The organism is Sphingopyxis sp. 22461 (assembly GCF_052044915.1).
GTDB lineage: Bacteria > Pseudomonadota > Alphaproteobacteria > Sphingomonadales > Sphingomonadaceae > Sphingopyxis.
This window is the reverse complement of the sequence record NZ_JBQENY010000003.1, coordinates 1-229,993: the sequence shown is the minus strand read 5'-3', so window position 1 is coordinate 229,993 and position 229,993 is coordinate 1. Positions and strand designations below refer to the sequence as shown.

At 65.6% G+C, this 229,993-nt stretch carries 196 protein-coding genes, 3 tRNA genes, 2 pseudogenes and 1 riboswitch (1 of these 202 cut by a window edge); of the genes and pseudogenes, 82 read left to right on the top strand and 119 right to left on the bottom strand.

The window, feature by feature from the left end; genetic code table 11:
• Positions 1-465, top strand: partial view of a superoxide dismutase family protein gene (locus ACTJI5_RS06000; RefSeq protein WP_440859693.1) — the 3' portion only. It extends 108 nt beyond the left edge of the window; 465 of the gene's 573 nt are visible here — the last part of the coding sequence; its start codon lies off the left edge, out of view; its stop codon occupies positions 463-465.
• Between the two features lie 84 nt (positions 466-549).
• On the opposite strand, the gene ACTJI5_RS05995 is transcribed toward ACTJI5_RS06000, so the two are convergent.
• Positions 550-2,148: a spinster family MFS transporter gene (locus ACTJI5_RS05995; RefSeq protein WP_440859692.1), complete on the bottom strand. Its 1,599-nt coding sequence runs from the start codon at positions 2,146-2,148 to the stop codon at positions 550-552.
• Positions 2,149-2,255: 107 nt separating this feature from the next.
• On the opposite strand from ACTJI5_RS05995, the gene ACTJI5_RS05990 reads away from it, so the two are divergent.
• Positions 2,256-2,747: a low molecular weight protein-tyrosine-phosphatase gene (locus tag ACTJI5_RS05990; protein ID WP_440859691.1), complete on the top strand. Its 492-nt coding sequence runs from the start codon at positions 2,256-2,258 to the stop codon at positions 2,745-2,747.
• Here the strand turns inward: ACTJI5_RS05990 and thpR are convergent.
• Positions 2,654-3,271, bottom strand: a complete 618-nt coding sequence (gene thpR / locus ACTJI5_RS05985; protein WP_440859690.1) for an RNA 2',3'-cyclic phosphodiesterase — start codon at positions 3,269-3,271, stop codon at positions 2,654-2,656. The genes ACTJI5_RS05990 and thpR overlap by 94 nt on opposite strands.
• 158 nt (positions 3,272-3,429) lie before the next feature.
• On the opposite strand from thpR, the gene ACTJI5_RS05980 reads away from it, so the two are divergent.
• The gene (locus tag ACTJI5_RS05980; RefSeq protein WP_440859689.1) at positions 3,430-4,158 is read left to right on the top strand and encodes a Bax inhibitor-1/YccA family protein; all 729 of its coding nucleotides are present in this window, start codon (positions 3,430-3,432) and stop codon (positions 4,156-4,158) included.
• A 57-nt stretch (positions 4,159-4,215) separates the two neighbouring features.
• Here ACTJI5_RS05980 and ACTJI5_RS05975 read toward each other — a convergent pair whose 3' ends face one another.
• Together ACTJI5_RS05975 and ACTJI5_RS05970 are read right to left on the bottom strand one after the other, a co-directional pair.
• Positions 4,216-4,782 (bottom strand): GNAT family N-acetyltransferase, encoded by a 567-nt coding sequence (locus ACTJI5_RS05975; protein ID WP_440859688.1) that lies wholly within the window; start codon positions 4,780-4,782, stop codon positions 4,216-4,218.
• Positions 4,779-5,408 (bottom strand): glutathione S-transferase family protein, encoded by a 630-nt coding sequence (locus tag ACTJI5_RS05970; RefSeq protein ID WP_440859687.1) that lies wholly within the window; start codon positions 5,406-5,408, stop codon positions 4,779-4,781. The genes ACTJI5_RS05975 and ACTJI5_RS05970 overlap by 4 nt, the downstream gene beginning before the upstream one ends.
• Before the next feature lie 102 nt (positions 5,409-5,510).
• Here ACTJI5_RS05970 and ACTJI5_RS05965 point away from each other — a divergent pair, with 102 nt between their 5' ends.
• Positions 5,511-6,272, top strand: coding sequence for a competence/damage-inducible protein A (locus ACTJI5_RS05965; RefSeq protein WP_440859686.1), 762 nt, complete (start codon positions 5,511-5,513; stop codon positions 6,270-6,272).
• On the opposite strand, the gene ACTJI5_RS05960 is transcribed toward ACTJI5_RS05965, so the two are convergent.
• Positions 6,245-7,483, bottom strand: coding sequence for an MFS transporter (locus ACTJI5_RS05960; protein ID WP_440859685.1), 1,239 nt, complete (start codon positions 7,481-7,483; stop codon positions 6,245-6,247). The genes ACTJI5_RS05965 and ACTJI5_RS05960 overlap by 28 nt on opposite strands.
• A gap of 60 nt (positions 7,484-7,543) precedes the next feature.
• Between ACTJI5_RS05960 and ACTJI5_RS05955 the strand changes: the two genes are divergently transcribed.
• Positions 7,544-8,326, top strand: a complete 783-nt coding sequence (locus ACTJI5_RS05955) for a transglutaminase-like domain-containing protein (protein ID WP_058539203.1) — start codon at positions 7,544-7,546, stop codon at positions 8,324-8,326.
• 101 nt (positions 8,327-8,427) lie between these two features.
• Here the strand turns inward: ACTJI5_RS05955 and ACTJI5_RS05950 are convergent.
• A tRNA-Gly gene (locus tag ACTJI5_RS05950) sits at positions 8,428-8,501 on the bottom strand.
• 73 nt (positions 8,502-8,574) lie between these two features.
• Positions 8,575-9,045 (bottom strand): Lrp/AsnC family transcriptional regulator, encoded by a 471-nt coding sequence (locus ACTJI5_RS05945; protein WP_310250449.1) that lies wholly within the window; start codon positions 9,043-9,045, stop codon positions 8,575-8,577.
• 97 nt (positions 9,046-9,142) lie between these two features.
• Between ACTJI5_RS05945 and putA the strand changes: the two genes are divergently transcribed.
• Entirely contained in the window at positions 9,143-12,238 is a 3,096-nt protein-coding gene (gene putA, locus ACTJI5_RS05940; RefSeq protein WP_440859684.1) for a bifunctional proline dehydrogenase/L-glutamate gamma-semialdehyde dehydrogenase PutA, read from the top strand.
• Between the two features lie 477 nt (positions 12,239-12,715).
• Here the strand turns inward: putA and ACTJI5_RS05935 are convergent, their stop codons facing one another.
• Positions 12,716-13,624, bottom strand: a complete 909-nt coding sequence (locus ACTJI5_RS05935; RefSeq protein ID WP_440859683.1) for a tetratricopeptide repeat protein — start codon at positions 13,622-13,624, stop codon at positions 12,716-12,718.
• Between the two features lie 212 nt (positions 13,625-13,836).
• On the opposite strand from ACTJI5_RS05935, the gene gdhA reads away from it, so the two are divergent.
• Genes gdhA through ACTJI5_RS05910 form a run of 5 tightly spaced genes read left to right on the top strand, consistent with a single transcriptional unit; the run spans position 13,837 to position 24,871 of the window.
• Positions 13,837-15,192, top strand: coding sequence for an NADP-specific glutamate dehydrogenase (gdhA, locus tag ACTJI5_RS05930; protein ID WP_439512278.1), 1,356 nt, complete (start codon positions 13,837-13,839; stop codon positions 15,190-15,192).
• Between the two features lie 49 nt (positions 15,193-15,241).
• Positions 15,242-16,669 carry a multiheme c-type cytochrome gene (locus ACTJI5_RS05925; RefSeq protein WP_440859682.1) on the top strand — a complete coding sequence of 476 codons (1,428 nt, stop codon included), beginning with the start codon at positions 15,242-15,244 and terminating at the stop codon, positions 16,667-16,669.
• 4 nt (positions 16,670-16,673) lie between these two features.
• A complete protein-coding gene (locus ACTJI5_RS05920) occupies positions 16,674-18,644 on the top strand; it encodes a heme-binding protein (RefSeq protein WP_440859681.1) in 1,971 nt (656 codons plus the stop codon).
• A gap of 3 nt (positions 18,645-18,647) precedes the next feature.
• Positions 18,648-20,579, top strand: a complete 1,932-nt coding sequence (locus tag ACTJI5_RS05915; protein WP_440859680.1) for a hypothetical protein — start codon at positions 18,648-18,650, stop codon at positions 20,577-20,579.
• Between the two features lie 41 nt (positions 20,580-20,620).
• The gene (locus tag ACTJI5_RS05910; RefSeq protein WP_440859834.1) at positions 20,621-24,871 is read left to right on the top strand and encodes a hypothetical protein; all 4,251 of its coding nucleotides are present in this window, start codon (positions 20,621-20,623) and stop codon (positions 24,869-24,871) included.
• Between the two features lie 82 nt (positions 24,872-24,953).
• Here the strand turns inward: ACTJI5_RS05910 and ACTJI5_RS05905 are convergent, their stop codons facing one another.
• Both ACTJI5_RS05905 and ACTJI5_RS05900 read right to left on the bottom strand, forming a co-directional pair.
• Entirely contained in the window at positions 24,954-27,047 is a 2,094-nt protein-coding gene (locus ACTJI5_RS05905; protein WP_058539257.1) for a RelA/SpoT family protein, read from the bottom strand.
• Between the two features lie 192 nt (positions 27,048-27,239).
• Positions 27,240-27,572, bottom strand: a complete 333-nt coding sequence (locus tag ACTJI5_RS05900) for a CC_3452 family protein (protein WP_440859679.1) — start codon at positions 27,570-27,572, stop codon at positions 27,240-27,242.
• A gap of 125 nt (positions 27,573-27,697) precedes the next feature.
• Between ACTJI5_RS05900 and ACTJI5_RS05895 the strand changes: the two genes are divergently transcribed.
• The 3 genes from ACTJI5_RS05895 (at position 27,698) to ACTJI5_RS05885 (ending at position 30,211) form a co-directional block, all read left to right on the top strand.
• Entirely contained in the window at positions 27,698-28,219 is a 522-nt protein-coding gene (locus ACTJI5_RS05895) for a winged helix-turn-helix transcriptional regulator (RefSeq protein WP_037517228.1), read from the top strand.
• 64 nt (positions 28,220-28,283) lie between these two features.
• Entirely contained in the window at positions 28,284-29,408 is a 1,125-nt protein-coding gene (locus tag ACTJI5_RS05890) for a sensor histidine kinase (protein WP_058539236.1), read from the top strand.
• A complete protein-coding gene (locus ACTJI5_RS05885; protein ID WP_037517222.1) occupies positions 29,405-30,211 on the top strand; it encodes a LytR/AlgR family response regulator transcription factor in 807 nt (268 codons plus the stop codon). The genes ACTJI5_RS05890 and ACTJI5_RS05885 overlap by 4 nt, the downstream gene beginning before the upstream one ends.
• A gap of 93 nt (positions 30,212-30,304) precedes the next feature.
• On the opposite strand, the gene ribA is transcribed toward ACTJI5_RS05885, so the two are convergent.
• The 4 genes from ribA to ACTJI5_RS05865 form a co-directional block, all read right to left on the bottom strand.
• The gene (ribA, locus tag ACTJI5_RS05880) at positions 30,305-31,351 is read right to left on the bottom strand and encodes a GTP cyclohydrolase II (RefSeq protein ID WP_440859833.1); all 1,047 of its coding nucleotides are present in this window, start codon (positions 31,349-31,351) and stop codon (positions 30,305-30,307) included.
• Positions 31,352-31,356: 5 nt separating this feature from the next.
• Positions 31,357-32,151: an exodeoxyribonuclease III gene (locus tag ACTJI5_RS05875; RefSeq protein WP_058539237.1), complete on the bottom strand. Its 795-nt coding sequence runs from the start codon at positions 32,149-32,151 to the stop codon at positions 31,357-31,359.
• Between the two features lie 389 nt (positions 32,152-32,540).
• Entirely contained in the window at positions 32,541-33,173 is a 633-nt protein-coding gene (locus tag ACTJI5_RS05870; protein WP_440859832.1) for a LolA family protein, read from the bottom strand.
• 125 nt (positions 33,174-33,298) lie between these two features.
• Positions 33,299-35,617 carry a DNA translocase FtsK 4TM domain-containing protein gene (locus ACTJI5_RS05865; protein ID WP_440859678.1) on the bottom strand — a complete coding sequence of 773 codons (2,319 nt, stop codon included), beginning with the start codon at positions 35,615-35,617 and terminating at the stop codon, positions 33,299-33,301.
• 124 nt (positions 35,618-35,741) lie between these two features.
• Between ACTJI5_RS05865 and ACTJI5_RS05860 the strand changes: the two genes are divergently transcribed.
• Both ACTJI5_RS05860 and ACTJI5_RS05855 read left to right on the top strand, forming a co-directional pair.
• Positions 35,742-36,983: an FAD-dependent monooxygenase gene (locus ACTJI5_RS05860; RefSeq protein ID WP_440859677.1), complete on the top strand. Its 1,242-nt coding sequence runs from the start codon at positions 35,742-35,744 to the stop codon at positions 36,981-36,983.
• Positions 36,984-37,080: 97 nt separating this feature from the next.
• On the top strand, positions 37,081-37,779 hold the full coding sequence (locus ACTJI5_RS05855; RefSeq protein ID WP_440859676.1) for a sigma factor: 699 nt from the start codon (positions 37,081-37,083) through the stop codon (positions 37,777-37,779).
• Positions 37,780-37,783: 4 nt separating this feature from the next.
• On the opposite strand, the gene ACTJI5_RS05850 is transcribed toward ACTJI5_RS05855, so the two are convergent.
• Positions 37,784-38,434: an LON peptidase substrate-binding domain-containing protein gene (locus ACTJI5_RS05850; protein WP_310250493.1), complete on the bottom strand. Its 651-nt coding sequence runs from the start codon at positions 38,432-38,434 to the stop codon at positions 37,784-37,786.
• Positions 38,434-39,345: a tetratricopeptide repeat protein gene (locus tag ACTJI5_RS05845; protein WP_440859675.1), complete on the bottom strand. Its 912-nt coding sequence runs from the start codon at positions 39,343-39,345 to the stop codon at positions 38,434-38,436. The genes ACTJI5_RS05850 and ACTJI5_RS05845 overlap by 1 nt, the downstream gene beginning before the upstream one ends.
• A gap of 191 nt (positions 39,346-39,536) precedes the next feature.
• On the opposite strand from ACTJI5_RS05845, the gene ACTJI5_RS05840 reads away from it, so the two are divergent.
• The 3 genes from ACTJI5_RS05840 to ACTJI5_RS05830 all read left to right on the top strand — a co-directional run bounded on the left by ACTJI5_RS05840 (position 39,537) and on the right by ACTJI5_RS05830 (position 41,371).
• A tRNA-Gly gene (locus tag ACTJI5_RS05840) sits at positions 39,537-39,611 on the top strand.
• 393 nt (positions 39,612-40,004) lie between these two features.
• On the top strand, positions 40,005-40,664 hold the full coding sequence (locus tag ACTJI5_RS05835) for a helix-turn-helix domain-containing protein (protein ID WP_440859674.1): 660 nt from the start codon (positions 40,005-40,007) through the stop codon (positions 40,662-40,664).
• 71 nt (positions 40,665-40,735) lie between these two features.
• Positions 40,736-41,371: a class I SAM-dependent methyltransferase gene (locus tag ACTJI5_RS05830; protein WP_440859673.1), complete on the top strand. Its 636-nt coding sequence runs from the start codon at positions 40,736-40,738 to the stop codon at positions 41,369-41,371.
• Between the two features lie 12 nt (positions 41,372-41,383).
• Here the strand turns inward: ACTJI5_RS05830 and ACTJI5_RS05825 are convergent, their stop codons facing one another.
• From ACTJI5_RS05825 to ACTJI5_RS05790, 8 genes are all read right to left on the bottom strand, one after another.
• Positions 41,384-42,304, bottom strand: a complete 921-nt coding sequence (locus tag ACTJI5_RS05825) for a cation diffusion facilitator family transporter (protein WP_440859672.1) — start codon at positions 42,302-42,304, stop codon at positions 41,384-41,386.
• On the bottom strand, positions 42,288-45,497 hold the full coding sequence (locus tag ACTJI5_RS05820) for an efflux RND transporter permease subunit (protein ID WP_440859671.1): 3,210 nt from the start codon (positions 45,495-45,497) through the stop codon (positions 42,288-42,290). Before ACTJI5_RS05820 ends, ACTJI5_RS05825 begins: the two co-directional genes overlap by 17 nt.
• Before the next feature lie 3 nt (positions 45,498-45,500).
• A complete protein-coding gene (locus ACTJI5_RS05815) occupies positions 45,501-46,649 on the bottom strand; it encodes an efflux RND transporter periplasmic adaptor subunit (RefSeq protein ID WP_440859670.1) in 1,149 nt (382 codons plus the stop codon).
• 4 nt (positions 46,650-46,653) lie between these two features.
• Positions 46,654-47,925 (bottom strand): TolC family protein, encoded by a 1,272-nt coding sequence (locus ACTJI5_RS05810; RefSeq protein WP_058538635.1) that lies wholly within the window; start codon positions 47,923-47,925, stop codon positions 46,654-46,656.
• 57 nt (positions 47,926-47,982) lie between these two features.
• On the bottom strand, positions 47,983-48,309 hold the full coding sequence (locus tag ACTJI5_RS05805) for a hypothetical protein (RefSeq protein ID WP_310250522.1): 327 nt from the start codon (positions 48,307-48,309) through the stop codon (positions 47,983-47,985).
• A 13-nt stretch (positions 48,310-48,322) separates the two neighbouring features.
• Entirely contained in the window at positions 48,323-48,697 is a 375-nt protein-coding gene (locus ACTJI5_RS05800) for a DUF3703 domain-containing protein (protein WP_440859669.1), read from the bottom strand.
• 157 nt (positions 48,698-48,854) lie between these two features.
• Positions 48,855-49,793 carry a copper homeostasis membrane protein CopD gene (copD, locus tag ACTJI5_RS05795; protein WP_440859668.1) on the bottom strand — a complete coding sequence of 313 codons (939 nt, stop codon included), beginning with the start codon at positions 49,791-49,793 and terminating at the stop codon, positions 48,855-48,857.
• A gap of 4 nt (positions 49,794-49,797) precedes the next feature.
• Positions 49,798-50,178, bottom strand: a complete 381-nt coding sequence (locus tag ACTJI5_RS05790; protein WP_058538638.1) for a copper resistance protein CopC — start codon at positions 50,176-50,178, stop codon at positions 49,798-49,800.
• 150 nt (positions 50,179-50,328) lie between these two features.
• Here ACTJI5_RS05790 and ACTJI5_RS05785 point away from each other — a divergent pair, with 150 nt between their 5' ends.
• The 8 genes from ACTJI5_RS05785 (at position 50,329) to ACTJI5_RS05750 (ending at position 59,338) form a co-directional block, all read left to right on the top strand.
• A complete protein-coding gene (locus ACTJI5_RS05785) occupies positions 50,329-50,592 on the top strand; it encodes a hypothetical protein (protein ID WP_058538639.1) in 264 nt (87 codons plus the stop codon).
• Entirely contained in the window at positions 50,592-51,032 is a 441-nt protein-coding gene (locus ACTJI5_RS05780) for a periplasmic heavy metal sensor (protein WP_439513649.1), read from the top strand. Before ACTJI5_RS05785 ends, ACTJI5_RS05780 begins: the two co-directional genes overlap by 1 nt.
• Entirely contained in the window at positions 51,029-51,613 is a 585-nt protein-coding gene (locus ACTJI5_RS05775; RefSeq protein WP_440859667.1) for an RNA polymerase sigma factor, read from the top strand. Before ACTJI5_RS05780 ends, ACTJI5_RS05775 begins: the two co-directional genes overlap by 4 nt.
• A gap of 101 nt (positions 51,614-51,714) precedes the next feature.
• Positions 51,715-53,511 carry a copper resistance system multicopper oxidase gene (locus ACTJI5_RS05770; RefSeq protein ID WP_440859666.1) on the top strand — a complete coding sequence of 599 codons (1,797 nt, stop codon included), beginning with the start codon at positions 51,715-51,717 and terminating at the stop codon, positions 53,509-53,511.
• The gene (locus tag ACTJI5_RS05765) at positions 53,508-54,671 is read left to right on the top strand and encodes a copper resistance protein B (RefSeq protein ID WP_440859665.1); all 1,164 of its coding nucleotides are present in this window, start codon (positions 53,508-53,510) and stop codon (positions 54,669-54,671) included. Before ACTJI5_RS05770 ends, ACTJI5_RS05765 begins: the two co-directional genes overlap by 4 nt.
• A gap of 518 nt (positions 54,672-55,189) precedes the next feature.
• Positions 55,190-57,892: a TonB-dependent receptor domain-containing protein gene (locus ACTJI5_RS05760; protein WP_440859664.1), complete on the top strand. Its 2,703-nt coding sequence runs from the start codon at positions 55,190-55,192 to the stop codon at positions 57,890-57,892.
• Between the two features lie 10 nt (positions 57,893-57,902).
• Positions 57,903-58,607: a PepSY domain-containing protein gene (locus ACTJI5_RS05755; RefSeq protein WP_440859663.1), complete on the top strand. Its 705-nt coding sequence runs from the start codon at positions 57,903-57,905 to the stop codon at positions 58,605-58,607.
• Entirely contained in the window at positions 58,604-59,338 is a 735-nt protein-coding gene (locus ACTJI5_RS05750; RefSeq protein ID WP_310250548.1) for a PepSY domain-containing protein, read from the top strand. Before ACTJI5_RS05755 ends, ACTJI5_RS05750 begins: the two co-directional genes overlap by 4 nt.
• Positions 59,339-59,349: 11 nt before the next feature.
• On the opposite strand, the gene hutC is transcribed toward ACTJI5_RS05750, so the two are convergent.
• Positions 59,350-60,150, bottom strand: coding sequence for a histidine utilization repressor (gene hutC, locus ACTJI5_RS05745; RefSeq protein WP_058538647.1), 801 nt, complete (start codon positions 60,148-60,150; stop codon positions 59,350-59,352).
• Positions 60,151-60,360: 210 nt separating this feature from the next.
• Positions 60,361-61,257, bottom strand: coding sequence for a LysR family transcriptional regulator (locus tag ACTJI5_RS05740; protein ID WP_440859662.1), 897 nt, complete (start codon positions 61,255-61,257; stop codon positions 60,361-60,363).
• A gap of 134 nt (positions 61,258-61,391) precedes the next feature.
• Between ACTJI5_RS05740 and ACTJI5_RS05735 the strand changes: the two genes are divergently transcribed.
• From ACTJI5_RS05735 to ACTJI5_RS05725, 3 genes are all read left to right on the top strand, one after another.
• Positions 61,392-62,447, top strand: a complete 1,056-nt coding sequence (locus tag ACTJI5_RS05735; RefSeq protein WP_440859661.1) for an alpha/beta hydrolase — start codon at positions 61,392-61,394, stop codon at positions 62,445-62,447.
• Positions 62,448-62,559: 112 nt separating this feature from the next.
• Positions 62,560-63,567: an alpha/beta hydrolase gene (locus tag ACTJI5_RS05730; RefSeq protein ID WP_440859660.1), complete on the top strand. Its 1,008-nt coding sequence runs from the start codon at positions 62,560-62,562 to the stop codon at positions 63,565-63,567.
• Between the two features lie 48 nt (positions 63,568-63,615).
• A complete protein-coding gene (locus ACTJI5_RS05725) occupies positions 63,616-64,470 on the top strand; it encodes a (R)-mandelonitrile lyase (protein ID WP_440859659.1) in 855 nt (284 codons plus the stop codon).
• Positions 64,471-64,516: 46 nt separating this feature from the next.
• Here ACTJI5_RS05725 and ACTJI5_RS05720 read toward each other — a convergent pair whose 3' ends face one another.
• Positions 64,517-65,011: a PilZ domain-containing protein gene (locus ACTJI5_RS05720; RefSeq protein ID WP_171013627.1), complete on the bottom strand. Its 495-nt coding sequence runs from the start codon at positions 65,009-65,011 to the stop codon at positions 64,517-64,519.
• Between the two features lie 492 nt (positions 65,012-65,503).
• Here ACTJI5_RS05720 and ACTJI5_RS05715 point away from each other — a divergent pair, with 492 nt between their 5' ends.
• The 6 genes from ACTJI5_RS05715 to ACTJI5_RS05690 are packed head-to-tail and all read left to right on the top strand — an operon-like array spanning position 65,504 to position 86,284.
• Positions 65,504-79,585, top strand: coding sequence for a VCBS domain-containing protein (locus ACTJI5_RS05715; RefSeq protein WP_440859658.1), 14,082 nt, complete (start codon positions 65,504-65,506; stop codon positions 79,583-79,585).
• A gap of 52 nt (positions 79,586-79,637) precedes the next feature.
• The gene (locus ACTJI5_RS05710; protein WP_440859657.1) at positions 79,638-80,360 is read left to right on the top strand and encodes an OmpA family protein; all 723 of its coding nucleotides are present in this window, start codon (positions 79,638-79,640) and stop codon (positions 80,358-80,360) included.
• Positions 80,360-81,754 carry a TolC family protein gene (locus ACTJI5_RS05705; protein WP_440859656.1) on the top strand — a complete coding sequence of 465 codons (1,395 nt, stop codon included), beginning with the start codon at positions 80,360-80,362 and terminating at the stop codon, positions 81,752-81,754. The genes ACTJI5_RS05710 and ACTJI5_RS05705 overlap by 1 nt, the downstream gene beginning before the upstream one ends.
• A gap of 35 nt (positions 81,755-81,789) precedes the next feature.
• A complete protein-coding gene (locus ACTJI5_RS05700) occupies positions 81,790-83,937 on the top strand; it encodes a type I secretion system permease/ATPase (protein WP_440859655.1) in 2,148 nt (715 codons plus the stop codon).
• Positions 83,934-85,025: a cell wall hydrolase gene (locus tag ACTJI5_RS05695; RefSeq protein ID WP_440859654.1), complete on the top strand. Its 1,092-nt coding sequence runs from the start codon at positions 83,934-83,936 to the stop codon at positions 85,023-85,025. The genes ACTJI5_RS05700 and ACTJI5_RS05695 overlap by 4 nt, the downstream gene beginning before the upstream one ends.
• Positions 85,026-85,027: 2 nt before the next feature.
• A complete protein-coding gene (locus tag ACTJI5_RS05690; RefSeq protein ID WP_440859653.1) occupies positions 85,028-86,284 on the top strand; it encodes an HlyD family type I secretion periplasmic adaptor subunit in 1,257 nt (418 codons plus the stop codon).
• On the opposite strand, the gene ACTJI5_RS05685 is transcribed toward ACTJI5_RS05690, so the two are convergent.
• The 15 genes and pseudogenes from ACTJI5_RS05685 to ACTJI5_RS05615 all read right to left on the bottom strand — a co-directional run bounded on the left by ACTJI5_RS05685 (position 86,230) and on the right by ACTJI5_RS05615 (position 100,706).
• The gene (locus tag ACTJI5_RS05685; RefSeq protein ID WP_440859652.1) at positions 86,230-87,303 is read right to left on the bottom strand and encodes a transglutaminase-like cysteine peptidase; all 1,074 of its coding nucleotides are present in this window, start codon (positions 87,301-87,303) and stop codon (positions 86,230-86,232) included. The two genes, ACTJI5_RS05690 and ACTJI5_RS05685, sit on opposite strands and share 55 nt — an antisense overlap.
• Before the next feature lie 84 nt (positions 87,304-87,387).
• Positions 87,388-87,912: a bifunctional adenosylcobinamide kinase/adenosylcobinamide-phosphate guanylyltransferase gene (gene cobU / locus ACTJI5_RS05680; protein ID WP_310250589.1), complete on the bottom strand. Its 525-nt coding sequence runs from the start codon at positions 87,910-87,912 to the stop codon at positions 87,388-87,390.
• Positions 87,909-89,366, bottom strand: coding sequence for a cobyric acid synthase (locus tag ACTJI5_RS05675; protein WP_440859651.1), 1,458 nt, complete (start codon positions 89,364-89,366; stop codon positions 87,909-87,911). Before ACTJI5_RS05675 ends, cobU begins: the two co-directional genes overlap by 4 nt.
• Complete coding sequence (cbiB, locus tag ACTJI5_RS05670; protein WP_440859650.1) at positions 89,354-90,292, bottom strand: adenosylcobinamide-phosphate synthase CbiB; 939 nt, start codon at positions 90,290-90,292, stop codon at positions 89,354-89,356. The genes ACTJI5_RS05675 and cbiB overlap by 13 nt, the downstream gene beginning before the upstream one ends.
• The gene (locus ACTJI5_RS05665; RefSeq protein WP_440859649.1) at positions 90,285-91,259 is read right to left on the bottom strand and encodes an aminotransferase class I/II-fold pyridoxal phosphate-dependent enzyme; all 975 of its coding nucleotides are present in this window, start codon (positions 91,257-91,259) and stop codon (positions 90,285-90,287) included. Before ACTJI5_RS05665 ends, cbiB begins: the two co-directional genes overlap by 8 nt.
• A complete protein-coding gene (locus ACTJI5_RS05660; protein WP_440859648.1) occupies positions 91,256-91,975 on the bottom strand; it encodes an adenosylcobinamide-GDP ribazoletransferase in 720 nt (239 codons plus the stop codon). Before ACTJI5_RS05660 ends, ACTJI5_RS05665 begins: the two co-directional genes overlap by 4 nt.
• The gene (locus ACTJI5_RS05655) at positions 91,972-92,541 is read right to left on the bottom strand and encodes a histidine phosphatase family protein (protein ID WP_440859647.1); all 570 of its coding nucleotides are present in this window, start codon (positions 92,539-92,541) and stop codon (positions 91,972-91,974) included. Before ACTJI5_RS05655 ends, ACTJI5_RS05660 begins: the two co-directional genes overlap by 4 nt.
• Positions 92,538-93,540 (bottom strand): annotated as a pseudogene (gene cobT, locus ACTJI5_RS05650) (nicotinate-nucleotide--dimethylbenzimidazole phosphoribosyltransferase). Before cobT ends, ACTJI5_RS05655 begins: the two are co-directional and overlap by 4 nt.
• A complete protein-coding gene (locus tag ACTJI5_RS05645) occupies positions 93,537-93,944 on the bottom strand; it encodes a DUF1636 domain-containing protein (RefSeq protein ID WP_310250611.1) in 408 nt (135 codons plus the stop codon). The pseudogene cobT and the gene ACTJI5_RS05645 overlap by 4 nt, the downstream one beginning before the upstream one ends.
• Positions 93,944-94,489, bottom strand: a complete 546-nt coding sequence (locus tag ACTJI5_RS05640) for a hypothetical protein (RefSeq protein ID WP_440859646.1) — start codon at positions 94,487-94,489, stop codon at positions 93,944-93,946. The genes ACTJI5_RS05645 and ACTJI5_RS05640 overlap by 1 nt, the downstream gene beginning before the upstream one ends.
• Complete coding sequence (locus ACTJI5_RS05635; protein WP_440859645.1) at positions 94,489-96,453, bottom strand: TonB-dependent receptor plug domain-containing protein; 1,965 nt, start codon at positions 96,451-96,453, stop codon at positions 94,489-94,491. The genes ACTJI5_RS05640 and ACTJI5_RS05635 overlap by 1 nt, the downstream gene beginning before the upstream one ends.
• A 142-nt stretch (positions 96,454-96,595) precedes the next feature.
• Positions 96,596-96,779, bottom strand: a riboswitch (cobalamin riboswitch).
• 51 nt (positions 96,780-96,830) lie between these two features.
• Positions 96,831-98,288 (bottom strand): S41 family peptidase, encoded by a 1,458-nt coding sequence (locus ACTJI5_RS05630; protein WP_440859644.1) that lies wholly within the window; start codon positions 98,286-98,288, stop codon positions 96,831-96,833.
• A 34-nt stretch (positions 98,289-98,322) separates the two neighbouring features.
• Positions 98,323-99,021, bottom strand: coding sequence for an RlmE family RNA methyltransferase (locus ACTJI5_RS05625; RefSeq protein ID WP_440859643.1), 699 nt, complete (start codon positions 99,019-99,021; stop codon positions 98,323-98,325).
• On the bottom strand, positions 99,018-100,109 hold the full coding sequence (locus tag ACTJI5_RS05620; protein ID WP_058538667.1) for a Ppx/GppA phosphatase family protein: 1,092 nt from the start codon (positions 100,107-100,109) through the stop codon (positions 99,018-99,020). The genes ACTJI5_RS05625 and ACTJI5_RS05620 overlap by 4 nt, the downstream gene beginning before the upstream one ends.
• 189 nt (positions 100,110-100,298) lie before the next feature.
• Positions 100,299-100,706, bottom strand: coding sequence for a glycine zipper 2TM domain-containing protein (locus ACTJI5_RS05615; protein WP_058538668.1), 408 nt, complete (start codon positions 100,704-100,706; stop codon positions 100,299-100,301).
• Positions 100,707-100,867: 161 nt separating this feature from the next.
• Between ACTJI5_RS05615 and ACTJI5_RS05610 the strand changes: the two genes are divergently transcribed.
• The gene (locus tag ACTJI5_RS05610; protein ID WP_440859642.1) at positions 100,868-101,869 is read left to right on the top strand and encodes an esterase-like activity of phytase family protein; all 1,002 of its coding nucleotides are present in this window, start codon (positions 100,868-100,870) and stop codon (positions 101,867-101,869) included.
• Between the two features lie 37 nt (positions 101,870-101,906).
• Here ACTJI5_RS05610 and rpmB read toward each other — a convergent pair whose 3' ends face one another.
• On the bottom strand, positions 101,907-102,200 hold the full coding sequence (rpmB, locus tag ACTJI5_RS05605) for a 50S ribosomal protein L28 (RefSeq protein WP_440859641.1): 294 nt from the start codon (positions 102,198-102,200) through the stop codon (positions 101,907-101,909).
• Positions 102,201-102,340: 140 nt separating this feature from the next.
• Here rpmB and tadA point away from each other — a divergent pair, with 140 nt between their 5' ends.
• Entirely contained in the window at positions 102,341-102,796 is a 456-nt protein-coding gene (gene tadA, locus ACTJI5_RS05600; RefSeq protein WP_440859640.1) for a tRNA adenosine(34) deaminase TadA, read from the top strand.
• An 86-nt stretch (positions 102,797-102,882) separates the two neighbouring features.
• Here tadA and ACTJI5_RS05595 read toward each other — a convergent pair whose 3' ends face one another.
• On the bottom strand, positions 102,883-103,587 hold the full coding sequence (locus ACTJI5_RS05595) for an NAD-dependent deacylase (RefSeq protein ID WP_058538671.1): 705 nt from the start codon (positions 103,585-103,587) through the stop codon (positions 102,883-102,885).
• A 126-nt stretch (positions 103,588-103,713) separates the two neighbouring features.
• Between ACTJI5_RS05595 and dapB the strand changes: the two genes are divergently transcribed.
• From dapB to ACTJI5_RS05580, 3 genes are all read left to right on the top strand, one after another.
• Entirely contained in the window at positions 103,714-104,442 is a 729-nt protein-coding gene (gene dapB / locus ACTJI5_RS05590; RefSeq protein ID WP_058538672.1) for a 4-hydroxy-tetrahydrodipicolinate reductase, read from the top strand.
• 4 nt (positions 104,443-104,446) lie between these two features.
• A complete protein-coding gene (nth, locus tag ACTJI5_RS05585; protein ID WP_439513619.1) occupies positions 104,447-105,103 on the top strand; it encodes an endonuclease III in 657 nt (218 codons plus the stop codon).
• Between the two features lie 99 nt (positions 105,104-105,202).
• The gene (locus tag ACTJI5_RS05580; RefSeq protein ID WP_310250642.1) at positions 105,203-106,576 is read left to right on the top strand and encodes a M20/M25/M40 family metallo-hydrolase; all 1,374 of its coding nucleotides are present in this window, start codon (positions 105,203-105,205) and stop codon (positions 106,574-106,576) included.
• A 3-nt stretch (positions 106,577-106,579) separates the two neighbouring features.
• Here ACTJI5_RS05580 and ACTJI5_RS05575 read toward each other — a convergent pair whose 3' ends face one another.
• Positions 106,580-107,170 (bottom strand): TetR/AcrR family transcriptional regulator, encoded by a 591-nt coding sequence (locus ACTJI5_RS05575; RefSeq protein ID WP_310250645.1) that lies wholly within the window; start codon positions 107,168-107,170, stop codon positions 106,580-106,582.
• 33 nt (positions 107,171-107,203) lie between these two features.
• Between ACTJI5_RS05575 and ACTJI5_RS05570 the strand changes: the two genes are divergently transcribed.
• From ACTJI5_RS05570 to ACTJI5_RS05560, 3 genes are all read left to right on the top strand, one after another.
• Positions 107,204-108,370 carry an aromatic ring-hydroxylating oxygenase subunit alpha gene (locus ACTJI5_RS05570; protein WP_440859639.1) on the top strand — a complete coding sequence of 389 codons (1,167 nt, stop codon included), beginning with the start codon at positions 107,204-107,206 and terminating at the stop codon, positions 108,368-108,370.
• A gap of 99 nt (positions 108,371-108,469) precedes the next feature.
• Positions 108,470-109,690 (top strand): FAD-dependent oxidoreductase, encoded by a 1,221-nt coding sequence (locus ACTJI5_RS05565; RefSeq protein WP_440859638.1) that lies wholly within the window; start codon positions 108,470-108,472, stop codon positions 109,688-109,690.
• Positions 109,687-111,291, top strand: coding sequence for a phytoene desaturase family protein (locus ACTJI5_RS05560; protein ID WP_440859637.1), 1,605 nt, complete (start codon positions 109,687-109,689; stop codon positions 111,289-111,291). The genes ACTJI5_RS05565 and ACTJI5_RS05560 overlap by 4 nt, the downstream gene beginning before the upstream one ends.
• On the opposite strand, the gene ACTJI5_RS05555 is transcribed toward ACTJI5_RS05560, so the two are convergent.
• The 7 genes from ACTJI5_RS05555 to ACTJI5_RS05525 form a co-directional block, all read right to left on the bottom strand.
• Positions 111,253-112,575 (bottom strand): amino acid permease, encoded by a 1,323-nt coding sequence (locus ACTJI5_RS05555; protein ID WP_440859636.1) that lies wholly within the window; start codon positions 112,573-112,575, stop codon positions 111,253-111,255. The two genes, ACTJI5_RS05560 and ACTJI5_RS05555, sit on opposite strands and share 39 nt — an antisense overlap.
• A 156-nt stretch (positions 112,576-112,731) precedes the next feature.
• A complete protein-coding gene (locus tag ACTJI5_RS05550; protein ID WP_440859635.1) occupies positions 112,732-115,164 on the bottom strand; it encodes a TonB-dependent receptor in 2,433 nt (810 codons plus the stop codon).
• A 140-nt stretch (positions 115,165-115,304) separates the two neighbouring features.
• A complete protein-coding gene (locus tag ACTJI5_RS05545; RefSeq protein WP_440859634.1) occupies positions 115,305-117,122 on the bottom strand; it encodes a sulfotransferase in 1,818 nt (605 codons plus the stop codon).
• Positions 117,119-117,274, bottom strand: coding sequence for a hypothetical protein (locus ACTJI5_RS05540; RefSeq protein ID WP_156419744.1), 156 nt, complete (start codon positions 117,272-117,274; stop codon positions 117,119-117,121). Before ACTJI5_RS05540 ends, ACTJI5_RS05545 begins: the two co-directional genes overlap by 4 nt.
• Positions 117,275-117,291: 17 nt before the next feature.
• On the bottom strand, positions 117,292-118,893 hold the full coding sequence (locus ACTJI5_RS05535) for a DsbA family protein (RefSeq protein WP_440859633.1): 1,602 nt from the start codon (positions 118,891-118,893) through the stop codon (positions 117,292-117,294).
• Between the two features lie 56 nt (positions 118,894-118,949).
• A complete protein-coding gene (locus tag ACTJI5_RS05530; protein ID WP_440859632.1) occupies positions 118,950-120,353 on the bottom strand; it encodes a M48 family metalloprotease in 1,404 nt (467 codons plus the stop codon).
• Positions 120,354-120,610: 257 nt separating this feature from the next.
• Entirely contained in the window at positions 120,611-123,319 is a 2,709-nt protein-coding gene (locus tag ACTJI5_RS05525) for an Rne/Rng family ribonuclease (protein ID WP_440859631.1), read from the bottom strand.
• A gap of 645 nt (positions 123,320-123,964) precedes the next feature.
• On the opposite strand from ACTJI5_RS05525, the gene ACTJI5_RS05520 reads away from it, so the two are divergent.
• The 7 genes from ACTJI5_RS05520 to ACTJI5_RS05490 all read left to right on the top strand — a co-directional run bounded on the left by ACTJI5_RS05520 (position 123,965) and on the right by ACTJI5_RS05490 (position 132,683).
• Entirely contained in the window at positions 123,965-124,909 is a 945-nt protein-coding gene (locus ACTJI5_RS05520) for an N-acetylmuramoyl-L-alanine amidase family protein (RefSeq protein WP_440859630.1), read from the top strand.
• 252 nt (positions 124,910-125,161) lie between these two features.
• On the top strand, positions 125,162-126,415 hold the full coding sequence (locus ACTJI5_RS05515; protein WP_440859629.1) for a D-arabinono-1,4-lactone oxidase: 1,254 nt from the start codon (positions 125,162-125,164) through the stop codon (positions 126,413-126,415).
• Positions 126,412-127,557, top strand: coding sequence for a DSD1 family PLP-dependent enzyme (locus ACTJI5_RS05510; protein WP_440859628.1), 1,146 nt, complete (start codon positions 126,412-126,414; stop codon positions 127,555-127,557). Before ACTJI5_RS05515 ends, ACTJI5_RS05510 begins: the two co-directional genes overlap by 4 nt.
• Complete coding sequence (locus tag ACTJI5_RS05505; RefSeq protein WP_440859627.1) at positions 127,554-128,177, top strand: TetR/AcrR family transcriptional regulator; 624 nt, start codon at positions 127,554-127,556, stop codon at positions 128,175-128,177. Before ACTJI5_RS05510 ends, ACTJI5_RS05505 begins: the two co-directional genes overlap by 4 nt.
• 62 nt (positions 128,178-128,239) lie before the next feature.
• Positions 128,240-130,759, top strand: coding sequence for a penicillin-binding protein 1A (locus tag ACTJI5_RS05500; RefSeq protein ID WP_440859626.1), 2,520 nt, complete (start codon positions 128,240-128,242; stop codon positions 130,757-130,759).
• A 71-nt stretch (positions 130,760-130,830) separates the two neighbouring features.
• The gene (gene prfB, locus ACTJI5_RS05495; RefSeq protein ID WP_037514181.1) at positions 130,831-131,958 is read left to right on the top strand and encodes a peptide chain release factor 2; all 1,128 of its coding nucleotides are present in this window, start codon (positions 130,831-130,833) and stop codon (positions 131,956-131,958) included.
• Positions 131,958-132,683, top strand: coding sequence for a class I SAM-dependent methyltransferase (locus ACTJI5_RS05490; protein ID WP_310250689.1), 726 nt, complete (start codon positions 131,958-131,960; stop codon positions 132,681-132,683). The genes prfB and ACTJI5_RS05490 overlap by 1 nt, the downstream gene beginning before the upstream one ends.
• A 147-nt stretch (positions 132,684-132,830) precedes the next feature.
• Here ACTJI5_RS05490 and ACTJI5_RS05485 read toward each other — a convergent pair whose 3' ends face one another.
• From ACTJI5_RS05485 to ACTJI5_RS05450, 8 genes are all read right to left on the bottom strand, one after another.
• A complete protein-coding gene (locus ACTJI5_RS05485) occupies positions 132,831-133,205 on the bottom strand; it encodes a DsrE family protein (RefSeq protein ID WP_058538688.1) in 375 nt (124 codons plus the stop codon).
• Positions 133,184-133,933, bottom strand: coding sequence for a HesA/MoeB/ThiF family protein (locus ACTJI5_RS05480; protein WP_440859625.1), 750 nt, complete (start codon positions 133,931-133,933; stop codon positions 133,184-133,186). Before ACTJI5_RS05480 ends, ACTJI5_RS05485 begins: the two co-directional genes overlap by 22 nt.
• 1 nt (position 133,934) lies before the next feature.
• Positions 133,935-134,483, bottom strand: a complete 549-nt coding sequence (gene dut, locus ACTJI5_RS05475) for a dUTP diphosphatase (RefSeq protein WP_440859624.1) — start codon at positions 134,481-134,483, stop codon at positions 133,935-133,937.
• Positions 134,446-135,813, bottom strand: a complete 1,368-nt coding sequence (locus tag ACTJI5_RS05470; RefSeq protein WP_440859623.1) for a bifunctional phosphopantothenoylcysteine decarboxylase/phosphopantothenate synthase — start codon at positions 135,811-135,813, stop codon at positions 134,446-134,448. Before ACTJI5_RS05470 ends, dut begins: the two co-directional genes overlap by 38 nt.
• 109 nt (positions 135,814-135,922) lie before the next feature.
• Positions 135,923-137,026: a hypothetical protein gene (locus ACTJI5_RS05465; protein ID WP_440859622.1), complete on the bottom strand. Its 1,104-nt coding sequence runs from the start codon at positions 137,024-137,026 to the stop codon at positions 135,923-135,925.
• Positions 137,023-138,147: a glycosyltransferase gene (locus tag ACTJI5_RS05460; RefSeq protein ID WP_440859621.1), complete on the bottom strand. Its 1,125-nt coding sequence runs from the start codon at positions 138,145-138,147 to the stop codon at positions 137,023-137,025. The genes ACTJI5_RS05465 and ACTJI5_RS05460 overlap by 4 nt, the downstream gene beginning before the upstream one ends.
• Positions 138,148-138,256: 109 nt before the next feature.
• Positions 138,257-139,801, bottom strand: coding sequence for a 2-polyprenylphenol 6-hydroxylase (gene ubiB / locus ACTJI5_RS05455; protein WP_440859620.1), 1,545 nt, complete (start codon positions 139,799-139,801; stop codon positions 138,257-138,259).
• Positions 139,798-140,535: a class I SAM-dependent methyltransferase gene (locus ACTJI5_RS05450; protein WP_058538694.1), complete on the bottom strand. Its 738-nt coding sequence runs from the start codon at positions 140,533-140,535 to the stop codon at positions 139,798-139,800. The genes ubiB and ACTJI5_RS05450 overlap by 4 nt, the downstream gene beginning before the upstream one ends.
• 93 nt (positions 140,536-140,628) lie before the next feature.
• Between ACTJI5_RS05450 and mutM the strand changes: the two genes are divergently transcribed.
• The 3 genes from mutM (at position 140,629) to dnaA (ending at position 143,756) form a co-directional block, all read left to right on the top strand.
• Positions 140,629-141,438, top strand: coding sequence for a bifunctional DNA-formamidopyrimidine glycosylase/DNA-(apurinic or apyrimidinic site) lyase (mutM, locus tag ACTJI5_RS05445; RefSeq protein WP_440859831.1), 810 nt, complete (start codon positions 140,629-140,631; stop codon positions 141,436-141,438).
• Positions 141,439-141,625: 187 nt separating this feature from the next.
• A complete protein-coding gene (gene rpsT / locus ACTJI5_RS05440; RefSeq protein ID WP_037514171.1) occupies positions 141,626-141,889 on the top strand; it encodes a 30S ribosomal protein S20 in 264 nt (87 codons plus the stop codon).
• 502 nt (positions 141,890-142,391) lie between these two features.
• Positions 142,392-143,756: a chromosomal replication initiator protein DnaA gene (gene dnaA, locus ACTJI5_RS05435; protein WP_440859619.1), complete on the top strand. Its 1,365-nt coding sequence runs from the start codon at positions 142,392-142,394 to the stop codon at positions 143,754-143,756.
• A gap of 302 nt (positions 143,757-144,058) precedes the next feature.
• Here dnaA and ACTJI5_RS05430 read toward each other — a convergent pair whose 3' ends face one another.
• The 4 genes from ACTJI5_RS05430 to secB form a co-directional block, all read right to left on the bottom strand.
• A complete protein-coding gene (locus ACTJI5_RS05430; protein ID WP_058538696.1) occupies positions 144,059-144,760 on the bottom strand; it encodes a DUF4136 domain-containing protein in 702 nt (233 codons plus the stop codon).
• Positions 144,761-144,930: 170 nt separating this feature from the next.
• Positions 144,931-145,929 carry a tryptophan--tRNA ligase gene (gene trpS / locus ACTJI5_RS05425; protein ID WP_058538697.1) on the bottom strand — a complete coding sequence of 333 codons (999 nt, stop codon included), beginning with the start codon at positions 145,927-145,929 and terminating at the stop codon, positions 144,931-144,933.
• 3 nt (positions 145,930-145,932) lie between these two features.
• A complete protein-coding gene (gene murJ, locus ACTJI5_RS05420; RefSeq protein WP_440859618.1) occupies positions 145,933-147,525 on the bottom strand; it encodes a murein biosynthesis integral membrane protein MurJ in 1,593 nt (530 codons plus the stop codon).
• Between the two features lie 24 nt (positions 147,526-147,549).
• Entirely contained in the window at positions 147,550-148,068 is a 519-nt protein-coding gene (gene secB / locus ACTJI5_RS05415; protein WP_058538698.1) for a protein-export chaperone SecB, read from the bottom strand.
• Positions 148,069-148,319: 251 nt separating this feature from the next.
• Between secB and ACTJI5_RS05410 the strand changes: the two genes are divergently transcribed.
• From ACTJI5_RS05410 to ACTJI5_RS05400, 3 genes are read left to right on the top strand one after another with little or no spacing between them, the layout of a single operon-like run.
• Positions 148,320-148,982 (top strand): Tim44/TimA family putative adaptor protein, encoded by a 663-nt coding sequence (locus tag ACTJI5_RS05410; protein WP_137893901.1) that lies wholly within the window; start codon positions 148,320-148,322, stop codon positions 148,980-148,982.
• Between the two features lie 4 nt (positions 148,983-148,986).
• Positions 148,987-150,312, top strand: coding sequence for an MltA domain-containing protein (locus ACTJI5_RS05405; protein WP_440859617.1), 1,326 nt, complete (start codon positions 148,987-148,989; stop codon positions 150,310-150,312).
• Position 150,313: 1 nt separating this feature from the next.
• Positions 150,314-150,889, top strand: a complete 576-nt coding sequence (locus ACTJI5_RS05400; RefSeq protein ID WP_440859616.1) for a Smr/MutS family protein — start codon at positions 150,314-150,316, stop codon at positions 150,887-150,889.
• Here the strand turns inward: ACTJI5_RS05400 and dapE are convergent.
• Entirely contained in the window at positions 150,886-152,019 is a 1,134-nt protein-coding gene (gene dapE, locus ACTJI5_RS05395; RefSeq protein WP_440859615.1) for a succinyl-diaminopimelate desuccinylase, read from the bottom strand. The genes ACTJI5_RS05400 and dapE overlap by 4 nt on opposite strands.
• Before the next feature lie 96 nt (positions 152,020-152,115).
• Here dapE and ACTJI5_RS05390 point away from each other — a divergent pair, with 96 nt between their 5' ends.
• Positions 152,116-152,583: a cupin domain-containing protein gene (locus ACTJI5_RS05390; RefSeq protein ID WP_137893895.1), complete on the top strand. Its 468-nt coding sequence runs from the start codon at positions 152,116-152,118 to the stop codon at positions 152,581-152,583.
• Here the strand turns inward: ACTJI5_RS05390 and ACTJI5_RS05385 are convergent.
• From ACTJI5_RS05385 to ACTJI5_RS05260, 26 genes are all read right to left on the bottom strand, one after another.
• Positions 152,580-153,227, bottom strand: a complete 648-nt coding sequence (locus ACTJI5_RS05385) for a hypothetical protein (protein WP_440859614.1) — start codon at positions 153,225-153,227, stop codon at positions 152,580-152,582. The genes ACTJI5_RS05390 and ACTJI5_RS05385 overlap by 4 nt on opposite strands.
• A 68-nt stretch (positions 153,228-153,295) precedes the next feature.
• A complete protein-coding gene (locus ACTJI5_RS05380; RefSeq protein ID WP_058538704.1) occupies positions 153,296-153,967 on the bottom strand; it encodes a glutathione S-transferase family protein in 672 nt (223 codons plus the stop codon).
• A 181-nt stretch (positions 153,968-154,148) separates the two neighbouring features.
• A complete protein-coding gene (gene yihA, locus ACTJI5_RS05375) occupies positions 154,149-154,811 on the bottom strand; it encodes a ribosome biogenesis GTP-binding protein YihA/YsxC (protein ID WP_137893891.1) in 663 nt (220 codons plus the stop codon).
• Positions 154,808-156,553 (bottom strand): membrane protein insertase YidC, encoded by a 1,746-nt coding sequence (yidC, locus tag ACTJI5_RS05370; RefSeq protein WP_440859613.1) that lies wholly within the window; start codon positions 156,551-156,553, stop codon positions 154,808-154,810. The genes yihA and yidC overlap by 4 nt, the downstream gene beginning before the upstream one ends.
• Before the next feature lie 43 nt (positions 156,554-156,596).
• Positions 156,597-156,809, bottom strand: coding sequence for a membrane protein insertion efficiency factor YidD (gene yidD / locus ACTJI5_RS05365; RefSeq protein ID WP_440859612.1), 213 nt, complete (start codon positions 156,807-156,809; stop codon positions 156,597-156,599).
• 151 nt (positions 156,810-156,960) lie between these two features.
• The gene (gene rnpA / locus ACTJI5_RS05360; protein ID WP_440859611.1) at positions 156,961-157,308 is read right to left on the bottom strand and encodes a ribonuclease P protein component; all 348 of its coding nucleotides are present in this window, start codon (positions 157,306-157,308) and stop codon (positions 156,961-156,963) included.
• A 29-nt stretch (positions 157,309-157,337) separates the two neighbouring features.
• Positions 157,338-157,472, bottom strand: coding sequence for a 50S ribosomal protein L34 (gene rpmH / locus ACTJI5_RS05355; RefSeq protein WP_039570342.1), 135 nt, complete (start codon positions 157,470-157,472; stop codon positions 157,338-157,340).
• Between the two features lie 101 nt (positions 157,473-157,573).
• Positions 157,574-157,909: a PGPGW domain-containing protein gene (locus ACTJI5_RS05350; protein ID WP_058538709.1), complete on the bottom strand. Its 336-nt coding sequence runs from the start codon at positions 157,907-157,909 to the stop codon at positions 157,574-157,576.
• 63 nt (positions 157,910-157,972) lie between these two features.
• Positions 157,973-158,770, bottom strand: coding sequence for an alpha/beta hydrolase (locus ACTJI5_RS05345; RefSeq protein ID WP_440859610.1), 798 nt, complete (start codon positions 158,768-158,770; stop codon positions 157,973-157,975).
• A gap of 84 nt (positions 158,771-158,854) precedes the next feature.
• Positions 158,855-159,244 (bottom strand): VOC family protein, encoded by a 390-nt coding sequence (locus ACTJI5_RS05340; RefSeq protein WP_440859609.1) that lies wholly within the window; start codon positions 159,242-159,244, stop codon positions 158,855-158,857.
• A 6-nt stretch (positions 159,245-159,250) separates the two neighbouring features.
• Complete coding sequence (locus tag ACTJI5_RS05335; protein WP_058538712.1) at positions 159,251-159,904, bottom strand: glutathione S-transferase family protein; 654 nt, start codon at positions 159,902-159,904, stop codon at positions 159,251-159,253.
• Positions 159,904-160,356: a hypothetical protein gene (locus tag ACTJI5_RS05330; RefSeq protein WP_310250746.1), complete on the bottom strand. Its 453-nt coding sequence runs from the start codon at positions 160,354-160,356 to the stop codon at positions 159,904-159,906. Before ACTJI5_RS05330 ends, ACTJI5_RS05335 begins: the two co-directional genes overlap by 1 nt.
• On the bottom strand, positions 160,343-160,855 hold the full coding sequence (locus tag ACTJI5_RS05325; RefSeq protein ID WP_058538714.1) for a VOC family protein: 513 nt from the start codon (positions 160,853-160,855) through the stop codon (positions 160,343-160,345). Before ACTJI5_RS05325 ends, ACTJI5_RS05330 begins: the two co-directional genes overlap by 14 nt.
• Before the next feature lie 2 nt (positions 160,856-160,857).
• Positions 160,858-161,268: a VOC family protein gene (locus tag ACTJI5_RS05320; RefSeq protein ID WP_037517040.1), complete on the bottom strand. Its 411-nt coding sequence runs from the start codon at positions 161,266-161,268 to the stop codon at positions 160,858-160,860.
• A gap of 16 nt (positions 161,269-161,284) precedes the next feature.
• A complete protein-coding gene (locus ACTJI5_RS05315; RefSeq protein WP_440859608.1) occupies positions 161,285-162,073 on the bottom strand; it encodes a VOC family protein in 789 nt (262 codons plus the stop codon).
• A gap of 24 nt (positions 162,074-162,097) precedes the next feature.
• Positions 162,098-162,814, bottom strand: coding sequence for a DUF899 family protein (locus tag ACTJI5_RS05310; RefSeq protein WP_440859607.1), 717 nt, complete (start codon positions 162,812-162,814; stop codon positions 162,098-162,100).
• Positions 162,815-162,837: 23 nt separating this feature from the next.
• Complete coding sequence (locus ACTJI5_RS05305; RefSeq protein WP_440859606.1) at positions 162,838-163,137, bottom strand: DUF6958 family protein; 300 nt, start codon at positions 163,135-163,137, stop codon at positions 162,838-162,840.
• The gene (locus ACTJI5_RS05300) at positions 163,134-163,685 is read right to left on the bottom strand and encodes a GFA family protein (protein ID WP_440859605.1); all 552 of its coding nucleotides are present in this window, start codon (positions 163,683-163,685) and stop codon (positions 163,134-163,136) included. The genes ACTJI5_RS05305 and ACTJI5_RS05300 overlap by 4 nt, the downstream gene beginning before the upstream one ends.
• Positions 163,682-164,320 (bottom strand): glutathione S-transferase family protein, encoded by a 639-nt coding sequence (locus tag ACTJI5_RS05295; RefSeq protein WP_440859604.1) that lies wholly within the window; start codon positions 164,318-164,320, stop codon positions 163,682-163,684. The genes ACTJI5_RS05300 and ACTJI5_RS05295 overlap by 4 nt, the downstream gene beginning before the upstream one ends.
• Positions 164,321-164,483: 163 nt before the next feature.
• Positions 164,484-165,209 (bottom strand): DUF1428 domain-containing protein, encoded by a 726-nt coding sequence (locus ACTJI5_RS05290; protein WP_440859603.1) that lies wholly within the window; start codon positions 165,207-165,209, stop codon positions 164,484-164,486.
• A 33-nt stretch (positions 165,210-165,242) separates the two neighbouring features.
• Positions 165,243-165,917 (bottom strand): glutathione S-transferase family protein, encoded by a 675-nt coding sequence (locus ACTJI5_RS05285; protein WP_058538720.1) that lies wholly within the window; start codon positions 165,915-165,917, stop codon positions 165,243-165,245.
• Between the two features lie 33 nt (positions 165,918-165,950).
• The gene (locus ACTJI5_RS05280) at positions 165,951-166,910 is read right to left on the bottom strand and encodes an alpha/beta fold hydrolase (protein ID WP_440859602.1); all 960 of its coding nucleotides are present in this window, start codon (positions 166,908-166,910) and stop codon (positions 165,951-165,953) included.
• Positions 166,911-166,941: 31 nt separating this feature from the next.
• Positions 166,942-167,160 (bottom strand): DUF4287 domain-containing protein, encoded by a 219-nt coding sequence (locus ACTJI5_RS05275; RefSeq protein ID WP_440859601.1) that lies wholly within the window; start codon positions 167,158-167,160, stop codon positions 166,942-166,944.
• Positions 167,157-167,573 carry a DoxX family protein gene (locus tag ACTJI5_RS05270; protein ID WP_310250773.1) on the bottom strand — a complete coding sequence of 139 codons (417 nt, stop codon included), beginning with the start codon at positions 167,571-167,573 and terminating at the stop codon, positions 167,157-167,159. Before ACTJI5_RS05270 ends, ACTJI5_RS05275 begins: the two co-directional genes overlap by 4 nt.
• Positions 167,574-167,600: 27 nt before the next feature.
• Positions 167,601-168,035: a VOC family protein gene (locus ACTJI5_RS05265; RefSeq protein WP_440859600.1), complete on the bottom strand. Its 435-nt coding sequence runs from the start codon at positions 168,033-168,035 to the stop codon at positions 167,601-167,603.
• A 72-nt stretch (positions 168,036-168,107) separates the two neighbouring features.
• On the bottom strand, positions 168,108-168,797 hold the full coding sequence (locus ACTJI5_RS05260; protein ID WP_440859599.1) for a TetR/AcrR family transcriptional regulator: 690 nt from the start codon (positions 168,795-168,797) through the stop codon (positions 168,108-168,110).
• A 162-nt stretch (positions 168,798-168,959) separates the two neighbouring features.
• Between ACTJI5_RS05260 and ACTJI5_RS05255 the strand changes: the two genes are divergently transcribed.
• From ACTJI5_RS05255 to ACTJI5_RS05245, 3 genes are all read left to right on the top strand, one after another.
• Positions 168,960-170,468: a YifB family Mg chelatase-like AAA ATPase gene (locus ACTJI5_RS05255; protein ID WP_440859598.1), complete on the top strand. Its 1,509-nt coding sequence runs from the start codon at positions 168,960-168,962 to the stop codon at positions 170,466-170,468.
• Entirely contained in the window at positions 170,468-170,761 is a 294-nt protein-coding gene (locus ACTJI5_RS05250; protein WP_058538726.1) for a DUF1905 domain-containing protein, read from the top strand. The genes ACTJI5_RS05255 and ACTJI5_RS05250 overlap by 1 nt, the downstream gene beginning before the upstream one ends.
• 62 nt (positions 170,762-170,823) lie before the next feature.
• Positions 170,824-172,581: a diguanylate cyclase domain-containing protein gene (locus ACTJI5_RS05245; RefSeq protein ID WP_440859597.1), complete on the top strand. Its 1,758-nt coding sequence runs from the start codon at positions 170,824-170,826 to the stop codon at positions 172,579-172,581.
• 33 nt (positions 172,582-172,614) lie between these two features.
• Here ACTJI5_RS05245 and ACTJI5_RS05240 read toward each other — a convergent pair whose 3' ends face one another.
• Both ACTJI5_RS05240 and ACTJI5_RS05235 read right to left on the bottom strand, forming a co-directional pair.
• Positions 172,615-173,067, bottom strand: a complete 453-nt coding sequence (locus ACTJI5_RS05240) for a bactofilin family protein (protein WP_440859596.1) — start codon at positions 173,065-173,067, stop codon at positions 172,615-172,617.
• Positions 172,997-174,208 (bottom strand): M23 family metallopeptidase, encoded by a 1,212-nt coding sequence (locus ACTJI5_RS05235; protein WP_310250786.1) that lies wholly within the window; start codon positions 174,206-174,208, stop codon positions 172,997-172,999. The genes ACTJI5_RS05240 and ACTJI5_RS05235 overlap by 71 nt, the downstream gene beginning before the upstream one ends.
• Before the next feature lie 231 nt (positions 174,209-174,439).
• Here ACTJI5_RS05235 and ACTJI5_RS05230 point away from each other — a divergent pair, with 231 nt between their 5' ends.
• Entirely contained in the window at positions 174,440-175,846 is a 1,407-nt protein-coding gene (locus ACTJI5_RS05230; RefSeq protein ID WP_440859595.1) for a methyltransferase family protein, read from the top strand.
• A 12-nt stretch (positions 175,847-175,858) separates the two neighbouring features.
• Here the strand turns inward: ACTJI5_RS05230 and ACTJI5_RS05225 are convergent, their stop codons facing one another.
• The 5 genes from ACTJI5_RS05225 to ACTJI5_RS05205 all read right to left on the bottom strand — a co-directional run bounded on the left by ACTJI5_RS05225 (position 175,859) and on the right by ACTJI5_RS05205 (position 183,154).
• Positions 175,859-176,161: a hypothetical protein gene (locus tag ACTJI5_RS05225; RefSeq protein WP_440859594.1), complete on the bottom strand. Its 303-nt coding sequence runs from the start codon at positions 176,159-176,161 to the stop codon at positions 175,859-175,861.
• Between the two features lie 109 nt (positions 176,162-176,270).
• Complete coding sequence (locus ACTJI5_RS05220; protein WP_440859593.1) at positions 176,271-178,532, bottom strand: TonB-dependent receptor; 2,262 nt, start codon at positions 178,530-178,532, stop codon at positions 176,271-176,273.
• A gap of 318 nt (positions 178,533-178,850) precedes the next feature.
• Positions 178,851-180,224 carry a glutamate--cysteine ligase gene (locus tag ACTJI5_RS05215; protein ID WP_440859592.1) on the bottom strand — a complete coding sequence of 458 codons (1,374 nt, stop codon included), beginning with the start codon at positions 180,222-180,224 and terminating at the stop codon, positions 178,851-178,853.
• 107 nt (positions 180,225-180,331) lie between these two features.
• The gene (locus ACTJI5_RS05210) at positions 180,332-182,242 is read right to left on the bottom strand and encodes a proprotein convertase P-domain-containing protein (protein WP_440859591.1); all 1,911 of its coding nucleotides are present in this window, start codon (positions 182,240-182,242) and stop codon (positions 180,332-180,334) included.
• A gap of 162 nt (positions 182,243-182,404) precedes the next feature.
• Positions 182,405-183,154 carry a 16S rRNA (uracil(1498)-N(3))-methyltransferase gene (locus tag ACTJI5_RS05205; RefSeq protein ID WP_440859590.1) on the bottom strand — a complete coding sequence of 250 codons (750 nt, stop codon included), beginning with the start codon at positions 183,152-183,154 and terminating at the stop codon, positions 182,405-182,407.
• 204 nt (positions 183,155-183,358) lie between these two features.
• Between ACTJI5_RS05205 and ACTJI5_RS05200 the strand changes: the two genes are divergently transcribed.
• The 4 genes from ACTJI5_RS05200 to ubiA all read left to right on the top strand — a co-directional run bounded on the left by ACTJI5_RS05200 (position 183,359) and on the right by ubiA (position 187,232).
• Positions 183,359-185,005 (top strand): TadE/TadG family type IV pilus assembly protein, encoded by a 1,647-nt coding sequence (locus ACTJI5_RS05200; protein WP_439513573.1) that lies wholly within the window; start codon positions 183,359-183,361, stop codon positions 185,003-185,005.
• A complete protein-coding gene (locus ACTJI5_RS05195) occupies positions 185,002-185,598 on the top strand; it encodes a TadE/TadG family type IV pilus assembly protein (RefSeq protein ID WP_439513572.1) in 597 nt (198 codons plus the stop codon). Before ACTJI5_RS05200 ends, ACTJI5_RS05195 begins: the two co-directional genes overlap by 4 nt.
• A complete protein-coding gene (locus ACTJI5_RS05190; RefSeq protein WP_440859589.1) occupies positions 185,598-186,257 on the top strand; it encodes a TadE/TadG family type IV pilus assembly protein in 660 nt (219 codons plus the stop codon). The genes ACTJI5_RS05195 and ACTJI5_RS05190 overlap by 1 nt, the downstream gene beginning before the upstream one ends.
• A gap of 66 nt (positions 186,258-186,323) precedes the next feature.
• Positions 186,324-187,232, top strand: coding sequence for a 4-hydroxybenzoate octaprenyltransferase (gene ubiA / locus ACTJI5_RS05185; protein WP_440859588.1), 909 nt, complete (start codon positions 186,324-186,326; stop codon positions 187,230-187,232).
• On the opposite strand, the gene smc is transcribed toward ubiA, so the two are convergent.
• From smc to ACTJI5_RS05165, 4 genes are all read right to left on the bottom strand, one after another.
• A complete protein-coding gene (smc, locus tag ACTJI5_RS05180; protein ID WP_440859587.1) occupies positions 187,233-190,676 on the bottom strand; it encodes a chromosome segregation protein SMC in 3,444 nt (1,147 codons plus the stop codon).
• A 259-nt stretch (positions 190,677-190,935) separates the two neighbouring features.
• The gene (locus ACTJI5_RS05175; protein ID WP_310250818.1) at positions 190,936-191,676 is read right to left on the bottom strand and encodes a DsbA family protein; all 741 of its coding nucleotides are present in this window, start codon (positions 191,674-191,676) and stop codon (positions 190,936-190,938) included.
• 37 nt (positions 191,677-191,713) lie between these two features.
• Positions 191,714-192,430, bottom strand: coding sequence for a thioredoxin domain-containing protein (locus ACTJI5_RS05170; RefSeq protein ID WP_440859586.1), 717 nt, complete (start codon positions 192,428-192,430; stop codon positions 191,714-191,716).
• A gap of 11 nt (positions 192,431-192,441) precedes the next feature.
• Positions 192,442-193,014, bottom strand: coding sequence for a DUF721 domain-containing protein (locus tag ACTJI5_RS05165; RefSeq protein ID WP_440859585.1), 573 nt, complete (start codon positions 193,012-193,014; stop codon positions 192,442-192,444).
• Positions 193,015-193,061: 47 nt separating this feature from the next.
• Between ACTJI5_RS05165 and ACTJI5_RS05160 the strand changes: the two genes are divergently transcribed.
• From ACTJI5_RS05160 to nudC, 3 genes are read left to right on the top strand one after another with little or no spacing between them, the layout of a single operon-like run.
• Positions 193,062-194,093: an A/G-specific adenine glycosylase gene (locus ACTJI5_RS05160; protein ID WP_440859584.1), complete on the top strand. Its 1,032-nt coding sequence runs from the start codon at positions 193,062-193,064 to the stop codon at positions 194,091-194,093.
• The gene (locus ACTJI5_RS05155; protein ID WP_440859583.1) at positions 194,090-195,376 is read left to right on the top strand and encodes a serine hydrolase domain-containing protein; all 1,287 of its coding nucleotides are present in this window, start codon (positions 194,090-194,092) and stop codon (positions 195,374-195,376) included. The genes ACTJI5_RS05160 and ACTJI5_RS05155 overlap by 4 nt, the downstream gene beginning before the upstream one ends.
• Positions 195,376-196,245 (top strand): NAD(+) diphosphatase, encoded by an 870-nt coding sequence (gene nudC, locus ACTJI5_RS05150; protein ID WP_440859582.1) that lies wholly within the window; start codon positions 195,376-195,378, stop codon positions 196,243-196,245. Before ACTJI5_RS05155 ends, nudC begins: the two co-directional genes overlap by 1 nt.
• A 143-nt stretch (positions 196,246-196,388) precedes the next feature.
• Here the strand turns inward: nudC and ACTJI5_RS05145 are convergent, their stop codons facing one another.
• The 3 genes from ACTJI5_RS05145 to ACTJI5_RS05135 form a co-directional block, all read right to left on the bottom strand.
• Entirely contained in the window at positions 196,389-196,781 is a 393-nt protein-coding gene (locus ACTJI5_RS05145) for a DUF2497 domain-containing protein (protein WP_439513564.1), read from the bottom strand.
• Between the two features lie 104 nt (positions 196,782-196,885).
• A complete protein-coding gene (locus ACTJI5_RS05140; RefSeq protein ID WP_058538745.1) occupies positions 196,886-198,379 on the bottom strand; it encodes a TolC family outer membrane protein in 1,494 nt (497 codons plus the stop codon).
• Positions 198,380-198,415: 36 nt separating this feature from the next.
• Complete coding sequence (locus ACTJI5_RS05135) at positions 198,416-199,078, bottom strand: protein-L-isoaspartate O-methyltransferase family protein (RefSeq protein ID WP_439513562.1); 663 nt, start codon at positions 199,076-199,078, stop codon at positions 198,416-198,418.
• Positions 199,079-199,345: 267 nt separating this feature from the next.
• Here ACTJI5_RS05135 and ACTJI5_RS05130 point away from each other — a divergent pair.
• The 5 genes from ACTJI5_RS05130 to ACTJI5_RS05110 all read left to right on the top strand — a co-directional run bounded on the left by ACTJI5_RS05130 (position 199,346) and on the right by ACTJI5_RS05110 (position 205,302).
• A tRNA-Cys gene (locus ACTJI5_RS05130) sits at positions 199,346-199,419 on the top strand.
• Between the two features lie 164 nt (positions 199,420-199,583).
• A complete protein-coding gene (locus tag ACTJI5_RS05125) occupies positions 199,584-200,900 on the top strand; it encodes a tyrosine-type recombinase/integrase (protein ID WP_440859581.1) in 1,317 nt (438 codons plus the stop codon).
• Between the two features lie 969 nt (positions 200,901-201,869).
• Positions 201,870-202,043 (top strand): helix-turn-helix domain-containing protein, encoded by a 174-nt coding sequence (locus ACTJI5_RS05120; protein WP_440859580.1) that lies wholly within the window; start codon positions 201,870-201,872, stop codon positions 202,041-202,043.
• A gap of 490 nt (positions 202,044-202,533) precedes the next feature.
• Positions 202,534-204,309 carry a ParB/RepB/Spo0J family partition protein gene (locus tag ACTJI5_RS05115; RefSeq protein WP_440859579.1) on the top strand — a complete coding sequence of 592 codons (1,776 nt, stop codon included), beginning with the start codon at positions 202,534-202,536 and terminating at the stop codon, positions 204,307-204,309.
• 669 nt (positions 204,310-204,978) lie between these two features.
• Positions 204,979-205,302, top strand: coding sequence for a DUF736 domain-containing protein (locus ACTJI5_RS05110; protein WP_440859578.1), 324 nt, complete (start codon positions 204,979-204,981; stop codon positions 205,300-205,302).
• A 55-nt stretch (positions 205,303-205,357) separates the two neighbouring features.
• Here the strand turns inward: ACTJI5_RS05110 and ACTJI5_RS05105 are convergent, their stop codons facing one another.
• A complete protein-coding gene (locus ACTJI5_RS05105) occupies positions 205,358-205,591 on the bottom strand; it encodes a helix-turn-helix transcriptional regulator (RefSeq protein ID WP_440859577.1) in 234 nt (77 codons plus the stop codon).
• Positions 205,592-206,147: 556 nt separating this feature from the next.
• Here ACTJI5_RS05105 and ACTJI5_RS05100 point away from each other — a divergent pair.
• The 5 genes from ACTJI5_RS05100 to ACTJI5_RS05080 all read left to right on the top strand — a co-directional run bounded on the left by ACTJI5_RS05100 (position 206,148) and on the right by ACTJI5_RS05080 (position 209,445).
• Positions 206,148-207,041: an ArdC family protein gene (locus ACTJI5_RS05100; RefSeq protein ID WP_440859576.1), complete on the top strand. Its 894-nt coding sequence runs from the start codon at positions 206,148-206,150 to the stop codon at positions 207,039-207,041.
• Positions 207,038-207,286 (top strand): sigma factor-like helix-turn-helix DNA-binding protein, encoded by a 249-nt coding sequence (locus ACTJI5_RS05095; RefSeq protein WP_440859575.1) that lies wholly within the window; start codon positions 207,038-207,040, stop codon positions 207,284-207,286. The genes ACTJI5_RS05100 and ACTJI5_RS05095 overlap by 4 nt, the downstream gene beginning before the upstream one ends.
• Positions 207,287-207,347: 61 nt before the next feature.
• Positions 207,348-208,283: a HEPN domain-containing protein gene (locus tag ACTJI5_RS05090; RefSeq protein ID WP_440859830.1), complete on the top strand. Its 936-nt coding sequence runs from the start codon at positions 207,348-207,350 to the stop codon at positions 208,281-208,283.
• A gap of 79 nt (positions 208,284-208,362) precedes the next feature.
• Positions 208,363-208,803 (top strand): MucR family transcriptional regulator, encoded by a 441-nt coding sequence (locus ACTJI5_RS05085; protein ID WP_440859574.1) that lies wholly within the window; start codon positions 208,363-208,365, stop codon positions 208,801-208,803.
• A gap of 84 nt (positions 208,804-208,887) precedes the next feature.
• Entirely contained in the window at positions 208,888-209,445 is a 558-nt protein-coding gene (locus tag ACTJI5_RS05080; RefSeq protein ID WP_440859573.1) for a lipocalin family protein, read from the top strand.
• Here ACTJI5_RS05080 and ACTJI5_RS05075 read toward each other — a convergent pair.
• Positions 209,432-209,647 carry a conjugal transfer protein TraD gene (locus ACTJI5_RS05075; RefSeq protein ID WP_440859572.1) on the bottom strand — a complete coding sequence of 72 codons (216 nt, stop codon included), beginning with the start codon at positions 209,645-209,647 and terminating at the stop codon, positions 209,432-209,434. The two genes, ACTJI5_RS05080 and ACTJI5_RS05075, sit on opposite strands and share 14 nt — an antisense overlap.
• A gap of 16 nt (positions 209,648-209,663) precedes the next feature.
• Positions 209,664-209,987, bottom strand: a complete 324-nt coding sequence (locus ACTJI5_RS05070) for a conjugal transfer protein TraD (RefSeq protein WP_440859571.1) — start codon at positions 209,985-209,987, stop codon at positions 209,664-209,666.
• Positions 209,988-210,159: 172 nt separating this feature from the next.
• Here ACTJI5_RS05070 and traA point away from each other — a divergent pair, with 172 nt between their 5' ends.
• Together traA and ACTJI5_RS05060 are read left to right on the top strand one after the other, a co-directional pair.
• The gene (gene traA / locus ACTJI5_RS05065; protein WP_440859570.1) at positions 210,160-213,069 is read left to right on the top strand and encodes a Ti-type conjugative transfer relaxase TraA; all 2,910 of its coding nucleotides are present in this window, start codon (positions 210,160-210,162) and stop codon (positions 213,067-213,069) included.
• A 7-nt stretch (positions 213,070-213,076) separates the two neighbouring features.
• Complete coding sequence (locus tag ACTJI5_RS05060) at positions 213,077-213,823, top strand: DUF6118 family protein (protein WP_440859569.1); 747 nt, start codon at positions 213,077-213,079, stop codon at positions 213,821-213,823.
• A 273-nt stretch (positions 213,824-214,096) separates the two neighbouring features.
• On the opposite strand, the gene ACTJI5_RS05055 is transcribed toward ACTJI5_RS05060, so the two are convergent.
• The 5 genes from ACTJI5_RS05055 to ACTJI5_RS05035 form a co-directional block, all read right to left on the bottom strand.
• The gene (locus ACTJI5_RS05055) at positions 214,097-215,626 is read right to left on the bottom strand and encodes a hypothetical protein (RefSeq protein WP_440859568.1); all 1,530 of its coding nucleotides are present in this window, start codon (positions 215,624-215,626) and stop codon (positions 214,097-214,099) included.
• The gene (locus tag ACTJI5_RS05050) at positions 215,581-217,950 is read right to left on the bottom strand and encodes a hypothetical protein (protein ID WP_440859567.1); all 2,370 of its coding nucleotides are present in this window, start codon (positions 217,948-217,950) and stop codon (positions 215,581-215,583) included. Before ACTJI5_RS05050 ends, ACTJI5_RS05055 begins: the two co-directional genes overlap by 46 nt.
• 228 nt (positions 217,951-218,178) lie before the next feature.
• Complete coding sequence (locus ACTJI5_RS05045) at positions 218,179-218,778, bottom strand: hypothetical protein (RefSeq protein ID WP_440859566.1); 600 nt, start codon at positions 218,776-218,778, stop codon at positions 218,179-218,181.
• Positions 218,779-219,019: 241 nt separating this feature from the next.
• Entirely contained in the window at positions 219,020-221,449 is a 2,430-nt protein-coding gene (locus ACTJI5_RS05040) for an NACHT domain-containing protein (protein WP_440859565.1), read from the bottom strand.
• A gap of 147 nt (positions 221,450-221,596) precedes the next feature.
• The gene (locus ACTJI5_RS05035; protein WP_440859564.1) at positions 221,597-222,142 is read right to left on the bottom strand and encodes a hypothetical protein; all 546 of its coding nucleotides are present in this window, start codon (positions 222,140-222,142) and stop codon (positions 221,597-221,599) included.
• Between the two features lie 137 nt (positions 222,143-222,279).
• Between ACTJI5_RS05035 and ACTJI5_RS05030 the strand changes: the two genes are divergently transcribed.
• Positions 222,280-223,215, top strand: a complete 936-nt coding sequence (locus tag ACTJI5_RS05030; protein ID WP_440859563.1) for a hypothetical protein — start codon at positions 222,280-222,282, stop codon at positions 223,213-223,215.
• Between the two features lie 39 nt (positions 223,216-223,254).
• Here the strand turns inward: ACTJI5_RS05030 and ACTJI5_RS05025 are convergent, their stop codons facing one another.
• The 6 genes and pseudogenes from ACTJI5_RS05025 to ACTJI5_RS05000 form a co-directional block, all read right to left on the bottom strand.
• The gene (locus tag ACTJI5_RS05025; protein ID WP_440859562.1) at positions 223,255-224,067 is read right to left on the bottom strand and encodes a hypothetical protein; all 813 of its coding nucleotides are present in this window, start codon (positions 224,065-224,067) and stop codon (positions 223,255-223,257) included.
• Positions 224,068-224,133: 66 nt separating this feature from the next.
• Positions 224,134-226,368 (bottom strand): YecA family protein, encoded by a 2,235-nt coding sequence (locus ACTJI5_RS05020; protein WP_440859561.1) that lies wholly within the window; start codon positions 226,366-226,368, stop codon positions 224,134-224,136.
• A 42-nt stretch (positions 226,369-226,410) separates the two neighbouring features.
• Positions 226,411-227,079 (bottom strand): thermonuclease family protein, encoded by a 669-nt coding sequence (locus tag ACTJI5_RS05015; protein WP_440859560.1) that lies wholly within the window; start codon positions 227,077-227,079, stop codon positions 226,411-226,413.
• Positions 227,080-227,193: 114 nt separating this feature from the next.
• Positions 227,194-227,484: pseudogene (locus tag ACTJI5_RS05010) on the bottom strand (OB-fold nucleic acid binding domain-containing protein); the annotation flags it as partial.
• Between the two features lie 557 nt (positions 227,485-228,041).
• The gene (groL, locus tag ACTJI5_RS05005) at positions 228,042-229,661 is read right to left on the bottom strand and encodes a chaperonin GroEL (protein WP_440859559.1); all 1,620 of its coding nucleotides are present in this window, start codon (positions 229,659-229,661) and stop codon (positions 228,042-228,044) included.
• A gap of 46 nt (positions 229,662-229,707) precedes the next feature.
• On the bottom strand, positions 229,708-229,993 hold a 286-nt coding region (locus tag ACTJI5_RS05000), incomplete at its 5' end, for a co-chaperone GroES (RefSeq protein ID WP_440859558.1).

The following is a 229,993-nucleotide window of genomic DNA, read 5'->3' as shown; positions in this document are numbered from 1 at the left end:
CTGCCCCCGGCCGATGCCTATGCCCAGCTCTATGACAATAAGGGCGCCGACCGCGGCCGCGCCGACATCTACCGCGACACGACGGGTCTCCGCATCGAACTCGTCGCGCGCGGCTTTGCGCCGGGCACCTACGGGATGCACGTCCATGCCGTCGGCCAGTGCAATGCGCCCGATTTCGCGAGCGCCGGCCCGCACTGGAACCCGACCGGCGCCCAGCACGGCCGCGACAATCCGATGGGCGCGCACCATGGCGACCTGCCCAACCTCGTCATCGAGCCCGACCAGATCGGCCGCGCGACCTTGCGCCTCGTCGGCTCGCGTTTCGAGGGCGATGGCGCGCTGCTCGACGCCGACGGTGCCGCGTTCGTGATCCACGCCGGGCCCGACGATTACAAGACCGATCCCAGCGGCAACAGCGGCGGGCGCGTCGCGTGCGGCGTGATCGTCAAAGAGGGCGCGAAGTAAGCCTCGCTTCCGCTCCGTCGCCCCATTGGGGGCTGACGGAGGCGGATTTCAGACCAAGTTTGTGCGGGTGCCTCGATCGAAAGGTCAGGCGCCCGCCGCGCGTTCGGCGATCGTCGCTTCGGCCTCTGGCACCGCGCGATACGCATAGAGCAGCAGGCCGAGCGCGATCGGCGCGACGCCGATCAGCGACAGGATGCCCGTGCGCAGGTCGCCGACCGGCTTGCCGTCGACGATCGTCCCCGCCAGATCCGAAATCTGCCCGACCATATAGGGTCCGAATGACAGGCCGACCAAAGTGGTGCCGAGGAAGAAGGCCGCGGTCGCCGTCCCGCGCATCCGCGGCAGCACCAGATCCTGCGTCGTGGCGGCAGCGGCGCCGAGCGCGGCGGCGCCAAGCATGCCGGCGAGGAAGTTCATGACATAGAAGAGCGTCGAATTCTCGGTCGTGTAGCCGATCCAGATCGGAATGATCGGTGCGACGACGCCGAAGATGATCATCAGGATGCGGCCCGCCGGATTCTTCGCCCGCAGATGATCGGCGAGGCGGCCGCCGATGATGACGCCGACGAAACCGGCGACGGCACCGTTCGCGCCGAGGATGAAAGCCAGCTCCTGCTTAGGGAGGCCCAGCACGATTTCGGCATAGGGCGCCGACCAGAAAGCGAGCGCATAGGCGGCGAGGCTGACGAGACCATAACCGAGCGTGGTGCAGATGAACGCCGGAGTGCCCCAGATGAGCCGGAAGGTCGCCGGATCGTGCGCGCGCAGCGCGCTCGCCCAGGAAAAGACCGCATAATAGCCAAGCGCGACCGCCGACCATTGCGGGAAATTGCCCGTCAGGCGGATCATCCACCAGGCGAAGGCGGCGATCGCAGCGGCAAAGCCGACGTTGATCGCCAGCGCCGCGGGGCCGCGCTTTGCGGCGCCCCACAGGGTCAGCGGCGGCACGATCATCGACAGATCCTTGCCGAACTCGCGTAACGGGTCCGGGCAGCCCGGGCTCGCGACGCCGTCCATCGCGCCGCGGACCGGCTCGCGCAAGCTGGCGACCCAGAGCGCAAGGAGCAGCCCGGGGATGCCGACCGCGAGGAAGGCCGCTTGCCAGCCGACCAGCCCCATCGGCCCGCCTGCAGGGAAATTCCTGTTCCATGCCTCGACGATCAGCGCGCCGATGAACAGCGACACGCCGCCGCCGAGGTAGAGTCCCGACGAATAGATCGCGAGCGCGGTCGCTTTTTGCCGCTTGGGGAAATAGTCCGAGATCAGCGAATAGGCGGTCGGGCTCGCGGTCGCCTCGCCGACGCCGACGCCCATGCGCGCGAAGGTCAGGGTCAGCTGGTTATAGGCGAAGCCCGATGCGGCCGTCATCGCCGACCACAGGGTCAGGCCGATCGACAGCAATCTCACCCGGCTCCAATTATCGGCGAGGCGGCCGAGCGGGATGCCGAACAGCGCATAGAAGACCGCGAAAGCGGCTCCGCCGAGGAAGCCCATATCGCCATCGGTCAGGCCAAGGTCGGCCTTGATGTCGACCGCGAGGATGCTGATGATCTGCCGGTCGATGAAATTGAGGATATAGACGACGACGAGCACCGACAGGACGTACCAGCTATATCCGGTGGCCTTCGGTTCGGCCGAAACCGGCGCACCCGACGTGACATTCTCGCTGGCGGTCTCGGCCATCTGGCAACCCTCTCCCTGACCCATTATCTGTTGTGGATCATGGCTAGCAGAGCCGGACGAAGGCGCAAGTTGAAAGTCGGTTCAACTTTATGGAGAACATCGTCGATATGCGCAACGATAGAGCAATTGCCAAACCCGCGATCCTCTTCCTCTGCCTCGGCAACATCTGCCGCTCGCCGCTTGCCGAGGGCGCCGCGCGCGCCGCCTTTGCCCGCGCCGGCATCGACGCCACGCTCGATTCGGCGGGAACCGGCGACTGGCACATCGGCCATGCCCCCGATGCCCGCGCGCAGGCCGAAGCGCGCCGCCGCGGCGTCGACATTTCGGCGCTGCGCGGCCGCCAGCTCCGCCGCGCCGACTTCTACGATTTCGACCTGATCCTCGCCGCCGACGCGAGCAATTTGCGCGACGCCCGCGCGATCCGGCCGCCCGACGCGACCGCCGAGCTCCGGCTGATGCTCGACCTTCTACCTGGTCGCGGCGGCGAAGGCGTCACCGATCCTTATTATGGCGAAGACGACGGCTTTGCCGCGACGTGGGACGATGTCGATGCGGTCGCGGCGGCGCTCGTTGCCGAATTTTCGCCTTCCAGCGGATAACGCGCCACGGGGTGATAGCGCGAGCCGCCATGGCCGAGTTCGCTTTCATACAGCGTGACATGGCCGAATTCGAACGCCGGGCTCGCAAGGTCGCCGCTCAGCGCAAGGAAGGGCGCGACCGGTCCTGAGTTGCGGTTCAGGCGCGCGAGCGTGACATGCGGAACAAAGGCGCGCGTCTCGGGCGCGATGCCGACGCGCGCGAGGCGCTGGTCGACCTTGCGGTGCAGCGCCGCGAGCGGATCGTGCGGCTCGACCCCGGCCCAGATCATGTTCGGCCGCCCTTGCCGCTCGAACAGGCCGACACCAGCAATCCGCGCCGCAACGGGCGGCGCATGGAGCGCGCCGAGCGCCGCCGCGATGTCCTCTGCCATATGGCGGTCGACCTCGCCGATGAACCGCAGCGTCAAATGGAGCTGCTCGTCATTTTGCCAGCGCGCGCCCGCGATGCCGTGCATCGCCGCGAGCAATATGTCGCGGACCGGACGCGGCGGGCGCAGCGCGACGAACAGGCGGTGCGTGGACATGGCGGGCAACATAATGGGCGGGGTTTCGGATCGCGACCCCCTAACCGCCGGGCAGGCAATAATATTGCTCTTGTCCGGTTTCGCTTGAAACAGGAGGGGAAACGCCCGATATTGCTGTCTACGGCCGGTATGGGCTGGCCGATGATGGAGTAATGACAATGGCGAATTGGAACGACCCCAATATGGCGGCTTCCGGTTTTGGTGCCGGCGCGAACGCAATGGACCAGGCCGTCGATGCCGGCCTGCGGTCGTACATGCTGTCGGTTTACAATTATATGGGCTCGGGCGTGCTGCTGACCGGCATCGTCGCGATGCTGGCGTTCAATAGCGGCTTTACCCAGTCGCTGATCGGCAGCCCGCTGATGTGGGTGGTGATGCTCGCGCCGCTGGCCTTCGTGCTGGTGCTGAGCTTCGGGATCAACAAGCTGTCGACGACGGCGGCGCAGACTTTGTTCTGGGTCTATGCCGCGGTGATGGGCCTGTCGATGTCGACGATCTTCCTGGCGTTTACCGCGTCGTCGATCGCGACCACTTTCTTCGCGACCGCGGCGGCTTTCCTTGGTCTTAGCCTCTATGGCTATACGACCAAGAAGGATCTGTCGGGTTTCGGCACCTTCCTGATCATGGGCGTCGTCGGCATCCTCGTCGCGATGCTGATCAACATGTTCGTGCAGTCGACCGCGCTCGGCCTCGCGATCAGCGTGATCGGCGTGCTGCTGTTCGCGGGCCTCACCGCCTATGACACGCAGAAGATCAAGAGCATGTATTTCTATGTCCGCGGGACCGACTTTGTCGGCAAGTCGGTGATTATGGGCGCGCTGACGCTCTACCTCGACTTCGTCAACATGTTCACCTTCCTGCTCAACCTCTTGGGCAACCGCGAATAAGCGGGACGGACGAAGGCCGAAACAAGCGAGCCCGGCGGAGCGATTCGCCGGGCTCTTTTATTGGTCAGGGCGGAGGATGCGCCTCGCCCGCCATTCATCGGCGGTGATTTCCCACAATTCGGAGGGCAAGGCGCCTTCGACATATTGTTTTTCGCCGCGCCAGACCACGCGCATGCCGCTGCCGGTCGAGATGGCACGCGATGCGCGATTGTCGATCGCCTTGGGCACGCGCAGGATCGGTTGGTCCAGCACGTCGAACCAATAATCGGTCACGGCATCGCTCGCTTCGCGCATCAAGCCTTTGCCCCAGTGGACGGGATCGGGCCAGAAACCCCGGTTGTCGTCGGGATTGAGCATCAGGCTGATGACGCCGATCAGGGTGCCGGGCTCCTGCCGCGTTCGGATCGACCAGTGCCAGGCCTTGCCTTCGCGCATCGCCGGAAGCGCGACGTCGCGGACAAAGGTCAGCGCGCCGTCGTCGGGATAGGGCCATGGAACGAACGGATTCAAATGGCGCACGATCTGCCATTGCGGGAAAATGGCCTGAATGGCCGAATGATCTTCCAGCACCAGCGGCCGCAGCAGGAGTGTTTCGGTTGTGAGGTCCGGAAATGGTGACGTCATTGCGCCCCCTGTATCTCGGCGATCAGCGCATTGTCGATTTCCTTCGCGCGCTTGTACGCGGCGCGTGTCCGCAAGGGCGCGACATAGGCTTCGAACGCCGGGCGCGACGCGATCGTGCCGAACTGGAGGCCCCAGTCGATCTGGCTGCCGACATAGACATCGGCGGCGCTAAAGCGATCGCCCGCGACGAACGCCTTGTCCGCGACCGCGCTTTCGAGCGCGTCGAGCGCGGCGGGAAGCGAGCCGAAGCCCGCCATGCGCTGCTGGTCGGCATCGGGTTCGAGCCCGAACTGCTTGGCGGTGATCGCCTGCTCGACGGGCCCCGCGGCAAAGAACAGCCAGCGATAATAATCGGCGCGGTCGGCCACATCGGGCGCGAGGCCCGCTTCGGGGAAAGCGTCCGCCAGATAGGCGCAGATCGCGGCGCATTCGGTGACGACCTTGCCCTTGTGAACGACTGCCGGAACCTTGCCCATCGGGTTGATCGCGAGGTAATCGGCCCCCTTCATCGTCGTGGCATAATCGAGGATACGCGCCTCATAGGGGGCGCCGACCTCTTCGAGCATCCAGCGGACGATCTGCCCGTGCGACATCGGATTGGTATAGAAAATCAGGTCTTCGGTCATCGCGCTTCTCCCATGCGGTTCGATTTGAGTGTGAACATATCAAGAACATGATCCGACCGCCAGCGGGCTTGTTTTGTCACCATAGGCGGCTAAGGCAAAGGCATGAGCGAAGAACGCATCTGGACCGCCGCCGTGCTGGTCATCGGCGACGAGATTCTCTCGGGCCGCACGCAGGACAAGAATGTGTCGCAGATCGCGACCTGGCTCGACGTGCAGGGGATACGCCTGCGCGAAGTGCGCATCGTTCCCGATGTCGAAGATGAAATCATCGATGCGCTGAACGCGATCCGCGTGCGCTATGATTATGTGTTCACCACCGGCGGCATCGGCCCGACGCACGACGACATCACCGTCGATGCGGTGGCGAAGGCGCTCGGCGTAGGCGTCATCATCCACCCGGCGGCGCGCGCAATCCTCGAAAATTACTATACCGCGCGCGGCAGCGAGCTGACCGAGGCGCGGCTGCGGATGGCGCGCGTGCCCGACGGCGCCGACCTGATCCCCAACCGCATGTCGGGCGCACCCGGGATCCGCATCGGCAATCTGTTCGTGATGGCGGGGGTGCCGCATATCACCGCGGGCATGCTCGATGCGCTCACCGGCGAGCTCGAAGGCGGCGCGCCGCTCGTCGCGCACACGATCGGCGCGTGGGCACCCGAAAGCGAGATCGCCGATCTGCTGCGGCAGGGCGAGAAGGATTATTCGGGCGTTGCGATCGGCAGCTATCCCTTTTTTCGCGACGGCAAGATCGGCGCTAATTTCGTCATCCGCTCGACCGACGGCGAACAGGTCGCGGCGTGCGTCGGGGCGCTCACCGCGGGTTTCGAAGCGCTCGGCTATGCGGTGACCGACGGCGGCATCTGATCGACCGTCTGCGTTGCGCGCGGCAGGCGGCGGAGCATCAGGATCGCGAGCAGGCCAAAGATCGCCGCGACGACAAAGGCGGCGCCCGGGAAATGGACGGGCGCGGCGTCGGCGGTGAAATAGGCCATCGTTCCGGTGAGGAGCAGCGGCGCAAAGAGCTGCCCAAGCCCCATCGCCATCGCCGAAATCCCCTGCACCTCGCCCTGCGTTTCGGCGGTCGCGCGGCGCGACATCATCGCCATCAGCGACGGCTGCACCGGCGCCTGCAACGCGACGGGGATCAGCAGCAGGAACGCGCCGATCGTCGAGGTGGTGAAGGCATAACCAACATAGACCAGGGTCGCGACGAGGATGCCGAGCGTCGCCGCGTCGCGCTCGCCGAAGCGCGCGACCGCGGGGCCGACGACGAAAACCTGCCCGAGCGCGATCATCACCCCGACCGCGGCGAGGCTCGCGCCGATCATCCCCGGCGTCCAGCCGAGTTGCGCGATGCAATAGAAGCTCCACGTCATCGGATAGACGAGGCTGGCGATCTGCCACAGCACGAGCACCCCGGCGACGCCGTCCATGCCGGGCAGCCTGCGCATCGTCTTCCACGCGCCGAGTGGATTGGCGCGGCGCCAGTCGAACGCGCGGCGGCGTTCGGGTGGCAGCGTTTCGGGAAAGATGAAGTAGCCGTAGAGCATGTTCGCCGCGGCAAGGATCGCCGCCGCCACGAACGGCGCGCGCGGGCTGATCTCGCCGAGGAAACCGCCGAGCGCGGGTCCCGCGACGAAGCCAATGCCGAACGCCGCGCCGACGAAGCCGAAGTTCCGCGCGCGCTCCTCGGGCTGGGTGATATCGGCGATCGCCGCCTGCGCCGCGGCATAGCTGCCGCCGAAAATGCCCGACAGCGCGCGCGCGACGAACAGCCAGGGCAAAGTCTCGACAATCGTCAGCAGCGCATAATCAACCGCAAGCCCGCCGAGCGCGAGCAGCAGCACGCGCCGCCGCCCGAAATGGTCCGAGAGATTGCCGAGCACCGGCGAGGCGAGGAAGGTCGCGACCGCCATAACGAGGCCGATCCACGCGCCGACCTCGATCGCTTCGGCCAAGTCGATTTCGCCGACCTCCATCACGAGTTGCGGCAGCACCGGCATGATGATGCCGAAACCGACCGCATCCATGAAGATCGTCGCGACGATGAACGGGATGGTCCGCGCCGGCGTCACTTGCTCTTTCTTTCTGCTGTCCCTAGCGCCACCGAACCCTCCTTCATGCGTTGCCGATAGATGAAACTCGAAATTTCCGCCTCCCTAAATTATCGTCTGTCCGAGCCGGTCGACCTGATGCTGCAGATCGAGGCCGCGAACGGGCACGGCCAGCGCGTCCTTGACGCGTCGCTCGACGTCGGCGCCCCCGAATTTGTCGCGCGCGTCCCGGCGGCCGACGGCATCTGCGAGCCGATCTGGCTGCGCGCCGAGGGGAGCCTGCGCGCCGAATATCGCGCGCGGGTCGAGATCGACCGGCCCGACACCGACTTCCGCTCGCTCGCCGCGGTGCCGCTCCACCGGCTCCCGGCCGAAGCGATCCCCTACCTCAACGAATCGCGCTATTGCCCATCGAACAAGTTCCACGCCTTCGTCGAGCGCCGCTTCGGTGATCATGAGGGCGGGGCGAAGATCGGCCGCATGCGCGACTGGATCGAAAGCCGCTTCACCTATGTCTCGGGGTCGAGCGATGCCGAGACCGGCGCGCTCGACAGCTTCGTCGAACGCCGCGGCGTGTGCCGCGACTATGCGCATGTGATGATCGCGCTCGCGCGCGCCGCGCATATTCCGGCGCGGATGGCGAGCGCCTATGCGCTCCGCGTTTCGCCGCAAGATTTCCACGCCGTCGCCGAGGTCTTTCTCGATGGCGACTGGCACCTCGTCGATGCGACGGGCATGGCGCGCGCCTCGGAAATGGCGCGTATTTGCGTCGGGCGCGACGCCGCCGATATTTCCTTCCTGACGGCGTATCGCGATATCGCGTTCGTCAGCCAGTCGGTGAAGGTGAAGCGCGTAGAGGGCTGAAGAGGCCGTCGTGGCAAAGCCACGCCGTCGATCCTCGCTGCGCGAGGTCGGCCGGACTTTCGCTTGTCGCGATTTAGCGGGGCTAAATCGCTGCGAAAGTCTGGAGCGGGTGAAGGGAATCGAACCCTCGTCACTTGCTTGGGAAGCAAAAGCTCTACCATTGAGCTACACCCGCACTCGGCAACGACCGATAGGCGGCCTTTGCCGTCATCCGCGGCGCGGGTCAATCCTTTGCTGGCGGCGCGGTGTCAGCGCGCCGATTCGCAGATCGTCTCCATCGCGACAAAGGTCGATGTGCTCGCGACATGCGGCAGGCTCGAAATCTTCTCGCCGAGCACGATCCGGTAGCGGCGAATGTCGGGCGTGCGGACCTTGAGCAGATAATCGAAGCTGCTCGCGATCATGTGGCATTCCTCGACCTCAGGAATCTGCCGCACCGCCATGTTGAACTGTTTGAGCGCATCCTCGCGCGTGTCCGACAACTTCACTTCGGTGAAGGCGACATGGTCGAGGCCGACCTTGGCGGGATCGACGATCGCGCGAAAGCCGACGATCAGCCCGCTGTCGACGAGGCGTTTCACGCGCTGCTGGCACGGCGTTTTCGAGAGACCCACCTGCAGCGCGAGTTCGGTAAAGGTGATCCGCCCGTCGCGGCCCAGAATCGCGAGGATCTTGCGGTCGAACTCGTCCATTTCGACTGTCGAAGAGGTGTTTTTCATACGTATCGACTAGGATTCATCGGAAACTTGGTCAATTCATATATAGGATAGGAAAAAACAAGTCGGATCGCCTGAGGGCAATATGGTATCAGGCGGCATGACCCAAAGCCCCGATCGCGCGCCCATTCGCGCCCTCGCCCGCCGCAGCGAATCCGACATCGTCGCCGAGCTGCGTAGCGCCCTTGCCACCTCTTCGGCCAGCGTCGAAGCCGTGACACGGCGCGGGCTTGAACTGATCCGCAAGGCGAAGGCCGAGGGGGAACGCGAGACGCTCGTCGCACAGTTGATGAACCGCTATCGCCTGTCGACCGAGGAAGGCGTCGTGCTGATGTGCCTCGCCGAAGCGCTGCTGCGCGTCCCCGACAATGCCACCGCCAATGCGCTGATCCGCGACAAGATCGCCGGGCGCCACTGGAAGGACGGCGAGGATGAGGACAGCCCGTTGATCGTTGCGCTGTCGTCGCGCGGGCTTTCGCTCGGATCGGCGACGCTGATGCTCGATGCGATGGGCAGCCGCGCAAACCCGCTGACGCTCTTGAAATCGATGGTTCGCCGCTCGGGCGAGCCGGTGATTCGGCAAGCGGCGCTCGCCGCGATGAAGATGCTGGGCCAGCAGTTCGTCATGGGCGAGACGATCGACGCCGCGGTCAAGCGCGCCGACAAGGAAAAGTCCGAACTCGCCAGCTTCGATATGCTCGGCGAAGCCGCGCGCACCGCCGAGGATGCGGCGCGCTATTACGAAAGCTATGCCAATGCCATCGCGCGCATCGGCAAGGCCGCGAAGCCCGGCGACCCGCACGCCAATCACGGCATTTCGATCAAGCTGTCGGCGCTCCACCCGCGCTACGAATATCTCCAGCACGCGCGCGTCATCGGCGAGCTGGTGCCGAAGGTGATCGAACTCGCCAAGGCGGCGCGCGCGGTGAACATCCCGCTGATGATCGACGCCGAGGAAACCGACCGCCTCGAACCGCATATGGACGTGTTCGCGGCGCTGATCGACGCCGGGATCGCCGATAACTGGACCGGGCTAGGCATCGTGATCCAGGCGTATCAAAAGCGCGCGCCGGCGGTGATCGACTGGCTTGCGAACCGCGCGCGGACGCGCGGGGTCAAGCTGTCGATGCGCCTCGTCAAGGGCGCCTATTGGGATACCGAGATCAAACGCGCGCAGACGCTGGGGCTCGGCGATTTCCCGGTCTTCACCGCGAAGCTGCACACCGATCTCAACTATATGCGCTGCGCCCAGCTGCTGAGCGACTGCCAGGATTGCATCTATCCGGCGTTCGCGAGCCACAATGCGATGACGCTCGCCTTCGTCTCCGAACTGTTCGCGGGCGCCGATTACGAACTGCAGCGGCTGCACGGCATGGGCGAAGGTGCGCATGACGCGCTCGTCGCGCTGTTCCCGCCGCCGCGCCCGGTGCGCGTCTATGCGCCGGTGGGCACGCACCGCGACCTGCTCGCCTATCTCGTCCGCCGCCTGCTCGAAAATGGCGCGAACTCCAGCTTCGTCCATCAATTTTCCGACCCCGGTGTCACTGCCGAACAACTCGCGGTCGACCCGCGCAGCGTTGCGAGCGCGGCGTCGTCGAATATCGCGACCGGGCTTGGGCTCTTCGATCCGGTGCGCCGCAATTCGCGCGGTTACGACCTTGGCGATCCGGGTGTGCCCGAGGCGCTGGTTTCGGCGATCGGTGCGGCGCGGCGCAGCGATCTGGTCGCGGCGCCCATCGTCGGCGGCGTGGCGCGCAAGGGCAAGGCCGAGGCGGTGCGCAATCCCGCGACGGGCGCCGTCGTCGGCCAGGTGATCGAGGCCGATGCCGCGACGGTCGCCGATGCCGTCGCCGCAGCGCGCAAGGCGCACGGCGACTGGAGCCTCGCGGGCGGTGCCTTCCGCGCCGAACGGCTCGAACGCGCCGCTGATTTGCTCGAGGAGCATGACGCGCTCTTCCTCGGCCTCGCGATCGACGAGGCGGGCAAGACGCTCGTCGATGCGATCGCCGAAGTGCGCGAGGCGGTCGATTTCCTGCGCTATTACGCCGCGCAGGCGCGCGCCGACTTCACCTACCCCGTCGCGCTGCCCGGCCCGACGGGCGAGCGCAACGAGCTGATGCTCGAAGGCAAGGGCGTGTTCGTGTGCATCAGCCCGTGGAATTTCCCGCTCGCCATCTTCCTGGGGCAAGTGTCGGCGGCGCTCGCGGCGGGCAACAGCGTGCTCGCGAAACCCGCCGAGCAGACCCCGCTGATCGCGCATGCCGCGGTCGAACTGTTGCTCGAGGCCGGCATCCCCGGCGACGTGCTCCATTACCTCCCCGGTCGCGGCGAAACCGTCGGCGCGGCGCTGACGAGCAACAACGAGATCATCGGCGTGGCCTTCACCGGCTCGACCGAGGTCGCGCGGATGATCAACCGCAGCCTCGCCGGACGCGACGGCCCGATCGCGACGTTGATCGCCGAAACCGGCGGCGCCAACGCGATGATCGTCGATTCGACCGCGCTCCCCGAACAGGTCGCGCGCGACGCCGTCGCTTCGGCCTTCCAGTCGGCGGGGCAGCGCTGCTCGGCGCTGCGCCTGCTCTGCGTGCAGGAAGATGTCGCCGATACGATGGTCGAGATGGTCGCCGGCGCGATGGCCGAGCTCAACGTCGGCGATCCGTCGATCCTCGCAACCGACGTGGGTCCGATCATCGACGACGAGGCGCAGGCGAACATCGCCGCTTATGTCGCCGAAGCGCGCGCCGCGGGCCGCGTGATCGCCGAAGCCGGGCGGACGAATCTGCCCGCCGATGGCCATTTCGTGCCGCCGGTGGCGATCCGGCTCGACCATGTCACCGACCTCAAGCGTGAGATTTTCGGGCCTGTGCTGCATGTTGCGACGTGGAAGGGTGGCGAACTCGACGCGCTCATCGATGCAATCAACGCCTCGGGCTATGGCCTTACGCTTGGTGTCCACACGCGCATCGATGGCGTCGCGGCGCACATCGCGGCGCGTGCGCAGGTCGGCAACGTCTACGTCAACCGCAATCAGATCGGCGCGATCGTCGGGTCGCAGCCGTTCGGCGGGCGTGGGCTTTCGGGCACCGGCCCGAAAGCGGGTGGCCCGCACTATCTGCACCGCTTCGCCGAGGAAAAGTCGATCTCGACCGACATCACCGCGGCGGGCGGCAATGCGGCGTTGATGGCGGGTTAGGGTCCGTACTCCATTACGGCGCTGTCGAGGTTTGAAGCAAAATGGCTCAGTGCGAGGAGAGAAGGCGCAGGAATATGTCGATATTTCAAGACTTCTCGACGAAGCAATGGGCCATTTTGATCAAATCCCTTCGGGACGTCCAAATGGCTTCCATCTCGACCCGAAAGCCGCTTGCAAGGGCAACCAGCCCTCGCGGCGCGTCTTTCGGCCCGATCTGTTCGCCATTTGGGCGCCTCGACGGCGCCGTAATGGAGTACGGACCCTGATCCTGCGCTGGCTGATGGGCGGCGGCTTCGGCAAGCTGCGCATCAGCCGGTCAGCTGTGACCACGAGGCCCGATACAGAGTGGACAACTGTCCCGGGCAAATACGTCCGAAATCGTCTCGCGGCAAAAATGCCGCGGCGACCCTATGTTATGGTTGCCCCCCGCAGCGATGACGGCGTACCGCGTTCCGGGCGGCGCGCCAACGGGGATTTTTACGCACCCGGCACGCCGAGCAACTGCGCCTGCGCCTTCAATCGTCCCGCCGCCGCCGGGTTCGCCGCAATCCCGTCCTTCAGCGCCTGCGCGGCCTTTGCCGTCTCACCCAGCGTCATCCGGCTGCGCATCAGCATGATCCAGCGGTCGACGTCGGCCGGATTGGCCTTCAGCTTCGCCTCGAGCCCGCTCACCATGCCCTCGATCATCTGATCCTGCTGGCCCTTGGGGAGCTGCGACGCCGCTTCCATGTCGGCGCGGCTCGGCCCCGGGATCGCGCGCGCGGCAACCGGCATCTCGTTGGCGGTCAGCGGGCGCGCCGCTGTGCTCGCGAGCCGCGCCGCGACGTCGATCTTGTGGATCTGCCCGACCTGCTCGATCGTGCGGCGGAGGTCCGCCTCCCACGGCGCGCCCTGCGGCGTGTCGGCGAGCAGCGCGAACCAGTCTTCGATCGCGCCCTTGTGGTCGCCGCCAATATCCTTTTTCACCGCGAGGAAATAGCGCGCGCGCGGATCCTTGGCGTCGAGCGCGATCGCCCGGTTGAACGCTTCGAGTCCGGCGGCGGGCATCGGGTCGCTGTCGCTTCCCATCACTCGCGCCTCGCCCAGCGCCGACCAAAGACCTGCCGAATCGGGTGAAAGCGCGACCGCTTTCTCATACGCCCCGGCCGCACCCACGAAATCGCTCAGGTCGAATCGCGCCGCGCCGAGTGCGGTCCACGCTTCGGCACTGTTCGGCTCGCGTTTCGTGCGCGCTTCCAGCTCGGCGAGTTGATCGGACGGTGCGCCCGTGCCCTGCGCCGCTGGATCGGGTGTCGAGGGGCCGGAATCGCGCCAGATCGCATAGCCGATCGCGGCCGCCAGCAACAGGAAGGCGGCGATCAATATCGCCCGGTTGGTGCCCGTCATGCCCCCCCTCGTGACCCCCGTCCCGTCTGGCGCCATCTTGTTGCTCTCGCTCATTTTTGCCCCTCTTGTGCGCTGCATGAAAAAATACGGCCTGTGCGCGCTGTCATATTGCCTTTGCTTGGCGATGGTGTAGCCTTTGGCACACAAGGTCGGTCAACGATAAAATCGTCAGGGGTCGCACCGGCTTTCCCAGTCATACAGGGGAGGGGTGCATGGCAGTTTCGGATCACGTCGACTTTTCGACGTTCATGGAAGGCGTGAAAAAGCGCAACCCGGGTCAGCCCGAGTTCGTCCAGGCGGTGCAGGAGGTGTCGGAGGACATCTTCGATTTCATCGCCGACAAGGAAGAATATCACGCGCAGCAGATATTGCGGCGCATCGCCGAACCCGACCGCGTCGTGTCTTTCCGCGTCTGCTGGGAGGACGACAACGGCAATATCCGCGTCCAGCGCGGCTGGCGCGTCCAGAACAACAATGCCATCGGCCCGTACAAAGGCGGTATCCGCTTTCATCCGAGCGTCACCGAAAGCGTTCTCAAGTTTCTGGCGTTCGAACAGACGTTCAAAAATGCGCTCACCGGGCTGCCGATGGGCGGCGGCAAGGGCGGCTCGAACTTCAATCCCAAGGGCAAGAGCGTGCGCGAGATCATGCGCTTTTGCCAGAGCTTCATGACCGAACTTTATCGCCACATCGGCGCCGACATCGACGTGCCCGCAGGCGACATCGGCGTCGGCGGGCGCGAAATCGGCTTCATGTTCGGCCAGTATAAGCGGATCACCAACGAATTTACCGGCGTGCTCACCGGCAAGGGCCTCGAATGGGGCGGCTCGCTGATCCGCACCGAGGCGACGGGCTATGGCGCGGTTTACTTCCTCGCCAACATGCTCGCGGCGAAGGGGCAGGATCTCGTCGGCAAGACGGCGGTGATTTCGGGATCGGGCAATGTCGCGACGCATGCCGCCGAAAAGATCGTCCAGCTCGGTGGCAAGGTACTGACGCTCTCCGATTCGGGCGGCTTCATCCACGATCCCGACGGCATCACGCAGGAAAAGATCGACTGGGTGAAGGCGCACAAGACGCATCGCCGCGGCCGGATCGAAGAATATTGCGACGAGTATAAATCGGCGAGCTTCACTGCGGGCAAGACGCCGTGGGGCGTGAAGTGCGACGTTGCGCTGCCGTGCGCGACGCAGAACGAATTGCTCGGCGACGATGCCAAGGCGCTGGTCGCAAACGGATGCATCGCGGTCAGCGAGGGCGCGAACATGCCGACGAACCTCGAAGGCGTGCATGTCTTCAAGGACGCGAAGATCATGTTCGCACCCGGCAAGGCGGCGAATGCCGGCGGCGTTGCTGTGTCGGGGCTCGAAATGAGCCAGAACAGCGGGCGCCGCGCCTGGAGCGAAGGCGAGTTGCAGCAGATGCTGAAGGACATCATGGACGGCATCCACAAGAGCTGCATTACTTATGGCGATCAGGGCGACGGCTATATCGATTATGTAAAGGGCGCCAATATCGCGGGATTCAAGAAGGTTGCCGACGCGATGCTGGCTTTCGGGGTGGTGTAATTCGGCTCAAGGCGTAAAAGCGCCGGGTTGGGGAAAAGGGGTTCTGCGGATGACGACGCACGCTGGAAAGGAGCGCGCCGATCGGCCTTGGGCGGTATTTGCCGCCCTGACGCTGCTCGCGCTTGCCATTGCGGCGTTCGTCTTCGCAGCCCCCGCCCGGTCGCAGGGCGAAAGCGGCGCGCGCTATACCGGCGTCGCCTCGTGCGCGGGGTCGACCTGCCACGGCCGGATGGAGGGTGACGGCACCGTCGTCCGCCAGGACGAGCTGATGAAATGGCAGGAACCGTCAACCCCCGGCGGCGCGCATAGCCGCGCGTGGGCGGTGCTCAGCAATAACCGCAGCCAGTTCATCGCGCGCAATCTCGGCATCGGTGACCCATCCAAGGCGCAGATGTGCCTCGGCTGCCACAGCACCGCGGGCACCGCGCGCGCGGTTCCCGCCGAAGATGGCGTCGGCTGCGAATCGTGCCATGGTCCGGCGGGCGGCTGGCTCGCAAGCCACTATGCCGGGGTCGGGACGAACGCCGATCCCGACCGCGAAATGCGCCAGAAACATCTCGCGAACCTGTCGGCGGGGCTCAAGAAGCTCGAAGATCCGGTCGTGCGCGCGGGCGTGTGCGTCGACTGCCACTTTGGCTCGGCCGCCGACGGTCAGTTCGTCACCCACCGCATCATGGCCGCCGGCCACCCGCGCATCGCCTTCGAACTCGACCTCTTCTCTTCGCTCCAGGCGCACCATCAGGAAGACGCCGACTATGGCTGGCGCAAGTTCGGTGCCGCGAACCGGCGCACCGATCATGTCCAGATGTGGGCGGTAGGGCAGGCGACCGCGATCGAGCGCAGCCTCGCGCTGTTTCAGACGCGGCGCGGGGCCGAGGGCATGTTCCCCGAATTTTACTTCCTCGATTGCCACAGCTGTCACCGCCGCATCTTCGACCAGGCGAAGCCGGTGCGCACGGGGCTCGACAATCCCGGCCGCTCGATCCCCGAAGGCATGCCGCCCTATAATGACGAGAATCTGATCATGCTGGCGGCGGCGGCACGTATGGCGTCGCCTTCGCTCGCCGACCAGCTCGCGGTACGCACCGCGGCGTTCCACAAGGCGATGGCGACCGACCGGCCGAGTGCGGTCGCCGCCGCGGCGCAGCTGGCGCAGACGGTCGCGGCGCTCAAAAGTGCATTCGCGTCGCGCAATTTTTCGGGCGCCGATGCCTTTGCGATGGTCGATGCGATTTCGGCGAAGGCGATCGGCGATCGCTACACCGACTATTCGGGGTCGCAGCAGGCGGTGATGGGGGTCGACACCTTGCTCAATGCGATGGTGTCGTCGGGCCGCGTCACCGTCGGCGCGGCGGCGGGCATCCGGGGCGACATCGACCGTGCTTACGCCGCGGTGAAGGACCCTAACGCGTACAAACCCTCCGAATTCCAGGCTTCGTTCGGCAGCGCTGTGCGCGCGATCGGAGCGCTGCGGTAAGATCATGCGAAGCAAGACCCATCTTTTCCGTTCGGCCGCCTTCGCTGCGATGGGCGCGTTGCTGCTCACCTCGTGCGGCGGTGGTGGAGGCGGTGGCAGTACGCCGACCCCGACACCCACGCCGACCCCCGCTCCAACGCCGACTACGGTGTATACGCCGCCCGCCGCCGAGGCGCTGACCACGGCGGACGTCGAGCGCGTGCTCGCGCAGGCCATATCGGAAGCGCAGGCGCGCAGCCTGCCGTCGGTGATCGCGGTGACCGATCGCGTCGGCAATGTGCTCGGCGTCTTCCGGATGACCGGCGCACGCGCGACCGCAACGACCGCGTCCGCACCCAATGGCGTGAATATCGACGCGCAGAACGTCACTTTCCCGGCCGAGGGCGGCGCGATCGCCAAGGCGGTCACCGGCGCGTACCTCTCGAGCGGCGGCAACGCTTTCTCGACGCGCACCGCGAGCCAGATCGTGCAGCAACATTTCCCGCCTGCGCCCACCACCGTGGGCCTCGAAAGCGGACCGCTCTTCGGTGTGCAGTTCAGCCAGCTTCCGTGCAGCGACCTGTCGGCGCGTTTCGGTGCCGCAGGTAACGCCGCCCTGATCGGACCCAAACGCTCGCCGCTGGGCCTCGCCGCCGACCCCGGCGGACTGCCGCTCTACAAGAATGGCGTGCTCGTCGGCGGCATCGGGGTGATGGGCGATGGCGTCTACGGCAGCGATGCCAACATCCTCGACATCGACAATGACCCCGAGGAGTTCATCGCGCTCGCCGGTACACGCGGTTTCGAGGCGCCTTCGACGATCACCGCCGACAAGATCACCGTCGACGGGACGAGCCTGCGTTTCTCCGACGCGACCTTCGCCGGAGTGATGTCGAGCGGCGGCGCTAGCTTCGCCAGTCTCAACGGCACCGCGGGCAATCTTGTCGCGGTGATCGGCTATGCCAACGCCGCGGTGACCGCCGGGGTGGCCTATGGCAGCGAAGCGTCGGGCGTCCGCGCCTCGACGCCGGCCGAATTCTCGAATCGCGATGCCTTCGTGCTCACCGACGGCAGCGGCATCAACCGCTATCCGCTCCGCGCCGGCACCGATGGCGCGAGCAACAGCGCGCCGCTGACGCAGGCCGAGGCGCGCGCGGTACTCGAGGAAGCCTTTACGGTGATGAGCCGTGCGCGCGCGCAAATCCGCCGCCCGCTCGACAGCCGGGCGCAGGTGACGATCAGCATCGTCGACACGCACGGGTCGGTGCTCGGTATCGTACGTTCGCCCGATGCCCCGATCTTCGGCACCGACGTGTCCTTGCAGAAAGCGCGGACCGCCGCCTTCTTCTCGGGCGCGCAGGCGGGAGCCGAACTTGGCGCCAATGCCAGCGCCGACGTGCGCCAGTTCGTCACCGCGACACGCACCTTTCTGAACAATCCGGCCGCGCTCACCGGCACGATCGCCTTTTCCGACCGTGCGGGTGGCAATCTGTCGCGGCCCTATTTCCCCGATGGCGAGGTCGGCCGGCCGCAAGGGCCGCTGTCGCGCCCGATCGCACAGTTCAACCCCTTCTCGACCGGGCTGCAATCGGCGCTGATCATCGGCAATCTCGGCGCACATCTCGGCTTCGTTTCGGGCGCCAGTCCGACCGATACTCCGCAGCGCTGCACGACCTTGCCCGACGTTGCCGCGGGGCAGAACCGGCTGCAGAACGGCATTCAGATCTTCCCCGGATCGGTCCCCATCTATCGCGGCAACCAACTGGTCGGGGCGATCGGTGTGTCGGGCGACGGCATCGATCAAGACGACATGATCAGCTTCCTCGGTGCGCATAATGGCGGCGCGCGCGTCGGCGGCATCGGCAATGCGCCGGCCGCGATCCGTGCGGACACCGTCGTCGTAAATGTCGGCGCCGGGGTTCGCCTGCGTTACATCAGCTGCCCGTTCGCCCCTTTCCTTGATACGGCGAACCAGAATGTCTGCAACGGGCTATAGGCGATGATGACGGGGGGCAGCCTTTGGCCGATCATCGCGACACTCGCGGCGCAGGGCGCGCCGGGGGCCGATGTCACGCCGCCGCCGCCCGCGCCCGAAGGTCCGCCGGTCGCGGGTGACGCGACGCCCGCAGAGCAGCCCGCCGAAGAGCTGATTCCGCCGCCGCCGCCCGTCGACTGGCAGGAGGTGATCAAGGACGACCCGGTGACGCAGATCATCGAGGGCCGCCGCCGCCCCGGCTATCGCCCCGACCTTCCCGACGCCCTGAGCCAGGACAATGTCGGCGCGCTGCGCCCGCCGCCGCCGCAAGCCTTTCCGGGGATGGAGGACCAGCTGCCCGTTCCGGACCGCTGGCGCCTCATCGAAACGCTTGGCGTGGTCAAGGAACGCTGGTTCGACCCCTATAACCAGAACACCTATAAGGGTGACCGCGCGATCAATCCCGACAAGGTCAAATGGCTGCCGATCAAGGGCGACGACTGGTTCTTTGTCGCCAATGCGGTGTCCGACACGGTGTTCGAACCGCGCACCTTCCCCATACCCGTCGGCGTCCAGACGACCGAGCGGCCGGGCAGCCTCGACGTGTTCGGCAAGGACCGTAGCTTCGTCTTCGCGCAGACCTTCATCGCCGGCGCCGCGCTGATCAAGGGCTCGACTGCGTTCAAGCCGCCCGACATCGAATATCGCGTCACCCTCGCCTATCAGGCCAATTATGTCGACGTGCCCGAACGGCGCGTGCTCGACGTGCGCCCGTCGAAGGCGAGCCATCGCTACGACAGCTTCCTCGGCGTGCAGGAGCTGTTCGTCGACAAGCATCTCGGCAACACGTCCGACCGCTATGATTTCTACTCGATCCGGCTTGGCATCCAGCCGTTCCAGAGCGATTTTCGCGGCTTCCTGTTCAACGACAGCCAGCTCGGCATCCGCCTGTTCGGCAATCGCGACAACAACCGTTTCCAATATAATCTCGCGGCCTTCTGGCGGCTCGAAAAGGACACGAACAGCGGCCTCAACGACATCACCCAGACCCCGCGCAGCGATTTCATCTTCACGGGCAATCTCTATCGCCAGGATTTCCCTTTCGTCGGGCTGACCAGCCAGGCCAGCGTGACGTACAATATGAACCGCGAAAAGAATGACGTGCAGATCGACCATAATGGCTTCCCGGTGCGGCCGGCGCTGCTCGGCGATTTGCGTGGCCGCGAATATGACGTCGTTTATCTGGGCTACAGCGCCGACGGCCGCGTCGGCCGTATCAACGTCACCGCGAGCTTCTACGCCGCGCTGGGCGAGGACCGGAACAGTTTCTTCACGAGCAAGCCCGCCGAGATCCGCGCGGGCTTCGGCGCGGTCGAACTCAGCTACGATCACGACTGGATGCGCTTCCGCCTCTCGGGGCTCTATGCGACCGGTGACGGCGATCCGTATAACAAGACCGAGGGCGGGTTCGACGCGATCTTCGAGAATCCGATCTTCGGCGGCGCCGACACCAGCTACTGGATTCGTCAGACGATCCCCTTCGCGGGCGGCGGGCGCGTCATCGCGATCAGCGGTCGCAACGGCATCCTGAATTCGCTGCGCTCGTCGAAGGAAGAGGGGCAGTCGAACTTCAACAATCCGGGCACCGTCTTCATCGGCGCGGGCGCCGATTTCGACCTGACGCCGGAGTTCCGCGTCAGCACCAATTTCAACCATCTGTGGTTCGAAAATACGTCGAGCCTGCAGGCGCTGCGCACCGAAGGGTCGATCCCCAAAGATATCGGTTTCGACCTGTCGGTCGCGACCATCTGGCGGCCGAAGGCAACGCAGAACATCGTCGGGCGCCTCAGCGGCGCGGTGCTGCTGCCCGGCAAGGGGTTCAAGGACCTGTTCGACAACAAGCAGAAGAATGACGCCTACGTCTCCATCCTCGCCAATGTGATCGTGAGTTTCTGATCGTGACGCGCAAACTCTTCGCCCTCTTCGCCTTCTTGCTGATGAGCATCAGCCTGGGCGTGAGCGTCACGCGCGCGGCCGAAGAGGAAAAGCCGCTCAAGATCGAATATCGCTTCACCCCGCCGGCGCCGCGCGAGCAGAGCGATGCCGATGTCAGCGCGAAATCGGAGGGCTGCTACAGCTGCCACACGCGTACCGACCAGCCGTCGATGCACGCGACTCCCGCGGTGAAGCTTGGCTGTACCGACTGCCACGGCGGCGATGCGAGCCAGCGCGGCACGCCGAGCCTTGGCTACCAGCATCCGACGAACAAGGCGGTGATGGCGCTCGCGCACCCGCAGCCGACGCTGCCCGGCGCGTGGCACGACAGCTCGGCGAACCCGCAGCGCAGCTATACGTTGCTCAACAAGGAATCGCCTGAATTCATCCGCTTCGTGAACCCCAGCGACTATCGCGTCGCGCGCGAAGCGTGCGGTTCGTGTCATCTCGAGGTGATCGAGGCGACCGAGCGGTCGATGATGTCGACCGGCGCGATGCTGTGGGGCGGCGCGGCGTATAACAACGGCATCGTCCCCTATAAGAACTACATCTTCGGCGAGGCTTATACCCGCAAGGGCGAACCCGCGTGCATCCTGTCGCCCTCGTCGCGGTTGACCGCCGAGGAATATAAGGAAGCGTGCAAGCCGAGCTTTGGCTTCGACAAGATTCTGACCGACGAAGAGAAAAAGCGCGGCGCGCTCGCGAAAATGTATCCGTTGCCGCGCTGGAGCGTGCTGCCGCCGGGCGACGTGTTCCGCGTGTTCGAACGCGGCGGGCGCAACATCAACACGCAATTCCCCGAAATCGGCCTGCCCAACCCGACGGGCAGCATCCAGCGGCTCGAGGAACCCGGCCGCCCCGACCTCAAGCAATCGAACCGCGGGCCCGGCACCGGCCTGCGCGTCTCGATCCCCGTGCTCAACATCCACAAGACGCGCCTCAACGACCCGCTGTCATGGTTTATGGGGACGAACGACCAGCCCGGCGACTATCGCCATTCGGGCTGTTCGGGCTGTCACGTCGTCTACGCTAACGACCGCGAGCCGCGGCACAGCCTGACCTATGCCAAATTCGGCCGCGACGGCGAGACGGCGACGGTCGATCCGACGATTGCGGAGAAGAAATGGAAGCCCGAAGGCGGGCACGGCGGCGATGCGCATGGCGCGGGCGACGGCCATCAGGCCGGCGGCGGTCATGGCGCGCTGGTCGATCCCGCCGATCCCGACGTTCCGGCACGCCCCGAGCAGCAGCCGCGCCGCGAATCGGGGCATCCGATCAGCCACACCTTCACCCGCGCGATCCCCACGTCGCAGTGCATGTCGTGCCACATGCACCAGCCGAACATCTTCCTGAACTCCTACCTCGGCTACACGATGTGGGATTATGAATCCGACGCGCCACAGATGTGGCCGGGGCCGGACAATACAGCGCCGCGGCCGCCAGGGATGAGCGACGAAGAGTATCACAAGAAATACAAGCAGCAGCGCTATCCGACCGCGGCCGAGGTCCATCAGGTGCTCGAACGCAACCCCGAGGGCGCGGCGACGCGCGGGCTGTGGGCGGACGTCGAGTTTTTGCGCGACGTCTATGACGTCAACGACAGCAACAAGGATACGCAGTTCGCCGATTATCACGGCCATGGCTGGAATTTCCGCGGGATCTTCAAGCGCGACCGCAACGGCAATCTGCTGACCGCCGACGGCAATATGTCGACCTATGGCACCGACACCGCGAATATCATCGATCCCAAGGATCCCGAAAAATGGCGCAAGAGCTGCAGCCATTACACCGATCCCAAGGAGCGCGACATCTGCCTGTCGAGCGCCGATCCGGGCCGGCCGGGTGTAGAGGGCAAGTTCGTGCCGCCCGGGATCAATCCCGGCAAGGCGGTCCATATGATGGACATCCACGCCGAAAAGGGCATGCAATGCGCCGACTGCCACTTTGCGCAAGACAGCCACGGCAACGGCTATATCCAGGGCGAGGTCGCGAACGCGGTCGAGATCAGCTGCAAGGATTGCCACGGCACCGCCGACGCTTTCCCGAACCTCTTGACCTCGAACGTCGCCGCGCGGCCGCAGGGCAATAATCTCGCGCTGCTGCGCAATCCCGACGGGCGTCGCCGTTTCGAATTCCAGTATAATGACGATGCCGAGGTGATCGGCCTGATCCAGCGTTCGATCGTCGATCCGAAGCTCGAATGGCAGGTCAGTCTGGTCAAGCAGGCGGTGACCCCGGGACCGCATTTCAACGCCAAGGCGGCGCGCGCGAAGCTGATGGCGCGGGCAGGCAGCGAGGACGGCAAGTTCGAATGGGGGCCGGGGGTCGTGAAGGAAGACCGCGCGCACGGCGACGACAAGATGACCTGTTTCACCTGTCACCTGTCGTGGACGACGAGCTGCGGCGGCTGCCATTTGCCGATCGAGGCGAACTGGAAGACCAAGATGCACCATTTCGAGGGTGAGGAGACGCGGAACTTCGCGACGTACAACCCGCAGGTGGCGCGCGACGAGATGTTCCAGCTCGGCCGGCACCAGCTGACCAAGCCCGGCGAGCCCGGCCCGAATGGCGAGGCGCGCGGCATCATCACCCCGGTGCGCTCGACCTCGGCGCTGGTGCTGTCGTCGACGAACATCAACCGCGAGCGCATCTATGTGCAGCAACCGCCGATCTCGTCAGCCGGCTATTCGAGCCAGGCGTTCGCGCCGCATTTCCCGCATACGGTGCGGCGTTCGGAAACGAAGCAGTGCAGCGACTGTCACCTATCGACGGCCGACGACAATAATGCGATCATGGCGCAGCTCAATTTGCTCGGCACCAATTTCGTCAATTTCGTCGGGCTGAACGTCTGGTCGGGTCAGGAAAACAGCTTCCAGGCGACGCGCGTCACCGAATGGGACGAACCGCAGGCGGTGATCGGCAGCTATCTCCAGAAATATGCCTATCCCGATTATTGGAAGCTGCACGTCGAACAGAATGGGCGCGAGCTCAAAAATTGGGTGCGTGGCAAGACTTTCGACGAGAAGGGCTCGGGCGAAACGCATGCGCTCGAGGAGTTTGCGAACATAGTCCAGGGGACGAGCGGGCGCGTGAACTGCCTGCAGCAGCGCGGCGAATATATGTTCGTGGCAGAGGGCAAGGGCGGCTTCCGCGTCTATGACGTCGCGTCGATCGGCAATAAGGGCTTCTCCGAACGCATCATCCGCGCGCCCTTCTCGGCGCTCGGGCACGACACGCATGTGAAGACGAAAAATGCGACGTGCATGGCGATCGCGACGACGCAGCCGATCAGCGTGTCGCGCAACGAGAATATCGTGAAGAATTTCCCCGAGAACCACGAACAGGTGATGCACGACATCTACCGTTACGCGGTGATCACCGACAGCGTCGAAGGGCTGGTGCTCGTCGACATCGACACATTGGCCGACGGTGAATTCCGCAACAACAAGTTCAAGCGCGCGCTGACGTGGAACGAGGGCAACGTGCTGGCGGGGGCGCGGCATGTGACGCTCGCGGGCAGCATGGCCTATATCACCACCGACGCGGGCCTCGTCGTGCTCGACCTGTCGACGCCGCTCCAGCCCAAGGTCACGGCGCAGCTGCCGCTGACCGATGCGCGTGCGAGCGCGGTGCAGTTCCGTTACCTCTGGGTCACCGATGCCGAAGGCGTGAAGCTGTTCGATGTCACCAATCTGGCGCAGCCGGTAGCGGTGCCCGCGGGCACGGTGCGGCTCGCCAACGCGCGGAAAATCTATCTGGCGCGCACCTATATGTATGTCGCGGCGAAGGCGGACGGGCTGGTGATCGTCGATGTGACGCGCCCCGCAGCGCCGATCGTCTGGCCGGGGCTGACCTTTGGCGGCGCGCTCAATGATGCCGAGGACGTGATCGTCGCATCGACCAATGCGTCGCTGTTCGGTTATGTCGCCGACGGGCGGAACGGGATCAAGGTGCTGCAGCTAACCAGCCCCGATAACCCGGGCCTTTACGGCTTCTCGCCGAAACCGACCCCCGAGCTGATCGCGTGGGCGAAGACGCCGTCGCCCGCGCTCGCGCTGTCGAAGGGTCTCGACCGCGACCGCGCGGTCGACGAGACGGGCGGCCAGATGGCGGTTTTCGGGCGCGTCGGATCGCGGCCGTTCACGCGGCCCGAAATGGAGAAGCTGTTCCTGAACAGCAAGGGCGTGGTCTACAAGGTCAGCGACGAGGTCGACCAGAATGCCTGGCGGCCACCGCTGCTCTACGCGAACTGATGAATCGTCGTCCCAGCGACAGCTGGGACTGCTATCGTTCCGAAAATGCTGCCAGCGATCCCGGTTTTCGCTGGGATGACGGTTATTGCCGCTCGGCCTGAACCACCGTGTCGGACGCGCGCAGCGCTGACAATATGCGCATCACATGCTGAACATCGCGCACCTCGACGACGACGTCATAGGTGTGGAAACCACCCTCGCGGTTCGACAGGCGCAAATTGGTGATGTTCGCCATATTGGCGGCGAGGATGCCCGACATTTCGGCGAGCGTGCCAGGCTCGTTCAAAATGACGATGCACAGCCGGGCATTGCCGCCCTCGCTGTCTTCCTGCCACCTGAGGTCGATCCAGTCGGCATCGATCCCGTCGGCAAGGCGGGGGCAGTCGATGACATGCACCTCGATCCCTTCGCCCGGCCGTGACAGGCCAACGATGCGGTCGCCCGGAACGGGGTGGCAGCAATCGGCGAGCTGATAGGCGACGCCCGGCGTCAGCCCCGCGATCGACACTGCAGCGCCCTGCACGAGCTTGCCGGGCTTGGTCTTCATCTCGGCGGTGATGCCGGGGACGAGCGCCTCGAGCAGCGCATTGTCGGTGATCCGCTGCTTGGCGATCGCGACATAGAGCGCGGTGTCGTCGTCGAGCTTCAGCCGCTCGCGCGCCGCGATCCGCGCCTTGTCGCCGACCTTGTTCGGCAGGCGGAGCGCGATTTCGTCATACATCTTGCGGCCGAGCGCCGCGAGTTCGACCTTTTCCTTTGACCGCACATGGCGGCGGATCGCCGCGCGCGCTTTGCCGGTGACCGCAAAGCCCAGCCACGCGGGTTGCGGCGTCTGCTTGTCGGAGGAGAGGATTTCGACCGTGTCGCCATTGCTCAGCTGGGTGCGGAGCGGCACCAGCCTGCCGTTGACCTTGGCGCCGACGGTGCGGTCGCCGAGCCCGGTGTGAACGGCGTAAGCGAAATCGACCGGGGTCGCGCCCTTCGGCAACTGGTGCAAACTGCCCTTCGGGGTGAAGGCGAAGATGCGGTCCTGATACATCGCGATGCGCGTGTTTTCGAGGAACTCCTCGGGGTCGTGCGTCTGTTCGAGGATTTCGATCAGGTCGCGGATCCACCCCGCCTGACCGTCGGGGGCGGTGCCGCCCTGTTTATACGCCCAATGCGCGGCGAAGCCGAATTCGGACTGCTGGTGCATGCCGAGGCTGCGAAGCTGGATTTCGATCCGCATATTCTGCTGGTGCATGATCGTCGTGTGCAGCGACTTGTAGCCGTTGCGCTTCGGCGTCGAGATATAATCCTTGAATCGGCCTGGCACCATTTTCCACTTGCGGTGGAGAAGGCCGAGCGCGGCGTAGCAATCGGCATCGGTCGGGGTGATGATGCGGAACGCGATGATGTCGGTGACCTGCTCGAAGCTGACGTGCCGTTCCTGCATCTTGCGCCAGATCGAATAGGGGTGCTTCTCGCGCCCCGACACATCGGCCTCGATGCCGTTCTTGGCGAGCAGCTCCTTGAACTCGCGGCTGATCGCCGTGACCTTGTCCTTGCCGCCCGCGGTCAGCTTGGCGAGGCGGCCGGTGATCGTCGCATAGGCTTCGGGCTCGAGCTCGCTGAACGCGAGCAGCTGCATCTCGCGCATATATTCGTACATCCCGATCCGCTCGGCGAGCGGGGCATAGATATCCATCGTCTCCTTGGCGATGCGGCGACGCTTCTCGGGATTCTTGATGAAATGCAGCGTCCGCATATTGTGCAGCCGGTCGGCAAGCTTGACCAGCAGCACGCGGATATCGTCCGACATGGCGAGCAGGAATTTGCGCAGGTTTTCGGCGGCGCGCTCGTTTTCGGTCTGCGCCTCGATCTTGCTGAGCTTGGTGACGCCGTCGACGAGCCGGCCGACGTCGCTGCCGAACAGGCGTTCGATCTCTTCAGGGGTCGTCAGCGTATCTTCGAGCGTGTCGTGGAGCAGCGCGGTGACGATCGTCTCGGCATCGAGATGGAGGTCGGTCAAAATGCCCGCGACCTCGACCGGATGGCTGAAATAGGGGTCGCCCGACGCGCGCTTCTGGCTGCCGTGCTTTTGCACGGTAAACACATAGGCGCGGTTCAGCAGCGCCTCGTCGACGTCGGGATCATAAGCGCGCACGCGCTCGACAAGTTCATATTGCCTCAGCATCGCGTTCAATGTCGTTGATGTAGAGGCAATTGCAATGCGAAATTTGCTTGCGCCGAACCACCGGCGTTCCGCAACTTTGATAAAGGCGGTTGGAAGCATCGTTCGCCGAGGGCGGGACGCGCAAGAAAAACCGCCGCACTCCATCCGCGAAAGGAGAAGTGCAGCGGTTTTCGATATGGCCCGCGGGGCGGATTATTTCACGGCGTTGCAGCGCGCGAGGTCGTCGGCGTCGAGCGCCTTGCCGCCTGCGGTGAAGCTCGTCACGGGACCGACAGCCTTCGCGAGCGCCGAGCACATGATCAGCGGGCGGCTCGTTCCCTGGCCGGCGATGCAGCTGGCGTCCTTGCACGCCCAGACCACATCGCGCGCGACGAAGCGCGTCTGGGTAGCCGGGCTGGCGAGCTCGGCGTGATAATAGGTGCCGCCCGCGGCGGTCGCGGCCGACGCGAATGCGAGCCCGCCGAACAGCGCGGCGCCTGCAATCGCGAAGTTATGGGTGCGGGGAGAAAGCGTGAATATGGGCATTGGGACCTCCTGTTTTTGCGCAACCAAAAGGTTGCGAAGCGCTACCTAGACTTTGAGTTGCGAAATGCAACGGAGGCCCTATATTTTTTTGACGGATATGCCGATTTTACGTTAGGGCTTGGGTCATGGGAAAATTACGCGAACTGCTGAACGATATGGACGGGGGCAATTGCGCCCTGCCGCTGGCGCTGGAAGCGATGGGCGAGCGATGGTCGTTCATGATCCTTCGCGCGGCCTTCAACGGCGTCCATCATTTCGAGGAGTTCCAGCAGGAACTGAACATCGCGCGCAACATCCTGTCGAACCGGCTGTCGCGGCTGGTCGACCATGGGATCATGGCGCGCGAAGTGATGGCCGAGGACCGGCGCAAGGTTCAGTATCAACTGACCGAAAAGGGCATCGAACTGCTCCCCGCGATGATTGCGCTGCGCCAATGGGGTGAGAAATGGGGCGCGGGCGTGCCGTCGACCCCGGTGCTGGTCGATGCGCGCGACGAACAACCGATCGGCCCCGTCACGCTCACCGCGCACGACGGCCGGGTGATCGGGTATAAGGAATTGCTGTGGAAGCATCGCGCGGAACTGCAGCCGCTTGGTCAGGCCCGCGTGCGCAGCGACGGCGGACTGGCGCCGGTAGCCGCCGAATGATCGGCCGCGCCGGTTTCCGATATCGCCCGCGCGGCGACTGACCATCGCCATCGCACAGACTCCCATGCCGCTTTTCCGACTGTCCTCGCCGGGCCCTTTCTTTGACAACAAGGTCCGGGCCTTCTGGAACCTGCAGATATTGGGCTGGGCCGCATGGCTAGGCCTGCGCGGGGTGTCGGGGCTTGCCAATGGCCAGGCCTTCACCTTCCTCATTCCCCAGACGATTTCGGCGATCACCGGCTTTTCGCTGACGCTGATCCTGTCGGCCTGTTACCGCGCGCTGATCAACCGCCGTCCGCTCTTGATGTGGGGCGTCAGTTTCGGGCTTGCGGGGATCGCGACCGCGCTCTGGGCCTTTATCGACGCGTGGGTCGCGCAGATCCAGAATCCGGCGAGCGACGCGGGCTTCACCAGCCTGCTCCTCGGCGCGATGTATATCGACGCGACATCGCTCGCGGCCTGGTCGGCGCTCTATTTCGCGATCAACTATTTCCTCCAGCTCGAGGAGCAGAATGACCGCGTCATCCGCCTCGAGGCGCAGGCGGCGTCGGCGCAGCTCGCGATGCTCCGTTACCAGCTCAACCCGCACTTCCTGTTCAACACGCTGAACAGCATTTCGACCCTCGTGCTGCTGAAACAGGCCGAGCCCGCCAACGCGATGCTGTCGCGCCTGTCGGCGTTCCTGCGCTACACGCTCGCGAACGAGCCGACCGCGCAAGTGACGCTGGCGCAGGAGATCGAGACGCTGAAACTCTACCTCGAAATCGAAAAAATGCGCTTCGAGGACCGGCTGCGCCCGCATTTCGCGATCGATCCGGCGGTCGCGCGGGCCCGATTGCCCTCGCTTCTGCTCCAGCCGCTCATCGAAAATGCGATCAAATATGCTGTGACGCCGCAGGAGGATGGCGCCGATATCACGCTGTCCGCACAGTTGGCCGGTCAAAATGTTCGGATTACCGTGTCCGACACCGGCGCGGGATTGTCAGCCGAGCGCACGGACCCCACCACAGGCATTGCAACGGAATCGACCGGTGTGGGTTTAGCCAATATCAGGGACCGGCTGGCGCAGGCTTTTGGCGACCAGCACCGGTTCGACGTCCATGTGGGCGCTGAGGGCGGCTTCACGGTGGTTATCGAGTTTCCGTTCCAGCCCGATGGGCAAATGACGATTGGAACCGAGAGAACATGACGATCAGAACCATCCTGGTGGATGATGAAAAATTGGCCACCCAAGGCCTGCAACTGCGGCTCGAACCGCACACGGACGTCGAAATCGTCGACACCGCACAAAATGGCCGCGAAGCCATCAGAAAGATCAAGACCCACAAGCCCGACCTGGTGTTCCTCGACATCCAGATGCCGGGTTTCGACGGCTTTTCGGTGATCCAGGGATTGATGGAGGTCGAACCGCCGCTGGTGGTGTTCGTCACCGCCTATTCGGATCACGCGATCCGCGCGTTCGAGGCGCAGGCGGTCGATTATCTCGTCAAGCCGGTCGAGCCTGAACGGCTCGCCGATGCGCTCGACCGCGTCCGCCAGCGGCTCGCCGAAAAGCGCGGCGTCGCCGAAGTCGAGCGCCTCAAGACCGTGCTCGCCGAGGTCGCGCCCGAAGCGGTCGAGGATTATGACGCCGAGGTCGCCCCCGATACGCACGCCGCCGATCGCTATGAAAAGATGATCAACATCAAGGATCGCGGCCAGATCTTCCGCGTCGACGTCGACAGCATCGAACGCATCGACGCCGCGGGCGACTATATGTGCATCTATACCGCCGACAACAGCCTGATCCTGCGCGAAACGATGAAGGATCTGGAAAAGCGGCTCGACCCGCGCAATTTCCAGCGCGTGCATCGCTCGACGATCGTCAACCTGTCGCAGGTCAAGCAGGTCAAGCCGCACACCAACGGCGAATGCTTCCTCGTGCTCGGTTCGGGTGCGCAGGTGAAGGTCAGCCGCAGCTATCGCGACGTCGTCGCGCGGTTCGTGCACTAAGATGGCGTCGATGGCGTCGCCCCGGCGCAAGCTGGGGCCGCTATCGTTCTGACAAGACGGTGGAGATCCCAGCTTTCGCTGGGATGACGCGCGCTAAAGCTGGTGCCCCGTGCGATCGCGTTTCGTGGCCAGATATTGCTCGTTATATTTGTTCGTCGGCAGCGCTAGGGGCAAGCGCTCGACCACCTCGACGCCCTCCTTCTCGAGCCGCGCGACCTTTTCCGGATTGTTCGTCATCAGCCGGATGCGGGGGATATTGAGCAATTCGAGCATCCGCCCGGCAATCGCGAAATCGCGCGCCTCGACCGGGAAGCCGAGCCGCAGATTGGCGTCGACCGTGTCATAGCCCTGATCCTGCAGCGCATAGGCGCGCAGCTTGTTGACGAGGCCGATGCCGCGGCCTTCCTGCCTGAGGTAAAGCAGCACGCCCCACGGCGCGTCTGCCATCGCATGGAGCGCGGCATGGAGCTGTGGCCCGCAATCGCATTTGAGGCTGCCGAGGACGTCGCCGGTCAGGCATTCGCTGTGGAGGCGAACGACGGGCGGATTGCCGTCGCGCTTGCCGATGACGAGCGCGACATGATCCGACGCCTCTTCGGGAGAACGGAAGGCGACGATCTCGGCGCTTTCGCTGGCTTCGACGGGAAGGCGCGCGCGTGCCGCGACCTGGAGGCGCGTGGGATCGAGCAGCGCTGCAACATCGTCGACGCTGCACATGGTTTCGGCTTCTCCCGTAGCTTCGCGCACGAAGAAAGCGGGGAGCAGGCCGGCGTGCCGCGCCATCGTCATGGCGGCGGTCGCGGCCGCTTCGCCGCTGGTCGGGACGGTACGAAAGGGCCCCTTGAGCGGGTTCGCCAGATCGAGCGCCGGATCGGCGATGGCGAGGGCGGCCGTGACGGTATCGGCGGCGTTCGCCAGCCGGACCGGACCCGGCGTTGCGGCGACGCGCTGATTGGTGAGCTTGAGCGTGACCGCGCGTTCGCCCGAGAGCAACACGTCGTGGCTTCCAAACTCTGCAAGTGCATCATCGCGGGCGCTTTCGACCGCGAGCAGATCGAGCGCCCCGTCGGTGCCCTGCACACGAAACGGCCAGCCGCGCCGCAGCGCGTCGATGGCGCGTGCCGCCCGTCGGGCGCCGATATGGCTCAAAAATCGAACTCGGTGATCAGCGGGATATGGTCCGACGGGCGTTCCCAGCTGCGCGCGGGCTGGACGATGCGATGCGACACCGCCTTCGGCATCAGGTCGGGGGTCACCCACATATGGTCGAGGCGGCGGCCGCGGTTCGACGCTTCCCAATCCTTCGCGCGGTAGCTCCACCAGGTGTAGAGACGCTCCGGCGCCGGGATGAAGTGGCGCCCGAGGTCGACCCAGTTCGATGCCGCCTGCAGCCGTGCGAGCGTTTCGACCTCGATCGGGGTGTGGCTGACGACATCGAGCAGCGCCTTGTGGTTCCACACATCGCTTTCGAGCGGTGCGACATTGAAATCGCCGGTCAGCACCGTCGGCGCATCGACAAGGGCGCTCGACCATTCGGTCATGCGGCCGAAGAAATCGAGTTTCTGCCCGAATTTCGGATTGAGGGTGCGGTCGGGAATGTCGCCGCCCGCGGGAATATAGACATTGTCGAGCCGCACGCCCGACGGCAGCGTCACGCCGACGTGGCGCGCCTCGCCGTTCGCCTGCCAGTCATATTTGCGCACGTCGGTCAGCGGCAGCTTGCTGACGATCGCGACGCCGTGGTGCATGCGCTGGCCGTGGGTGACAATATGCTCATAGCCCAACCGCTTGAACATGTCGGGCGGGAACAGGGTGCATTCGACCTTCGTCTCCTGCAAGCAGAGGACGTCAGGCGCTTCTTCGCGAAGGAATTTTTCGACGATGCCGATGCGGGCGCGGACGCTGTTGATGTTCCACGAAGCGATGCTGGTACGAGTCATGCGGTGGCTCTATCGGCGCGAGCGCGGGCGTGCAACGGCACGAGGAGAAATCTTGCCCGGCCTGCGGTGCGCGAGCACCGGACAAATTAAACCCCCGTCCCAGGGGCGGTGGAACGGGGGTTCAAGGTCAGCGTTCGTCACGCTCTTGAATGAAGGTGCCTGGCAGTCCGGGTGGGGCAACAGGGGGAAACCCAAATCCGGGGGCCGTGGTGGCGCCTTCGAGAGATGGAATAGCCGGTCTTCCCTGTCGCCAAGCTGAACGAAAATGAACGCCTTCGCGCCGTTTTTTGCAGTTCGTCGATGCAGGGCGACGGTTGGTCCGGAAAACGGCGCCGAATCCATTCGGGGCTCCGGCGCCGGCTGAAGAGGTCGTCAAAAGAGCGGGTGCGTCAGCCCGCGCGGCCGCGCTGCTTGGGCCGCGGGTCGGTCCATTTGAAGGCCGAGTCGGCGACCGCGACGTTGAATTTCTGGTTGGTGAGGTCGATCCGCGTCCGGTTGTTCTGCGAATCGAGCGCGACCCAGCCGCGAAGCCGCAGCCCGGCGGGCGCCGAGCCGTCGCGGACGAATACCATGGTGATCGTACCATATTCGGGGCGCTTGGGATCCTTGACCTCGACGCTCAGCACGTCGCCGCTGCCGGTGGGCAGGACCTTGGCATATTTGGTGAGATCGCGGTCGGGATCGAGCAGCGCGCCGAGCGGCGAATTCTTCACCGGCCAGCGCTGCACCTGCTTCACCTCATAGTCGATCATCGTCAGCGAACTGCCGTCGCCGACGATCAGCAACGGCACGTCTTTCTGATACTGGAAGCGAATCTTGCCGGGCCGTTTCAAGGTCAGCTTGCCGCTCAGCCGTTGGCCGTTGCGATCGGTCTGCACGAAATCGGCGGTCATCGAGCTTGTCGACTTGAGATGCGACTGCACCGACGACAGCGCGCTCGCCGATTGGGCGATTGCGGGCGCGCCAATGGCGAGGCCGGCGGCGGCCAGCGGCGCGAGCGCCCAGGCAGCAAGGCGGATCATATTCGTCTTCAGGGTCATCTGGCTCTCATTTTCAAACATGGTGGCCGGTCATCGCAGGCGGGCATTGAACCCGCGCTGAACCTCTCGTTAGACGCTGTTCAAGTCGTGAGGCCGTCAATGGTTCCTCATCTTTGCTGGCCGTACTGGTCGGTGAGCACGTCGCGGCGGCCGACATGGTTGGGCGGACTGACCAGCCCTTCCTCCTCCATCCGCTCGATCAGGCGCGCCGCGCTGTTGTACCCGATGCGCAATTGGCGCTGCAGCCAGCTTGTCGACGCCTTCTGGCTTTCGACGACGATCTGGCACGCCTTTGCGTACATGCGGTCTTCGGCGCTGTCGCCGCCCGCGGGGGCGCCCTCCATCGCGAAACCGCCGTCCTCGGGATCTTCGGTGACGCTCTCGATATAGTCGGGGCGGCCCTGGCCTTTCCAGTGATCGGCGACTGCGCGGACTTCGTCGTCGGACACGAACGGCCCGTGGATGCGCGTAATCTGCTTGCCGCCGGGGACATAGAGCATGTCGCCTTTGCCGAGCAGCTGTTCGGCGCCGGCTTCGCCGAGGATCGTGCGGCTGTCGATCTTCGACGTCACGTTGAAGCTGATGCGCGTCGGCAGGTTCGCCTTGATCACGCCGGTGATGACATCGACCGAGGGGCGCTGGGTCGCGAGGATCAAGTGGATGCCCGCCGCGCGCGCCTTTTGCGCGAGGCGCTGGATCAGGAACTCGACCTCCTTGCCCGCGGTCATCATCAAATCGGCGAGTTCGTCGACGACGACGACGATCTGCGGCAGCGGCGCGTAATCGAGCGTCTCTTCCTCATAGACCGGCTGGCCGGTGTCGGGATCGTAACCCGTCTGGACGCGGCGCCCGAGCGACTTGCCCTTGGCGAGCGCGCCGCGCACCTTGTCGTTGTAGCTCGCGAGGTTGCGCACCGACAGCGACGACATCATCCGGTAGCGATCCTCCATCTGCTCGACCGCCCATTTGAGCGCGCGGATCGCCTTTTTGGGCTCGGTCACGACGGGGGCAAGCAGGTGCGGAATATCGTCATAGACGCTGAGTTCCAGCATCTTGGGATCGATCATGATCATCTTCACCTGGTCGGGGCCCAGGCGATAAAGGAGTGAGAGGATCATCGCGTTGAGGCCGACCGACTTACCCGAACCCGTCGTACCCGCGATCAGCAGGTGCGGCATCGGGGCCAAGTCGGCGATCATCGCGTCGCCGCTGATATTCTTCCCCAGGATGATCGGCAGCGCGCCGGTCTGGTCCTGGAACAGCGCGCTGCCGATGATTTCGTGCAGCACCACCGATTCGCGATGCGCGTTGGGCAGTTCGATGCCGATCACGGTGCGGCCGGGGATCGGCGCGATGCGCGCCGACAGCGCCGACATGTTGCGCGCGATATCGTCGGCGAGGTTCGACACGCGGCTGGCTTTCGTGCCCGGCGCGGGCTCGAGTTCGTACATGGTGACGACGGGGCCGGGGCGGACCGCGGTGACGACGCCCTTGACCTGGAAATCCTCGAGTACCGATTCGAGCAGGCGCGCGTTGCGCTCGAGCCCCGCCTTGTCGATCTGCCCGGTCGGTCCCGGGGGGGGCGGCGCGAGCAGGTCGATCGACGGCAGCTGGTAATTGGTGAACAGCTCGGTCTGCGGCTTCGGCTTGGGTTTGGAGGGCGCCGTACGCTGCGCCGGGTCGGCGATCTCGGGCGGGGCGCGGTCGCTCGGCTCGGCAACCGCGCGCGGCCGCACGACCCGATCCTCGATCAGGCTCGGCGCCTTTACCTCGTCGCTTGGCATCCGCGCGGGTTCGATGACGCGGTTGCTGCCCTCGGCGGCGGGCAGCCTGAAGCGCGACGCCCAGCCCTTTTCGAGCCGCAACGCGCGCCACGCGAGCCACAGGCCAAGCCCGACAAGCAGCAGGATCGTCGCAAAGCGGATCAGCGCCGCCGCGGGTTCGCCCGCCTGCGCGAACAACGGCGCGACCGCGCCGCCGATCAGCAGCGCGATGATCCCGCCCCAGCCGGCGGGCATCGGCGCGTTCGTCGCCGGCGACCAGAGTTCGGCGCCCAGCCCGACGAGCAGGATGCCGATAAAGCTGTAGGCAAGCTGGCGCGGCCAATAGGGCTGCGCCTCGCCCGTCCACAACCGCCACGCGATGATGCCAAGCAGCGGCAGCAGCAGGACGATCGGCGCGCCGCCGATTGACAGGCCGAGGTCGGCGAACCAGGCGCCCGCAGCGCCCATCCAGTTGGCGGCGGTGCCGTGCGCGGCGGTGTTCAGCGCCGCGTCGGTGCTGTCATAGGTGACCAGCGCGAGGGTCAGGAAGAGCGTGAACAGGCCGAGCGCCACCGCCGCGGCGATCACCAGCGATCGCGCGATGCTTTGGCGGAAAACCGTGCGCCAATCGGCCTTTGCGGGTGCGGCCTTGCGGCTAGCCATGCTCTTTTCCGGTCCCTGTCAGTTAACCACGGCGATATGCGCATGGGGCGGACTCGGCGTCAAGCGCGGCCCAGCGCTCGCCCACAGCCTTTCCAACCGCCCTGCCGCACGCTAGGGCAACGGCATGAGTGAAACGCTGCGCAGCGATGTCCTGATTTCGGGTGGGGGCCTTGTCGGCCAGGCGCTCGCCCTTGCCCTTTCCCATCATGGCCTGTCGGTCCAGATCGTCGATCCCGCCGACCCGGTGACGACGATCGCGCCGGGGTTCGACGGCCGCGCCTCGGCGATTGCCAGCGCGACGTGGCAGATGTTCGAGGTGCTGGGGATCGCCGATCGCCTTGCCGGGCATGGCTGCCCGATCCGCGCCATCAAGGTGGGCGACGGCGCGCCCGACAGCGGCCGCGGCGGCGAACTCGACTTCGTCACCGCCGACGGCGACCCGCCGCTCGGCACGATGGTCGAGAATCGCCAACTCCGCCTCGCGCTTGCCGCTTTGCTCGCTGACGCGCCGCTCGTCCGCCTGCTGATGCCGGCACAGGTCGTGTCGCGCGAGATCGACGCGCATGGCGTCACGCTGACGCTCGCCGACGGCACAAAGCTCGCGGCGCCGCTGCTGATCGTCGCCGAGGGGCGCCGCTCGCCGACGCGCGATGCCGCGGGGTTCAGCATCGCCAACTGGTCGTACCATCATCATGCGATGATCGGCGCGGTCGCGCACGAAAAGCCGCACGGCCAGGTCGCGCACGAAATCTTCTATCCCTCAGGTCCGTTCGCGCTGCTGCCGCTCGTCGACGACGCGCAGGGACGCCACCGTTCGGCCTTCGTCTGGACGGTCGCCGAAAAGGACGGTCCCGGTTTCGCCAAGCTCGGCGAGCGCGGCTTCGTTGCCGAGCTGCAGAAGCGCGCGGGCGGGGTGCTCGGCGCGATGGAGCTCGTCGCACCGCGCATGACCTATCCGCTCGGCTTTCATCACAGCGCGTCGATCGTCGCCGACCGCATCGCGCTCGTCGGCGACGCCGCGCACGGCATCCACCCGATCGCGGGGCAGGGGCTCAACCTTGGTCTCCGCGACGTCGCGGCGCTCACCGAAGTGCTCGTCGAGGGGGCGCGACTCGGGCTCGACCTCGGCGATGCGGCGCTGCTCGCGCGCTATCAGCGCTGGCGCGGGCTCGACAATATGATGGTCAGCCTCGCGACCGACGGGCTGACGCGGCTGTTCGGTATCCCGGGTCGCACCGCCGCTGCGGTGCGACGCACCGGGCTCGGCGCGGTGCAGCGGATGCCGGTGCTCAAGCGGTTCTTCATGGACGAGGCGCGCGGCGAGGCGGGCGACCTGCCGCGCCTGCTCGCGGGCGCCGAAGTCTAGGTATTACTACCTAGGGCGCTGATAGCCCGCCACTAAGCATGACATCCTATCCCTGAGCGCGCGGCAACCACGCTGCGCACAGGATGGGGACCGGACCATGTCGGCAAAAAGCGACGCGCTCGAAGCAGCGGTGACGGACTATATTAAGGCGCGAACCGCGCTCGACGCGGCGCCGGGCGCGCGGACGCGGGCTTTGGCCGACCGCAGCTTCGCCCGGCTGTCAGCGCTCGCCGCGCCGCGTATCCGCTATTTCACGCGCAGCTATGGGCTGACCGATGTCGCCGAGGATGCCGCGCAAGTGTGCGCGATCGCGCTCCATCGCGCCGCCGAACGCTATGATCCGGCGCGCGCGCGTTTCACCACCTATGTGAACTGGCAATTCCGCGCCGAACTGCAGGCGCTGCGGCACCGGCTTCACGGCGACCAGCGTTGCGCCGGGCGACGGCATGTCACCGCGACGCTATCGCTCGACGCGTTGCAGGAGGAGGGCGCCGACGCGTGGCTGACTGATCCGGCCGCCGAAAACGCGACCGAGCAGGGCGCGGCGGACAATCTTGCCGCGCTTTTGGCCGACCGGTTGGTTGAGGAGTGGGCGAGCCGTCGCCGCGCCAGGCTGGGCGCATCGCGCGGCGATGAAAGCCGGCTGGCAACCCGGCTCGCCGCCGAAAAGAAACTCGTTCGGCACCATCTGATGGTGAGCGACGCGGCGGAACGGTTGCGCGAAAGCGACCGGCATGTCGTACGTCGGGCGCTCGCCGACATCGCCCAGCATGCGCCGGTACGCAAGCTCCACTAATACGCTATTGCAACGTGGCGCGGCCGTCGTCGCCGTCGAAACGGCCGAAAAATTGCATCAGCTGGACGACCAGTTCGGCGCGCGCGTCGATCGGCGTCGCTTCGAGCAGTGCCTGCTTCGCGGCGGCATCGAACGGCGCGACTTGCGCGATACCGTTGACGAGCGTCGCGTCGTCGAGCTGGCCGACCGAGTCCCAGTCGACGACATAGCCCTGCCGCGCCGCGAAGCGTTTCGCCTCGCGTTCGAGGCTCGCGCGCTCGATGCTTGCGAGCACTGCTTCGTCCTCGGCTTCGAGTTCGATCTCGGCCTCGACCTGCCGGAACGGCGTCGTGACGTCGAGCTCGCGGCGGACGCGAAAGCGCGCGACGCCTTCGAGGACGAGGTTGAAGCGCCCCTCGTCGAGCGCCTCGACGTCGACGATGCGCCCGACGCAGCCGACGTCATAGAGCGCCGGCGGTTCGCGATCCTCTTCGCCGGGCAGCTGGCGCGGCTGGATCATTCCGATCTGCCGGTCGCGCGCGAGCACTTCCTGCACCATCGCCGAATAGCGCGGCTCGAAAATGTGCAGCGGCAGGTGCAGCCCGGGAAACAGCACCGCGCCGGTGAGCGGAAAGATCGCGATCCGCTGGATAGTCAAAGGCGCGGTTTCGCCCATCAGCCGAACAGAATCAGCGACAGGCGCCGCCGCTGCGCGGCCACCCATGCATCCTCGAGGCCGACGGCTTCGAATAGCGAGAGCAGCTTGGCGCGCGCGGCATCCTCGTTCCATTCGCGGTCGGCGGCGACGATATGGAGCAGATTGTCGGAGGCGGCATCGCGCTGGCCGGCACCGATCTGGGCGCTCGCAAGGTCGAAGCGCGCCTGATGGTCACCGGGATTCGCGGCGACCGCGGCCTCGAAGGCGGCGAGCTCGCCCGCATCGGGGGCGTCGGCCGCCAGCGCGAGCGCGCTTTTCGCCTGCGCGATCGCGGGGTCTTCGCCGATCTCGGCCGGCACCATGTCGAGCGCGGCCTGCGCGCCTTCGATATCGCCCGCGAGCACAAGCGCACGAATCAGCCCGCCATGCGCCGGGGCATTGTCGGGTGCCATGTCGAGAATCTGCGCAAAGATGCTTGCGGCGCGCGGACCGTCGCCTTCGGCCAGAACGCTTTCGCCCATTTCGATCAGCGGCGCGATCTCGACCGCGCGGGCGGTCGCCTCGCTCTCGATCGGGAGCTGCGCGAGCAGCTGGTCGAGAATCGCCTTCAGCTGGCTTTCGGTGCGCGCGTTGGTCAGGTTCGCGACCGGCTGACCCTGAAAGATCGCATAGACGGTCGGGATCGACTGGACCTGGAACTGGCCGGCGATGAAGCGATTCGCGTCGACGTCGACCTTGACCAGCACAACGCCCTTGTCGGCATAATCCGCGGCGACTTTTTCGAGCACGGGGCCGAGCTGCTTGCACGGGCCGCACCATTCGGCCCAGAAATCGAGGATGACGAGGCTGGTCATCGAGGGTTCGACGACGTCGCGGCGGAAGGCTTCGACGGCTTCCTTTTCGGTGGGATTCAGACCGAGCGTGGCCACGCAGATATGCTCCTGTTTTGATTTGCCGTCGCTTCTGCGCCGGCGGAAAGACTCTTGCCCCGCTTATGTGGGATTTGCGGGCGATATGCCAACCCTTCGGAGAAAATGCACAATCAGGGGTTGCCGAGTCAAAAAGCCGGTGCTAATCGCCCGCCTCACCCGCTGGAACCGACCGGTTTCCAGCCGCCAGAGCGGGCGTAGCTCAGGGGTAGAGCACAACCTTGCCAAGGTTGGGGTCGAGGGTTCGAATCCCTTCGCCCGCTCCAGTTTTCTTCATAAAATCAGTGATTTAGTGAAGGCGCGGATTGCGTCGTCACTGGTGGCAAGCCTGTGGGGACGGCGCTTTGTCTCCATATTGTCACCAGCTCCAGGCGAGGATCCGGACAGGTCGGCGGTATCTTGCGTAGTGCCGACACGGGGCTGCCAGCGGCGGTGCGTCCCCGCGGGAGCCGCTTGTTCCGGACGGGGCGCAAGGAGAGCGAGAAGGATTCCGGACTTCCGGGACGGACAATGGCTGGGAGAGGCTCCAGGCGCTCGTCGCGGAGATCGGCCATGATCCTGTTCGAATTATCCCGTCCGCCGAGACAATCGACGAATGACGGCGCCGGATCGCCGAGGTAGCCTACCCGTCGATGGCGAAGAATTTCTGGCAGGGCGCCTTGCGCATCGAGGGCGAGACGGCCTGGTGGTCGGGCACGATCGGCGATGCGATTCCCCATCGTCATTTTGCGGCCCAGGCGGTTTTCGCGGACTCGCCCGTGCGAGCCATCGGAAGCGACGGCCGCGAAATTTCGGGCACCTGCCTGTTGATCGAACCCAACGCCCGGCACCAACTGCTCCCGTCCGCCGGTGCGGATATCTGTTTTGTCGAACCGACCGCCGGTTTCGGTCCGCCCGACACGTTGCGGGATCGCATCGAAGCAGACCGGTTTCAGATCGTGCCGGGCGCTGCGACGCGTTCCTTCTGGCAGGACTGGATGATGCGCGCCCCGCGGCGAAGCATCGATACGCGCATCTCGGACATGACTGCGACGATCGAACGGCGCCTCCCGCTCGGCGCGGTTCGTCTGTTCGATGTCGCCGCCGGGACCCGGCTTTCGGTCGGCCGGCTCCGGCACCTGTTCGCTTCCGAGATTGGCATGCCGTTCCAACGCTATATCCTGTGGCGGCGCCTGAGCGCGGCGTTCGAGGGGCTGCTGGCAGGATCGAACATCACCGAGGCGGCCCATGCAGCCGGCTTTGCCGACGCCGCGCATTTTGCCCGGACGATCAAGGCCATGTTCGGCATCCGCGCCAGCGACATCATTCTGGAGCGATAGCCGCATCGTTCAAGCGTGCCGGTCCCCGCGGGACTAGTTTCCCGATTATGACAGACACAAATCGAGATTTCGTGCCCGCGCTGGGCAAGGCGGGCAATATCGAGCGATACGATGCTGTGCTCGCCTTGATGACGCGCGAAAAGAGGTGGCGGGGCGCGCTGGTGAAGCTCGTCGCTCCGGCGGCCGGCGAGACGATCGTCGATATCGGATGCGGCACCGGAACGCTTGCAATAGCGCTCAAGGCGGCGACCCCGACCAGCATTATCTTGGGCGTCGATCCCGATCCGGATATACTCGACATCGCCCGGAGAAAGGCAGAAGAGGCGGATGCGGACATCCTCTGGTTCGAGGCGATGGGCGATGCGCTCGATCAAATCGGCCCGCTCCAGCAATGCGACAAGATCGTTTCGAGCCTTGTGCTCCATCAATGCCCGATGGACGTGAAGGAAGCGATCGTCGGTCAGATGTGGCGGCTGCTGAAACCGGGCGGCGGGCTCTACATCGCCGACTATGGCGAGCAACGCTCGCTCCTGATGCGAACTTTGTTCCGGCAGGTTCAGATGATCGATGGCTTTGAGCTTACCGAGCCGAATGCGCGGGGCTGCGTCCCCGAAATCCTGCACGACGCGGGTTTTCGCGATGTCGAGGAAGTCCGGGCCATCCAGACCCCGACGGGATCGATCTCCCTTTATCGGGCGGAGCGCTAGCTCGCGCCGCGGCTAGTCATGCTCCGGCTCGGCGCATTGCTCGCTGGCGGATTCCATCTGCAATGTTGCGTGCGAGATTTCGAATGCGTCGTGCAACGCTTCCGAAACCGCCAGCCGAACGGCGTCCGCTTCACGTCCCGGCGTCAGGACCACATGTGCCGTCAGGCTCATATCGCGGCCAGCGATGGACCAGAGATGGAGGTCGTGGACTTCGGCCACACCCTCGACAGCTGCGATGCTTGCGCGCACCGCCCCAAGATCGACGCCGCGCGGAACGCCTTGCAGCAGGATATTGGTGGTGTCGCGCAGAAGAATCCACGTCCGCGGCAGCACCCAGAGGCCGATCGCGATGGCGACGATCGGGTCGACCCAGCTCCAGCCGGTGAAATAGATCAGGATCGCGGCCCCGATGACCCCGAGCGAACCGAGCATATCGGCCCAGACCTCGAGATAGGCGCCCTTGACGTTGAGGCTCTCGTCCTTGCCGCCCGAAAGCATTCGCATCGATACAAGATTGATGATGAGCCCTGCGGCGGCAACCGCCAGCATGCCGAGCGACTGGACCTCCTGCGGCTCGACGAAACGCTTGATCCCTTCGTAGAGAATATAAGCGGCAACCGCGAAGAGCAGCAGGGCATTGAACGCTGCGGCGAGGATTTCGAAGCGGCGGTAGCCATAGGTTCGCTTGACGTCGGCGGGGCGGCGACCGATGCGGATCGCGGCCAGCGCAATCGCGAGCGCGGCCGCATCGGTGAACATATGCGCCGCATCGGAGAGCAGGGCGAGGCTGTTGAACAGCCACGCCCCCACCAGTTCGGCGAGGAGAAATGTGCCCGTCAGCGCCAGCGCGATCGTCAGGTTCCGGCTGTTCGCGCCCGCCATATGGTCGTGCCCGGAATGGCCGCCCTCTTCTTGACTATGCGAATGCGCCATCGTCGATCCTTTCGTCCTTCTGCGCGCGTCCGCCTCCATAACGCGCGTAGAGGGTCGGAAGTACGAAGAGAGTGAGCAAGGTGGCCGAGATCAGCCCCCCGATCACCACCGTTGCGAGCGGTTTCTGCACCTCGGCGCCGGCGCCGGTCGCTAGCGCCATCGGCACGAATCCGAGACTTGCGACAAGCGCGGTCATCACCACGGGACGCAGGCGCATGAGCGCGCCTTGCCGCGCGGCTTCCGCCCGCGCCATGCCCGAGCGCATCAGCTCCTGGATCGACGACACCATCACGAGCCCGTTGAGCACCGCGATACCCGACAGCGCGATGAACCCGACTGCTGCCGAGATCGAGAAATCCATGCCGCGCAGGAACAGAGCGAGCACGCCGCCGATCAGCGCCAGTGGCACCCCGGTGAACACGATCGCCGCGTCGCGCGGCGAACGAAGCGCGCCGTAGAGCAGCAGCAGGATCAGGATGAAACACGCCGGGATGACGAGCAGGAGCCGATCGCGAGCGGAGGCCAGATTCTCGAACTGGCCGCCCCATTCGAGGTAGCTGCCCGCGGGTAAGCGGACATCCTTCGCGATACCTGCCTTGGCATCGGCGACGACGTCGGAAATCGCGCGGCCGCGAACATTGGCCTGGACGACGATGCGCCGCTTGCCATTTTCGCGACTGATCTGGTTGGGTCCATCGACGACGCGGATGTCGGCGACGCTGGCGAGCGGCACGAAAGAGCCGCCGGGAACGCGGACCTGCACCTGTTCGAGCACCGAGAGGTCCGAGCGCTGCGCGTCCGACAGCCGGACGACCACGGGGAAGCGGCGGTCGCCCTCGAAGATCGTGCCGGCCTGGCGGCCGCCGATCGTCGCGGTTACGACGTCCTGCACATCCTGTGCGGTGACGCCGAGCCGCGCCATCGCCTCGCGGTTCGCCCGAATATCGAGCATCGAGAGACCTTCGGTTTCTTCGACACGCACATCGGTCGCGCCATCGGTCTTCCGCAAGATCGCGGCGATTTCCTGCGCGGTCCGGTTCATGGCGTCGAAGTCGTCGCCATAGACTTTGACGGCAATGTCGCCACGTACGCCTGCGATGAGCTCGTTGAAGCGCATCTGGATCGGCTGGGTGATCTCATAGGCATTGCCCGGAATCTTGTTCAGCTCCTTTTCCAGCCGTTCGACCAGTTCGGCCTTGGGCAGGCTGGGGTCGGGCCACTCCTTTCGGGGTTTCAGGATCACGAAATTGTCGGTCGCATTGGGGGGCATCGGATCGGATGCGAGGTCTGCCGTTCCTGTCTTCGAAAAGACGATGTCGATCTCGGGCTGCTTCGAGAGCATCCGTTCGATCGGAACCTGCATCGCCTGGCTCTGCTGGACCGAGGTCGAGGGAACGCGGAACGCCTGGATAAGCAGGTCGCCCTCGTCGAGCTGGGGCAGGAACACCTGGCCGAGCGAGAAGAAGGCAAGGATCGCGACGACGAACCCGCCGATTCCGGCGCCGAGCGTGACCTTGGGTTTGCTCATCGCCCGGTCGAGGCCGGGTTCGTAGCGCTGCTTGAGCCAGGTCATGATTCGGCCCTCCTTCTCCTCGACGCGCTTGGAGAGCCAGATGGCGATCGCGGCCGGCACGAAGGTCAGCGAGAGGATGAAAGCGAAGCCGAGCGCAATGATCACGGTCAACGCCATCGGAATGAAGGTCTTGCCTTCGACACCGCTCAAGGTGAGCAAAGGCACATAGACGAGGATGATGATCGCCTGGCCATAGACCGAGGGGCGCACCATCTCGCGCGCCGCGGCTGCGACCGAAGCAAGTCTCTCCTGAAGCGTAAGGATCCGCCCCTCGCGGTGCTGGAACTCGGCCATGCGGCGAAGCGCATTTTCGACGATGATGACGGCGCCATCGACGATGAGGCCGAAGTCGAGTGCGCCGAGGCTCATCAGGTTCGCCGACACGCCCGCGCGCAGCATACCGAAGCTCGTGAGGAGCATGGTGATCGGGATGACGAGCGCCGCGATCAGCGCCGCGCGGAAATTGCCGAGCAGCAGGAAGAGCACGACGATAACAAGCAGCGCGCCCTCGGTCAGATTCTTGCCGACCGTCCAGATCGTCGAATTGACGAGCTTGGTGCGATCGAGAACCGGTTCGATGACGACGTCGGGCGGGAGCGACGCGTTGGTCGCATCGAGCCGGTCGGCAACCGCGGTCGCGACGGCCCGGCTGTTCTCGCCGATGCGCATGATCGCGGTGCCGACGACGACCTCGGTGCCATTCTCCGATGCCGAGCCCATGCGCACGGCTTGGCCGGTGCGGACGCTTGCCACCTGGTCGAGTGTGATCGGCACGCCCGACCGCGTCGCGACCACGACCCGCGACAGCTCGGCGGTATCGCGAATGAGCGCATCGGAGCGGACGGCAAGCCCTTCGCCGTTGCGTTCGACGACCCCGCCGCCGACGCTTGTGTTGTTGCGTTCGAGTGCTTCGGCAAGATCGGTGAGGCTGAGGTCGAGCGCCGCCAGCCTCTGCACATCGGGCACCACCATATATTGCTTCGAATAACCGCCGATCGCATCGATCCCGGCGACGCCCGGGACGGTGCGGAGCAGCGGCGTGACGATCCAGTCCTGCGCGGTGCGAAGATAGGTGGCTTTGTCCGCCTCGGTGACGAGGCGTTCACCCTCGGGTGTTACATAGCTGCCGTCGGGTTGGAGGCCGGGTTCGCCGGGCTTGTGCACATCATCCTTGCGGTGCGCGAGACGCACCGTCCACATATAGACTTCGCCGAGCCCCGTCGCGATCGGACCCATCTCAGGCCGGACGCCGTCGGGCATGGTTTCGGTCGCTTCATTGAGGCGTTCGCCCACCTGCTGGCGCGCAAAATAGATGTCGGTCCCATCGGTGAAAACGGCGGTGACCTGTGCGAAACCGTTGCGGCTCAGCGAGCGTGTATATTCAAGCCCTGGAATCCCCGCGAGGGCAGTCTCGATCGGGAAGGCGACCTGCTTCTCGACAAGTTCGGGTGAAAGCGCGGGCGCGCGGACGTTGATCTGGATCTGGTTGTTGGTGATGTCGGGAACCGCGTCGATCGGCAGGCGCGACAGCGCGAAGGCTCCGATGACGGCGGCGATGGCGGTGAGCAGGACGACAAGCCAGCGCTTCTCGACCGCCCAGGTAACGGTGCGGGCGATCATGGCTTAATCCTCATGGCCTGCTTCGCCCTTGCCGATTTCCGACTTGAGCGCGAAGCTGTTGGTGATGGCGATCTGTTCGGTGCCTTTCAGTCCCGAGCGTATGATCACATTGGCGCCGGCGCGGTCGCCCAGCACGACCGGAACGACCTTAAAACCCTCTTTGGTGCGAACGAACACGACACTCTTGCCTTCGACGGTCTGGATCGCGGTCGAGGGAGCGCTGATCGATGCATCGCCGTCGGCGCCAGCGAGCGCGACCGAGGCGGTCACCGCTTCGCCGACGCGCCATTGTCCGGCGCGATTATCGAGGATCGCGATCGCGGGCACGAGCTTCGTGGCCGGATCGAGCGCGGGCGAGACGAAGCTGATCTTGCCGGTCGCCTGGCGTCCGGGCGCGCTGACCGAAACGATAGCGCCCGGGCGGATGCGTCCTGCGTCCGCGGGCTGAAGGTTCAGCGACAGCGAAACGCGCGACAGGTTCGCGATGCGGTAAAGCTCGGCGTCGGCGGCGACGGTCTGTCCGAGAACGACGCTGCGCGCGATCACCTGCCCCGAGATCGGCGCGGCAATCGCGATCCGGTTGAGCTGGCCGCCGCCGCCGCCCGCTGCCGATAGCTGTTGCTGGGCGAGCTGATAGGCGATCCGCGCCTCGGTCGCGGCGGTTCGCGCCGCAATGACATCCTGCTCGGGCGACACGCGCTGCGCGAACAGCCGTTCCTCGCGGGCGAGATGGGAGTTGGCGAGCGCGAGACGCGCGCGCGTGGCCTGCACCTCGCCCTGGAGCTGCGCTGCCTCGCGGCTTTCGATGATCGCGAGCGTCTGTCCCCGGCCGATGGTCTGCCCGAGATTGCGATTGAGGGCGACGACGCGCCCGCCGATCGCGGCCGACACGGCCTGGGTTGCTTGCGGATCGCCTTCGATCGTCGCCGGCAATTGCAGGGCGCCGGCGCTGCCGACCGTCGGGCGACCGAGGGCGATCCCGGCGATCTTGACCTGTTCGTTCGTGAGCGCGATTTTTCCTTCGTCGGCATGGCCGGCCTCTTCCTCGCCATGCTCGTCGGCGGGCTTGGCGCTCTCGCCGCCGCCGCACGCCGCGAGGAGGAATGGCAGTGTCGCGGCGAGCAGCAGCTTTCGGCTGATGTTGATGGTCATGGCGTCAATTTCCTTCGAGGGGCGCGGGAGCCGTGAGGCGTTCCAACCGGGCCTTGGCAAGTTGATAGGAGGCGAGCGCTTCGATCGACGCGACCCGCATCTCGGTCAGCGTCCGTTCGGCATCGAGCAGGTCGAGCTGCCCGAATTTGCCCTCGCGGTAGCCGATGCGCGCGATCCGGGCCGCTTCCATCGCTGCCGAGAGGGCGGGGCCGCTCGCGACCCGCGCCGCCGCTGCCGCATTGGCGGCCTCTACCTCGGCATCGCTGATCGCCTGCTCGACGTCGAGCGCTGTGACACGGCGCTGCGCGTCGGCGCGCCGCCGCTCGGCATTCGCCTGATCGACCGCCGCGCGTCCGTTGTTGAACAGCGGCAGCGGCACCGAGACGCTGAACACCGCCGCCACGTCGTTGGTCGCCTCGAGTCGGCGAACCCCCGGCCCAACCGTGACGTCGGGCACGCGCTGCGAGCGTGCCAGCTGGACGCCGGCATCGGCTGCCCGGAGATCGGCGTCGGACGCCGCCAACGCGAGCGTGCCCGACGCCGAAACAGGGCGGGGTGGGCCCGTCGTTCCGTTTCCGGGTCCGCCGAGCACCGCTATGTCGAGCGGGCCGGCGACCGGACGTCCGACGCGCCGCGCGAGGTTGGCACGGGCGGCATCGGCGAGGCGCCGCGCCTTGTCGGCTTCGGCTTCCGCGGTCAGGCGCGCGACTTCGGCGCGCTCCTGTTCGAGCGGCGATGCGCGCCCTGCCTGCACCCGGATTGTCGCGGCACGCGCGGTGTCGCCCGCGATACGATACTGGTCCTCGGCAATCGCGACCCGCACTTCGGCCGCGGAGGCCTGGATATAGAGTTCGGTCACTTGCAGCCTTATGTCCGCCCGGGCGATCGCTTGGGCGATTTGCGCGCGGTGCGTCGCTGCATCGGCAACCGCGACGCGCGCTTGCCGCTTGCCGCCGAGTTCGAGCGGGATCGCGACGCTTGCCGTCACGTCGGCGCCATTGATGCCATTATAGGGCCCGGTGCCGACGAAATTCTCGACTTCGACCGAAAGCGCGGGATTGGGCCGGAGCCCCGCCGCGCGGCGCGCGGCGTTCGCGGCATCGACGTCCGCCGCCGCGGCTTCGGCCGCGGGCGCGCTGCCGCCCGCGAGCGCGACGGCCTCGCCGAGCGTCAGAAGCGGACCCGATATCTGGCGGCTTTCGGTGCCGGCCTCCTGTGCGTGCGCGATTGCGACGCACGATGTGGCTGCCACCAGGGCAGCAACGAACCTGAACATAAAGATTCCATCCTCGGTTGATCGGAGAGATCGCCGCATAAAAAGCGGCGAGCGTGCTCAGATCGCGAGGAGCGGCGGATCGAGTAGCGGGGGCAGGACGCGCGAAGCGAGCTGGGTCACGGGCGCGGCAAAAAGCGGCGCGCGGGCTGGTTGCGCTGGGGTGTCGGTCGACGTGGCCTTGAGGTCCGGCGCGACAGGGCAATGATGATGCCCGCCATGCACGAGCGTCGATGCGGGATTCGGCCTGTCCTGTTCGCCGTCGCCGGCCGACAGGTGAAAGGCGGTTTCGCTTGCCGTGAAATGTGCCGACGCCGGTTCGGCGACGTGCATGCTGCAAAGCAGCACCCCGATGATCATCAGCAGTCGCATGAACGCATTCGGCATGGCCGTTCCCTTATCAGCGCGAAACCGGTTTGTCGTGTGGCGAAATCATCTTGGCGAGATCGGGCGGCACCGGCATTGGACGGAAGGCGCTGATCCGTGCGCGGCCGGTGTTGCCGACGGGCAGCCTTCCGGTTAGCGATCCCAGCGGGACGAGGGCGAGCCGCAGCAGCTGGCCGGCCGCCTCGCGCCAGTCGCGAAGGGCAATCGCAAAACCGAGCATGTGCCAGTGCGCAGACAGGTGAAGCGCGAGGAAGGGCTGCGCGACGATGTGCGCGCGTCCGATGGCGTTCCAGGCGGTGGGATGGTCGCCGTCGCGGCGCGCGGCACGATATTGTGTCATCTCGGCCGCGATCAGGGCGGCCGCGTCCCGACGGTTCAACATGCTCATGCGACTATCCCTTCGCTCGATTCGCTGCCCTTATGCACCCTGTAGCTACTACAGGGTCAAGCCTGCCGATCGATCGACACGGCCGGACGCATTTTCCGATTGGCGCCATGCTACCGACTTGTCGCGACCGCGATGTTGAAGCGCCGGCGGGTGCCGGTCACGCGAGGTTGAAGGGCTCCAGCATGCCGAACCATGCGACGAGCGCGAGGATTGCGAGACCCGCCAGGGCTTCGAGGACCAGGCTGCGGCGCATCGCGCGCGCGGCGCTGGCAGGATCGGTATCGGGTTCGTCGCATGCGCGCCCGAGCGCGGGGGTGAGGCGCCAGCGGTTGGCGGCGGCGAGCGCCAGCATCGCGGCGAACAGGAGGAGCTTTATCGCGAGAAGCTGACCATAGGGCGAGGCGATCGACCGCCCGATATTCGCGGCCCCGACGATCATCTGGCCGTTCACCAGTCCGGTCGCCGCGATCAGGAGCACGCACAATGTCCCCATCGGCGCGAACCGGTCGAGGCTTCGGGCCGTCATCGCGAGACGGCCTTTTGCGGCCGGTTCGCCCGGACGGAGCATCAGGAGGAAGCCGGCAATCGCGCCCAGCCAGATCGCGGCGGCAATCATATGGAGTGCGTCGCTTGCCCGGTGAATCCATCCGGCGGTGCCTTCGCTCGCGCCGGCATGGCCCGACCAGACCAGCGTCGCCAGCGCGACGGCTCCGGCGACGGCGACGATCATTGTCGCCGCGACCGGGCTGCGGGCGATACGGAAAGCGGCGACCGCGGTGACAAGCAGGGCTGCCATGCGCACGAGCCAGGCGACGCCGACATCGGTCTCGTCCACGAGCGCGACGACCATTGCCGGGTCGATGGCGAAGATCCCGACCCCCTGCATGCTGGCGGTCAGGACCGCCATGCCCATGAGCGAAAGGAACAGCGCCGCGGCGCAGAGCCACGGCAGCGGCCGGGAGAGGATCGATCCCAGTTCGGGATCCCGTCGCTCGCCAGGCTCCAGCGCATGGAGCGGGAAAGCGGCGAGTCCCGTGATGAGCATCAGGACAGCGAACAGCGCGAACCGGATACCCATCAGCAGGAGATCGGCCACGGCCTTATTTCACCGTGAAGCTGAATTCGCTTCCCATGCGGTGCGTATCGGCGCCCGCTGCCGACCATGTGACCTTGTAGGTGCCGGGGACGAGCGCGCGCTTGGCGGTGAGCGTCAGCGACTTGCCGTCCTTGCCCATCGTCGACGTCGCGGGAATCTTCATCGGTGCGTGATTGGCCATGCCCGGCATGCCGGTCATCACCAGCTCCGCTTTCACGGTCGAGGCGATCAGCTTTTCGTTGAAGCGCAGGTTGACCGAGGTCACCTTCGAGGCGGTCGCATTCGCGGCCGGGGTCGAGCCCACCAGCTTGGTATGCGCGCCCGCCGCGACGGGCGTCAGAAGCAGCGCGAGGGCGGCGGTTGCAGCGGGGAGAAATGACTTCATTATAAAAACCTCCAAATCCGGGTCTGTCCTGCTAAATACGCAAGGCGGCGGCACAGCCCTCGGAATTTCAACAAGACTTTGTTGGACTATTTCTGAGGGGTGATGCGATCGTCCGCGTATGCTGTTTGGAAGGACTGGCGGGAAAGGCCGATGGACGAACTCCGGATTTTGAATGAAGCGCCCGTCCCGGCGGCGCTCGAAACGCTCGACGAGCGTGTGCTGTCCGCGCTCGCGGGTCGGCAGCGCGAGGCGTCGGCGGTGCGACGCATGATGGCGATTGCCGCTTTCGTTTCGCTGGGTGGTGGCTTCGTTGTCGGCAGCGCCGTCGTTCCGCCCGCCGTTGCCGCGAGCCCGATCACGCCGCTCATTCCGGCCAGTCCGCTGGCGCCCTCGACCTTGCTGGATTCGCGTTGATGACGTCGTCGCGCCGTTTGCTGCTCTTCGGTCTGGTCGCGTTCGTCGCAGCACTCGCTGGCGTGCTCGCCGGACGCCTCGTCGTCGAGGCGCCGCGTGCCAGCGAAACCGAACTCCACGCGCTTCTCCATCGCGAGCTGAAGCTTTCACCCGCGCAGCAGGTGAAGCTCGACAAGATCGAGGCGAAATTCGCGACCCGGCGCGATGCGCTCGAACTCGACATGCGCGCCGCCAATATCCGGCTCGCGCAGGCGATCGAGGCCGAACATGGCTATGGACCGCGCGTTACCGAGGCGATCGACGAGACCCACCGGGTGATGGGCGAGCTGCAGAAGGAAACGCTCCAGCATCTGTTCGCGATGCGCGTCGTTCTCGATCGCGAGCAGGCCGCGATGTTCGACAAGAGCGTGGTCCGGGCGCTGACCGCCGATGCGCGGTGAGCCTCGACCTTGCGCAATGTAGCGACCGCGAGCTCGCCGCGCTGGCAAGCGCCGGTCAACAGCAGGTCTATCGGGAATTGTTGCGACGCTACAAGCCGCCAGTCTTTCGCCTGATCCGCGCGAATATTGGCGATCCGGACGAGGCAATGGATTTGACGCAGGAAACCTTTGTTGCCGGCTTTGCGGCGCTCGGCCGCTATGATGCGGACCGGCCTTTCCGGATATGGATCGCCCGGATCGCGCTCAACAAGTGTCGCGACTGGGCGCGGCGCCGCGCGGTCCGGTCCTTCTTCGCTCGCGCCTTGCCGCTCGAAAGCGCGCATGATGTCGCGAGCGACGGCCCGGCGCCCGATGCCGAAGCGGCCGATCGGGCCGAACTCGTCCGCGTCCGCGCCGCCATGGCCCGCCTCGCACCCAATTTGCGCGAGGTTCTGGTGCTTCGCGGCGTCGAGGAACTGAGCCAGGCGGAAACCGCCGAACTCCTCCAGACCAGCGAGAAGGCGGTCGAGATGCGGCTCTACCGCGCCCGCGCGAAATTGAAGGCGCTGCTCGGCGAGACGGTCGCGCGCGGGACAGGCTGAAGGCAGAAGCACGGCCCACCCCGCAATTTCGTCCGAAGGGGTGAGGGGCGGGCGAGCGTGCCGCGTATGACTATAGAGACAAGGCAATATCCGGGAATTTTATGAAGATAGACAGGCGTCGTTTCGTGACGGGAGCATTGGGCGGCGGAACCGTGGCCGCGCTTGCTCCCTGGTTTCCGGCCTGGGCGCAGTCGGTATCTCCCGGCATCGTCGCGCCGCTGCCGACGGTGTCGGGCAATGACATCAGCCTTCGCATCGCGCGTCAGACGATGCGGGTCGACGGCAAGCTCAGCCGCGCGATCGGGATCAACGGCACCGTGCCCGCGCCGCTCGTGCGCCTGAAGGAAGGCCAGACGGCCCGGCTCACCGTCATCAACGACCTCGATGAGGACAGCTCGATCCATTGGCACGGGCTGATCCTGCCGTTCCACATGGACGGCGTGCCCGGCGTCAGCTTCCCCGGGATCAAGCCGCGATCGCGCTTCGTCTACGAGTTTCCCGTCGTCCAGTCGGGAACCTATTGGTATCACAGCCATTCGGGGCTTCAGGAACAGCTTGGTCATTACGGCCCGATCGTCATCGATCCCGCCGGCGCCGATCCGATCGGTTATGATCGCGAGCATGTCGTCGTCCTCTCGGACCATAGCCAATTGTCGCCCGAGGCGATCTTCCGAAAGCTCAAGGTCAACCCGGGCCATTTCAACATGCAGCGCCAGACGCTGTCCGGGCTGCTCGCCGGCAAGGACCAGTCGCTGAAGGAACGTGTCGAGTGGGGCGCGATGCGGATGGATCCGGCCGATGTCGCGGACGTCAGCGGATCGACCTATAGCTTCCTCGTCAACGGGCATGGTCCGCGCGACAATTGGACCGCGCTGTTCCACCCCGGCGAGCGTGTGCGGCTGCGGATCGTCAACGCCTCAGCGATGACGATCTTCAATGTCCGCATCCCGGGTCTCAGGATGACCGTCGTCCAGGCCGACGGGCTCAACGTCGTGCCGACCGAGATCGACGAATTCCAGATCGCGGTCGCCGAAACCTATGACGTCATCGTCACGCCGGTCGAGGACCGCGCCTACACGCTGGTGGCCGAGGCAAACGACCGTTCGGGCATGGGTCGCGCGACGCTCGCGCCGCGCGCCGGCATGGCCGCCGAGGTGCCGCCGCTCCGCGAACGCCCTCTGGCGACGATGAAGGATATGGGGATGGGCGCGATGGCGGCGGGCGGCGGTGACGCGGCGTGCGCGCCCGAACATGCCGCGATGGGCCATTGCACGCCTGCGCCCGCCGAGGATCATAGCGCCCACGGCGCGGCGGGCGGGGCAGCTGGCGGCGCGGCCATGCAGCACAGCATGCGCGACTTCAGCGTCGCGCCGCAGGTCAAGCGCGACCCGAGCGTCCAGACGATCTCGCCGATGCCCACCGACCGCATGGGCGAGCCGGGGCAGGGGCTCGAGGATGTCGGGCACAAAGTGCTGACCTATCACGATCTTGTCGCGCTCGAACGCAATCCCGACGTGCGCGCCGCCTCGCGCTCGCTCGACATCCACCTCACCGGCAACATGGAACGCTTCATGTGGTCGTTCGACGGCGTGAAGATGTCGGACTATCACGAACCGATCCCCTTCATCGAGGGCGAGCGGGTCCGGATCAACCTCATCAACGATTCGATGATGAGCCATCCGATCCACCTGCACGGCCACTTCTTCGAACTGGTCACGGGCAAGGGCGATCGCTCGCCGCGCAAGCATACGGTGCTCGTCCAACCGGGCGGCACCGCCAGCTTCGACTTCACCGCCGACGCGCTCGGCGACTGGGCATTCCACTGTCACCTTCTCTATCATATGCACGCGGGGATGATGCGTGTCGTTAGCGTTCGCCCGAAGGGGGACGCGGCATGACCCGGATCGCGCTCCTGCTCGCAGGCATTGCGCCGCTCGCCTTCGCCGCCCCCGCGGCCGCCCAGTCGATGGATCATTCGATGCACGGAACGGCGCCGACGCCGGCACCCAAGCCTGCGCCCGCCCCCGCGACCACCGGCGACGCGCCGGCTGAGCCGATGGATCATGGTGCCATGCAGGATATGGGGCCCCCGGTCGAAGCCCTTGGCTGCGCGCCCGAACATGCGGCGATGGGCCATTGCACGCTCGAGCCCGAGCCCATGAACAAGAGCGGACGCTCAATGGACGCGATGGACCATGGCGCGATGTCGCCGTCCGATCCCGACTGCCCGCCCGAGCATGCGAGCATGGGCCATTGCACGCCGAAGGCCGCGGGCACGATGGAAGCCAAGAGCGGCGCCAGCGGCACCGATTTGCCCCCAGGCGACGCCACCGCGCCCGCGCCGCCGTCCGACTGGTATGCCGACCGCGTCTATCCGAGCGCTGAAATGGAACATTCGCGCCACGAGATGATGATGGAAAATGGCGGACAGACCATCGGCTTCATCAGCCTCAACCTTGCCGAATATCAGGCGCGCAAGGGCGGCGACGGTCTGCGCTGGGAAGGCGAAGCCTGGTATGGCGGCGACATCAACCGGCTCACGCTCAAAAGTGAAGGCGAGACCGTCTTCGGCGAGGGCATTGAAACCGTCGAGACCCAGGTTCTCTACAGCCGCGCGATCGGACCCTATTTCAACGCGCAGGCGGGCATCAGGCAGGATTTCGGACAGAGCCCCGACCGCACCTATGCCACGGTCGGTTTCGAAGGGCTCGCGCCCTATTGGTTCGAGGTCGAGGGCGCGTTCTTCCTGTCGAACAAGGGCGATCTGCACGCCCGGCTGGGCGGCTATTATGATCAGCGGATCACCCAGAGGCTGATCCTCCAGCCGATGACCGAGATCAATTTTGCGCTGCAGGACGTGCCCGAGATCGGGGTTGGCTCGGGGTTGTCCGACGTCGAGCTCGGGCTTCGCCTGCGCTACGAGATCGTCAGGGAGTTCGCGCCCTATGTCGGTGTCGAATGGGCGCGCAAGGTGGGCGATACCGCGCGCTTTGCCCGCGCGGCGGGCGAGGATCCGAGCGGGGTCAGCTTCGTCATGGGGATACGCGCCTGGTTTTGAGCTGCGGCGGGCTGCGCATCGGGAGGAGGCACATCGTGATGCACTCCTATCGCCGCCTTGCGCTCCAGGCTTTGGCAGGCGACGCCGCTATCTAGCTGGTGATCATCGCCCGACCCGGCGCGAGCCCGGCCCGGCCGAAGGCAGCGGAATCTCGCGCCGCCGCTCCTTCGCGAACGACCAAAGCGATGAAGGGACTCGCGGTTCCGGCATCCCGCACGATTCGCCGGGGATGGAAATGCCCGATGGGAGCAGGAACGCCTCCGACGTGGCGGCCTTCGGCGGCGAGGGTCAGTCTTTGGTTTTTACGGCCTGGCCGACACCCGGCACGCATCGCCGTCCGCATTCAAAAAAATGTCATTCGGCGTGAGGGGTAGATGCTTCGGATGCGTATTATATCGACCGGCTGCGCACTGCCGATGCGCATCTAAGATATTGATCTTCAACGTAATTTTTTGTTGACCTGTATATACATTTGATGCTCTCTGAGGTGGGTAACGCAACCAGAAGGGGGTTTCGCGATGAAGATCAGGACAGTTTTGCTCGCCGGCGCAGCGGCTTGTGCGGGCATTTCCGCGCCAGCATTCGCGCAGGCCGAGTCGGCACCCGAGACGGGCGCTGAAGGCGCGACCAGCGGCAGCGATATCGTTGTGACCGGGTCGCGCATTCGCCGCCAGGATCTCGCCGGGGTCGGACCGGCGACCGTGGTATCCGCCGAGCAGATCGAAAATACCGGTGTCGTCAATATCGAGACGGTGCTGCAGCGCTTGCCCGCCAACGCCGGCTTCGCGGGCAACCAGACCTCGGCCTATTGGGCGAACAATGGATATGGGACGGCGCAGGTGAACCTGCGCGGTCTCGGCATCAAGCGCACCCTCGTCCTGCTCAACGGCCGCCGCCTCGTCGCGGGCGGCACCGGGGCGAACTCCTCGCCCGACCTCAACATGATTCCCGTCGCGGCGCTCGCACGCACCGATGTGCTCAAGGACGGCGCCTCGGCGATCTACGGCGCCGACGCGATGGCGGGCGTCGTCAACCTCGTGACCCGCACCGACTATGAAGGTCTTGGCCTCAGCGTGCGTCAGGGTATCACCGAAAAGGGCGACGGGTCGGACTTTACCGCCGACCTCCTCTGGGGCGTCCGCAATGATCGCGGCGGCTTCATGGCGGCAGTCACCTATCAGAAGACCAAGGCGGTCAACATGGCGAGCCGCGCGCCCTGCTCGCTGGCGGAAACCACGCCCGGCATGCTGAGCTGCGTCAACAGCGCCTCGACGATCGGCGGCCGCGCGGTGCTGCCGAACGGGCAGCAGATCAACTTCAATCAGGTGCTGGGCGGCAACGGCAATTTCTTCGAGCCGTACAGCGCGGCGAAGCATAATTTCAACTCGAACCCGTTCCTCAACGCGGTTAGCCCCGTCGAGCGCGTCAGCACGGCCTTCTTCGCCGACTATGATTTGACCGACGATATCGAGGCGTTCGGCGAATTCCTTTACACCTTCCGCAAGTCGAACCAGATCGCGACGCCCGGAACGCTGCGAAATCTTTCGATCGCGGCGAGCAATCCCACCAATCCGACGGGGCAGAATATCGTCCTCATCCAGCGCCGCCTCGCCGAGCCCGGCCCGCGCCAGTTTTTTCAGGAAACCGACACCTGGCAGGGCACCTTCGGCCTCCGCGGCAAGCTCTCGAACAATTGGGGATGGGAAATCGCCGGCGCGTTCGGTCGCAACACCGCGGTCGACGGTTCGACGAACATCGCCAATCTCGAGCGTGTCCGCAACACGATCGACACGACCAAGTGCAGCCTCGCCGCCGGTGCGACGATCCCGTGCGCCGACTATCTCGGTTTTGGCGACCTGACGCCGCAGGTTCTCGACTATATTCTCTTCACCTCGCGCGACCGCGGCGGCAATGAGCTCGCGACGGTCACTGCCGATATCAACGGCGACCTGTTCAAGCTGCCCGCGGGACCCGTCTCGTTCGCGGCGGGTGTGGTCTATCGCAAGGAAAAGGGCTGGCGCGATCCCGATCCGCTGACCGTGCTCGGCATCGCCAACACCAACCAGCAGAGCCCGATTTCCGGAACCAGCACCGCCAAGGAAGCTTATCTCGAGCTGTCGGTGCCGATCCTTGCCGATACGCCCTTCTTTCAGGCGCTGACGGCGGGCGGCGCGGTCCGCTATTCGAACTATGATCTGTTTGGCAGCGACTGGAACTACAAGGGCAGCCTCGACTGGGTCATCAACGACAGCTTCCGCCTGCGCGGTACCTATGGCACCGGTTTTCGCATTCCGAACGTCCCCGAATTGTTCGGCGGCGTGTCCGAAGGCAATCTGACGACGACCGATCCGTGCTCGCGCTATTCGACCAGCGGCAATGCCGGGCTGATCGCCAATTGTCAGGCGTCGGGCGTGCCGGCAAACTATGTCCAGCTCGGCACGACGATCCTCACCACCGTCGGCGGCAACGAGAATCTGAAACCCGAAAGTTCGACCACCTGGACGGTCGGGACGGTCGTTTCGCCTAAGGGGCTGATCCCGGGCCTGTCGCTCACCGCCGACTGGTTCGACATCAAGATCAAGGACGCGATCCGCGCGATTCCGGGCTCGACGAAGCTCGCCATCTGCTACGCGAGTACGAACCTGGCGCATCCGTTCTGCGATGATTTCACGCGCAGCCCGCTGACCGGCGAAGTGACATTCCTCTCCGCACAGCCGATCAATACCGGCCGCGAGGAGATGAACGGGCTCGATCTCGGCCTCGTATATGCGGGCGGCATCGGCAGCGTGAATATCTCGCTCGACGTCAACCTGACGTATCTCAACAAATATGTCGTCCTGCCCTTTCCGGGCGGCGCGCCGATCGACTTCGACGGCTTTATCGGCGGCGGCAATGGTGGTTATCCGAAGTGGCGCGGCTATGGCGTGCTGACCGCTGAAAAGGATGGTGTCAGCGCGACCTGGTCGACGCAGTGGGTCGGCAAGGCGACCGACTTCAATGCGGCACCCGGCGAAATCGGCTACAGCACGCCCAATGTCTTCTACCACAATCTCCAGGTCGCTTTCGAAATCGACGAGAAGACTCGCTTCCAGGTCGGTGTCGACAATCTTTTCGATCGCAAGGCGCCCTATATCCAGAGCTTCACCGATGCGAACACCGACACGATGACCTATGACCTGCTCGGACGGCGTTTCTACGTCGGCTTCCGGACGGCTTTCTGAGGGTATCGACATGGCGATCCGTTGGCCTCTGCTCGTCCGGCGAACGCACAAATGGCTGGCCCTGGTGGTCGGCGTCCAGGCTCTGCTCTGGACGCTGACCGGCTTCTACATGGTGGTCGTGCATATCGACACCATCCATGGCGACCATCTCGTGCGCGCGCCGATGACCCAATCATTCGACTTGGCGGGCCTGGCGCCGCCGTCGCGGATCGTTGCGGCCGCGCCCGGTGCGTCCGAGGTTCGCTTGCAGCGGTTCTTCGATCGCCCCGTCTGGCGCGCAGAAACTCCCGAGGGGGCGCGGCTGTTCGATGCCCGCTCGGGTGCGCCGCTGCCTGCGCTTACCGAGTCCCAGGTCCGCGCGCAGGCGCGGCGCATCTACACCGGCGACGGCAAGATCGTGTCGGTACGCCTGCTGACCAAGGCGCCGCAGGAAATGCAGTCGCGGGAGCCGCCCTACTGGCAGGTCGAGTTCGAGGGCTGGAACCGCCCGACGCTCTACCTCTCGCCGCAGACGGGCGAGCTGATTTCGCGGCGCCACGCACTCTGGCGCGTCTTCGACTTCGCCTGGATGTTGCACATCATGGATTATGACGAGCGGACCGACGTCAACAATCCGCTGCTTCGCGTCGCGACATGGAGCGCCTTTGCCATGGCGCTCACGGGGGCCTGGCTGCTGATCTGGTCTTTCAAGCGCCGCAAAGGGAAGAAGGCATGAAGAAGATACGCCTGACGCCGCTATTTTTCCGGCGCATCCACAAATGGGTCGGCCTGATCCTCGGACTTCAATTCCTGCTCTGGGCCCTGAGCGGCTCGGTGATGGCGCTGCTCGACAAGGACAAGGTCGGCGGGCACGGCGGCGGCATGTCACACGCGCACCCGCTGCCGGCCGGCGAATATTTCGACGTTGCGGCGCTGCCGCGCCACGAACCCGTCACCGGGATCGTTCTGCGCGATCTCGGCGCGCGCCCGATCTATGAACTTCGCACGACCAAGGGCACGCGCCTCGTCGATGCGACGAGCGGCGAGACGGTCCATGTCGACGAGCAGATGGCGCGCGACATCGCATCGATGATGAACGAGGCGCCGATCCGTAAGGTGAGCGTGCTCGCGAAGCCCAACCTCGAATCGCGCGATCATGAAGGCGCGATGTGGCGGGTCGACTTCGCCGATGCCGAGAATAGCAGCGCCTATGTCTCGCTCGACACCGCGCGCTTTCTTGTCATGCGCGGCGACACATGGCGGACCTGGGATTTCTTCTGGATGCTCCACAATATGGACTATGTGAACCGGAAGAGCTTCAACCACCCGCTGATCATCTTCGTCGCCTTCGGCGCGTTATGGCTCTCGGGCACCGGCTTCTACCTGCTGTTCAAGAGTTTCAGCCGCGCCGACTTTCGCTGGCTGCGCCGACGCCGCAAACCCGTCGTCACCCGCAGCGCGGCCTGACCTGCCCGCGGTCAGTCGTCGATCGAGAAGGCGGCCGACAGCTCGAAGCGCGATCCGGGATGCGTCAGCCAGGCGTGGCTGACGAGGCGCGAATGACTCCATGTCCGGCGCGTCATCCGCAGCACGGGTTCGCCGTCCGAGAGCCCCAGCATGCTGTGGGTGCGCGCGTCGGGCATCTCGGCGCGAACCCGATGCTCGACGCGCTCGAGCGGCGCCGTCCTTGTCAGATATTCGTTCGGCGTCATCTGCGTGAAGTCGATCTTGCCATAGTCGGGGGCGGCCGACGCGAGCACGAAACGCTCTTCGAGCTGGATCGGGAACTCGGCTTCATGATGCACGATGATCGAGTGGAACAGCCTGGTACCGATCGGAACCTCGAGCAGCGCCGCCATGTCGGCATTGGCGCGTATCTCGTCATTCTGCACGACGCGCGCCCGATAGATATGCCCGCGCTCCCGGATTTCTTCGGCGATATTGCGGATTTCGATCATCTGGCCGATCGGCTTGGGCTCGGCGATGAACGATCCACTGCCCGCGCGGCGCACGAGAACGCCCGCGGCCTGTAGCTCGCGTAGGGCCCGATTGGCGGTCATGCGCGACACGTCGAACTGTTGGACCAGCTCGGCTTCCGACGGCACCCGGTCTCCCGGCTTCAGATGCCCGTCGCGAACGGCATCGCAAATGCTCTGCTTGATGGCGGCGTAACGAGGCGGAGACCGGTCATTTTCTTCGTCGGAGCCGCGGGGCCGGGCGGCCGCGGATCCAGTCGAAAGCTTTGATCCGCGTCCGGGCGTGCGAGTGGTAAAATCCATAGCCCGTCTATACAGGTTGCGGTCGGCAGAAGCCAAGCACGCTGTTGCAGGGCGCTCAGACGCCCGGCAGGATCCCGGTGATCTGGCCATGACGTTCGGGGCTGCACCAGACCTGGCCTTCGGACCGAAAAGCTGCTTTCGGCGATGCGCGCCGGCTTCGGAGGGCGCGTTGGAGCCACGCCGTGGACAAAGAGCAACGGCATGGGCCGCTCACGTCGGCCGATAACGTAGCGCTTCTACGAGCAGACTGAACGCCGGCGTCGGTTGCCGGCGGCTCGGATAATAGAGATGGTAGCCGTCGAATGGCGGGCACCAGTCTTCAAGTATGTACAGCAGCTGGCCCGTCTCGACGCCTTGGACGACATAATCGTCCATAAGGAAGCCGATGCCATGCCCCGCTAGTGCAGCCTCGAGGATCAAATGGCCGCTGTTCAATATGACCTGTCCCTCGACGCGAACATTGACGGCTTGCCCATCCTTCTCAAACTCCCAGGCATAAAGGCCGCCCGAACTCCACATGCGCAGGTTGATGCACTTGTGCTGTGTAAGATCGTGCGGGGTCTGCGGGATTCCATGGACTTCCAGATAGGTGGGCGCCGCGACCGCCACCATGCGCAGCGGCGGCCCTATCCGTACCGCGATCATGTCCTTGGCGACCTGTTCGCCAAGCCGGACGCCCGCGTCATAGCGTTCGGCGACAATGTCGGTGAGCCCGGACTCGGCGTTGATCTCGACCTTGATATCCGGATAACGCCTGAGAAAGCCGTCGATCGCCGGCCAGAGCAAGGTCCGTGTCGCATGGTCCGAGGCGGTGATGCGAATGTTTCCCGAGGGGCGCTCACGCAGCTCGCTGAGCTCGGCAAGCTGCCGGTCGATCGTTTCGATGGCCGGGCGCAGCGCATCGAGCAGCCGCTCCCCGGCCTCGGTCGTCGCGACGCGGCGCGTGGTCCGGGCGAGAAGCCGGAGACCGAGCCGCGCCTCCAGCTTGCGCATCCGGTGGCTGAGCGCCGAGGGCGAGACGCGAAGGCGCGCCGCCGCGCGCGTGAAGCTCCCTTCCTGCGCGACCACGGCAAAGGCTTCGAGATCTGCCAGATTCTGCCGCGGCACGCGCCTCTCCATTGCTGAATACTATTCACAAGTTCATCTCACATTGCGCGGCTAATTGCACGAGGGGCTTTGCGGTAAAAGGTGGCTTCCCCTTCGCCAAGGAGCGTCCGATGAGTCGCCGGAAGAGATATGTCATGCCGCTTTGGATCTGTTGCTGCATCGCCGCGGCCCCCGCCGCAATGAGTCACGCGGCGCAGGCCGATCCGTTGATCATCGCGGATCAAGGCAGTTTCGCGGTCGGCGGCACGGTGACGGCCACCCCCGGCGCATACGACAATAACAAACCCACCGCCGCGGGACAGACGCTGCACGCCGATCATCTCTATGCCTTTTACCAGGCGCCGCAGAACTCCAGGGCGCTACCGATCGTCATGCTGCACGGTGCCTTTCAGTCGGCGCGCAGCTGGGAGACGGCGCCCGACGGCCGCGAAGGCTTTCAGACGCTGTTCCTTCGCCGCCGTTTCCCGGTCTATCTGGTCGATCAGCCGCGCCGCGGCCGCGCCGGTAACAGCAGCGTCGCGGCGACGATCGAGCCGGCGCCCAACGATCAGCTTTTCTTCGATCAGTTCCGGATCGGCAAATGGCCAAACTATTTCGAAGGCGTGCAGTTCGACCGCAGGCCCGAGACGCTCGACCAGTTCTTCCGCTCGGTGACGCCGAACACCGGTCCTTATGATGCCGGGGTCATCGCGGATGCGATGTCGGCACTGTTCGACCGGACCGGGCCGGGCATCCTTTTCACCCACTCGCAAGGCGGTGGTCCTGGCTGGCTGACCGCGATCCGAAACCCGAACGTCAAGGCGATCGTCGCGTTCGAGCCGGGCAGCGGCTTCATCTTTCCACAAGGCGAACTACCCCCGGCAATGCCGAGCGCCGCCGGCACCCTGTCGCCCGAGGCGGTGCCGCTGGCGGATTTCGAGAAGCTCACGCGCATTCCGATCATCATCTATTATGGCGACAATTTCCCGGTCGAGCCGACCGCCGAGCGCGGACAGGACAATTGGCGGGTGCGGCTCGCGATGGCCCGGCTCTGGGTCGACGCCATCAACAAGCGCGGCGGCGACGCGCGGCTGGTGCATCTCCCGGAGATCGGCATTCGCGGCAACACGCATTTCCTGATGTCGGACCTCAACAATGTCGAGATCGCGGAGCAGGTCTCGCGGTTCCTTGCCGAGAAGAAGCTGGATTGAGCGCCTCAGGATTGGATTTCGAATGACCGACCGACCCATCGACACCCAGAGGCGCGCGTTCCTCGGCGCATCCGCGCTCCTATTTTCGGGCGCAATGTCAGGAGCGACCGCAATGGCCAGTGCCACCCCTTCGACCGCCAACACCAACCGGAACCCGCTGGGACTCGTCTATCGCGGCGCGATCACGCAGAACGTGGCGGGTAAGGTCAATATCCACCCGGTCCAATACAGGCTGAACGGTGTCGACATCGTCGCGAACGTCTACACGCCGGCAAACTATGATCCGGCAATGGCCTATCCTGCCATCATTCTCGCGCATCCGAACGGCGGGGTGAAGGAACAGGTCGCGGGTCTCTATGCGCAGCGTCTCGCCGAACAGGGCTATGTCGCGATCACCGCGGATGCCGCTTACCAGGGCGGGAGTGGTGGCCAGCCGCGGAGCGTCGACAAGCCCCAATGCCGCATCGAGGACATCCACGGCATGGCGGATTTCATCACGCATTACCCGGGCGTCGATGCCGCGCGGCTGGGCCTGTTCGGCATTTGCGGTGGCGGCGGATACTCGCTGTCCGCGGCAAAAACCGACAAGCGCTTCAAATCGGTCGCGACGCTGAGCATGTTCAACTCTGGCCGGGTGCGCCGCAACGGCTTTGCGGACTCGCAGCTCGATACGATCGGGGAGCGGTTGCGGCGGGCTTCGGCCGCGCGTGCCCAGGAGATGGCGGGGGGAGAAATCCTTTATGCCGGCGATGCCGACATGACCGACGCGCAGATCGCGGCGCTGCCGTTCGAAATGTACCGGCAGGGTTACGAATATTACTGGCGGACCCACGCGCACCCGAATTCGACCTTCAAATATACGATGAGCGGCCTGCTCGACCTGATGCGCTGGGATGCCACCGATCAGATCGACCTGATCGACCAGCCGTTGCTGATGATTGCGGGCAGCAAGGCCGACAGCCTCTACATGACCGAGGAGGCTTTCTCGAAGGCCAGCGGGACGAGCGACAAGGCGTTGTTCACGATCGAAGGCGCCACGCACATCGAGACCTATTGGGTTCCCGAATATGTTGACGCCGCGATGGGCAAGCTGTCGCCATTCTTCGCGCGGACGCTGTAGGTCGGCAGTCCGCCGGTCTGCCTCGCCCGCCACTCCAAGGAATTGATCATGAACATCGTTAAAATCGCATCGGTGGCGGGGCTGCTGATCGGCATGGCTATCATTCCCGCTCAGGCGCAGTCACAGGAGGCTTCTTCGATGGGAACCGGACAATCGCGTGCCCAGCAGCTCATGGGTGACATCGCGCCCAAGCTCGCCGAACTCACCGACGATGTCCTCTTCGGCGATGTGTGGGAGCGGCCCGGCCTGGCGAAGCGCGACCGCAGCCTGATCACCGTCGCGGCGCTGATCGCGCTCAACCGCCCCGAACAGCTTCGTTCGCATATGCGGCTCGCGCGCCAGAACGGGGTTGCCGAGGCGGAACTGGTCGAGACGATCACGCAGCTTGCCTTCTATTCGGGCTGGCCCAACGCAATCGCCGCGGTTGGCGTCGCACGCGAAGTCTTCGCCGAGAATGATGCGCAGAAAGGAAAGCCCCCGTCATCCACGAATGACGCCGTCGTCGTGACCAAGGCTGGCTCGCAGCCGTCGGTAGCCGGCACCGCCGCCAATTTTACCGGCGCCGTCCGGGTCGACATGCGCTTCCAGCGCCCGCTTCCCGCGCGCACCGGCGGCGGCATCGTGACCTTCGAGCCGGGAGCCCGGACCGCCTGGCACAGTCACCCGCTCGGTCAAACGCTGATTGTGACCGAGGGCCGCGGGCTGGTCCAGCATTGGGGCGGCCCCGTGCAGCCGATCGGCATTGGCGACCTCGTCTGGATCCCGCCGGGCGTCAAGCATTGGCATGGTGCAAGCGCAACTGACAGCATGGTTCATGTGGCGATCGCCGAGGCACAGGACGGGCAATCGGTGACGTGGATGGAACAGGTGGACAACGCGCAATATCGAGGGTCGGATCGCTGATCCGTCCGCCAGATTGACTTGCGCGCGTCGAGCAGTTGCCCGGGGCTCAGCCCGCCGAGAAGTTCAGCGACACGAGGGCAAAGACGAAGAGAAGAGCCACGGCCGTGAACAAAGCGGTCAGCGCCGTGAACAGGATCGCGCTCGACGGCCGCCGCGCATAAAGTTCGTTGGCATCGCTCGCGCTCGCCGCATCGGCCATATCGTCCGCTTCCTCGTCGGGGGCTGCTTTGAGCAGCGCCGCGCTGATCGCGCTCGCGGGGACGGGCGTCAGAAACTCACAGCCGAAGAGCCTGCCGTCGTGGCGAACGACGCGCGCGGGGGCGGCGCCGAGTTCCGGCAAGACCAGCAGGAAGGTTTCGCCGATGGAAAAGCCCGCTCCGGTTTCGATCAGCAGGCCGGTCCGCGACAGGTTGCGGATGATCACCGCGGATTCGGCCGTGGCCGTGCGCGCCGCGACATCGAGCCGGAGGGTGCGGCGGCTCGTTCGCCTGCGATCGGTCGTTTCGACGGGGTTCGCGATATGCGCCAGCAAGGATCTCACCAACGTCTCCTTTGGTGATCCCTTATCGCCCGGCAACCCTTAATATTGCATTTTCGCCGCGGTTCTCGGGTGCGCCAGTCGAGCGCAACTGGCCTCGCTAAGATCGGGTCGGACCCACTTAACGCCGCGCGGAGCGCCGGGGCGATTCGCCGCCTCGACGGCGCCTTGGATGCGACGAGCCGTGTTAATTTGTGGTTCTAATTGGGACGGCGGCACGCCTTTCGCGGCGGGCGATCCTGAAAAGGCGGCCGGATTATCGCATTGAATATACGTTGTATTTTATTCTCCAGACCGCGGAAGAATGATTGGCCGTTCAGCCAAAATTAGCGATTGCTAAAAATGTGTTAACGCGCTTGCGGAGTCCCGGGAATCCATGTTTCCTAATGGGTGGGGAAGGTCCGAGTCGCTCGGACAGTGGGTCGCACTGACATTGGTGGAAATTTTGCTGTGCCGTTTTTGCGGCAGGGCGAGGTGCGTTCGAGGGAAATTGACATGGATGCTTTCGACAATCCGGCGCGTAATGGAATCACCGGTCCCGCGCGCGACGGCGCATCGAACGAGCAGTCGAGCCGGGCCGCACCGGGCGGCGAGTTTCTTGCCGCCGCGGCGAACGTGACCGCCGCCGCGTCGATCATACCGCTGGCGATCCAGGCGATCCTCGTTCCCGACGCAAGCGGCCGCGTCGTCCTGCCCGCGGGCGCATCGATCGACGATATCACGATTTCGGGAACCGACCTGGTCATCACCCTGCCGAACGGTCAGGTGTTCATCATTCCCGGCGGTGCGGTCGATGTTCCGTCGATCGTCGTCGATGGCGATACGGTGCCGGCGAGCACGGTGGCGCAGCTGCTGGAGAATCTGGGCGAGCTGAACCCCGAAGCCGGCGTCCGCAGCTCGGGCGGCAATTTCGCCGATCCCGAAGGCCCGATCCAGGATGCTTATGCGCTCGGCGACCTGCTGCCTTACACGCAGCTTGCGTTTCCGCAGCCCGAAGACCGCGAACTGCTGCCGGCCGTTTCCGACGAGGAACCGACGATTCTGATCGTCACGCCCGATCAGCCCGCGGGGCTGACCGCCGCAACCGCCAGCGTCAACGAAGCCGGGCTTCCCGCGCGTGGCAACGAGCCTGCGGGCAGCAACAGCGCCGCGAACAGCGAAACCACGACGGGTTCGATCGTCTATGACGCCGGCGACGGTCTCGACACGATCACGATCAACGGCATCGCCATTACGGCGGTCGGCCAGGTCATCACGACGCCGCTTGGCCAGCTGACGATCACCAGCCTGACGCCGGGCAATGTCGGCTACAGCTACACGCTCACCGACAATACCAATGCGAACGCCAATCTGACCGACGCGCTCACCGTCGTCGTCACCGACAATGACGGCGACACCGCGACCGCGACGCTGACCGTCTCGGTCGTTGACGACGTGCCGACCGCGCGGGGCGACACCGACCGGGTCGCCGCGGGCAGCTTTGCGCCCGAGACGGGCAATGTCCTGACCGGAACGGGCACGACCAGCGGGGCGGCGGGCGCCGACACGCCGGGCGCCGACGGCGCGAGCCTGACGGGGATCCGCGCTGCGAGCGGCGAAGGCGGATTTTCGGCGCCGGGCACGGTGCAGGGCCAGTATGGCACGCTGACGATCAATGCCCAAGGCGGCTACACCTATGTCCGGAATCCGGGCACCGCCGGCGGCGTCAACGACGTCTTCAGCTATCAGATTACCGACGGTGACGGCGATACGTCGACGGCGACCCTTACCATCAGTATCGCCGACGCGCCGACCGTCATCACCTTCGTCCCGGGCGATGGCGAGGGTGATGGCGGGACGGTCGTTTATGAGGCCGACCTCGGCCCGCGCGAAGGTGAGGCGCCGGGTTCGGCCTTTGCTGGCGGCGAAGGCGGCAGCGACGCCTCGACCAGCGGCACAATCACTTTCACCGCGGTCGACGGCGTCGGCAGCGTGTCGATCGGCGGCGTCGTGGTGACGCCCGGATCGCTGCCGCAGACGATTTCCAGCGACGCGACCGGGACGCTTGTCGTCACCGGCTATAGTTTCAACGCCGCGACGGGCGAGGGTTCGATCACCTATGCCTATACGCTGATCGACAACACGCTCGACGGCGACGGCACGACGGTCAGTTTCGCCCTCGTCATCACCGACGCCGACGGCGACACCGCGACGGACACGCTCGACATCGATATCGTCGACGACACGCCCACCGCACGCGCCGACAGCGACAGCGTGACCGAGGATGGCCCGACGGTGGCCGACGGGAACGTGCTGACCGGCAGCGGCGGCGAAGATTCCAATGGCACCGACGGCGTCGCCGACGTGCAGGGCGCCGACGGCGCGGCCGTGACCGCGGTCGCGGGCGGCGCGGTGGGCGAACCGCTGGCCGGCGCCTATGGTGCGCTGACGCTGAACAGCGACGGCAGCTACAGCTATGCCCTCAACAATGCGGCACAGGCGGTGCAGGGCCTCGCGGCCGGGCAGACGCTGAACGAGACCTTCACCTACACGATCACCGACGGCGACGGCGACACGTCGACGACGACGCTGACGATCATAATCAACGGCGCCGACGACGGCGTCACAATCAATGGCATCAATTCCGAAGGCGGCGACCTGACCGTTGATGAGGATGATCTGGCCGACGGCTCGTCGCCCGACGCCGCGGCGCTCACGCAGGCCGGCAGCCTCTCGATCTCGACCCCCGACGGGCTGGGCAATGTGACGATCGGCGGGACGCAGGTGGTGACGAACGGCGTGTTCACCGCGGGCACCGCGACGAGCCCGCTCGGGGTCGTCAACATCACCGGCTTCACGCCCGTCCTGGGCGCCGACGGGTCGGTGATCGGCGGCACCTTCGCCTATAATTATGTGCTGGGCGACAACACGTTGACCCACGGTGCGCAGGGCGAGGACAATGTCATCGACAGCTTTGCGGTGGTCGTCACCGACAGCGACGGATCGACCGGCACCGACAGCATCGATGTGCGCATCATCGACGATGTTCCGACCGCGCGCGACGATGTCGACAGCGTGACCGAGGATAGCGGAAACGGCGACAATCCGCCGGCTGCCGATGGCAATGTTCTGACGGGCTTGGGTGGCGGCGACGCCAATGCGACCGACGGGGTCGCCGACACTCAAGGCGCCGATGGCGCGACGGTCACGGCCGTCGCGGGCGGCTCGCTGGGCGAGGCCTTTGCCGGCGCCTATGGCTCGCTGACGCTGAACGCCGACGGCAGCTATCGCTATGTGCTGAACAACCAGGCGCAGCCGGTGCAGGGCCTTTCGGCGGGCGAAACGCTGACCGAGACCTTCACTTACACGATTGCCGACGGCGACGGCGACACGTCGACCGCGACGCTGACAATCACGATCAACGGCGCCGACGATGGCGTCACGATCAATGGTCTGAACGCCGAAGGCGCCGAGGTTGTCGTCAACGAGGACGACCTGTCCGACGGTTCGTCGCCCGATGCGGCGGCGCTGACGCAGACGGATAATTTCACCGTTTCGACCCCCGACGGGCTGGGCAATGTAACGATCGGCGGCACGCAGGTCGTGACGAACGGCGTGTTTACCGCGGGCACCGCGACGAGCCCGCTGGGGACCGTCAACATCACGGGCTTCACGCCGGTGATCGGCGCCGATGGCTCGGTGATCGGCGGGACCTTCACCTATAATTATGTCCTTTCGGACAACACGCTGACGCATAGCAGCCAGGGCGAGGACTTCGTCGGCGACAGTTTCGCGGTTGTCGTGACCGACAGCGACGGATCGATCGCCAACGCCAGCCTCGACGTCCGGATCATCGACGATGTCCCGACCGCGGCGGACGATGGTACGACGCAGACGGTCGAAAATGCGCCGGTCACGATCGACGTGCTCGCCAACGATGTGCGCGGCGCCGACGGCGTCCAGCCTTCGGCGGTCCAGCTCGTCGCGGGTTCGCTCACCGGCACCGGCACGCTCGTCAACAACGGTGATGGCAGCTTCACCTACACGCCCGGTGCGCAGGAAACAGGCAGCGTTAGCTTCCAGTACCGGATCACCGACGGCGACGGCGACGGCGACACCGACGTCGCCACCGCGACGATCACGCTCGTCGCCGATTCGGCGCCGCAGATCGGCAAGACCGCCGATGTCACCGTCGACGAGGATGGCCTCGTGGGCGCCAATGCCGACAACGGCCTGTCCGGTGAAGTCACCTCGACCGGCAGCGCCAGCGCCAACGGCACGATTACCGTCGATTTCGGCAGCGACGTCCCCGCGACGCTCGCGGGCTCGCTGGTGCTCAACGACAGCGCCGCGCTCGACACGCATCTGACCGTTGGCGGCGTGCCGGTGACCTTCGACAAGGTCGGCAACGATCTTGTCGGTTCGGTCGGCGGCAACGACGTGATCCGCATCAGCCTGACGATCCCGACCGCGGGGCCCGGCGCGACGCAGGTCACCTATGGCTATACGGTCAGCCTGTCGCAGGCGATCGACCAGGCGGCGGCGGGCAGCGAGGATAGCGATTTCCTTGCGGGGATCGGCTTCACCGTCACCGACAATGACGGCACCACCGCGTCGGGTTCGTTCGGCGTGACGATCGTCGACGATTTGCCGACGCTCAATGTCTCCGACACGCCGACGACCGTCGTCGAAGGCGCGACCGCGACCGGTACGTGGACGCTCGACCGGGGCGCCGATGGCGTCTCGTCGGTCAATGTCAGCTTCGGCGCGGGCAGCGCGACGCTGTCGCTTGCCCCCGGAAGCAGTGTGTCGATCACCCAGCCGACGGGCACGCTGACGGTCAACGCCAACGGCACCTTCAGCTTTGCCGCCGCGGGCAACCAGAACAACGCCGCGAATCCGTCGGCCAGCTTCACCCTGTCGGCGGTCGACCGCGACGGCGATCCGACGTCGGACAGCCTGACGATCGCGATCACCGACGGCGCGAACCCGAAGAACGCCTCCCCGATCACGCTCACGGTCGACGAAGCCGCGATCAATGCGATCGGCAGCAACCCGGCGAGCCCCGCCGAAATGACCAGCGGCGACCTCATTTTCTCCGCGGGCTCGGACACACTTTCGGGCTTCGCCTTCACCGGCGTCGCCGGGCTTGTCGCCAATCTCGACGGGACGGGCATCGATCTTTTCTGGTCGATGGCGCCCGGAGGGCAGACGATCGTCGGCTCGCTCACGCTGGGTGGTCCGGCCGCGATCACGATCAGCCTGACGGCCCCCGCATCGATCCCGCCCGGCCTGTCGGGAATCGCCACGGTTACCGTCACGCTTGCCGACAACCTGCCCCACGCGCTGGCGATGGCGGCGCAGACGCAGGCGCTCGGCGCCGTCACGGTGCAGGCGACCGATACCGACGGTGACGCTGCAACGGGCGTTGTCACCGTGCAGGTCACCGACGATGTTCCGGCCGCCAAGCCCGACGCCGACAGCGTGACCGAGGATGGTCCGTCGGCCGCCGACGGCAATGTGCTGACCGGTATGGGCGGCGCCGACGGCAATGCGACCGATGGTGATGCGGACGTCAGGGGCGCCGACGGCGCGACCGTCACGGGTGTGAGCTTCGGTGCGACGGTCGGCGCCGTGGGCGCGGGGCTGGCGGGCGCCTATGGCACGCTGACGCTGAACGCCGACGGCAGCTATAGCTATGTCCTCAACAATGCGGCGCAGCCGGTGCAGGGCCTTTCGGCCGGTCAGACGCTGACCGAGATCTTCACCTATACGATCACCGACGGCGACGGCGATCCAGCGACGACGACGTTGACGATCACGATCAAGGGAGCCAACGACGGCGTCACGATCACCGGCCTCGACGCTGCGGGCGCCGAACTGTTCGTCGACGAAGACGATCTGCCGGCGCGTCCCGGCGAGCCTGCGGGCTCGGACACGACCCCCGACAGCCTGACCGACAGCGACAGCTTCACCGTGTCGACCCCCGATGGCATGGGCAATGTGGTGCTGACCAGCTTCAACGGCGTGCCGCTTGGCGTGCCGCTGACGCTCGTCGTCGCGAATGGCACCTTCACGCCGCAGTCGGTTGCGAGCGCCTATGGCACGCTCAATGTCACCGGCTTCACCGCGGTGACCGGCGCCGACGGTTCGGTGATCGGCGGGACGTTCACCTATAGCTACACGTTGAACGACAATCGCACCGACCATCCGGCAGCGGGCGAGGATAATCGCAACGACAGCGTCGGCGTGACCGTCACCGACATCGACGGGTCGACCGCCAGCGCGACGATCGACATCCGTATCACCGACGACGTGCCCGCCGCCTCGCCCGAAGCGAACCAGAATGTCGCCGAGGGCGCGACGGTCACCGGCACGCTCGACTTCGTGCAGGGCGCTGACGGCGCGACGGTCACCCAGATCAACGGCACGGCGCTGGTCTTCGGTGGCGACGGCTTCTCGCAGGCCCTCGATATCGGCCACGGCACGATCAAGGTGAAGGCCGACGGCAGCTACAGCTTCACCGCCGACGCATCGGTGACCGGCGCCGGCAGCGCCGCCGCGACCTACACGGTCACCGATGGTGACAACGACACCGCGACCGCGTCGATCAGCTTCACGGTCACTGACGCCAACGTCCCGACCGCGGGCCAGACGCAGGCTTCGGTCGACGACGATGCGCTCGCCGGCGGCAATCCCGCCAGCACAGCCGGCGACCTGACCGATCCGAACAGCGACGGCGACAATAATCAGGCGACCTTCAGCGGCCTGCTCAACCTCAATTTCGGTGGCGACGGCCCGGGTTCGGTGAACTTCGCCGCGATGAACGGCCTGTTCGTCATTGTCGGCCAGGAATCGGTCCAGCTTGGCTGGAACGCGGGCACCAACACGCTGACCGGCACCGGTCCGCGCGGCGTGCTGTTCACCGTCGAGGTCACCAACCCCACGACCGGCGCGTACAAGGTGACGCTGGTCGACAATGTCCTCCACACATCGGGCGGCGACGAGAATGACGCCACGGTGGTGCTGGGCTTCACCGTCAGCGACAGCGACGGATCGACGGCGCCCGGCACACTCCAGATCAGCTTCGACGACGATGCGCCGACGGTGGTTGCCAACACCACGCAGCCGGTGCTGACGGTCGATGAATCGGCATTTGGCACCGACGCGCCGTTCAGCTTCGCATCGGTCTTTACCCCGACCTTTGGCGCCGATGGCGCGGCGACGAATTCGACGACCTATGCGCTCGGCATCACGGCCGGACCGACGGGTCTTGTCGACACGCTGACGAACCAGGCGGTGGTGCTCAGCGTCGTCGGCGGCGTGGTCGAGGGCCGGACCTCGACCTCGAACGAGCTGGTCTTCACGGTCAGCGTCGCGGCGAACGGCACGGTCACGCTCGACCAGAGTCGCGCGGTGGTCCACACGCCGAACAGCGGACCCGATCAGCCGACGAGCCTGTCGGCCGACAATCTGATCACGCTGACCGCAACGGTTACCGATGCCGATGGCGACACGGCGACCGCCACCGCCAATATCGGCCAGAATCTGGTATTCGAAGACGATGCGCCGGTGGCGAATGACGATATAGCGGGCCTCACCGAAGGCGGCCCGATCTCGGTCATCTTCGACGTCGACACCAACGACACCGACGGCGCCGACGGTTTGGGCAGCCGCACCTTCACCAGCCTCACGGGCACCTATGGCACGATCACGCTCAACCCCGACGGCACGCAGACCTATACGCTGACCGCCGCTGGCCAGACCGCGATCAACGCGCTGGCGCCCGGGGCGACGCTGACCGACATCTTTACCTACACCCTGACCGACAAGGACGGTGACAGCGACCCCGCGACGCTGACGGTCACGCTGACCGGCACCGACGACGGCGTGACGATCACCAACCTGGTGCCCGAGGCGCAGGGTGGCGATGTCTCGGTCGATGAAGACGACCTGCCCGCGGGTTCGGATACGGCGAAGGAATCGCTCACCCAGACCGGCACCTTCAATATCTCGGCACCCGACGGCGTCGCGAACCTCACTATCCATGGCGTGCAGGTCATCAACAATGGCGTGTTCACGCCGGCGACGATTCCTACCCCGCTCGGCAATACGCTGAATATCACGGCTTATAATGCGGCAACTGGCGAGATCAGCTATAGCTACACGCTGGCTGCCGCCGAGGCCCATGCGACGGGCGCCAGCGAGAACAGCCTGTTCGAGAATTTTGTCGTCACCCTAACCGACGTCGACAATGATACGACCAGCAGCACGCTGTCGGTGAATATCATCGACGACGTCCCGACCGCGCGGCCCGATGCTGACATCGTCGTCGCCGAAGATGGCCCTGCGGTCGGAGGAAATCTGCTGACCAACGACACGCGCGGCGCCGATGGCGCGACGGTGACGTCGGTGACGATCGGGGCGACGACCACCGCGATCAATGCCGTCGGCACGACGACGATTACCACGGCGAACGGGGTCTACACCTTCACTGCGGCCGGCGCATGGACCTTCGATCCGAACCCCGTGAGCAATGCCGCGGCGGTGAATGCGGGATTCAGCTACACGATCACCGACGGCGACGGCGATCCGGCGACGTCGACGCAGGCGATCAGCCTGACCGACGGCGCCAATCCGATTGGGGGCGGATCGATCACGCTCGCGCTCGACGACCAGAATCTGGTCGACGGCTCGACCCCCGCCGGCCCCGATTCGGCGAACGCATCGCTTGTCTTCACGCCCGGCTCGGACGCCATCGCCTCGATCGTCTTCGCGGCCAGCATTGCCGGGCTGGGCGGCGGCCTGACCTGGGTGCGCGTCTCCGATACGCAGATCACCGGCTCGGACGGCGCGCGTCTCGTCGTGACGCTCGACCTGGTGCGCGTGGGCAATAATGCATCGGTCACCGCGACGCTCAACGACAATCATGACAACCACACCGGCATCGATGTCGACGATCTCGCGAACCTCGGCTCGGTCGGCGTCGTCGCCACCGACAGTGATGGCGATACGGCGACCGGCACCGTCACGGTCACCATCTCGGACGATTTGGCGACCGCGCGTCCCGACACCGATGCGGTGACCGAGGATGCGGCGAGTCCCGCCACCGGCAATGTCGTGACCGGCGTCGGGACGACCAATGCGCCCGGAAGCGCCGACACCCAGGGCGCCGACGGCGCCAGCGTGACAGGCGTCATCGCCGGCACGTCCGGGGGCGCGGTGGCGGGCAATGTTGGAACGCCGCTCGCGGGCACCTATGGCTCGCTGACGCTGAACGCCAATGGCGGCTACAGCTATGCGCTGAACAACGGTAATGCGACGGTGCAGGCGCTGGGGGTCAACGAGACGCTGACCGAAACCTTTACCTACACCATCACCGACGGCGATGGCGATCGGTCGACGACGACGCTGACGATCACGATCAATGGCTCGAACGACCTGCCGACGATCGGGACGGCGACGACCGCCGTGTCGGACGAAGGCCTGGCGGGCGGTTTCCCCGATACGACGGGCACCGTCGATACGACCAACCTCACCGTCCGGAACGGCACGATCACGGCGACGGATCCCGACGGCGACGCTCTGACCTTCTCGCTCGGCGCACCGGCGACGGCGCTGTTCTCGGGCGGTCAGCCGATCGTCTGGGATACGACCAACCCGCAGCTGCTGCTGGGCAAGGTCGGTGCCAATACGATCATCAGCGTTTCGATCAATAACAGCGGCAACTTCACGGTAACGCTGTCGGCGCCGATCGATCATCCCAACACGACCTTGGAAGACGCGCTGTCGCTCGTCGTTCCCGTCAGCGTCAACGACGGCACGACGACGGTGACCAACGCGACGGCGCTGACCATCGGGCTCGAGGACGACTCGCCGATCGCGATCGCGCCGCTTGCCGCGGCGCTGATCAATGCCCCCGGCTCGTCGGTGTATCAATCGCTCGATACCGACAATGACGTCGACAATAATTATGGTGGCGACGGCCCGGGCAGCGTGATCTTCACCGCCGCGACGATCGCGGCGCTCCAGGCGCAGAATCTGACGGCGGGCGGTCTGGCGCTGAACTACGTCATCTCGGCCGGTGGCACCATTCTGACCGCCGAAAAGCCGAACGGCGACGATGTCTTTATCATCCGCCTGCAGCCGGCCGGCCATGCCGACCAGTATCAGGTCCAGATGGTCCAAAAGCTCGATTCGACTCAGACGGTCGATTTCGACAGCGGCAGTTACAACTTCGTCGGCGGCAACACGTCATGGGCCGGCTTTACGGTGGCGGGCGACAATAACAGTCAGGACTTGCTGTTGACGCCGATGACGGGCGGGATCGATGGCGGGACCGTGAACACCAACAATGGCACGGGTGGGATCAGTGATGGCCAGTCGATCAAGGCTGGTGAGGCGATGCGGGTCGATTTCGTCGTTGACCTGACCGGATCGCCGAACAGCGGCGCGAACTATGCCACGCCCGCCAACCAGAACCATGCCTTCGACTCGCATTATAATGCGAACGGCGCGTCGGCGCTGTTTACGAATATCGGCTCCAGCAGCAGCGTCCGGCTTGTCGCGCGCGACGACATCGACACCGACAACGACATCGGCGACGGTGTGAAGGATACGATCACCAAGGTCGCAATCAGCTTCAACAATGCGACGCTCAGCGTGACGGCGAATGGCACCTATAATGTCGGCGGCCAGAACTTCACCGTGACCTTCGCCAACGGCGAAGCGACCGTCGCCGGTGTCGTCGCGAATACCGTCGTCGCCGGTTTTACCGCCGACGGATATAACAGCATCGAATTCCACCATGCTGGCGGCGATACGTTCAAGATCGGCGACTTCGGTGCGGTGGTGCAGACCGAAAACCCGGTGAACTTCAACGTCCCGGTCACCATCGTCGATCGCGACGGCGACACCGCGCAAGCGTCGCTGGCGATCACCACGGCTTCACCGCTGCTGGTGATCGGTTCGGCAACCGGTGACGTCGCTGGCGAGCCGACCGACCATGTCGTCGCCAATCCGCAAGGCCAGGTCGACGGCGCGATCCAGGGCGGTGCTTTCGACGATACGCTGGTCGGCGATCCGGGATCGGTGACGATCACCGAAGGGCAACAGGCGAATATCGTTCTGGTGCTTGACAGTTCGGGCAGCATGACGACGCAGATTCCGTTCGGAAACAGCACGATCTCGCGGCAACAAGCGCTTGAGGATGGTGTGCAGGCGCTGATCGACAGCCTGGCGGCGTCGGGGGCCAAGGACATCCGTATCACGATCATCGATTTCGACGCGGATGGGGACAATCTTGGCACCTTCGACCTGATCGTCAACGGGGTCGTCCAGACGCAAGAGGTCAACGATGCCAAACAGGCGGTCGAGGACATGTCGGCGGGCGGCGGCACCAACTATGAAGACGGCCTCCAGGATGCGCTGAGTTGGATCAACGGCGGGAACGGCATTGTCGGCGCCGACATCAATAAGGTCGTCTTCGTTTCCGACGGTCTTCCAACCCTATGGAATACTGGCGGCAACGGCAGCGATTCCGACGCCACCAACGTCCAGAATGCGATGGACCAGGTGCTCGGCACCGACGGCTCGAACGAGCCGCAGCAGATACTCGCGACCGGCTATTCGATCGATTCGATCGGGATCAACGTCAATGCGACGCTGCTTGCACGGCTCAGCGATGTCGAGGACGGCGTTGCATCGGGCGGGACGGGCAGCGCGACCAACGCGACCTCGGCCGAAGAACTGGCTGCCGTGCTCCAGGTTCTGGGCGGCTCGACCGACCTCGCCGCCGCGGCGAATGACACCATCAACGGCGGCGCCGGGGGCGACGTGATCTTCGGCGACGTCCTGTTCACCGATACGCTGGCGACCCAGCTGGGCGTGAGCCTTCCCGCCGGGTCGGGCTGGGCCGTCTTCCAGACGCTCGAAGGTCGGGCAAATCTGGAATCGATCGATCCCGGACTCAATGGCGCCGATTGGACCCGTCAGGATACGATCGCCTATATCCGCACGAATTACAGCGCGCTGGCACAGGAAAGCGGACGGACCGGCGGCAACGACACAATCAATGCCGGCACCGGGAACGACATCGTCTTCGGCCAGGAAGGCAATGACATCATCGACGGTGGCGACGGCGATGACCTGATCTCGGGCGGCACCGGTTCGGACACGCTGACCGGTGGTATCGGCAACGATATTTTCTGGCTCGCCAATGGCGAATTTGGGGCGGGCGAAACGATCAACGGCGGCGCGAACAGCGACACCATCCTGCTGACCAATGCCACGACGGTCAATTTCGCGGGCGGCACGATCAGCGGCGTCGAAACGCTGACGGGCAGCAGCGGTATCGACACAGTCTCGATGTCCGCGGCGCAGTGGGCGTCGTTCGGCACGATCGACCTTGCCGGTGGCGCCGACGCGCTGAACGTCGCGGTCAGCGGCGCGGTGAATATTTCCGCCGCAGGCGCGCCGACGGTCAGCAATGTCGAGACGAGCAACCTCACCGGCTCGGGCGGTGCGGACACGCTGACGCTGACCGGCGCGCAGCTCGACGCGATCATCCAGGCGGCCGGGACGATCGACCTTGGCGCGAACAACAGCGATACGATCGCACTCACCTCGACCTCGGCCGACCTCAACGGCCTCGCCGATGGCAGGCTGGTGAATGTCGAGACGGTTTCCGCATCGGGAGCGGCGGCCGGCGTGACGATCAACCTCGGCGCCCAGACCGAGACGATGACAATCACCGGGTCGGCGAGCGGCGACGCACTCACCGCGAGCACCGGCAACAACAGCGTGGTCAACGCCGGGTCTGGGGGCGATACGGTCACCATCAACGCCGCGGCGCTGACGACGCGCGCCTGGACGGTCGACCTCGGCAACGGCGATGGCGCAGTGGACAAGATCGTCTTTAGCCACACGGCCCTGGGGTTTGGCGACAACACGGTCGCCACCGTCAGCAATTTCTCGACGACGAACGACCGGATCGCGGTGTCGATGGGCGGCACCAGCCGCACCGACGGCAGCTTCGTGACCGTGACGGCAACGCAGACCACCATCGGCGCCGGGGTCGAAGTCGTCGAACTGGTCAATAGTGCCTGGGTGACGGGTTCGCTTGGCAATGACGGCGACGGATCGACGATCGAGGGTTTCATTCAGAGCGCAACCGACGGCATTCCGGTCGGGATCTATACGTTCATCGTCTATTCGGGCACGGGCGGTTCGGCGAATGCGGGCATCTATTCGGTGTCGATCACCGGCTCGGCCAACCCCACCCAGGGCGGGATGGCCGTCGAACATATCATGACGATCAACGGTGTCGGTTACGGCAATCTTTCCGCCGCCAACTTCGTCGGAACCGCCGACCCGATCATCCTCGATCTGGGCGGCGACGGCTATGCCTTTGGCGCGACCGCGGCATTCGACATCAATGCCGACGGTGCGGCCGATCGGGTAACGTGGAATTCGTCGAACGACGGCATTCTGGCGGTCGACCTCAACGGCAATGGCAAGATCGATAGCGGGACTGAGATTTTCACCCCCGGCTTCGGTGGCGGCAATTTCGCCAGCGGCGTCGCGGCGCTCGCTTCGCTCGATGGCAATGGCGACGGCATCATCGACGCGGCCGACGCGGCTTTTGCCAACCTCCTGATCTGGCAGGACGCCAACGCCGACGGCGTCAGCGATGCGGGCGAGCTTTCGAGCCTTGCCGATCAGGGGATCGCCTCGATTGCGACGGGTGCCACCCCCACCGATGAGCAGGTCGATGGCCAAGCGGTGACCGCACGCGGCGGCTTCACCCGCGAGGACGGCACGAGCGGCGACTATATCGAAGTTCAGCTCGACACACAGCTCGGTGCCCGCGCACCGGCGCGCGAGGCGGAAGACGTCCAGCGCGCTGCGGGCAATCAGGCGCTGACGAGCTCGCTGGTCGCCGCGTCGCTGATCGTGGGGATTCAGGGCGCGCAGCCCGACAACGGCGCGTCGCCGATCGTCGCGGCGAAGGACGAGCCGGGTATCGACCAGGCCGACGGCGGCGTCGCAGCGGCATCCATCGATGCTGCGGCGACGGCCGCGCCTTCGAGCGCCGCCAGCGACGGCCTTGCCGAAACGCCGAAAACCGCCGCGCCCGACACATCGGCCACGCTGCATTCCGACGACGCGAGCCCCGCCGCGATCGACGGCGCGCAGGACAGCGGCTGGCGCAGCGAAACCACCGACAATGCCGACGCCGACAGCTCGGATTCGCTGGCCGACATGATCGCGGATCGCGGCTCGTTCGATCCGGGCGTGATGGACGGTCTGCTCGCGCTGGCGGCGGTGCCCGCCGATGCGGTTGCCGCGGGTTCGGATGCCGCGGTGCATGATCCGGCGGCGACTGCGGTGCTTGCCGAGGTCCTGGAGAGCGGCGGCAGCGCGGTCGATCAGCTGATCCACGCCGTCACAGGCGGCCATGAACCGGTGCAGATCGCGGCCGGTGAGACGCCCGCTTTCGATCTGGCGCAGTTCCTCGATCAACAGATCGCGCCCGATGTGGCGTTCCCGGCCAGCCAGCCGCTGGCAGTGGATCTTCACAATATGGCGGCGGCCTGATCGAGCAAATTTAGGACCAGTGGAACAGAGAATAACGGGAGGGCGATACGAAATGGCACATCAACCGGGAAAATGGATGGCGGGGGCATTCGCCGCGCTGGCCTTCGCCCAGCCTGGCAGCGCATATGCGCAGGCTCTTGCCGATCTGCCGATCGATCAGGTGCGGACCGAGGTCCAGACCCGGTACGACGCGGCCTTGGCGCTGACCACTGATCGATCGGTCGTCGCCGCCAACAGCAACACCTATACCTGGGCGTCCGAAGCCAAGGTGCAGTGCGGCATCGCAAAAGGCTTCCTGAAGTCGGGCAACAAAGACGCCGAAAGCCTGCGTCGCTGCGATTTCGCCTATGGCATGATGCGGAACCAGCCGCCGCCGACGCCCGAGGCGCCGCTCGTACCGCCGGCACCGCCGACGGAAAATTGCCCGCCCGAGGTCGCCTCGACCTTCTATTTCGACTGGGATTCGACCGCCGCGCCCGCCGATGCGGGCCAGTCGGTCGCCTTCATGGCCGAGAATCGCACGCGTTGCGGCTGGCGCAGCTTTACCGTCGTTGGCCACACCGACCGGTCGGGCTCCGACAAATATAATGACGGTCTGGCGCTGCGGCGCGCGCGCGTGATCGCCGACATGATGGGCGTCGCGGGCATTCCGGCCGATGCCATCGCGGTGTCGGGCATGGGTGAGCGCAAGCCGCGCGTCCAGACCGTGGACGGCCAGCGCACGCCGGAGAACCGGCGCGTCGAAGTAGAAGTGAACGGGACGGGGGTACAGTGATGAAACCGCAATATAAGCTCGCCGGCTTTGCCTCGGCCATCGCCATATCCTTTTTCGCCAGTTCGGCTTTGGCCGAGCCGACCAGCATGCAGAATGTCATGGCGGTCGCGATCGATTCGAATCCGCAGATCAACCAGGCGGAAATGAACAAGCAGGCGATCGAGTTCGAACTCGAGCAGGCCAAGGGCCTGTATCTGCCGCGCGTCTCGCTCGAATTGTCGGCGGGGGTCCGCCGGCTCGAAAATGCGACGCGCCGCAACCTCGGCATCGCCAACGACGAACTCTATCCGCTCGAAGCGGGGATCCGCGCTGAGCAGACGCTGATCGATTTCGGGCGGCGCCACGGCGAAAAGCTTCGTCAGGCGGCGCGTGTCGACGGCGCGGCGCTGCGCGTGGTCGAACGGTCCGAGTTCATCGCGCTGCAATCGGCGCGGCAATATCTCGACGTCCTGCTGCAGCAGCGCGTCGTCGCCGCCGCCGAAGACAATATGACCTTTCACAACAGCCTGGTGTCCGACCTGTCGACCGGCGTGACCGCCGGATCGATCAGCGTCGCCGACCTGCAGCAGGCGCAGGAACGCGCCAAGGCGGCAAGCGTGCGCGTGTCCGAAGCCAAGGAAGCGCTGCAGAATGCAAGGATCGAGCTGCTCGCGCTCAGCGGGCTCGAAGTTGAAGAGGTGCAGATGCCGCCGGCGATGGCCGAAAAGCTGCCCGTCAGCCTGAGCGAAGCGGTCGGCCTGACCCGGTCGCGGCACCCTAAGGTGCTCGAAGCGCAGGCCGACGTCGATGCGGCGAATGCCGAGGCGAAGAAGGAAAAGGGCGATATCTTTCCGACGATCGGCCTCGAATTTTCGGGCCGGGTGGGCGAGGATATCGACGCGTTCCGCGGCGAGACGACCGACCTGTTGGGCCGTGTGGTCCTGCGCTGGGATATTTTCAATGGCGGGATCAACCAGGCGAAATATCAGGAGATGATACGCCGCGCGAGCGAGAGCCGCTTCCGCCTGCATGAAACCGAGCGCAATGCCGAGGCCGATACGCGCCGCGCGTGGAACAGCCGCGAGACGCAGACCGCGGTGTTCCGGGATCTTGTCGATCAGAGCAAGTCGACCGACGAACTCCTGCTGTCGTACCGCGAGCAATTCTCGGTCGGCCGCCGTTCGCTGCTCGACGTGCTCGATGCGCAAAACACGCGTTTCAACGTTCAGGTCCGCGCCGAAACGGCGCGTTTCTCGGAGATGTTCGCGGTCTATCAAATCCTCGCATCGACCAACAGTCTGCTGGAGGCGTTCAACCTGACCGCCCCCGAAGCGCGCCGCGTCTATGCGCGCGAGAAGGTCGGTTACGGTCCGCCGGCCCCGGCCGAACTGCAGCGCCGCCACTATCCGCAATGATGTCAGTGGGTTGATTCCGAGTAGAAAATTTCAATATGGTGCAGAATCAATCCTCGATTGCGCGTATCGGTAAAGAGGTGCCGGGCGATCCGCTGATCGCCTGCATCCTCTTTGTCGCGCAGCATTTCGGTCAGAATTTCCAGCGCGGCGCGCTCTCGGCGCTCGCGCGCGACGAGAGGGGTTTCCTCCCCTTTCATCAGGCCGAAGCCGCGCTCGACCTCTGCTTCATCAACAATGAGCGGCTCTATGCGCGCAAGGTGCGGAACCTTGCGCGCGAGCTGCCGGCGATCATCCGGCGCACCGATGGATCGTGCGCGGTGCTGATCGAAGCGCGCGATAGCCAGTATCTCGTCTGGGAACCGGGCGCCGAAGCGCCAGTTTGGGCCGACGAAGACAGTGTCGAGGAAAGCTATGCGGGGCAGGCGGTGGCGGTGGCCGCCGATCCGACCGCGATCCGCGCCGAAGAACGGCCGTGGGACGAACAAGCGAAGCGCCACTGGTTCTGGAGCGAGGTCCGGCGGATGCGCCGTTCCTTCTATCCGGTGCTCGGCGCGGCGCTGATGATAAACCTGCTCGGCTTTGCGCTGCCGCTGTTCACGATGAACGTCTATGACCGCGTCATCCCGAACAAGGCGGTGTCGAGCCTGTGGGTTCTCGCGGTGGGCGCGCTGCTCGCCTTCGCGGTCGAATTCACGCTCCGCCTCGCGCGTTCGACCTTGCTCGACGATCTCGGCCGCGAACTCGACGTCAAATTGTCGGAGAAGATCTTCTCCAAAGTGCTGAACATGCCGCTCGCCGACCGCCGCGGCAGCACCGGCATGCTCGCGCGGCGCGTCTCCGAATTCGAAAGCATTCGCGATTTCTTCGCCTCGACGACGATCGTGCTGATCGTCGATGTCGTCTTCCTCGTGCTGTTCCTGATCATGATCGCGGTGCTCGCGGGCTGGCTCGCGCTCGTCCCGCTGGCGATCATCGTCGCGATGGGCGTTGCCGGCTATTTCCTGCAGCGACGCATGGCGCAGGCGTCGCTCGACAATCAGGCCGACATGAGCATCCAGCATGCGATGCTCGTCGAGGCGATCGGCGGGGCCGAAACGGTCAAGAGCTGCGCCGCCGAGGGACAGGTGCTCGGCCAGTGGCGCCGGATGGTCGACACCAGCGCGCGGACGCAGGCGGTGATGCGACGCACGGGCGCCGCGGCGATCAACCTCGCGACGCTCGGCCAGCAATTTTCGGGTCTCGCGCTCATCGTCGGCGGCTTCTACCTGTTCGATGCGGGCAAGATTTCGATGGGCGCGATCATCGCGATCGTGATGCTCGCCGGCCGCTCGATGGCCCCCGTCGGGCAGCTCGCCTTCCTGATGACGCGCGGCCGCCAGGCGCTGACGACGATGGCGAGCATCCAGCAGATGATCGAGGCCGACGACGAACGCCGCATGGGCAGCAGCGCGCTGAACCTCACGATCGACACGGGCAATGTCTCGGTCGAGGGCCTGTCCTTCACCTATCCGGGCGCGGCGGCGCCGTCGCTGATCGACATCGACCTCAAGATCGCGGCGGGCGAGCGGATCGCGATCGTCGGGCGCGTCGCGTCGGGCAAATCGACGCTGGGGCGCCTGCTGTGCGGGCTGTACGCGCCCGAGGCGGGCAATATCTTCATCGACGGGCTCGACAGCCGTCAGCATTCGCCGATCTACCTCCGCTCGCAATTCCGCTTCGTCGGGCAGGATGCGGTGTTGTTCAGCGGCTCGATCAAGCAGAATATGCAGTTTTGCGCGCCCGCCGCGACCGACGCCGAGTTGCTCGCGACCTTGCAGTCGATCGGCGCCGACCGCTTCATGGGCCGCGACGAAACCGGGCTCGACCGCGGCACCGGCGAGCGCGGCGGCCAGCTTTCGGGCGGCCAGCGCGGCTTCCTCACCATCGCGCGCGCGCTGGCCTCGCCCTCGCGGCTGCTCTTCCTCGACGAACCGACCGGCGCGATGGACACACAGAGCGAACGGCTTTTCATCAACGCGCTCGATAGCGCCGTCGCGAAATCGCAGACGGTGATCATCGCGACGCACCGCGAGGCGATCCTGCAGATGTGCGACCGCATCATCGTCATCGACGGCGGGCGGATCGTCGCCGACGGCCCGCGCGCCGAAGTCCTCGCGCGATCGACCAAGGAACCGGCATCATGATCCCTGAGCTTAACATCGGGCGCGATGGCGCCGCGGCCGCCGACGCACCCTGGGCCGATGCCCGGCAGGGGGCGCCCAAGAGCCTGAAGCGGATCCTGCTGGGTCTCGCGCTGTTCGCGGCCGCGATCCTGTTCGCCTCGTCCAACGATCGCCTGTCGCGCTTCGTCGAAGGCGTCGTCGCAAGTTGGACTGCCGATCCCGTCGAAGCCGCCAAGGCGGCGAAGCAACAGGCGATTGCAAAGCTGATCACCGAAACCGAAACCAACTCCGTCGTTCCCACCGCCGAAGGCGCCGATGCCGTCGCGCGCAACGCGCTGCTCCCGGTCTCGACGCTGCCGGTCGAGGCGGCGCGGCCGTTCCTGATGCCGACGATCTCGCTGGCGCAGGCGACCAACGCGCAGCGCTGTCTGACGCAGGCGATCTACTATGAGGCGGCGACCGAATCCGATGCGGGCAAGGCCGCGGTCGCGCAGGTCATTCTCAACCGGATGAAGCACCCAGCCTATCCGAACACCGTCTGCGGCGTGATCTATCAAGGCAGTTCGCGCCCGGGCTGCCAGTTCAGCTTTGCCTGCGACGGATCGATGCGCCGCCCGCCGGTACCCGCGCTATGGCGCCGTTCGGCCGAGATCGCGCGCGCCGCGCTGTCGGGCCATGTCGAGACGAGCGTCGGCATGGCGACGCATTATCACGCCAATTATGTGCTGCCGCGCTGGGCACCGAAGCTCACCAAGATCGAGCAGATCGGCGCGCATATCTTCTATCGCTGGCCGGGTTCGTGGGGGAAGCCGGGGGCTTTCTCCGACGCCTATGCCGGTGCCGAGTGGATTCCGGCGTTCAGCCAGCTTTATCAAGGCAGTGCTGCGGCTGTGGTGGCGCTACCCGGCGAAGCGATCGCGGTCGAGGGTGTGCCCCCGCCGCGCGACCCGACCGACCACCGCGCCGACAATGACGTCGGCGGCCGCGTCGATATGACCAAGGGTTGGGTTCCCAATATTCCCGACCCGGCGCAGAGCAAGTCGCGCTTCGACAGCTTGACGAGCCAGCAGGGCGTCGCCGCCACACCCGAAATCCAGCCCGGAACATAACCATGGGAATCGTGAAATTCTGGCAGCGCCTCCGCGGGAGCGAGCAGATCATGGTCGGGGCGGCGGCGGGTTTCGTGCTGTTCCTGCTGTGGGCGAGTATCGCACGCGTCGATGAGGTGTCGCGCGGGCAGGGCCGCGTAATCCCTTCGTCGAAGGTGCAGATCATCCAATCGGCCGAACCCTCGACGATCCGCGAAATCCTCGTGCGATCGGGGCAGACGGTGAAAAAGGGCCAACTGCTCGTGCGGCTCGACAATACGACGTCGCAGTCCGAACTCGGCCAGCTCGAAACCGAAAATGCCCGCCTCGCGCAGCGCGCAGCGCGCCTTGCGGGCGAAGGCGGCGGGGCGGGTTGCATTGGGACAAGCTGCGGCGACGAAACGCGGCTGGCCGAGGTCCGGCGCTCGTCGCTGCAAAGCCAGCTCGCGGCGCTGTCGGCCAGCGTCGAGCAGCGCCGCCGCGATATGGGCGAAGCGCAGGCGACCGCCTCGTCGCTCGAAAGCAGCCTGAGCCTCGCGCGCGAACAGGTCGCGATGCTCGCGCCGCTCGCGGCAAAGGGCGTCGTGCCGCAGACCGAGCTGCTCACCGCGCAGCGCGAGGTCGTCGACATCCAGGGCCGGCTCGCCGCGGCGCGCCAGGCGATTTCGCGCTCGCAGGCCGCGGTGCGCGAAGCGGGCGCCGAAGTGTCGCGCGCGCGCTTCGATTTCCAGCAGGAAGCGCTCAACGAACGCAGCCAGCTAACGACCAAGATGGCGGTGAATGAGGAAACGATCCGCGGCGCCGAAGGGCGGCTGGCGCGATCCGAAATCCGCTCACCGACGCGCGGGGTCGTCAACGACCTGCTCGTCAACACGCTCGGCGGTTATGTGAATGCGGGCGAAAAGATCATGCAGATCGTGCCGCTCGGCGACAAATTGCTGATCGAAACGCGCGTCACCCCGCGCGACATCGCGTTCATCAAGGTCGGCGACCCGGCGAATGTCAAGGTCACTGCGTACGACTTTTCAATCTATGGTGGGCTCAACGGCAAGGTCGTCCGCGTCTCCGCCGACAGCATCTATGACGAGGTCGAACGGCAGGCTTATTTCACCGTCGTCGTCGAAACGACCAACAGCTATCTGACGTCGAACGGTCGGCGGCTGCCGATCACCCCCGGCATGCTATGCGATGTCGAAATCGTGACCGGAAAAAAGTCGGTGCTGAGTTATTTGCTCAAGCCCGTCTTGAAGGTCAGCGGATCGGCGCTTACCGAACGCTGATTGTTCAGCGCCAGCGCGTAGGATTTTTGCGACGCCGGGATCGCCGCGAAATTCGCCGACGGCTGTGTGCCGCGATAGGCGTGGACCCAGCGGCGGTTCTCGCTGAACGACAACACCGGACGCACCGCATTGGCCCGGCTGCCGTCGTAAAGCCGGTCGGTCACATTATCGAGGACGACCTTCCCGGCGTCGGTCTGGACGAGCAGGAAGGCATGGTCGGCGTTCGCGGCGAGGTCGCGAAGGAGGACGAGCTTCATGCGGTCGGCGTCGACTCCCGCGGCGCGCAGCATCTGCATTTTCAGAATCGCGAAATCCTCGCAATCGCCTTTGCCGCGCGCGATCGTTTGCTCGGCGGTCGCCCAGAAATCGCGCTGCCGGTAATTGCGGTCGTCGTTCACATAGGCGATCTCGCGATTGACCCATTGATTGACCCGCGCGAGCAGGTCCTGCTCGGCCAGCCCCGGCGAAGCGTTCGCGCGGCGTAGCTTGCTTTGCATCAGCCCGGCGGGCGCGGCGCGGCGGACATGATCCCAGCGGTCGTCGAAACGCGTGCGTTTGACCGGGATCGCGCGGGTGCCGAGTTCGGCGGCCGGATCATATTCGGCGGTTTCAACGAGCGGTACGAAAATCGACGGCGCACCGCAGCCCTCGGACGAGGCGAAAGCGATCGGGGTGCGGCTGGCGGGCTCGAGCGCCTGCCGAACCGGGAAAGCGGCGAGGCCGGCGGTGATCGGTACAGCGGCAGCGGCTTCGGACGTCGCGATTCCCTGCTGGTCGGCCCGGATGCGCTCGAGCGCGCTCGGCGCTCCGCCCAATATGGCGCGTGAGATGTCGGCCCTGGCCGGCGGCGCATAGCTCGCCGCGACGGGGCATGCGGCCTTGCTGCCCGCCAACGCCTTGGCATTGAACAGCTTCGACGAGGCGTGCGCGTGCGACGGCGTCAGCGCTACGGCGGCAAGCGCGATGGAGACAGGAAGCCATCGCGAATCGCCAGCGACAAGATGGGCATGCTTTCTCATGCGGCCCGATTTGCCGGGGCGGCGTGAGGATATGCTTCATGACGATAGTAAACGCAGCATTCAGCACGTTTCGGAAAGCGAGGGCTATGCCCCGCGCGGCTTGAGTGTCAGGGGCAGTCCGGCGGTGAGCAGCACCACTTCGTCCACCGTCGCCGCGACCGACTGGTTGAGCTGCCCGGCTGCGTCGCGAAACGCCCGTGCGAGTGCATTGTCGGGCACGATGCCGAGGCCCACTTCGTTCGCGACGAGGATCAGCGTGCCTTCGAAGCGGTTGATCGCATGGCATAATTGGCCGCCCGCACGCGGAATGTCGGCGTCGGCGAGCAGCAGGTTCGAGACCCAGAGCGTCAGGCAGTCGACCAGCACGACCGCATCTTCGGCATCCAGCGCGTCGATAGCGGCGGGCAGGTCGCGCGGCGCCTCGACCGTGCGCCAGCGCGCGTCGCGGTCGGCCTGGTGGCGGGCGATCCGCTCGTGCATCTCGTCGTCGAACGCTTCGGCGGTCGCAACGAAGACCGGGCTGCCGCCCGCAGCTTCGGTGCGCGCCTGCGCATAGCGGCTCTTGCCCGATCGCGCGCCGCCGAGCACGAACAACGACGATCCGCTCATGCGCCGATCCCCGCGATGCGCAGCATCGCATCGATATCGGCATGCCCCGCAAACTCGGCTGCGATGTCGTCGAGCGCCGCATCGACGTCGGCGGCATAGTCGCGCCCGCCGCCTGCTACCTCGATCCGCGCCAGCAACGCGCGGCGCAAGTCGGACGAAGCGAACAGGCTGTGGAGATAGGAGCCGATGACATTGCCTTCGCTATTGATCGCCCCATCCCGCGCACCGTCCTCCAGAACGGCGAATGGCTGCGCCGTACCGGGGCCGCAGGTTTCGCCCATATGCATTTCATAGCCCTCCACCGCCGCTCCTAATGCGGTGCCCTGCACGTGACGCAACGTCTTTGCAGGCGAAAGAATCGTTTCGACGTCGAGCAGGCCGAGTCCTTCGACTTCGGCCGGCGCGCCTTCGAGCCCCAGCGGGTCGGCGATCCGGCGCCCGAGCATCTGGTAGCCCCCGCACAGCCCGACGATCATCCCGCCGCGCCGGTGATGCGCCTTGATGTCGATGTCCCAGCCCTCGGCACGCAGCGCCGCGAGGTCGGCGATCGTCGCCTTCGATCCCGGTAGCACGATGATCGCCGCCTCGGTTGGGATCGGCCGGCCCGGCGGCACCATCACGATCTCGACACCGGACTCGAGCTTCAGCGGATCGAGGTCGTCGAAATTCGAGATGCGCGGAAGGATCGGGCAGGCGATCATCTTACGCCCCTCGCGCGGGTCGGCGGGGCGTTCGAGGATCACCGCATCCTCGCTCGGCAAGCGCGCGGCGGCGCTCAGCCACGGGATCACGCCGAACCCCGGCCACCCGCTGCGCGTCTCGATCTCGCGATAGCCGTCCTCGAACAGCGCGGGGTCGCCGCGAAACTTGTTGATCAGGAAGCCGCGGATCATCGCGGCGTCCTCGACGTCGATCACCGCGCGCGTCCCGACGAGCGAGGCGATCACGCCGCCGCGGTCGATATCACCGATCAGCACGACGGGCACGTTCGCGGCGCGCGCGAAACCCATGTTCGCGATGTCGCCCGCGCGCAGGTTGATCTCGGCGGGCGATCCGGCGCCTTCGACGATGACGATGTCCGAGGCGGCGCGGAGGCGTTCATAGCTTTCGAGCACTTCGGCCATCAGCGCGCCGCGCGCCTCGCGGAAATTGCCGCTGCCGAGCGTGCCGCGCACGCGGCCGTGGACGATCAGCTGCGAGGTGCGATCGGCCTGCGGCTTCAACAGCACCGGATTCATGTCGCTGTGCGGTTCGACGCGGCACGCGACGGCTTGCAGCGCCTGCGCGCGCCCGATCTCGCCGCCGTCGGTCGTCACAGCGGCATTGTTCGACATATTCTGCGGCTTGAAGGGAAGGACGCGAAGGCCGCGATTGGTCAGCGCGCGGCACAGCGCCGCGACGAGCACCGACTTGCCGACGTCGGAGCCGGTGCCCTGCAACATCAGCGCAGCCACAGCGCGCCCCCCGCGATCAGCCACAGCAGCAGGCAGGCGCGGATATAGATGGTGAGCGCGCGGTCGATTTCGTCGCCGCCCGCGTCGCTGGTCCCATCGCCGATCCATGGTTTGTCGTGCATCACGTCGTCATAGGCGATCGGGCCCGCCAGCCGAAGCCCGAGTACGCCCGCCATCGCCGCTTCGGGCCAGCCGGCGTTGGGCGAAGCGTGGCGCCGCGCGTCGCGCCACAATACACGCCAGCCGCCACCGCCCGCCAGGCAGATGAGCACGCCGGCCAGCCGCGCCGGAATCCAGTTCAGAAGATCGTCGAAACGCGCCGCCGCCCAGCCGAAGGCGCGCCAGCGCTCCTCGTGGTGCCCGATCAGGCTGTCGGCAGTGTTCACCGCCTTATACGCCCATACGCCCGGCAGGCCGAGGAGGAGCAGCCAGAAGAGCGGTGCCGCGACGCCGTCGCAATAGCTTTCGGCAAGGCTTTCGATCGCCGCGCGCGCGACCCCGGCTTCGCCCAGTGCGGCGGTGTCGCGGCCGACGATCATGCCGACCGCACCGCGAGCGCCGGTGAGGTCGCCGGCATCGATCCGCTCGCCGACCGCGCGCACATGATCGAACAGGCTGCGCTGCGCGAGCGCGGGCCAGGCAAGGATCGCCACGCCGATCCAGCCCCAGCCGCCGAGCGACGCGAGTAGCAGGCGCTGAAGCGCCCAGCCGGAGCCGGCAACGAGGATCAGCAGGACGAGCAGGGTCAGGACACCGAGCACGCGCCGTGCGCCGAAGCTATATTCGGGACGGTTCCACCGCGCCTCGCAACTGTTGATGATCCGCGCAAACAGCCCGACGGGGTGGCCGATGTGGCGATAGAGTGCGCGCGGCCAGCCGAACGCTGCGTCGAGCGCGAGTGCGGTGAGCGCGACTGGCTCAGCCATCGGTTAGCGCCGCTTCGAGCCGCGCGCGCGCGGCGGCGTGGGCGGGGAGGCCGATCCGCAGCCAACGCGGCTGGTCGGCGAAGGGACGCGTCAGGATCGCGCGCCGCGCGAGCCGTTCGAACAGCGCATGCGCGTCGCCGGTTTCGATCAGGCGAAAGAGCGGGCAGTCGCCGATCGGCCGATGACCCTGGCGCACCAGCAGGGTGTCGAGCGCGGCGGCTTCATCGGCGAGCCGGCGCCGCGCGGCGGCGATCCAGTCGCGGTCGGCATAGGCAGCGGTTCCGATCGCGATTGCGGCCGCGGATAAGGGCCATGCACCAAGCCGTTCGCGCAGCGCCGCGACGATGGCTTGCGGCGCGACGACGAAGCCGAGTCGGATGCCCGCGAGGCCGAAAAATTTGCCGAAGGAGCGGAAGACGATCAGCCTTCTGCCGTCATCGACCAGCGGCGCGATACTCGTGGCCGGATCGGTGTCGGCAAAGGCTTCGTCGACCAACAGCCAGCCGCCGGGTCCGCGCCCGTCCAGCAGCGCCTGCATCGCCGCGGCGCCGGTCGCGCGGCCGTCGGGATTGTTGGGGTTGGCGAGGATCAATGTGCCGTCGTGGCCGCATGCCGCTTCGGGGGCGATCGGCGTGCTTCCCGCGACCATTTCGCCATGGGTGCGATAGCTCGGCGCGATATGCCGTGCGAGGCCTTCGATCAGCGTCCCGGTCAGGCGCAGGCCGATCTCGCTTCCGGGCACGGCGCAGACATGGCGGGCGTCGACACCGAAACAGGCGGCGGCGACGGCTTCGAGCTGCGCGAGTGCGTCGGGGTCGGGCAGCCGGTGCCAGTCGAAAACCATAGCGGCCGCGCCGGGCCAGGGGTGCGGATTGATCCCGGTCGACAGGTCGATCCAGTCGCCATTCCCGAACGCGCGCTTCGCGGCTTCGAGCCCGCCGCCGTGCCAGGTCCATGGGCTGCTCATGCAAGATGCGCCAGCAGCAGGGCGGCGGCGAGCAGCAGGCTTTCGGCGATCTCGATTCCCGCGCCATGGCCATCGCCTGAAATCCCGCCGATCCTGCGCAGTAGCCACCAGCCACAGAGGAGGAAGATCAGGGGTGCGATGAGCAGCGAGGGTGATACCCACGCTGCAGCGACGAGAGCCAAGCCCCAGATGACGAAGTCCACTGGCCGCACGGCATTGCGGAAACGCGACCCGAGTCCCGCGTGAAGGTCGGGCAGCGCGCGCGACCATGCGAGCGGGCCGATCCGCGCGGCAAAGGGTATGAGCGCGATGGCGGCGAACATCTGGCGATCGAGCAGCGCGTGGAGCAGCACCAGCTTGGCGATCAGTTGCAGCGCGATGGTCACCACCGCGAAGCTGCCAACATGCGGATCGGAGAGGACGCCGAGCAGGCGTTCGCGGTCCTTGTGCGCCGCCCCGCTTGCGTCGGCGATGTCACCGAGCCCGTCGAGGTGCAGCGCACCGGTGACTGCGACCCAGAGGATGAGCGCGCACGAGGCGCCGGTCCACGGATCGATCCGCGCGCCGGCCCAGCCGCCTGCAGCGACAATCGCGCCGACGATCAGCCCGACTGCGGGAAACCAGCGCATCGACGCCGCGAATTCGTCGCTCGACACCGAAATGCGCGGGGTGGGGAGGCGCGTCAGGAACTGGATCGCGACGATGAGCCCCTTCATGGATAGAGCCCCGCGATCTGCGCGCTGGGCGGTTCGCCCGGCCAGACGCAGAGCGAGAGCAGCGCGGCGTAGGGCAGGTCGAACGCCCAGAGCTGGCGCTGGTCGAACCCGCACAGCGCATGGAGCGCGGCGCGCATCGCGCCGCCGTGGGTGACGATCAATGTTGGAACCGGCGCAAGGTCGGCGATGGCGGCGGACACGCGCCGGGCGAACACCGACCAGCGTTCGCCGCCGGGCGGGGGATTGGCGTCGGGATCGCTCCAGAAGCGGCCGAGCGCGTCGCGGTCGATGGTGCTCGCCGCTTGGCCGTCCCAGTCGCCGAAATCGAGTTCGCGCCAGCGCGGATCGATGATGAGCGGCACGCCCAGCGCCGCGCCGATCGCTTCGCCCGCCGCGCGGCTGCGGTGAAGGTCGGATGCGATCAGGCGTTCGATGCCGAGGTTTTGGGCCTGCGCCACGCTAGCCGCGATGCCCTCGGCGGTCGGCGCGCCATCGGTGCGTCCCATCAGCAAAGCCGGCGTTTCGGGCGCGCCGTGGCGCAGCAGATGGAGCGCGAAGCCGGTCACAACGACGCCGAAACCTGCGCTTCGGCAAAGGTCGCCATTTGGTCGTGCGCGGCGAGGGCGCTGCGAATGATGTTCGCCGCGACCGCCGCGCCGCTGCCTTCGCCCAGCCGCATGTCGAGCGACAGCAGAGGGGCGAGGCCGAGCAGGTCGAGCAGACGCTTGTGTCCCGGCTCGGCCGAGCAATGGCCCGCGATGATATGGTCCGCGATCGCGGGATTCTCGGCCGCAAGCGGTGCGATGGCCGAGGTGCAGATGAAGCCGTCGAGCAGCACCGGAACGCCAAGCTGGCGTGCGCGCACGATCGCGCCCGCGATCGCCGCAATCTCGCGCCCGCCGACGCGGCGCAGCGTCTCGAACGCCGAGCGCGGCGCATCGATGTGAAAGGCGAGCGCACGCTCGATCACCTCGACCTTGCGCGCGATGCCGTGGCCGTCGACCCCGGTGCCGGGGCCGACCCATCCCGCCACGCCGCCGGCGAAGCTGCGCGCGCAGAGGGCGGCGGCGGCGGTCGAATTTCCGATCCCCATTTCGCCGAGGACGATCAGGTCGAGGTCGGCGTCGACCACGGCGGCGCCGCGGTTCAGCGCATCGAGGCATTCGGCCTCGCTCATCGCGGCATCGACGGTGAAATCGGCGGTCGGCCGGTCGAGATCGAGCGCGACGACGGCGAGTTCGAGCCCCGCCGCGCCCGACAAAGCGTTGATCGCGGCGCCGCCGTTCGCGAAATTGGCGACCATCTGTGCGGTGACGCTCGGCGGAAAGGCGCTGACGCCATGGACGGTGACGCCATGGTTGCCGGCGAAGATCGCGGCGCGACCGCGGGNCGCGGCCCTGCCAGCCGGCGAAAAAGATCGCCAGATCCTCGAGCCGCCCGAGCGATCCGGCGGGTTTGGTCAACTCGCCTTGCCTTACCCGCGCGTCGGCGGCGGCCCCGGCATCGGGATCCCGCAGGTTCGCAAGCGCGGCCTCGAAGGCATGGACGGAGGCAAAGCTGGTCATTCGGCGACAAATCCTGGTGGCGGGGTGCGGGTGATGAAATGCCCTTTGACGCCTTCGGGCCAAAGCGAAAAGGGGACGCGGCCATGCTCGCTTGTCGCATAATGGACCGCATAGTCGAGGATGGCGCGCGCGGACTCTTCATCGCCCTGAAACCGGCCGAGGACATAGCCGACCTTGTCGGGCGCGCGCAGGTGGACGGTGCAATGGTCCTGGCATGCGAACAGGCACGCCATTTCCTGCACCGCGATGCCGGCGTAGCGCGGATCGCCTTCCTTAAGCTGTTTCAGCGCCTCGACGAGCCGCGCACCACCGCGCACGCCGTCGGCGTCGTCCCGGGATTCGCGGCTGTGGCGGCAGGTGTTGCACACCACGACCGCGGGGCCCGGGTCGACGCGCGTCAGCATTATGCCGCCGTTGCCGGTTGCGGCGGCGCCGGGACGCCAACCGCGACGAGCGCGCGATACAGGGCGTAAAGCCCGATCAGGATCGCACCGTTGCGCACGAACTGTTCGGCGAGCAGGTCGGGTGCCATCGCGGTGTGCAGCCCGCCGAGCACAAGCGCCCATAGGAGGATGATGCCCTTGAACGCCGTGAACCCCGCCGCATAGGCGAGGCTGAGCCGCGCCGCGACCGAGCGGTATGGGAGCGCCCGCAACGCCGCATAGCTTGCGAGCGCCGATCCCACCGCGGCGGTGCCGAGCCCGGCGCCCCAGCCGAGCGTGCTCCCGTCGCGCGGATAGCCGAGCAGAAAGAAGCCGACGAACTGGCTCGCGGCCCAGGCGAGCAGCATCAGCGCCACGCCGTCACGGCGGCGCATATGCACCGCCGCGAGCGCCGCAAGCGCCGGAAAGGGGGTCGCGCAGGCGAGCGCGAGTGTCGTCGCGGTGCTCGCTGCCGTCAGCAGCGAGACCCAGAGCGCCGAGGCGCTCCGGTCCGACAGCGCGGCCATCAGAAGCGACCCCGGATGCCGGCGTAGATGCTGCGGCCGAGCGAGCCATAGCGGAACGCCGTCATATATTGCTCGTCGAAGATATTCTCGGCGCGCGCGAACAGCTTCACCGCATCGGACAGCGCATATTCGGCGCGCAGGTCGACGAGCGTATAATCGTCGAGCCGCGTCGCATTGCTCGCATTGTCATAGCTCTTGCCCGACCAGCGCACCGCCGCACCGAGTTCGAGCCCGAAGCCGAAGGCATAGCTCGCCGAGGCGTTGGCGGTGTTGCGGGGGCGGCGCGGCAGCCATTTGCCGAAATTGGCGGTGCCTTCCGAGCGGTCCTCGGCGACGATCCAGCTGGTATTGCCATCGAGCGTCAGCCCGCCGAGCGTGAGCGCCGCGGCCGCCTCGACGCCATGTGCTTCGCTGCGCGCGACATTCAGATAATAGCCGAAGCGCGGGGTCGCCGGGCTGCTGCCGGGCACCGTGCAGAGCGGATCGGTCGAGGTCGGAAAGCTGCAGCTGTTGAAGATGATCTGGTTCGTCGTCGTGCGGTCGAACCAGCTCGCGCCGACGACGAGCTTGCGGTCGAACAGATGCTGCTCGATGCCGGCTTCCCAGCCATGCGCTTCTTCGGGATCGAGCCCGACATTCCCATATTCACTGAACAGCTGATAAAGCGACGGCGCCTTGAAGCCTTCGCCATAGCTGGCGCGCAGCACGGTGCCGGTGGCGAGACGCCAGACGCCGCCCGCCGCGAACAAGGTTTGCCCGCCGTAGCGGTCGTGATCGTCATAGCGGACGCCGCCGTTGAGCGTCAGGCCGTCGATCGGCTCGATGCTCAATTGACCATAGGCGCTCGTGAGTTCGGCCTTGCCGCGCACGAACGCCGGAAGCGGGGTCGCCAGCGATGCCGAGGGCGAACGGCTGCGGAAGTCCGAGCGTTCATTCTCGGCCCCGAAGATCGCGGTGATGCGATCGGTAAAATCGAAGCTGCCCTGATATTCCCAGCGCTTGTTCTGGCCGTCGGCCTCGAAGCTCTGCGGGCGTGCGCGGTCGGGGTTGAAATTATCGCGGTTGGTGTCGGTATAGGCAAAAGCGACGCGGTTGCGGAACCGTCCGCCCGCGAGGTCGAAATTGAGCCCCGCATAGCCGACGAATTCCTTGTTGAGCCCATAGTCGTTGCTGTCGGTATTGAAGCCGTCGAATTCGACGCGGCCGCTCGAATAATAGCCGCGGACCTCGGCGCTGACATTGTCGGCGAGCGCCAGTTCGGCGCGGCCCGAAAGATTAGTGTTGCGATAGCCGTCGCGCTCGACCCCGCCGAACGCCTTGGCGTGCGACGAAATGCCGTCGGTGGTGAAGCGCTGGCCGCCGAGGCGCCAGGCGAGCGGGCCGGTACGGCCGCCGATCGCCGCGCGCGCGCTGACGGTCTCGCGCGACCCGGCCTCGAGGTCGAAGCTGCCTTCGAGCGATTTTTCGGGCGAGGCGGTGACGACGTTGACAACCCCGCCGATCGCCTGGCTGCCCCACAGGATGGATTGCGGGCCGCGCAGCACCTCGATCCGGTCGATATCGCCGATGAGCAGGTTGGCGAAGTTGAAGCCGCCGCCGGTCGACGACGGATCGTTGAGCTTCACCCCATCGATCACGACGACGGTGTGCTCCGATTCGGCGCCGCGGATGCGCAGCGAGGTCGAGGTGCCGTAGCCGCCGTTGCGCGCAATGCTGATGCCGGGCGTGCGGAGCAGCAGTTCGGTGACGCCGATATCCTGCGCGCGGTCGATCGCTTCCTTGTCGAGCACGGCGATCGACGACGGCACTTCGTCGAGCGTCAGCGGCGCGCGCGTCGCGGTGACGATGATGCTGTCGCCGTCGGCGGCGACAGCGTGCGCGGTCGACGCTTCGTCGGCGAACGCAGCGGAGGATGCCGCAACGGCGGCGAGGCAGATCGAACTTCGGAAAAACACTTTAAACACAGGATAACCCCTCGACAATGCCGCTCACGAACACGGTCGATGCGGTTGTCCCGGGGACACACGACATCGCCCGCGCCCATGCGCGGCCAAGCTTGTCGTCATGCGGGTTCACCCCCGTCCGCCCGGCACACCCTGTCCGCGCGAAAGACGACGGCGACGGGCAGGTCTCCTGGCTTGCGGGTCAGCGCCGGTCGGCCGCCTTCTCGGGACCGGAATCCCAATGGCAAGTGGCCGATGGCTCGCCGCGTACAGTTGCAGGGGCAGCCGGGGTTTTCCCGTTCCCTCTTAGTCCCCGTCGCCGGGGAACCTGTCGCTTGCCGCGGCCGTTAGCCCCTTTTTCGGGCCGCGGTCAATTGCTGCGATGCAGCAGGGGGCGATCAGAACAGCCCGGGCAGTTCGCGCTGCGCCGCGCTCGGCCGCTCGGGGGTCAGCATTTCGGGCTCGGCGAGCACGCGCGCGCTGCGGCTCCGCGCCGCCGCCCCCGCGCTGGCGTCGGCGATCCGCGTGGTACAAGCGGTGCCCGACAGGAAGCCGATCGCGGCGCGGATCGACGCCTCGCGCGGGTCGCCGAGCGGGACGGTCAGATCGTCGCTCGCAGCGCAGCTGTTCGTGATTTTCGGAGCGAGGCCGTCATAATAGTCGCCCGCGCCGGCCGAATTGGCCGTCGCAAAGGCGACGACGCGCATGCGGTCGTCGCATTCGGCCTTGTCGAGCGCGATCTGGCCGACCGGCTTGCCATAGGTGTTGCCGCCGACCAGCGTCATATTGGCGCCGAGATAGGGCAGCATCGAATTGATCACGAGTTCGCTCGCCGACGCGGTCGACGCGGTGCCGATAAAGGCGATGCGCGTCGGCGCGATCGACTGGCTTACCGGCGCAAAGCGGTGCTCGTCATTCTCTGCGGATTTGTTCGGACGAAAACGGGTCTGCGAAAACAGCTGCCCGGCGCGGCCCGCGCCCATCAAATCGCCCATCAGATTGGCGGTCGAAACGAGGCCGCCGCCATTGTAGCGGAAATCGATGATGATGTCGGTCACGCCGCGCGCGCCGAAATCGGCGAAGGCCGCCTTCAACTGGGCGTCCGCCGACGAGATGAAGGTGCGGAGGTTAAGATAGCCGTAGTTGCGGCCGCCCTCGGTGATGATCTTTGCGCCATAGCGGTCCGAAACCGGGTCGAGCGAATAATCGGCTTTGGCAACGGTGACGTCGCGCGTTCCGGCCGCGTCGGTGATGCGCAGCACGCGGCTGACCCCGGGGTCGCTCGGGCCGAGTGCATTGGTGAGGCCCGCGGTCCCTTCGGCGGCGACGATGCTCGCCACGCTACGCAAATTTCCGCTGTTCGTGCCGATGGCGACGATCGCGGTGCCGCGGTCGATCCCGGCAGCAAAAGCCGGCGCGCTCTCATAGGCTTCGGCAATGAGGATGCGCTGACCCGCCGCATCATAGCTCATGCGGACGCCGAAGCCCGCGCTCGACCCACTGGCGTAGAAGGCGTTCTCCTCGGCGATCGAGGTGATGTAGGTAAAGAAACGATCCTTGTTCAGCGCGCGCGCCGGGGCGACGAGCGCGTCGATATAGGATTCGACATTGCTATGGCTCGCCGCGCTGACGTTCGCGATGTCGTTCGGGAACAGATACCATTCGTCGATCACCGCTTTCGCAAAAGCCTGGCGCGACGCCAGCGCGCAAGTGGCGGTCGGGGTGGGGGTTGGCGTTGGGGTGACCGTGACGGCGCCGCCGCTTCCGGGGGTGCTCGAACCACCCCCGCCGCCGCACGATGCCAGCATCAGCGCGGCAAGCGTCATAGCCGCGACCGACTGCCCCGACTTGGCCATCAAAATTCTCCCCCGGTTCGAGCCATTACACTGTTTATTCCGCGTCCTTGCTCCGGCCCTTGAAGCCTTGGGCGATGACATAGAGCTCGGGCGACCCCTTGCGGCTCGCCGGCGGTTTGGCGTGCTTTACCGTTGTGAAGTGACGTTTTAGTAGAGTCAGCAGTGTGTGATCCGCCCCGCCCGCGAACACCTTGGCCACAAACGCGCCGCCGGGCAGCAGATTCTGCACCGCGAAATCGGCGGCGGTTTCGGCAAGGCCGATCGTGCGCAGATGGTCAGTCTGTTGATGGCCGACAGTGTTCGCCGCCATGTCCGAAATGACGAGGTCGGGGGCGCTGCCGAGCGCTTCGATCAGCGCGTCGGGCGCCGCATCGTCCATGAAATCCATTTCGAGGATTTCGACGCCCTCGATCGGCTCGCAGTGGAGCAGGTCGATCCCGGCGACACGCGCGCGCGGGTTCGCCTTGCGTACGACCTGCGACCAGCCGCCGGGCGTGATGCCGAGGTCGACGACCGCGCGCGATTTCTTGATGAAGCCGAATTTCTCGTCGAGCTCGATCAGCTTGTACGCGGCGCGCGAGCGATAGCCCTCGGCCTGCGCGCGGCGCACATAGGGATCGTTGAGCTGGCGTTGCAGCCAGCGCGTCGACGAGACGCTGCGCTTGCGCGCGGTTTTGACGCGCACATGGAGACCGCCGCGGCCGCTGCCACCCTTTCCGCCGGCACCGCTCATTTGCGATACTCGCGGCGGGTGACGGGGATGTCGCGGCCCTGCATCGCCAGCGTGCGCAGGATGCCCTCGCGGATGCCGCGGTCGGCGACACCGACACGCACGGCGGGCCACAGGTCGATGATGCTCTCGAGGATCGCGCAGCCCGCGACGACCAGGTCGGCGCGCTCGCGGCCGATGCATGCGATTTCGGCACGATCGGCGATGCTCGCGTCGGCAAGGCGGCGGCTGATGTCGCGCATCGCATCGGATGGGACCACCAGCCCGTCGACCGCGCGCCGGTCGTATCGCGGCAGGTCGAGGAAGACGCTGGCGAGCGTCGTCACGGTGCCGCTGGTGCCGAGCAGGCGCAGCTTCTGACCGGCAAAGCGTTCGGCGCGCCCGGCAAAGGCGGCAAAAGCTTCGCGCGTCACTTCGCGCATATGCGCATAGGCGGCCTGGCGGCCGGCGAGGCTGTCGTCGGGAAGCGGCGCATGTTCGGTCAGCGAGACAACGCCCCACGGCACGCTGATCCAGTCGTGGATCTTGACGTCATGGTCCGACACATCGACGTGCATCAGCTCGGTCGAACCGCCGCCGATGTCAAAGATCAGCGCCGGGCCTTCGCCGGGCTCCATCAGATTGTGGCAGCCGAGCACCGCGAGCCGCGCCTCTTCGGCGGCCGAGATGATGTCGAGGACGATGCCCGTTTCGCGGCGGACACGCTCGGCCAGTTCCTCGCCGTTGCTCGCGCGGCGGCACGCTTCCGTCGCGACCGCGCGCGACAGCGAGACGTGGCGGCGGCGCAGCTTGTCGGCGCAGATCGACAGCGCCGCGACGGTGCGGTCCATCGCCGCGTCGCTGATGCGGCCGCTGCCGTGCAAGCCTTCGCCGAGGCGGACGATGCGCGAAAAAGCGTCGATGACGACGAGCTCGCCATTTTGCGGGCGGGCGATCAAAAGCCGGCAATTGTTGGTGCCAAGGTCGATCGCGGCATAGCTGCGCGGCCGCGTGATCGGCATCGGACGCGATTCGCCACCCGCCTTGTTTCGTCCTTTTACCGCCGGGCCTGGCCGCGGCGGTCGCCCTGATGGCGCTGCCATTTGCCGCATGGCTATCGTAACCTGTTCTGCTCACGCGCCCGCAAGACCGCAGGCGTGCACTTGGCAGCAAACCTAGGCTTTCCCGGCCATTATGGCAAGGCCTCCTCCCCGGCCTGCTGGGCGCAAAGAAAACCCCGCCCGGCGCGGGGCCGGGCGGGGTGGAGGAGGGAAGGAAATTATTGGGGGTCGGGACAGCCCTTAACGGCAGCCGTCATTCCCCTTGTCGATCGCGCGGCCGGCGAGGGCGCCGACAGCGCCGCCGATGATCGTGCCGACCGTGCGGTCGCCGCGGCCGGCGATTTCATGACCGGCAAGGCCGCCTGCAATCGCACCGATCACGGTGCCGCCGGTGCCCTTGTCGCACTGGCGATAGTTGCGGCGGTCACCACGGTAATAGCGGCGATCGTTGCGGTAATCGCGGCGGTCGCGGCGATAGTCGCGGCGGTCATAGCGGTCGTAGCGACGATCGTCGCGGTCGTAGCCGCTGTAATAGCTCGAATAGCCGTCGCGGTCATAATAACCGTTCTGCGCCGCGGCGGGAGCCGCCATGCCCAGCGTCGCGGCGGACATCAGGGCGGCGATCGAGAGGGTCACCATCTTTTTCATTGTCGTTCTCCTTCGTCGTCATTGGCCCGACTGGGCTTTGTCGATGAAACAGGTTTTGCCTGATTCGCATTGAGCGAAGCCTGAACATGGTTGTTGGCTGATGTTCAGCTTTCTGCGGCGAACCGCTTCCCTTTCGCGTATCGCCGCCCTAACCCGCGGCGATGCGCCGCTTGCTCTTCGCTGCCCTGATCTTTCTTGCCGTCGGTCCGGTGCCCGGCACCGTCATGCGCTTTCCCAAGGGCGACATGACCGAAGGCGCCGCCGCGCGTCCGCTGGTTTTCGCGCCCGAGGCTTCGGGTGCGATGCGGTTCGTCCGCGGCTGGCATCTCGTCAGCCCGCACAGCCGGTTCGGCGGCTTTTCGGCGCTCGCGCGGATGGGGCCGGACCGGTTTCAGCTGATCGGCGACAATGGTTATGGAGTGCGCCTGACGCTCGATGCGCGCGGTTCGGTTTCGGATGTCCGGATTCGCGCGCTGCCGACGCCCGACGGCAGGCCGCAACGCAAATCCATGGTCGATGCCGAGGCGATGTTTGTCGCCCCCGAAAGCGGCAAGAGCTGGATCGCGCTCGAGGGGATCAACGAAATCTGGCGACTCGATGCCGGTCTTTCGGCAATCGAGTCGCGACGCAAGCTGCCCGAACCGGCGCGCTGGCCCAGGAATCGCGGGCCTGAGGCGATGACGCGGCTGCCGGACGGCCGGACGGTGGTCTTTCTGGAAGACGCCAACGACGATCCGCGCGGGCGCGAGGCGTTGATCTACACCGGCGATCCGGCCGCGCCCGGTCCCGCGCCGATTCGCTTCTTTTATGATTCGGCGGGGCGCGGGCTGGTCAGCGCTGCCGCGGCGCTGCCCGACGGGCGCATCCTGATCGTGCACCGGCGGCTCGGCTTCGACCCCGTTTTCACGACGATCGTCGCTGTCGTCGACCCCGCGGACATAAAGAAGGACGCTGTCGTGCGATCACGGACGATCGGCCGCGTCCCGGCGGCGCTCGCCGAAAATTATGAAGGCGCGGCGATTTCGGTCGAGCAGGGGCGGACCTGGCTGTGGCTCGTTGCCGACAATAATTTCAATGTCTGGCAACGCAGTCTGCTGCTGCAATTTGAACTGGTGGGCCTGCCGTCGAAAAAGAGGCCGGACAGCAAAAAGGCCGCGCGGTGATCCGGCGGCCTGATTGCTTTTAGCGATTCGAAAGCGCTTAAGCGGCCTTTTCGGCCAGCTTCTTTGCGACTTCCTTCTTCACCTTGCGCGCCGAAGTCGACAGCTGGTCTTCGCCGGCCTTCAGCAGCCAGTTGTCGAGACCGCCATTATGCTCGACCGTGCGCAGGCCGTGGGTCGACACGCGCAGCTTCACACCCTTGCCGAGCGCGTCCGACAGCAACGTCACATTCTGCAGGTTGGGCAGGAAGGTGCGCTTGGTCTTGTTGTTGGCGTGGCTCACATTGTGGCCAACCTGGCGGCCCTTGCCGGTCAGTTCGCAGATGCGCGACATGGTCTTCGTCCTCGTCAAAAAAATTTCGGATCGGCGTCCGGGCACTTCCCGCAAAACGGGGAATACAGGACCGGAGTGAGCCGGGAAAGGCGCGCGCTTATCGGCTTGCAGGAGATTCGTCAAGCGCATAGGCCGCTTTTATGGCCCAGTTTCCGCTCCCCGAACCGATGCGCCGCGCGCTCGATCTCGCCCGCATCGCCGCGGAATGGGGCGAAGTGCCCGTCGGCGCGGTGATCGTCAAGGACGGTGCGATTATCGCCGAGGGCCACAACCGCCCGCGCGAATCGCACGACCCGACCGCGCATGCCGAAATCGTCGCGATTCGCATTGCAGCGTCCAAGCTCGGCAACGAGCGGCTCGACGGCTGCGACCTCTATGTGACGCTCGAGCCGTGCGCGATGTGCGCCGGCGCGATCGCCCACGCGCGAATCGCGCGGCTCTATTATGGCGCCGACGATCCGAAGGGCGGCGCGGTCGTCCACGGTCCGCGCACTTTCGCGCAGCCGACGATCCACCACCGGCCCGAGATTTATGACGGCATCGGCGAAGATGAAGCGGCGGCGCTGCTCAGAGATTTCTTCGTGGCGCGGCGGTAGAAACCTACCGTCGCCCCTGCGAAGGCAGGGGCCGCGAGAGATTCAGCGCTATGCCCACGGCGGCCCCTGCCTTCGCAGGGGCGACGTTATTCCTTCAACATCTCCGCCACCCACTCGGGCACCAGCCGCGTCGCCGGACCCTGCCGCGCCTCGTTGAACCAGTAGCTGCCCTGGCTCGGCTCCATATTGAGCTCGAGCGTCCGCGCGCCCGACGCGCGCGCCTCGCGCACGAAGCCCGCGGCGGGATAGACCGCGCCCGACGTGCCGATTGAAACAAACAGGTCGGCGCGGTTCAGGGCGTGGTAAATGTCCTCCATCCGGTACGGCATCTCGCCGAACCAGACGATGTCGGGGCGCAGGGTGCCGACGATGCCGCACGCGCTGCACGCTGGCCGGTCGAGCAACGGCCCCGTCCACGGCACTCGCGCGTCGCATGCGGTACACCAGGCATTGAGATGCTCGCCGTGCATATGGATCAGCCGTTTCGCGCCTGCGCGCTCGTGCAGGTCGTCGACATTCTGCGTGACGATCAGCAGTTCGCCCGGCCAAGCGGCGTCGAGCCGCGCGAGCGCTTCATGCGCGGCGTTCGGCGCCTTGGTCTGGATCGCCTCGCGCCGCATATCGTAGAAGCGCAGGACAAGGTCGGGATCGCGCGCAAAGGCTTCGGGGGTCGCGACATCCTCGACGCGATGCTGTTCCCAGAGGCCGCCGCTGTCGCGGAAGGTGTCGATGCCGCTTTCGGCCGAAACGCCGGCGCCGGTCAGGATGACGATATTCTGGATGTCACGCATAACTCCTCTCTATCCGCTCGCATCGAGCGAAGTCGAGATGCCCATCGGCATTACGTCATTTTGATGGGTATCTCGACTTCGCTCGACACGAGCGGCTAAAGGGAGCGGCAATTTAGGGGACGGCATATGACCAGCATCGGCATTATCGGCAGCGAAGGGCGGATGGGCGTCGCGCTCGCCGCCGCGATCTCCGAAGCGGGGCAGCGCAGTTGTGGCGTCGACCGGGGCGGCAATGTTCTGAGGCTCGCCAGCGACGCCGACGTTCTTGTCGATTTCTCGTCACCCGCGGCGCTCGAGGCGACGCTCGACGCCTGCGTTGCGGCAAAAACGCCGATCGTCATCGGGACGACGGGGCTCGAGGAACGCCATCATTATCTGATCGACGATGCCGCAAAGGATATCGCGGTGCTCCAGACCGGCAACACCTCGCTCGGCGTCACGCTGCTCGCGCATCTGGTGCGCGAGGCCGCGACGCGGCTCGGCGCCGACTGGGATATCGAGGTGGTCGAGATGCACCACCGGATGAAGGTCGACGCACCGAGCGGCACCGCGCTGCTGCTCGGGCAGGCGGCGGCGCAAGGGCGCGGGATCAATCTCGACACCTGCTCCGAACGCGGCCGCGACGGGCTTACGGGCGCGCGCGGTCATGGCAAGATCGGCTTCGCGTCCTTGCGCGGCGGGACGGTTGCGGGCGACCATGACGTGATCTTCGCGGGCCCCGAGGAGATGATCACCCTCTCGCACCGCGCCGAAAACCGCATGATCTTCGCGCGCGGCGCGGTGCGCGCGGCGCTGTGGCTGCTCCAGCAGAAGCCCGACCGCTACACGATGCCGCAGGTGCTCGGGCTTAACTGATCCGATGAAAAAGGCCGATATCTTCGAATTCTACCGGCGGCTCGCCGAACTCAACCCGAGCCCCGAGACCGAGCTGGAGTTCGGCAACACCTATCAGCTGCTCGTCGCGGTTGTGCTGTCGGCGCAGGCGACCGACGTCGGGGTGAACAAGGCGACGCGGCGGCTCTTTCAGGAGGTAAAGACCCCGCAGCAAATGATCGACCTCGGCGAAGAGGGGCTGAAGCAGCACATCAAGACGATCGGACTGTTCAACGGCAAGGCGAAGAATGTCATCGCACTCAGCGAAATCCTCGTCCGCGAGTTTCACGGCGAGGTGCCTGCCGACCGCGACACGCTCGTCGAACTGCCCGGGGTCGGGCGCAAGACCGCCAATGTCGTGATGAACTGCGCCTTCGGCGCCGAAACCTTCGCGGTCGACACGCATATCTTCCGCGTCGGCAATCGCACCGGGCTCGCACCCGGCAAGACCGTGCTCGCGGTCGAAAAACAGCTCGAAAAGAATACCCCCGCACCGTTCCGCGTCGGCGCGCATCACTGGCTGATCCTCCACGGCCGCTATATCTGCAAGGCGCGCACCCCTGAGTGCTGGCGCTGCCCGGTCGTCGACCTCTGCCGCTACAAGCCGAAGACGCCGGCACCGAAGGCGAAGAAGGCGGCATAGGAATCGTCGTCCCGGCGAAAGCTGGGACCGCTGCCGCCCGGCCACCACGATAGCGATCCCAGCTTGCGCTGGGATGACAGCTGGTTAGGGTCCGTTTCCATGCGCAACCTTACCGCTCCGCTCGCCCTCGCCGCCGCCTTGCTCGCCGCCGCGCCCGTCCACGCCAAGCCCGCCGATACCGAGGCGGCGAAAAAGATACTGAAGGACAGCGTTGCGATTCCGACGGTCGAGGGGCGTGGGCAGGTGCCGAAGCTCGCCGCCTATTATGCGAGCGTGCTGAAAGCCGCGGGCTATGCCGACAGCGATATCGAGATCACGCCGATCGGCGAAACCGCGACCTTCGCCGCGACGCTGCACGGTACGACGAAGCAAAAGCCGATCGTGCTGCTGGGCCATATGGACGTCGTCGAGGCCGATCCCAAGGACTGGACGCGCGACCCCTTCGTGCCGGTCGAGGAAGAGGGCTATATTTTCGGGCGCGGGTCGGAGGACAATAAGTTCGACGTCTCGATGATGGTCGCGACGATGGCGCAGCTCAAGAAGGACGGCTTCAAGCCGAAGCGATCGATCATCCTGCTGCTCTCGGGCGACGAGGAAACCTCGATGACCACGACGCGCGCGCTCGCAGCGAAGTATAAGGGTGCCGAATTCGCGCTCAACGGCGACGGCGGTGGCGGAACGATCGGCGAGGACGGCAAACCCAAATATTATGGCCTGCAGGCGGGCGAGAAGACCTATGCCGACTTCACGCTCGAAGTCACCAACCCGGGCGGCCACAGCTCGCGCCCGTCGGGCAGCAATGCGATCGTCCAGCTGTCGACCGCGCTCGCCAAGGTGGGCGCCTATCGCTTCACGCCGCAGCAGAATGAGCTGACCAAGGTCGGCATGCCGATCGTCGCCGACCAGGTCGGCGGCGATATCGGCGCGGCGCTGAAAGCCTTTGCCGCGAACCCGTCGGACGCGAAAGCCATTGCTGCGATCCGCGCCGACCCCGAATATATCGGCCAGATCGGCACCACCTGCGTGCCGACGCTGGTCAAGGGCGGGCATGCCGAGAATGCGCTGCCGCAGCGTGCGACCGCGAACATCAACTGCCGCATCTTCCCCGGCGTGCCGGTCGAAACGGTGCGCGCCGAGCTCGAAAAGGCGATCGCCGATCCGGCGATCAAGGTGAAGACCGATCCCGACGCGAGCGCGAGCGATGCCTCGCCGCTGCGCCCCGACGTCGTCGCGGCGGTGACGAAGGCGGTGCATGCGCGCGCGCCGGGCCTGCCGATCATCCCGTCGATGAGCGCGGGCGCCACCGACAGCTATCATTTCCGCATCCAGGGCGTGCCGAGCTATGGCGTCGCGGGACTATTTTCAAAGGCGAGCGACAGCTACGCGCACGGCCTCAACGAGCGCGTGCCCGTCGATGCGATCGCCCCCGCGCTCGCGCACTGGGACAGCCTGCTGCGAGACCTGTCGAAATAAGGGTCAGACGAGCGCGAAGACCGCGCGCTCGACCATCGCGACTGCCGCCTCGGCGCCGAAACTTTCGGCGTCGAGCGACAGCTCGAGCCACAGCCCGTCGACCATCGCGGTCAGCATGATCGCCAGCCGCTCGGCATCGGCCGCGCCGCACGCGACCAATAATTCGCCGAGCCGGGCGCGATAGCCGGCGTAACTTTCCGCGTGGATCGCCGCCATGCGCGCGTCGCTGCGCGCGAGCGCCCAAAAGGCGGTCCATGCGCCGAGCAGTTCGGGATCGGTCACCGGCGGACGGAAGCTGGCGGTGAGGTAAGCGGTCAGCCGCGCGCGCGGATCGCTGCCCGCCTGCACCATCGCGGCGGCGAAAATCGCGTCCATGCGGTCGCTCGTCGCTTGATAGGTCGCCGCGACCAGATCGTCGATGCCGCCGAAATAGTGGCGCAGCAGCCCCGGCGACACGCCCGCCTTCGCGCAGATCGCGCGGACGTTGGTTCCCGCCAGCCCATGCTCGGCAAGGCACGCCGCGGTCGCCTCGATCAGGTCCGCCCGGCGGGCATCGGCGCTTTCGCGCGTAAAGGCTTGGCGAACGGCGGTCATATTGTTATACATATGTACAACAAGGAACGAGATATGGCAACTGCACCCCTTCGCGATTCGAATCTCGACCCGCTCGATGGCTGGTCGCTGCCCGCCTGGACCTATAGCGATCCTGATTTCTATGCCGCTGAAATGGAACGGATCTTCCGTCCGAGCTGGCAGGTCGTCTGCCACAATAGCGACATCCCGAACGTCGGCGACTGGCACAGCATCGACTATTGCGGCGAGAGCGTGATTCTGGTGCGCGGCACCGACCGCAATGTACGCGCCTTCACCAATGTCTGCCGCCATCGTGGCTCGCGCCTTGTCGACGGCGCGGTGGGTTGCGCGAAGAAGCTCGTCTGCCCCTATCACGCGTGGACGTACGAACTCGACGGCCGGCTGACCGGGGTGCCCGATTCGGCGAGCTATCCGACGCTCGACAAGGGCAAGGCGGGGCTCGTCCCCGTCGGACTCGAACAATGGCGCGGCTTCTGGTTCGTGCGGCTCGAGGATGACGGCGGCCCGTCGGTTGCGTCGATGATGGCGCCCTATGAAGCGCAGGTCGCGCCCTACCGCTTCGAGGAACTCGGCGCGCTCGGCCGCGTCACGCTGCGCCCGCGCGACGTGAACTGGAAGAATGTCGGCGACAATTATTCGGACGGGCTCCATATCCCCGTCGCGCACCCCGGCCTCACCCGCCTGTTCGGCAAAAGCTATGGCGTTGAGGCCGAGGATAATGTTGACCGCATGTGGGGCGACCTGATCGACCGGCCGTCGGTGAACTGGTCCGAGCGCATGTATCAGCGATTGTTGCCGCCGGTCCCGCATCTACCCGAGGCCAACCAGCGCCACTGGCTCTATTTCAAGCTCTGGCCGAACGTCGCCTTCGACATCTATCCCGACCAGGTCGATTTCATGCAGTGGCTGCCAACCGGGCCGACGACGTGCCTGATCCGCGAGATCTCTTACGTGCTCCCCGATGAGCGCCGCGAGATGAAGGCTGCGCGCTATTTGAACTGGCGCATCAACCGTCAGGTCAACGCCGAGGACACCGAACTGATCACGCGCGTCCAGCAGGGGATGGCGTCGAAAAGCTTCACGATGGGACCGCTCAGCGACAAGGAGGTCTGCCTCAAGCATTTCTGTTCGCGAATGCGCGAGCTCATCCCCGAAGCGCGGTTGGAGCGAGCCCCGCCGCCGGGTTGGAGTCGGGCATGACAATAATATCCCCGTTCGCATCGAGCGAAGTCGAGATGCCCATCGGGAGCGCACGGCCTCGCGGTGTCTCGACTTCGCTCGACACGAACGGAGATTGTTATGGCTGAGGTTCACCCTGTCATCATCGTTGGCGGCGGTCCCGCCGGCATGGTCGCGGGCCTGCTCTTCGCGCGCGCCGGCGTGCCCGTCACTGTGCTCGAAAAACACGCAGACTTTCTCCGCGATTTCCGCGGCGACACGGTGCATCCCTCGACGCTCGAACTGTTCCACGAGATCGGGCTGCTCGAAGAGCTGCTCAAGGAACCGCACGCCGCGATCGACACGATGACGCTCAACCTGCTCGGCGGGCATTATACGATCGCGACGATGAAGCATCTGCCCGTCGCGGCGCGCTTCGTCGCGATGATGCCGCAATGGGATCTGCTCGATTTCATTGCGGGGCAAGGCCGGAAATATCCGACCTTCGATCTGCGCATGTCGACCGAGGCGACTGGGCTCACCTGTGACGCAAACGGCCGCGTCAGCGGCGTGACGCTGGCGAGTGGCGAGACCTTGCCCGCGCGGCTCGTCATCGCCGCCGACGGCCGCCGCTCGGTGCTGCGCGACGCCGCGCAATTGCCGCTCGAAGATCTGGGCGCGCCGATGGACGTGCTGTGGTTCCGCATCCCCGTTCCCGCAGGCATGGACATGTCCGAAGTCGCGCTCGGCACGATCGACAAGGGCGGCATGGTCGTCGCCATCCCGCGCGGCGATTATTGGCAATGCGCGCAGATCATCGAAAAAGGCGGTTTCGCGCCGATCGAGGCGCGCGGGATCGCGGCCTTTCGCGACAAGATCGTTTCAATCGCTCCCGGTCTCGCCGCCGGGATCGACGCGATCCAGAGCTTCGAAGATGTGAAATTGCTCACCGTCGCGCTCGACCGGCTGACGCGCTGGTCGCGCCCCGGCCTGCTCGCGATCGGCGATGCCGCGCACGCGATGTCGCCTGTCGGCGGGGTCGGTATCAACCTCGCGGTGCAGGATGCGGTCGCGACCGCGAATATCCTCGCCGCGCCGCTTGCGGCGGGCGCCGACCCCGATCCGTTGCTCGCCAAGGTGCAGGACCGCCGCTGGACGCCGACGACGCGCATGCAGGCGATTCAGCGTTTCGCGCACCAGCGCGTCATCGAACCGATGCTGCGCGGCGAAATAACGCGCGTGCCCTTGGCCGTTCGCCTGCTCGATTCCATCCCGCTGCTGCGCCGCATCCCCGGCCGCGTCCTCGGCCTCGGCTTCGGCCGCCAGCATGTCCAATCCCCGCTTGCGAAAGAGTTTCAATGACCAAAGCCTATGACGCCCTGATTATCGGCGCCGGCCACAACGGCCTCGTCTGCGCCTTCTATCTCGCCAAGGCGGGGCTGAAGGTGCGCATCGTCGAGGCGCGCGACGTGGTCGGCGGCGCCGCGGTGACCGAGGAGTTCGCGCCGGGGTTCCGCAATTCGGTCGCGAGCTACACGGTCAGCCTGCTTCAGCCTAAGGTCATCGCCGACATGAAGCTGGCCGATCATGGCTACCGCGTGATCGAGCGGCCGATCAGCAATTTCCTGCCGCAGGAAGATGGCGGCTATCTGAAACTCGGCGGCGGGCTCGAACGCACGCAAAAGGAATTTGCGCGCTTCTCGGCGCACGACGCCGCGCGCCTCCCCGAATATTACGACATGCTCGAGGGCGTGGCCGATGTGCTGCGCGACCTCGCATTGAAATCGCCGCCAAATGTCGGCGACGGCTTCAAGACGTTGCTCGACGCCGCGCGGCAGGGGCGCGGCCTCACCAAACTCAGCCTGTCGCAGCAGCGCGACGTGCTCGAACTCTTCACCAAGTCGGCGCGCACCTTCCTCGACAGCTGGTTCGAAAGCGAAGCCGTCAAGGCGGCTTTCGGTTTCGATGCGGTCGTCGGCAACTATGCCAGCCCCGATACGCCGGGCAGCGCCTATGTTCTCCTCCATCACGTCTTCGGCGAGGTGAACGGCAAGAAGGGCGCGTGGGGCCACAGCGTCGGCGGCATGGGCGCGATCACCCAGATGATGGCGAAGGTGTGCACCCAGCTCGGCGTCGAGATCAGCCTCGAAGCGCCCGTCGCGCGCGTATTGGTCGATGGAAACAAGGCCGTCGGGGTCAAGCTGGCCAGCGGCGAGGAGATCGCCGCGGCGCGCGTCATCGCCAATGTCGGGCCCAAGCTGCTTTACGAACGGATGTTCGACGAGGGCGATATCGCGCCCGAGTTCCGGCGCCGGATCAAGGCGTTCAAGGCGGGCAGCGGCACCTTCCGCATGAATGTCGCGCTCAGCGAACTGCCGCGCTTCACCTGTCTTCCCGAACCGGGCGAGCATCATCAGTCGGGGATCATTCTCGCCCCGACGCTCGACTATATGGACCGCGCCTTCCTCGACGCGAAGCAGTACGGCTGGTCGAAGAAACCGATCGTCGAAATGCTCATCCCGTCGACCGTCGACGACAGCCTTGCGCCGCCGGGGCAGCATGTCGCGAGCCTCTTCTGCCAGCAATTCGCGCCCGAACTTCCAGACGGGCGCGACTGGGATGCCGAAGAGGGGAAGGCCGCCGATACGATCATCGACACGGTCGAAGCCCATGCCCCCGGCTTCCGCGCCTCGATCGTCGGGCGCCAGATCCTCAGCCCCAAGGGGCTCGAGCGCAAATTCGGGCTCGTCGGCGGCGACATCATGCACGGCAATATGAGCCTCGACCAGCTATGGTCGGCGCGCCCCGTGCTCGGCAACGGCGCCTATCGCGGGCCGGTGAAGGGCCTTTATATGTGCGGCGCGGGCACGCATCCCGGCGGCGGGGTCACCGGCGCGCCGGGGCATAATGCGGCGCAGGTGATCCTACGCGACCGGGGTTTCTTCGCTCCCCGATGGCGTTGAGGCTGGCGCCGATCCGCGCGTCCACCAATAGAGCGGCAGCCCCGCGACCATCAGGATCAGGCTCATCGCGCTGACGTTCAGCCCGGCGCCCCACAGCGTCCAGACCGAATAGGCGAGGCCGATGAGCGCGACCGGTATCGCCACGCGCAGGCGCAGCGCGGCGGCGGCGCAGGAGAGGTAGAGCCAGAGCGTCACCGAGGTCGACAGGATGGCCATGAAGGTGAACATCTCCGCGGTCGATTTGTTGCTGTTCAGGACAACGCACGCGGTCGCGAGGCCGCTCGCGATCAGCAGCGCGGCAACGGGCGTGCCGTGGCGGTTGGTGCGCGCGAACCATGCGGGAAACAGCCCCTGGCGCGCGAGCGTTGCCGGCAGTTCGGCCTGGATCAGTGTGAAGCCGTTCAATGCCCCGATCGCGCTGATCGCGGCAAAGGCGGCGATGAACAGCGCCGGACCGTGCCCCCAATAGGTTTCGGCGAACAGGGCGAACGGCGCGTCGGACGTCGCGACCTTGTCCGCCGGCAGCATCAGCGCGACCGCCGAACAGACGATCAGGTAGAGGATGCCCGTCGCCAGCGTGCCGATGATCGTCGCGCGCGGGATGGTGACGACCGGATCCTTGACCTTGTCGGTCGCGACGCTTGCCGATTCGAAGCCGAGCAGCGCCCATAATGTGAGGATCGCCGATCCGCTGACCGCCGTCAGCGAAAGCCCCTCGGCAGGGAAGGGCGTCGTGACGACGGGGGTCTCGCTGCCGAATGCGATCGGTATCAGGACGATTACGGTCAGCAGCGGGATCAGTTTGATGAGCAGGGTCACGATCTGGAAACGACCCGCCGCGCGCGCGCCGCGCCAGTTGATCGCGGTGACGATCCAGATCAGCGCGAGCGTCGAGAGCGCCATATGGTCGCCGAGCGCTGGCGCGAAGAGGCTGAGAAAGCTGACCGCGGCGACCGCGAGCGTCACATTGGCGGTCCACACCGACACCCAATAGGCCCAGCCGATCATGAAGCTGGGAATGCGCCCGAAGGCGAGCTGGACGAAGGCGGTCGGCCCGCTCGCCTGCGGAAAGGCGACGGTCAGCCGCGCCAAAACCACCGCGAGCGCAAGCGCGCCCGCGATCGTGATGACCCACCCTGCGACGCCGTTCCACCCGAACGGGGCAAGGCTGGCGGGGAGGAGGAACACCCCCGATCCGATCATATTGCCCATGACGAGCGCGACGCACATTGCAAGGCCGAGCTTTTGGGCCGGCCTGACGCCTGCGGTCATCTCTTCTGCCATGCGAAGCTGGTTCCCATCCTCTATCCCCGATCGCGATCGACCCGGGTGCCGATACCGTCCGATCGGGGTCTGTTCGTCCATCCCCCGCGTGGGGGATAGAGCCGAGGGGCGGCGCGATGCGCGTTGCGCGTTTGCGCCGTCCCCTCAATGGGCCGCTCAGAAGTCCTTGCTCACCTTGATGCCGATCAGGCGTGGGCGGATGACATTGTCATAGAAGACCCCGCCGCCCGGGGTCAGGCCATCGCCGTCGCCGCACACCGTCTCGCCGCACTGGACCGCGCTGTTGATCACGCCGCGGCTGTCGAACAGGTTCGTTGCGAACAGTTCGGCATCCCAGCCCTCGCCCTTCACCCCGATGCTGAAATCGGCGGTCGTATAGGCTTTGAAATTGCCGACGATGTCATTTTCAAGCGTGCGAAGGTCGGACCGCCTTTTGCCGATATGGTTGACCGCGAACTGGACGTGGCCGTCGAGGCCGCTGATCGGGAATTCATAGCGCGCGACGGCATTGCCCTTGAACTTCGCGGTGACCGGAAGGCGCGATCCCGACGGCGCGAGCAGGCTGTTGTCCGTTGTCGTGCAATCGAAATCGGCATTGGCGATGGCGCAGAAATCGCGGCGGATCGTCGCGTCGTTATAGCTGGCGCCCATCCCGAGCGAGAAGCCGCCCGAACGATAGCTGACGTCGGCTTCGACCCCGCGGATCCGCGCGATGCCCGCGTTGCGCACTTCGCTCAGCCCGTTGGCGCCGAGGAAGGACAGCTGGATATTTTTCCAATCCTGCTGATACACCGCGCCGTTGAACCGAACCGGACCGAAGCTGGTCTTCCACCCGAGCTCGTAATTGTCGAGCGTGTCCGAACCATAGGGCGGCAGCGAGCCGCGCCGGTTGATGCCGCCGGGACGGAAGCCGCGCGACCAGGTCGCATAGACCATCACATCGTCGGTGAACTTGTACGTCAGGTTCAGCTTGTGGATGAAGTCGGTTTTCTTCGTCCGTTTGTCGAGGTTGGTACACGGCGATCCGTCGACAACCGCCGGTCCCTGGCACGCATAGACCGGATTGCTGCTGTAGCCGGGGTTGCTGTAGCCGAAGAAGCCGACGAGGCTGTTATCGAACTTGTACAGGCGGCCGCCGCCGGTCAGCGTCAATTTGTCGGTGATATCGAAGCTGAGCTCGCCGAACGCGGCATAGTCGCGGTCGACGCGCAGCTGCTTGGTCAGCCAGATATTATCGACGGTGCCGGGGACCTGCAGATCGTCGGACAGGTTGTCGATGATATAATGCTGCTCGATATTGTGCGACTGGCGCTGATAGAACAGCCCGCCGATGAAGCGGATGCGCGCGTCGGCGGGCGAGGCGACGCGGATTTCGCCGAAGTTGCGGCGATAGCGGTCGATGCCCTGAATATATTGGTTCGGGCTGATCTGGTCCCCGGCATTGTCGTAAAGATAGACCGCCGATCCAAAGAGCGCGTCGTAGAAATAGGCATAATCCGAATAGTCGCTGTCGGTCAGCGTCTTGCGGCGCAGATGCCCGCCGGTGACGGTCAGGTCCCAATTGCCGATCTTGCCCTCGATCGTGAGCGCGGCCTGGATCCATTTATCGTCGCTGCGTTCGGGATTATATTGCACCGTCTGCAGGCTGCGCGTTACCGCCGACGAGCGTTCCTGCGCGAAGCTGCCATTCGCTTTCTGGATCTGGCCCATCAGCGTCGGGCGGATCGTCCAGTCGTCGTCGAGTTCGATGCCGAGCGCGAGGCGCGCGCCATAGGTGTCGACGGTGTTATAGTCCTTTTCGACCAGATCGGCGTTGTTCTGCGTGATGTCGTCGCCGGGAAGGTTGATGACCGTGTCATTCTCGCCGTCGCCATCGGTGTCGGTGTTCTGGCTGATCGGATAGACGCGGGTCCCCGCGATATTGTCGATATAGCCCGCGTCGTGGCGATACCAGCCGACGAGGCGCAGCGCCGCGCGATCGCTGATCCGGGCGTTGATGAAGCCCTCGGCAACGCCGCCGATGCCGCCGCGCGTCACGCTGTTGAGTTCGAGGCCCACCGAGCCATAGGTGCCGCTGGTGTCGGGCTTGTTGGTGACGAGCTTGATCGTGCCCGCCATCGAGCTCGCGCCATAGAGCGTGCCCTGCGGCCCCGCGAGCGCCTCGACGCGCGCGAGGTCATAGGCATGGATGTCGAGCGCGCCCTGGATGGTCGTGATCGGCATTTCGTCGAGATACGTGCCAACGGTCGGCAGCGAGGTCGAGTGATTGGCGTTCTCGCCCGACGCGACGCCGCGGAAATAGACCTGGCTGAACCCCGGCGCGAGCGTCTGGATCGTCACCGACGGCAGGAATTTGACGACGTCCTGGAATTCCTTGACCTGCAGCTCGTCGAGCCGCTCGGTCCCGATCGCAGTGATCGCGAGCGGCACATCCTGCAGATTTTCTTCGCGCTTCGACGCGGTGACGACGATATCGCGGTCGTCGTTGGTGTTGGTTTGCTGGGCCAGCGCGGTTCCCGATGTGCACAGGATCGTGCTGCCGAGCAGGAACGCGCCGCTTTTGGTCAATACTGCCGATAGTTTCCGCATGGAATCCCCCTCACATGACAGCCATGTGACGGAGCATGACGCAGCGCCGCGCAAGCGCAAGCATTGTTGGCGGCGTGCCGCGGTCGTTGGTCGAAAATGTCGTCGGCTGTTGCCGAAAGGCAACGTTTTGTCGCGTGGGCCTAGCCGAAATCGGCGGGAATAGCGGGATAGGCGCCCAGCAGGGGGCCGAGCGCCTGCTTCAGCGGATCGAGCCATTTTTCATAGGGTTGCCATTGCCCGACGCCGTCGCGATTGATCGGTTTGCGCACCTGTTCGCTCGACGCCGTGCGCACCGCGCGCGCATTGGAGTGGAACGCCATGCAGGCGGCTTCGAAGGGCTGGTCCAGAAAGGCGAGCATCGCGCGCACTTCGGCCTCGGGGTCATCGAGCAGCGCTTCGTGGATCACGCGGTGGACGCGGCCGGGCTGGACCGCGTCGATATGCGCCATCAGGCGGACATAATCGCGATAATAGCCGCCGACGTCGGCGAGGCCGTAACTGAACGCCTGCCCCTTCGCATAATGCTGGCGGAAGTTCGAAAAACAGCAGTCGAGCGGATGCCGCCGCGCGTCGATGATCTTCGCATTCGGCAGGATCAGCCGGATGAAGGCGGTGTAGAGCCAGTTGTTCGGCAGCTTGTCGATATAGAAGGGCTTGTCGGTCTTGCGCTGCACCGCGGTGCGCTGGAGGAAGGCGGCGCCCAGCTCAGCGAGCCGTTCGCGCGGCGTCTCGGCCAGCGCCTCGATCCAGCGGCGGCCGTCGTCATACGCCTCGCGGCCGAGGCCGAGCGCGAGCGCGGGGATGTCGGGCAGTTCCATCGTGCCTTCGATCGCCGAATGGCAGCTAAGGATCTGTTCGATCAGCGTCGATCCGGCGCGCGGCATGCCGAGGATGAAGATCGGGTCGGGCGCCGGATCGCCCGCGTCGGCACGCGCGGCGAAGAATTCGGGGGTGCAGGCGGCGATGATCGCGTCGACCGCCGCGCTCGTTTCGGCGGCGCGATAGCCGAGCTGGCCCGACCGGATCGCATTGCCCGCGGCATAATGGCGAAACGCGGGCTCATGTTCGGCGGCATCGTCATACGCCTTGCCGAGCGCGAAATGCAGGTGCAGCCGGTCGTCGGCGCGCGCATCGCTGTCGGGTTCGGCCGCAAGGAGGGCCGCTTCCATCGCGGCGCGGTCCTCCGCGTCAAAGCGGATCGTCTTGAGGTTCGCGAGGCTCCACCAGATTTCGCCGAGACCCGGATCGGCGGCGAGCGCGCGGCGATAGGCGGCGATGCTGTCGTCCTGCCGCCCCACGGTCTTGAGCATATGGCCATAGCTCATCCACAGCTTGGCATGATCGGGAAAACGGCGCGTCAGCTCTTCATAAAGCGCGAGCGCCTCGTCATAGCCGCCGATGCGGCCAAGCGCTGCGGCGCGCAAATTCGCGTGCGCGGGGTTGTCGGGATCGTCGCCGAGCACCGCATCGAGCGTCTCGGCGGCGTCGGCGAAGCGGTTCTGCTTGTAATAGACGGTCGCGAGATTGGCGCGCGCGGCGCCGAAACCGGGCGCAAGCTGCAGCGCGCGCGACAGCAATTTTTCGGCGTCCTCATAACGTCCGATCCGGCCCGCGACCTCGGCGAGCATGCGGATCGCCGCGACATCGGTCGCATCTTCGCGCAGCCGCTGGCGCAGCGCCCCCTCGGCATCGGGCAGCCGGTCCTCGGCGAGCGCGAGCGCGGCGTCGACCATCGCTTCATCGTGGATCGTTACGCCGACGGCGGCGAGCGACGCCGCCTGCGCTTCGGTTTCGCGGTCCAGCGCGCGCAACGCATGCGCGGCAAGCCGGTGCGCCGCCGCCGATGTCGGGACCGCCTCGATAATTGCCTGCGCCTGCGCCAGCGCGGCGCCGGGCTCGCCGCTCAGCAGGCGGCGGGCGTTGGCGAGCGCTTCATCGTGCGAGACGGTCGCGGTCATCGCGAAAATTTCGTCATTCCCGCGAAGGCGGGAATCCCGCTCTGCGGCCGGGCACCCTTCACCGAAGCTCGATTGCGAAACGACAGGAAGAAGCGGGATTCCCGCCTGCGCGGGAATGACGAGGAGGGAAATTCCGGCACCTTGTCGATCATTTCCCCCTCGATCTCCCTCAGCTTTTCGCCGCGCGGGCTTTCGCGACGGCCTGCTTCAACGCGTCGTAGCCGATCTGCCCCTGGAACAGCTGGTTGCCGACGATCCAGGTCGGGGTGGCGTTGAGCTGCAACTGGGTCGCGATCGCGAGGTTGCTGTCGAGTTCGCGCTGGAACAGCGCCTCGTTCGCGGTCGCATCGGCGGTGCCGTCGGTGACGACGCCGACCTTTTCGGCGGCCGCGGCGATCGCCGCCTTGTCGAGCGAGCCCGCCGCGAACATCGCGTGGTGGAAGGCGTCATATTTGCCCTGCCGCGCCGCGGCGAGCGCCATGATCGCGGCGTCGCGGCTTTGCGGCGCGATGATCGGCAGTTCGCGGAACACGACCTTCAGCCTTTTGTCCTCGCGGATCAGCCGGTCGACGTCGGGCACGCTCGCGCGGCAGAAACCGCACGCATAATCGGTGAACACCACCAGCGTCACATCGCCGTCGGCGTTGCCCGCCCACGCCCCGGCATAGGGTTTTTCGAGCGCGGGGCGGATCGCGTCGATCGCCTTGGCGATTTCGCCATTGCGCTGCGCTTCGAGCGCCGCGGGAATGATCTGCGGGTTCGCCTTGATATAATCGGCGACGATCGTTTCGACCTCGCTCTTGCTCATCCCGCCGCCGAAGCGGCCGCCGAGCCAGAAGACGATGGCGAGGAGCAATATGCCGCCAAGCGCCAAACCCCATGTGCGCGTTGAAACGCCGTCCATTCCCGTCCCCTTCACCTGCGGCAAGCCCTGCGCCGGCATCGCCTTGGCATTCGCGGTCTTTTTCATTGGCGGCGCAATCGGCGAGCGATCGTCGCCTTCCATCGCGCTCGCCGCCGGTGCGGGCTTCGCGACAGCCGGAATCGCGGCGTCGCCGGCGAACAGCGGCAAGTCGGGCGCGGCAGGTGCGTTCGCCTGCGCGGCAGCGGCTTCCTCGCGCGCGAGCAATTGTTCGAGCCCCGAGGGCGGCGGCGCCAGCTCCTCGCGCGGCGCGGGGCGGAGCTTGCTTGCGGCATCGCCGATGCCGTCGCGAAGACTTTCGCCACTCGCCTTGGCGATGTCGACAACGCCCGCCTTGGTCTTGCCCGCGACTTCGCCGAGTCCGCGCCCGGCCTCGCTCGATAGCTTCCGGGCCTTGTCGCCGAGCGCCATCTTCTCCCACGCCTCGCCGCTCGCCTTGGCGGCGGCGCGGCCGGCCTGCGCCGATCCGCGCCCGGCCGCGCGCGCGGCGCGCGCGGTCAGCGCACCCGTCTTTGCCGCGAGTGCGCGTGAGCGGCGCGGAATTTCCATCGCTTCGACGCGCGCCGGAATGTCGGCGCGGTCGCCGACACGGATCGTCCAGTCGGCAAAGGCTTCGGCGCCGCTCTGGATACGGTCCCACAGGTTCGCCGCGCCGGCCTTGATCGCCTCGGGCTTCACCAGCGGATCGCGCGGCTTTTCGGGGGCGCTGTATCGCGCAAGGTCGATGCCGACCGGGGGTTCGTCCTTCGGCTTCGCTAATCCTTCGCCCGGCGCCGGCGCACCGCCTGTCGGCGTCGGCGCGGGGTCGCGCAGCCATGGCTGGTAATAATCGTCTTTTTTATCAGTCACTTATCGCCCTCGAGCATCACGGAAATGCGACGCGTCGCCCCTGTCTTCACCCGAAACTAACGCCGTTTGCGCTCGCGTTCCACCTCGGCGCGAGCCACCAACGAAATATCCTGTGCACGGATCCAGTCGGGCGAGCCTTGGGGCAAACCCTGCATCGCCATTTCGGCATTACGCAGCGCAAGCCCCGACTGTCCACCCTCAAGACTGTAGCGTTCGGCCGAGGCGAGCGCCGCGCGCGCCTGATCGCCCTTGTTCGCATAGACGATTCCGAGCTGATACCAGGCGAACGGGTTCTGATTGTCGAGCGCGACCGCGGTTTTCAGCACCTCTTCGGCTTCGGCATAATTCGCCGGATCCTCGGTCGCGATCAGTGCATGGCCCAGCGTCGCGCTGATCAACGGCTGCGACCGCGACAGGCTGACCGCCTTGCGCAGCGCCGGGATCGCTTCCTTGGGCCGGCCCGATTCGAGCAGCACCTGGCCCTCAAGCTCGAGGAAATAGGGATCGCTCGGGTTGCTCGCGAGCAGACCCTCGACTTCGGTCAGCGCCTTTTGCGGATAGGCGCTTTTGTGCCACGCATAGGCGCGGGCATAGCGCGCCGGAATGCTGCTGTTGCTTTCGGGGAATTTGCGCAGCGTCCGCTCGGGCTCGGCCATATAGCCCGACAGCTTCGCCTTGATGCGCTGGAAGCGCGCCTCGATTTTCGGGTCGGCGGGCTTTTCCCATGCCGGATCGATGACATAGACTTCGCGCAGCGTCTGGATGCGGTCGCCCGACATCGGGTGCGTGCGGCCGTAAGCCTGATCATCGTCCTGCTTGACCCCATAGCGGAATTCGAGATTCTGCAGTTTCTTGAAAAAGGCGAGGCTGCCGCGGCCGCTGATCCCGGCCTTCGACAGATATTGCGCGCCCGCGGCGTCGGCGGTCGATTCCTGGACGCGGCTGAACGCGAGGAACTTGCCGAGCGCGGCCTGCTGGCCCGCCATCATGACGCCCATGCCCGCCTCGCCCGCGCCCGCCGCGATCGCCGCGGCGCCGAGCAACAGGCTGAGCAGCGAGATACCCGTCGCGGTCTTGGCGCCTTCGTTGACCCGGATCGCGTGGCCGCCCATCACATGGCCGAGTTCGTGCGCGAGCACGCCCTGCACCTCTTCGGCGCTGTCGGCGGCCTCGATCAGCCCGCTGAAGACATAGATGTCCTGACTGCCGGCGACAAAGGCGTTGATGCTGCGGTCGCCGAGCAGGTGCACACGCACCTGTCCGGGCCTGAGCCCCGCGGCGACGAGCAGCGGGTCCATCATGTCCTGGAACAAAGCTTCGGTTTCGGCGTCGCGCAGGATCGACTGCGCCGCTGCCGGGCGCAGCGCGATGGCGCACATCGCAAGCAATGTCAGCGCGATACGGAAAATGGAGCGCAGCTTTTGCGCCCCGAACGCGGGCTGCGGCGGGAGAGCGGTCATCCCCGCCTCTCTTGCGCCGCGCGCCTGAACCCCGAGTGAAGCCATGCGGGCTTATTGGGGATCAGTGCGCGCGGACGCAAGGTCAGCTTGCAATTTCTACGACGGGTGGCCGCGCGTTTGAGAATCAGGAGCGGTCTGCGAAGTCCGCGTGCCCCCGCGAAGGCGGGGGCCCATCACCGGTGGGTGCTATTTCGAGCCATCAGGAGATGGGTCCCCGCCTTCGCGGGGACACACGGCATCTTACTCAGTGCTGGGCATCAATTGCCAAACGTACGCTGCCACCAGCCGCGGCGCGGTTCGCCGTCGGGGCCTTCGCCCTCGCCGTCGGCATCGGCCGCAACCGGTTCGGCTTCGCCGGCGGTCGCGGGCTGCGCTGCCGCCTCGGCGGCGACGGCCTTTTTCGCGCGGCTCGCACGCTTCTTGGGTGCGGGCTTGGCGGGTTCGGCTTCGGCTTCCGCTTCAACCGGAGCTTCGGCAGCGGGTGCTTCGACGGCGGGCGCTTCGACGGTCGGCGCCTCGGCGGCATCCGCAGCCTCGGCTTCGGCGGCCGCAGCAGCCTTGGTCTTGCGCGGCGCGCGCTTGCGCTTCGGTTTTTCCTCGGCGATCGGCGCTTCTTCGGCAACCGGTTCGGCGGCTTCGACCGTCTCTACCGGAGCGACTTCAGCTTCGACCGCAGCGTCGTCGGTCGTCTCCACCGCATCGGCCTTCTTGCGGCCGCGTCCGCCACGGCGGCGGCGCGGTTTGGCTTCGGCTTCCTCGGCATCCACGTCGGGGGCAGCCTCGACGGCTTCGGCCGGTGCGGCCTCGCCTTCGTCGGCCTCGGCGCTGTCGCCTTCGCGATCGTCGCCGCCTTCACCGCCCTCGGCGATTTCATTGCCTTCGTCGTCGCGGCGACCGCGGCGGCCACGGCGGCGGCGGCGGCGGCGCTTGCGGCCTTCGCCGTCGGCATCGCCTTCCTCGCGGTCGCGCGTACCTTCTTCGCGGTCACGCGAACGCGCCGGACGCTCTTCGGCGGCCTCTTCTTCGGCTTCTTCTTCCTCGTCCTCGGGATAGTCTTCGTCGTCGTCATCTTCGATCGGTGCGATCGGGGCGAAGCTGCGGCGCGCGATCGGCGGCGGACCGCTGACCTCGACCGCCATGCGCGCGCCTTCGGTCTCGCCGTCGGGCAGGATTTCGACCGTCACGCCGTAAAGCTCTTCGATCTCGCGCAGTTCGCGGCGCTTTTCGTTGAGGAGGTAGAAGGTCGCTTCCTGGCTGGCGCGCAGAGTGATCTTGTTGCCCTTGCCGCGTGCGGCTTCCTCTTCGATCAGGCGCAGCGCGCTGAGTCCCGCCGACGAGGCGGTACGGACGAGGCCGGTGCCTTCGCAATGCGGGCAGGGGCGCGTCGACGCTTCAAGCACGCCGGTGCGCAGGCGCTGGCGGCTCATCTCCATCAGGCCGAAGCCCGAGATGCGACCGACCTGGATGCGCGCGCGGTCGTTCTTGAGCGCATCCTTCATCGCGCGCTCGACCTTGCGGACGTTCGAGCCATGATCCATGTCGATGAAGTCGATCACGACGAGCCCGGCCATGTCGCGCAGGCGCAGCTGGCGCGCGATTTCGGCCGCGGCTTCCAGGTTGGTGCTGAGCGCGGTCTGCTCGATATTATGCTCGCGCGTCGAGCGGCCCGAGTTGATGTCGATCGACACCAAGGCCTCGGTCGGGTTGATGACCAGATAGCCGCCCGATTTCAGCTGGACGACGGGATTGAGCATCCCCGCGAGCTGATCCTCGACGCCGTAGCGCTGATAGAGCGAGACGGGGTCGGCATATTGCTTCACGCGCCGCGCGTGGCTGGGCATCAGCAGCTTCATGAACTGCTTCGCAGCCTTGTAGCCGTCGTCGCCCTCGACGAGCACTTCCTCGATGTCTTTATGATAGATGTCGCGGATCGCGCGCTTCACCAGGTCGCTGTCCGAATGGATCAGCGCCGGTGCCGAGCTGCCCAGCGTATTTTCGCGGATCTCGTCCCACAGGCGCGCGAGATAGTCGAAGTCGCGTTTGATCTCGACCTTGGTGCGGCTCATCCCTGCGGTGCGGACGATGCAGCCCATCGTCGGCGGCAGCGCGAGCTCGTCGATCATCGCCTTCAGCTTGCGGCGATCGGCGCCGTTCGAAATCTTCCGGCTGATGCCGCCACCGTGCATCGTGTTCGGCATCAGCACGCAATAACGGCCGGCGAGCGACAAATAGGTGGTGAGCGCGGCGCCCTTGTTGCCGCGTTCTTCCTTGACGACCTGGACCAGCATCACCTGACGGCGACGGATAACGTCCTGGATCTTGTAACGGCGGCGCAGCGACATACGGTTCTCGCCGTCTTCGTCGTCGCCCCGGCGGCTGCGTCCGCGGCCGCCCTTGCGATTATTGTTTCCGCGTCCGCGCCCGCGGCCCCGGCGATCGCCGCGGCCATCCTTATTTTCCTCGGAGCCCTCGGCGCCCTCTTCGGCGTCGCCATTTTCGGCATCGCCATTGTCGTCGCGATCATCATGGTCATCGTGCCCATCGTCGTGATCGTCACGGTCATCGTCGCGATCGCCGCGATTGTCGCCATTATCGTCCTCGTCGTGATATTCGACGTCGGCGACATCGCCTTCGAGCTCGTCGAGGTCTTCCTCGGCGCGCTGCGCGGCGGCGGCGGCATGTTCGGCCTCTTCGCGCAGCAGCGCGTCGCGGTCTTCCTTCGGAATCTGGTAATAATCGGGGTGGATTTCGCTGAACGCGAGGAAGCCGTGGCGATTGCCGCCATATTCGACGAACGCCGCCTGAAGCGACGGTTCGACGCGGGTAACCTTGGCCAGATAGATATTGCCCTTGAGCTGCTTGTGCTCGGCGGACTCGAAATCAAACTCCTCGATTCGGTTGCCCTTGGTGACGGCGACCCGGGTTTCTTCCCGGTGCCGCGCGTCGATCAACATGCGCGTGGTCATTAGATACACTCCAAGCGCGCCTCAGCGCGCCATCAAAAAATCCCGCGAACCTGCCCGAGGGCGGGCCGCGGCGGATACGGGTGAAAAGAAAAAAGACGTTATTGCCGAAAGGAGCCTGCGTCCGGTCCTGGACGCGCATGCGGTCTTCAAATCCGGCGACGGCCGGGGCGAAAGCGCCCGCGTCGCGGAGTGAAGAGGGCATGGCAAGCCTCATGCGGCATCAACCTGTTACGGGATGAGCGGGCGGGCAGGGCGGGCGTGATGCGCACGCCCCGACTGTCCGGTCAACCGGGTGGACTGGCGGCAGGTCGCCCTTCCCCGTAAGTCCGGCGCCAAGGCGGCCATGTTCCGCATATTCGCGGAGCAGGCCCTCCCCTCAAAAGGCCGGACGGCACCGGGAACGACACCGTCAGTGAGGGCGTGCTAGCATCGGCATGTGCCGACGGCAACCACAACCACCGTACAAAGATAGGATGGCGCCGGGGTGTTGCAATTATGCACGCCGTATCAAACGTCATTATTCGGCAGTTAACCGGCCTTTCACGCCTCACGGATAACGATATCTTCACCATGTTTTGCGGCCGGGGGCGCCATGTTTCGAATAAGCGCTGGACCATCGCGCGCATCGGGCGGCATAGACGCCCCATGAGCCCGCTGCTCGTCCTGCTTGGCATGATTGCGACCCCGGCGCCGGCGCTGACGGGGCAGGCGGACGCGAGCCCGATCGGCGATTCGGTAAATCGGTTCGAACGCACATCGCGCGGCCTGCGCCCCCAATTGCAGTCGCCCGCCCAGTTCCGCGCCAAACGGCCCGAAAAACGTTACAGCGTCACCGTCCCGATCGGCAAACCGAAGCCTTCGGTGGCGCTGCCGCGCATCGAGGGGCCGGCGAACAGCCGCCTGCCGCTCGTCGTGATCGACGCGGGGCACGGCGGGCACGACCCCGGCGCAATCAGCCCGCACAGCGGCAAGCGCGAAAAGGACATTACCCTCGCGCTCGCGCGTGCGATCCGCGACGACCTGCTCGCCTCGGGCCGCGTGCGCGTTGCGCTGACGCGCGCGGACGACCGTTTCCTGGTGCTCGAGGAACGCTATGGCATCGCGCGGCGGCTGAAGGCCGATCTGTTCATCTCGGTGCACGCCGATGCCGCCGAGAATCAGCAGGCCAGCGGTGCCTCGATCTACACGCTGTCCGAAGTCGCCTCCGACCGCGAGGCGGCGCGGCTTGCCGCGCGCGAGAACAAGGCGAATGTCATCAATGGCGTCGATCTCGGCGCACACAGCGGCGATGTGTCGGCGATCCTGCTTGACCTCACCCAGCGCGAGACGATGAATGTCGCGTCGGATTTCGCGCGGCTGCTCCAGCGCGAGGCGTCGGGCGACGTCAAATTCCGCACCACAGCGCACCGCTTCGCCTCGTTCATCGTGCTGAAGGCGCCCGATACCCCCTCGGTCCTTTTCGAAACCGGCTTCATCTCGAACAAGGAAGATGGCGAATTCCTCGCCTCGTCCGCAGGCCAGAAAAAGGTCGCGCGCGGGGTGCGCGACGCGGTGCAGATCCATTTTGCGCGGCGGATCACGGCACGTTGAGCGACGCTTCACGCCAATTGGTAGGTTGGCGTCGATGTCTGTTGCGGGGTGGGGAGTCGCGACCCCCTCTCGTCATCCCGGGCTTGACCCGGGATCCCGCTTTTTGGAGCATCGACCAGCTTGGGTTTCAAGCGGGACCCCGGATCAAGTCCGGGGTGACGATGAAAGAGAAGGTCCGCGACTGGTAAAATATAGTCTTGACTAACTTTGCTGCGGCGCACAGCTTCGCCGCGCTCGCTGCGGGAGAGAAGCATGGCGTGGAGCAACTGGTCGGGCAGCGTCACCGCGAATGGACAGGTCGCGCGCCCGCAAAGCGAGGATGAGCTGGCGGCGCTCGTTCGCAGCGCGAACCGGCTGCGCGTCACCGGCGCGGGGCACAGTTTCATGCCGCTCTGCGAATCGGCCGAGCTCATCGTCAGCCTCGACGATATGGCGGGTGCGATCCATATCGCCGCCGACCGCCGGACCGCGCGCATCCCGGCGGGCTGGAGCATCCGCCGGCTGACCGCTGCGCTGTGGGACGAGGGGCTGGCGCTCGCCAACCAGGGCGACGTCAATCCGCAGTCGCTAGCCGGCGCAATGGCGACGGGGACGCATGGCACCGGCGTCGACCTCGGCTCGCTCGCGACTTTTGCACGCGGTTTCCGCCTCGTCGGCGCCGATGGTGAGGCGCATTGGTGTGATGCCGACACCAACGCCGATCTTTATCAGGCGCAGCGTCTGTCGCTGGGGCTGTTCGGCGTGGCGACAGAAATCGAGGTCGCGGTCGTCCCCGCCTTCCACCTCGCCGAACGCATCGAAAAGCGCCGCTGGGCCGAGATTCGCGAAAGCTATGACGAGCTGGCGCAGCGGCACCGCCATATCGAATTCTGGTTCTTTCCGTACAGCGACCATGTGATCCTGAAGACACTCGACCTATGCGACCCGTGCGACCCGCCGCCGAGTACGACCGACATGGAGGAGGCGACCTTTCGCCGCATCCTCGACATTTCGGCGCGGCTGCCGTTCCTCACCCCTTTTCTTCAGCGCCTGATGATGAAAAGCGGCATTTCGGGCCGGCGCCGCGGCCCCGCGCACGCCATTTTCCCGTCCGACCGGACGCTGCGGTTCGAGGAGATGGAATATGAAATGCCGCGCGCCGCCGGGCTTGATACGCTGGACGAAGTCGTCGGCTGGATCCGCAAGAAACGGCTGCCTGTGACCTTTCCTTTCGAATATCGCACCGTTGCTGCCGACGATATCTGGATGAGCCCGATGAACGCCGGGCCGGTCGCCGCGATCTCGATGCACCAATATGCGAAAATGCCCTGGGCGGCCCTTTTCACCGATGCAGAGGCGATCTTTCGCGGCGCCGGTGGGCGCCCGCACTGGGCGAAGCGCCACAGGCTGAGCCGTGCCGACGTCGCGGCGCTTTACCCGATGGCGGCGCGCTATACAGCGGTGCGCCGCGCCGCCGACCCGCACGGCAAATTCCTCAATCCGCATCTGGAGACATTGTTCGCATGACGACCGACCGTGAATTGCACGACCATCTGATCGGCCGGCAGGGTTCGCGCGCCGACCTCAACACGCCGGTGCTTGTCCTCGATGTCGACGCCCTCGACCGCAATATTCAGCGCATGGCCGCGCTCACGGCGCAGCACGGCGTCGCGCTGCGCCCGCATGCCAAGACGCATAAGAGCGTCGACATCGCCAAGCGCCAGCTCGCGGCAGGCGCGGTCGGCGTTTGCTGCGCCAAGATCGGCGAGGCCGAGGTGCTCGCCGAGGGCGGGGTGACCGGCATCCTCATCACCTCGCCCGTTGCCGCTCCCGCCGCGATCGAGCGGCTGGCGAAACTCGCGGTCACCGACGACGGGCTGATGGCGGTCGTCGATCATCCGGGCGTTGCCGAGCGCATCGACGCGGCGCTGGCGGCAGCGGGCGCGAAGCTCGACGTGATCATCGACATCGACCCCGGCATCGCGCGCACCGGCGTCGCGTCGGCCGAGGCAGCCGTGGCCTTGGCGAAGACCATCGCCGCATCGCCGCACCTCGAATATCGCGGCGTGCAATTTTACTGCGGGTCGCAGCAGCATATCGAAAGCTACGCCGAGCGCCGCGCCGCGATCGTCGAACGCACCGCCTATCTGCAGGCGGTGATCGCTGCGCTGACCGAAGCCGGTTTCGCGCCCGCGATCATCACCGGGTCGGGCACCGGCACGCACCGGATCGACCTCGAGCTCGGCGTCTTCACCGAATTGCAGGCGGGTTCCTATGTCTTCATGGACAAGCAATATCTCGACTGCGACATCGCCGATGGCGCCGAACCGCCGTTCGAGGTTTCGCTGTCGGTCGACGCGCGCGTCGTCAGCGCCAACCACAGCGGGCTCGTCACAATCGATGCCGGATACAAGTCGCTGTCGACCGATGGCGGCGTCGCTGTGGTGCAGCGCGGAACGCCCGAAACCGCCTTTTTCGCCTTCATGGGCGACGAGCATGCCGCGCTGATCGCGGCTGACATCGGCAGCGCGCTCGCCCCCGGCGATCCGGTCAGCCTGACCGTGCCGCACTGCGACCCGACGGTGAACCTCTATGATTTCTATCATATCGTCGCGGGCGACACGCTCGTCGACATCTGGCCAGTCAGCGCGCGCGGCCGGGCGCGGTGATCGCCGCCGCCCGCCAGCCGCCGAAGCAGGATCGCGCGCGGCAGACGCAGGGACGCCTGCTCGATGTCGCGGGCGAATTGCTCGCCGAGGTCGGGCTCGAGCGGATTTCGACCAACATGATCGCCGCGCGCGCCGGGCTGACCCCGCCCGCGCTCTATCGTTATTTCGACGACAAATATGCGGTGATCGAGGCGCTCGGGCGGCGGCTGATGGAGCGTCAGAACGATGTGCTCGAACACTGGATCGCGCGTCATGCGCCCGCGGGGGTCGCGGGCATGGCCGATCATATCGGCGACCTGCTGGCCGAAAATGCCGCGGTGACGCGCGCCGAACCGGGGGCGGTGTGGATCTTGCGTGCGCTGCACGCGACTCCGCGCCTCGTGCATGTCCGGCTCGAATCGCATCGCCATGTGACCGGCCGGCTCGCCGATGCCTGCACGCCGCACCTTCCTGGCATCGAGCGCAAAATACTCTGGTCGAGGCTGCGGCTGGCGGTCGAGCTTGGCTTTGCCGCCGACGAAATGCTGTATGAGGAAGACCGCGTTTCGGCGGGCGCGGTGCACGCCGAAGTGGCCGCGATGCTGCGTTCGGCGTTGCTCGACCTGACCCGAAGCGCATAGTCGCGCACCTCGCCGCAAGCACGCTTCCCTTTCGTCGACACAGGCTTTAGAGGCGGGGACATATGGCCGCTGACAGTCCGCCCGATTTCCGCTTGCGCCTGCGCCGCGACAGCAATGCCGTCATCGCATGGCTGAGCGATATGTGGACGCGGCGCTGGTTCCGCTGGCTCGGCTATCTCGCGCTCGCGGGCGTTCTCTTTCTTGCGCTGATCTGGGTGGTTTTCGCGCGCGACCTGCCGTCGGTCGACCAGCTTCGCGACTATGAACCGCCGCTGCCGACGATGGTCCGCGACGGCGAGGGCAAGCCGGTGCACAGCTATGCCCGCGAACGCCGCGTCCAGCTCGAATATAGCGAATATCCCCAGCTTCTTGTGCGCAGCTTCCTCGCGGCCGAGGACAAGACCTTCTTCAGCCACGGCGGCATCGACTATCCGGGGATCGCCTCGGCGATCGTCACCAATCTGACGAACAGCGGCCGCCCCATCGGTGCGTCGACGATCACCCAGCAGGTCGCGAAGAACCTGCTGCTCACGAACGAGCTCAGCTATCGCCGCAAGGTGCGCGAGGCGATCCTCGCGATGCGCATCGAGGATGCGCTGACCAAGGAACAGATTCTCGAGCTGTATCTCAACGAAATCCCGCTCGGCCGCCGCAGCTTTGGCGTGCAGGCGGCGAGCCGCGCCTATTTCGACAAGGATGTCGACCAGCTCCAGCTGCACGAGATGGCCTTCCTCGCGATCCTGCCCAAGGCGCCCGAGAAATACGGCCGCGCGCGCTTTGAGCGCGAGGCGCTGGCGCGGCGCAATTTCGTGCTCGGGTCGATGCAGGACAATGGCTGGATCAGCACCGCGCAGCGCGACGCGGCGCGCGCGATGCCGCTCGGCCTCACCAACACGGGCAACACCGCGATCGCGCAGGTCGGCGGCTATTATATGGAAGAGGTGCGGCGCCAGCTGATCGCCGAATTCGGCGAAACCGCCGACAAGGGTCCGCACAGCGTCTATGCCGGCGGCCTCTGGGTGCGCACGCCCTATGACGGCAAGATGCAGCAAGGCGCGACGATGGCGCTGCGCAAGGGGCTGCAGCGCTACGACGCGGGCAAGGGCTGGTCGGGGCCGATCGCGACGATCGAGGCCGACGACCAGTGGCAGAGCCGCCTCGCGTCGAGCTTCATCGGCATCGATTACGACAATTGGCGCGTCGCCGCGGTGCTGTCGAAGTCGGCGGGCGCGGCGCGGATCGGCTTTTCCAACGGCGACACGGGCACGCTGCCCGCGAGCGCCGCGACGATGGGCTATCGCAAGACCGGCGGCAGCGCTTTCTCCGCAATGCGCCCCGGCCAGCTGATCGTCGTCAAATCGACCGGCGGCAGCAGCTATGCGCTGCGCAACATTCCCGAAGTCTCGGGCGGCATGGTCGTCGAAAGCCCGCATTCGGGCCGCATCTACGCGATGCAGGGCGGCTTCGACGTCCGCCTGTCGCCCTTCAATCGCGCGACGCAGGCCGAACGTCAGCCGGGTTCGACGATCAAGCCCTTCGTCTATGCCGCCGCGCTCGACAATGGCATGACCCCCGCGACGATGATCGTCGACGGGCCCTTCTGCGTCTATCAGGGCGCGAGCCTCGGCAACAAATGCTTCCGCAACTTCGGCGGCGCGGGCGGGTCGGGTGAGCATACGATGCGCTGGGGTCTCGAACAGTCGCGCAACCTGATGACGGTGCGCACCGCGAGCCAGGTCGGCATGGAGCCGGTGGTCGAAACGATCCAGACGATGGGCATCGGCAAGCACGAACCCTATCTCTCGACCGCGCTCGGCGCCGGGACGACGACGGTTGAAAAGATCACCAATGCGTACGCGATGCTCGCCAACCACGGCCGCGCGCTGAAACCGCGCGTGATCGACTATGCGCAGGACCGCCGCGGCAAGGTGGTCTTCCCCGCCAATTGGAAACCGTGCGAGGGCTGCAATAAGAAGGATTGGGACGGCCGGCCGATGCCGCGCTTCGCGAGGTCGGGCAAGCAGCTGATGGACCCGATCACCGCCTATCAGGTCGTGCATATGCTCGAAGGCGTCGTCCAGCGCGGCACCGCGGTGCGGCTGCGTGACTTGGGCGTGCCGCTGTTCGGCAAGACCGGCACGACGTCGGGCCCGAACGATGTGTGGTTCGTCGGCGGCACCCCCGACGTGATCGCGGGCATGTATATCGGTTTTGACCAGCCGCGCAGCATGGGCGGTTATGCGCAGGGCGGCAGCTATGCCGCGCCGATCTTCAAGGATTTCGCGCTCGCCGCGCTCGCCGATCGCCAGCCGATTCCCTTCTCGGCGCCGAAGGGCGTGCGCATGGTCCGCATCGACCGTCAGTCGGGGCGCCGGGTCTATGGCAGCTGGCCGGGGACCGACCCGAAGGCGTCGATCATCTGGGAAGCCTTCAAGCCCGAAAGCGAACCGCGCCGCACGATCCGCGAAGAGGAAATCAAGCCGATCAAGACGCAGCGGCGGGCGACCGGCGGCGCGTCGCAAAAGGGATCGACCGGCCGCACCGACAGCGACTTCCTCGACGACCGCGGCGGCATTATCTGACGGCTTGGACCACCTTCCCCTGCGGCGCTTGAAGCCGTAAGGCGGGATCAACATATTTCAGGAGCAAGGACATGCGCGCCGAAGCGCAGGATCATATCGACAAGATTGGCGCCGCGCTGGCGCTGCTGCGCCGCTTTCTCGACTGGGACCGCGCGGTGCGGCGGCTCGACGAACTCAATGCGAAGGTCGAGGACCCGACGCTGTGGAACGACGCCAAGGCCGCGCAAGAGGTGATGCGCGAACGTCGCCGCCTCGACGAGGCGATCACCGCGACGCGTGCGATCGAAACCGAATGCGCCGATACCGCCGAGCTGATCGAGCTTGCCGAGATGGAAGGCGACGAGGCGATGGTCGACGAGGCCGTCGCGTCGCTTGGCGTGCTCGCCGCGCGCGCCGAAGAGGACAAGATCAAAGCCTTGCTCGCGGGCGAGGCCGACGCCAACGACGCCTATATCGAAGTCCATGCGGGCGCCGGCGGCACCGAAAGCCAGGACTGGGCCGAAATGCTCCAGCGCATGTACAGCCGCTGGGCCGAAAAGCGCGGGCTGAAGGTTGAGCTGGTCGAATATCAGGCGGGCGAACAGGCGGGCATCAAATCGGCGACGATGCTGGTGAAAGGCGAAAACGCCTATGGCTATGCCAAGACCGAAAGCGGCGTCCACCGCCTCGTGCGCATCTCGCCCTATGACAGCTCGGCGCGGCGCCACACCAGCTTTTCGAGCGTCTGGGTCTATCCGGTGATCGACGATAATATCGATATCGAGATCAACGAAGGCGACCTCAAGATCGACACCTATCGCGCCTCGGGCGCGGGCGGCCAGCACGTCAACACGACCGATTCGGCGGTGCGCATCACGCATATCCCGACCGGCATCGTCGTCGCGAGCCAGAACGACCGCTCGCAGCACAAGAACCGCGCGACCGCGATGGGGATGCTGAAGGCGCGGATGTACGAAGCCGAGCTCCAGAAGCGCGAGGCCGCGGCGTCGGGCGAATATCAGGCGAAGACCGAGATCGGCTGGGGCCACCAGATCCGCTCCTATGTCCTCCAGCCCTATCAGCTGGTGAAGGACCTGCGCACCGGCGTGACCTCGACCGCACCGTCCGACGTGCTCGACGGCGCGCTCGACCCCTTCATGGCGGCGGCGCTGTCGCAGAAGGTGACGGGCGAGAAGGTCGAAGTGGAAGATATCGACTGATGAAGCGCGTCGCCGCTCTTGCCGCGCTGGCGATGTTGCCGCTGCTCGGCAGCTGCGATGACGCGCCGTGGGACGATGGCAGCGACCGCGCCGAGACCGCGCGCGAATTCCCGCCCGCCGACCGGCCGGTCGCGCCGACCGTCTCGACCAAATGGTCGACCGAGGAGGCGCGCGACCGCGTCAACGAGGCCGAGGATGTCATGAACTCGGCCGACGTGCGGCCCGGCATGACCGTCGCCGACATCGGCGCGGGCGACGGCTATTATACGGTGCGCCTCGCGCAGCGCGTCGGCGTCGGCGGGCGCGTGCTCGCGCAGGACATCATTCCCGAGGTGATCGAGCGGCTCGCCGATCGCGTCGCGCGCGAGCGGCTCGACAATGTCTCGCTGAAACTCGGTGCGGTCGACGATCCGCGCCTGCCCGCCGCGAGCTTCGACCGCGTGTTCATGGTCCATATGTATCACGAGATCGGCGAACCTTACGCCTTTCTGTGGCGGCTGCGGCCGGCGCTGCGCAAGGGCGGGCAGGTGCTCGTCGTCGACGGCGACCGCCCGATCGCGCAGCACGGCACGCCTTTCCGCCTGCTCGTCTGCGAGTTCGAGGCGGTGGGCTACAAGCTCGTCTCCTACGACGACAAGCAGCATGCCGGGGGCTACCTCGCACGCTTCGAGCCCGAAGGCAGGCGTCCCGAGCCCGATGCGATCAAGGTCTGCGATAATCCGTGACGCTTTGATCCTCCCTGCGGCGAAGCCGTGGGGAGGGGGACCGCCGCCGTAGCGGTGGTGGAGCGGCAGCGACGTCGCGCCATTAGCCCCTCCGTCAGCGCTTCGCGCTGCCACCTCCCCATGCCTTCGGCACAGGGAGGATCCAGATCAATAAACGATCAGCCGGTCCTCGGCGCCGACCTCGGCGAGAAAGCTGACCAGTCCCGCAGCGCGAACATGCGGTACGAGTTCGGTTGCCGCGATGCCGACGAGCGCCATGCCCGACTGGCAGACGAAAAGGTCGACCTCCATCGCGATCGCTTCTTCGACGAGCCAGGCGAGATCGGGCTGTCCCGCGGCGCGGCGCGCTTCGTCGCCTGAAAAGGACACAGGATCGCGCAACAGCGCCGCGGCCTCGCCTTGCAGGAAGATCCGCACCGGCCGGCCCAGCGCCGCCGCCGCCATCCCCGCTTCGAGCGCGGCATAGAGCCGCCGCCCCTCGGCGACCGCGACGATGATGTTCAGGCTCGGCAGACCGGGCATAGCGGATCCTTCGGTACGCCGACCTCGCGCCAGCGCCTGTCGAGCATATCGACGATCGCGAGCCGGCCGGTCAAGGACGACCCAAGGCCGGTGAGCGCGCGCACCGTCTCGAGCGCCGCCATCGTGCCGATCATCCCCGCGAGCGCGCCCATCACGCCGGTTTCGGCGCAATTAATGCCTTCGCGGTCGGGATCGGAGCCGACCAGGCACGCATAGCAGGCGCACTCCGCGCGCCAGCCTTCGTAGAGCGCGACCTGCCCCTCGAAGGCGCCGATCGCGGCGCTGAGCAGCGGAATGTGCAGCGCGACGGCGGCGCGGTTCACGGCGAGCCGCGTGCCGAAATTGTCGCAGCCGTCGAGGATCAGGCTTGCGCCCGCCAGCAGCGCCTCGGCGTTGCTCGAATCGAGCCTTTCGGCGACCGCGATGGCATCGACATGCGGGTTGATCCGCCGCGCCGCGCTGGCCGCAACATCGGCCTTGCGCGCGCCGATATCGGCATCGGTGAACAGCGGCTGCCGCTGCAGGTTCGACAGCTCGATCACGTCATGATCGATGATCGAGAGCTTGCCCACGCCCGCCGCCGCCAGATAGGTGATCGCCGGACAGCCGATCCCGCCTGCGCCGATCACCGCGACATGCGCGCCCTTCAGCTTCGCCTGTCCCGCGCCGCCAAAGGCCGGCAGGATGATCTGGCGGGCATAGCGGTCGAGTTCGGCGTCGCTGAGCAATCTAGTCGACCGGCCGCCGCAGCTTGATGCCCGACAGCGAAGCGAGGCCCGCCATGTCCGCGGTCTCGTCGACCGCATCGCTCTCGACCCCCGTCGATCCGAAACCGCCCGCGCCGCGCACGGTCTCATCAAGCGTCTCGACCTCGGCAAAGGCCGCGCGCTGGACGGGCGCGGGGACGAGCTGCGCGATCCGGTCGCCGCGCTTGATCTCGAAACTCTCGTCGCCGAGGTTCGCGAGGATCACTTTCACTTCGCCGCGATAGTCGCTGTCGATCGTCCCGGGCGTGTTGAGGCAGGTGACGCCATGTTTGAGCGCGAGGCCCGAGCGTGGACGCACCTGGACCTCATAACCGGCCGGGATCGCCATTGCGAAGCCGGTCGCGACCGCGTGGCGTGCGCCGGGGCGCAGCGTCAGCGTCTCGGCCGCGACGACGTCCATTCCCGCCGCGCCATCGCTGGCATAGGCGGGCAGGGGCAGGCCGCCGCCGTTGGGCAGCCGCTGGATGGCGATCTCAATCTCTTTCAAGCGGTGCGCGGGTGTCGAGCTCATCGGCGATCTTTTCCATCAATTTGCGGGCGACGGCCTGTTTGGGAAGCCGGTCCCAGCTGTCTACCCCGTCTTTGCTAACGATATGCACCCGGTTGCTTTCGCCGCCCATCGGGTCGGCCGCGACGTCGTTCGCGACGATCCAGTCGCATCCCTTGCGCGCAAGCTTGGCCTCGGCATGCGCGATCACGTCGTTGGTTTCGGCGGCAAAGCCGATCAGCAGTTTGGGGCGTTCGGGCGATTTGGCGAGGCCGGCGAGGATGTCGGGATTTTCGGCGAGCGCGAGCGGGGGAACCTGCCCGCTGCCGTCCTTCTTGATCTTTTGCACCGCAGTGTCGGCGGCGCGCCAGTCGGCGACCGCGGCGACCATGATCGCGGCATCGACGGGCAGGCTTTGCTGCACTTCGGCGGCCATCTCGACCGCGGTCTCGACATCGACGCGGATCACGCCGGGCGGGGTCGGCAGCGGCACGGGGCCGGCGATCAGCAGCACCTCGGCGCCGGCTTCCGCGGCGGCGGCGGCAATCGCAAAGCCCTGCTTCCCGCTCGACCGGTTGGCGATGTAGCGTACCGGGTCGATCGGTTCGTGCGTTGGCCCCGCGGTGATCAGGATGCGGCGGCCATAGAGCGGGCGGTGATTTTCGTCGGCGAAGTCGGGCTGGCCGCTCAAATCCCCCTCCCGCCGGCGGGAGGGGTTAGGGGAGGGCATGTCGGCGGATGAGCGAGAGTCGTCTAATGGTAAGTTTGACGACGCAACAGGCCCTCCCCCGCCCCCTCCCGCAAGCGGGAGGGGAGAAGAAAGCGCCGCATCGATCGCTTCCTTGATCGCGGCGGGTTCGGGCAGGCGGCCCGGGCCATATTCGCCGCACGCCATCTCGCCCTCGTCGGGTTCCATCACGGTCACGCCATCGCCGCGCAAGGTCGCGATATTGCGGCGCGTTGCGGCGTGCAGCCACATTCGCACGTTCATCGCGGGCGCCGCGAGCACCGGCTTATCGGTCGCGAGAAGCAATGTCGTCGCGAGGTCGTCGGCGATCCCCGCCGCCATCTTCGCGAGAAGATCGGCGGTGGCGGGCGCGACGACGACCAGATCGGCCTCGCGGCTGAGCTGGATATGCCCCATCTCGACCTCGTCCTTGAGGTCGAAGAGGTCGGTATAGACCTTGTTCTCGCTCAATGCCGCGAGTGTCAGCGGCGTCACGAACTGCTCGCCCGCGCGCGTGATGACGCAGCGCACGACATAGCCCGCCTTGCGCAGCAGGCGGACGAGCTCGATCGATTTATAGGCCGCGATGCCGCCGCCAATGATCAAAAGAATGCGCGGAGCGGACATCAGCGGTGGCAAGCCTGCCGCGAGCGGGCGGCGATCGACTGGGTTTGATTCATCGCCGTCTCCTTCGCGCATCAGTTATGCGCTTCCTCGCTTCAGTTCAAGCGGACGCCTAAATCGCAGCAGCGGGAATCGCGCGCATCGGCTGTCGCAACAATCGTATTAGAGCGGTCAGCGCGGCGGGTGCGAAGGCGAGGCCGACGAACAATGTCGGCGTGACGAGCATCGCCCAATAGAAATTGGCGGGGCGCGCAAAGAGCATCAGCAGCGCCGCATAGCCGAGCTGGATCAGCAGCACGGCGAGCCCGAGCCGCGAGCGCCATGCCGCCCAGCCGAGCAGCGCGAGCGGCACGAGCAGCGCGCCGACCCATCCCGCAAAAAAACGCAGCAGCGACGATGCCTGGACGAACGACAGATAGGCGATCCAGCCGCCCTGTCCGTTCCAGCCCTGGCTCGCGGCGTCGGCGGGGGTCGTCACCGCCGCCAGCGCCGCGATATGCGCCGCGAGGCCGGCCGCGAAGCATAGCCCGACTGCCAGCCAGCCCGCTGCGGCGCGCCAGTCGCGATCGATCAGCGCGAAAAGCCCGAACAGCATCGCTACGGGAAGTATCGTCTCGCGGATCGCGAGCGCTGCGGCGACGATCGCCATGGTCCACCACGGACGGGCGGGGCGATAGAGCGCAAGCGCGAGCGCGAGGAGCACGCCCGCCGCGGCTTCGTGGATGAACAGCCACTCGCGCGCGGCGAGCTGCGTCAGGTTGGCCGCGACGAATAGCGCGCCGACCGCGGCGTAGCGGGGGAGCGCGGGCTCGGTCCGCAGCCGCCGATACCAGGCAAGGATGGCCGCGCCGCCGATGACGAGGAAGAGCAGCATCGCCTTCCGTTCGCCCAGCGCGGCGACGATATAGGCCAGCGCCGGCAAACGGACCGTCACAAAGGGGCGCAGCGGATAATCGCCGGCGCGGTGTTCGGCGGCGGCCGCGGCGTAATAGGCTTCGCCCGCATCGACCCGCGCCGCGATGCGCGCGTAGAGCGCATGATCGCCGACGAGGCCGTCGAATTGCGCCGACGTGGGCTTTGCGACCGCGACATGCTCGCGGCCGACACCGCCCATCACACCCCAGATCATCAACAGCGCAAGCAGGCCCAGCATCGCCGCCGCGACGGGGCGCGAAACCCCGGCGAAGCGGTTCCAGCCCGGTGCGCGCGTCGTCATTTGCGCCATGTGAGCGCCGACGACATCGCGAAGTTCCAGATCGCACCGACCAGCACGCCCGCAACCCCCGCCACCCACCAGCGCTCGTCATGCCCGGCCATCCACGTGCCGATGCCGATATTGGCGACCGCGCCGAGCGCCGAAATCGCATAGAAGCTGGCAAGGCCGCCGACCAGGCGCCAGCCCTTGAGCTTGCGGTCGGCGTAGGTGAAGCTGTTGTTGAGGAAGAAGTTGAACGCGATAGCGGTGATCACGGCGCTGGTCTGCGCGGTGACAAAGGCGCTGCCGGTGCCAAGGATCGTGCGCAGGACGGCGAGGTGGACGAACACGCCGAGCCCGCCGACCATCAGGAATTTGAGCAGGCGGACGGGGACGAAGCGGCCGATCGTCTTGTCGGCGATCAGCTCGGCATATTCGGCGATCACGCGCGCGCCGATCTTGCTCTCGCCCGCCTCGCGGGTGCGGAATTGATAGGGGATTTCGGCGACTTTCAGCGGCGTCGGGCTCGACGCCAAAATGTCGATCAATATCTTGAAGCCGATCGCCGAGAGGCGCGGCAGCGCGCGTTCGAAGGCATCGCGGCGCACCGCGAAAAAACCGCTCATCGGATCGGACACGTCGGTGCCGAGCGCAATCTGCCCGGCGCGCGTCGCGAGTCGGCTCATCCGCGCGCGGTCCCTGTCCCAGTCGCCGATCCCGCCGCCCGCGACATAGCGCGTGCCGACCGCGATATCGGCGCCGCCCGCGATCGCATCGATCAGCTGCGGCAACGCGTCCTCGCTATGCTGGAGGTCGCCGTCCATCACCGCGACCACGGGCGCGGCGGTCGCCAAGATACCCTCGACCACCGCCGACGACAGCCCGCGCCGCCCGACGCGCTGGACGATGCGCACATGCCGCGATCCGCGGCCGATGCGGCGCACCAGTTCGCTCGTCCCGTCGGGCGAATTATCGTCGACGAAGACGACTTCCCAGCCGCGCCCCGCGAGCACGACCGAGAGTTTTGCGATCAGTTTTTCGACATTGGCGGCTTCGTTGAGCGTCGGCACCACGACCGCCACCTCGAGAGGCAGGCTGTCGACCGGCAGGATCTTGTCGGCAATCAGGATGTCGTGGCGCATGAAACCTCGGTTCTGTCCGGATTTCACGTCCGGGTTGGTCGAGGTCCACGCTTAACGATTTAAGGTAAATGTCCGGTAACCAGCTAATTCCCGGCCCGATGAACGAGGGTCAGCCCAGCCAGTTCAGGATGCCGGCGCCCGCCGCGGCGCCCGCGAGCGCGGTCAGCGCATAGCGCCACCAGCGCTTTTTCTCGCCCACATCCCACATCAGCGCGATGTCGGGCAGCGGCGGGGCGGGCGGCGCGGCGCCTTTCTTCGGCAATTGCGCGTCGAGGCGGCGGATGATGTCGGGGATCAGCGCCAGCGTCTTGCCCTGTTCGCGCAAACCGTCGGCGAGCGCGGCCTCGGGCCCAAGCTCGTCGCGAATCCATTCGCTGACGAAGGGCCCCGACACGTCCCACATATTGATCTTCGGATTGAGCATCGTCGCGACGCCCTCGACCATCACCATCGTTTTCTGGAGGAGGAGGAGGTGCGGCTGCGTCTGCATGTCGAAATCGCGTGTGATCGCGAACAGCCCGTCGAGCATCTGCCCGACGCTGAGTTCGCTCACCGGCTTGCCGCGCATGGGTTCGCCGACCGCGCGGAGCGCCGTCGCGAACTCCTCGACATTATGATAGTCGGGCACATATTGCGCTTCGAAATGGATTTCGGCGACGCGGCGATAATTGCCCGTGGTCAGGCCATAGAGGATCTCGGCGAGCCAGTAGCGCGCCTGCCGGTTGATCCGCCCCATGATGCCAAAGTCGACCGCGGCGATCGTGCCGTCGGCTTTCACGAACAAATTGCCCTGGTGCATGTCGGCGTGGAAGAAGCCTTCCGCAATGGCTTGCCGCAGGAAGGCGTTGACGAGGTTCGCCGACAATTTTTCCATGTCGTGCCCCGCGGCAATCAGCTGCTCGCGGTGCGAAATCTTGATCCCGTCGATCCAGTCGAGCGTCATCACGCGGCTCGCGGTGCGGTCCCAGTCGATCGCGGGGACCTGATAAGTCGGCACCCCGACCATCGCGTCGGCGAGTTCGGACGCCGAGGCGGCCTCGCGGCGCAGGTCGAGCTCGCGCAAGGTCCAGCGGCGGAAATTGGCGATCACTTCGCGCGGGCGCAGCCGCGTCGCTTCGCCGCCGAGCGCCTCGAGATGCGCCGCCGCCCATTCATATGTGTCGATGTCGCGCGCGAACTGCTTGTCGATGCCGGGGCGGCGGACTTTCACCGCGACCTTGCGGCCGTCGGTCGTGACCGCGCGGTGGACCTGCGCGATCGAGGCCGAGCCGACGGGTTCGGGATCGAATTCGCTGTAGAGGCTTTCGAGCGGCGTTTCGAAGACCGCCTCGATTTCCTGCTTGATGCGGTCGAAATCGACGGGCGCGAGTGCGTCCTGCAGGCTCAGCAAATTGCGCGCCGCTTCTTCGCCGACAAGGTCGGGACGCGTCGCAAGCGTCTGGCCGAGTTTCACCGCGGCGGGGCCGATCGCCTGAAATGCGGTGGCATAGTCGGGGATTTTCGGCTGGATCGTGCCCAGCCGTGCAATCCGGCACAGACGCTTCACCCCCGCCGGCGTTTCGGGCGCAGCTTCGATCCCGCGCAGCGCACCGTGGCGCGCGAGGATGCGGCCCCATTTCAGCAGGCGCATTATGTGGATGACGGGACGGGTCAAGCTTTCCACCCGCTGTGGATCGCGACGAGGCCGCCGAGGATCGGCTCGACCTTCACCGCGGTGAAGCCGGCGTCGCGGATCATCTGCGCAAATTTGGGCATCGGCGGGAAGCGGCGGATCGATTCGATCAGGTAGCGATAGCTGTCCTCGTCGTCGGCGATCAGCTTGCCGAGCTTGGGGACGAGGTGGTGCGAATAGGCGTCATAAGCCTGCGCGAAGCCCGGCCATTCGTTCGTCGAAAATTCGAGGCAGAAGAAACGCCCGCCATAGCGCAGCACGCGGTGCGCTTCCCTGAGGGCCGCCGGGATGTCGGTGACGTTGCGGATGCCGAAGGCGATCGTATAGGCGTCGAAAAACTGGTCGGGGAACGACAGTTTCTCGGCATTCTGTTCGGACCAGACGAGGCTGTCGATGCCGCGTTCGGCCGCGCGTTCGACGCCGACGCCGAGCATGTCGGGGTTGATATCGGCGACGGTGATGCTCGCGCCGAAGCGCTCCATGCGAAAGGCGATGTCGCCGGTGCCGCCCGCCATGTCGAGGATCGTCTCGCCCTCGCGCGGCTTCACGCGGCGCACGAAGCGATCCTTCCACAGACGGTGCATGCCGCCCGACATCGCGTCGTTCATGATGTCGTATTTGCGCGCGACGCGGCTGAACACCTCGCCGACCATCGCGGTCTTCTCGCCCGCGGGAACCTGTTCATAGCCGAAGCTGACGGTGTCGGGAGTGGCCATGGAGTGCGCGCCTTTGCGGGGAGATGGTGTGTTGCGTCGGCCTTTAGCCGGGCCTTGCCGTGCAGGCAAATGGCGCGTAGCCCGATGCGCGATATGCCCGAATTGCCCGAAGTCGAAACCACCGTCCGCGGCCTCGCGCCCTTCCTCGAAGGCCAGCGGCTGACCGCGGTCACCACGTTCCGGCCCGACCTGCGCCGGCCCTTTCCCGCCGACCTTGCGCAGCGGCTCACCGGCGCGACGGTCACGGGCCTGTCACGCCGTGCCAAATATGGCGTCATCTCGACCGACCGGGACGATCATATGATCTTCCATCTCGGCATGTCGGGGCGCTGGCGGACCGAAGGCGGCGAGGCGGGCAAGCACGATCATCTGCTGCTCGAAACCGCGGGACACCGGCTGTTCCTCCACGATCCGCGGCGCTTCGGGTCGGTCGACCTCGTCAGCGGCGATCCGCTGACGTTGTTCCCGGCGTTCGTGACGCTGGGTCCCGAACCCTTGTCCGAAGCCTTCGACGCCGCCTATCTCGCGAAGGCGCTTGCCGGGCGCCGCGCGCCGATCAAGGCGATGCTGCTCGACCAGACGCTCGTCGCGGGGCTCGGCAATATCTATGTGTGCGAAGCGCTCAACATGGCGCGCATCGCGCCGACGAAGCCCGCGGCCGATGTGGCCAGGGCGAAGCTCGCGGCATTGGTGCCCGCGATCAAGGAGGTGCTGATCGCGGCGATCGCGGCGGGCGGCTCGACCTTGCGCGATTTCCTCAGCCCCGAGGGCGATCTCGGCTATTTCGCCAAGGACTGGCGCGTCTATGGCCGCGAGGGCGAGGCTTGCGAATGCGGCGGGACGATCGCGCGGATCGTCCAGAGCGGGCGCTCGACCTTCTTTTGTCCGAAATGCCAGCGGTAATGCGTGTGCTTTCCCGCAATAGGCATTGACCAAAAGGGCCAAGCTGGCTATGCGCGCACCCTTCGAGCAGGGTCCGGGTTACCGGAACCGGCCGTATCCGGACATTGATTCGCCTGTTTGCGCGATTCGGCTGCTCCGGTGACGCTGCGCTCCGACTGACTTAGACCGTTTGGAAACCGAGGAATTTATGGCCAATACGCCGCAGGCAAAAAAGCGCATCCGCCGCAACACCGCGCGCACCGTCGTGAACAAGAATCGCGTTTCGCGCATCCGCACGCTGGTGAAGAAGGTCGAAAACGCCGTCGCCGCCGGCGATAAGGACGCGGCCGCGACCGCACTCAAGGCGGCGCAGCCTGAAATGGCGCGCGGCGTTGCCAAGGGTGTGCTCCACAAGAACACCGTGGCGCGCAAGTTCTCGCGCCTGACCAAGAGCGTGAACGCGATCGCCTGATTCGCTTCGTCCCGAAAGGGAACAAAAAGGACCCGCTGGCTTCATGCCCGCGGGTCCTTTTTTGCGTCGGATATTGTGACAGCGCGATGGCAATAGTGTTGCAGCGCGGTAAGTGACGGATTTACGGCGATTCGTTGTTTGGTCACCGGAATGTCATATTTAAACTGTTGAAAATCAGTCATAAAATGACGTTCTGGCGCGATTCCGGCCCCCCTGTTGAGTCAAGATTTTTATTTCAGTATTTTTACACGGCCAGACCTTGATCGACTCGGCGCGGCCTGACTAGACAGGGTGCGTCGTCGGCCTTCGCCGGTGGCCGCCACATCGACATGATTCGCATCTTCTCGGGCTATCTGCCCCGGATAGTATGCCTGCGTCCTGCGCAGGCGACGAATCGGCGCGTGGTCGGCCGCCCGATCGTGCGGCGCGCGGGGACCTGAGGGGGCGGCACGGCGTGATAGAAAGCAGCAATCGGCATGGATATGACGCAAAGGGCGGAGCAATGAGCGGTGATGCCGCGACGCTCTGGCCGCGCGTGGCCGAAGGGCTGCGCCGCGACCTTGGCGTGCGTACCTTCGATCATTGGCTGAAGCCCGTGCGTTTTGCCGACTATTGCACGCTGTCGGGCGTGGTGACGCTCGAAACCGTCAGCCGCTTTTCGGCGAACTGGATCAACGAGCGTTTCGGTGACCGGCTCGAACTCGCATGGCGCCAACAGCTGCCCGCAGTGCGCGGCGTCACGGTGCGCGGCGGCGCTGCCGCCGACGATCGCGCCACGGTGCTCGCAGCCTCGCCGTTGCCGAGCTTTGACGCGCCGCCGTCGGCACCCGCCGCCAATCCCGCGCTGCTGGGCTTCGACCCGCGCCTGTCGTTCGACCGCTTCGTCGTCGCGCGCAGCAACATCCTCGCCGCCAACGCCGCGCGCCGCATGGCGATGGTCGAGACGCCGCAGTTCAACCCGCTCTATCTCTGCTCGGGCACCGGGCAGGGCAAGACGCATCTCCTGCAGGCGATGGCGCAGGATTATGCCACGGCGCACCCGACCGCGAACATCATCCTGATGTCAGCGGAAAAATTCATGCTCGAATTCGTCGGCGCGATGCGCGGCGGCGACATGATGGCGTTCAAGGCGCGGCTGCGCGCCGCCGACCTGCTGCTGCTCGACGATCTGCAGTTCGTGATCGGCAAGAATTCGACGCAGGAAGAACTGCTCCACACGATCGACGACCTGATGACCGCGGGCAAACGCCTCGTCGTCACCGCCGACCGACCGCCGGCGATGCTCGACGGGGTCGAGGCACGCCTGCTCTCGCGCCTGTCGGGCGGGCTGGTCGCCGATATCGAGGCGCCCGAGGATGATCTTCGTGAACGCATCATCCGCCAGCGGCTGACCGCGATGCCGATGGTCGATGTTCCCGACAATGTCGTCGCCTATCTGGTCAAGCATTTCACGCGCAACATCCGCGAACTCGAAGGTGCGCTCAACAAGCTGCTCGCTTACGCCGCGCTCACCGGCACGACGGTCGATATCGCGCTCGCCGAAGACCGGCTGGCCGAAAATGTCCGCACCGCGCGCCCGCGTATCACGATCGACGAGATCCAGCGCGCGGTCTGCGCGCACTACCGGCTCGACAAGTCCGAAATGTCGTCGAAGCGTCGCGTTCGCGCGGTCGCGCGCCCGCGCCAGGTCGCGATGTATCTCGCGAAGGAACTCACCCCGCGTTCGTACCCCGAAATCGGGCGCCGCTTCGGCGGGCGCGACCATTCGACGGTGATCCATGCGGTACGCACGGTCGAGGCACTGCGCGTCGCCGACAGCGAGCTCGACGCCGAGATCGCGGCGATCCGGCGCAGTCTCAACAGCTGATCCACAGACTTATCCCGGGGTTGTCCCCGGGGTTATCCACATCGTCGCGGGCCGTGAGGTCCGCTTTGGGGTGGTGAGCGGACGTTGCTTCCCTACCCTTCGTCATCCCGGACTTGATCCGGGATCCCCTTTTTGAGGCATCGGCTGGCTCCGACCTCAAGCGGGACCCCGGATCAAGTCCGGGGTGACGAGAGTGTTGGAGTCCGCAACCGGTCGAAAGCGGATATCGCTTTGATGCCAACCAAAAAAAGGCCCGCCTTCCTTTCGGATGGCGGGCCTTTTGCTTTGGCTTGCGAGGCGGTTCAGCCCTTTTCGGGCGGCGCCACCGTGATCCGCACCCGCTCGCCCGAATTGCCGGGGAAGCCGGTGAACATCGCCTCGACGAGGTTCGGGACGAGCGCCTGCAGATTATTGTCGCGCGACTGCGCCTCGGCATGACCTTCGAACAGGCGCGAGCCGTCGGCGGCGCGGTTGATCTGGAGGTTCAGCCCGCTGGTGTAGACGGTGTAGCTGCTGACGTCGTTATAGCCGCCCCATCCCGGGCCGAACCCGCCCCACAGGAACGGGTCGCGATAGCCATAGACATAGCGGCGCCCGCCGCGGCCGCTGACGATCACCGGGCGATAGAAGCCGCGGCCATAATAGCCGCCGTAACCGCCGTACCAGGGGTCGCCGAAGCCGGGGCTCGACACGACGCGTTCGCGGCCCTTGTCGACGCCATAATCCATGCGGACGATCAGGTCGGCGCGTTCGCCATTCGCCGCGGGGCGATAGCCATAGCGCGTCAGTTCGCCGGCGACGAGATTGGCATAATGCCCGAACTCGATGCCGCCCTGCAGCGCGGGGTTGCTCGCCTCGACGGTGAAGCTCTGGCCCTGCGGTGCGGGAAGCTGCGTCTGGAAGCGCGCGACATCGGCCTTGAACGGCGTCGCGCAACCCGCGAGCGCGAGCGCCGCGCCGGTCATCGCGGCCAGACCCAGCCGCCTAAGATTCATCTTGCTCATCGTCTTGGCTCCGTATTCGGGAAGCGCATATAGCCGCGCTCTCGTACCATAGACTACGCCGGTGCGACTTAACCTTGGTTGAACTCGTTTCATCGCATGGCGGTTCCACGACCCGATATGGGGTCGCGCGCCGCAAAAACAAGAAATTTCGCCTGCGAAACAGCGCGCTGTCAGCGGCACAGCCCCAGCGCGGCATAAGCCGCGTCGAGCGTCGGCTTGGCGAGCGCCGATGCGCGCGCCGCACCGGCCTCGAGCGCCGCGTCGATCGCCGCCGGGTCGGACTTGAGTTCGTTCAGCCGCGTCGCGATCGGGCGCAGCGTTTCGACGAGCAGTTCGCCGAGCGCGGGCTTGAACGCGCCGAAGCCTTGCCCGGCAAAGCGCGCGAGCACCTGATCGACGCTTTCGTCGGCCATCGCGGCATAGATGGCGACCAGATTGCGTGCCTCCGCGCGCCCTTCGAGCCCCGCGGCCTCGGACGGCAGCGGCTCGGCGTCGGTCTTCGCCTTGCGGATCTTCGCCATGATCGTGTCGGCGTCGTCGACGAGGTTGATGCGGCTCGCATCGCTCGGGTCCGACTTCGACATCTTCGCGCTGCCGTCGCGCAGGCTCATGATCCGCGCCGCCGCCGCCGGGATCGTCGGTTCGGGCAGGGTGAAGGTCTCGGTGGCCGTGTCGAGGTTGAACTTGGTCGCGATGTCGCGCGCGAGCTCGAGATGCTGCTTCTGGTCGTCGCCGACGGGCACATGCGTCGTCTGATAGATCAGCACGTCGGCCGCCTGCAGCACCGGATAGGCGAACAGCCCGACGCTCGCGCCCTCGCGGTTCTTGCCCGACTTTTCCTTGAACTGCGTCATCCGGTTCAGCCAGCCGATGCGCGCGGTGCAGAAGAGCAGCCACGCGAGCTCGGCGTGCGCGGGAACGCGCGCCTGGTTGAACAGGATCGATTTCGCGGGGTCGATCCCTGCGGCCAGCAACGCCGCCGCCATTTCGCGCGTGTTCGCGGTCAGCTCGGCGGGGTCGTTATAGACGGTGATCGCGTGCAGGTCGGCGAGGAAATAGAGCTTTTCGCCCGGCATCTCGTCCTGCATGCGCACCCAGTTGCGGATCGCGCCCAGATAATTGCCGAGATGCAAATTTCCGGTGGGCTGGATGCCCGATAGCGTCCGCATGTCTTACTCCTCTGTCGCCGCCGGTTTGGCGCGCCGCCGCGTGAGCATGGCGACGAGATCCTTGTCAAGCGCGCCGACGAGGAAGGCGACGACGAAAAACACCGCGCCGCCCGCCGTACAGAGCGCCGCGAGCGACCAGATCCGCTCGAAAACGCCGCCGCCATAATAAGGCGCCATCATCGGCATCATCCACCACAGCAGCGCCGACATCGCCGCGACCGCGATCAGCTGGCGCGCGATGCGCCCGGCGATCTTCGCGGTGAAATGGAACCAGCCGCGGCGGTGGAGCACGGTGTAGAGCAGGATGCAGTTGAGCGACGCCGACGCCGCGGTCGCGCCCGCAAGCCCGACGATGCCATAATGTTCGACGACATAAAGGTTGATCGCGATATTGACGATCAGCGCCGCGAGCGCGGTCCACACCGGGGTGCGCATATCCTCGCGCGCGAAGAAGCCCGGGTTCAGGATCTTGACGATGACATAGGCGGGAAGCCCCGCGACGAGCGCGGCGACGATCTGCGCCATGATCGCGCCGTCGGCCTCGGTGAACCGCCCGCCGACAAAAAAAGCGGTGACGAAGGCGGGGGCGCAGATCGCGAGCGCGGCGGCGGCGGGCAGCGTCAGCAGCGTCGCAATCTCGAACGCATTGCCCTGCAATCGCTGCGCCTCCTGCGCGTCGCCGCTATGGATGTGTCGCGACAGCATCGGAAGGATCGCGGTGCCGAGCGCGATGCCGACGATGCCGAGCGGCAGCTGGTTGAGCCGGTCGGCGAGCTTCAGCAGCGTGAGCGAGCCCTGCGCCAGCGAGGTCGCGAAGAAGGTGTCGACGAACTGGCTGATCTGATAAATCCCCGCGCCGAAGGTCGCGGGCAGGATCAGCATGCCGAGCTTTTTGACCTCGGGCGTGAGCCGGGGCAGGTGCCAGTGCAGCTTCAGCCCGGCGCGGCGCACCGCCCACCACATATAGGCGAGCTGGACGACGCCCGCGATACTCACCGCGACGCACAGCGCTTCGGCGACGATCCGGTCGTCGCCCCCCGGACCGCGCAGCCACCATCCGGTGATAATGCCGCCGATCAGCACGATATTGAGCAGCACGGGCGCAAAGGCGCCCGGCGCAAAGCGCGAGCGGGCATTGAGCAGGCCCGACAGCATCGCGACAAGGCTGACGAGCGCCAGATAGGGGAAGGTCACGCGGCTGAGGAACACCGCAAATTCGAACTTGCCCGGCACCTCCTGGAAATCGCGCGCGAGCAGCCACACGATTCCCGGCATCGCGATCATCATCACCGCCGAGAAAACGAGCAATATCCAGAGGAAGACCGAGAGGACGTCGTCGGCGAATTTCGCCGCCGCCGTCTCGCCGCCCTCTCCATGCAGCGCGCGGCTGTATGTCGGGACGAAGGCGACCGAGAAGGCGCCTTCGGCGAACAGGCGGCGAAAGGTGTTGGGCAGCGTGAAGGCGAGCTGGAAGGCGTCGGCGGCGAGGCCGGCGCCCAGCACGCGGGCGAGTAGCATGTCGCGGGCGAAACCGAAGATCCGGCTGACCATCGTCAGCCCGCCGATCGTCCCGACATTTTTGATGAGGCTGCTCAACCCGTCAGCCCGCCCGAAAGGGGGTTAAGCCTGGCCGACCGGCGCGACGTCGCCCGCCTGCTCGGCTTCGACCTGCTGGACCTGCTGCATGAACAGGCCGTGGAAATCGATCGGTTCGAGCAGCAGCGGCGGAAAGCCGCCGTCGCGGACGGCATCGGCAACGACGCGGCGCGCGAAGGGGAACAGGATGCGCGGGGCTTCGGCGAGGAAGAAGGGCTGCAGCTGGTCGTCGGGGACGTTGCGGACGCCGAACAGGCCGGCGTATTTCAGGTCGATCACAAAGCTGGTGCCCGCATCGGTCTTCGACGTGACATCGATCTTCAGCGTCACTTCGTACAGATTGTCGCCGACGCTGTCGGCGGCGATGTTGAACTGCACATCGACCTGCGGCGCGTCCTGCCACTGGTAAACCGCGGGGGCGTTCGGATTTTCGAACGACAGATCCTTCACATATTGCGAAATCAGGCCGATCGCCGGGCTCGTGTCTTCGCCATTGGGCTGCAGGGCGGGATTGTTGATGTCGGCGCTGGTCTCGTCAGCCATGATGAAGAAGCTTTCACTGAAAAGATGGAAACAATATCGGCATCCGCGGACCGTGTCGGAACCGCGGCGGACGGTTGCCGCGGCGCTTAGCAGCGCCCGGCGGCGAGCACAATGGCCGCCCTGTCGATCCTATAGTTAAGGGCGAATCGTTGACCCGCCGCGCGGCAGCGGTCATGGTCATTTGAAACTGAGGCGCGTATCGCCTATGTATCAACCACTATGTTTCTATTGCCCGCATTGGACTTTTGCCCGTGACCGCTTTTTCGATCGTCCTGCTCGCCATGATTGCCGCCTTCCTCGGCATGCGGCTCTACTCGGTGCTCGGCAAGCGCACGGGGCATGAGCAGGAGCCCGTGCTGCCGCGCGAGCGCACCGCCGCCTCGCCGGTCCGGCTCGACGAGAATGACGGGTCGCAGGCGCCCGCGACCGCACCGGCCGACACCTCGGGTCTCGTTTACGAACCCGCTGCCGAAGCGGGCCTCCGCCAGTTGCTGGCTTCCGACCGCAATTTCGACGCCGGCCGCTTCATGGAAGGCGCCGAGGCCGCTTATCGCATGATCCTCGAAGCCTATTGGAAGGGCGACCGCGACACGCTGCGCGACCTGTGCGACGACGACAGCTACGAAGCCTTTGCCGACGCGATCGCCGCGCGCGAAAGCCGCGGGGAAACGCTCGACAACCGCCTGATGGGAATCGATTCGGCCAAGATCACCGCGGTCGAACTGAATCGCAGCGAGGCGCGCGTCACCGTTCGTTACCACGCCGATATCAGCGCGGTGACGCGCGACGCCGACGGCAAGCTGATCGCCGGGTCGATGAGCGACGCGTCGCAGACCGACGATTTGTGGACCTTCCGCCGCCAGATCGGCAGCAACGACCCCAATTGGGTGCTCGACGAAGCCGAATCGGCCTGATCGCATGATCCGGGCGGTGGGGGCGCCGCGCGCGCGGACTTTCGGATTCGCGCTGCTCGCTACTCTGCCACTGCTTTCGGGTTGCGCGTCGGTGATTCCCGACGCGGATAGCGGCCGTCCCGCGACCACCAGCCCTGCACCGCCGCGTCCGGCTGGCACGCAGCGCCCCTATATACCGCGCCCGTCTGAGGGCGCCGGCGCCGCCGCGCAGCCGATTCCCGCGACCCCACGAGCGGCGCTTCCCGCAACGCCCGTCCCGGCCGATGCGGCGACCGCCGCTGCCAGCGGCGTTGTCGCGGGCCCCGATTTCGCGACGCTCGGTGTGACCGCCGAACAGGCGAGCGCGGCGCTCGTCGCGTTTCGGATCAGCTGCCCCTCGGTCCAGCGCCGCACCGACACCAGCGGCCTGACGCAGGGCGCCGACTGGACCGAAAGCTGCAACGCGGCGAAAAGCTGGAAGGACGGCGACGCTTCGGCCTTCTTCACCAACTATTTCGGCACCGTACAGGTCGGCGCCGGCACCGCCTTCGTCACCGGTTATTACGAACCCGAAATCGCCGGCTCGCGCACGAAGCAGCCGGGCTATGACGTCCCCATCTATCGCCGCCCCGCCGACCTGATCGAAGTCGACCTCGGCCAGTTCGCCGACGATTTGAAGGGCCGCAAGATCCGCGGCCGCGTCGATGGCTCGAATTTCACGCGCTATTACGACCGCACCGCGATCGAGAGCGGCGCGCTCGACGGGCGCGGGCTCGAAATCGCCTATGCCGCCGACGCGGCTGAATTCTTCTTCCTGCAGGTGCAGGGCTCGGGCCGCCTCCGCCTGCCCGACGGCGGCATCATGCGCATCGGCTATGATACGCAGAACGGCCGCGGTTATGTCGGCATCGGCAAGCTTCTGCTCGACCGCGGCGAGCTGCAGCGCGGGCAGGCGTCGATGCAGGGCATCCTCGATTACCTCCGCGCCGATCCGGTGCGCGGCGCCGCGGTGATGAACGAGAACCCAAGCTGGGTCTTTTTCCGCGAACTCACCGGCCCGGGGCCGCTCGGCGCGCTCGGCGTCCCGGTGACCGGCCGCGCGAGCGTCGCCGCCGATCCCAAATATGTGCCGCTCGGCGCGCCCGTTGTCCTCTCGCTCGACCGCGCCGAGCCCAATGGGCTGTGGATCGCGCAGGACACCGGCGGCGCGATCAAGGGCGCCAACCGCTTCGACAGCTTCTGGGGCGCGGGCGACGATGCGCGCGCGATCGCGGGCGGCATGGCGGGGCGCGGCTCGGCGCTGCTGCTGCTTCCGCGCGCCAGCATCGCACGGCTGATCCCGGCGCCTTGATGTGCCGCGGCGCCTCGCCCCCGAAGAAAGCGCGCTGTGGAAAAAGGTCGCGGCGACGGTAAAGCCGCTCGCCAAGGCGAAGGCGCCGTCCGCGCCCGTGGCGCCGCCGACCGTGAAGCCGCCGAAACCCACCCCGCGCAGCGTCGCGGTCCCCGCCGCCGCGCCGCGACCCGCGACGAAACTGCCGCCGCCGCGCCGTACGCACCAGGCGGCGACGCTCGACGGCCATTGGGACCGCCGCTTGCGCAAGGGGCTCGTCCGCCCCGATCTCAGCATCGACCTCCACGGCCATACACTCGCCTCGGCGCAGGCTTTGCTCGACGAGGCGATCGGGCGCGGGCTGATGCGCGGCGCGCGCGTGCTGCTGGTGGTGGCGGGACGGCTGCGCCCCGGCGCTGACCGTCTGCCGCAGATGCACGGCGATCCGCGCCCGCGCGGCGCGATCCGTGCTTCACTGCCCGACTGGCTTGCTTACTCGCCCTACGCCGACCAGATCGTCGCGCTCCGCCCCGCGCATATCAGCCACGGCGGCGCGGGCGCGGTCTATGTCATCCTGCGGCGCGCCCGCGACGATTAGACGAAAGCGCGCATCAATATGCCACGATAGATGGCGGTGAGCGTGTGCAGATCCTCGACCGCGACGGCTTCGTCGAGCTTGTGCATCGTGGCATTGGTCAGCCCAAACTCGACCACCGGGCAGAGCGCGTGGAGGAAGCGTGCGTCCGAGGTGCCGCCGGTGGTCGACATTTCGGGGCGCACATCGGTTTCGGCATGGATCGCCTCGGCGACCAGTTCGGACAGGTCGCCCGGCGGGGTCAGGAAGGCTTCACCCGAAATCTTGCCGAGCACCTTGGCATTGGGCTCGACGTCGTGCGCAAGACGCTCGATCATCGCGACGAGGTCGGCGCCCTTATGCCGGTCGTTGAAGCGGATCGACAGCCGCGCGCGCGCCGACGCGGGGATGACATTGGTTGCGCCATTGCCGACCTCGATGTCGGTGAATTCGATGTTCGACGGCTGGAACCAGTCGTTGCCGCTGTCTAGCACCACCGCATCGATCGCCGCCAAAATCTTGACCAGCTTGGGGATCGGATTGTCGGCGAGGTGCGGGTAGGCGACATGGCCCTGCGTTCCGGGCACGTCGATCCAGATATTGACCGAGCCGCGCCGGCCGATCTTCACCATGTCGCCGAGCCGGTTCACCGACGTGGGCTCGCCGACGACGATCATGTCGGGGCGGACGCCGCGCGCGTCCATATGCTCCATCAGCGCGCGCGTGCCAAAGATCGCCGGGCCTTCCTCGTCGCCGGTGATGATCAGGCTGATCGTGCCCGCCTCGACCGGCGTCGCGGCCGCCGCAGCGACAAAGGCGGCGATCGAGCCCTTCATGTCGACCGCGCCGCGGCCGTAGAGCAGCTCGCCGCGCACCTCGGGAGCAAAGGCATCGCCGGTCCAGCCGATACCCGGCGGCACGACATCGAGATGCCCGGCAAAGCCTAAATGCTTCGGGCCTTTGCCCGTCCGCACCGCGAGCAGGTTTTCGACCGGCCCGTCGGGTTCGATCCCGTCGATGAAGCGCTCGACGGTGAAGCCGAGCGGGGTCAGCGCCGCCTCCAGCGTGTCGAACACGGCGCCCATGGCGGGGGTGACGCTCGGCGCGGCGATCAGCGCCTTGGCAAGCTCTACGGGGTCGACGGTGATGCTCATGCCGCTCCCTTACTCCCTCGCGCGGCCGCAAGTCGAGGCTTTGCATCGCGTCGCCTTTGTGCGAAACAAAGGAAGAACAAAGCCATGAGGACTGCCATGCCCAAGCTCGATCTCGATACGATCCCGCAAACCAACACGACGGGCTATCCCGCGCCTTACGATGCGCCTGTGCAGGGCCGCTGGTACCGCCGCCTCGCGCCGCCGACGGGGCTCAGCGACTTCGCCGCGAGCCATGTCGTGCTCAAACCCGGCGCCTGGTCGTCGCAGCGTCACTGGCACGACGGCGAGGACGAGATGCTCGTGATGATTTCGGGCGAGGCGGTGCTGATCGAAGATGACGGACGCTGGCCGATGCGGCCCGGCGACATCGCGGTGTGGCCGAAGGGCAGCACCAACGGCCATCACCTCGTCAACGAATCGGGCGCCGACTGCGTCTTCGTCGCCTTGGGCGGCGGCAAGAAATATGACACCGGCGGCGGCTATTCGGACATCGACATGCTCTTCACGCCCGACGGCTATTTCCACAAGGACGGGACACCCTATCCGACGTCGCGGATTCCCTAGAGAATTCGGTAGCTCAGCAGTGTGAACCGGGCGGGTGCGGTCGCATAGACGCCGTGACCGCGCGCCGCCGGCGATCCGAAGACCAGCCCGATGCGGTCGATATCGGCGAGTGCGGCCTCGATCGCGCCCGGCTTCGATCCGGCGGTTCGGCCCAGGACGGAAATCCAGTTCGGATCGTCGAGCCGCACGCTGATTTCATGTTCGCCCGGCGAGATTTCGCGCACCGTGGCGGCGGGGGCGTACCAGCGAAAATCTTCGTAGCGGCCCTTCGCGCTCCAATTGTCGCCGCGCCGCTGGAAATAGAGCGACACGGTGGCGGGAACATCGGGGCTTTCCTGCGGCACGAAGCGCGTGCCGGCCTGTGCATCGACGCGGTAGCGCACGACGATGCGGGCTTGCGGCGAGATCGGGCCGGGGCGAAAGGTGACATAATGGACATGGCCGGCGGCGGCGCTGCCGACGGGAAAGTCGAATTGCCACCCGGTACGGGTCGGCTGCGGACGCAGCGGCATGCCTTGCGAATAATTCTTGCCGCGAATGATCGGGCCGATCTCCCAGTCCGCCCCGCGCTGCGCCGCCGCCGGGCTGGCGGCCGGGAACAGCAGGGCAAAGGCGATCAGCGCCGCGGTGACAGGATATCGCATAGGCCCGGAATAGCAGGCCGACATGGTCATGTCCTGAACGGCCGGTTCATCGCCGCGATAGCTTGGGCTCAGCCCTCGACCGGCCCCTCGAACTTCTCGATGATCCAGTCCTCGGCCTGCGCGCCGCCGATCCATTCCTGCATGCACGGGTGGCTGATCACCGCCTGCGCATAAGCGGCGGCAAAGCGCGGCAGCGGGATCGAGTAAGTGATGAAGCGCGTGACGACGGGCGCGAACATGATGTCGGCCGCCGACCATTTGCCGAAAAGATAATCGCCGTCGCCGCCGAAGCGCGCGCGGGCCTCGGCCCAGATCTGGAAGATGCGCACGACATCGGCCTGCACTTCGGGGAGCAGTTCGGCGGGGGGGTAGATGCGCCGGATGTTCATGCTGTGGTTGCGGCGGAGCGCGGCAAAGCTCGAATGCATTTCGGCCGCCATCGAGCGCGCCATCGCGCGCGCCGCCATGTCGTCGGGCCAGAAACCTTTGGTGCCGCCGGTCTTTTCGTTGAGATAGTCGATGATCGCGAGGCTGTCCCACACGACGATATCGTCGCCGTCCCACAGGATCGGCACCTTGCCGCCCGACGGCGCGAACTCGTCGCCCTCGCGGCGGTTCGACCAGTCCTCGTCGTAAAGCGGGACGGTGACTTCCTCGAACGGCAGGCCGCTATGCTTGACCGCGAGCCAGCCGCGCAGGCTCCAGCTTGAATACGCCTTGTTGCCGAGGAAGAGTTTCATGGTGTCTCCTTTAATCCCTCTCCCCTTGCGGGAGAGGGTTGCGCAGACTTGGCAGCTTGCTGCCTAGTCGTAGCTGGGAGAGGGGGTGTCAACGGTTGCGTGCGCACGCCCCCTCTCGAGGTTCCGGTAGCGGACAAGTCCGCAACCTGCACCATCCTCTCCCGCAAGGGGAGAGGAGAAATTATGACTCGACCGCCTCCAGCACCGCGGTGCGCAGCTCGGCGATCCCCATGCCCTTTTCGCTGCTCGTTGCGATCACTTGCGGGTGCGCGGCGGGATGCTTGCGGGCTTCGGCCTCGGTCGCGGCCTGCACCGCTTCGAGTTCGGTCGCCTTGATCTTGTCGGCCTTGGTCAGCACGATGCGATAGCTGACCGCCGCGGTGTCGAGCATTTCGAGCACGTCGCGGTCGACGTCCTTGATCCCGTGGCGGCTGTCGATCAGCACGAGCGTGCGTTTCAGCACCGCGCGGCCGCGGAGGTAATCGTTGATCAGGAAGCGCCATTTCTTGACGACATCCTTCGGCGCCTTGGCAAAGCCGTAACCGGGCATGTCGACGAGCCGGAAGATGAGCGGATCTTCGCCGACGTCGAAATAGTTGAGTTCCTGCGTCCGCCCCGGCGTCACCGAGGTGCGCGCGAGGCCGCCCCGGTTCGTCAGCGCGTTGAGCAGCGACGATTTGCCGACGTTCGAGCGCCCCGCGAACGCGATCTCGGGCACGCTCGGCGGCGGCAGATGCTGGAGCGCGGGCGCCGATTTCAGGAACGCAATCGGTCCCGAAAACAGCTTGCGCGCGCGCTCCGCCCGTTCGGGGTCGGCCCCGGGTTCAAGTTCGACTTCGCTCACGTCGTCGGTGCCGCCTTCAGCTGCGGGAACTTGCGGTACATCCACTGCTGCTGCGCGATCGACAGGATATTGTTGGTGATCCAGTAGAGCAGCAGACCCGCCGCGAACGGCGCCATGATGAACATGAACAGCCAGGGCATGATCTTGAACACCTGCTGCTGCACGGGGTCGGTCGCCTGCGGGTTCAGACGGAACTGCAGGAACATCGTGATGCCCAGGATCACCGCGAGGATGCCGATCGACAGGATCGACGGCGGGGTGAAGGGCAGCAGCCCGAACAGATTGAGAATGTGCAGCGGATCGGGCGCCGACAGATCCTTGATCCAAAGGATGAACGGCTGGTGCCGCATTTCGATCGTCAGCATCAGCACCTTATACAGCGCATAGAAGATCGGGATCTGGATGACGATCGGCAGGCAGCCGGCGAGCGGATTGATCTTCTCGTCCTTGTAGAGCTTCATCAGCTCCTGCTGCATCTTGGGCTTGTCGTCCTTATGGCGTTCCTGCAGCGCCTTCATCTTCGGCTGGACGAGGCGCATCTGCGCCATCGATCCGAACTGGCGCTGCGCGATCGGGAACATCAGCGCGCGGATGATCAAGGTCAGCGCCATGATCGCGACGCCGAAATTGCCGACCTGCTTGAACAGCCAGTCGAGCAGCTTGAAGATCGGCACCTCGAAAAATTCGAACCAGCCCCAGTCGATCGCGTTCGACAGGCGCGTGATGCCCTGATCGTCCTGATAGTGCGAGAGCGTGCTCACTTCCTTGGCGCCGGCAAAGACGCGGCTGGTGGTCGTGATCTGCTTGCCCGGCGCAACTTCGACAAGGTCGCGGGCAAAGGCGGCGCGATAGGCACCGCCCGGCAGCGAATTGAACGCGGCGGAGACTTTTTCGCCCTTCGCGGGGACGACCGCGGCGAGCCAATATTTGTCGGTAAAGCCGAGCCAGCCCGCCGAGGTGTAGGAAACCGTGTTGTTCGCAGCCTCCTCGAGTTCGTCATAATTGGTGAAGTTCGACTTGCCGTCGAGATAGCCGGTCGGGCCGACATGGATCGTCCAGCTGTCCTGCTCGTGCGGGTCGGTCGGCTTGCCGGTGCGGTCGATATAGGTGCCGCTGCGCACCGCGACCGGCGCGGCGCCGGTGTTGGCGATCGTCTGCTTCGCGGTGATCAGATAATCATCGTCGATGCTATATTCGATGCGGAAGGTCTGACCGGCGCCGTTGGCCCAGCTCAGCGTGACCGGCGTCGTCGGGGTCAATTTGGTCCCGGTCGCGGTCCAGACCGTGGTCGGGCCCGGAACGACGACGCCCTGCGCCGACCAGCCGATGCTGGCGAAATAGGCGGCCTTGGTGCCCGCGGGGGCAAACAGGCGAACCGGCGGCGAATCCTTTTTGATCGTCTGGCGATATTTGCTGAGCGTGATGTCGTCGACGCGCGCGCCGACGAGGTTGATCGACCCCTTGATCGCGGGGGTTTCGATCGGAATGCGGTTGCCGTCGGCGAGCACCGCTTCGATCGGGCGGATCGCTTGCGGCGCCGCCGTAGCGGGCACCCCGGGGGCGGGCAGCGCGGCGGGCTGGCCCGGCGCCGCGGCGGGCGCGGAGCCGCCCGGCCCGGCGACCGTCGTGGTCACATCGGGCTTGTCGGGGGTGGGGAAGAATTTCTCGGAGACGAAATTCCAGCCGATCAGGATGGCCACCGACAACAAAATTGCCGCGATCATGTTACGCTTGTCGTCCACGCTCTTCGGTCTCTCTTCGTCTCTAAAGAATGTCGGGAATCGATTACGGGACCGGGTCGTACCCGTGTCCCCCCCAAGGATGGCAGCGCAATAGCCGCTTTGTCGCCAGCCAGCCACCCTTGATCGCACCATGGCGCCGCAGTGCGATGATCGCATATTCGCTGCACGAGGGCGCGTAGCGGCAGGTCGGCGGCAGGATGCGCGACGGGCCGATTTGCCAGCCGCGCGCGATCAGGATGAGCAATTTGGCGATCACGAGAAAAGCCCGGAAATCTGCGCAACTTCACGCGCGATCGATGTTTTTTCTTCTTCGTCACCCCGGACTTGACCCGGGGTCCCGCTTTTCAACGTCGCCGAGCGGGATCCCGGATCAAGTCCGGGGTGACGATAAAGGAGATGGGCGGCAATCACGACGGCTTCGTCCCGAGCTTCTTCGCCGCGCGCTTCAGCGCCGAATCGAGATGCTCGCCGAGTTCGGCAAAGACGATGTCGTTGCCGCCCGGCCGGCCGATCAGGACATGGTCGGCGCCGGCGATCCCCGATTCGGGGAGCGCGGCGCGGCACAGGGCGCGCAGGCGGCGCTTCATCCGGTTGCGCGTGACCGAATTGCCGACTTTCTTGCTGACGGTATAGCCGATGCCCAGCGCGTCGTCGCCGTCGCCGCGCTGGCGGACGAGCAGGACAAAGCCGGGCATGGGAAAGCGAAGGCCACGGTTCGCGGCCAGAAATTCGCTGCGTTTTGAAAGCGTTCGCACCAGCTGAACTGGCGCAGAAGCGTCAGCGATCAGGCCGACAGCTTCTTGCGGCCCTGGGCGCGGCGGTTGGCGAGAATCTTGCGGCCGCCAACCGTTGCCTTGCGGGCGCGGAAACCGTGGCGACGGGCGCGCACGAGGTTGCTCGGTTGAAAGGTACGCTTCATCGCGGTTGTCCCTAATTCTCGTCAAAGGCTTTAACAGAAAAGGGCCGCCAAACGTGGGCGGCCACTGATGGAGGCGCGGATAAGCGAGAGTCGGCGCAAAGTCAATCGCCATTGGCGCGGTTTTCGGTCGTTTCGCCATCGGCTGCCGCCAGCGCTTCGCGTTCGCGCCGCCGCGCCGCGCTGGTACGCCGCATCAACCGGTCCGTCCAGCCGGCATAGCGCGGGTGGCGCCGCTTGAAGCGGACATAGACGCGCTTCGCCCACTCGCTGTTCTGCAAAGCCAGCATCAGTCCCGCGGGAAACAGGATGACAAAGCCCGGCCCCGGCAGCGGACCGAGCAAGGGCGCGGCGATCATCAGCAGCACGCCAAGCACGAACAGCGCCGTCCGCACCCGCGGGTTCGATCGCAATCGCTGGTAAAGGCTGCGTTTCGCCATGGGGGCGATGTGGGGAGGCTGCGGCGTGTTGCAAGGCTAAAGCAGCCGCGAAGCGGCGCCGCGTCAGTTGAGCGTGACGAAGCGCGCCATATCGTCGCGCGTCAGATAGCGGACGTCGTCGAACGGGGTGCTGTTGGTTAGCGCGTAAAAGGCGCGCGCCTTCGCGTCGTTCAGCCCCATTTCGCGGTAATAGCCCAGATATTCGGCGTGGACCGGGTCGTTCGCCGGATAGTCGTTCGCCTCGCGCCCATATTCGTCGGCCCAGCTGTGGACGCCGAATTCGGCGTCGGGCGCGGCGCGGCGGGTGACCCCGGCGAGCCACAGTTCGACCGCGCCCGAGCGGATCGAGCCGCCCGCCGGAACCACGGTTTCGAGCCCCGCGCGGCGGATTGCGCGCGCGAGGATCAAATTCGCTTCCTCGTCGAGGCTACCGGGGCAGTCGGTCATTTCGAGCCGCTTGAGACCGGGATAGGCCGCGAGCATCGCCGCGAACTGGCGCGGGGTTGCCGACGTGACGTCGCCCGCCATGCGGACGGTCGCGCCGTCGATCACCGAAAAGGGACCGAAGCGCGCCTTGGCATGGCCGAGTGTCGCGAGCGTGGCGGCGGGGGCGTAGCGGCGCGCCGCCGCGAAATCGGCATCCTCGGCGAGCGCCTCGTCACCCAGCAGCGCGGCGCCTTCGTAGATGACACCCTCATCGCTGTCGGCGGCTTCGGCGTCGTCGCCGGTATCGTCATAGGTCCACGTCACCGTCGTGGTGGTGATCGTCACGACCTGCTGCGCCTGCGCCGGCGCGAACGCGAGCACCGCCGCCAAAGCGGCGACGATCAGCGTGCGGACGAAGGCCGACGGCGAAACCATGCATCCGCCTTCGCGCGTGCGCGCCTATCAAATGGCAAAGAGGCAGTGTCAGCGCGCCGTTAACCGCGATCCGGGACAATCGCGCTACAGCTCGCTTTCGGTGCCATAGGGTGTCGTGATCGCTTCGAGCAGATGGCCGTCGGGATCGGCGAAATAGACGCCGCGCCCGCCGAAATGGCGATTGATCTCGCCCGGCCGGGTGCGCGCGGGGTCGGCCCAATAGTCGAGCCCGCGCGCCGCGAGCCGGTCGATCACGCCATCGAACTCGGCTTCGCTGACCAGAAAGGCATAATGCTGCGGCGCGACCGGTCCGTCCTTTTGCATGAAATCGACCGACACATGGTTCGCGAGCCGGACGACCATGAAATGGAGGAAGGGTTCGGGCGGGTCGAGCGCGAACATTTCGGCCAGGAAGGCCGATGACGCGCGCTTGTCGCGGCACCAGATGATCGTGTGGTTGAGCTCGACCGCCATTCTTCCTCAATCGCGGTCGGGCGCGCCGAGCGGGAAATAGGGACGATAGGGCCGCGCTTCCTCGACGCAGCGCGAAATCGTCGGATGCGCGAGCAGCCGCGCGCGATAGGCGCGCAGATTCTCATATGTGTCCGGGATTTGATGAACCCAGTCGGCATAGAAGAGCGAAGGCGCCGCCGCACAATCGGCCATGGTGAAGCCATGGGGCGTCGCCCATCCGCCGCCCGCCAGCTCCTTGTCGAGCCAGCCATAGACGGTATCGAGCGCGGCTTTCGACTGCTCGACGATCATCGGGACGTGATTTTCGGGCCCGCGGATCGCGTCGGCGACGACCGCCTGCATCCGGCCCATGACATGATTGTCGAAGACGCGGTCGAACAGCCGGACTTTCAGCGCCGCATCGAAATCCGCCGGGATCAGGCGCGGTTCGGGCACCAGCCGGTCGAGATATTCGATGATGATCGACGATTCAAAATAGGGAATGCCGTCGTGGACGAGCAGCGGAAACTGCCCGACCGGCCAGTGCGCTTTCAGCTCGGGCATATGGTCCGGGAACGCCGGGTCGACCGAGCGATAGTCGAATTCGATCCCCTTCTCGTACAGCGCGATCAGCACTTTCCAGGTGTAGGAGGAGAAGGGGTGGCCATAATAGATCAGCATCAATTACCATCCTTGCGCGTCAGCCAGGCGAGCGGCCAGCCGACGAAGAAAATATGCGGAAAGAGCGCGACCGCGCCTTTGACGAGGTCGGTCGGCGGGAAGGGCACTCCGAAGCGCAGCGGCAGCACGATCCCGTTCATGATGACATAGAGCAGCAGCCCATAGAGCGTGCCGGTGAGCCACCATGGCCATACGGTCAGCGCGGTCCAGCGCCGCGCGACAAAGAACCACGTAGCGACCATCGCACCCATGATCGCATAATGCGTCGCGAGCCCTGCGATGTCGCCGCCGATGCCCCAGCCGCGCGCGGCGTCGCCGAACGGCCCGCTCGCGACGGCGTGGAGCATCGAGGAGACGGTGCCCCCCTGCACGACGCTCGACACCGCCGCATAGACGATGTCGAGCGTGCCGCAGAGCAGCCAGGCGAAGAGCGCCGGACTACGCCGCGTCAACGGCTTCGCCCCGCACCGCGGCCTCGATCTTCGCGATATCGATCTTCTTCATCGTCATCATCGCCTCGAACGCGCGTTTGGCGGCCGCGGGGTCGCCGCCCATCGCTGCGTCGGTCAGCGCGCGCGGAGTGATCTGCCAGCTCAGCCCCCATTTGTCCTTGCACCAGCCGCACATGCTTTCCTGTCCGCCATTGCCGACGATCGCGTTCCACAGCCGGTCGGTTTCCTCCTGCGTGTCGGTGTGGACCTGAAAGGAAAAGGCCTCGCTATGCTTGAAGGCGGGGCCGCCGTTGAGCCCGACGCACGATATGCCGAGAACGGTAAAGTCGACCGTCAGCACGTCGCCCTCCTTGCCGCTCGGATTGTCGCCCGGCGCCTTGTGGACCGACCCGACCTTGCTGTCGGGGAAGGTCGCGGCATAGAAGTTCGCGGCTTCCTCGGCGTCCTTGTCGTACCAGAGGCAGAGGGTCACGGGCTGGCTTGTCGGTTGGTTCGTCATTTTCACTCTCCTTTGATCGGCGCGCCGATCGACCATTGATGGCCGAACGGATCCTTGATTTGGCCGTAACGGTCCCCCCAGAACATATTGTCGAGCGGCATCACCACCGTCGCGCCGGCGGCGACCGCGCGGTCGAACCAGGCGTCGGCGTCGTCGACGTGCAGGTGCAAGGTCACGCCATCGGGCTTGCCCGAGGGTTCGCTGACATATTCGGGAAATTCGTCGTGCATCATCAGCGACGCGCCGTTGATCGTCAGATGCGCGTGCATCAGCCGCACGCCATCGTCGGCGGGCATGCGCATATTCTCGGTCGCGCCGAACGCCTTGATGTAAAAATCGATCGCCTCGCTCGCGCGCTTGTCGGCGATGGCGATATGCGGGGTGAGTCCCGTCGTCGGGCCCTGGTTTTCCATCCTCTCTCTCCTTTGCTTATTTGCGCGGACCGACGAAGCCGACGGGCGCGCCCTGCGGGTCGATCGCGTTCATCGCATATTCGCCGCCGGGGATTTCCATCGGTTCGCTGGTGATCGTGCCGCCGTTCGCGGTCACCGCAGCGTGCGCGCGGTCGATGTCGTCGACGCCGATGTAGAAATTCCACACGGGCACCGGATAGCCCTCCATCAAGGGCATCACCGCGCCGATCATCACGTCGCCGCGCTGGACGAAGCGGTAGGCGCCGAGCGGACCCATATCCATCTCGCCCTCCTGCCCCCAGCCGAAATGCTTTTTATAGAAGGCGATCGCGGCGTCGGAGTCGGAGGTCGCGAGTTCGTTCCAGCGGACATGCTGCGCTTCGGTGACCGAAAACACGCCGCCTTCCCCCGGTACGGCATCCTCGGGCGGGATCGGGTCCATGATATAGAAATGCGCCCCCTGCGGGTCGCTGACCATCGCGATGCGCCCGACGGGGAGGTCGGTCGCGGGCATATGTACCGCGCCGCCATCGGCCTTGATCGCATCGATAGCGGCATCGACATCGGCGACCTCGAGATAGCCGAGCCAGCCGGGGCGTGCGCCGCCCGCGAGCATGTCGGCGCCCAGCGCGAGCACCCCGCCCGCGGTGCCGCCGTCGCTGCGCAGGATCATGCGGTAATCGACGCCGCCGGCCGCGGCGTCGTTCTGCGCCGCGATCGTCCAGCCGACGACGGCGCCGTAAAAGGATGCCGCGCCCGCGGGATCGGGGGTCATCAGCTCGTACCAGATGAAATTGGATGCCATCGTCTCTCTCCTCTTTCCTTGGTCTCAATAGGTCAGGCTGGGAAACCAGTCGCCGCGTCCCTCGGGCGTCATGTCGAGCAGACCCCAGAGCGGATCGACAAGGTCGCCCGCGCGGTGGTGCTGGCCGGGATCCTCGGGCGCATAAGCCATCTCGCTCGCCCAGACGTGGCGGACGTCCGCGCCATCCTTGCAGAACACGTTGAAGATCGTCTCGTCCCAATTCTCGCCGGGCTTCAGGCCATGCTCGGCGCGCTTGGCGTCGGTCAGCTTCGACGTGTCGCCGAAATAATCGGCCGAATAGCGTCCATCGACGTCGGACAGAAAGATGAGGTGCGGCCAGCGCCGCTCCTTCGCCCAGGCTTCGAGCCGCGCGATCGGCGACTTGGCGACGATGTAGAGCGGCGCGCGCTGCCCGACATGACGCGCGCTGCCGTCGATCGCGTCGAGCATATGCGTGCACCCGTTGCACGGCTTGTCGCGTTCGGCCCCGAACATGAAGCTTTGCAGGATGATGCTCGGCTTGCCCTCGAACAGCTCGGACAATCTGACCCGCTCGGGACGCTGGAAAGCGCCGATGCGCTCGAAGCTATAATCCTCGGGCACCGTGCCGCCCGGGGGCAGCGCGCGGCGCTTGGCGGCGACCGCCTCGATCTGGCGGCGCAGCGCGATTTCGTCGGCGAGCAGCTCGGCGCGCGCGGCGCGATATTCGGGACTCTCGCCGGGGAAGGACAGATGTTCCATGGCCTGCTTCCTTCTGTGGGTTCTTATAGCCGGTGCAGCCGCAGCGGCTTCACATTTTCGCGCGCGATCAGCCCACGCGCCTCAAGATCGAGCTGAACGCCCTTCAGCCACCAGCCCGCCTTGGCGCCGCCGGGGAACAGCGCCTCGGGCAGCAAGGGCAGCACGCCGGCCTTGACCTCCGCGACGGTCAGCCCGGGTTTACCCTTCGGCACCGCCGCCAGTATCGCCTCCTTCATTGCGTCATATTTGGCCTTGTCGACCTGCATCGCGAAACCCGGGCTGGTTATGCTGCGCATCTCGGTGCGTTCGATGGTTTTGCTCATCCTGCATATCCTTTCGTCGCTTCGATCGGCGGGGCGCGGAAACCCATCGCGGCCCACGCCTTCAGCAGCCGCCACATGAACTTGCCCGTCGGCGTCCGGTAATTGGGGATGTCGTCCGGCAGCTCGACCCCGTCGGGCCGGTCGCCGACGATCGTCCGCATCTCGGCCGCCGGGCGCTCGGCCTCGGCTATGCGTCCCGAATAGACGCTCAGCCAATGCCCCTTGGTGAATTCGAGCGCGATCGGCGCGTTGCAGCAGCGCGCGACGAACCGCCGCGTCGGCGAATCGGGCTTCAGCCGATGCTCGTCCAGCTGGTCCGATCCCGACAGCCATTGCAGCCGGTCCTTGCGCATCAGCACATAGGGCGTCCCGCCGTCGGTGCCGACGACTCCCGGCGCGCCCGGAAGCGCGGCGAAGCTCCGGCCCGCCTCCTGGCAGCTATGGCAATAGCAGGTCGCCGCCATGATCGGCTCGCCGCTGAGTTCCAGCCGCACCGCGCCGCACGGGCACGAGGCGGTGCGCGTCATGCCGGGCTCGCCGCGGGTCATGCGTCCAGCTCCGCCATCGCCTTGGCGATGGTCACCGGCGCCTTGGGCCGCGCGTACATCGAGTTCAGATAGGCGCTGAGCGCGGGGGCATCGTCCAGCATGTCTTCCAGCTTGGCCCAATCGAGCGTGTAGGCGGCATTGAAATCGGCCACCGTCACCTGCGCGCCGACGACAAAGTCGCGCCCCTGCATATGTTGTTCGAATATCGCGATCATCCGTTTGCAATCGCGCCTCGCCAGCGCAATTTCCGCGGCCGATTGCTCGTCGGGTGCATAGAGGAAGCTGTGCAACGCGATCCGCCACAGCGGCGCTTCGATCTCGGTCATCAGGAAAAACAGCCAGCGATACATTTGGCCGCGATCTTCGGGTGTAGCGGGGATCAGCCCGCCGCCGGGAAAGCGGCCGCCATATTTATCCGCCAGATAGAGCTGGATCGCCGCCGATTCGCTTACCACCAGGTCGCCGTCGACCAACACCGGCAGCTTCGCGGCCGGATTGAGCGCCAGAAACTCGGGCGTCAGCTGCTCGCCGGCGCCGAGGTCGATCGAGACGATTTCGTGCGCGAGATCGAGTTCGTTCAGGAGCCACATCGCACGCAGCGCGCGGGTGGGGGGCGTTCCGTAAAGTTTTATCATCGTTCGGGATCCTCTTCTCGATCCTCCCTGTCGCGCAGCGGTGGGGAGGTGGCAGCGCGCAGCGCTGACGGAGGGGCCAATGGCGCAGCGTTGCGGCCCCTCCACCACCGCTTCGCGGCGGTCCCCCTCCCCATGGCTTCGCCACAGGGAGGAGCAGCTGCGATCACGCCTCGACGATCGGTGCAAAGCCGCCGTAAATCATGCGCGCGCCGTCGAACGGCGTGTTCTCGGAACTCGCCTTCATCCGCTCGTCGGCCATCATCTTTTCCCAGCCCTGGGTGCGCGCTTCCTTGCTCGGCCATTCGACCCAGCTGTAGACGACGCTTTCGCCGTCCTTCTTGTGCGCCGCCCGCGCATAGTCGGTGACCTTGCCGTCGGGGACATCGTCCGCCCACGCCTCGACGACGCGCGTCGCGCCATAATCGATGAAGACGCCCGACATCTTCTGCGCCAGCTCGCGATAGGCTTCCTTGTTGGCGTCGGGGACGGGCACGATATAGCCGTCGGCATAACCGGTCTTGCCGTCGCCTCCCTTGGCGTCGTCGACGATCGAGTCGAATCCGCCGATGATCATGCGCTTGCCGTCGAACGGCATCGCGCCGCCCATTTGCGCCATGCGCGGGTCGCTCATCATCTTTTGGTTCGCGGCATCGCGCGTCGCCTTGTCGGGATATTCGAACCAGCTGAAAACGACCGTTTCGTCGGGCTTCGCCTGCACGGCGCCCTTGAAGTCGTTGACCTTGCCGTCGGGGACATCGTCGCCCCAGCATTCGACCATGCGAGCGACGCCGAATTCCTTGAACAGCGGCGCCGCATCGGCGGCATGCTTGCGATAGGCTTCCTTGTTGGCGGTCGGCACCGCGACCACAAATCCTTCTACATAGGTCATCTTATCTCTCCTTAGGGGGGTGGGAGTGGAACTTCAGGCGGCGGGTGGGCCCGCTTCTTCGCTGAAGGCTTCGAGCTGTGCGTCCATCGCACGCTGGAATGCTGGCCGGGCGAGGCAGCGGTCGAGATAGGCCTGCAGCCGCGGTTGTTCGGCGATCAGTCCGGCCTCGACACCTTCGCGCAGCACGGTCGCCATCGCGATGTCGGCGACGGTGAAGTCGCCCGCGACATATTGTTTGTCGCCGATCGCGTCGTTGAGGCGGCCGAGCCGGCCCTGGATGAATTCGATCAGGCTCGGCCGGCGCAGCTTCGCCCATTCCTCGTCGGTCGAGAAAATGTCGACATTGCCGAGTTCGAACAGCATCGGCTCGACGCTGTTATAGGCGGCGAACAGCCAGGCGAGCGTGTTGGCGCGCGCTTGCGGGTCGCGGGGCATCAGCCGCTCGTCCTTCTCGGCGAGGTGGAGCAGGATCGCGCCGCTTTCGAACAGGCGGATGCCGCCGTCGTTGAGCACCGGCACCTGCCCCCACGGCTGGAACAGGAAATGGTCGGCGGGGCGGTTGATCGCGCTGATCAGATGCTCGGCATAATCGAGCCCGATTTCCTCGCACGCCCAGCGCGGGCGCAGGTCGCGGACATAGCCGCGCGCGAAATCGGGAACCCAGTCGAAGGCGGTGATCTCGAGCTTGGCGTTCGGGTTGACGGACATGATCGTTCCTCTCTTTTTGTCTTGTTGTTGGGGTCAGAAGGTCGGCATCGGCGGCTTGGCGTCGTCGAGGAAGGGCACGACCGTCGCGACGATCGCGGGCGCCTCGCTCATGATCCCGACGTGCGATGTCGCGGGCAGGATCGCGAGCCGCGCCTTCGGCGCTTCGGTCATGAAACCCTGGGTCGCCGCCGCGATGTCGCCGCCGCCGCGCAGCTTGAACAGCGCGATCGCATGATCGAGCGTGACGCCGTCGGCGTCGCCGATGATCACCATCGTCTTGCCGGGGATCGCGCGAAGCTGTTCGTCGGAATAGGCGAAGGGCGTGGCGTCGAGCGTCTTGATATTCTCGACCAGTTTCGGAAATTTGTCGGGCGTCGGCGACAGGCTCTTGTAACCCGTTTCGATCGGGCTGCCGGCGAATGTCTCGGGGGTGATCTGCGCGATACCGGCGAGCACTTCGGGATACCAGCCGTCGAGCCGCGAGGTTCCCGACAGGATGACCTGTTTGCCAACCCGTCCGGGGTGGCGGACCGCCAGCGCGATCGCGGTCGATGCGCCCATCGAATAGCCGAGCACGTCGGCCTGTTTCACCCCGAGCTTTGCAAGCACGGCGGCGGCGTCGTCGGCCATCAGGTCATAGCTCAGCTTGCCGTCGACCCCGCCCGACCGGCCATGACCGCGCGCGTCGATCGCGATCACCGGGCGCGTCGCGGCCAGGGGATCGATCAGCGGCTTCATCGCGTCGGCGAACATGAAGGCGCCGTGGAGTATGAGCAGCGGGGTCTTGCCCGACGCGAGATCGCCGTGCAGCTGGTAATGGATGCGCGTGCCATTCACATCGGCGTCGCCATTCTTGACCGTTACCGGTGCCGCGGCTTTGGCGGTTTCTGGGGCGGCGGCGGGCGGCGCGGCGTGCGCCGGCTGCGGCAGGGCCGCGGCGGCGAGCAGCGCAAAGACGGGCACGAGGCTCCAACTGGAGGAGTGGTTTGTCATTCGACTATTCCTCTTGTTCTAAAGACGGAGGCTAGGAGCGTTTGCCTTTGATCCAGGCGACGATCGACATCGCATGGCCGTGGCCGAGGTCGTAATCGGCCTTCAGCCAGTCGATGATCGCACCGGCCTTGATCCCCGGGGCGAGGCCGCTTTCGTCGGCGAGGCCTTTGTCGATCGCGATGGTCTTCAGCGCGCCGGCCGATTTGCCGGTCTTGGTTTCGACATTGTCGATATAGGCCTGGAAGCTCATGCGCTCGCTCCTGCGCTGAGCGGGATCAGCGCGCGGAGGCGCGGATCGCGCAGCCACAGGCCGCCCCACAGCATCAGGCCAAGATAGACGCCGAACAGGCTGTGGCTGAACAGCGGGCTGTCGATGCGCACATGCGTGCCGATCGCGCCGCCGAGATAGCCGGTGATCAGGATCGCACCGAGGATCGCGGTGCGCGGCCAGATATACAGGAGCGTCGGGATCAGCAGCAGCGTGCCGAGCAGATACATCGTGCCGACCTCGAGCGGCCATCCTAGATCGGGCGGGCTATATTTGATCGCGGTCTCGGGCGACACTAGCTTGAGCCCGGCGTCGAAGAGCAGGAAGAGGATCACAAGGCCGCTCAAAACGCGGCCGGCGATCAACTGGCCCTTGGCGGGGGTCGTATCGGTCATCCTCTTCCTCCTCCCTTATGCTTTATGTCAGGCCGATGCTTCGGCGGGCTCGCCGGCGGGGATCGCGGTCGGGTCCATCCACATCACTTCCCAGATATGGCCGTCGGGATCTTCGTAGCTGCGGCCGTACATGAAGCCGAAATCCTGCGTCGGGGTCGGGTCGGCCTTGCCGCCCGCCTTGACCGCCTTGGCGACCTGTCCGTCGACCGCGTCGCGGCTGTCGGCCGAAAGGCAGAGCAGGACCTGCGCATGGGTGCGCGCGTCGGGGATCGTCTTGGTCGTGAAGTCCGCCCATTTCGCGTGGGTCAGCAGCATGACGTGGATCGAACCCTCTTCGACGACCATGCACGCGGCGGTTTCGTCGGTGAAGGCGGGGTTGTTCGCCGCGCCGATCGCTTCGTAAAAGGCTTTCGACTTGTCGAGGTCGGTGACCGGCAGGTTCACGAAAATCATCTGGGGCATTACTCTCTCCTTTGGGGTGTGGTGATTGTTGAAGTCAGCGTGCGCGGTGCGCGGCGGCAATTACCTGTCGCATCATGGCGTGCCGCCGGCGCCGAACAGCATCCGGACATAACGCTTCAAATGGGTGACGGTGCCGCGCGCAATCGCCGGATCGTTCGTCGTTTTCGCCAGGACGAAAGCGCCCTGCAGCACCGACTGGACATGCTGGGCCAGGCCGATCGCGGTGATATCCTCGGGCACGTTATAAACGTCCATCGCCGCCTGGATGTCGGGCGCGAGTGCCTGGCAATAGGCGTTGATGCTTGCCTCGCAAGCGGCGCGGATGCGGTCGTTCGTCGCATAGGCTTCCTGCACCATCGTGCCGACGAAGCAGGTATAATCTTCGGTGGGGCCGTCGAGCATCGACAGGCGGAAATCGATATGGCCGAGCAGCCGATCGAGCGGATCCTCGAGGCTGACATGCGGTGCCAGCTCGAACATCGGCCGCGCGCGCTCGGTCCAGCCCTCGGCCGCGGCGACCGCCAGCTCCTCTTTCGACGCGAAGTGATGGAAGAAGGCGCCCTTGGTCACCCCTGCCGCCGCGCAGATCTGGTCGACCGTCGTCGCCGCATAGCCCTGCTTGCGCACCGTGGCATGCGCCGCGGCGATCAGCTTGGCGCGCGCGCTGCCGCGCGGCGCGCGGACCGCAGGGGTGCCGCCGCCCGCCGGGGGGACGTCGCGGGCGGCGGCTGCGGGGATCGAGGGCGAGTGATTCGTCGTCATGCGAATCGACATACCGACTAGTTGGTATGTTGTCAAATCGGCATAGACCTCGGCGATGTGCGCGATGATCGGAAAGTTGCGAAAAGACTCGACCTTCCCGCCACTTCGCCTAAACAGGGCATCGGAACAAAGGGGGCACATCGGTGCTGTTCCGGGGGGAATATGGTCGCAGTCGTTTCAACCACTGCCTATCTCGGCATCGACGCGCGCGGGGTCGAGGTGCAGTGCCAGATCACCCCCGGCGTCCCGCGCTTCGTCGTCGTCGGCCTGCCCGACAAGGCGGTCGGCGAAAGCCGCGAGCGCGTCCGCGCCGCGATCGCCGCGATCGGCCTGTCGCTTCCGCCCAAGGTCATCACCGTCAACCTGTCACCCGCCGACCTGCCGAAAGAAGGCTCGCACTACGACCTGCCGATCGCGCTCGCGCTGCTCGGCGCGATGGGGGTGATCGATGCCGAGACGCTCGCCTCCTACGTGGTCGTCGGCGAACTCGGGCTCGACGGGCGCGTTGCGGCGTCGCCCGGCGTGCTGCTCGCCGCGATCCACGCGGGCAGCGCCGGGCTCGGGCTGATCTGCCCGGCGGCGCAGGGGCCCGAGGCGGCGTGGGCGGGCAATGTCGAAGTGATCGGCGCGCCCGACCTCCTGTCGCTGCTCAATCATTTCAGGGGCCATGCGCTGCTCGCACCGCCGCTGCCGGGCGAGGTCGAGGCGCCGGTGCGCTCCGCCGACCTCCGCCAGGTGAAGGGGCAGGAGACCGCCAAACGCGCACTCGAAATCGCCGCCGCCGGCGCGCACAATCTGATGATGTCGGGTCCGCCCGGCGCCGGCAAATCGCTGATGGCGGCATGCATGCCGGGCATCCTGCCCGATCTCACCCCCGCCGAGGCGCTCGAAGTGTCGATGATCGCGTCGGTCGCCGGGAACCTCGAGGGCGGACGCCTGATCCGCGCGCGGCCGTTTCGCAGCCCGCATCATTCGGCATCGATGCCCGCGCTCGTCGGCGGCGGGCTGCGCGTGCGGCCGGGCGAGGTCAGCCTCGCGCATCTGGGTGTGCTCTTCCTCGACGAACTCCCCGAATTCCAGCGCGGCGTGCTCGATTCGCTGCGCCAGCCGCTCGAAACGGGCGAGGTCAGCGTCGCGCGCGCCAACGCGCATGTCACCTTCCCGGCGCGTGTGCAGCTCGTCGCGGCGATGAACCCATGCCGCTGCGGCCATCTGGGCGACCCCGCGCTCGCGTGCAGCCGCGCGCCGCGCTGCGCCGCCGATTATCAGGCGAAGCTGTCGGGGCCGCTGCTCGACCGCATCGACCTGCATGTCGAGGTGCAAGCGGTGAGCGCCGCCGACCTCGTCCTGCCGCCGCCCGCCGAGGGCAGCGCCGAGGTCGCGGCGCGCGTCGCGGCGGCGCGCGCCGCGCAGACCGCACGTTATGCGACGCACAAGGCGCGGACCAATGCCGAGATCGACGGCGAGCTGCTCGAAACGGTCGCGACCCCCGACGAAGCGGGGCGCAAACTGCTGGCGCAGGCGGCCGAGGCGATGCGGCTGTCGGCGCGCGGCTATACGCGGATATTGCGCGTCGCGCGGACGATCGCCGATCTGGCGGGCAGCGACGCTGTCGGGCGCATTCATATCGCCGAAGCGCTCAGCTATCGGCGGCAGGCACCGAGGAACTGATGGAGGAGATCGTTTTCGAGGCGGAGATCATCGAATGGCGCGGCCCGGCTCCCTTTCTTTTTGCGCCGGTTCCGGGCGAGCATGTCGGTGCCGTCCGCTACGCCGCGATGACAGAGAGCTATGGCTGGGGTGTCGTGCCCGTGGTCGCGACCGTGGGGGAGACGGCGTTCGCTACGTCGCTTTTCCCGCGCGACGGCACCTATCTGCTGCCGATCAAGGTCGCGGTCCAGCGGTCCGAAGCCGTGGGCCTCGGCGATCGGATCGCGGTCCGGATGCGCGTCGGCCGGCCTTAGATTCGCGCGACCCTCCCGATGGTGGTAAACATTTCCGAACATATTGATGCGATGGGGTAGGGATGATCGCGGCGGCACATCTTCTGGCGCACCTGTGCGGCCGGCTGGGGCTTGGCTTTGCCGTCCTCGTGCTCGCGATGTGGGCGGCACCGGCAGCGGCGGGGACGCTCGACGTCGATCGCGACCTTTGCCATGCGCAGACCGGTGTCGCGGCGCGCGATAGCAGCCTGCCCACGCTTCGCTTTTCGTGCAGCGGATCGCCCGCGGATTATCAGCAGGGCAGCCTCTGGCTGCGCGCGCCGCTTGAGGGGCCGGGCGCCGGGCGCGGCGATGTCACCCTGATGGTCCATCAGTCGCGTTTCGACCGACTCGCCGTCGCCTTTTCCTACGCCGACGGCACGACGCGCTGGCAGCAGGTGCGGGCAGGCGATTATGGATCGCATTGGCGCACCGGCGGGCAGATCCTGTTCGAAGCGCCCGATGGCGGCGCGGCGTTGACCGCGGTGACAATGCGCGTCGATCGCCTGTCAGGCCACCAGTTCATCCACGCGCGGCTCATCCCGAAAGCCGAGGCGGCGATGCAGTCGGCGGGCATGGCGGCGGCGATCGGTGCGGCGCTCACGCTGCTGCTCATCAGCTGTATCTACAGCCTGTCGCTCGCCTTTGCGGTGCGCCGCCAATATCTGGCGTGGCAGGCGGCATGGTCGGGCACGATGCTGCTGTGGGGCGCGCTCTGGTCGCAGGTTCATCTGGCGCTCGTGCCCGGATTGGCCGGGACGGTGACGACGCAAATCTGCACCTTCCTTTCCTGCCTTGCCATCGCGCTCGCGACGGTCAGCGCGGCGACGGCGGTCGATCGCGGACGGGTGCCGAAGTGGCTTCGCGCCGGCACGCTCATCCTTGGGCTCGGCGTCGGGCTCGCCGGCATCCCGTTGGCGCTGATACGCGGCAGCAGCCTGGGGCTCTTGGGCGACGCGCTGGGGCTGGTCGTCCTTGCCGATCTGGCGGCGGTGACCGTCTATCTTGGCTGGGCATGGCGGCGCGGATCGGTCGAAGCGCGCGATTTCCTCGCGGCGTGGGGACTGCCGATGGCGGTGCTGGCCGCCATCCATGTCGTCGATGTCGAGGACGGTTTCTGGGGCGGCGGATCGAAGCTGCTCGTGCTGGTTGCCGCGACCTGGCAGGCGCTTTGGCTGGCGGCGGCGGCGACGCGGCGGCTCGGCCATCTGCGCATCGAACGCGACCATGCGCGCAGCGCCGCAGCGCAGGCGCAGCAACTCGCGCGGCGCGACCCGCTGACCGGGCTGCCAAATCGGCGCGGTTTTGTCGAAAGCGTCACGCCGTTGCTCGAACGCGCGCGCGCGGACAATCTGCCCGCGGCGCTGCTGCTGGTCGACATCGACCGTTTCAAGTCGATCAACGATATCTATGGGCATGATGCGGGCGATGTGGTGCTGTGCGGTATCGCACGGCGGATCGAGCGCTGGGAGGGGCCGATGTGTACTGTCGCGCGGCTCGGCGGCGAGGAGTTCGGGTTGCTGACGATCGGGATGGAAGGGATCATCCTCGGCCGCTTCGCCGAAAGCATCCGGCGCGGGATCGCCGCGTGCGACCACAGCGCGACGGTCGGCGAGCGGCTGGTCACCGCCAGCGTCGGCGTCGCCGAGGTGCGGCCGGCGTGCGATTTCCAGCAATTATACCGGCTCGCCGACGAGGCGCTTTATGATGCGAAGCGCGGCGGGCGTAACAAGGTGGTCGTCCAGCGGCACTATGACATGCCGGGACGCGCGTCCGCCCGCGAGGTTGCAAGAACGAATTGAAGGCTGCGCGGACGCGGCCCCATCGGAATCGGTTTAGTTGGAGATGACCTCGAGCGGGGGCGGGGCTTTCGCCGCGGCGGCACCGTGGCGGCGGTGGCTCAGCTTGCCTTCGACCTTGCCGCCATTTTCGATCGTGATGTTTTCATAGACCACGTCGCCTGTGATCCGCGCGGTCGCGTGGACGATCAGCGTCTTCGCCTCGATCGCGCCGTCGAGCAGGCCCGCGATCTTCGCGGTCTCGGCGACCACCGAGCCCTTGATCTCGCTCGCCTCGCCCTGAACGAGGTTGGCGCATTTCAGGTCGCCCTCGATCTTGCCGTCGACGTGCAGGTCGACGCTGGCGGCCACATTGCCGGTGACGACGACGTCCGATCCGAGGATCGAAAAGGTCGTGTGACGCGCGCCGGTCGCCATCTTAGCGGGCACCACGGGCGGCAGCGACGGAACCGACTCGCTGTCGGGCGTCGTCTTTGACTTCGAGAACATCGGCTTTGGCCTCCAGGAAGCGGCGCGGGTTGACCGCGACGCCATTCAAACGGACTTCGAAATGCAGGTGGCTGCCGGTCGAACGGCCGGTCGAGCCCATTTTGGCGATCTGTTGCCCCGCGGCAACCTGCGCGCCGACGGTCGAGGTAAAGCCCGACAAGTGAGCGTAGCGGGTCAGGATGCCCTGACCGTGATCGACCTCGACGACATTGCCGTAACCCGACTTCTGCCCGACATAGACGACGCGGCCGGGGGCGGCGGCGAGGATCGGCGAGCCCATCGGACCGGGGAAATCGAGCCCCGAGTGCATCGCACCGGCGCCGGTGAAGGGATCGCTGCGATAACCGTAGCTCGACGAGAGCATCAGCACATTGGCGGGCTTGCCCGAGGGGAGGGCAACGAGCGTGCGTTCGAGCACTTCCATGCGGAACAGCGCGCTTTCGAGCGCGGCGAACGACTTGCCGAGCGAACTCGCGCGGCCCTTGCCGCCGCGATAGGGGATGAAGGGGCCACCACGGCCGGCCGCGGCGTTGCGGACGAGCGCGGCGGGGTTCATGCCGAGCTTGGCGACGGCGCCTTCGGCCTTCGCGGCGCGTTCGTTGACCGCGGTCAGCAGGCGCGTCGCGAAATCTTCCTGGCGCGCTTCGAGGCGGGCGAGGATCTGTGCTTCGGGCGGCAGGTTCGGGTCGATCAGCGCGCTGGTTTTCAGAGGCGCCTGTTCGGCCGCCGGCGCGGCGCCCGCGGCATGGGCTTCGGGTGTCACGGCCGCGGGCTCGACGCCGAAGTGGACCTTCGACCATTCTTCGAGCTGTTCCTGCCGGTCTTCGAGATCGGCGGCGGTTTCGGCGACATTGTTGCGATATTTGGCGATTCGCGCTTCGGAGGCGGCGGCGGCAGCCTGCTGCTGCGCGACCGCGGCGCGCTCACCCGAGCTCAGGAGCTGGTTGACGAGCACGGCCAGCGTTGCGCCGGCCCATGCGAGCAGCACGATGCCGGCGATCAGCGCGACGCGCTTTTGCCAAATGGCGCTGACGCGCACGAAACGGACATGTCCGTGCGTGCGGACGAAGATTTCATGGTCCTGAAACAGCGCAGAAAAACGCTGGCGCAAATCGCGCAGACCCGTTGTTTTCGATGACAAGTGGCGACCCCATCTTGTGTTTTATTGGAGCCCTCCGCCCCGATTGATGCGCGCTGTATCAGGCCGGTTGCACAGGTGCGAATCTTTGGAGGGCGACTCGGGCCGAGTCGAAATTTTCACGCGGTGAACGGTGTCAAACGGTCGGAACGCCGCCATTTTGGCAGGAAAACGCCCGCGAATCGGAAAATGCGATTGACGGCTTGCTTACCATTTTCGGGTAACGCTAAGCGGGTGAATATCATGGCGAAATCTGCATCATCCGACGCCCACGAATCGGCAAGCGCTCCGATCGCGCCGACGGGCGTCCGCCCGCGTTCGGCCGTCAGCGCCGGGGTGGGCATCGTCGGGCTCGCCGGTCTGGTGAGTTATTTGTTGATCGCGCGTTTCGCGCCCGACATTGCGGCCTTCCTCGGTATCGACTGGGGAACCCGCGGGGCGATGAACGGGCCCAATTCGGCGATCGCGAGCGTGCTTGCCTGTGGCGGACCGATGGTGCTGTGGTCGATCTTCGTCGACAAGGTTCACCGCAATCCGTCGACCGGGATCGACTGGGCGCAGCGCCGTCCGTGGCGCGAGACGCTCGACATCAGCCTGACCAAGCTCGCCGGAATGTGGGCGACCTGGGGGCTGATCGCGCTGATCTATGCGACGATGCGCTATTATTGGGAGGGCAATTACGCCTTTTCGATGAACCTGCTCGAAACCGTCGCGCCGTGGCTGCTGCTCGTTTCGGTGCCCTATATGCTGTGGCTCGACCGCCGCATGGTCGAACCGCGCGACGGTTGCTACGCCTTCGGCCGCTGGCTGATCGCACCCGGCCAGCCCGTCGACGGCAAGGCCATCGGCCATCATCTGCGCGCGTGGGCGGTGAAGGGCTTTTTCACCGCCTTCATGCTGTCGATCGTGCCGGGCAATTTTTCGGCGCTGGTCACGGTGCCGCTGAGCGAAATCCTCGCCAATCCGTACAAGACCGGGGTCTGGACGATCAATTTCCTCTATCTGATCGACGTCCATATCGCGACGGTCGGCTATATCCTGACCCTGAAGCCGCTCGACGCGCATATCCGCACCGCCAACCCCTATGGCATGGCGTGGGTCGCGGCGCTCGTCTGTTATCCGCCCTTCATCCTGATGAACGGCGGGCCGCTCGATTATCAGATGTATGGCTCCGACTGGGGCTATTGGCTCGCGGGGCACGAAAACCTGTTGGCCGTCTGGGCGATCGCACTCGTGCTGCTCACCGCGGTCTACAGCTGGGCGACGATGGCGTTCGGGATCCGCTTTTCGAACCTGACGCACCGCGGCATCATCACGCATGGGCCGTACATGTTCACGCGCCATCCGGCCTATATTTCAAAGAATATGACCTGGTGGATCGGTTCGCTGCCCTTCCTCGTCACCGCGGGCGGCTGGGTCGAAGGCGCGCGCAACGTCGTGCTGCTCGGGCTGGTCAGCGGCGTCTATTACTGGCGCGCCAAGACCGAGGAGAAGCATCTCCTCGCCGATCCCGCCTATGTGGCGTACTGGAATTGGGCGCAGGAGCATGCGCTGGTGCCGCGCCTGTTCGCCCGGATGACCGGCCGCACGCGCCCGCTGATCCGGCTCGAGCCGGACGAACGCGTCGGGCCGGTCGCCTAGCTTTCGTTCGCGCTAGTTCGTAACGCCATGGCTTGCAGCGGCCTCGGCTGCACGGCGCGCTTGCAGTTGGGCATGCGCCTCATTGATCGCGCGCCACGCTTTTTCGCAGCGTTGCTTGTCGGAAGACCGCTCGCTTGTGCAGAGCTGATTGAGCCGCGCGAGGACGGCCTTGGGGCTGTTGTCGCGGCCTGCGGGAAATGCCCGGACCTGTTCGCCCATGGCGTTGGCGCCGATAGTGGCGGCCGAGTTGATATCGATGCCCTGCGCCGCCGCGGCGGTGGAAAACAGGCCAAGCGCGATCAGGCTGGTGGTCAAACGTCGCATCATCGACTCCCATATCGTTGCAGGGCGATGATAACATGGAAATAATTGGAAACGAAGCCCGATCCGCGCGGAGCGAAGCCCCGCGCGGATCGAAGGCCGATCAGAATTTGAAGCCCGCTTCGATGCCATAGATGCGGGGTTCGTTGACGTAGCTGGTCAGGTTGTTGAAATCGATGCCGCCGGTCGGCGATTCATCGTTGGTGACGTTGCGCACAAAGCCCGCGATGTCGAAGCGGTCGGTTTTGTAGCCGACGCGAACGCCGCCCTCGAGCAGCTTGTCGTCGGAGAATTCGACCGAGCGATAGAGGAAGAACTGCACCTTCGAGCGGTAATACCAGTCGGTGAAGGCATAGATGGCGCCGTCGCCGACGGGGATTTCATAACCCGCGGTCCAGTTGAGCGTCCACTTCGGCGACTGCGGCAGCTGGTTGCCGTCGATCGAGAAGATGCCCGGGCTGCCCGGACGCGCCGGGTCGAGCACGGTGCACGGCGTCGCCGAGCCGCAGCCCGCGACGAAGGCGTTGGCATCGTCGATCTTCGCGATGTTCCACGCGCCGCCGATCGAGAAGGTCAGGCCCTTGGCCGGTGCCGCCTGCAGTTCGGCCTCGATACCATGACCCTTGGCGTCGACGTTGAGCAGGCTCGCGACGTTCGACGTCCCGCCGACCGCGGTCAGCTGAAGATCCTTGGTGTCGAAATAATAGCCGGTCAGGTTGAAGCGGACGCGGTTGTCGAGGAAGTTGGTCTTGATCCCCGCTTCATACGACATCGTCTCTTCCTGATCGGCGGTCGAGATGACGCGCGAGAAGGTCAGGCGGCCCTGCACCGACGGCGCGCGATAGCCGCGCGCGACGCGGGCGTAGAGGGTGAGCGCGTCCGACGCTTCATAGGTCGCGCTGGCGTCCCACGTCAGCAGCTTGCCCTTGACCTTTGCCGCCTGCGGCGGGACCGGCGTGTTAGGGCTGACGACGAAGGACGGGCGCGTTTCGACCGGGCGCGACGCGACAAAGTCGCGCGTGTCATGGTTGTAGCGCGCGCCGGCCTGCAGCTTGAAGCCATTGTCGAACGCGTAATTGACCGAGCCGAAGATGCCATAGGCCTCGCTGTCCTGGCGCTGGATCGCGATCGCCGAGGGGGTCGCGTCGGTCGGCCCGCCGAATTCGAAGCTCGAAATGTCGAGCTTTTCGTCGAAATAGAAGGCGCCGAACTGATAGCCGAGCCCGCCGCTGTTGTTCGACGCGATGCGGATTTCCTGCGTGAACTGGTCGAGGCTGGGGACATTGTCCTGGCTCTGCGCCTGGAACGGGATCAGCCCCGGACCCGACACGGGCAGGAACACCGCGCCGAAGCCGCCGTCGATGTCGCCGCGGCTGCGGAAATTGCCGTTCCAATAGGAGGTGATCGAGTAAGCCGTCACCGGCCCGAAATCATATTCGAGGTTCAGCCCAGCATTATAGGTGTTGAGCTTCTGAAAATTGAGCCCGTCCTGATAGACTTCGTCGCGCTTGAATTCGGTGCCCGCGCCGCCGAGGCCGACGAGCTTGTTGCTGCCCGGAAGCTGCGTGTTGGCGCGGAAGATGATCGCCGAGCCGTCATAGATGCGGACCTGCCCGGTCACGCGGCCGGTGAAGGGGCCGTTTTCATATTGAAGCTGGAGGCGCGCGGCGATGTCGTCATAGCCGCCGAGATCGTTTTTCTTGGTGGTCGCGATATTGTCGACCCAATTGTCGCGGTGCTGGTACAAGGTCGACAGGCGGACCGAGAAGCCATTGTCGTCGGCGGCGCCCGCCGCGACCTCGACCTGCGTGGTGCCGTAGCGGCCATAGCTGGCGCGGGCGTAGCCGCCGGTCTTGCCGGGCTTGACGGTGTCGAACTTGACGATGCCCGCGGGGGTGTTGCGGCCGAACAGCGTGCCCTGCGGCCCGCGCAGCACTTCGACGCGGTCGAGGTCGAAGATCGGGAAGCCCTTGAGGATCGGGTTTTCGAGCACGACGTCGTCATAGACGACGCTGACCGGCTGCGACGCGTTGAGGTCGAAGTCGGTGTTGCCGAGCCCGCGGATATAGAAACGCGGGAAGGTGCGGCCGAACGAGCTTTCGATGTTGAGGCTGGGAACGCGGCCCGCGAGCACGCGGACGTCCGAACCGGTCGAGGTGATCGCGTCGAGCGTGTTGCCCGACAGCACCGAGACGGCGACGGGCACGTCCTGCAGGCTTTCCTCGCGGCGCTGCGCGGTGACGACGATGTCGCCGAGGCCGCTGTCTTCGGCGACGGGGGCGGCATCCTGCGCGGCGGCAGGGGCGGCCCAGGCCGAAGTGGCGAGAGCGATGCTTATAGCAATAGTGGAAGGAAAGTGGCGCATGGCGAGCTTCCTGAAACAGAGTTGACGATGGGAGAGTGGAAAAACCAAAGGCTCTTTGGCTTTCCGCACGCGCGCAATCAATCGCGGAAGCGTGCGCCGCTGACTTTCATGTCAGCAGTGTTGCGCATTTGCTGCACTTTGGGGGCGGGTCGGTCGGCTGCCGTCGGCCGCGAACGACGCCAACCATCATCGTCACCCTCTAACGAGACACGTGGCTCGTTAGACTTGATCCGGGGCCTATGACTTCAGCGCCGCCGTGGATCCCGGATCAAGTCCGGGATGACAGGAGGGAGGATACCCGTCGCATGCGTCGGTGGGTTAAAAGCTGAGCTCATCGTAGATTTTCGAAAGATCGCCGCCCCATGGGCCTTCGTAACGGTCGAGCAGGTCGTGCGCCGGGGATTTGCCGTTCTTGGCGATGCGGCGGAGGGGTTCGAGGAAGCCGACCTCGTTGTCGCCCATCGAATTGACCTCGCCGCGTGCGGCGAGCCCCGCCGCCGCGATGTCGAGGACGCGGTGCGCGAGTTCGCCCACGGTGCCGCCGCCGGGGGCGGGGGCGCAAAGGCCGTCGCGCGGGACGGCGTCGCGGAGCGTCTGCTGTTCCTCGATGCTCCAGCCCTTGACGAGATCCCACGCCGCGTCGAGCGCCCCCTGGTCGTAGAGCAGGCCGACCCACAGCGCCGGGAGCGCGCAGATGCGGTTCCACGGGCCGCCGTCGGCGCCGCGCATTTCGAGAAAGCTCTTCAAACGCACTTCGGGAAAGGCGGTCGAGAGATGGTCGTTCCAGTCGGAAAGGCGCGGCTTTTCGCCGGGCAATGCGGGCAGCTCGCCCTTCAGAAAGTCGCGGAAGCTCTGCCCCGCGGCGTCGATATATTTGCCGTCGCGGAAGACGAAATACATCGGCACGTCGAGCATATAGTCGACATAACGTTCGTAGCCGAAGCCGTCTTCGAACACGAAGGGCAGCATGCCGGTGCGCGCGGGGTCGGTGTCGGTCCAGATATGGCTGCGGTACGACATGAAGCCGTTGGGCTTGCCCTCGGTGAAGGGCGACGAGGCGAAGAGCGCGGTCGCGAACGGTTGCAGCGCCAGCGAAACGCGGAATTTCTGCACCATGTCGGCCTCGCTTTGATAATCGAGGTTGGTCTGCACGGTGCAGGTGCGCAGCATCATGTCGAGGCCCATCGTGCCGACGCGCGGCATATGGTCGAGCATGATCTTGTAGCGGCCCTTGGGCATGATCGGCAGTTCGGCGCGCGTCTTGTCGGGCCACATGCCAACCCCGAGGAAACCGAGGCCGAGTTCGGCGCCGACTTCCTTCACCTGTTTCAAATGGCGGCCGGTTTCGGCGCAGGTCTGGTGGAGATTTTCGAGCGGCGCGCCCGAGAGTTCAAGCTGGCCCGCGGGCTCGAGGCTGACGGTGCCGTCGCTGCCCGCGAGCGCGATCACCTTGCCGCCCTCGATCACCGGTTCCCAGCCGAAGCGCGTGAGCGCCATCAACAGGTCGTGGATGCCGCCGGGCTCGTCGTAGGACGGCGCGCGGTGGTCGGCGGTGCGATAAACGAATTTCTCGTGCTCGGTGCCGATGCGCCAGCGGTCCTTCGGCTTTTCGCCCTTGATCATGGGGACCGCGAGCTGATCGCGGCTTTCGACGATGGGATCGTTGCTGCCCGAGGCGGTGCGCGTGCTCATATCGCGCCATTATACGGTTCGGTACAGAAAGCAATCGGCTGTTGCCGCCTGCTATTTCACCGCGGCGCGAGGGTGGATCGTGAAGCGCGATCCCGGCGCCATGCCGATCAATTGATCGTCACGTCGAAGGCGATGGCCAAGGCGTTGCCGGGTGCGAGTGTCGGCGTGGTCGCGGCGACAATATTGCCGCCGATCGATGCCCCGAACGGATCGCTTTCGTCGGCGCCGCTCGCATTGTCGTCCTCGACCGCCGTCGCACCCGCGCAGCTTGTGCCGCTGCGCAGCGAACCGGGGGTGAAGGTCGTATTCGCGGGCAGCGGATCGGCGATGGCGATGCCCGTCGCGGTGCCGCTGCCATTGTTGGTGACGAGGATGCAATAGCGCATCGTCGCGCCCGGGATCGCCTTTGGATCGGTCGTCCCGTTCGTGGGGTCGCTGATGATGCTGCTGGTCTTGGCGATCGTCAGGTTCGCGGTCGGGCGGCAGAAGGTGATATCATGGATCGCGGCGCCCTGTTGTCCGGGGTCGGCGGGGGCGAGGCCGTGGCTGCCATAGGTGATGGTGATCGTGTCGACCGGTGCGGCAAAGGTGACGACGACGTTGCCGTTGGCGCTGGCGTCGGCCGAGGTGGCGTCGCCATAAGCGCTGTTGCCGATGACATAATTGCTGACCCCGTTGGTCAGGGTCGGCGTCACCGGCGATCCGTTGAAACTGCCCGTCACGGTCAAACGGTCGGCGAATTGCCCCGCCGCGTAATCGATGTCGAACACGCGAAATTGCACGCCGGGCACCGCGGTCGGCAGCGTGATCGTCGAGGTGATGGCGCCGGCCTGGCTGGTGAAATCGGCGATCTCGAAGATCGAAAATTGCGCCGGGGAGAGGCCGCCGGTGACGACATTCTGGCGCGTCGGCGACTGGCCGCCATAGGTCGCATTGTTCAGGAACGCGCCGCCGCTGATGCCGATATTGAAGTTCATCGTGCCGATCGCGGTCAGGGCATAGCTGCCGCTCGTCGTGCCCGCGGTCCAGGTAACGCCGTCCCAGTCGTGCATCGTCGTACCGACGGGGCAGACGAGTGTCGGCGGTGTTCCCGCGGCGCGCGTGCCCGACACGGTGAAGCTGGCTGCATCATAGTCATCCTCGCCCGCCGCGCCGTTGCCGGGGGTCGAATCGAAGTCGAAGGCCGACGACGCGCTGACCTCGGCGATATTGGTCACGCTCGCGCCCGCGGTGGCGGTGACGGTGCCGGTGATCGTCAGCGTCCGCGTCGTTCCGGGCGGGATATTGCCGACCGTCCACACGCCGGTCGTGCTGTTGTAACTGCCGAAACCCGAGGCGCTGGTGAAGGCGAAGCCCGCGGGCAGTATGTCCTGCACGGTGACGCCGGTCGCGGTCAGCGCCGAGCCGCTCGCGTTGGTCACGCTCAATATATAGTTGATGCTGGCACCCGCCGCGGGCGACGCGTTGCTCACCGACTTGGTCAGCGACAGGTCGGCGGACGGCGCGATCGGCACCGTCGTGAGCGTCAGGTCGGTGCGCGTGAAGTTGCCGCTGTCGCCATTGAGCGAGTCGCAGATCGTGAGCTGCCACGTCCCCGCCGAGCCCTGGCCATTGAAGCTCGCGAGCGATCCCTCTGGACGGAATGTGCGCTGATAGGGCGGCGCCGCGGCGGTGTTGTCGTTGCTCGTATGGGTCGAGATGCTCGCCGCCGCGCTGTCGTCGAACAGGACGTTCAGATTGTCGGCCGAGGTGCCGACATTGGTGATCAGATTGACGACGGTTCCGCCCGGCGAAACCAGCGTCGCGCGGACGTCGCCGCGATAGCTGTGCGTGAACTGCACGCCGATATTCACATCGGTGACCTGTGCGTTCGCGCCGACGGTGAAATTTCGTACCATCGGGCTGGCGCACGCGGTCGCGGTTTCGCTGATCGTGCCGGTCGCCGTGTTGCTGTAGCTGGTGGTCGTCTGTGCGGCGGCGGGATTGCTGGCAAGCGTCACCGCCAGCCAAACGAGCATGAGACATACTCGCACAGACTGCAAACACTGGCCCCCACGCCAGCGGTATCGGCTCTGGTCCCGCCGTTGCATGGCGCCGCTATGGCCCGGGCATAGCTAATATCGGGTTAAAATCGGTAACTTGGCCGCATTTCTGTGCGGCAACGGGACAAAAGCGGGAATTCAGGCGCCCGCTGACCAATCGCCATTTTGCGCCATCCAGATGCCGACGGCGGCGATCGCTGCGGTTTCGGCGCGCAGGATGCGGGGGCCGAGCGCGATACGGCGGACGGCGGGATGGCCGGTCAGAAGCTCACGCTCGCGCTCCGTAAAGCCGCCTTCGGGGCCGGTGAGGATCGCCGCCGGTGCGGGGGCGTCGATGCTGGCGAGCGGCGCGCCGCCGGCTTCGTCGGCGAACAGCAGCGTGCGCCCGGCCGGCCAGTCCTTCAAGAGCTGGGGCAGTTTGACGGGCTCGGCGAGCGTCGGAAGCGCGGTGCGTCCGCATTGCTCGCACGCTTCGACGATCTGTGCCTCGAGCCGCTCGCTTTTGACGCGTTCGACGATCGTGCGTTCGGTGATGACCGGCTGCAGGCGGCTGACGCCGAGCTCGGTCGCCTTTTCGATGATCCAGTCGAGCCGCGCCTTCTTGACCGGCGCGAAGCACAGCCAGAGGTCGGGAACCTGCTCGATTTCGCTGATCTGCCGCTCGATGCGCAGCGTCAGCGCGCGTTTCGCGGCGTCGGCGACGACCGCGAGCCATTCACCGCTGATATTATCGAACAACAGGATCGGGTCGCCCGCCTTCATCCGCATCACATGGAGCAGATAATGCGCGGCGGGGCCGTCGATCATGGGGGCGGCATCGGGCCCCAACGGCAAATCGACAAACAGGCGGGGTGTGCTGGCGGGGGGCCAGGCAGGAGTCGCGGGCATATGGGGCCGATAACAGAAGGCGATATTTTGTGCATCCTTTGCCGTGAGGCGATGGGCCTTGTCCCGATCCGGGTCAGAACCGCCGATCCGGGCCGGTCGACCCGCCCCCGATTAGCATTTTGGTAAGCAGTCTTCCCCTAGGTGCGAGAATACCAGCGGCCCAAATCTAGTGGGGGGCGTCGCGGGGCGAAGAGGGGTTAGGCCATGCGAGGGACCGTGTTCAGCCGGCTGCGGCTCGGCGCCACAAAGCTTTTGCGCGACCAGCGCGGCAACGCTTTCATGCTGACCGCGGCGGCGATCGTGCCCGTGATCGGTATCGTCGGTTCGGCGGTCGACATCGGCCGCGCCTATATGACGCAGCTGCGCCTGCAGCAGGCGTGCGACGCGGGCGTCCTCGCCGGGCGCCGCGCGATGGGGGCCGGGGCCTATGGCGTGGACGAGGAAGCCGAAGCGGACAAGATGTTCAACTTCAACTTCCCGACCGGCCGTTATGGCGCCACGGCCATCAGCTTCTCGTCGGAGGCCGACGGCACGGCCGACGTCACCGGCACCGCGAGCGCGACCCTCCCCACCGCGCTCATGTATATTTTTGGCAAGGGCCAGTTCAACCTTTCCGCCGCCTGCACGGCAAGGCTCGAAATCTCCAACATCGATGTGATGCTCGTGCTCGACGTGACCGGATCGATGGAGCAGACGAACGAAGGCGATGACCAGAACAAGATAACCGGGCTGAAAGCGGCGGCGAAGTCTTTCTTTACCACCCTGACCAGCGCGGACATCGGCGACGGCCAGCTCCGTTTCGGCGTCGTACCCTATAGCACCACGGTCAATGTCGGAAAAATCCTTCGCGACGAAAACACCGCGTGGCTGTCGCAAACCGTGACGGTGCCCTCACGGCGGTGGGGGTCGGGCCAGGAAGAGGAATGCCGAAACGAGGGGTCGAACAGGAACCCGCGATGGGTCTGCAGCATGGTGACGAAGAACCTCTATCATTATGAGGATCGGACCTTCACTGTCGGATCGCCCACGATCGGCTCCAATGGCACCATATTGAGGTTCGCAACGGGAAGCGAAGGCGCGAATGTGTCCACCCGTTGGGGCGGCTGCATAGTGGAGCGGAAGACCACGGCTTTCGGTCCTGAGGAGACGGCGCCGGCCGACGCCTTCGACATGAATATCGACATGGTGCCCAACGCCAACGCAGACACCCAATGGCAACTGCTCCTTCCCGCTTTCGTCCACGATCGCCGGCAGGTTGCGCCGTTCCAGTCATCGACGAACTTTTCGAGGGTCAGCAATGTCGCCTGTCCCAATCCGGCGATGAAATTGACCGTGATGACGAGCGCGGACCAGGAGACGTTCGACGATTATATCGACGGCCTGCTTACGGGCGGCGGCACCTATCACGACGTCGGCATGGCGTGGGGGGCGCGGCTGATTTCGCCGACCGGGCTGTTCGCCGACGAAAATGATGCCACCGACGACGGCGAGCCGATCGACCGGCACATTCTTTTCATGACCGACGGCCTTATCGACACGTCGAACACCCAGTACACGCACCAGGGGCTGGAACGGTCGATGGTACGGGTCGGTTCGACCAGCAAGGCGGATTCGGATGCGCGGCACACCAACCGGTTCCTGCAGCTTTGCCGGGCCGCGCGCGATCGGGGCATCACCGTCTGGGTGGTGTCCTTCGGCCTTTCCGCGGAGGAGGAAGAGAGCGAGTCGAATCGGAATCTCGGCCGATGCGCCTCTTCGGGTCAGGCGCTCGCGTCGAGCAATACCGAGGAATTGGACAGGAATTTCCAGTCGATCGCGCGGCAGATGTCGAAGCTGAGGTTGGCGCAGTGACGCGCCGCGCCGCCTTGCTTCGCCGCCTGCGCCGGAACGAGCGCGGGGCGGCCCTAGTCGAATTCGCGCTGACCGCGCCGGTCTTCCTTCTCGTCCTGTTGGGAATATTCGACTTTTGCTGGCAAATGTACGCCCAGCAGGTGCTGCAAGGCGCGGTGAGCGAGGCCGGCCGCGACTCCACGCTACAGGCCTACGCGCTCAATCAGTCCGCGCTCGACGATCGTATCGAGGCACAGGTTCTGAACATATTCCACAGTGCGACGGTGACCTTCACCCGCAAGGCATATGACCGTTTCGATCAGGTTGGCGTCGAGGAACGTTATACCGACGACAACGACAGCGGCAGCTATGACGCGGGCGAATGTTTCGACGACTTCAACAACAATGGCCGATGGGACGCCGATCGCGGCATCGAGGGCAACGGCGGCGCCGACGACGTGGTTCTCTATACAGTGTCGATGACATTCGACCGTGTCCTGCCGGTATGGAAAATGCTGGGTCAGCCGCAATCAACGACGCTTTCCTATTCTACGGTTCTGCGCAATCAGCCGTTCGCCAGCGGTAGCGATGCGCCGCCGGACGAGTGCCTGTGATGGCCCGCCGTCACATCGTCCGCCGCGCGCGGATTGCAATCCGGCAGCTCGCGCGCAACGCCCGGGCCGCGGTCATCATCGAAATGGCCTTTGCCATCCCGCTGCTGGCGCTGATCGGTTTCGGCGGCCTCGAAATTGCGAATCTGACGCTCGTCAATACGCGCATCAGCCAGATCGGGCTGAGCGTTGCCGACAATGCCTCACGCATCGCGGCGGGAAGCAACCTGGCGCTGCCGCGAGTCCGCGAAGTCGATATCAACGACGTGTTCGCAGGCATCGAGAAGCAGGCGGGGGGGCTGGAATTCAAGAAAAATGGTCGCCTCATCCTCTCCAGCCTCGAGCGCAACACCGATAATGGTCAGTGGATACACTGGCAGCGCTGTTATGGCGATCTGGACATCGATTCGGAATTTGGTCCGGAAGGGACGGGCGAGGACGGCGACGACTTCGCAGGCATGGGGCCGGAGGGCGAGGAAGTAACGGCCGCGCCGGGGACCGCCGTGATGTTCGTCGAAGTGACCTATAAGTATCAGCCCCTGCTTTATGGCAAATGGCTGGGTGCCCGGACGATCACGACGACCGCCGCCTTCAATATCCGCGAGGCGCGCAATCTCACTGGCGGGGTCTTTGGGCCCGGCGTGGCGTCGACCTGCACCTGACCGCGACGGGCTTCGCTCAATCAGCCATTTATCGCGCGCGCCGCGCCTGCTATCGCCCGCGCATCGATGACTGCCACCCATCCTCCCGATAGCCAGCTTCGCGGTTTCGTCGCCCTGCTGCCCTCCGCGGCGCGGCCCTATGCGCTGCTCGCGCGGTTCGACCGGCCGATCGGCTGGTGGCTGCTCTATTGGCCGTGCGCGTGGGCGCTCGCGCTCGGCGGCGGCGCGGTCAGTCACTGGCCCTTGTTCCTGTGGATGCTGGTCGGGGCGATCGCGATGCGCGGGGCGGGCTGCGTCTATAACGATATCGTCGACCGCGACCTCGACGCGAAAGTGGCGCGGACGGCGTCGCGTCCGGTCGCGAGCGGGGCGGTGTCGGTGCGCAATGCGCTGCTTTGGACATTGTTCTTGTCGCTCGTCGGCCTGCTTGTGTTGCTCCAGTTGCCGCGCCCGGCACAGATCGTCGCGCTCGGCAGTCTGATCCTCGTCGCGGGCTATCCCTTCATGAAACGCATCACCTGGTGGCCGCAGGCGTGGCTGGGCCTCGTGTTCAGCTGGGGCGCGCTCGTCGCGTGGGTCGCGGTCGGCGGAGCGGAAGGGCCCGCGCTGCCCTTGCTTTACGCCGGCTGCATCGCGTGGGTGATCGGTTACGACACCATCTATGCGCTGCAGGATATCGAGGACGACATGCTGATCGGCGTGAAGTCGAGCGCGCGCGCGATGGGTCGCCATGTGCGGGGCGGGGTCGCGATGTGCTACGCGCTTGCGCTCGCCTGCTGGGGCGGCGCGCTATGGGCGGTGCGGCCCGATCCGCTGGTGCTGATCGCGCTGCTGCCCGCAGCGGTGCATCTGACGGGGCAGGTGGTCACGCTCGACCCGGCGAATGGCGAGGATGCGCTGGCGAAGTTCCGGAGCAATCGGTTCGCGGGGCTGCTGGTGTTCGCGGCGATGCTCGTCGTGGGCATGGCGCCCTAGTTACTCCGCCGCGAGCAACTCCTCGGCGCCGCCGAGGTCGACCGACACGAGGCGCGAGACGCCGCGCTCGATCATCGTCACCCCGAACAACCGGTGCATGCGCGCCATCGTCACCGCATTGTGCGTGACGATCAGGTAGCGCGTGTTCGTCTCGCGCGCCATGCGGTCGAGCAGGTCGCAGAAACGCTCGATATTCGCGTCGTCCAATGGCGCATCGACCTCGTCGAGGACGCAGATCGGCGCGGGGTTGGTGAGGAACAGGCCGAAGATCAGCGCCACGGCGGTCAGCGCCTGTTCGCCGCCCGAGAGCAAGGTGAGCGTGCCGAGCCGTTTGCCCGGCGGCTGCGCCATGATTTCGAGCCCGGCTTCGAGCGGATCGTCCGAATCGACGAGCTCGAGATGCGCCTGCCCGCCGTTGAACAGCGTCGTGAACAGCCGCTGGAAATGCTGGTTCACCGCCTCGAACGCCGCGAGCAGCCGCACCCGGCCCTCGCGATTGAGATTGCCGATCGAGCCGCGGAGGCGATGGACAGCCTGCGTCAGTTCCTCGATCTCGGCGGCGTTCTTCTCGCGCTCGGTGTCGAGTTCGGCGAGCTCGTCGGCGGCGACGAGGTTCACCGGGCCGAGCCGCTCGCGGTCGGAAACGAGCCGGTCGTGCTGCGCCGATTCGGCGTTGGCGTCGCCGACGCTGCCCGATTCGAAGCCGGCCTTTTGCGGCAGCAGCGGCGGCGGGCATTCGAAACGTTCGCCCGACAGGCGCCCCATCTCGATGCGGCGGAGTTCGGCATTTTCGGAGCGCGCGATCGCGCCGGCGCGGGTTTCGCGCGCGGCGGCGACGCGCTCGCGGATGGCATTGAGGGCAGTTTCGGCCTCGCGCAGCGCGGCCTCGGCGGCGCGTTCCTGTGCTTCGGCGGCGGCGACTTTTTCGCGCAGATCGGCCTGCTGTGCTTCGGCGGCGGCGCGCTGCTCAGCAAGCTTTGCCGGGGCGTCGGCGAGCTTTGCCGCTTCGGCCGCCAGTGCGTCGGCGCGCTTGTCCATCTCGGTCACGCGCCGTGCGGCCTCGCCCGCGCGCGCCTTCCAGCTCTTGATCTCGGCGCTGACGACCGCTTGACGTTCGCTCAGGCTGGCAAGCGTGCGTTCGTGCGCCGCCAGCGCGTCGCGCGCGGTGTTGGCGTCCGCGCGTGCGCGGTCGGCCGCATGCTCCTCGGCCTCGAGCGCCGCGCGCGCGATGCTGTCGTCGGGTAGCGCGGCGAGCGCGCTTTCCTGCACCGCGAGCTGTTCGGCGGCGTCTTTTGCCGCCTCGGCGATTTCGGCGAGGCGGCGGTCGAACAGCGCCGCGGCGTCGCGGTGTCGGTCGATCGCACCCTGCGCCTGATCGGCGGCGCGCAGCGCGGTCCGACGCGTTTCGTCGGCCTGTGCCAGCGCCTTGCGCGCCGCGGCCGCGGCGGCGGTGAGCTCGGACGCCTTTGCGGCGGCGGCATCGCGCCGGTCGCGCAGATCCTGCACGCCGAGTTCGACCTGCGGGCGCTGCGCGGCGAGTTCGTCGAGGCGGTTCTGGCGTTGCAGCCGCTCGGTCGCGGTCGCGCCGTCGCCGCGCGTAACGAAACCGTCCCAGCGGCGCATTACGCCATCGGTCGTGACGAGGCGCTGGCCGACCGCGAGCGATTGGTCGTCGTCGCTTTCTGTCACCGCGACCTGCGCGAGGCGGCGCGCGAGCGCGGCGGGAGCCTGGACGAATTCGGCGAGCGATTTGGTGCCGGGAGGAAGCGCGGGATCGCCCTTCACTGTGTCGGCACCGCCCCAACTGCGCGCCGCATCCTTGTCGGTTCCGGCGTCGAGATCGTCGCCGAGGGCGGCGGCGAGCGCGGCTTCATAGCCCGGCGCGACGCGGAGCTGGTCGAGAATGCGGTCGGCATCGCTGCGCGCCGCGGCGAGCGCGCGTTCGAGCGTCGACGCCTCGCCTTCGAGCGCGGCGAGCGCGGCGCGCGCTTCGGCGAGCCCCGCCTCGATGCCCGCAAGGTCGGCGGCGGTCGCTTCGCGATCGGCCTCGGCTTCGTGCAGCGCGTTTTCGGCGGTCGCGATCGCGGCCTCGGCGGCTTCGGCCGCCTTCTTGCTGTCGGCGAGCGTTGCGGCGAGCGCGGCGCTGTCGCCGAGCGCGGCGACCTCGGCGTCGACGCGCGCCTTGTCTCCCGCGATGCGGCGTACGGCAGCTTCGGCGCTGTCGCGGGCCGACACCGCGATGCGGCGGTCGGCGGCCTCGCTCGCCGCCTTGGCGCGCGCCTGCGCGAGCGCGACCTCGGCGTCACGCAGCCGCGCCTGTGCGGCGAGGCTGGCGTCGGCAAGGGCAGCCTTGCCCGCGTCGTGCCCGGCGATCTCCTGCGCCAGCGTCCTGGTTTCGGCGTCGAGCGCCGTGAGCGCCGCATGGGCTTCGCGCGCCAGTTCGCCTTCGTGCGCGCGGTCGTCGGCGATGCGGCGTTGCTGCGTGGCGAGATCTTCGAGCCGCTGGAGCGCGGCGCGCTCTTCGCCCTGCAAGCGCACCTGCGTTGCGGTCGCCTCGGCGAGCGCGCCGCGCTGCGCCTGCGCATCGCTGCGCGCCGCGGCGACGCGCGTTGCGACCTCGGTCTGCGCCTTCGAGATGGTTTCGAGCTCGTCCTGCGCGGTCTTGACCGCCGTCTCGGCCGCGTCGGCGTCGCGGCGCGCCTGATCGGCGGCGGCGGCGGCGTCGCGCCAGCGCGCATAGATCAGCCGTCCTTCGGCGATGCGGATATCGTCGCTGAGTTTCTTGTATTTTTCCGCGGCGCGCGCCTGCCGCCGCAGCGCGTTCGCGCGCACTTCCATGTCGGCGACGATCTCGGAGAGGCGCGTGAGGTTGGTTTCGGTCGCGCGCAGTTTCTGCTCGGCGTCCTTGCGGCGGACGTGCAGCCCCGCGATGCCCGCGGCTTCCTCGAGCATCGCGCGGCGGTCGGTGGGCTTGGCGGCGATGACGTTGGCGATCTTGCCCTGGCTGACGAGCGCGGGGCTGTGCGCCCCGGTCGCGGCGTCGGCAAAGATCAGCGCGACATCCTTCGCGCGCACGTCGCGGCCGTTGGCGCGATAGGCGCTGCCCGCGCCGCGCTCGATGCGGCGGATCACCTCGAGATCGTCGCCGTCGCTCGAATCGGACAGGCCCGCAACGAGCGCCCCTTCGGTATCGCAATGAAGCGCCACCTCGGCGAAATCGCGCGCCGGGCGCGTCGAGGTGCCGGCGAAGATCACATCCTCCATCCCGCCGCCGCGCATCGACTTGGGGCTGGATTCGCCCATCACCCAGCGGATCGCTTCGAGCAGGTTCGATTTGCCGCAGCCATTGGGGCCGACGACGCCGGTCAGCCCGGGTTCGATACGGAGTTCAGTGGGTTCGACGAAGCTTTTGAAACCGGTGAGGCGCAGCCGCTTTATCTGCACGGGGCGGCCCCGTGCAGGTCATCGAATCGGAGCTGGTGCAACCTTGGTGTCACATATCCCCCTGCAGGCCGTCATGCCGCGCGGGGCGATGAGGCGCAAGGGCCGGCTAAACGATCCTCCCTGTCGCGTAGCGATGGGGAGGTGGCAGCCCGAAGGGCTGACGGAGGGGCTACGACGCTAGCGTTGCTGCCCCTCCACCACTCGCTTCGCGAGCGGTCCCCCTCCCCACGCCTTCGGCGCAGGGAGGATCAAATCCGAATCAGCGTGCGCCCATCGTGCGGAGGCGGTCGCGCAGCGGAGCCCACGATGCGACGCCTTCGGCGACCTGGCCGTTGATGACAAAGGTCGGCGTGCCGGTGATCTGATATTTCTCGACGCCGGCGTTGGTGCCCTTTTCGATCGCCTCGACATTTTCGACCTTGGCGAGGCACTGCTGGATCGTCGCGGCGGGAACCCCGCGCTGCTGATAGAATTGATCGATGCCCCAGCCCTTGGCGAGCGCGGTAAAGCGCTGTGCGGGGGGCAGCTTCATCGCTTCCTCGATCCCCGGCGCCGGCTTCGACGCGCCCGCGATGAACGCCTCATGCTCGAGGAAGGTCGCGTCGGCGAGCGGGAAGAAGCGGTCGGGGCCGGTGCATTTGACGATCGCGCCCGCGATCGCGTCGACGGGGTGGAGCATGAACGGCGTCAGCTTGTACGACACACGGCCGGTGTCGACGAAGTCGCGCTTCAGCTCTTCGTGCGAATCCTTGGTGAACTGCGCGCAATGGCCGCAGGTGAAGGCGCCAAATTCCTCGAGTTTGATCGGCGCGTCGGGATTGCCCATCACGACGCCGTCGCCGTCGACGCGCACGACCTGCGACCAGCTCTTGCCGGCCGGCGGCGCGACCTTGGCGACCACGGACTGTTCCTTGGAGGGGTCGGTCGCGCCGTCGCCGCAACCGGCGAGGGCGAGCGCGCCGAGCGAAGACAGAAGGGCGATACGAAGCGATGCGGTCATATTGTTACTTTCTCCACAGAACGGGAATGCGGCGCTTTTAAGCGGCCTTGATCGCGAGGTCGAGTTTCGATTTGAGTGCGGGCCATGCGGTGACCCCGGCATTGCGGCCATTGACGAAAAAGCTCGGCGTGCCTTCGACGCGGTCGGCGTTAAGGCCGATGTTGGTCATGCCGGTGAGTTCGGCCTGCGCCACCTCGCTGTCGAGTGCGGCGTCGATCTGCGCCTGTGTGTAGCCGCGTGCGCGCATCAGCGCGGTGAGCCCCGTGCCGGCGGCGATCTTGCGCGCGCGCTCGCCGGTGGTGCCTTCGAACCAGCTCTTCTTCTGCGCCTCGGTCGCCTTCTGGATGCTGGCGATCAGCGCGGGGAAATGGTTGAAGATCGCCTGATGATTGCCCGCGAACGCCTTGGGACCGCCGCAGCGCGCGAGCAGCGCCGCGGTCATGTCGACCGGGTCGCGCACTAGGTTGCGATATTCGAACAGCACGAGCCCGCGATCGACATAGCCTGTCTTCAGCGGCAGCGCGCTCGCCTTCGCGAAATCGGCGCAGACGTGGCAGGTGTAGCTGAAATATTCGACGACCCGCACCTTCGCGGCGGGGTTGCCGGCGAGGAAGGCGCCGATCGGGGTCGTCGTGACGGTCTGCGACCAGAGGGTGGGTTTCGCCGGGGTCGCGGCGATCAGGCCGAGCGCGGCGCCCGAAAGTGCCAGCACCGCCGCGCGGCGATCGAGAAGCGGGTCGTCAAAAGCGGACATCCGTCTTTCCTCTAGCTTATACGGGGAAGCTTGGGCGGCGTCGCCAGTCCTGCCGCCATGCGTTCGAGCACGGTGCGCAGTTCCGGGTCGCCGATGTCGCGCAGGCTGTCCCCCAGTTCGGCGGGTACGGGTTTCAGCATTGCCGGCGGCTGAACGGGCGCGGCGGGGGTGACCTGGCCGTGCGTCATGCGAACCTGCGCGACCGCGGCATAACCGAAGAAGCGGTTGACCGCGCCGATGATGTCGGGCGCGACATGTTGCAACATCGGCGCGTGCGCGCCGCTGATCGTCAGGTGCAGCGTGCCGCCCGCTTTCTGGCCCGCCGGGAAGCGGATCATCGCGGGCTGGGTGACGTCGGCGAGCCGGTCGCCGACGATCTCGCGCCAGCGGCTGACGACCGAGCTTTGGACAAAGCCAAACTTGCGAAAGGCGGCGCGGCCGATTTCGGGGACGAGGTCGGAGACCATACGCGCTTCGCCGCCGCGCGGGCGTTCATAGACGCGCACGGGCGGCTTGGCGGATTTCGCCTTGCCTTTCGCCTTGGCCTTTTTGGCCGGCGCATCCTCGTCTGCGTCTTTCGTCATGCCGGGTGCCATGCCATAGGCGGGGGGTGAGCGTCCAGACTTCCCACATGGCAGATGACATCGCCCGCGACTTCGCGGGCCGGCTGCTCGGCTGGTACGACCGGTCGGCGCGGGTGCTGCCGTGGCGGATCGCGCCGAACAGCGGCGGCGTCCCCGATCCCTATCGCATCTGGCTGGCCGAAGTCATGTTGCAGCAGACGACCGTCGCCGCGGTCGCGGGCTATTTCGCGCGCTTTACAGAACGCTGGCCGACGGTCGCCGATCTGGCGGCGGCCGACGATGCCGATGTCATGGCGGCGTGGGCGGGGCTTGGCTATTATGCCCGCGCGCGCAACCTGCTCGCCTGCGCGCGCGCGGTCGTTCGCGACCATGGCGGGATATTTCCCGATAGCGAGGCCGCCTTGCGCGCGCTGCCCGGGATCGGCGACTATACCGCGGCGTCGGTCGCGGCGATCGCTTTCGGGCGCGCTGCGGTCGTCGTCGATGCCAATATCGAGCGCGTGATCGCGCGCCACCGGCTGATCGAAACCCCGCTGCCGATGGCGAAGCGCGAGATTCGTGCCGCGCTGGCACCGCTCGTCCCGGACGAGCGACCGGGCGATTTTGCGCAGGCGCTGATGGACCTTGGCGCGACCGTCTGCACGCCGCGTAGTCCGGCCTGCGCGATCTGCCCGCTGATGACCGACTGCGGCGCACGCGGGCGGAGCGATATAGAGCGCCTGCCGGTAAAGCCGCCGAAGAAGGCCAAGCCGCATCGGCATGGGCTGGCGCACTGGATCGAGCGCGATGCGCAGGTCTGGCTCGTGCGCCGGCCGGGCAAGGGCATGCTCGGCGGGATGCGCGCGCTGCCCGGCGGCGACTGGAGCGATGCGCGGCCGTCCGAGTCGGGAATCGTCAGCGTCGACCATGGTTTTACCCATTTCGACCTGACGCTGACATTGGTGCGGCGCGACGCTCCGCCACAAGGCCCGGATGCCGCAGCGGAAGGCCGATGGTGGCCGATCGCGGACCTTGACGCGGCGGGGCTGCCGACGCTCTATCGCAAACTGACCGACAAGATGCTGGAGAGAGACGCATGAACATGATGGTGTCGCGCCGCGCGCTGATGGGTGGGATGGCGCTGGCCGGTGCGGGGGCGTTGCTGCCGCGCGCCGCGCTGGCGTGGAAGATCGACGGCGCCGCGCTCTATCCCGCGACAAATGCGTTCATCAAAGGCTTTGTCGACCGCCGCGAGCTGGCGGGCACGCTCGCCGCAATCGGCAAGGGGCAGGAGGCGCCGGTCTTTTTCGGTGCGGGGGTGCAGTCGAACGATTCGGCGACGCCGGTCGGCCCCGATACTTTGTGGCGCCTCTATTCGATGACCAAGCCCGTCACCGGCATCGCCGCGATGCTGCTGATCGAGGACGGCAAGATGAAGCTCGACCAGCCGATTGCCGACTTCCTGCCCGCCTTTGCGAATATGAAGGTGCAGAACACGCCCGACGGCTCGATCACCGATGTGCGCCCCGCGAAGGGCCCGATCACGGTGCGCCAGCTGCTCACGCACACCGCGGGGCTCGGCTATAATATCATCCAGAAGGGGCCGATCAAAAAGGCCTATGACGATAATGGCATCACTGGCGGGCAGGCGAGCCGGCTGCCGATCCCGGGTTTCGCGCCGGTGAAACCCGCGCCGAGCCTCGCGGTGATGGCCGACCGGCTCGCGGCGCTGCCGCTCGTCTATGAGCCCGGCACCAAATGGAGCTATTCGATCAGCCTCGACCTGATGGGGCGGTTGATCGAGGTCGTCTCGGGCCAGCCGTTCGACGCCTTCCTGAAGGCGCGGCTGTTCGATCCGCTCGGGATGACGAGCACCGGTTTCATGGTCGCCGCAAAGGATGTCGGGCGCTTCACGAGCAATTATGCGCCCTTCGGCGGCGCGCTGATTCCTTTCGATCCCGCGGCGAGCTCGATCTATCTCGACCCGCCGCCCTATCCCTTCGGCGGCGGCGGCCTCGTGTCGAGCGCGCGCGATTACGACCGCTTTCTCGCGATGCTGCTGGGTGAGGGCGAAACGGGCGGAAAGCGCGTGATGAAGCGCGAGACCGCGCGGCTCGCGATGTCGAACCTGATCGCCGACAGCGTCGACCGCAAAGGGACCTTCATCGACGGGCAGGGCTTTGGTGCCGGCGGGCGCGTGTCGTTGCCGACCTCGCCGGGTGGCGAGGGGATTTTCGGCTGGGCGGGCGCTGCGGGCACGATCGGCTTCGTCCACCGGGGGCTTGGCTATCGCGTCGGCGGCTATACGCAGATCATGCCGCCCGATGCGGTGTCGTTCCAGGGCAAGTTCGGCGAGACCTTCTTCAAGGATGTGACGCGCTGATGCCTTTGCCGCTCGGATTCACCGGGGCGTGGCTCGACCGCGCCGATCAATTGCGTACCAACGAGGCGGCTTTCGCTGCGGCAGTGGCCGATCCGCGGGCGCGCTGCCTTGTGCTCGACGGCATCGACTTCGTGCCGGGCGAGGGCGGCGGACTCTTGTGGGAGCCGCTCGACCCCGCCGATGGCCGGCCGCTGATGCTGCTCGGCATCGACGACGCGGGTATCCCGCATTTCGTTCGCGAGGCGGCCACCGGCGCGCGCATCGATGCGCGGTCGCGTACCGTGATGCGGCTGCTGCCGTTGCTGTCGGGCGAAGAGGCGGCGCTGTATGGCGGTGCGCGCAGCCTTGTCGACTGGCATGCACGGCATCGTTTCTGCGCGGTGTGCGGTTCGCCGACCGACCTGTTTCGCGGCGGGTGGGGGCGGCGTTGCGGCAGCTGCAATGCCGAGCATTTCCCGCGCGTCGATCCGGTGGTGATCATGCTTGCCGAATGCGAGGGGCGTGTGCTCGTCGGGCGGCAGGGCGGGTTTCCGCCGGGATTCTTCTCGGCGCTCGCGGGGTTCGTCGAGCCTGGCGAATCGCTCGAGGAAGCGGTCGCGCGCGAATTGTTCGAGGAGGCGGGCATCCGCGTCTCGAACGTCAGCTATGTCGCGAGCCAGCCCTGGCCGTTCCCGTCATCGTTGATGATCGGATGCCGTGCGGTCGCGAAGGACCCCGCGCTCACGCTCGACACGACCGAGATCGAGGCCGCGATGTGGGTCGACAAGGCCGAGGTGCGCGCCGCGCTCGCGGGCGACATGGGCGCGCCGTTCATGGCGCCGCCGTCGCTGGCGATCGCGCGATATTTGCTGGAAGATTGGGCCAGATAAATCCTCCCTGTGCCGCAGGCATGGGGAGGTGGCAGCGCGAAGCGCTGACGGAGGGGCTAATGGCGCAACGTTGCTGCCCCTCCACCATCCGCTACGCGGATGGTCCCCCTCCCCATCGCTACGCGACAGGGAGGATAAAGTGACTAGAGCCGCTTGCCGGTAATCCGGCTGATTTCCTTGGCGACCATCGCCTCGACCAGCGCGGGCAGGTTGGTGTCGAGCCAGTCCTTGAGCATCGGGCGCAGCGCGTCGAGGACGACATCCTCCATCGTGCGGCCGGCGACGGTCGGGGCGGCAACGGTTGCAGCGGCAACCGCGGGCGCGACCGCGGCGGTCAGCGCTTCGAGCGACTGGCGCGCGGCATCGGCGCTTGCTTCGGAAACGAGCTCCCCGGCCGCGGGGGCGGCATCGGCCCGGTCTTCTTCATCCTGAAGGTCGAGAATATCGTCGGCTTCGGGGACGCGGATCTCGCGTGCCGAGCCCGGCGCCTCGTCGCGAGCGATCACGCGCCGAATCGACGACAAGATATCTTCCATCGATGGTTCCCGCGACATATCGCCCATAACCAACCCCCTAAACCATCGCGATTACCGGATGGTTAACCATCCTCTTACCGATTCGGGGTTGATTTTGCCAAGCCTTATTGTGGCGAGAGCGATGGCGGACCGACGGGAACGCTGGCGGTGGCGGCGGGAACGGCGCGCGTGTCGGTTGCGACTTGCTGCGGCGCCGGATCGTCGGCCCAATCCCAGATCTCGCCGCGCACGCGCTTGTAATTGACTTCGGGATCGTAGAGCGCGCCGCCGCCGATGCCGAGATCGCGCGCTTCGGCCTTGCCCATTGCGGCGAGGACCGAGAAGGCGGCGACGTACGAGTTGCGCTGCGCCGACACGAGCTGGACCTGGGTATTCAGATATTCCTGTTCGGCGTTCAAAATGTCGAGGATCGACCGCGTGCCGACGCTGTTTTCGGCGCGTACGCCTTCGAGCGAGAGCGCGTTGGCGCTGACCGCCTGCTGCGTCGCGGTGATGATGCGTTCGTTTGCCTGCCAGGCGGCATAGGCGCCGCGCGTCTGCGCGATCACGCCGCGTTCGGTTTCGACATATTGTTCGATCGCCTGGCTGCCGCGCGACTGCGCCTGCCGCACCTGGGCCGACCGGCGGCCGCCGGTGAAGATCGGCAGCGTTACCGAAACCCCGGCCGCCGCGTTCGATGTTTCCTGCAATACGCCGACGCCGGTGACGCCGCTGTTCAGCGAGCCGAGGTAATTATTGTAGCCGCCGCCGACCGTCGCCGAGAGTTTCGGCGCGCGGGCTGCCTTTGCCGCACCAATGTCCGCCTTGGACGCATTGACCAGCTGATTCGCGGCCTCGATATCGGGATTGGCGTTGAGCGCGATTCCGACCGCTTCTTCGGCGCTCGCGGGCAGGTTCGGCAGCTTCGGCGGTGCCTGCAGATCGGTCGGTGCGTCGCCGACAAGCCGGATATAGGATTCGCGGCTGCCGATCAGATTGGCCTCGGCGTTGCGCAAATCGCCTTCGGCGAGCGCGAGCCGCGCCTCCGACTGGGCAACGTCGGTGCGCGTCAGGTCGCCGATCTCGAAGCGATCGCTCGTCGCCTGAAGGTTGGTCCGCAGGACCGAGACGTTCTTTTGGTTAAGCTGGACGATCGCCTGGTCGCGAATGACGTCCATATAGGCGCCGACGACCTGCGAAAACACGCTTGCTTCGGTTGCGCGCAAGTCGGCTTGTCCCGCCTCGACGCGATATTTCGCTGCGCGCACGGCGTTGCGGACGGCGCCTCCCTGATAAATCGGCACCGACAGCTGGCCGCTCGCGGTAATCGATCGCATCGGCGCGTTGAAGCTGTTGCCGGGGATGATCAGATTTTCCTCATAATCCGCGCGGGTGTTGACCTCGGGAAGGCCGAAGCTTTTCTGGATCGGCACATTCTCGTCATTCGCGCGCTGTCCCGCGCGCGCGCCGGTCAGCGTCGGATTGTTTTCATAGGCCTTGGCCAGCGCACCCTGCAATGTTTCGGCCTGCGCCGCCGCGGGCAGCATCAGCGCACCGACCGCGAGTCCGGCGAGCCAGCTGGACCGGCGAAGGGGCTGTTTCTTATTATTATCGTTCATAAAGATGTCAGCCCCGCAACAAGGAAGGAAGTGGCCTTAAAACTGAAAAGCGACCGGTGCCGCAAAGCCCGGCAGCGGCGCGACGTCCATGTCGGCGAAGCTGCGCAGCGCGATCGCGCCGCCGGCCTTCACGCCCTCGACCAGCCGCGTCACCGCGCCTTCGCGCCGCGCCGCGATCAGCCGGCCGCCGTCGGCGAGCTGTGCGACCAGCGCATCGGGCAGCGTTTCGATCGCGCCCTCGATGATGATGCGGTCGAACGGCGCCGCATCGGGCGCACCGGCGGCGAGCGGTCCCCGGGTCCAGCGGATATTGTCGTTGGCGACCGCGCCCTCTGCCACCGCCATCAATTCACCCTGTTCCTCGACGGCATGCACTTCGGCGCCGAGCAGCGCGAGCAGTCCGGCGGTATAGCCCGTCGCGCTGCCGACCAGCAGCACGCGCTGGCCGGGACGGATCGCCGCCGCGACCAGCATCCGGCCGGTGACCAGCGGCGCGTTCAATGCGCGGCCATGGCCCAGTGCGATCGGACGGTCCATATAAGCGACGCCGGCGAGCGCGGCGGGCACATGCGCCTCGCGCGGTGCCGCGGCCATCGCGCCGATCACCGCGGGGTCGATGACATCGTTGGTCCTGAGCTGGCTGTCGATCATGGCAGCGCGCATCTCTGCCGCAGTGATTTCGCTAAACTTCGTCGCCATCAGCCTTTTCCAATTCCCTGGAACTTGAACCTTTGCGGGGCAGCTTTAGCCGAAGCAATGCTGTATTGCAATAGTAATACAGCCCCGCAGCCGCATTGTCGCCGCGCATAGCTGTCAATGGGGGTGTCGCCAAGCCTCATCGCGCGCTGTACCTCGGCCCGGGCGGTGCCGGTCCGGCGAATCCTTGACAAGGCAGCCAAAGCCCCTCACTAGCGGCGCCGTCCAACACCCGGCCCGTCCCGAAAAGGATGCGGTAATTTGGCATGAGGCCCGATGGCGGAGTGGTGACGCAGCGGATTGCAAATCCGTGCACGCCGGTTCGATTCCGGCTCGGGCCTCCAATATCCTGTCAGCGGACGGTTGCTGATGGTTGAAAAACTCCCCGTTTTCTGCTAGTTATGGGGCATTCACTGATTGCCGGTGATGGTCTCTGATTGCCCGTAATTGTGGTCGTTGGGGGCCTTTTTCGGGGCAGCCGAGGCCCCCATTTGCGCGAGGCCCCCAAATGGCTCTGACAGATGCCGCAATCCGCAATGCTAAACCCAGAGAAAAGCCTTATAAGGTTGCAGATTCCAAAGGACTATATCTGCAGATCAACCCTGCTGGCAGCAAGCTCTGGCGGCTGAAATATCGAATCAACGGCGTGGAGCGGAAGCTGGCGCTCGGATCTTATCCCGAAATCAGTTTGGCCGAAGCTCGCGAGGCGCGCGATGCTGCTCGCAAGCAAGTGGCGCATTCTATCGATCCGAACTTCGCGAAGCGCGAAGCGCGAATTGAGGCGACCGTGCGCGCTCGCAACAGCTTCGCGCATGTTGCAGACGACCTTATTCAGAAGAAGACGCGCGAAGGTTTGGCCGCGCCGACGCTGAAAAAGATGCATTGGTTCGTGAAGCTGCTCGGGCCAGAGTTCGGCAGGCGCCCGATAGCCGACATCACTCCGCATGAGATTTTGCATGAGCTTCGTAAGCATGAGCGTCGGGGCCGGCTTGAAACCGCCAACCTCCTCCGATCATTCGTCAGTCGCGTGTTCCGATATGCTGTTGCAACTGCGCGCGCTGATCGCGATCCCGCACAGTTGTTGATTGGTGCGCTGACTATTCCGAAGGTGAACCATTTTCCGGCAATCACCGATCCGGTTGCGTTCGGCGGGTTGCTGCGCGCGATCGACGACTATCAAGGTGATCCCGCCGTCATGGCGGCCTTGAATCTCACGCCCCATCTTTTCCAGCGCCCCGGCGAGATGCGCCAGATGGAATGGAGTGAGATCGATTTCGACAAGGCGGTGTGGACGATCCCCGAGGGCAAGATGAAGATGCGCCAGCCGCATGCGGTGCCTCTTTCGCGACAGGCCTTGGCGATTCTCTCCGACATGCGGATTCTGTCGGGATCGGGCCAATTTGTCTTTCCATCGGTGCGCACCCGTTCGCGCCCGATCAGCGACAATACGCTGAACGCGTCGCTGCGGCGCATGGGATATCCCAAGGATCAGATGACTGCGCATGGTTTTCGCACGTCGGCATCATCGCTCCTCAACGAATCGGGATATTGGAATCCCGACGCGATCGAGCGTGCGCTGGCGCATGCGGTCGGGGGCACTGTCCGCCGCATTTACAATCAGTCGGCCTATTGGGCCGAACGCGTCGAAATGGCCCAATGGTGGAGCGATTATCTCGACGATCTGCGTGAAGGAGGAAATCGATGCCCGTCGCCGAGACCACAGCTCCGACCGGGATATGGCATCGGCCGACCGATGCACATCGGAGTCTCGCGCGGATTTCCGCTCGCCTCTTATACGCCAAGGACAAGGAGGAGCTGGGGTTAGACGAGGTCGATCGCGTCGCCGTCGCCATTGAGCGCGCGGTCAGGCGCCGGTTCCTTGTCCTGGCTACGTCATTCCTGCTCTGTATTCTTCTTTTGTTGCTCGTCCTGGTCGTTTGGGGCGCGGCGGTATTGAACGGGGATGACATCGGTCAGGCGGCTTCCGTGGCAATGATCGCCCTGCTCGCGATGGCTGCTTGCATCGCGGCGTCTTGGCGGCATTTCCAATATGGATTGGGGATTGCCGAAAAGAAGCGAACCCCCGTCTATGGCAGCAGCCGCCGTTCGACCGTCGAAACGCTCGAGAAGCTTTTCGACTATCTAGGCCGCCGAACTGCCCCGGCTACCTATTACTACGACCGGAAAGGCATGCGGCGTCCGGTCCATCGCCGCCACTTTTACGGGCGGCTGCGAGGCTTGCTGTTGTCTGAAGTCGCCAGCGACCGGGCGATCGTGCTTCCGCCACGCGGCTTCTGGTTCAGCGCTCAGATCTTCGTCGATGCCGAACCGGAAGAGATCATCCGCGCGCTCAAAGTGCGGCCCAACAGCGGAGGGCGCCCGAAGGAATACGATTATGAGGCGATGCTGCTGGCCTTGATCGAGCACCCCGCGCTCCGCGCGATCGATCCAGATGAATATCGTGCTGAAAGCGCGGTCATGGACCTTATTAGAGATCGCTGCGAACCGAGCGAGGACCATGACAATGATATTCGCGTTCCGGAGAACACCCGCCTGCGGGCATTTGCGAAAAACATCGTCGCGGCGGTAAAAATAAATCGGGGCGCCGGCTAGACGGGACGCTTCAGGAGATAGCGAAAACTCACCGAAAAGCGCCAAAATCGGTAGCGCACGGTTACCGAAATTTCCCACCGCTCGCAGATTTGTTTGGTGTTCGCGTTACCGGACGACCCATGCACAATCATGTGCAACCTGAGCTGTCTCCCGCCAACAATCGTCACACACGGAGACCCTCATGGAACCCCTCGTCCTTTCGATCAACGAAACTGCCAAGGCGCTCGGCATTGGCCGGTCGTCTGTCTATGCTCTCATCAAATCGGGATCGCTCGATGCGATCAAGATCGGGACCCGAACTTTGCTGACCACGGAGTCGATCCGTCGCCTCGCTCAATCCGGTCTTGCCAGCTGACCTGCCGACAGCGGCAGCGATACCGATTTCGTAGGATCTTCGAGACGTCACGGCGAACGCCAAGCTCTAAATGAGCGCGGCCTCAAATGAGCGCGCACTGGCGGCGGCAGGCTGCCGCCAGAGGTCGCACCTTTGTGCGGTTGGCCGCGCAGCGCTCTTGGCTCGCTGATCTTGCCGGGGCGGCGGCTAGGCACAGGCCCGCACGCACGCCGCCCCGCCTGCGGCATCGCCAAGGGCGCGTCTGTTCTCCGGGGAGGACGCCGCGCTGACCGCACGGCGGCGTTGTTGTTGGGCAAGCCGCGGACAGCGTGTCGTTCGGCGCACGGCTATGGGACCGCTCGGCCGGTGCGCAAGCCGGGCGATGCCCGGCTCTTCCACTTCGTTGCAGCCCTTCGGGTGCGCGCCGTCCTTTGGCGCGGTCCCGTCGCCTTTTCTCGCCGCCCGCCCCGCCGTCCGGGGCCGGGTGTGGTTGAAGAGAAGGAAGAACGTCATGAAGCTGGATTTCATCGATATAGGCAACCTGTCCATCGCAGCCGCCAACATGCGCGGGAAGGGGAAAGACCCTGACGTCGCGGACCTTATGCCGAGCATTCGCGCGCGCGGGGTGCTGGTTCCGCTGCTCGTTCGGCCCAATTGCGCCGAAGGCCATTTCGAGATCGTCGCAGGGCGTCGGCGCTTTACCGCCGTGGGTGCGGTCGCGCGCGAGGGTGGGGCGGTTCGGCCCATTCCTTGCGCCATTCTCGACGAGGGTGACGATGCCGATGCGCTCGAAGCCTCGATGCTCGAAAATCTTGCGCGGGTGCAGCCCGACGAGGTCAGCCAGTGGGAGGCGTTCGTCGCGCTGGTCAAGGCGGGGCGTACCGTCGAGGAGGTCGCGGACAGCTTCGGATTCGAGCCGCGCGCGGTGAAACGCATCCTTGCGCTCGGCAATCTGCTGCCGCGCATTCGCACGCTCTATCGCGGCGGCGAGATCGATGCGGGCACGGTGCGCCACCTGACCCTCGCATCGAAGTCGCAACAAAAGGCGTGGCTGGCGCTGTTCGACGATGAAGGCGCCTATTGCCCGACGGGCCATCAACTCAAGGCATGGCTGTTCGGCGGCACGGCCATTGCGGTCAAGCACGCGCTGTTCGATGCCGAAGAAGCGAAGCTTGCGACCGTGTCCGACCTGTTCGGCGAGGACAGCTTCTTTGCCGATGGCGATGTTTTCTGGTCGGCGCAGATGGCAGCTATCGAGGCGCGCAAGGTGGACTATCTCGAATCGGGCTGGTCCGATGTCGTCATCATGCCGCGCGGCGACTGGTTCCGGTCGTGGGATTACGCCCATGCGGGCAAGCGCAAGGGCGGCCGTATCTATATCGAGGTTCGCGAGAGCGGCGAAATCACCTTCCACGAAGGGTTCGTCACGACGAAGGAAGCGAAGCGGCTTTCAGGCGGCGGCGGGGATGACGAGGGCGATGCAGTTATCGCGAAGCCGGTGCGCCCGGAGGTGTCGGGTCCGCTCAATGCCTATATCGACCTTCATCGTCATGCGGCGGTGCGCGCCGATCTGGCGGGTCAGGGCGGGGTCGCGCTTCGGGCGATGCTCGCGCATGTCATCGCGGGCGCCGACCTCTGGCGCGTCGATGTCGAGGGTCAGCGCGCGCCGAAGGAAGATATTGCCGAGAGCGTCGAGAGCTGTTCCGCCGAGGCGGCATTCGACCTCAAGCGCCGCGCGGTGCTGGCGGTGTTGGGGCTCGATGCGGAAGCTCCGACCGTCACAGGAAGGCCGCTGAACCGTCCCCCTTTTGCCCCGCTGTTTGCGCGGTTGCTCGACCTTCCCGATCCTGTGGTGCTGGAGATTGTGGCAATCGTCATGGGCGAGACACTGCAGGCGGGAAGCGAGGCGGTGGAGATGATCGGCCTTCATCTTGGCACCGACATGCGCCAGCACTGGTCGGCGGACGCGGCCTTCTTCGACCAGCTTCGCGACCGCGAAGTCCTGCTCGCCATCACTGCCGAGGTCGCGGGACCGGAGGTTGCCGCAGCGAACGCCGGTGAGAAGGCCAAGGCGCTGAAAGCGATTATCGCCGATTGCCTTGAGGGCACGAACGGTCGGGCCAAGGCCGAGCCGTGGGTACCGCAGTGGATGGCATTCCCGCCTTCGGCCTACACGACGCGGGGCGGGGTCGGCAGCGTCAAAGCGGCGCGGCGTGTCGCGCACGAGCTTGCGGCTCCGGCAGCGCCCGAACCCGATGCGGAAGACGCACAGCCGTTGGCAGCATGAAAGGACGGCGGGCGGCTTTGGTCGCCCGCCACATTTTCTGCGGGCGCAAAATGACGCGCCGGCCTTGTGGGCCGGCGCGGCGTTCATGATTTGGGCGCGCCGCCGCCGCAAGCGGCGACGGCCCGCGGTTCAGCCAAAGAAAGAGGCGACGCGAAGTTGCCTTCGCGTCGCCCATACGAGGATGCTGCATCCTTCGCCCCACCATCCTGACTTGCCGGGGTCGCTAATCGCCAAGCCCGGACGGAAGTTGTCGAGCCCGATAATATCGCTTCTGACCCTCGGATTGTACGAAAACGCCAAATCGCATGCCCTGGGCATGGGTTTCTTGCCGCGCGGAATGAGCCGATAGGAAGACGGACTGCCAACTCGGGCGCGGCCGCTCTGATCGTAGCCACAGTTCGCGGTTAGATCGCATTTCTCACTCAAGTTTCGGCGTTTGATCGTTCACGTCGATAGCGCGGGCTCGCTCCACCTGTTCTGCAGGACCATTCCGGCGACGGGCGATGTGACCTGACCCGGCGCGGCGTCCCGCGAAAGTGCGGCGGCGCGATTATTTNGCACTCCTCCGCTTCGCTGCGGCCCTTCGGGTTCGCGGGGCGCCTCATGCGCCGGTCGCTGGTCCGGCCATGCCGCAGGGATGGTCCCGCGGTACAATCAAGGAGACGACCAATGGCAGCTATCGGCTTTGTGAACGGCACCTTCGAAACGGGTTTCGTGGGCCAGCTGAAGACCCTCTCGATCCGCGCGTCGATCGAGATTCGGACCAACCGTTCGAAGAGCGGCGACGTCCAGCCCGACTATAGAGTCTGGTCCGAGGGCGTCGAAATCGGTGCCGGCTGGATCCGCGTCGGACAGGTTTCGGGCGAACCCTATGTGTCGCTGAGCCTCGCGGCGCCCGAGTTCGGGCCGCGCCGGCTTTATGCCAACCTCGGCCGCGCCGCAGGTCAGGACGGCGAGGACGGCTACGCGCTCATCTGGAACCCCGCCGACTGAGGCGGACTTCCACCCCGCGCCGCTTAGCGGCGCGGGGCTTTGCCGTGCCTAGCTTTCAGGCGGCGTCGCGGCCTTGGTCACGATCAAGGTCGGCGACGGTGAAGGTCACTGGGTTGCGGAGCCACAGATCGACCTCGCCGGCGCGCCAGCCGCAGCATCGCTCGGCAAGCTTGTGTTGCGGCGGGAAGGTCCCGGCGGCGATCTTGCGGTAGAGGGTCGCCCGGCTGAGGCCGGTGAGATTCAGGACCTCATCGAGGCGCATCATGCGCAGGGGAGACTGATATGCCATGCAGTATTTCTCCATATGCGGGGGGATCATAGGGCGACCTGAGATCATAGAAGGGGATCGAAGAGCTCTTCGTCAACACCGCAGGAAAGCTTACTTTTTGGCGTAGTTCTCTGGCGTAGTGCTGAGTGCGTCCACATGCGTCTCCAGGCATCTTTGGGTGGTTTTGTGCTGCTTGGGCGTAGGTGTGATTTATTTTTCTCACCGTGTCTCGAAAGGCCATGCGGTCACCGAATGAGGCCGTCGATAACGGCCGCGTTCCGGAAATGACGTGCCCCGAGCGGCGCGGGCACTGTCCGATTCGCACGGGGAAGGGCGCCGCTAGGCGCGCATGCGGTCGCCGCTTCGCGGCGGCGTTGTCTGTCCCGGCACGGCGGGGCGGAGGTGGGCGTCACTCGCCTTAGCCCCGCCCGGTCGGGCCGCAACCCTGCGGGTCCGCCACTTCGTTCCGGTCCTTCGGATGCAGCCCGACGACGCAAGCGGGTCTGCCGGCTCCTTCCTGCCGCCCACCTCCGCCCCCTCCCGGGCGGGGGTGCGATTGGCGGGAAGGAGATAAGAGATGCGCAGGGAAAGGATCGAGAGGGCCAGCCTCTATTCCGAGGTCACGAACAGGATCATCACGGAGCTCGAAGAAGGGCGGCTGCCATGGGTGCAGCCTTGGGATGCAGCTGCGTGCGGATGCACGATGCCGCAGAATGCGGGAACGGCACGCAAATATAGCGGGATCAATGTGCTGATCCTGTGGGCCGAGGTTGTCGCCAAGGGCTATGCGTCGCAGCGCTGGCTGACTTACCGGCAGGCCGAAGCCGCAGGCGGTAATGTCCGGCGCGGCGAGATAGGCACGGTCATTTGCTACGCCGACCGGTTCACGCCCAAGGCCGAAGCCGAGACCGCGCGCGGCGAGGATCGCGAGGCCCGGCAGGTGGCGTTCCTCAAGCGCTTCGTCGTGTTCAATGTTGATCAATGCGAGGGACTGCTCGAGGCCTATATCGCGCCGATGGTCAGTCCCGATCCGGTGATTGCCATCGGCGCGGCCGATGCGCTGATCGCCGCGAGCGGCGCGCGCTTCCAGATTGGCGGCGGTGAAGCCTTTTACAGCCCGAGCCATGACTTTGTGGCTGTGCCGCCGCAGGCTGCGTTTCATGAGCCGATCAACTGGTATCGGACGGCGCTGCATGAGCTTGGTCATTGGACCGGTCACGGCAGCCGTCTGGACCGCGACCAGAAGGGCGGGTTCGGATCGGATAGCTACGCGAAGGAGGAACTTGTCGCCGAGATGGCGTCGGCGTTCACCTGTGCGTCGCTCGGCATCGCGCCGACCGTTCGTCATTCCGACTACATCGCGTCATGGCTGTCGGTGCTGCGCGACGACGAGAAGGCAATCTTCCGTGCCGCCAGTCAGGCGAGCAGGGCGGCGGACTTCCTTTTGGCCTTTGCGGGAGCGGACCAATGAGCGCGCGCATGAGCCGCGAGGACCGGCTGCGTCTCTGGCGCGCTGAGCGCGCCGTCGACCGAATGGAGGAAATGGACCGCAAGGTCTTCCTCGCCATCCGTGTCGAGGAATTGACCTATTCGGAAATCGCGCAACGCTTCGGCATCACCGTCGCCGATGTCGAAAGGCATTTTGCCGGAAGCCTTCGCGTCCTCATGGTCGCAATGGACGAAAAGAATCCATGGTGGTGGCGTTTCCGGCGGTGAGGACGGCGCGAAGGCCGGATGGCGCTTGCCATCCGGCCTTCGCAATTACAGGGTGATAACAATGAGAACCGATCTCGATCATCTGCCCGCGAACAAACAGCGCGAACTCGAGCGCGTGAAGCAGATCATTTTTGAGGAATTTGCCGACAACATCGCGCTCGCGACGATGAGCTGGAAGAAGAAGGGCCGGATCGACAAGATCATCCTGTACGGCAGCTATGCGCGCGGCGGCTGGGTCGACGAGCCGCACACCGCCAAGGGCTATCGTTCCGACTTCGATCTGCTCATTATTGTTAGCGACAAGCGCCTCACCGACAAGGTCGAGTTTTGGCCCAAGATCGAGGATCGCTTGGACCGCGAGCTGGCGATCGACAAGACGCTGCACACGCCCGTGAACCTCATTATCCACACCATGCAGGAAGTGAACGACGGGCTCGCGCATGGCCGCTATTTCTTTATGGATATCGCGAGGGACGGCGTCGCGCTCTACGAATTCGATGACAAGGAATTGCACAAGCCGAAGCCGAAGACGCCCGACGAGGCGCTCAACATGGCGCAGGAGTATTTTGATGAGTGGGTACCCGGCGCGGCGAGTTTCCTAAAAGGGTACCGCTTCTATTTGGAAGAACGAGACTGGAAGAAAGCGGCGTTCCTTCTGCATCAGGGGACGGAGAGCCTATATCACGGCGTTCTTCTGGTCTGCACCTTCTATACGCCGCACGTCCACAATCTGGGCTTTCTGCGTACCCAAGCCGAGCGTCTCGACATGCGTCTCGTCGATGTCTGGCCGCGCGAATTGAAATCGGATCGCAGGCATTTCGAGAAGCTCAAGGAGGCTTATGTAAAGGCGCGCTATTCGAAACATTACCGCATCACTGAGGAGGAATTGCGCTGGCTTGGGGCGCGCGTCGAAGAACTCGGGCGGGTCGTGCATGCCATTTGTTCGGAGCGGCTCGAACAGCTTCGCAGCACGGCTGGGCGACAGCCGCCCGAATAAGACCACTCTATTTGTCCGAAGCGAAGGGTCGTGTTAGGGGCGCAACCAAATTCTCGCCTTGCCTTCGAAAGGAAATGACGTGGAAGATACGGAAACGCTGGTAACGCTGACTGCCGATATTGTTGCCGCGCATGTCAGCAACAACAGCGTCGCCATAACGGATATCCCGCTCGTCATCCGGTCGGTGCACGAAGCGCTGTCCGGCCTGTCTTCAAAGGCCGGGCCCGAACCCGAGCCTCAGCAGCCTGCCGTGTCGGTCCGCGCGTCGGTTAAACCAGACTATATCGTCTGCCTCGAAGACGGCAAAAAGCTCACCATGATGCGCCGCTATCTGATGACCAACTTCGGCATGACGCCCGAGGAGTATCGGGCGAAGTGGAACCTGCCGAAGGACTATCCAATGGTCGCGCCAAACTATGCCGAAAAGCGCCGCGAACTGGCGAAGCAGATCGGTCTCGGCACGAAAGGCCGCGGCGGCGGCCGTAAGCCTGCCGCGCGCGGTCGCGCCAAGACGAAATAGCGTGTCGGTTGGCCGCGCCCTTGGCGCGGCAACGAACCTCGCCGCCGTGCGTAAAACCGTGGACCAACATTCCACGGAGTATCCATGAAGAAACCCGTTCTTGCCGCCGGCGCGGCAACCGCTCTGGCCGCGCCGATCGGCTATTTTATCTGGAGATATTATCCGCGTCCCGGCCCGGTGGGGAACTACGCGGTGCCCGAGCCCGCCAAGGCGGTCGACCTCAGTCGATATATGGGGCGCTGGTACGAGCAATATCGTTACGATGCGTCGTTCGAGGAGGGACTCGAAGCCGTGACGGCGGATTATTCGCTGAACCGCGACGGCAGTGTTCGCGTCGTCAATCAGGGCCGCAAGCGTGGCCCCAATGGCAAGCTCCGCAAATCGGTCGGCAAGGCCAAGATCGAGGACAAGGCGACGAACGCAAAATTGAAGGTGTCCTTCTTCGGTCCCTTCTACGGCAACTACTGGGTGCTCGACCATGGCGACAATTATGAATGGTCGATCGTCGGCGAGCCATCAGGCCGCTACCTTTGGGTGCTGACCCGCAACGCCAAGCCCGGTGCCGTGCTTCTGGGCGAGCTCGAAGCGCGCGTTCGCGCGCTTGGCTATAATTGGTCGATGATCCACTTCACCCGGCACTGATCGCGTCCGTGAACGCGCGCCGCCCCCGGCGGCGCCATAGCAGCAATTGCTGTTCGCGCGCTTCGCCGCGTATCGTTGCGGCGGCTTCGACAAGCAACCCGAGGATCACCGCGCGATCGTCACCGGTAAGCTCGACGAGATCGGCCTTGGCGACGAGGCCGCCCAGCTCGATCAGTTGGCGCGTGCGCTCGCGGCGCTTCACCTGCCACTCGCGCGTATCATGCCGCGCCCGCTTCGCCTGAAGGCGGTTGCGGGCCTGCACCGTCCGGCGATGCGCCGTTCGCGTCGCGGCCAACGCCCTTGCGAGCGCGGGCGCCGTCGCCGCGAAAGAAGGCCGCGCCGCTCTTGCGCCACGCCTCCTTCCGCGCAGCGTCCGCGCCGACGGCATCAATCAGCGCACCGGCCAGCTGCTCGATCGATAGCGCGTCGGCGCCCGTTGCTATAACCAGCTCGCCGAGCTGGCCTTGCTTCTTCGTCTTGAGCGCCCTTGCCTTGTCGGTGAGCGCTAGGAGCTCGGCGTCGAAATCACGCGGTTTACGCATCGTCTGTCCTTCCGTTTAAGTGGGGCGGACGAACCAGCTATGCCGTGTCTCAACGTCATTCAAGTAGCTGAAATCTTGTGAGAAGCTGTGGTCCAGAGCGCGATGAAATCGTGTGAGGGCGCGCTTATACGTCGTGCCGACGTGCCCGTTTTGCCCTAAATGGATAGCCCTCATGGCGATCTATCATTTCTCGGCAAAAGTCATTTCCCGCGCCGCCGGCAGCAGTGCTGTCGCTGCCGCGGCCTATCGTTCGGCCGACCGGCTGCACGACGAGCGGCTCGGTCGCAGCCATGATTTCTCGAACAAAGCGGGTGTCGTCCACAGTGAGGTGCTGCTGCCCGAGGGCGCTGACGAGCAGTGGCGCGAGCGGGAACGGCTCTGGAACGATGTCGAGGCGGCCGAGCTTCGCAAGGACGCGCAGCTTGCTCGCGAAATCGAGTTTGCGATCCCGCGCGAGATGACCGAAGGACAGGGGATCGAGCTTGCCCGCGACTTTGTCCAACGCGAGTTCGTCGACCGCGGCATGATCGCTGACCTCAATGTCCATTGGGATATCGGTGCCGATGGGCTGGCGCGGCCTCACGCGCATGTCATGTTGACGATGCGCGAGATCCGGATCGACGAGGATGGCAGCGCCGAGTTCGGCGGCAAGGTCCGCGACTGGAATCGCACCGAACTGCTGACCCACTGGCGCGAGGCGTGGGCGGATCATGTGAACGAGCGTCTGGCCGCGCTCGACATCGACGCGCGCGTCGATCACCGCACCTTGGAAGCGCAGGGGATCGAACTCGAGCCGCAGCACAAGATCGGTCCCGCAGCCTCGCGCATGGCGGCCGACGGACTTGAGGCCGACAGGCTCGTCGAGCATATCGAGATCGCCCGGTCGAACGGCGACAAGATCATCGCGGATCCGGGCATAGCGCTCGACGCGATCACGCACCGACAGGCAACTTTCACCAACCGCGACCTCGCGATGTTCGTGCATCGCCACAGCGACGGCAAGGATCAGTTCGATGCGGTGATGGCGGCGGTCAAATCATCGCCCGATCTGGTCGCGCTGGGTGAGGACGGGCGCGGCGAAAGCCGTTTCACGTCGCGGTCGATGATCGAGACCGAGCAGCGGCTCGAACGCGCGACTGCCACCCTCGACGCGCGCCGCAATCATGCTGTTGTCGAGCGCCATCGTGAACGGGCGCTGACGCTTGCGGCCGAGCGTGGCCTTGACCTGTCCGCCGAGCAGCGCGGCGCGCTGGAGCATGTCACCGGTGCACGCGGGATCAGCAATGTCATCGGTTATGCCGGAACCGGCAAGAGCGCGATGCTTGGCGTGGCCCGAGAGGTATGGGAAGCAGCGGGCTACCAAGTGCAGGGCGCGGCGCTGTCGGGTATCGCTGCGGAAAACCTCGAACATGGCTCGGGGATCGGCTCGCGAACCTTGGCGAGCCTTGAACATCAATGGGCGAACGATCGCGAGCGGCTGACCGACAAACACATCCTTGTGATCGACGAGGCGGGGATGGTCGGCACACGCCAGCTCGAACGCGTCGTGTCGGAAGCCGAGCGCCAAGGTGCGAAGGTCGTGCTCGTCGGCGATCCACAGCAGCTGCAGGCGATCGAAGCTGGCGCGGCGTTCCGCGCAACGGCCGAGCGTCATGGCGCCATCGAGATCATGGACATCCGCCGCCAGCAGGAAGACTGGCAGCGCGAGGCGACCCGCGAGCTCGCTACCGGGCGGACGGGCGAAGCGATCGGGCGCTATGCGGACGCCGGCTTCGTCCATACTGCCGATACCCGCGAAGCGGCGCGGAGTGAGCTCGTCGAGGCCTGGGATCGTGACCGGCAGGCGCATCAGGATGCGAGCCGCATCATTCTCACCCACACCAATGACGAGGTGCGAGAGCTCAACGAGGCGGTTCGCGTGCGGCTGAAGGCCGGCGGAGCGCTTGGCAATGACGTCGCGCTCGCGGTCGAGCGGGGCGAGCGGAGCTTTGCGGCGGGTGACCGCATCATGTTCCTGAAGAACGAGCGCGACCTTGGGGTCAAGAACGGCTCGCTCGGTACCGTACAGAGTGCGAGTCCGATGCGCATGGCGGTAATGCTCGATGATGGCCGCAGCGTTGCGTTCGACGTCAAGGACTATGCTCATATCGATCATGGCTACGCGGCGACGATCCATAAGGCGCAGGGTATGACCGTCGACCGGGTGCAGGTACTCGCGACGCAGGGGGTAGACAGCCATTCGACTTACGTCGCGCTGTCCAGGCATCGCGAGCAGGTCGATCTATATTATGGTCGCGACGATTTTGCGAACCAGAAACAGCTTGTGCGCGCCGCGTCCCGCGAGCGCGGCAAGGATATGGCGAGCGATTATCGGGGGCAGGAATCGGTGAAGGCCGCCGAGCCGAAACGCTCGATGTTCGCCGGGGTCAAGCTCAAACGCAGCGTGTCCGCCGAGGCTCTGGGCAAAGGTCCCGAACAGAAGTGCGAGGCGGCACCGCGCAAGCTTCGCGTCAGTGCCCGGGCGCTCGATGCGGGATCGGAGCGGGGCTCTCTTGACAGGGCGGTCGAGCGCTATGCGCGCGCGCAGCGCAATATCGACGCCATGCATGCGAAGGGGCTATCGCCCATTGGTCATCAGCGGAATGCCCTCGAGACCGCGGCGCGCGACGTCGACGCACTGCAGGCCGGCGGCTCGAAATATCTGTCTTCGGCATTCCGACGCGAGCCTGCCCTTGCCGACGAAGCGGCGAGCGGGCGCACCTCGCGTGCGATCGCGGCGATGGGCGCCGAGAAGGCTTACCGGCTCGATGCTCCGGCGCGCGCCGACCGGTTCGTTGCCGAATGGCAGGCGCGCAGTGAAGAGCTGCGGCATCATAAGGCCAACCATGATTATGCCGGCAGCAAGCGTGTCGGCGCCCAGCTCAATGACATGGCGAAAGCGCTGCACCGCGATCCGCAGCTCGAGTCGCTGCTTCGGGGACGCACCCACGAGCTCGGTCTGAAACGGCTTGAGAGCAATAGCGTGTCTCACGCGCTCCAGGAGCATCTCCGCCCCTCGCGTTCGCTCGGCATTGGGCTGTAAGCCTCTCATGATGGATGACAATATACCCCAAAACGCCCCCGAAGAGACCAGCGACGAGCTGGTCCCCGCGGACGAGCTCGCTCTCGATCAGGCCTTCGCGCGGCTGTCGGGGCGCATCTCCACGCTCTCCAGGGCTGTGGACCGGTTTGCCGATCGCCAGGACGAACTCGTCGGCCGCGACTATAGCGAGGATCTTGCGAAGATCGAAAAGAGCTTCGAGGAAACGAGCGAGGCGCTCGATAACCTCGCCGCCCAGCCGGTCCTGCAACTGACTCCCGATCGGCTTGCAGAGCAGCTCCGGCTCGCGGGCGGACGCGTACGATCCGACGATCACGACAAATGGCAGAGCGCCCAGAACCAGCTCGGCGAGATTACGCGCTCGCTTGAAAAGAGGCTGGGCGCCGCGCGGCTGCGCGACGAACAGAATCGATGGGTTGCTATCGGTGCCGGGATCGCCACAGTCCTCGCGTTCGTCGCCGGGTGCACGATACCGTCGGTTGTCGATCAAACAGTGCCGGAAGGCTGGCAATGGCCCGAGCGACGTGCCGCCAACCTTCTCTCCCGCGATATGTGGGGGGCTGGAGTTCGGTTGATGCAGACGGCGGACCCCGAGCGCTGGAACGCACTGGCGCAGTCGTCTCGGATCTATGGCCTGAATGAAGAGGCGATCGAGGCGTGCCGGAAACAGGCTGACCGACGGAAGAGATCGGTGGGTTGCTCGATCAGAATCGAACCCACCAAGGCGCGACCATAGAGGGCAACTTTGCGCCCGATCCAAGTCTTAGGTGGTCGCGAAGCGGCTGCCCGAAACCTGCCATTCCCGTTTCGGTTGCGCAGGCAAATTGCTATTTATCGCTTGTCGGGCCTCCCGGGATTTGAAAAATGTTGTACTCGACCATGTCGGCAGGCCGGCAAAATCTTCCCGACCTCATCCTTGCCGATTTTGGCGGGGGCGAGGCGCGCCTGCTGTCCGTCGAAGTCGTTGCGACCTATATAGGAAGGCCTTACGCCCTGGAGCTTACGAGCGTCATATCAGATCGCATTGCTGGGCAAGGCTGATCGCTGTCCGCAGCCGGTCCGGCGTCGGGCGCGGCATACCGCGCGTTCCTCGGCCGCGGGTAACGCGCCACCCGCCGGGCTCGAGAACAAGCCGCAGCCTCATGATCTTCTTAGCCCCGGCACGTGCGTCAGCGAGGCCGCGGCCCACCGACCAGTAAGTGTGCTGCGCAATGAGCCAGTTCTCGATCATATGCTTGAGGAATTGCTGCGGGCTATTATCACCGATCCGGTCCAGGTCGGCGGCTGCAAGCGCAATCGGAAGCCGCTCGCGTCGCTCCGATCGATCGTGCAAAGACGCGTTTGCCAGCATGGGCAGCGCAATCGCGGCGAGTGCGGTCGGGACGAAGGTCGCACCGTTCGGAAAGTTGGCCTGCAACGCATCCATTGCTTCGACGGGTGATACTGCGGTGGCGGCAAGCGCCTCGAGCCACGGCCGGGCGGTCTGCCCTTCCTCTGGCGGCGCGCGTTCGAGCATATACGCGGCGAGGGCTTCGGTGGTCATCGTCCCACCGCCGATCTCGGCAATGATCCATTCGAACAGCGCTTCCAGCCCCAGCCGGAAGGACTGGCGCATCTGCACACGCTTCCAGTGCAGCGCAGGCTCTGCGATTTTTGCATCTTCCAGTTCGAGCATTGCCGGGCGGAGTTCGCCTTCGCCTTCATCCTCCTCGTGCTGATCATCTGCAGCGCGCGTCAGGAGTTCAAAGCCGCCGCGTCTTTTGGTCGGCGCCAGGGCGCCCATCAATCGCTCGCGCATGGCGCGTTTTTCTTCTTCGAGAAGATTCTCCATGTCCCAAGTCGCGGTCCAGCTCCTCGCGGTCTTTCTGGTTAGCGTGCAGGGGCCGCGTTCGCGAAACAGCGCATGCCGGAGCAGCGGCTTGATCCGAGCTTCGAACGCGTCGAGCAGCTCGGCGGTCGCCTCGCCGGGAAAGCGCGTGCCCGCGTAATTGCGGTCGTCTTCGAGCAGCCTGAAGGCGCGAAGGCCCGGGCCGTAGTTGATAGCGGCGGTGAGCGCGGTCGAATTGCGGCGTGCCTTCACAAATGCGGTCCAGGCCGCATCGCCGAACAGGATTTTATCCTCAGCCCCCCACCGCGACCAGACGACCTGCTTGCCGGGCAAATCGACATCGACTTCGTCTTTCTGCAGCATCGACCAGGCAAAGGCCACCTCGATGCGAGCGACGAAATCTTCGTGCGACGAAACGGGCAGCGCCTCGCCGGACTTGCGGGCAAGCGCGATCGTTCGCCGCCATGCCCACGTCACCAGCGTGAAGGGCCGGATATAACGGGCGACATTGTTCAGACCGGGGAACACGTCGTTCATGAGGTCGAAGTTGATCTGCCTCAGGCCCAGCGGATCGACGCCGCCGAGACCGGCGCCTGCGGGATCGACGATGAAGCAGCTCTTCGCCTTCCGACTCAGTTGTTCAAATTCGGCGAGCGACGATGTCATCAGGGGTTCCTCGTCAGAATGAAGCCGTGGCAACGCGCTTCGCAAATGCCGGTGCTTCGTAACCGATTGGCTTCCTCTTCAGGAATGGCGATGCTGCAGCGCCGGCAGGCTTTCACCGGATGATCGACGAACTGGATACGGCGCTTACCCGATTCGCGCTGGCACTGGTCGAGCAGTTGCGGCCACATCTCATGAAGGGGAAGCGCCATGAGGCTTCCGGGAAATTGGCCCGCCCCAAGAGCGGCCTCGAGCGCGCGGACATCGTCATAAATCGTCCGTGCAGCCTGGATGGCCTTCAGCGTGTCGAGCGCATCTGTGCCGGGCGCCATAAAATCGACGAGCCCCGGAAGCGCCAACTGATCGTCAGGTGAGCGATCGGGGTCGATTCCGAGCTTCAACATTCGCCCGCGGGCTTTTGCTGCATCGAATTCTGAGCCGCCCGCGGCAAGATAAGCGATGCACCACGCCATCATATCGCGCGCGTCGCCGCCAAGCTCGATATCTTCCGCGAGCCGCAGGATGCGCGACAGTAGGCTCTCTGTCGCCGGATCTTCGGTCGTTACGCAAATGAACCGGACAATGCGCGCGACGTTCATGAGCTTCACGTCATTGTCGACCTGCGCCGCAAGTTTCTGGAACAGCTCGGGAAGACGCAGGCTGAGCTTGTCCGCCGCATCGGCAGCGCGCTGTCTGTGGGCGCGCTCGCTGCGATCGGCTTCGTCTTCATCATCCTCGGCCGCAGGTGTCGCCGTGGCCATGCTCCGCAGGAAACGCGCGACGAACTGCCGCCATGCGCGTTCTTCCTTACCCGCATCGCCGCTGCCGCTGTCCCCGCTACCCCCGCGGTCTTCGTCGCCGCCGCGCTCGCCCGTGCCGACGCGTGCCGCGTCGACGAGCGGATCGGGGCGCTTCTGCTGCGAACCGGTGGCCCGGCTGGCAATTATCGGCTCCACGTTCAGGATTTCGGGGTTCGTGCGCACGAACTCCATCAGCGCAAGAACATGCTCGGGGGTCTGCATGCCGCGCATGACCGCCAGCATCGACGGTAGCGCCTTGCCCGCCCGCGATTTGATCGAGCCAAAGTCTGGAGCGATTACGAAACCCTCGGCGATACCTTCTCCCGACACTAGACGGAGCTGAATGCGCCCCTCAAGCGACAATTCGGCCTGCTGGTCGAGCTTCTCCATCGGAATGGAGAATTTGCCATCCTTTATAGCCACGGTGCCGAGATCAATCGGACGGCGGTTAAGCTCCATCGTGACGGCCGCCTGCTCGGTGCGCCAGGGCGTCAATATACGTCCGTGAATGCCACCGTCGGTGTGCGCCGCCACCAAAATTCCTGTCTCGGCGGCGTCGTCATCATCGTCCTCCAAAGACACAGCTTGCTTCGGCGGCGGCTTCACGGCTGTGAACTTCCAGCGATGGCCCGTTCGGCGATCGATGCGCAATGTGCAAAGCTCGACATTGCGAACGCCAGCGCCCCCGTAAAGAAGTCCCGCCGAGGTCGCATTGGCGCTGCCCGACAGGATGAGGCGTCCCTCGGCGCAGCCGATCTCAATGATCTTGGCATGAAGACCACGCTTTACTTCGTCCTGGCCGACGAGGTTGGTAAGCTCGACCGGGCGGACTATCGCCGAGCGCCGCGGCCAATCCATGTCCTTCGGGGCGGGAACGCGGGTGCGAGGGACATGCGCCTCGACGTGCGCTACCCCGAGCGCGTCGGCGAGCTCGTCGATCGCCACTGCGTCCCAATAGGGGGATGCGATCGAGAGCGAGCGCGCGCCGCCGAGCGCTTTGGCCGCGGAGGTAAGCTGCTCTGCGATCGGCGCCTCCGTACTGCTGAGGATACGGACGCTCCCCTCATCGCGTCCTGCCGCTGCCGACGCGGACAGCCGTGCGCCGAGCGCTTCGCAAAGTGCGCGCGCGTCGTGCTCGCAGGTCTGCGCGGTGCCAAGCACGGTGAAAAACCGGCCCAGATCGCTCATGGCCAGTGCCATCCCATTGGCGTGCACATGATCAAGGCATTCGAGATTGGCCGACCAGCCGCCGAAGGTGAGATTGCCGGACCCCACGGTCGCGTGCGTAGCGTCATCGGACTCGAGAACCATGAGCTTAGGGTGAAAGCAGCCGGCGCGCGCGGCCACGGGATGAACGGCGTATTCGCGACCGATGCGAACGGCGCCGCGTTCCTTGAGCGCCATGCGGTAGCCGAGGGGATCGGTGAGGATCGTGATGTCCGACACGCCCTGCCGAAGCAGCGCCTCGACGAGCACCGCCTCGGTAAATGACGCGCTGAACGAATAGGTCGTGAAGGTGGCACGGCGCCATTTATGCGCAGCGATCAAATCGAGCTGTGAGAAGGTTTTCACAGGCGGTCCGCCCCATAGGCGGCAGTGCCAGCCGCGTGGACGATATTTTCCCGATCGATCATGTGCCTCTGCCCCCATGGCTAATTCGCACAGCTATCGGTGACGGGCAACCGGGCGGCGAGGGCGTTTACTTCCGGTTTGGTGCAATCGGCTTTTTTGTTGTCCTCGATTCTGGCCGATGCGGCTTGTCGTTCGTCTGCCGGATAGAGCGCGGTCCTGTGAATGAGGTCAGGATCGCGCGGCGGGCGCCCGGTGCGGCGAGGATGGAAAGTCCGCCCACTCGAGGCAAAGCATATCGCGCTTTGTCCTGGGCAGCGCTTTGCGATCGATAAGCTTGCCTTCGACCTCGAAATTGGCGTCGATCTTCACGATCAGCACCTTGCTGAAATTGCCCTTGAGGTTGAGCGTTACGGTCTCGGTCGTCTTGAACGGTGTGATCGTCTTCACCTCGACAAAGTCATTCCCGAGTTTGCCGTCGGAGCCCTGCGCGTAAATCCGGTGCGGCTTGATGCCATAGGTGATCGCGCCATAAAGTTCGCCAAGGTCACCATAGACCTGCAGATGGCGCCCGGTGAGTTCATGATAATCCGCAGCAGCTTCGAGCAGGCGTTGGAAGACCGGCACCAGATCGACGTCGAGATTCGGGAAGCGCGCTTGGAATTCAAGCCGTTCAAGATGGGAACTGATTTCGGTCCATGTGATCCACTCGCCATCGTCGTAGATGGCGTTGTCGTCATTCCACATATCTGTCGGGCCGTGCTTCATGATCCCGACGTTAGACGCGAATCCGTAAATGCCCAGTTTCGACGCGCTGTGTATGTTGGCCACATCGCGTAGCGGCTCCTGCCAAACCGTGATAAGATTTAGACGGCAGCCAAGTATAAAGGGTCCCGGAAACCTGCTTGACGGCAACTGGCCAGTTTAAACTGAAGAGATGCCGGGCCTCAATGCGCCTGATGTCAGTCGTTGTGAGGATGCTTGGATTGGTCTGAAAGCTGACATCCATTTCACAAGTGCGGGTTTGGCTTTGCGACGTAACGGCATCGGGCATCCTGTCAGGTGAGCCGGATCAGTTCCGCGGCACTGCGATTTTCCGCGATGCAGGCTTGACCTGCCGCGTAAAGATGTCCCGAAAATCCTTGGCGTGGCCGAAGTAGATTTGCGCGAAGCGCCGCGTCTCGACATCGAGGCACGCGAGCACGTCGCTGTAGGGTAATTGAAACTCTTCCGCCAAGTCCAGGAGCTGAATTGAATCGTGAACGCCGATATCGGTATCGGCGAGGCGGAGGCGCCGTTCCTTCTCGTCGAGGAGGCGCTTGCCGCGGAAACTGAAAGCGCGATCGAAGTGAAGATTGGCGAGTTCTGCCACAACCCCGTGCGCGAGCATACGGGCATCGTCGGTAGCCGGCTCGACAACGGCCTTACGCGACGTTTCGTCATAGACCGCGCGCGACATCAGGCGTTCGATCAGCGCGCCTGCGATCAGCTTCGCGCATTCGGGCTTGGGCATGCGGGAGAGTGACGCCTGGATTTGCAGCAGGGACAGCAAGAGGAAGAACAAGAGATTGTCGTCGGTCCGCATGGCAGCGACGATCTTCGGCGTCAGCACCTCGCGTAGTTCGATATGGTCACCGAAGATTTCAAGCAGTTGCAGCCAGATCGACGTCGACGGCAGTTCCGCGCGTAGCGCGTCCGCGCCGCCAAGCCGGTCGGCAAGGAAAGCGAAATATTCGAGCTGCAAGGGACCGCGCGGACGGTCGATCGTGTCGAGCCAGCCACGGTAAACGTCGGGATCGGGAGCATCGCGAAGAAACTCGAGGACGCCGTCGCGAACGAGGCGCGAATAGACGGGCTGATCGGCTTCACTCGGCTGGTGTCGTACCATGCGCTCGGCCACGAGAAACTCTGCGAACGACCGGTGGCCGAAGTAATAGATGTCGCCAGATTTCTTTTCGAGGAACGAGCCAGTCAGATATTCGCGTTTGAGCGAGTCGAGATCGGCGGAATCTCCGGGGGCCAACGCTTCGAAGAGATCATCGGGAATGTCGGATGCAGAAAAGGAGGTTGCACCGCCCTTCTTGGTCCACAGCCAGAAAGCGATCTCGCTCAGGAAGGTAATACGCTGGCCCTCGTTGATAGGGCGGCGGACCTCTTTGTCGGCCTCCCGTTCGGCGAGCGAAGAGAAGAAAATTTGATACAGGCCCCAGCGCGTCATGCCCTCGGCAAACCGCGAGAGGTCGACGGCCGGGTCGGACGCGAGGTCGGTGAGGATCTTTGCATGGACGGGCTTGCCGAACAGCTCGGGTTCGATCGCCGCGATCTTTTCCACTTCGTCAACGCGGGCGTCGATCCACGCTTGGTCGAGCCCAAGTGCGGGCGAGCGGCTGACCAGGTAACCCAGATAGCCGCGGAAGAATTGCGAGCGTTCTGCGGCGGTGAACTCGTCGAGATCATATTCGATAAATTCGGGCCAGTCGGGCAGGCGACGCCAACCCTCCCCGAAGCGTTTGACGCCGCGCAAAACATGGAAATGCTCGTCAGTCGATGTGAATGCGCTTGGGCGGCCGAGCAGCACGACCTTGGCTTGCCCGTCGGTGAGCCGATTGAGGTCGTGCACCTGCGATCGGAAATCGGACCAGCTCATCGCATGCTTCATTTCGTCGAAACCGTCGAGGACGATTAGCATCCGGCCCTTTCGGTTGAGTTCGAAGAAGCTGCGGCCCTGAAAGCCTTGCTGGACCGGAAAGTCCGACGAAAACATGCCTCCGAGGAGTCCTTCGACCGTCGAGAAGCGCGCGAGGTTGCCGAGCGGGATGAGGACGGGCCGGCGCGCGATCGGATCACGCAATGCGCGCTCGGCCTGCGCCGCGACAAGACGCCTCGCGAGCGAGGACTTGCCGGCGCCATATCCGCCGAGAATAGCGATCGGGCGGGTTTCATCGGATGCGATCCAGGACTCGATCTCGCCGAACAGTTCTACCGCTTGTTCGGCGAGTTCACGCGTATCGTTCGTTCCGTAGTTCGCGCGGCGCGCCTTGCCTTCGACATAATAGCTGCTGAGACCGTCCTGGTCGAACAGCTCCCGCTGGTGCCGAACATATTCGGTGAGGCCGAGCGCCTCATTCTCCAGCTCCCAGATGGTCTGATGCCGCATCTCGGGACGCTCATCGAGAATGTAGGATTGGGCGTCCGCACTCAGCCCTTCGCGCGTGACGAGCAACAAAGTCGCCGGTCGGTTCGCTTCTATAATTCCCTGATAGTCCGCCCAGATATGAACGGCTTCAGCTCGGCTCAGATTTCTGCTGTAATCTTTGGCCTCGACATAGATGCGAACCGGCTTGCCGAGGTCGTTTCGCGTGAAGAAGAGATCGACCTTCTTCCCCATTGCCCGGTATTCGCGCTGGGGCCGACCATAGCGCGGGGTCAGGAGGTTCGCCGCCTCGTCGCGCAGGGCGTCACCGGGGCTTGGATCGGGATTTTCTAGATCTAGGGTCGACATGGCGCGGCTTTACTACGCTCGGCGCGGTCTGGATAGCGGTGCGCCTTAACGAAGATGCGCCGATATGGAGGCGAGAACGCCGTTACTGATCGAGCAGCGGGGTTCCTATGGGTACGCGTCGGCCGTCAGTTTTGAAGGCGAAGGCCGTCATCCGCGGTAACCTTGCTCGCGTTTCAATTCCCTGATGCGTTCGATGACCGGCGAGCTGATCCGCGGGCGATTGATGTCCCGGAAGAGTTTATTGACCTTGGTGACGCCCGAATCCTCTAGGATCATCCGGCGCGTCTCGATCCACTCCCGATTGAGCCGTTTGATGCTCACCTCTTTATCTTCGTCGGGCTGATCCTGAAACTCTTCGACACCCATGAATAGCGCCGTGCAATGAGCGCCTAGCTCTTCGTCGATGTAGAGCACGCTGCGTGTGGTATGTTCTGCGATAGGCGCGATCGCCATAGATATGAGATCGTGGCGTTCGTCTGACGACAAGCCCGGCGCGTTGATCACATGCGTTGCAATTCCGTGGCTTTCGATGAGGATTGCCGTGAGCGTGTCATACGCCTCCAGGCGCTTGGCGAAGATTGCGGCTGCGAATTGTTCCGCGCGCTGTCGTCGACGCAACATCTCGCCCATCAATATACCTAGCGGAACACCCACCAGGCCGATCAGCGCACCCGTCAATTGCGGCCAGTCCATTGCATTTCCCCTTTTTCACGGCTCGATCGACATGTGTATTCCTGGCTATCGCGAAACCGGTGCAGACGTCTAATTGACGGTTCACGTGAAATATAGTAGTTACGTGATATTATTTCTACACGTGAAGGTTGACGTCTATGGAATTTCGAGCCCCGACGGTCGCCGCGCAGCAAAATGCGGAGGCCATTTCGTATCTCACCAAGAGTCTGAAGGATCCGGCGGCCGGTCGCCGTCAGGTCGAGCAACTCATCGAGGATCTCGGCAATGCGGTCGCCTATTATCCCGACTGGCATCCGCTGCTGACCTTGCCGCCGCGCCATGGCGCCGACTATGTGTCGAGCCTGTCGGAACTCAAGACCTATGCCGGCATGGATCACACGCGCGAGTTCGTCCGGGGCTTCGTCACCTGTCCTTATTCGTCAGAGGTCGCCGACCGGCTGGTCAAGGCCGTGAACGCGGTGGAGGGGCTTTATGCCCGCCGTCTCGACGCGCCACTTTATGCCGACAACGCTTACCCGGTTGTCGTCGCAGCGTTGACTGTCACGCTGGAAGCCGACGGCACGATAAGAGGCCGCGATGTCCTTGCTTGGTTCGTGCAGCAGTCTGCGCGCGAAGCGCAGGGCGCCCAAGTTGCCGAAACCTGGTGGAATGTACGGTCAGTCATTCTCGGAGCGCCGCACGGTTCTCGATCGTCTCTCTTCGTAAACCAGCATACGGGCGTCCATATGCGCAAGATATTGGAGGCCATGAATGCCAGCGGCATGTTCGGCCCGATCAAGGAATCCTCGCTCGCGATGCTCTCGCCGAAAAAGCTCCACACGATCGGCGACACGCTGATCCGGACGGCAATCAGGAACTGGGATCGCGAGAGCGCGACGCTTGAGTTCGAGATGCGCGGCGAAACCTGCAAGGCCGCGTTTCGCGACACCTGGGATGACGGCACCGAATATTCGGTGCGCGTCGAGATCGGAAAATACGAACTTTTCGTGTCGGGCTTCTACGAACCCAAGGGCGAAAAAATCTCGTTCACCGATCCGCAGGGCAAGCGCGAGGTGGCTGAGAAATTCTTGTAGAATCCTCCTGCGGACTAGCCCGGCAGGAGGCGGCGGGGATCAAGCCTCGATTCCGTCCGGATAGGTGCGTCCGAACGCCTTATAGGTTGCTTCGCCTTCGAGATGAATCGCACGGATCCAGTCGGGTGCCAGCGGCTCGACCGCTACGAGATCGGCGGAGCTGTCCCAGCCTTCGCTGAGTCCAAGTGCTTTCGCTTGCGTATCGAGGATGCATCCTGCAACGGAGAAGGCGCGTGTTGTAGTCCAAAGTGGAAGGTCGACCTCGACAATCGCCGGCGTGCCGATCGCGGCGAGCGTGTCTCCCATCGGTCCCTCGATATGGTTGAAGGCGACCGACTCGCCGCCCCATTTGCCGAGCAGTTCGGAAACGCCGTCATAGTCGGTGGGATAGGGGTGCGTCGTCAGCCAGATGCGGTTTTCCCGGTTTCCGCCGACCTGCTGGTGATAACAGCTCGAAGCGAACAGCGCCTCGGCGGTTGCTGCGTCTATCAGGCCCTCTTCGACGAGCAGGGCGAGCCGCGCTTTGATCGCGGCCATCGTCATTGGCTGCATGCCGCCGTGCCGGATCGCTTCGACCTCGCGCGGGATCAGCCGCGTATAGTGATATGCTCGAACACGGCGTTCTCCGACCAGCACGGCGGCAGAGTCGCGTAGCTGCGAATAGGCAGGGCCATACCGGTTTTGCACGGGGGCTCCGCGATGCCCGTCCGCGGCGCGCTCGGCATCAAGTCGTCGATCTTCCTGCCAATAATCGGTGATCAGCGGGCTTGCCTCGGCGAGGAAGCCCTGCAGTTCTGGATCATAGGTCCGGGGATTCCAGACATCGATCGGCGCGGTGGGCAATGTAATCATCGTGTCTCGCTTATCGCGTTCGAGCCGTCCAGCCTACCGGAAGACGCGCGGCGTCTGACGCGCGGGTCAAAGCGGCCCGCAACAATGTTTGGTTTTCCGACCGCTCCCACATCGACAGGGCACATTGCGACCTGCGGGCGTACGCGGACGGGGTGTTTTCGAACGCAAGGCGCGGGGCACGTCAGCAGAACGGGCCTTCCCCGGGAAATGCCGGGCGAGTTCGGCCGCGCCCGCATCATAGGTCCAAGGATAGTCTAGGCAGAGCCCCGCGACCGGAAGCCCGTCGTCGGGATCGAGAATAACCCCGAACCAACGCGCGAACCGTTCGCGATATTTGGCGGCCTCAACATGCACTTCGAGCCGCGTCCGCGCTGTTTGACGATCGAGCCGGCTTGTGTGGACAGTGAGTCCCGTACCGCCGAGTGAAAGGCTAAAATCATGCAGGCGGCCGTCCGCGCGCACCTGTTGCGTGATCGTCGTCGCGCCGGCATTGAACGCCTGCACCGACGATCCACTGGCCTCGAGCAGCAAAAGCCCGAGGTCGACCATCGCCGCCTCGGGCGCGCTCTCGATCCTCGCAAGGGTCCCATCGAAGATCGTTCCCGCAAAGGCTGTCAGCGGTCCCTTGGGCGTTGTCGCGCCCGGAACCCCGCGGCGGCGCGCGGTCATTGCGATCTCGATGTCCGCGCCGATATTATCGTCGAGGAGCATTCCGGTATATTGATCGTCGACCCACAGGTTCCGCTTCACATGCTCCGAAAGCAGGACCATCTCATGCGAATATATCAGCCGCTCGCCGAAGCGGTCGCGAAGCTCGCAATAGGCGAGAAAGCGAAGAGGACGATCCAGCATCTCAGCGAGGGCATCGAGCGCGAAAATGTCGGTGACGATCGGCTCGGCGACACCGGCGACCGTTCGCCGGACCAGAAAGCGTTCGGTCTGCGCGACTAGAGCCGGATAATGGTCGGACACGAGGCAGAGGGGATAGATTTTCGTCGGCGGTGCCGCGAGCACGAAGGGCGATCCATCCTTGCGTACGACGCGGATCGCCGGATCGACCAGCGCCTCGGCGCAGACGAGGGCCTGATCGTACGCCTGCTGGACGGCCCTCTCGAAACTTGTCCGCAACGCCTCATCGTCGCCGCTGCGCGCCTTGAGGGTCAGGCGCTTCGACTTCGCCTGGACAAGTACAAGGCGTCCTCCAAACTCGACCAGAATGTCGATCTCGCCCACCTCACGGCCTTTGCCCTTGAACAGACGTAGCCCGCGGTGCACCCGTGAGGGGCCGAAGACATCGGCAAGGCGGCGCTCGGTAAAGGTTTCAGTAAAATCTCCACGGTGGATTCCGGCGGTCCGGCAATACGCCTTGTCGTCGAACATCCAGAAGAATGGTCCCTCGTAGAGAGCCTCGAACAACGCATATTGCTGGAACAGAGCATAGGTTCTGTCTCCGAGCGCAATCAATGGCGCGGTTGCGGCCCGATTATGATCGTGGATCGACAAGAAGTCCGCATTGCCGCCAATCGGTGTCGAAAAGGCCTCGAGAATGGCGTCGAGGCTCGAATCCGGAAGGGCGCAGCGAACCGCGATCGCGGCTCGATCTAAGATAAAGCCTTGCAGCAGCGACCAGTCTTCGCGGCCTGCCTGATTGGTCTCGACAAGGCGCGCGGTGATCTGCTCCTCCTGCAGCGCGACTATGGCATCGACCGCGGTGCAGGCGTCTTCGATCGTGAACCGCTTGTTGGTTTCGAGCCAGTCGTTGTCGGCCCGGTATTTTTCGGCGGCGAGGTCGCGATACTGGAAGGTGAATGCCGATTCCGCGCCGTAGAACATCGGCTCGCGCATCGCTTCGCCGGTTTCGCGCATCTCGATATACGCTTCGAGCGACGGCGCGCCGGTCGGAGGCAGGTTGAGCCGGTGTTGCAACTCGCTCAAGAGTGCCTCGGCGCGTGCGAGCACCGCGGCGGGGTTCGCTGGGGGCGCTGCCAAGGCGTCTCCGCCGTCTTGGATCATATAGCCGATCAGGGTAGCGATTTCGGGACGATTGAGACGGCTGAAGCCGTAAAGATTTTGCATGTCGGCGGGCGTGACTTCCTCGTGATAAATCACGAAATCGTCGCGGACGACGAGATGAGCGACCAAATGCGCAAATCCCGGGGTACGGCAAGTCTCACGAAGTTCGATGAGGATGTCGGCCTCGCTGCGCGGCGGGGCCTTCGTTGCGGCCTCGCGCCGTGCCGCCTCGTCGGCGCGGCGGCGCTGGTGCCGCGCGAATCGGCTTTCCTGCTTGCGCTTCGTCACTGCCTTCGATCATCCTTGCTGGCCGACTTGCGGCAGGTGGTTTCAGCGCGGGCGGTATGGCTCGCAAGCTACTCCGTCGCCGTCACCATCCATTTCCGGTCGATAGCCCGCCTCGCCGCGATGTAACGGCGCGGTGCCTGCTGCCCAAGCCTCCTTGCAGTTCCGGTAATAGACGCCGCTCGGCTGTACAGTGGAGCGCGACGGGGCGCGCGCTATCGGAGGTGGCGTCGGAGTCAGGCGTGGCACCGGGTTCGCCTTGCGGTAGTCGGCGGGCAACTGGAACTCGCTGCCCCAGATGCCGATGAGCCCGTCACGGGCGCGGGCTTCGTTGGTGACATATGCGGTTGTGAAGTTGGGGAGCGCGACGGCGAGGCCGGCGTCGACCATCGCTGCCGATAAGTCCGTCTGGCCGATGCGGCAGGTCGCGACGGTTCGGCCATAATCGTCCGTATCGCGATATTCGCAGCGGACTGACTTCCCTTCGACAAGCATGGAAAGTTTGTCGGCGGCCTCCTTTCCGCAGGTCCAGGTTGCTCCACCGCGCGTGCAGGTCTGCTTATATTCGGGGGCGTCGATTCCGTGGAGGCGAATCACGATCCCCGTCATGTTGAGCGTATCGCCGTCGGTTCCGCGGGCGCTTCCGCTGACGTCCTGTGCTTGCGCAGCGGCCGCTGTCCCGAACGCGACTATTGTGAGGATGATCTTGCGCATTCTCGTACCCTTCCTTGCCTCGATCATATTTCGATGCCAGCGCAATTCAATCGGATCGCTGCCGATCTGTTCATTGTGGTTCTATTGGAAATTGCGACTGCGCTGTGGTAGTGGCTCGCGGCTGTCGGGGACGCCGCCATTCGAGGCGCCGTCACCGCGCCCGGGCGCGACCGTGAAACCGGTCCGACCGATGCTGCCGAGCATCGCGTCATGATCGACGATGCGGTCGGCGATGACGTGAATGACCTCGCCCTCCTTCTGAAGACGGCCGCGGATCGCGACCATTGACGCAGCCATGACCTGCCTTCGGTAGATTTCGAAGCGGTCGGGCCAGAGGATCGCATTGGCGATGCCGGTTTCGTCTTCGATCGTATTGAACAGCACCCCCTTGGCGCTGTCCGCCTTCGCCGCGAAGTGCCCCAAAGCGGCCTGACTGCAACCGGCCATATGGTATTATCGCGAATTCAAGATGCGCCCACCCTTCGATGTGTTGGACACGGGGGCTCATCAACGCGCGCAAGATCGTCGAGGTCGCCTTGTCGGACTAGGCCACGCGAATAGCCTAAGCCGCGATAGAAAACTGGAACATTGCCCAAAGCGTGTAATAGGCAAGATCGGTAGCTACCGGTTCGATGCCGTCCGGGGCGCCGTCGAGTAACACGGAAAGCCTATGGTCTCAGGACGGTCGACTAAAGCCTTCAATGACGGGACGATCGTGTCGCGAGCTCTTCGAGCACCGAATTCCAGTAGGCGATTTCCCGGTCGTTGCCGCGTCCGTTGGCCCATTTGATTTGTCGCGCGACGAGGCGTTCGGCCTCCTTCCCGTGTCGCAGCCTCAGTTGTGCCGAGCAGCTGCGAACGCTTTGGCTACCGTGAAAGGACATGGCTGGTCTCCAAAAATCTCCCTATTGTCGTCGATTGCGGGCGGATGGGGGCGGCGGCGACCCGCCGCCCCCGGTTGGTCAGAAGTCCATCGCCGGCATCGGCGCGGCCTTCTCCTCCTTTGGCAGTTCGGCGACGAGCGCTTCGGTGGTGATGAGCAGCGAAGCGACCGAGGCCGCATCCTGCAGCGCGGTGCGCACCACCTTGGCGGGGTCGATGACGCCGGCCTTGACGAGATCCTGATATTCGCCGGTGGCGGCATTGAAGCCCCAGTTGTAATCGTCGCTTTCGAGCAGCTTGCCAACGATCCACGCACCATCCTCGCCGGCATTGTCGGCGATCTGCCGCGCCGGGGCGCGGAGCGCGCGGCGGACGATGTCGACGCCCGACTGCTGGTCGTCGTTCGCGGCCTTCAGGCCTTCGAGCGCCTTCAGCGAGCGAAGGAGCGCAATGCCGCCGCCGGGCAGGATGCCTTCCTCGACCGCCGCGCGCGTCGCGTGGAGCGCGTCGTCGACGCGGTCCTTCTTCTCCTTGACCTCGACCTCGGTCGCGCCGCCGACGCGGATCACCGCGACGCCGCCCGCGAGCTTGGCGAGCCGCTCCTGCAGCTTCTCGCGGTCATAGTCGCTGGTCGTCGTCTCGACCTGCTGGCGGATCTGCGCGATGCGGCGGTCGATGTCGGCCTTGGTGCCCGCGCCATCGACGATGGTCGTATTATCCTTGTCGATGACGACCTTCTTCGCGCGGCCGAGCATGTTGATCGTGACATTCTCGAGTTTGATGCCGAGTTCCTCGCTGACGACATTGCCGCCGGTGAGCACCGCGATATCCTCGAGCATGGCCTTGCGGCGGTCGCCGAAGCCCGGCGCCTTCACCGCCGCGACCTTGAGGCCGCCGCGCAGGCGGTTGACCACGAGCGTCGCGAGCGCGTCGCCCTCGACATCCTCGGCGATGATGAGCAGCGGCTTGCCCGACTGCACGACGCCCTCGAGCAGCGGCACCATCGCCTGCAGGTTCGAGAGCTTCTTCTCGTGGATGAGAATAGAGGGGTCGTCGAGCTCGACCTTGAGCTTCTCCGCATTGGTGATGAAATAGGGGCTCAGATAGCCGCGATCGAACTGCATGCCCTCGACCATCTCGAGTTCGGTCGCGAGGCTCTTGGCTTCCTCGACGGTGATCACGCCCTCGTTGCCGACCTTGTCCATCGCCTCGGCGAGGATGCGGCCGACTTCCTCGTCGCCGTTCGCCGAGATCGTCGCGACCTGCGCGATCTCGTTGTTGGCGCCGACCTTCTTCGCATGGGCCTCGAGGTCCTTGACCACCGCGTTCACGGCAAGATCGATACCGCGCTTGACGTCCATTGGGTTCATCCCCGCAGCGACCGCCTTCGAGCCTTCGCGGACGATCGCCTGCGCAAGCACGGTCGCCGTCGTCGTGCCGTCGCCCGCCTTGTCGTTCTGTTTCGAGGCGACCTCGCGCAGCATTTGGGCGCCCATATTCTCGAACTTGTCGGCAAGCTCGATTTCCTTGGCGACGGTGACGCCGTCCTTGGTGATGCGCGGCGCGCCAAAGCTTTTGTCGATCACGACATTGCGGCCCTTGGGGCCCAGCGTGACCTTCACTGCATTCGCAAGCGTATCCACGCCGCGCAGCATGCGATCACGCGCGTCCGACGCAAATTTCACTTCCTTGGCAGCCATTTTTACCTCCTTCTTGCTGTCCTTTCAGTTGCTGTATGAGTGGGCGTTACGCCGCCTGCTTGAGCGCCTCGGCCTGCTCGATGACCCCGAGGATGTCGCTCTCCTTCATGATGAGCAAATCCTCGCCGTCGATGCGCACCTCGGTGCCCGACCATTTGCCGAACAGAATCCGATCGCCGGCCTTGACGTCGAGCGCGGTGACCGTGCCGTCCTCGGCGCGGACGCCCGGACCGACGGCGACGACTTCGCCTTCCTGCGGCTTTTCCTTGGCGGTGTCGGGGATGATGATGCCGCCCGAGGTCTTCTCCTCGGCTTCGATGCGGCGGACGACC

What these genes read in the sequence shown, in the direction of transcription:
- dapB (WP_058538672.1), top strand. Translation starts at nt 103,714, where the DNA reads ATGACCAGCATCGGCATTATCGGCAGCGAAGGGCGGATGGGCGTCGCG.
- cbiB (WP_440859650.1), bottom strand. Translation starts at nt 90,292, where the DNA reads ATGGCTGAGCCAGTCGCGCTCACCGCACTCGCGCTCGACGCAGCGTTC.
- ACTJI5_RS05610 (WP_440859642.1), top strand. Translation starts at nt 100,868, where the DNA reads ATGCGCCGCTTGCTCTTCGCTGCCCTGATCTTTCTTGCCGTCGGTCCG.
- ACTJI5_RS05965 (WP_440859686.1), top strand. Translation starts at nt 5,511, where the DNA reads ATGAGCGAAGAACGCATCTGGACCGCCGCCGTGCTGGTCATCGGCGAC.
- ACTJI5_RS05925 (WP_440859682.1), top strand. Translation starts at nt 15,242, where the DNA reads ATGACGACGCACGCTGGAAAGGAGCGCGCCGATCGGCCTTGGGCGGTA.
- ACTJI5_RS05715 (WP_440859658.1), top strand. Translation starts at nt 65,504, where the DNA reads ATGGATGCTTTCGACAATCCGGCGCGTAATGGAATCACCGGTCCCGCG.
- rpsT (WP_037514171.1), top strand. Translation starts at nt 141,626, where the DNA reads ATGGCCAATACGCCGCAGGCAAAAAAGCGCATCCGCCGCAACACCGCG.
- ACTJI5_RS05900 (WP_440859679.1), bottom strand. Translation starts at nt 27,572, where the DNA reads ATGCCCATATTCACGCTTTCTCCCCGCACCCATAACTTCGCGATTGCA.
- ACTJI5_RS05140 (WP_058538745.1), bottom strand. Translation starts at nt 198,379, where the DNA reads ATGAACGATAATAATAAGAAACAGCCCCTTCGCCGGTCCAGCTGGCTC.
- ACTJI5_RS05275 (WP_440859601.1), bottom strand. Translation starts at nt 167,160, where the DNA reads ATGAGCTTCCAGGCCTATATCGACAATGTCGAAACCAAGACCGGCAAA.
- ACTJI5_RS05805 (WP_310250522.1), bottom strand. Translation starts at nt 48,309, where the DNA reads ATGCCGAATGCGTTCATGCGACTGCTGATGATCATCGGGGTGCTGCTT.
- dnaA (WP_440859619.1), top strand. Translation starts at nt 142,392, where the DNA reads ATGAGCGGTGATGCCGCGACGCTCTGGCCGCGCGTGGCCGAAGGGCTG.
- rpmB (WP_440859641.1), bottom strand. Translation starts at nt 102,200, where the DNA reads ATGTCGCGCATCTGCGAACTGACCGGCAAGGGCCGCCAGGTTGGCCAC.
- ACTJI5_RS05815 (WP_440859670.1), bottom strand. Translation starts at nt 46,649, where the DNA reads ATGACCATCAACATCAGCCGAAAGCTGCTGCTCGCCGCGACACTGCCA.
- hutC (WP_058538647.1), bottom strand. Translation starts at nt 60,150, where the DNA reads ATGGATTTTACCACTCGCACGCCCGGACGCGGATCAAAGCTTTCGACT.
- ACTJI5_RS05895 (WP_037517228.1), top strand. Translation starts at nt 27,698, where the DNA reads ATGGGAAAATTACGCGAACTGCTGAACGATATGGACGGGGGCAATTGC.
- groL (WP_440859559.1), bottom strand. Translation starts at nt 229,661, where the DNA reads ATGGCTGCCAAGGAAGTGAAATTTGCGTCGGACGCGCGTGATCGCATG.
- ACTJI5_RS05210 (WP_440859591.1), bottom strand. Translation starts at nt 182,242, where the DNA reads ATGCTCGTTTGGCTGGCGGTGACGCTTGCCAGCAATCCCGCCGCCGCA.
- ACTJI5_RS05240 (WP_440859596.1), bottom strand. Translation starts at nt 173,067, where the DNA reads ATGTTCTCGAAGTCAAAGACGACGCCCGACAGCGAGTCGGTTCCGTCG.
- ACTJI5_RS05125 (WP_440859581.1), top strand. Translation starts at nt 199,584, where the DNA reads ATGGCTCTGACAGATGCCGCAATCCGCAATGCTAAACCCAGAGAAAAG.
- ACTJI5_RS05215 (WP_440859592.1), bottom strand. Translation starts at nt 180,224, where the DNA reads ATGAGCACGCGCACCGCCTCGGGCAGCAACGATCCCATCGTCGAAAGC.
- putA (WP_440859684.1), top strand. Translation starts at nt 9,143, where the DNA reads ATGACCCAAAGCCCCGATCGCGCGCCCATTCGCGCCCTCGCCCGCCGC.
- ACTJI5_RS05110 (WP_440859578.1), top strand. Translation starts at nt 204,979, where the DNA reads ATGGCAGCTATCGGCTTTGTGAACGGCACCTTCGAAACGGGTTTCGTG.
- ACTJI5_RS05620 (WP_058538667.1), bottom strand. Translation starts at nt 100,109, where the DNA reads ATGCGGCAAATGGCAGCGCCATCAGGGCGACCGCCGCGGCCAGGCCCG.
- ACTJI5_RS05460 (WP_440859621.1), bottom strand. Translation starts at nt 138,147, where the DNA reads ATGCGCCACGACATCCTGATTGCCGACAAGATCCTGCCGGTCGACAGC.
- ACTJI5_RS05730 (WP_440859660.1), top strand. Translation starts at nt 62,560, where the DNA reads ATGGCCAGTGCCACCCCTTCGACCGCCAACACCAACCGGAACCCGCTG.
- ACTJI5_RS05350 (WP_058538709.1), bottom strand. Translation starts at nt 157,909, where the DNA reads ATGGCGAAACGCAGCCTTTACCAGCGATTGCGATCGAACCCGCGGGTG.
- ACTJI5_RS05095 (WP_440859575.1), top strand. Translation starts at nt 207,038, where the DNA reads ATGAGCGCGCGCATGAGCCGCGAGGACCGGCTGCGTCTCTGGCGCGCT.
- ACTJI5_RS05145 (WP_439513564.1), bottom strand. Translation starts at nt 196,781, where the DNA reads ATGGAAGATATCTTGTCGTCGATTCGGCGCGTGATCGCTCGCGACGAG.
- dapE (WP_440859615.1), bottom strand. Translation starts at nt 152,019, where the DNA reads ATGAGCATCACCGTCGACCCCGTAGAGCTTGCCAAGGCGCTGATCGCC.
- ACTJI5_RS05190 (WP_440859589.1), top strand. Translation starts at nt 185,598, where the DNA reads ATGGCCCGCCGTCACATCGTCCGCCGCGCGCGGATTGCAATCCGGCAG.
- ACTJI5_RS05520 (WP_440859630.1), top strand. Translation starts at nt 123,965, where the DNA reads ATGAGCCCGCTGCTCGTCCTGCTTGGCATGATTGCGACCCCGGCGCCG.
- ACTJI5_RS05915 (WP_440859680.1), top strand. Translation starts at nt 18,648, where the DNA reads ATGATGACGGGGGGCAGCCTTTGGCCGATCATCGCGACACTCGCGGCG.
- ACTJI5_RS05135 (WP_439513562.1), bottom strand. Translation starts at nt 199,078, where the DNA reads ATGGCGACGAAGTTTAGCGAAATCACTGCGGCAGAGATGCGCGCTGCC.
- ACTJI5_RS05305 (WP_440859606.1), bottom strand. Translation starts at nt 163,137, where the DNA reads ATGAGCAAAACCATCGAACGCACCGAGATGCGCAGCATAACCAGCCCG.
- cobU (WP_310250589.1), bottom strand. Translation starts at nt 87,912, where the DNA reads ATGAGCGGATCGTCGTTGTTCGTGCTCGGCGGCGCGCGATCGGGCAAG.
- ACTJI5_RS05990 (WP_440859691.1), top strand. Translation starts at nt 2,256, where the DNA reads ATGCGCAACGATAGAGCAATTGCCAAACCCGCGATCCTCTTCCTCTGC.
- ACTJI5_RS05705 (WP_440859656.1), top strand. Translation starts at nt 80,360, where the DNA reads ATGAAACCGCAATATAAGCTCGCCGGCTTTGCCTCGGCCATCGCCATA.
- nth (WP_439513619.1), top strand. Translation starts at nt 104,447, where the DNA reads ATGAAAAAGGCCGATATCTTCGAATTCTACCGGCGGCTCGCCGAACTC.
- ACTJI5_RS05525 (WP_440859631.1), bottom strand. Translation starts at nt 123,319, where the DNA reads ATGACCACGCGCATGTTGATCGACGCGCGGCACCGGGAAGAAACCCGG.
- ACTJI5_RS05665 (WP_440859649.1), bottom strand. Translation starts at nt 91,259, where the DNA reads ATGAGCAGCCCATGGACCTGGCACGGCGGCGGGCTCGAAGCCGCGAAG.
- ACTJI5_RS05910 (WP_440859834.1), top strand. Translation starts at nt 20,621, where the DNA reads ATGAGCATCAGCCTGGGCGTGAGCGTCACGCGCGCGGCCGAAGAGGAA.
- ACTJI5_RS05245 (WP_440859597.1), top strand. Translation starts at nt 170,824, where the DNA reads ATGATCGCGGCGGCACATCTTCTGGCGCACCTGTGCGGCCGGCTGGGG.
- ACTJI5_RS05510 (WP_440859628.1), top strand. Translation starts at nt 126,412, where the DNA reads ATGACGACCGACCGTGAATTGCACGACCATCTGATCGGCCGGCAGGGT.
- ACTJI5_RS05335 (WP_058538712.1), bottom strand. Translation starts at nt 159,904, where the DNA reads ATGCTGATCTATTATGGCCACCCCTTCTCCTCCTACACCTGGAAAGTG.
- ACTJI5_RS05380 (WP_058538704.1), bottom strand. Translation starts at nt 153,967, where the DNA reads ATGAAACTCTTCCTCGGCAACAAGGCGTATTCAAGCTGGAGCCTGCGC.
- ACTJI5_RS05575 (WP_310250645.1), bottom strand. Translation starts at nt 107,170, where the DNA reads ATGACCGCCGTTCGCCAAGCCTTTACGCGCGAAAGCGCCGATGCCCGC.
- ACTJI5_RS05540 (WP_156419744.1), bottom strand. Translation starts at nt 117,274, where the DNA reads ATGATCGACAAGGTGCCGGAATTTCCCTCCTCGTCATTCCCGCGCAGG.
- ACTJI5_RS05325 (WP_058538714.1), bottom strand. Translation starts at nt 160,855, where the DNA reads ATGACGAACCAACCGACAAGCCAGCCCGTGACCCTCTGCCTCTGGTAC.
- ACTJI5_RS05290 (WP_440859603.1), bottom strand. Translation starts at nt 165,209, where the DNA reads ATGACCTATGTAGAAGGATTTGTGGTCGCGGTGCCGACCGCCAACAAG.
- ACTJI5_RS05340 (WP_440859609.1), bottom strand. Translation starts at nt 159,244, where the DNA reads ATGGCGGTCGAGCTCAACCACACGATCATCTGGTGCCGCGACAAGCGC.
- ACTJI5_RS05550 (WP_440859635.1), bottom strand. Translation starts at nt 115,164, where the DNA reads ATGCGGAAACTATCGGCAGTATTGACCAAAAGCGGCGCGTTCCTGCTC.
- ACTJI5_RS05040 (WP_440859565.1), bottom strand. Translation starts at nt 221,449, where the DNA reads ATGTCGACCCTAGATCTAGAAAATCCCGATCCAAGCCCCGGTGACGCC.
- ACTJI5_RS05685 (WP_440859652.1), bottom strand. Translation starts at nt 87,303, where the DNA reads ATGAGAAAGCATGCCCATCTTGTCGCTGGCGATTCGCGATGGCTTCCT.
- ACTJI5_RS05750 (WP_310250548.1), top strand. Translation starts at nt 58,604, where the DNA reads ATGAAGAAGATACGCCTGACGCCGCTATTTTTCCGGCGCATCCACAAA.
- ACTJI5_RS05760 (WP_440859664.1), top strand. Translation starts at nt 55,190, where the DNA reads ATGAAGATCAGGACAGTTTTGCTCGCCGGCGCAGCGGCTTGTGCGGGC.
- ACTJI5_RS05725 (WP_440859659.1), top strand. Translation starts at nt 63,616, where the DNA reads ATGAACATCGTTAAAATCGCATCGGTGGCGGGGCTGCTGATCGGCATG.
- ACTJI5_RS05155 (WP_440859583.1), top strand. Translation starts at nt 194,090, where the DNA reads ATGAACATGATGGTGTCGCGCCGCGCGCTGATGGGTGGGATGGCGCTG.
- ACTJI5_RS05690 (WP_440859653.1), top strand. Translation starts at nt 85,028, where the DNA reads ATGGGAATCGTGAAATTCTGGCAGCGCCTCCGCGGGAGCGAGCAGATC.
- ACTJI5_RS05955 (WP_058539203.1), top strand. Translation starts at nt 7,544, where the DNA reads ATGAAACTCGAAATTTCCGCCTCCCTAAATTATCGTCTGTCCGAGCCG.
- ACTJI5_RS05105 (WP_440859577.1), bottom strand. Translation starts at nt 205,591, where the DNA reads ATGGCATATCAGTCTCCCCTGCGCATGATGCGCCTCGATGAGGTCCTG.
- ACTJI5_RS05390 (WP_137893895.1), top strand. Translation starts at nt 152,116, where the DNA reads ATGCCCAAGCTCGATCTCGATACGATCCCGCAAACCAACACGACGGGC.
- ACTJI5_RS05025 (WP_440859562.1), bottom strand. Translation starts at nt 224,067, where the DNA reads ATGATTACATTGCCCACCGCGCCGATCGATGTCTGGAATCCCCGGACC.
- ACTJI5_RS05885 (WP_037517222.1), top strand. Translation starts at nt 29,405, where the DNA reads ATGACGATCAGAACCATCCTGGTGGATGATGAAAAATTGGCCACCCAA.
- traA (WP_440859570.1), top strand. Translation starts at nt 210,160, where the DNA reads ATGGCGATCTATCATTTCTCGGCAAAAGTCATTTCCCGCGCCGCCGGC.
- ACTJI5_RS05250 (WP_058538726.1), top strand. Translation starts at nt 170,468, where the DNA reads ATGGAGGAGATCGTTTTCGAGGCGGAGATCATCGAATGGCGCGGCCCG.
- ACTJI5_RS05545 (WP_440859634.1), bottom strand. Translation starts at nt 117,122, where the DNA reads ATGACCGCGACCGTCTCGCACGATGAAGCGCTCGCCAACGCCCGCCGC.
- ACTJI5_RS05280 (WP_440859602.1), bottom strand. Translation starts at nt 166,910, where the DNA reads ATGACAAACCACTCCTCCAGTTGGAGCCTCGTGCCCGTCTTTGCGCTG.
- ACTJI5_RS05530 (WP_440859632.1), bottom strand. Translation starts at nt 120,353, where the DNA reads ATGACCGCTCTCCCGCCGCAGCCCGCGTTCGGGGCGCAAAAGCTGCGC.
- ACTJI5_RS05935 (WP_440859683.1), bottom strand. Translation starts at nt 13,624, where the DNA reads ATGACGGGCACCAACCGGGCGATATTGATCGCCGCCTTCCTGTTGCTG.
- ACTJI5_RS05030 (WP_440859563.1), top strand. Translation starts at nt 222,280, where the DNA reads ATGGAATTTCGAGCCCCGACGGTCGCCGCGCAGCAAAATGCGGAGGCC.
- ACTJI5_RS05260 (WP_440859599.1), bottom strand. Translation starts at nt 168,797, where the DNA reads ATGACGACGAATCACTCGCCCTCGATCCCCGCAGCCGCCGCCCGCGAC.
- ACTJI5_RS05875 (WP_058539237.1), bottom strand. Translation starts at nt 32,151, where the DNA reads ATGACTCGTACCAGCATCGCTTCGTGGAACATCAACAGCGTCCGCGCC.
- ACTJI5_RS05945 (WP_310250449.1), bottom strand. Translation starts at nt 9,045, where the DNA reads ATGAAAAACACCTCTTCGACAGTCGAAATGGACGAGTTCGACCGCAAG.
- ACTJI5_RS05060 (WP_440859569.1), top strand. Translation starts at nt 213,077, where the DNA reads ATGATGGATGACAATATACCCCAAAACGCCCCCGAAGAGACCAGCGAC.
- rpmH (WP_039570342.1), bottom strand. Translation starts at nt 157,472, where the DNA reads ATGAAGCGTACCTTTCAACCGAGCAACCTCGTGCGCGCCCGTCGCCAC.
- ACTJI5_RS05485 (WP_058538688.1), bottom strand. Translation starts at nt 133,205, where the DNA reads ATGCCCGGTCTGCCGAGCCTGAACATCATCGTCGCGGTCGCCGAGGGG.
- ACTJI5_RS05165 (WP_440859585.1), bottom strand. Translation starts at nt 193,014, where the DNA reads ATGACGAAAGACGCAGACGAGGATGCGCCGGCCAAAAAGGCCAAGGCG.
- ACTJI5_RS05405 (WP_440859617.1), top strand. Translation starts at nt 148,987, where the DNA reads ATGATCCGGGCGGTGGGGGCGCCGCGCGCGCGGACTTTCGGATTCGCG.
- ACTJI5_RS05015 (WP_440859560.1), bottom strand. Translation starts at nt 227,079, where the DNA reads ATGCGCAAGATCATCCTCACAATAGTCGCGTTCGGGACAGCGGCCGCT.
- ACTJI5_RS05980 (WP_440859689.1), top strand. Translation starts at nt 3,430, where the DNA reads ATGGCGAATTGGAACGACCCCAATATGGCGGCTTCCGGTTTTGGTGCC.
- ACTJI5_RS05160 (WP_440859584.1), top strand. Translation starts at nt 193,062, where the DNA reads ATGGCAGATGACATCGCCCGCGACTTCGCGGGCCGGCTGCTCGGCTGG.
- ACTJI5_RS05265 (WP_440859600.1), bottom strand. Translation starts at nt 168,035, where the DNA reads ATGCCCCAGATGATTTTCGTGAACCTGCCGGTCACCGACCTCGACAAG.
- trpS (WP_058538697.1), bottom strand. Translation starts at nt 145,929, where the DNA reads ATGCGGACGCTATCGGGCATCCAGCCCACCGGAAATTTGCATCTCGGC.
- ACTJI5_RS05345 (WP_440859610.1), bottom strand. Translation starts at nt 158,770, where the DNA reads ATGGTTTCGCCGTCGGCCTTCGTCCGCACGCTGATCGTCGCCGCTTTG.
- ACTJI5_RS05595 (WP_058538671.1), bottom strand. Translation starts at nt 103,587, where the DNA reads ATGCGTGACATCCAGAATATCGTCATCCTGACCGGCGCCGGCGTTTCG.
- ubiA (WP_440859588.1), top strand. Translation starts at nt 186,324, where the DNA reads ATGACTGCCACCCATCCTCCCGATAGCCAGCTTCGCGGTTTCGTCGCC.
- ACTJI5_RS05285 (WP_058538720.1), bottom strand. Translation starts at nt 165,917, where the DNA reads ATGTCCGTCAACCCGAACGCCAAGCTCGAGATCACCGCCTTCGACTGG.
- ACTJI5_RS05490 (WP_310250689.1), top strand. Translation starts at nt 131,958, where the DNA reads ATGAAGCGCGTCGCCGCTCTTGCCGCGCTGGCGATGTTGCCGCTGCTC.
- tadA (WP_440859640.1), top strand. Translation starts at nt 102,341, where the DNA reads ATGGCCCAGTTTCCGCTCCCCGAACCGATGCGCCGCGCGCTCGATCTC.
- ACTJI5_RS05500 (WP_440859626.1), top strand. Translation starts at nt 128,240, where the DNA reads ATGGCCGCTGACAGTCCGCCCGATTTCCGCTTGCGCCTGCGCCGCGAC.
- ACTJI5_RS05100 (WP_440859576.1), top strand. Translation starts at nt 206,148, where the DNA reads ATGCGCAGGGAAAGGATCGAGAGGGCCAGCCTCTATTCCGAGGTCACG.
- ACTJI5_RS05970 (WP_440859687.1), bottom strand. Translation starts at nt 5,408, where the DNA reads ATGACCGAAGACCTGATTTTCTATACCAATCCGATGTCGCACGGGCAG.
- ACTJI5_RS05820 (WP_440859671.1), bottom strand. Translation starts at nt 45,497, where the DNA reads ATGATCGCCCGCACCGTTACCTGGGCGGTCGAGAAGCGCTGGCTTGTC.
- ACTJI5_RS05090 (WP_440859830.1), top strand. Translation starts at nt 207,348, where the DNA reads ATGAGAACCGATCTCGATCATCTGCCCGCGAACAAACAGCGCGAACTC.
- ACTJI5_RS05905 (WP_058539257.1), bottom strand. Translation starts at nt 27,047, where the DNA reads ATGCTGAGGCAATATGAACTTGTCGAGCGCGTGCGCGCTTATGATCCC.
- ACTJI5_RS05625 (WP_440859643.1), bottom strand. Translation starts at nt 99,021, where the DNA reads ATGAGCGGTGCCGGCGGAAAGGGTGGCAGCGGCCGCGGCGGTCTCCAT.
- ACTJI5_RS05780 (WP_439513649.1), top strand. Translation starts at nt 50,592, where the DNA reads ATGACGTCGTCGCGCCGTTTGCTGCTCTTCGGTCTGGTCGCGTTCGTC.
- ACTJI5_RS05580 (WP_310250642.1), top strand. Translation starts at nt 105,203, where the DNA reads ATGCGCAACCTTACCGCTCCGCTCGCCCTCGCCGCCGCCTTGCTCGCC.
- ACTJI5_RS05755 (WP_440859663.1), top strand. Translation starts at nt 57,903, where the DNA reads ATGGCGATCCGTTGGCCTCTGCTCGTCCGGCGAACGCACAAATGGCTG.
- ACTJI5_RS05630 (WP_440859644.1), bottom strand. Translation starts at nt 98,288, where the DNA reads ATGGCCAAGTCGGGGCAGTCGGTCGCGGCTATGACGCTTGCCGCGCTG.
- ACTJI5_RS05975 (WP_440859688.1), bottom strand. Translation starts at nt 4,782, where the DNA reads ATGACGTCACCATTTCCGGACCTCACAACCGAAACACTCCTGCTGCGG.
- ACTJI5_RS05255 (WP_440859598.1), top strand. Translation starts at nt 168,960, where the DNA reads ATGGTCGCAGTCGTTTCAACCACTGCCTATCTCGGCATCGACGCGCGC.
- dut (WP_440859624.1), bottom strand. Translation starts at nt 134,483, where the DNA reads ATGAGCTCGACACCCGCGCACCGCTTGAAAGAGATTGAGATCGCCATC.
- ACTJI5_RS05735 (WP_440859661.1), top strand. Translation starts at nt 61,392, where the DNA reads ATGCCGCTTTGGATCTGTTGCTGCATCGCCGCGGCCCCCGCCGCAATG.
- ACTJI5_RS05470 (WP_440859623.1), bottom strand. Translation starts at nt 135,813, where the DNA reads ATGTCCGCTCCGCGCATTCTTTTGATCATTGGCGGCGGCATCGCGGCC.
- ACTJI5_RS05645 (WP_310250611.1), bottom strand. Translation starts at nt 93,944, where the DNA reads ATGCTGACGCGCGTCGACCCGGGCCCCGCGGTCGTGGTGTGCAACACC.
- ACTJI5_RS05825 (WP_440859672.1), bottom strand. Translation starts at nt 42,304, where the DNA reads ATGGCGCATTCGCATAGTCAAGAAGAGGGCGGCCATTCCGGGCACGAC.
- ACTJI5_RS05660 (WP_440859648.1), bottom strand. Translation starts at nt 91,975, where the DNA reads ATGAAGGGGCTCATCGTCGCGATCCAGTTCCTGACGCGCCTCCCCACC.
- ACTJI5_RS05205 (WP_440859590.1), bottom strand. Translation starts at nt 183,154, where the DNA reads ATGCCCGCGACTCCTGCCTGGCCCCCCGCCAGCACACCCCGCCTGTTT.
- ACTJI5_RS05310 (WP_440859607.1), bottom strand. Translation starts at nt 162,814, where the DNA reads ATGGAACATCTGTCCTTCCCCGGCGAGAGTCCCGAATATCGCGCCGCG.
- ACTJI5_RS05430 (WP_058538696.1), bottom strand. Translation starts at nt 144,760, where the DNA reads ATGAGCAAGATGAATCTTAGGCGGCTGGGTCTGGCCGCGATGACCGGC.
- ACTJI5_RS05200 (WP_439513573.1), top strand. Translation starts at nt 183,359, where the DNA reads ATGCGAGGGACCGTGTTCAGCCGGCTGCGGCTCGGCGCCACAAAGCTT.
- ACTJI5_RS05070 (WP_440859571.1), bottom strand. Translation starts at nt 209,987, where the DNA reads ATGCGTAAACCGCGTGATTTCGACGCCGAGCTCCTAGCGCTCACCGAC.
- ACTJI5_RS05560 (WP_440859637.1), top strand. Translation starts at nt 109,687, where the DNA reads ATGACCAAAGCCTATGACGCCCTGATTATCGGCGCCGGCCACAACGGC.
- ACTJI5_RS05920 (WP_440859681.1), top strand. Translation starts at nt 16,674, where the DNA reads ATGCGAAGCAAGACCCATCTTTTCCGTTCGGCCGCCTTCGCTGCGATG.
- ACTJI5_RS05220 (WP_440859593.1), bottom strand. Translation starts at nt 178,532, where the DNA reads ATGCGCCACTTTCCTTCCACTATTGCTATAAGCATCGCTCTCGCCACT.
- ACTJI5_RS05860 (WP_440859677.1), top strand. Translation starts at nt 35,742, where the DNA reads ATGAGTGAAACGCTGCGCAGCGATGTCCTGATTTCGGGTGGGGGCCTT.
- ACTJI5_RS05515 (WP_440859629.1), top strand. Translation starts at nt 125,162, where the DNA reads ATGGCGTGGAGCAACTGGTCGGGCAGCGTCACCGCGAATGGACAGGTC.
- ACTJI5_RS05270 (WP_310250773.1), bottom strand. Translation starts at nt 167,573, where the DNA reads ATGACCGATACGACCCCCGCCAAGGGCCAGTTGATCGCCGGCCGCGTT.
- ACTJI5_RS05765 (WP_440859665.1), top strand. Translation starts at nt 53,508, where the DNA reads ATGACCCGGATCGCGCTCCTGCTCGCAGGCATTGCGCCGCTCGCCTTC.
- ACTJI5_RS05855 (WP_440859676.1), top strand. Translation starts at nt 37,081, where the DNA reads ATGTCGGCAAAAAGCGACGCGCTCGAAGCAGCGGTGACGGACTATATT.
- ACTJI5_RS05080 (WP_440859573.1), top strand. Translation starts at nt 208,888, where the DNA reads ATGAAGAAACCCGTTCTTGCCGCCGGCGCGGCAACCGCTCTGGCCGCG.
- ACTJI5_RS05870 (WP_440859832.1), bottom strand. Translation starts at nt 33,173, where the DNA reads ATGATCCGCCTTGCTGCCTGGGCGCTCGCGCCGCTGGCCGCCGCCGGC.
- ACTJI5_RS05810 (WP_058538635.1), bottom strand. Translation starts at nt 47,925, where the DNA reads ATGTTCAGGTTCGTTGCTGCCCTGGTGGCAGCCACATCGTGCGTCGCA.
- ACTJI5_RS05315 (WP_440859608.1), bottom strand. Translation starts at nt 162,073, where the DNA reads ATGGCATCCAATTTCATCTGGTACGAGCTGATGACCCCCGATCCCGCG.
- ACTJI5_RS05300 (WP_440859605.1), bottom strand. Translation starts at nt 163,685, where the DNA reads ATGACCCGCGGCGAGCCCGGCATGACGCGCACCGCCTCGTGCCCGTGC.
- ACTJI5_RS05555 (WP_440859636.1), bottom strand. Translation starts at nt 112,575, where the DNA reads ATGGCAGAAGAGATGACCGCAGGCGTCAGGCCGGCCCAAAAGCTCGGC.
- ACTJI5_RS05785 (WP_058538639.1), top strand. Translation starts at nt 50,329, where the DNA reads ATGGACGAACTCCGGATTTTGAATGAAGCGCCCGTCCCGGCGGCGCTC.
- ACTJI5_RS05120 (WP_440859580.1), top strand. Translation starts at nt 201,870, where the DNA reads ATGGAACCCCTCGTCCTTTCGATCAACGAAACTGCCAAGGCGCTCGGC.
- ACTJI5_RS05450 (WP_058538694.1), bottom strand. Translation starts at nt 140,535, where the DNA reads ATGGCCACTCCCGACACCGTCAGCTTCGGCTATGAACAGGTTCCCGCG.
- mutM (WP_440859831.1), top strand. Translation starts at nt 140,629, where the DNA reads ATGCCCGAATTGCCCGAAGTCGAAACCACCGTCCGCGGCCTCGCGCCC.
- gdhA (WP_439512278.1), top strand. Translation starts at nt 13,837, where the DNA reads ATGGCAGTTTCGGATCACGTCGACTTTTCGACGTTCATGGAAGGCGTG.
- ACTJI5_RS05640 (WP_440859646.1), bottom strand. Translation starts at nt 94,489, where the DNA reads ATGGCCGCGCTGTCGGACCGGAGCGCCTCGGCGCTCTGGGTCTCGCTG.
- ACTJI5_RS05170 (WP_440859586.1), bottom strand. Translation starts at nt 192,430, where the DNA reads ATGTCCGCTTTTGACGACCCGCTTCTCGATCGCCGCGCGGCGGTGCTG.
- ACTJI5_RS05770 (WP_440859666.1), top strand. Translation starts at nt 51,715, where the DNA reads ATGAAGATAGACAGGCGTCGTTTCGTGACGGGAGCATTGGGCGGCGGA.
- ACTJI5_RS05695 (WP_440859654.1), top strand. Translation starts at nt 83,934, where the DNA reads ATGATCCCTGAGCTTAACATCGGGCGCGATGGCGCCGCGGCCGCCGAC.
- ACTJI5_RS05035 (WP_440859564.1), bottom strand. Translation starts at nt 222,142, where the DNA reads ATGGACTGGCCGCAATTGACGGGTGCGCTGATCGGCCTGGTGGGTGTT.
- ACTJI5_RS05565 (WP_440859638.1), top strand. Translation starts at nt 108,470, where the DNA reads ATGGCTGAGGTTCACCCTGTCATCATCGTTGGCGGCGGTCCCGCCGGC.
- ACTJI5_RS05890 (WP_058539236.1), top strand. Translation starts at nt 28,284, where the DNA reads ATGCCGCTTTTCCGACTGTCCTCGCCGGGCCCTTTCTTTGACAACAAG.
- ACTJI5_RS05865 (WP_440859678.1), bottom strand. Translation starts at nt 35,617, where the DNA reads ATGGCTAGCCGCAAGGCCGCACCCGCAAAGGCCGATTGGCGCACGGTT.
- ACTJI5_RS05465 (WP_440859622.1), bottom strand. Translation starts at nt 137,026, where the DNA reads ATGACGACGCGCGCACCGGGCTGGAACCGCTTCGCCGGGGTTTCGCGC.
- ACTJI5_RS05995 (WP_440859692.1), bottom strand. Translation starts at nt 2,148, where the DNA reads ATGGCCGAGACCGCCAGCGAGAATGTCACGTCGGGTGCGCCGGTTTCG.
- ACTJI5_RS05570 (WP_440859639.1), top strand. Translation starts at nt 107,204, where the DNA reads ATGGCAACTGCACCCCTTCGCGATTCGAATCTCGACCCGCTCGATGGC.
- ACTJI5_RS05790 (WP_058538638.1), bottom strand. Translation starts at nt 50,178, where the DNA reads ATGAAGTCATTTCTCCCCGCTGCAACCGCCGCCCTCGCGCTGCTTCTG.
- ACTJI5_RS05700 (WP_440859655.1), top strand. Translation starts at nt 81,790, where the DNA reads ATGGTGCAGAATCAATCCTCGATTGCGCGTATCGGTAAAGAGGTGCCG.
- ACTJI5_RS05800 (WP_440859669.1), bottom strand. Translation starts at nt 48,697, where the DNA reads ATGAGCATGTTGAACCGTCGGGACGCGGCCGCCCTGATCGCGGCCGAG.
- ACTJI5_RS05710 (WP_440859657.1), top strand. Translation starts at nt 79,638, where the DNA reads ATGGCACATCAACCGGGAAAATGGATGGCGGGGGCATTCGCCGCGCTG.
- ACTJI5_RS05850 (WP_310250493.1), bottom strand. Translation starts at nt 38,434, where the DNA reads ATGGGCGAAACCGCGCCTTTGACTATCCAGCGGATCGCGATCTTTCCG.
- nudC (WP_440859582.1), top strand. Translation starts at nt 195,376, where the DNA reads ATGCCTTTGCCGCTCGGATTCACCGGGGCGTGGCTCGACCGCGCCGAT.
- ACTJI5_RS05175 (WP_310250818.1), bottom strand. Translation starts at nt 191,676, where the DNA reads ATGACCGCATCGCTTCGTATCGCCCTTCTGTCTTCGCTCGGCGCGCTC.
- ACTJI5_RS05615 (WP_058538668.1), bottom strand. Translation starts at nt 100,706, where the DNA reads ATGAAAAAGATGGTGACCCTCTCGATCGCCGCCCTGATGTCCGCCGCG.
- prfB (WP_037514181.1), top strand. Translation starts at nt 130,831, where the DNA reads ATGCGCGCCGAAGCGCAGGATCATATCGACAAGATTGGCGCCGCGCTG.
- thpR (WP_440859690.1), bottom strand. Translation starts at nt 3,271, where the DNA reads ATGTCCACGCACCGCCTGTTCGTCGCGCTGCGCCCGCCGCGTCCGGTC.
- secB (WP_058538698.1), bottom strand. Translation starts at nt 148,068, where the DNA reads ATGGCTGACGAGACCAGCGCCGACATCAACAATCCCGCCCTGCAGCCC.
- ACTJI5_RS05320 (WP_037517040.1), bottom strand. Translation starts at nt 161,268, where the DNA reads ATGGAAAACCAGGGCCCGACGACGGGACTCACCCCGCATATCGCCATC.
- ACTJI5_RS05295 (WP_440859604.1), bottom strand. Translation starts at nt 164,320, where the DNA reads ATGATAAAACTTTACGGAACGCCCCCCACCCGCGCGCTGCGTGCGATG.
- ACTJI5_RS05385 (WP_440859614.1), bottom strand. Translation starts at nt 153,227, where the DNA reads ATGCGATATCCTGTCACCGCGGCGCTGATCGCCTTTGCCCTGCTGTTC.
- ACTJI5_RS05115 (WP_440859579.1), top strand. Translation starts at nt 202,534, where the DNA reads ATGAAGCTGGATTTCATCGATATAGGCAACCTGTCCATCGCAGCCGCC.